At 62.7% G+C, this 225875-nt stretch carries 215 protein-coding genes, 2 tRNA genes and 3 pseudogenes (1 of these 220 running past the window's edge); 105 read left to right on the forward strand and 115 right to left on the reverse strand.

The window, feature by feature from the left end:
* Positions 1 to 599: 599 nt before the first annotated feature.
* The 4 genes and pseudogenes from JQ558_RS37310 to JQ558_RS19660 all read left to right on the forward strand — a co-directional run.
* Positions 600 to 695: pseudogene (locus JQ558_RS37310) on the forward strand (DNA ligase); the annotation flags it as partial.
* Positions 696 to 1616: 921 nt separating this feature from the next.
* Positions 1617 to 2000, forward strand: coding sequence for a PRC-barrel domain-containing protein (locus JQ558_RS19650; RefSeq protein WP_212211841.1), 384 nt, complete (start codon positions 1617 to 1619; stop codon positions 1998 to 2000).
* A gap of 836 nt (positions 2001 to 2836) precedes the next feature.
* Positions 2837 to 3172 carry a hypothetical protein gene (locus JQ558_RS19655; protein ID WP_212211842.1) on the forward strand — a complete coding sequence of 112 codons (336 nt, stop codon included), beginning with the start codon at positions 2837 to 2839 and terminating at the stop codon, positions 3170 to 3172.
* A gap of 541 nt (positions 3173 to 3713) precedes the next feature.
* Complete coding sequence (locus JQ558_RS19660) at positions 3714 to 3998, forward strand: hypothetical protein (RefSeq protein ID WP_212294615.1); 285 nt, start codon at positions 3714 to 3716, stop codon at positions 3996 to 3998.
* 220 nt (positions 3999 to 4218) lie between these two features.
* On the opposite strand, the gene JQ558_RS19665 is transcribed toward JQ558_RS19660, so the two are convergent.
* Together JQ558_RS19665 and JQ558_RS19670 are read right to left on the reverse strand one after the other, a co-directional pair.
* Positions 4219 to 4494, reverse strand: coding sequence for a hypothetical protein (locus JQ558_RS19665; protein WP_212294616.1), 276 nt, complete (start codon positions 4492 to 4494; stop codon positions 4219 to 4221).
* 74 nt (positions 4495 to 4568) lie between these two features.
* Positions 4569 to 5432 carry a hypothetical protein gene (locus tag JQ558_RS19670; protein ID WP_212294617.1) on the reverse strand — a complete coding sequence of 288 codons (864 nt, stop codon included), beginning with the start codon at positions 5430 to 5432 and terminating at the stop codon, positions 4569 to 4571.
* On the opposite strand from JQ558_RS19670, the gene JQ558_RS19675 reads away from it, so the two are divergent.
* Together JQ558_RS19675 and JQ558_RS19680 are read left to right on the forward strand one after the other, a co-directional pair.
* Positions 5398 to 5784, forward strand: a complete 387-nt coding sequence (locus JQ558_RS19675) for a hypothetical protein (protein WP_212294757.1) — start codon at positions 5398 to 5400, stop codon at positions 5782 to 5784. The genes JQ558_RS19670 and JQ558_RS19675 overlap by 35 nt on opposite strands.
* Before the next feature lie 173 nt (positions 5785 to 5957).
* The gene (locus tag JQ558_RS19680) at positions 5958 to 6128 is read left to right on the forward strand and encodes a hypothetical protein (protein ID WP_212211850.1); all 171 of its coding nucleotides are present in this window, start codon (positions 5958 to 5960) and stop codon (positions 6126 to 6128) included.
* Positions 6129 to 6378: 250 nt separating this feature from the next.
* Here the strand turns inward: JQ558_RS19680 and JQ558_RS19685 are convergent, their stop codons facing one another.
* The 4 genes from JQ558_RS19685 to JQ558_RS19700 all read right to left on the reverse strand — a co-directional run bounded on the left by JQ558_RS19685 (position 6379) and on the right by JQ558_RS19700 (position 7956).
* Positions 6379 to 6633: a hypothetical protein gene (locus JQ558_RS19685; RefSeq protein ID WP_212271692.1), complete on the reverse strand. Its 255-nt coding sequence runs from the start codon at positions 6631 to 6633 to the stop codon at positions 6379 to 6381.
* A 55-nt stretch (positions 6634 to 6688) separates the two neighbouring features.
* The gene (locus tag JQ558_RS19690) at positions 6689 to 6898 is read right to left on the reverse strand and encodes a hypothetical protein (RefSeq protein WP_212211853.1); all 210 of its coding nucleotides are present in this window, start codon (positions 6896 to 6898) and stop codon (positions 6689 to 6691) included.
* A 137-nt stretch (positions 6899 to 7035) separates the two neighbouring features.
* Positions 7036 to 7542, reverse strand: a complete 507-nt coding sequence (locus JQ558_RS19695) for a ferritin-like domain-containing protein (protein WP_212211986.1) — start codon at positions 7540 to 7542, stop codon at positions 7036 to 7038.
* 255 nt (positions 7543 to 7797) lie between these two features.
* Positions 7798 to 7956: a hypothetical protein gene (locus JQ558_RS19700; RefSeq protein WP_212211854.1), complete on the reverse strand. Its 159-nt coding sequence runs from the start codon at positions 7954 to 7956 to the stop codon at positions 7798 to 7800.
* An 82-nt stretch (positions 7957 to 8038) separates the two neighbouring features.
* Between JQ558_RS19700 and JQ558_RS19705 the strand changes: the two genes are divergently transcribed.
* A complete protein-coding gene (locus JQ558_RS19705; RefSeq protein WP_212294618.1) occupies positions 8039 to 8293 on the forward strand; it encodes a hypothetical protein in 255 nt (84 codons plus the stop codon).
* 341 nt (positions 8294 to 8634) lie between these two features.
* Here JQ558_RS19705 and JQ558_RS19710 read toward each other — a convergent pair whose 3' ends face one another.
* The 6 genes from JQ558_RS19710 to JQ558_RS19735 form a co-directional block, all read right to left on the reverse strand.
* A complete protein-coding gene (locus JQ558_RS19710; protein WP_212212019.1) occupies positions 8635 to 8892 on the reverse strand; it encodes a hypothetical protein in 258 nt (85 codons plus the stop codon).
* A 75-nt stretch (positions 8893 to 8967) separates the two neighbouring features.
* Positions 8968 to 9180, reverse strand: a complete 213-nt coding sequence (locus tag JQ558_RS19715) for a hypothetical protein (RefSeq protein ID WP_249119417.1) — start codon at positions 9178 to 9180, stop codon at positions 8968 to 8970.
* A gap of 127 nt (positions 9181 to 9307) precedes the next feature.
* On the reverse strand, positions 9308 to 9538 hold the full coding sequence (locus tag JQ558_RS19720) for a hypothetical protein (RefSeq protein ID WP_212001304.1): 231 nt from the start codon (positions 9536 to 9538) through the stop codon (positions 9308 to 9310).
* A gap of 176 nt (positions 9539 to 9714) precedes the next feature.
* Entirely contained in the window at positions 9715 to 9999 is a 285-nt protein-coding gene (locus JQ558_RS19725; RefSeq protein WP_212294619.1) for a hypothetical protein, read from the reverse strand.
* 199 nt (positions 10000 to 10198) lie between these two features.
* Complete coding sequence (locus tag JQ558_RS19730; RefSeq protein ID WP_212211860.1) at positions 10199 to 10339, reverse strand: hypothetical protein; 141 nt, start codon at positions 10337 to 10339, stop codon at positions 10199 to 10201.
* A 198-nt stretch (positions 10340 to 10537) separates the two neighbouring features.
* A complete protein-coding gene (locus JQ558_RS19735) occupies positions 10538 to 10717 on the reverse strand; it encodes a hypothetical protein (protein WP_212294620.1) in 180 nt (59 codons plus the stop codon).
* Between the two features lie 189 nt (positions 10718 to 10906).
* Between JQ558_RS19735 and JQ558_RS19740 the strand changes: the two genes are divergently transcribed.
* A complete protein-coding gene (locus JQ558_RS19740; protein WP_212211866.1) occupies positions 10907 to 11950 on the forward strand; it encodes an HWE histidine kinase domain-containing protein in 1044 nt (347 codons plus the stop codon).
* A 162-nt stretch (positions 11951 to 12112) separates the two neighbouring features.
* Here JQ558_RS19740 and JQ558_RS19745 read toward each other — a convergent pair whose 3' ends face one another.
* The 3 genes from JQ558_RS19745 to JQ558_RS19755 all read right to left on the reverse strand — a co-directional run bounded on the left by JQ558_RS19745 (position 12113) and on the right by JQ558_RS19755 (position 15629).
* Complete coding sequence (locus tag JQ558_RS19745; RefSeq protein ID WP_212211869.1) at positions 12113 to 13417, reverse strand: M20/M25/M40 family metallo-hydrolase; 1305 nt, start codon at positions 13415 to 13417, stop codon at positions 12113 to 12115.
* 28 nt (positions 13418 to 13445) lie between these two features.
* The gene (locus tag JQ558_RS19750) at positions 13446 to 13961 is read right to left on the reverse strand and encodes a hypothetical protein (protein WP_212294621.1); all 516 of its coding nucleotides are present in this window, start codon (positions 13959 to 13961) and stop codon (positions 13446 to 13448) included.
* A gap of 123 nt (positions 13962 to 14084) precedes the next feature.
* Positions 14085 to 15629, reverse strand: coding sequence for an acetolactate synthase large subunit (locus JQ558_RS19755; protein WP_212294622.1), 1545 nt, complete (start codon positions 15627 to 15629; stop codon positions 14085 to 14087).
* Between the two features lie 221 nt (positions 15630 to 15850).
* On the opposite strand from JQ558_RS19755, the gene JQ558_RS19760 reads away from it, so the two are divergent.
* The 7 genes from JQ558_RS19760 (at position 15851) to JQ558_RS19790 (ending at position 21263) form a co-directional block, all read left to right on the forward strand.
* Entirely contained in the window at positions 15851 to 16435 is a 585-nt protein-coding gene (locus tag JQ558_RS19760; RefSeq protein WP_212211872.1) for a L,D-transpeptidase, read from the forward strand.
* A 164-nt stretch (positions 16436 to 16599) separates the two neighbouring features.
* Positions 16600 to 17379 (forward strand): DUF2927 domain-containing protein, encoded by a 780-nt coding sequence (locus JQ558_RS19765; RefSeq protein WP_249119416.1) that lies wholly within the window; start codon positions 16600 to 16602, stop codon positions 17377 to 17379.
* A 220-nt stretch (positions 17380 to 17599) separates the two neighbouring features.
* On the forward strand, positions 17600 to 18589 hold the full coding sequence (locus tag JQ558_RS19770) for an ABC transporter substrate-binding protein (protein ID WP_212294623.1): 990 nt from the start codon (positions 17600 to 17602) through the stop codon (positions 18587 to 18589).
* A 283-nt stretch (positions 18590 to 18872) separates the two neighbouring features.
* Positions 18873 to 20042, forward strand: coding sequence for a trans-acting enoyl reductase family protein (locus JQ558_RS19775; protein WP_212294624.1), 1170 nt, complete (start codon positions 18873 to 18875; stop codon positions 20040 to 20042).
* A gap of 71 nt (positions 20043 to 20113) precedes the next feature.
* Entirely contained in the window at positions 20114 to 20491 is a 378-nt protein-coding gene (locus JQ558_RS19780) for a GYD domain-containing protein (protein WP_212294625.1), read from the forward strand.
* Between the two features lie 227 nt (positions 20492 to 20718).
* Positions 20719 to 20898 (forward strand): hypothetical protein, encoded by a 180-nt coding sequence (locus JQ558_RS19785; protein ID WP_212211882.1) that lies wholly within the window; start codon positions 20719 to 20721, stop codon positions 20896 to 20898.
* A gap of 38 nt (positions 20899 to 20936) precedes the next feature.
* Positions 20937 to 21263 carry a GcrA family cell cycle regulator gene (locus JQ558_RS19790; RefSeq protein ID WP_212294626.1) on the forward strand — a complete coding sequence of 109 codons (327 nt, stop codon included), beginning with the start codon at positions 20937 to 20939 and terminating at the stop codon, positions 21261 to 21263.
* A gap of 74 nt (positions 21264 to 21337) precedes the next feature.
* On the opposite strand, the gene JQ558_RS19795 is transcribed toward JQ558_RS19790, so the two are convergent.
* Positions 21338 to 22180, reverse strand: coding sequence for an alpha/beta fold hydrolase (locus JQ558_RS19795; RefSeq protein ID WP_212211887.1), 843 nt, complete (start codon positions 22178 to 22180; stop codon positions 21338 to 21340).
* A 13-nt stretch (positions 22181 to 22193) separates the two neighbouring features.
* Positions 22194 to 23213: a tripartite tricarboxylate transporter substrate binding protein gene (locus JQ558_RS19800; RefSeq protein ID WP_212294627.1), complete on the reverse strand. Its 1020-nt coding sequence runs from the start codon at positions 23211 to 23213 to the stop codon at positions 22194 to 22196.
* 141 nt (positions 23214 to 23354) lie between these two features.
* Between JQ558_RS19800 and JQ558_RS19805 the strand changes: the two genes are divergently transcribed.
* The gene (locus tag JQ558_RS19805) at positions 23355 to 24353 is read left to right on the forward strand and encodes a LysR family transcriptional regulator (protein WP_212294628.1); all 999 of its coding nucleotides are present in this window, start codon (positions 23355 to 23357) and stop codon (positions 24351 to 24353) included.
* Positions 24354 to 24374: 21 nt separating this feature from the next.
* Here the strand turns inward: JQ558_RS19805 and JQ558_RS19810 are convergent, their stop codons facing one another.
* From JQ558_RS19810 to JQ558_RS19820, 3 genes are all read right to left on the reverse strand, one after another.
* The gene (locus tag JQ558_RS19810) at positions 24375 to 25499 is read right to left on the reverse strand and encodes a M48 family metallopeptidase (RefSeq protein WP_212294629.1); all 1125 of its coding nucleotides are present in this window, start codon (positions 25497 to 25499) and stop codon (positions 24375 to 24377) included.
* 3 nt (positions 25500 to 25502) lie between these two features.
* Positions 25503 to 26654 (reverse strand): DUF898 family protein, encoded by a 1152-nt coding sequence (locus JQ558_RS19815; RefSeq protein WP_312014756.1) that lies wholly within the window; start codon positions 26652 to 26654, stop codon positions 25503 to 25505.
* Positions 26655 to 26738: 84 nt separating this feature from the next.
* The gene (locus JQ558_RS19820; protein WP_192736591.1) at positions 26739 to 27911 is read right to left on the reverse strand and encodes an isovaleryl-CoA dehydrogenase; all 1173 of its coding nucleotides are present in this window, start codon (positions 27909 to 27911) and stop codon (positions 26739 to 26741) included.
* A gap of 233 nt (positions 27912 to 28144) precedes the next feature.
* On the opposite strand from JQ558_RS19820, the gene JQ558_RS19825 reads away from it, so the two are divergent.
* The 4 genes from JQ558_RS19825 (at position 28145) to JQ558_RS19840 (ending at position 32138) form a co-directional block, all read left to right on the forward strand.
* Positions 28145 to 29431, forward strand: coding sequence for a cytochrome P450 (locus JQ558_RS19825; protein ID WP_212211902.1), 1287 nt, complete (start codon positions 28145 to 28147; stop codon positions 29429 to 29431).
* Between the two features lie 105 nt (positions 29432 to 29536).
* Positions 29537 to 30808 carry a cytochrome P450 gene (locus JQ558_RS19830; protein ID WP_212294630.1) on the forward strand — a complete coding sequence of 424 codons (1272 nt, stop codon included), beginning with the start codon at positions 29537 to 29539 and terminating at the stop codon, positions 30806 to 30808.
* A 173-nt stretch (positions 30809 to 30981) separates the two neighbouring features.
* On the forward strand, positions 30982 to 31548 hold the full coding sequence (locus tag JQ558_RS19835; protein ID WP_212294631.1) for a thiamine pyrophosphate-binding protein: 567 nt from the start codon (positions 30982 to 30984) through the stop codon (positions 31546 to 31548).
* Positions 31548 to 32138: a thiamine pyrophosphate-dependent enzyme gene (locus JQ558_RS19840; RefSeq protein ID WP_249142548.1), complete on the forward strand. Its 591-nt coding sequence runs from the start codon at positions 31548 to 31550 to the stop codon at positions 32136 to 32138. The genes JQ558_RS19835 and JQ558_RS19840 overlap by 1 nt, the downstream gene beginning before the upstream one ends.
* 5 nt (positions 32139 to 32143) lie before the next feature.
* On the opposite strand, the gene JQ558_RS19845 is transcribed toward JQ558_RS19840, so the two are convergent.
* Complete coding sequence (locus tag JQ558_RS19845; RefSeq protein ID WP_192736597.1) at positions 32144 to 33067, reverse strand: LysR substrate-binding domain-containing protein; 924 nt, start codon at positions 33065 to 33067, stop codon at positions 32144 to 32146.
* A gap of 110 nt (positions 33068 to 33177) precedes the next feature.
* On the opposite strand from JQ558_RS19845, the gene JQ558_RS19850 reads away from it, so the two are divergent.
* The 4 genes from JQ558_RS19850 (at position 33178) to mdlC (ending at position 38115) form a co-directional block, all read left to right on the forward strand.
* Positions 33178 to 34347 (forward strand): acyl-CoA dehydrogenase family protein, encoded by a 1170-nt coding sequence (locus JQ558_RS19850; RefSeq protein ID WP_212294633.1) that lies wholly within the window; start codon positions 33178 to 33180, stop codon positions 34345 to 34347.
* A 9-nt stretch (positions 34348 to 34356) separates the two neighbouring features.
* Entirely contained in the window at positions 34357 to 35484 is a 1128-nt protein-coding gene (locus tag JQ558_RS19855; RefSeq protein ID WP_212294634.1) for a CaiB/BaiF CoA-transferase family protein, read from the forward strand.
* The gene (locus JQ558_RS19860; RefSeq protein ID WP_212294635.1) at positions 35481 to 36335 is read left to right on the forward strand and encodes a MaoC family dehydratase N-terminal domain-containing protein; all 855 of its coding nucleotides are present in this window, start codon (positions 35481 to 35483) and stop codon (positions 36333 to 36335) included. Before JQ558_RS19855 ends, JQ558_RS19860 begins: the two co-directional genes overlap by 4 nt.
* Before the next feature lie 151 nt (positions 36336 to 36486).
* Positions 36487 to 38115, forward strand: a complete 1629-nt coding sequence (gene mdlC, locus JQ558_RS19865; protein ID WP_212294636.1) for a benzoylformate decarboxylase — start codon at positions 36487 to 36489, stop codon at positions 38113 to 38115.
* Positions 38116 to 38243: 128 nt separating this feature from the next.
* Here mdlC and JQ558_RS19870 read toward each other — a convergent pair whose 3' ends face one another.
* Positions 38244 to 39038, reverse strand: coding sequence for an SDR family oxidoreductase (locus tag JQ558_RS19870; protein WP_212294637.1), 795 nt, complete (start codon positions 39036 to 39038; stop codon positions 38244 to 38246).
* Between the two features lie 203 nt (positions 39039 to 39241).
* Between JQ558_RS19870 and JQ558_RS19875 the strand changes: the two genes are divergently transcribed.
* Entirely contained in the window at positions 39242 to 40705 is a 1464-nt protein-coding gene (locus JQ558_RS19875) for a YcjX family protein (protein ID WP_212294638.1), read from the forward strand.
* A complete protein-coding gene (locus JQ558_RS19880; RefSeq protein ID WP_212294639.1) occupies positions 40702 to 41733 on the forward strand; it encodes a YcjF family protein in 1032 nt (343 codons plus the stop codon). The genes JQ558_RS19875 and JQ558_RS19880 overlap by 4 nt, the downstream gene beginning before the upstream one ends.
* On the opposite strand, the gene JQ558_RS19885 is transcribed toward JQ558_RS19880, so the two are convergent.
* On the reverse strand, positions 41653 to 43230 hold the full coding sequence (locus JQ558_RS19885; protein WP_212294737.1) for a glycosyltransferase family 39 protein: 1578 nt from the start codon (positions 43228 to 43230) through the stop codon (positions 41653 to 41655). The two genes, JQ558_RS19880 and JQ558_RS19885, sit on opposite strands and share 81 nt — an antisense overlap.
* Before the next feature lie 337 nt (positions 43231 to 43567).
* Here JQ558_RS19885 and JQ558_RS19890 point away from each other — a divergent pair, with 337 nt between their 5' ends.
* From JQ558_RS19890 to JQ558_RS19905, 4 genes are all read left to right on the forward strand, one after another.
* Positions 43568 to 45304 (forward strand): adenylate/guanylate cyclase domain-containing protein, encoded by a 1737-nt coding sequence (locus JQ558_RS19890; protein WP_212211934.1) that lies wholly within the window; start codon positions 43568 to 43570, stop codon positions 45302 to 45304.
* 323 nt (positions 45305 to 45627) lie between these two features.
* Entirely contained in the window at positions 45628 to 45867 is a 240-nt protein-coding gene (locus JQ558_RS19895) for a hypothetical protein (RefSeq protein ID WP_212211937.1), read from the forward strand.
* A gap of 437 nt (positions 45868 to 46304) precedes the next feature.
* A complete protein-coding gene (locus JQ558_RS19900; protein WP_212294640.1) occupies positions 46305 to 46562 on the forward strand; it encodes a hypothetical protein in 258 nt (85 codons plus the stop codon).
* A 492-nt stretch (positions 46563 to 47054) separates the two neighbouring features.
* Complete coding sequence (locus JQ558_RS19905) at positions 47055 to 47255, forward strand: cold-shock protein (RefSeq protein WP_027539571.1); 201 nt, start codon at positions 47055 to 47057, stop codon at positions 47253 to 47255.
* A gap of 137 nt (positions 47256 to 47392) precedes the next feature.
* Here the strand turns inward: JQ558_RS19905 and JQ558_RS19910 are convergent, their stop codons facing one another.
* Positions 47393 to 48043 carry a hypothetical protein gene (locus tag JQ558_RS19910; RefSeq protein WP_409410548.1) on the reverse strand — a complete coding sequence of 217 codons (651 nt, stop codon included), beginning with the start codon at positions 48041 to 48043 and terminating at the stop codon, positions 47393 to 47395.
* A gap of 142 nt (positions 48044 to 48185) precedes the next feature.
* Positions 48186 to 48647 (reverse strand): Lrp/AsnC ligand binding domain-containing protein, encoded by a 462-nt coding sequence (locus JQ558_RS19915; protein WP_212001390.1) that lies wholly within the window; start codon positions 48645 to 48647, stop codon positions 48186 to 48188.
* A 114-nt stretch (positions 48648 to 48761) separates the two neighbouring features.
* Here JQ558_RS19915 and putA point away from each other — a divergent pair, with 114 nt between their 5' ends.
* The 3 genes from putA (at position 48762) to JQ558_RS19930 (ending at position 53746) form a co-directional block, all read left to right on the forward strand.
* Complete coding sequence (putA, locus tag JQ558_RS19920) at positions 48762 to 51773, forward strand: bifunctional proline dehydrogenase/L-glutamate gamma-semialdehyde dehydrogenase PutA (RefSeq protein WP_212294641.1); 3012 nt, start codon at positions 48762 to 48764, stop codon at positions 51771 to 51773.
* A gap of 98 nt (positions 51774 to 51871) precedes the next feature.
* Complete coding sequence (locus tag JQ558_RS19925) at positions 51872 to 53077, forward strand: CaiB/BaiF CoA-transferase family protein (protein ID WP_212211948.1); 1206 nt, start codon at positions 51872 to 51874, stop codon at positions 53075 to 53077.
* 21 nt (positions 53078 to 53098) lie between these two features.
* Entirely contained in the window at positions 53099 to 53746 is a 648-nt protein-coding gene (locus JQ558_RS19930) for a glutathione S-transferase family protein (RefSeq protein WP_212211951.1), read from the forward strand.
* A 5-nt stretch (positions 53747 to 53751) separates the two neighbouring features.
* Here the strand turns inward: JQ558_RS19930 and JQ558_RS19935 are convergent, their stop codons facing one another.
* The 3 genes from JQ558_RS19935 to JQ558_RS19945 form a co-directional block, all read right to left on the reverse strand.
* A complete protein-coding gene (locus JQ558_RS19935) occupies positions 53752 to 53919 on the reverse strand; it encodes a hypothetical protein (RefSeq protein ID WP_212294642.1) in 168 nt (55 codons plus the stop codon).
* 83 nt (positions 53920 to 54002) lie between these two features.
* Positions 54003 to 55559 carry a hypothetical protein gene (locus tag JQ558_RS19940; RefSeq protein ID WP_212294643.1) on the reverse strand — a complete coding sequence of 519 codons (1557 nt, stop codon included), beginning with the start codon at positions 55557 to 55559 and terminating at the stop codon, positions 54003 to 54005.
* 91 nt (positions 55560 to 55650) lie between these two features.
* Positions 55651 to 56667 carry a hypothetical protein gene (locus JQ558_RS19945; RefSeq protein ID WP_409410550.1) on the reverse strand — a complete coding sequence of 339 codons (1017 nt, stop codon included), beginning with the start codon at positions 56665 to 56667 and terminating at the stop codon, positions 55651 to 55653.
* 248 nt (positions 56668 to 56915) lie between these two features.
* Here JQ558_RS19945 and JQ558_RS19950 point away from each other — a divergent pair, with 248 nt between their 5' ends.
* The 3 genes from JQ558_RS19950 (at position 56916) to JQ558_RS19960 (ending at position 58893) form a co-directional block, all read left to right on the forward strand.
* The gene (locus JQ558_RS19950; RefSeq protein WP_212294645.1) at positions 56916 to 57290 is read left to right on the forward strand and encodes a Crp/Fnr family transcriptional regulator; all 375 of its coding nucleotides are present in this window, start codon (positions 56916 to 56918) and stop codon (positions 57288 to 57290) included.
* Positions 57287 to 58099 carry an MBL fold metallo-hydrolase gene (locus JQ558_RS19955; RefSeq protein ID WP_212211965.1) on the forward strand — a complete coding sequence of 271 codons (813 nt, stop codon included), beginning with the start codon at positions 57287 to 57289 and terminating at the stop codon, positions 58097 to 58099. Before JQ558_RS19950 ends, JQ558_RS19955 begins: the two co-directional genes overlap by 4 nt.
* Before the next feature lie 182 nt (positions 58100 to 58281).
* Positions 58282 to 58893, forward strand: a complete 612-nt coding sequence (locus JQ558_RS19960) for a glutathione S-transferase family protein (protein ID WP_212211967.1) — start codon at positions 58282 to 58284, stop codon at positions 58891 to 58893.
* A gap of 124 nt (positions 58894 to 59017) precedes the next feature.
* Here the strand turns inward: JQ558_RS19960 and JQ558_RS19965 are convergent, their stop codons facing one another.
* Genes JQ558_RS19965 through JQ558_RS19975 form a run of 3 tightly spaced genes read right to left on the reverse strand, consistent with a single transcriptional unit; the run spans position 59018 to position 61043 of the window.
* On the reverse strand, positions 59018 to 59515 hold the full coding sequence (locus tag JQ558_RS19965) for a TPM domain-containing protein (protein ID WP_212294646.1): 498 nt from the start codon (positions 59513 to 59515) through the stop codon (positions 59018 to 59020).
* 2 nt (positions 59516 to 59517) lie between these two features.
* Entirely contained in the window at positions 59518 to 60411 is an 894-nt protein-coding gene (locus tag JQ558_RS19970; protein ID WP_212294647.1) for a YgcG family protein, read from the reverse strand.
* Between the two features lie 20 nt (positions 60412 to 60431).
* Positions 60432 to 61043 (reverse strand): LemA family protein, encoded by a 612-nt coding sequence (locus JQ558_RS19975; protein WP_212211973.1) that lies wholly within the window; start codon positions 61041 to 61043, stop codon positions 60432 to 60434.
* 198 nt (positions 61044 to 61241) lie between these two features.
* Between JQ558_RS19975 and JQ558_RS19980 the strand changes: the two genes are divergently transcribed.
* The 3 genes from JQ558_RS19980 to JQ558_RS19990 are packed head-to-tail and all read left to right on the forward strand — an operon-like array spanning position 61242 to position 64471.
* A complete protein-coding gene (locus JQ558_RS19980; RefSeq protein WP_212294648.1) occupies positions 61242 to 62093 on the forward strand; it encodes an enoyl-CoA hydratase in 852 nt (283 codons plus the stop codon).
* Positions 62094 to 62098: 5 nt separating this feature from the next.
* Positions 62099 to 63244, forward strand: a complete 1146-nt coding sequence (locus JQ558_RS19985) for an acyl-CoA dehydrogenase family protein (protein ID WP_212294649.1) — start codon at positions 62099 to 62101, stop codon at positions 63242 to 63244.
* Positions 63245 to 63274: 30 nt separating this feature from the next.
* Complete coding sequence (locus tag JQ558_RS19990) at positions 63275 to 64471, forward strand: acyl-CoA dehydrogenase family protein (RefSeq protein ID WP_212294650.1); 1197 nt, start codon at positions 63275 to 63277, stop codon at positions 64469 to 64471.
* Positions 64472 to 64476: 5 nt separating this feature from the next.
* On the opposite strand, the gene JQ558_RS19995 is transcribed toward JQ558_RS19990, so the two are convergent.
* From JQ558_RS19995 to JQ558_RS20030, 8 genes are all read right to left on the reverse strand, one after another.
* Positions 64477 to 65349: a division plane positioning ATPase MipZ gene (locus JQ558_RS19995; RefSeq protein WP_212294651.1), complete on the reverse strand. Its 873-nt coding sequence runs from the start codon at positions 65347 to 65349 to the stop codon at positions 64477 to 64479.
* 238 nt (positions 65350 to 65587) lie between these two features.
* Positions 65588 to 67909, reverse strand: coding sequence for a xanthine dehydrogenase family protein molybdopterin-binding subunit (locus JQ558_RS20000; RefSeq protein ID WP_212294652.1), 2322 nt, complete (start codon positions 67907 to 67909; stop codon positions 65588 to 65590).
* Positions 67910 to 68784: 875 nt separating this feature from the next.
* A complete protein-coding gene (locus JQ558_RS20005; protein WP_212294653.1) occupies positions 68785 to 69660 on the reverse strand; it encodes a dihydrodipicolinate synthase family protein in 876 nt (291 codons plus the stop codon).
* Between the two features lie 225 nt (positions 69661 to 69885).
* Complete coding sequence (gene ggt, locus JQ558_RS20010; protein ID WP_312015008.1) at positions 69886 to 71499, reverse strand: gamma-glutamyltransferase; 1614 nt, start codon at positions 71497 to 71499, stop codon at positions 69886 to 69888.
* 192 nt (positions 71500 to 71691) lie between these two features.
* On the reverse strand, positions 71692 to 73332 hold the full coding sequence (gene pgm / locus JQ558_RS20015; RefSeq protein ID WP_212294654.1) for a phosphoglucomutase (alpha-D-glucose-1,6-bisphosphate-dependent): 1641 nt from the start codon (positions 73330 to 73332) through the stop codon (positions 71692 to 71694).
* A 231-nt stretch (positions 73333 to 73563) separates the two neighbouring features.
* Positions 73564 to 74571: a tripartite tricarboxylate transporter substrate binding protein gene (locus tag JQ558_RS20020; RefSeq protein WP_249142549.1), complete on the reverse strand. Its 1008-nt coding sequence runs from the start codon at positions 74569 to 74571 to the stop codon at positions 73564 to 73566.
* 56 nt (positions 74572 to 74627) lie between these two features.
* On the reverse strand, positions 74628 to 75536 hold the full coding sequence (locus tag JQ558_RS20025) for a VOC family protein (RefSeq protein WP_249142550.1): 909 nt from the start codon (positions 75534 to 75536) through the stop codon (positions 74628 to 74630).
* A gap of 14 nt (positions 75537 to 75550) precedes the next feature.
* Positions 75551 to 76546 (reverse strand): zinc-dependent alcohol dehydrogenase family protein, encoded by a 996-nt coding sequence (locus tag JQ558_RS20030; protein WP_212294656.1) that lies wholly within the window; start codon positions 76544 to 76546, stop codon positions 75551 to 75553.
* A gap of 113 nt (positions 76547 to 76659) precedes the next feature.
* Between JQ558_RS20030 and JQ558_RS20035 the strand changes: the two genes are divergently transcribed.
* From JQ558_RS20035 to JQ558_RS20045, 3 genes are all read left to right on the forward strand, one after another.
* Positions 76660 to 77361: a GntR family transcriptional regulator gene (locus JQ558_RS20035; RefSeq protein WP_212294657.1), complete on the forward strand. Its 702-nt coding sequence runs from the start codon at positions 76660 to 76662 to the stop codon at positions 77359 to 77361.
* A 127-nt stretch (positions 77362 to 77488) separates the two neighbouring features.
* Positions 77489 to 78343, forward strand: a complete 855-nt coding sequence (locus tag JQ558_RS20040; protein WP_212294658.1) for a fumarylacetoacetate hydrolase family protein — start codon at positions 77489 to 77491, stop codon at positions 78341 to 78343.
* Positions 78344 to 78347: 4 nt separating this feature from the next.
* On the forward strand, positions 78348 to 78944 hold the full coding sequence (locus tag JQ558_RS20045; protein ID WP_212294659.1) for an amino acid synthesis family protein: 597 nt from the start codon (positions 78348 to 78350) through the stop codon (positions 78942 to 78944).
* Positions 78945 to 78961: 17 nt separating this feature from the next.
* Here JQ558_RS20045 and JQ558_RS20050 read toward each other — a convergent pair whose 3' ends face one another.
* Genes JQ558_RS20050 through JQ558_RS20065 form a run of 4 tightly spaced genes read right to left on the reverse strand, consistent with a single transcriptional unit; the run spans position 78962 to position 83931 of the window.
* Positions 78962 to 79924, reverse strand: a complete 963-nt coding sequence (locus tag JQ558_RS20050; protein ID WP_212207797.1) for a tripartite tricarboxylate transporter substrate binding protein — start codon at positions 79922 to 79924, stop codon at positions 78962 to 78964.
* Between the two features lie 33 nt (positions 79925 to 79957).
* Positions 79958 to 81172 carry a CaiB/BaiF CoA-transferase family protein gene (locus JQ558_RS20055; RefSeq protein ID WP_212294660.1) on the reverse strand — a complete coding sequence of 405 codons (1215 nt, stop codon included), beginning with the start codon at positions 81170 to 81172 and terminating at the stop codon, positions 79958 to 79960.
* Positions 81173 to 81203: 31 nt separating this feature from the next.
* Positions 81204 to 82343 (reverse strand): MaoC family dehydratase N-terminal domain-containing protein, encoded by a 1140-nt coding sequence (locus JQ558_RS20060; protein ID WP_212294661.1) that lies wholly within the window; start codon positions 82341 to 82343, stop codon positions 81204 to 81206.
* A gap of 28 nt (positions 82344 to 82371) precedes the next feature.
* Positions 82372 to 83931: an acyl-CoA synthetase gene (locus JQ558_RS20065; RefSeq protein WP_212294662.1), complete on the reverse strand. Its 1560-nt coding sequence runs from the start codon at positions 83929 to 83931 to the stop codon at positions 82372 to 82374.
* Between the two features lie 110 nt (positions 83932 to 84041).
* On the opposite strand from JQ558_RS20065, the gene JQ558_RS20070 reads away from it, so the two are divergent.
* Positions 84042 to 84818, forward strand: coding sequence for an IclR family transcriptional regulator (locus JQ558_RS20070; RefSeq protein WP_212294663.1), 777 nt, complete (start codon positions 84042 to 84044; stop codon positions 84816 to 84818).
* Between the two features lie 350 nt (positions 84819 to 85168).
* A complete protein-coding gene (locus JQ558_RS20075; protein ID WP_212294664.1) occupies positions 85169 to 85759 on the forward strand; it encodes a hypothetical protein in 591 nt (196 codons plus the stop codon).
* Between the two features lie 200 nt (positions 85760 to 85959).
* Here the strand turns inward: JQ558_RS20075 and JQ558_RS20080 are convergent, their stop codons facing one another.
* The 9 genes from JQ558_RS20080 to JQ558_RS20120 form a co-directional block, all read right to left on the reverse strand.
* Positions 85960 to 86517: a DinB family protein gene (locus JQ558_RS20080; RefSeq protein WP_212294665.1), complete on the reverse strand. Its 558-nt coding sequence runs from the start codon at positions 86515 to 86517 to the stop codon at positions 85960 to 85962.
* A 23-nt stretch (positions 86518 to 86540) separates the two neighbouring features.
* Positions 86541 to 87506, reverse strand: coding sequence for a VOC family protein (locus JQ558_RS20085; protein ID WP_212271648.1), 966 nt, complete (start codon positions 87504 to 87506; stop codon positions 86541 to 86543).
* Between the two features lie 135 nt (positions 87507 to 87641).
* Complete coding sequence (locus JQ558_RS20090; protein ID WP_212294666.1) at positions 87642 to 88895, reverse strand: serine hydrolase; 1254 nt, start codon at positions 88893 to 88895, stop codon at positions 87642 to 87644.
* A 111-nt stretch (positions 88896 to 89006) separates the two neighbouring features.
* Positions 89007 to 90536 (reverse strand): ABC transporter substrate-binding protein, encoded by a 1530-nt coding sequence (locus JQ558_RS20095; protein WP_212207789.1) that lies wholly within the window; start codon positions 90534 to 90536, stop codon positions 89007 to 89009.
* Between the two features lie 46 nt (positions 90537 to 90582).
* Positions 90583 to 91533: an ABC transporter ATP-binding protein gene (locus JQ558_RS20100; protein ID WP_212207788.1), complete on the reverse strand. Its 951-nt coding sequence runs from the start codon at positions 91531 to 91533 to the stop codon at positions 90583 to 90585.
* Positions 91530 to 92510, reverse strand: coding sequence for an ABC transporter ATP-binding protein (locus tag JQ558_RS20105; RefSeq protein ID WP_212294667.1), 981 nt, complete (start codon positions 92508 to 92510; stop codon positions 91530 to 91532). The genes JQ558_RS20100 and JQ558_RS20105 overlap by 4 nt, the downstream gene beginning before the upstream one ends.
* The gene (locus tag JQ558_RS20110) at positions 92507 to 93373 is read right to left on the reverse strand and encodes an ABC transporter permease (protein WP_212207786.1); all 867 of its coding nucleotides are present in this window, start codon (positions 93371 to 93373) and stop codon (positions 92507 to 92509) included. Before JQ558_RS20110 ends, JQ558_RS20105 begins: the two co-directional genes overlap by 4 nt.
* Positions 93370 to 94287 (reverse strand): ABC transporter permease, encoded by a 918-nt coding sequence (locus tag JQ558_RS20115; RefSeq protein WP_192736646.1) that lies wholly within the window; start codon positions 94285 to 94287, stop codon positions 93370 to 93372. Before JQ558_RS20115 ends, JQ558_RS20110 begins: the two co-directional genes overlap by 4 nt.
* A gap of 243 nt (positions 94288 to 94530) precedes the next feature.
* Positions 94531 to 95415 (reverse strand): dihydrodipicolinate synthase family protein, encoded by an 885-nt coding sequence (locus JQ558_RS20120; RefSeq protein WP_212294668.1) that lies wholly within the window; start codon positions 95413 to 95415, stop codon positions 94531 to 94533.
* Between the two features lie 141 nt (positions 95416 to 95556).
* On the opposite strand from JQ558_RS20120, the gene JQ558_RS20125 reads away from it, so the two are divergent.
* Entirely contained in the window at positions 95557 to 96969 is a 1413-nt protein-coding gene (locus tag JQ558_RS20125; RefSeq protein ID WP_212294742.1) for an FAD-binding oxidoreductase, read from the forward strand.
* Positions 96970 to 96991: 22 nt separating this feature from the next.
* Positions 96992 to 97657 (forward strand): GntR family transcriptional regulator, encoded by a 666-nt coding sequence (locus JQ558_RS20130; protein ID WP_212294669.1) that lies wholly within the window; start codon positions 96992 to 96994, stop codon positions 97655 to 97657.
* Between the two features lie 19 nt (positions 97658 to 97676).
* Here the strand turns inward: JQ558_RS20130 and JQ558_RS20135 are convergent, their stop codons facing one another.
* Positions 97677 to 99089 (reverse strand): amidase, encoded by a 1413-nt coding sequence (locus JQ558_RS20135; RefSeq protein WP_212294670.1) that lies wholly within the window; start codon positions 99087 to 99089, stop codon positions 97677 to 97679.
* Positions 99090 to 99092: 3 nt separating this feature from the next.
* Complete coding sequence (locus JQ558_RS20140; RefSeq protein WP_212294671.1) at positions 99093 to 101435, reverse strand: molybdopterin guanine dinucleotide-containing S/N-oxide reductase; 2343 nt, start codon at positions 101433 to 101435, stop codon at positions 99093 to 99095.
* A gap of 307 nt (positions 101436 to 101742) precedes the next feature.
* Here JQ558_RS20140 and JQ558_RS37320 point away from each other — a divergent pair.
* Together JQ558_RS37320 and JQ558_RS20145 are read left to right on the forward strand one after the other, a co-directional pair.
* Positions 101743 to 101937: pseudogene (locus tag JQ558_RS37320) on the forward strand (ATP-dependent Clp protease adaptor ClpS); the annotation flags it as partial.
* Between the two features lie 273 nt (positions 101938 to 102210).
* Entirely contained in the window at positions 102211 to 103494 is a 1284-nt protein-coding gene (locus tag JQ558_RS20145; RefSeq protein ID WP_249142557.1) for an AAA family ATPase, read from the forward strand.
* Between the two features lie 91 nt (positions 103495 to 103585).
* Here JQ558_RS20145 and cbbX read toward each other — a convergent pair whose 3' ends face one another.
* The 7 genes from cbbX to JQ558_RS20180 all read right to left on the reverse strand — a co-directional run bounded on the left by cbbX (position 103586) and on the right by JQ558_RS20180 (position 111625).
* Entirely contained in the window at positions 103586 to 104464 is an 879-nt protein-coding gene (gene cbbX / locus JQ558_RS20150) for a CbbX protein (RefSeq protein WP_212294673.1), read from the reverse strand.
* 139 nt (positions 104465 to 104603) lie between these two features.
* A complete protein-coding gene (locus JQ558_RS20155) occupies positions 104604 to 105023 on the reverse strand; it encodes a ribulose bisphosphate carboxylase small subunit (RefSeq protein WP_212294674.1) in 420 nt (139 codons plus the stop codon).
* Positions 105024 to 105035: 12 nt separating this feature from the next.
* On the reverse strand, positions 105036 to 106496 hold the full coding sequence (locus JQ558_RS20160; protein WP_212207824.1) for a form I ribulose bisphosphate carboxylase large subunit: 1461 nt from the start codon (positions 106494 to 106496) through the stop codon (positions 105036 to 105038).
* 55 nt (positions 106497 to 106551) lie between these two features.
* The gene (gene fba / locus JQ558_RS20165; RefSeq protein ID WP_212294675.1) at positions 106552 to 107634 is read right to left on the reverse strand and encodes a class II fructose-bisphosphate aldolase; all 1083 of its coding nucleotides are present in this window, start codon (positions 107632 to 107634) and stop codon (positions 106552 to 106554) included.
* 34 nt (positions 107635 to 107668) lie between these two features.
* Positions 107669 to 109699, reverse strand: coding sequence for a transketolase (tkt, locus tag JQ558_RS20170; RefSeq protein ID WP_212294676.1), 2031 nt, complete (start codon positions 109697 to 109699; stop codon positions 107669 to 107671).
* Positions 109696 to 110571, reverse strand: coding sequence for a phosphoribulokinase (locus JQ558_RS20175; RefSeq protein ID WP_212263409.1), 876 nt, complete (start codon positions 110569 to 110571; stop codon positions 109696 to 109698). The genes tkt and JQ558_RS20175 overlap by 4 nt, the downstream gene beginning before the upstream one ends.
* Before the next feature lie 13 nt (positions 110572 to 110584).
* Positions 110585 to 111625, reverse strand: a complete 1041-nt coding sequence (locus tag JQ558_RS20180; RefSeq protein WP_212207768.1) for a class 1 fructose-bisphosphatase — start codon at positions 111623 to 111625, stop codon at positions 110585 to 110587.
* Positions 111626 to 111773: 148 nt separating this feature from the next.
* Between JQ558_RS20180 and JQ558_RS20185 the strand changes: the two genes are divergently transcribed.
* Both JQ558_RS20185 and JQ558_RS20190 read left to right on the forward strand, forming a co-directional pair.
* Complete coding sequence (locus JQ558_RS20185; RefSeq protein ID WP_212294744.1) at positions 111774 to 112745, forward strand: LysR substrate-binding domain-containing protein; 972 nt, start codon at positions 111774 to 111776, stop codon at positions 112743 to 112745.
* 64 nt (positions 112746 to 112809) lie between these two features.
* Entirely contained in the window at positions 112810 to 113205 is a 396-nt protein-coding gene (locus JQ558_RS20190) for a YkvA family protein (RefSeq protein WP_212294677.1), read from the forward strand.
* Positions 113206 to 113214: 9 nt separating this feature from the next.
* On the opposite strand, the gene JQ558_RS20195 is transcribed toward JQ558_RS20190, so the two are convergent.
* Positions 113215 to 115653 carry a TonB-dependent receptor gene (locus JQ558_RS20195; protein WP_212294678.1) on the reverse strand — a complete coding sequence of 813 codons (2439 nt, stop codon included), beginning with the start codon at positions 115651 to 115653 and terminating at the stop codon, positions 113215 to 113217.
* A 190-nt stretch (positions 115654 to 115843) separates the two neighbouring features.
* Positions 115844 to 117217 (reverse strand): histidine kinase, encoded by a 1374-nt coding sequence (locus JQ558_RS20200; protein WP_212294679.1) that lies wholly within the window; start codon positions 117215 to 117217, stop codon positions 115844 to 115846.
* Between the two features lie 205 nt (positions 117218 to 117422).
* On the opposite strand from JQ558_RS20200, the gene JQ558_RS20205 reads away from it, so the two are divergent.
* Together JQ558_RS20205 and fghA are read left to right on the forward strand one after the other, a co-directional pair.
* Positions 117423 to 118043 carry a response regulator transcription factor gene (locus JQ558_RS20205; protein ID WP_212207763.1) on the forward strand — a complete coding sequence of 207 codons (621 nt, stop codon included), beginning with the start codon at positions 117423 to 117425 and terminating at the stop codon, positions 118041 to 118043.
* 40 nt (positions 118044 to 118083) lie between these two features.
* Complete coding sequence (gene fghA / locus JQ558_RS20210; protein ID WP_212207762.1) at positions 118084 to 118929, forward strand: S-formylglutathione hydrolase; 846 nt, start codon at positions 118084 to 118086, stop codon at positions 118927 to 118929.
* A gap of 16 nt (positions 118930 to 118945) precedes the next feature.
* Here fghA and JQ558_RS20215 read toward each other — a convergent pair whose 3' ends face one another.
* Entirely contained in the window at positions 118946 to 119458 is a 513-nt protein-coding gene (locus tag JQ558_RS20215) for a DUF3280 domain-containing protein (protein ID WP_212294680.1), read from the reverse strand.
* A gap of 150 nt (positions 119459 to 119608) precedes the next feature.
* Between JQ558_RS20215 and JQ558_RS20220 the strand changes: the two genes are divergently transcribed.
* Genes JQ558_RS20220 through JQ558_RS20240 form a run of 5 tightly spaced genes read left to right on the forward strand, consistent with a single transcriptional unit; the run spans position 119609 to position 124053 of the window.
* Positions 119609 to 120790, forward strand: coding sequence for an ABC transporter substrate-binding protein (locus JQ558_RS20220; protein ID WP_212294681.1), 1182 nt, complete (start codon positions 119609 to 119611; stop codon positions 120788 to 120790).
* Between the two features lie 17 nt (positions 120791 to 120807).
* Positions 120808 to 121779 carry a YVTN family beta-propeller repeat protein gene (locus tag JQ558_RS20225; protein ID WP_409363383.1) on the forward strand — a complete coding sequence of 324 codons (972 nt, stop codon included), beginning with the start codon at positions 120808 to 120810 and terminating at the stop codon, positions 121777 to 121779.
* Positions 121776 to 122597 carry an ABC transporter ATP-binding protein gene (locus tag JQ558_RS20230; protein WP_212294682.1) on the forward strand — a complete coding sequence of 274 codons (822 nt, stop codon included), beginning with the start codon at positions 121776 to 121778 and terminating at the stop codon, positions 122595 to 122597. The genes JQ558_RS20225 and JQ558_RS20230 overlap by 4 nt, the downstream gene beginning before the upstream one ends.
* Positions 122594 to 123442, forward strand: coding sequence for an ABC transporter permease (locus JQ558_RS20235; protein ID WP_212294683.1), 849 nt, complete (start codon positions 122594 to 122596; stop codon positions 123440 to 123442). Before JQ558_RS20230 ends, JQ558_RS20235 begins: the two co-directional genes overlap by 4 nt.
* Entirely contained in the window at positions 123439 to 124053 is a 615-nt protein-coding gene (locus JQ558_RS20240; RefSeq protein WP_212294684.1) for a hypothetical protein, read from the forward strand. Before JQ558_RS20235 ends, JQ558_RS20240 begins: the two co-directional genes overlap by 4 nt.
* Before the next feature lie 60 nt (positions 124054 to 124113).
* Here JQ558_RS20240 and JQ558_RS20245 read toward each other — a convergent pair whose 3' ends face one another.
* Together JQ558_RS20245 and JQ558_RS20250 are read right to left on the reverse strand one after the other, a co-directional pair.
* Entirely contained in the window at positions 124114 to 124683 is a 570-nt protein-coding gene (locus JQ558_RS20245; RefSeq protein WP_212294685.1) for a PQQ-dependent catabolism-associated CXXCW motif protein, read from the reverse strand.
* On the reverse strand, positions 124680 to 125564 hold the full coding sequence (locus JQ558_RS20250; RefSeq protein ID WP_212207823.1) for a substrate-binding domain-containing protein: 885 nt from the start codon (positions 125562 to 125564) through the stop codon (positions 124680 to 124682). Before JQ558_RS20250 ends, JQ558_RS20245 begins: the two co-directional genes overlap by 4 nt.
* Before the next feature lie 171 nt (positions 125565 to 125735).
* On the opposite strand from JQ558_RS20250, the gene JQ558_RS20255 reads away from it, so the two are divergent.
* A complete protein-coding gene (locus tag JQ558_RS20255; RefSeq protein WP_212294686.1) occupies positions 125736 to 126662 on the forward strand; it encodes a quinoprotein relay system zinc metallohydrolase 2 in 927 nt (308 codons plus the stop codon).
* A 58-nt stretch (positions 126663 to 126720) separates the two neighbouring features.
* Complete coding sequence (locus tag JQ558_RS20260) at positions 126721 to 127569, forward strand: quinoprotein dehydrogenase-associated SoxYZ-like carrier (protein ID WP_212294687.1); 849 nt, start codon at positions 126721 to 126723, stop codon at positions 127567 to 127569.
* 38 nt (positions 127570 to 127607) lie between these two features.
* Here the strand turns inward: JQ558_RS20260 and JQ558_RS20265 are convergent, their stop codons facing one another.
* Positions 127608 to 127967 carry a hypothetical protein gene (locus JQ558_RS20265; RefSeq protein ID WP_212207752.1) on the reverse strand — a complete coding sequence of 120 codons (360 nt, stop codon included), beginning with the start codon at positions 127965 to 127967 and terminating at the stop codon, positions 127608 to 127610.
* Positions 127968 to 128063: 96 nt separating this feature from the next.
* On the opposite strand from JQ558_RS20265, the gene JQ558_RS20270 reads away from it, so the two are divergent.
* The 4 genes from JQ558_RS20270 to JQ558_RS20285 all read left to right on the forward strand — a co-directional run bounded on the left by JQ558_RS20270 (position 128064) and on the right by JQ558_RS20285 (position 130950).
* Entirely contained in the window at positions 128064 to 129026 is a 963-nt protein-coding gene (locus tag JQ558_RS20270; RefSeq protein ID WP_409410553.1) for an ABC transporter substrate-binding protein, read from the forward strand.
* A gap of 1 nt (position 129027) precedes the next feature.
* Positions 129028 to 129765 (forward strand): ABC transporter permease subunit, encoded by a 738-nt coding sequence (locus tag JQ558_RS20275; RefSeq protein WP_212207822.1) that lies wholly within the window; start codon positions 129028 to 129030, stop codon positions 129763 to 129765.
* Positions 129755 to 130483, forward strand: coding sequence for an ABC transporter ATP-binding protein (locus JQ558_RS20280; protein WP_212271611.1), 729 nt, complete (start codon positions 129755 to 129757; stop codon positions 130481 to 130483). Before JQ558_RS20275 ends, JQ558_RS20280 begins: the two co-directional genes overlap by 11 nt.
* 116 nt (positions 130484 to 130599) lie before the next feature.
* Positions 130600 to 130950: a hypothetical protein gene (locus JQ558_RS20285; protein ID WP_212207749.1), complete on the forward strand. Its 351-nt coding sequence runs from the start codon at positions 130600 to 130602 to the stop codon at positions 130948 to 130950.
* 24 nt (positions 130951 to 130974) lie between these two features.
* Here the strand turns inward: JQ558_RS20285 and JQ558_RS20290 are convergent, their stop codons facing one another.
* From JQ558_RS20290 to pqqA, 3 genes are all read right to left on the reverse strand, one after another.
* Complete coding sequence (locus JQ558_RS20290) at positions 130975 to 131211, reverse strand: hypothetical protein (protein ID WP_192736678.1); 237 nt, start codon at positions 131209 to 131211, stop codon at positions 130975 to 130977.
* A gap of 122 nt (positions 131212 to 131333) precedes the next feature.
* On the reverse strand, positions 131334 to 132200 hold the full coding sequence (locus tag JQ558_RS20295; protein ID WP_212294689.1) for a hypothetical protein: 867 nt from the start codon (positions 132198 to 132200) through the stop codon (positions 131334 to 131336).
* Between the two features lie 381 nt (positions 132201 to 132581).
* Positions 132582 to 132662, reverse strand: a complete 81-nt coding sequence (gene pqqA / locus JQ558_RS20300; protein ID WP_192736930.1) for a pyrroloquinoline quinone precursor peptide PqqA — start codon at positions 132660 to 132662, stop codon at positions 132582 to 132584.
* Between the two features lie 347 nt (positions 132663 to 133009).
* On the opposite strand from pqqA, the gene JQ558_RS20305 reads away from it, so the two are divergent.
* The 3 genes from JQ558_RS20305 to JQ558_RS20315 are packed head-to-tail and all read left to right on the forward strand — an operon-like array spanning position 133010 to position 135023.
* Positions 133010 to 133780 carry a MotA/TolQ/ExbB proton channel family protein gene (locus tag JQ558_RS20305; RefSeq protein ID WP_212271609.1) on the forward strand — a complete coding sequence of 257 codons (771 nt, stop codon included), beginning with the start codon at positions 133010 to 133012 and terminating at the stop codon, positions 133778 to 133780.
* Entirely contained in the window at positions 133777 to 134409 is a 633-nt protein-coding gene (locus JQ558_RS20310; RefSeq protein WP_212294690.1) for a hypothetical protein, read from the forward strand. Before JQ558_RS20305 ends, JQ558_RS20310 begins: the two co-directional genes overlap by 4 nt.
* Positions 134410 to 134411: 2 nt before the next feature.
* The gene (locus tag JQ558_RS20315; protein ID WP_212294691.1) at positions 134412 to 135023 is read left to right on the forward strand and encodes a hypothetical protein; all 612 of its coding nucleotides are present in this window, start codon (positions 134412 to 134414) and stop codon (positions 135021 to 135023) included.
* Positions 135024 to 135063: 40 nt separating this feature from the next.
* Here the strand turns inward: JQ558_RS20315 and JQ558_RS20320 are convergent, their stop codons facing one another.
* Entirely contained in the window at positions 135064 to 135396 is a 333-nt protein-coding gene (locus JQ558_RS20320) for a hypothetical protein (protein ID WP_212207744.1), read from the reverse strand.
* Positions 135397 to 135556: 160 nt separating this feature from the next.
* Here JQ558_RS20320 and JQ558_RS20325 point away from each other — a divergent pair, with 160 nt between their 5' ends.
* Complete coding sequence (locus JQ558_RS20325; RefSeq protein WP_212207828.1) at positions 135557 to 135811, forward strand: hypothetical protein; 255 nt, start codon at positions 135557 to 135559, stop codon at positions 135809 to 135811.
* Positions 135812 to 135882: 71 nt separating this feature from the next.
* Here JQ558_RS20325 and JQ558_RS20330 read toward each other — a convergent pair whose 3' ends face one another.
* Entirely contained in the window at positions 135883 to 136851 is a 969-nt protein-coding gene (locus JQ558_RS20330; RefSeq protein WP_212294692.1) for a helix-turn-helix domain-containing protein, read from the reverse strand.
* 410 nt (positions 136852 to 137261) lie between these two features.
* Between JQ558_RS20330 and xoxF5 the strand changes: the two genes are divergently transcribed.
* The 5 genes from xoxF5 to JQ558_RS20355 all read left to right on the forward strand — a co-directional run bounded on the left by xoxF5 (position 137262) and on the right by JQ558_RS20355 (position 146635).
* Positions 137262 to 139067 (forward strand): lanthanide-dependent methanol dehydrogenase XoxF5, encoded by a 1806-nt coding sequence (xoxF5, locus tag JQ558_RS20335; RefSeq protein WP_212207742.1) that lies wholly within the window; start codon positions 137262 to 137264, stop codon positions 139065 to 139067.
* A 108-nt stretch (positions 139068 to 139175) separates the two neighbouring features.
* On the forward strand, positions 139176 to 139664 hold the full coding sequence (locus JQ558_RS20340; protein WP_212207821.1) for a c-type cytochrome, methanol metabolism-related: 489 nt from the start codon (positions 139176 to 139178) through the stop codon (positions 139662 to 139664).
* Positions 139665 to 139731: 67 nt separating this feature from the next.
* Complete coding sequence (locus JQ558_RS20345; protein ID WP_212207741.1) at positions 139732 to 140841, forward strand: S-(hydroxymethyl)glutathione dehydrogenase/class III alcohol dehydrogenase; 1110 nt, start codon at positions 139732 to 139734, stop codon at positions 140839 to 140841.
* Between the two features lie 35 nt (positions 140842 to 140876).
* Positions 140877 to 141446, forward strand: a complete 570-nt coding sequence (gene gfa / locus JQ558_RS20350; protein ID WP_212207740.1) for an S-(hydroxymethyl)glutathione synthase — start codon at positions 140877 to 140879, stop codon at positions 141444 to 141446.
* Between the two features lie 353 nt (positions 141447 to 141799).
* Positions 141800 to 146635 carry an NAD-glutamate dehydrogenase gene (locus tag JQ558_RS20355; protein ID WP_212294693.1) on the forward strand — a complete coding sequence of 1612 codons (4836 nt, stop codon included), beginning with the start codon at positions 141800 to 141802 and terminating at the stop codon, positions 146633 to 146635.
* Between the two features lie 33 nt (positions 146636 to 146668).
* On the opposite strand, the gene JQ558_RS20360 is transcribed toward JQ558_RS20355, so the two are convergent.
* From JQ558_RS20360 to JQ558_RS20385, 6 genes are all read right to left on the reverse strand, one after another.
* Positions 146669 to 148555, reverse strand: coding sequence for an ABC transporter ATP-binding protein (locus JQ558_RS20360; RefSeq protein WP_212294694.1), 1887 nt, complete (start codon positions 148553 to 148555; stop codon positions 146669 to 146671).
* Positions 148556 to 148578: 23 nt separating this feature from the next.
* Entirely contained in the window at positions 148579 to 149505 is a 927-nt protein-coding gene (locus JQ558_RS20365) for a glyoxylate/hydroxypyruvate reductase A (RefSeq protein ID WP_212294695.1), read from the reverse strand.
* Between the two features lie 25 nt (positions 149506 to 149530).
* On the reverse strand, positions 149531 to 150859 hold the full coding sequence (locus JQ558_RS20370) for an FAD-binding oxidoreductase (RefSeq protein WP_212294696.1): 1329 nt from the start codon (positions 150857 to 150859) through the stop codon (positions 149531 to 149533).
* A 144-nt stretch (positions 150860 to 151003) separates the two neighbouring features.
* The gene (locus tag JQ558_RS20375) at positions 151004 to 151879 is read right to left on the reverse strand and encodes an ABC transporter permease (protein ID WP_212032686.1); all 876 of its coding nucleotides are present in this window, start codon (positions 151877 to 151879) and stop codon (positions 151004 to 151006) included.
* A gap of 3 nt (positions 151880 to 151882) precedes the next feature.
* Positions 151883 to 152833 carry an ABC transporter permease gene (locus JQ558_RS20380; RefSeq protein WP_212294697.1) on the reverse strand — a complete coding sequence of 317 codons (951 nt, stop codon included), beginning with the start codon at positions 152831 to 152833 and terminating at the stop codon, positions 151883 to 151885.
* 26 nt (positions 152834 to 152859) lie between these two features.
* Positions 152860 to 154557 carry a peptide ABC transporter substrate-binding protein gene (locus JQ558_RS20385; RefSeq protein ID WP_212271600.1) on the reverse strand — a complete coding sequence of 566 codons (1698 nt, stop codon included), beginning with the start codon at positions 154555 to 154557 and terminating at the stop codon, positions 152860 to 152862.
* Between the two features lie 239 nt (positions 154558 to 154796).
* Here JQ558_RS20385 and JQ558_RS20390 point away from each other — a divergent pair, with 239 nt between their 5' ends.
* Positions 154797 to 155432: a helix-turn-helix domain-containing protein gene (locus tag JQ558_RS20390; RefSeq protein WP_212271599.1), complete on the forward strand. Its 636-nt coding sequence runs from the start codon at positions 154797 to 154799 to the stop codon at positions 155430 to 155432.
* A gap of 112 nt (positions 155433 to 155544) precedes the next feature.
* Here JQ558_RS20390 and JQ558_RS20395 read toward each other — a convergent pair whose 3' ends face one another.
* The 4 genes from JQ558_RS20395 to JQ558_RS20410 all read right to left on the reverse strand — a co-directional run bounded on the left by JQ558_RS20395 (position 155545) and on the right by JQ558_RS20410 (position 159685).
* Positions 155545 to 156969, reverse strand: a complete 1425-nt coding sequence (locus JQ558_RS20395) for a TRAP transporter large permease subunit (RefSeq protein ID WP_212207731.1) — start codon at positions 156967 to 156969, stop codon at positions 155545 to 155547.
* Entirely contained in the window at positions 156966 to 157529 is a 564-nt protein-coding gene (locus JQ558_RS20400; RefSeq protein WP_212271598.1) for a TRAP transporter small permease subunit, read from the reverse strand. The genes JQ558_RS20395 and JQ558_RS20400 overlap by 4 nt, the downstream gene beginning before the upstream one ends.
* Positions 157530 to 157608: 79 nt before the next feature.
* Entirely contained in the window at positions 157609 to 158715 is a 1107-nt protein-coding gene (locus tag JQ558_RS20405; RefSeq protein ID WP_212207729.1) for a TRAP transporter substrate-binding protein, read from the reverse strand.
* A 415-nt stretch (positions 158716 to 159130) separates the two neighbouring features.
* On the reverse strand, positions 159131 to 159685 hold the full coding sequence (locus JQ558_RS20410; protein WP_212207728.1) for a hypothetical protein: 555 nt from the start codon (positions 159683 to 159685) through the stop codon (positions 159131 to 159133).
* A gap of 204 nt (positions 159686 to 159889) precedes the next feature.
* On the opposite strand from JQ558_RS20410, the gene JQ558_RS20415 reads away from it, so the two are divergent.
* Both JQ558_RS20415 and JQ558_RS20420 read left to right on the forward strand, forming a co-directional pair.
* Positions 159890 to 162751 (forward strand): penicillin-binding protein 1A, encoded by a 2862-nt coding sequence (locus JQ558_RS20415; RefSeq protein WP_212294698.1) that lies wholly within the window; start codon positions 159890 to 159892, stop codon positions 162749 to 162751.
* On the forward strand, positions 162748 to 163773 hold the full coding sequence (locus JQ558_RS20420) for a hypothetical protein (protein ID WP_249127501.1): 1026 nt from the start codon (positions 162748 to 162750) through the stop codon (positions 163771 to 163773). Before JQ558_RS20415 ends, JQ558_RS20420 begins: the two co-directional genes overlap by 4 nt.
* Before the next feature lie 194 nt (positions 163774 to 163967).
* Here JQ558_RS20420 and JQ558_RS20425 read toward each other — a convergent pair.
* Positions 163968 to 164042: transfer RNA gene (locus JQ558_RS20425), tRNA-Glu, on the reverse strand.
* A gap of 460 nt (positions 164043 to 164502) precedes the next feature.
* Here JQ558_RS20425 and JQ558_RS20430 point away from each other — a divergent pair.
* From JQ558_RS20430 to JQ558_RS20440, 3 genes are read left to right on the forward strand one after another with little or no spacing between them, the layout of a single operon-like run.
* On the forward strand, positions 164503 to 164955 hold the full coding sequence (locus JQ558_RS20430; protein ID WP_212207725.1) for a (2Fe-2S)-binding protein: 453 nt from the start codon (positions 164503 to 164505) through the stop codon (positions 164953 to 164955).
* Positions 164956 to 164957: 2 nt separating this feature from the next.
* Positions 164958 to 167276 carry a molybdopterin cofactor-binding domain-containing protein gene (locus tag JQ558_RS20435; RefSeq protein ID WP_212294699.1) on the forward strand — a complete coding sequence of 773 codons (2319 nt, stop codon included), beginning with the start codon at positions 164958 to 164960 and terminating at the stop codon, positions 167274 to 167276.
* 55 nt (positions 167277 to 167331) lie between these two features.
* Positions 167332 to 167616 carry a hypothetical protein gene (locus JQ558_RS20440; protein ID WP_249127498.1) on the forward strand — a complete coding sequence of 95 codons (285 nt, stop codon included), beginning with the start codon at positions 167332 to 167334 and terminating at the stop codon, positions 167614 to 167616.
* Positions 167617 to 167684: 68 nt separating this feature from the next.
* Here the strand turns inward: JQ558_RS20440 and JQ558_RS20445 are convergent, their stop codons facing one another.
* From JQ558_RS20445 to JQ558_RS20455, 3 genes are all read right to left on the reverse strand, one after another.
* Positions 167685 to 169415: a methanol/ethanol family PQQ-dependent dehydrogenase gene (locus JQ558_RS20445; protein ID WP_212294700.1), complete on the reverse strand. Its 1731-nt coding sequence runs from the start codon at positions 169413 to 169415 to the stop codon at positions 167685 to 167687.
* Between the two features lie 78 nt (positions 169416 to 169493).
* Entirely contained in the window at positions 169494 to 170129 is a 636-nt protein-coding gene (locus JQ558_RS20450) for a ubiquinol-cytochrome c reductase iron-sulfur subunit (protein WP_212207722.1), read from the reverse strand.
* 127 nt (positions 170130 to 170256) lie between these two features.
* Positions 170257 to 170592 (reverse strand): hypothetical protein, encoded by a 336-nt coding sequence (locus JQ558_RS20455; RefSeq protein WP_212207721.1) that lies wholly within the window; start codon positions 170590 to 170592, stop codon positions 170257 to 170259.
* 14 nt (positions 170593 to 170606) lie between these two features.
* On the opposite strand from JQ558_RS20455, the gene JQ558_RS20460 reads away from it, so the two are divergent.
* The gene (locus tag JQ558_RS20460; protein ID WP_249142551.1) at positions 170607 to 171623 is read left to right on the forward strand and encodes an RluA family pseudouridine synthase; all 1017 of its coding nucleotides are present in this window, start codon (positions 170607 to 170609) and stop codon (positions 171621 to 171623) included.
* A 214-nt stretch (positions 171624 to 171837) separates the two neighbouring features.
* Complete coding sequence (gene rpoH, locus JQ558_RS20465; protein WP_212207720.1) at positions 171838 to 172737, forward strand: RNA polymerase sigma factor RpoH; 900 nt, start codon at positions 171838 to 171840, stop codon at positions 172735 to 172737.
* Positions 172738 to 173123: 386 nt separating this feature from the next.
* Here the strand turns inward: rpoH and JQ558_RS20470 are convergent, their stop codons facing one another.
* The 6 genes from JQ558_RS20470 to JQ558_RS20495 all read right to left on the reverse strand — a co-directional run bounded on the left by JQ558_RS20470 (position 173124) and on the right by JQ558_RS20495 (position 177521).
* Complete coding sequence (locus tag JQ558_RS20470) at positions 173124 to 173384, reverse strand: type II toxin-antitoxin system RelE/ParE family toxin (RefSeq protein ID WP_212207719.1); 261 nt, start codon at positions 173382 to 173384, stop codon at positions 173124 to 173126.
* On the reverse strand, positions 173381 to 173650 hold the full coding sequence (locus JQ558_RS20475; RefSeq protein WP_212207718.1) for a hypothetical protein: 270 nt from the start codon (positions 173648 to 173650) through the stop codon (positions 173381 to 173383). The genes JQ558_RS20470 and JQ558_RS20475 overlap by 4 nt, the downstream gene beginning before the upstream one ends.
* Positions 173651 to 173710: 60 nt before the next feature.
* Positions 173711 to 174334: a peptidoglycan recognition family protein gene (locus JQ558_RS20480; RefSeq protein ID WP_212294701.1), complete on the reverse strand. Its 624-nt coding sequence runs from the start codon at positions 174332 to 174334 to the stop codon at positions 173711 to 173713.
* Between the two features lie 40 nt (positions 174335 to 174374).
* Positions 174375 to 175592 carry a GGDEF domain-containing protein gene (locus tag JQ558_RS20485; protein ID WP_212271591.1) on the reverse strand — a complete coding sequence of 406 codons (1218 nt, stop codon included), beginning with the start codon at positions 175590 to 175592 and terminating at the stop codon, positions 174375 to 174377.
* 774 nt (positions 175593 to 176366) lie between these two features.
* On the reverse strand, positions 176367 to 176981 hold the full coding sequence (locus JQ558_RS20490) for a LysE family translocator (RefSeq protein WP_192736709.1): 615 nt from the start codon (positions 176979 to 176981) through the stop codon (positions 176367 to 176369).
* Positions 176982 to 177125: 144 nt separating this feature from the next.
* Entirely contained in the window at positions 177126 to 177521 is a 396-nt protein-coding gene (locus JQ558_RS20495) for a response regulator (protein ID WP_212207715.1), read from the reverse strand.
* A gap of 147 nt (positions 177522 to 177668) precedes the next feature.
* On the opposite strand from JQ558_RS20495, the gene JQ558_RS20500 reads away from it, so the two are divergent.
* Positions 177669 to 178547 carry an SDR family oxidoreductase gene (locus tag JQ558_RS20500; protein ID WP_212294702.1) on the forward strand — a complete coding sequence of 293 codons (879 nt, stop codon included), beginning with the start codon at positions 177669 to 177671 and terminating at the stop codon, positions 178545 to 178547.
* An 802-nt stretch (positions 178548 to 179349) separates the two neighbouring features.
* Here JQ558_RS20500 and JQ558_RS20505 read toward each other — a convergent pair.
* Together JQ558_RS20505 and JQ558_RS20510 are read right to left on the reverse strand one after the other, a co-directional pair.
* A complete protein-coding gene (locus JQ558_RS20505; protein WP_212294703.1) occupies positions 179350 to 180156 on the reverse strand; it encodes a lytic transglycosylase domain-containing protein in 807 nt (268 codons plus the stop codon).
* 220 nt (positions 180157 to 180376) lie between these two features.
* Positions 180377 to 181192 (reverse strand): lytic transglycosylase domain-containing protein, encoded by an 816-nt coding sequence (locus JQ558_RS20510; protein WP_212294704.1) that lies wholly within the window; start codon positions 181190 to 181192, stop codon positions 180377 to 180379.
* A gap of 129 nt (positions 181193 to 181321) precedes the next feature.
* Here JQ558_RS20510 and JQ558_RS20515 point away from each other — a divergent pair, with 129 nt between their 5' ends.
* The gene (locus JQ558_RS20515) at positions 181322 to 182263 is read left to right on the forward strand and encodes an OmpA family protein (protein ID WP_212294705.1); all 942 of its coding nucleotides are present in this window, start codon (positions 181322 to 181324) and stop codon (positions 182261 to 182263) included.
* A gap of 66 nt (positions 182264 to 182329) precedes the next feature.
* Here JQ558_RS20515 and JQ558_RS20520 read toward each other — a convergent pair whose 3' ends face one another.
* Positions 182330 to 184801 (reverse strand): P-loop NTPase fold protein, encoded by a 2472-nt coding sequence (locus JQ558_RS20520; protein WP_212294706.1) that lies wholly within the window; start codon positions 184799 to 184801, stop codon positions 182330 to 182332.
* A 268-nt stretch (positions 184802 to 185069) separates the two neighbouring features.
* Between JQ558_RS20520 and JQ558_RS20525 the strand changes: the two genes are divergently transcribed.
* The gene (locus JQ558_RS20525) at positions 185070 to 185306 is read left to right on the forward strand and encodes a hypothetical protein (protein ID WP_192736715.1); all 237 of its coding nucleotides are present in this window, start codon (positions 185070 to 185072) and stop codon (positions 185304 to 185306) included.
* A gap of 343 nt (positions 185307 to 185649) precedes the next feature.
* On the opposite strand, the gene rpoD is transcribed toward JQ558_RS20525, so the two are convergent.
* On the reverse strand, positions 185650 to 187779 hold the full coding sequence (gene rpoD / locus JQ558_RS20530; protein WP_212207706.1) for an RNA polymerase sigma factor RpoD: 2130 nt from the start codon (positions 187777 to 187779) through the stop codon (positions 185650 to 185652).
* Positions 187780 to 188030: 251 nt separating this feature from the next.
* Positions 188031 to 190052 (reverse strand): DNA primase, encoded by a 2022-nt coding sequence (gene dnaG / locus JQ558_RS20535; RefSeq protein ID WP_212294707.1) that lies wholly within the window; start codon positions 190050 to 190052, stop codon positions 188031 to 188033.
* A 185-nt stretch (positions 190053 to 190237) separates the two neighbouring features.
* On the opposite strand from dnaG, the gene JQ558_RS20540 reads away from it, so the two are divergent.
* Positions 190238 to 190804 (forward strand): chlorite dismutase family protein, encoded by a 567-nt coding sequence (locus JQ558_RS20540; protein ID WP_212294708.1) that lies wholly within the window; start codon positions 190238 to 190240, stop codon positions 190802 to 190804.
* A 158-nt stretch (positions 190805 to 190962) separates the two neighbouring features.
* On the opposite strand, the gene JQ558_RS20545 is transcribed toward JQ558_RS20540, so the two are convergent.
* The 3 genes from JQ558_RS20545 to JQ558_RS20555 form a co-directional block, all read right to left on the reverse strand.
* Positions 190963 to 191373, reverse strand: coding sequence for a gamma-glutamylcyclotransferase (locus JQ558_RS20545; protein WP_212294709.1), 411 nt, complete (start codon positions 191371 to 191373; stop codon positions 190963 to 190965).
* Positions 191374 to 191483: 110 nt separating this feature from the next.
* Positions 191484 to 192296 (reverse strand): transglutaminase family protein, encoded by an 813-nt coding sequence (locus JQ558_RS20550; protein WP_192736720.1) that lies wholly within the window; start codon positions 192294 to 192296, stop codon positions 191484 to 191486.
* A gap of 2 nt (positions 192297 to 192298) precedes the next feature.
* Complete coding sequence (locus tag JQ558_RS20555; protein ID WP_212207703.1) at positions 192299 to 193198, reverse strand: transglutaminase family protein; 900 nt, start codon at positions 193196 to 193198, stop codon at positions 192299 to 192301.
* 99 nt (positions 193199 to 193297) lie between these two features.
* On the opposite strand from JQ558_RS20555, the gene JQ558_RS20560 reads away from it, so the two are divergent.
* Entirely contained in the window at positions 193298 to 194101 is an 804-nt protein-coding gene (locus JQ558_RS20560; RefSeq protein ID WP_212294710.1) for an N-formylglutamate amidohydrolase, read from the forward strand.
* Positions 194102 to 194521: 420 nt separating this feature from the next.
* On the opposite strand, the gene JQ558_RS20565 is transcribed toward JQ558_RS20560, so the two are convergent.
* Entirely contained in the window at positions 194522 to 195139 is a 618-nt protein-coding gene (locus tag JQ558_RS20565; protein WP_212207701.1) for a LysE family translocator, read from the reverse strand.
* A 303-nt stretch (positions 195140 to 195442) separates the two neighbouring features.
* On the opposite strand from JQ558_RS20565, the gene JQ558_RS20570 reads away from it, so the two are divergent.
* The 3 genes from JQ558_RS20570 to JQ558_RS20580 all read left to right on the forward strand — a co-directional run bounded on the left by JQ558_RS20570 (position 195443) and on the right by JQ558_RS20580 (position 198905).
* Positions 195443 to 195757, forward strand: a complete 315-nt coding sequence (locus JQ558_RS20570) for a helix-turn-helix transcriptional regulator (RefSeq protein ID WP_192736724.1) — start codon at positions 195443 to 195445, stop codon at positions 195755 to 195757.
* Positions 195758 to 195796: 39 nt separating this feature from the next.
* Positions 195797 to 196309, forward strand: a complete 513-nt coding sequence (locus JQ558_RS20575; RefSeq protein WP_212294712.1) for an SRPBCC family protein — start codon at positions 195797 to 195799, stop codon at positions 196307 to 196309.
* 370 nt (positions 196310 to 196679) lie between these two features.
* Entirely contained in the window at positions 196680 to 198905 is a 2226-nt protein-coding gene (locus JQ558_RS20580) for an ATP-binding protein (RefSeq protein ID WP_212294714.1), read from the forward strand.
* 4 nt (positions 198906 to 198909) lie between these two features.
* On the opposite strand, the gene JQ558_RS20585 is transcribed toward JQ558_RS20580, so the two are convergent.
* From JQ558_RS20585 to JQ558_RS20610, 6 genes are all read right to left on the reverse strand, one after another.
* Positions 198910 to 199347, reverse strand: a complete 438-nt coding sequence (locus tag JQ558_RS20585; protein ID WP_212207697.1) for a hypothetical protein — start codon at positions 199345 to 199347, stop codon at positions 198910 to 198912.
* Between the two features lie 19 nt (positions 199348 to 199366).
* Entirely contained in the window at positions 199367 to 199720 is a 354-nt protein-coding gene (locus JQ558_RS20590; RefSeq protein WP_212207817.1) for a nuclear transport factor 2 family protein, read from the reverse strand.
* Positions 199721 to 199814: 94 nt separating this feature from the next.
* Positions 199815 to 200285: a MarR family winged helix-turn-helix transcriptional regulator gene (locus JQ558_RS20595; protein ID WP_212207696.1), complete on the reverse strand. Its 471-nt coding sequence runs from the start codon at positions 200283 to 200285 to the stop codon at positions 199815 to 199817.
* Between the two features lie 33 nt (positions 200286 to 200318).
* Positions 200319 to 201929 (reverse strand): acyl-CoA synthetase, encoded by a 1611-nt coding sequence (locus tag JQ558_RS20600; protein ID WP_212294748.1) that lies wholly within the window; start codon positions 201927 to 201929, stop codon positions 200319 to 200321.
* A 167-nt stretch (positions 201930 to 202096) separates the two neighbouring features.
* Positions 202097 to 202552: a GatB/YqeY domain-containing protein gene (locus JQ558_RS20605; protein WP_212207694.1), complete on the reverse strand. Its 456-nt coding sequence runs from the start codon at positions 202550 to 202552 to the stop codon at positions 202097 to 202099.
* 58 nt (positions 202553 to 202610) lie between these two features.
* Complete coding sequence (locus JQ558_RS20610) at positions 202611 to 203312, reverse strand: alpha/beta fold hydrolase (protein ID WP_212275027.1); 702 nt, start codon at positions 203310 to 203312, stop codon at positions 202611 to 202613.
* Between the two features lie 222 nt (positions 203313 to 203534).
* Between JQ558_RS20610 and carA the strand changes: the two genes are divergently transcribed.
* From carA to JQ558_RS20630, 4 genes are all read left to right on the forward strand, one after another.
* A complete protein-coding gene (gene carA, locus JQ558_RS20615) occupies positions 203535 to 204725 on the forward strand; it encodes a glutamine-hydrolyzing carbamoyl-phosphate synthase small subunit (protein ID WP_212294716.1) in 1191 nt (396 codons plus the stop codon).
* Positions 204726 to 204896: 171 nt separating this feature from the next.
* Positions 204897 to 205391, forward strand: coding sequence for a PaaI family thioesterase (locus tag JQ558_RS20620; RefSeq protein WP_212294718.1), 495 nt, complete (start codon positions 204897 to 204899; stop codon positions 205389 to 205391).
* 68 nt (positions 205392 to 205459) lie between these two features.
* The gene (locus JQ558_RS20625; protein WP_212294720.1) at positions 205460 to 205987 is read left to right on the forward strand and encodes a hypothetical protein; all 528 of its coding nucleotides are present in this window, start codon (positions 205460 to 205462) and stop codon (positions 205985 to 205987) included.
* A 296-nt stretch (positions 205988 to 206283) separates the two neighbouring features.
* Positions 206284 to 207381 (forward strand): mandelate racemase/muconate lactonizing enzyme family protein, encoded by a 1098-nt coding sequence (locus tag JQ558_RS20630; protein WP_212294721.1) that lies wholly within the window; start codon positions 206284 to 206286, stop codon positions 207379 to 207381.
* 154 nt (positions 207382 to 207535) lie between these two features.
* On the opposite strand, the gene JQ558_RS20635 is transcribed toward JQ558_RS20630, so the two are convergent.
* Positions 207536 to 208066, reverse strand: coding sequence for a Dps family protein (locus JQ558_RS20635; protein ID WP_212275031.1), 531 nt, complete (start codon positions 208064 to 208066; stop codon positions 207536 to 207538).
* 123 nt (positions 208067 to 208189) lie between these two features.
* On the opposite strand from JQ558_RS20635, the gene JQ558_RS20640 reads away from it, so the two are divergent.
* From JQ558_RS20640 to JQ558_RS20665, 6 genes and pseudogenes are all read left to right on the forward strand, one after another.
* Entirely contained in the window at positions 208190 to 208891 is a 702-nt protein-coding gene (locus tag JQ558_RS20640; RefSeq protein WP_212294750.1) for a class I SAM-dependent methyltransferase, read from the forward strand.
* A 58-nt stretch (positions 208892 to 208949) separates the two neighbouring features.
* Positions 208950 to 209024: pseudogene (locus tag JQ558_RS20645) on the forward strand.
* A gap of 287 nt (positions 209025 to 209311) precedes the next feature.
* Positions 209312 to 212776: a carbamoyl-phosphate synthase large subunit gene (gene carB / locus JQ558_RS20650; protein ID WP_212207687.1), complete on the forward strand. Its 3465-nt coding sequence runs from the start codon at positions 209312 to 209314 to the stop codon at positions 212774 to 212776.
* 221 nt (positions 212777 to 212997) lie between these two features.
* Entirely contained in the window at positions 212998 to 213474 is a 477-nt protein-coding gene (greA, locus tag JQ558_RS20655) for a transcription elongation factor GreA (protein WP_212207686.1), read from the forward strand.
* 81 nt (positions 213475 to 213555) lie between these two features.
* The gene (locus JQ558_RS20660) at positions 213556 to 213834 is read left to right on the forward strand and encodes a hypothetical protein (RefSeq protein WP_212207685.1); all 279 of its coding nucleotides are present in this window, start codon (positions 213556 to 213558) and stop codon (positions 213832 to 213834) included.
* Between the two features lie 214 nt (positions 213835 to 214048).
* Positions 214049 to 214462 (forward strand): DoxX family protein, encoded by a 414-nt coding sequence (locus JQ558_RS20665; protein WP_212207815.1) that lies wholly within the window; start codon positions 214049 to 214051, stop codon positions 214460 to 214462.
* Positions 214463 to 214591: 129 nt separating this feature from the next.
* Here the strand turns inward: JQ558_RS20665 and JQ558_RS20670 are convergent, their stop codons facing one another.
* Positions 214592 to 215071 carry an Lrp/AsnC family transcriptional regulator gene (locus JQ558_RS20670; protein WP_192736745.1) on the reverse strand — a complete coding sequence of 160 codons (480 nt, stop codon included), beginning with the start codon at positions 215069 to 215071 and terminating at the stop codon, positions 214592 to 214594.
* Between the two features lie 312 nt (positions 215072 to 215383).
* Between JQ558_RS20670 and trxB the strand changes: the two genes are divergently transcribed.
* The 5 genes from trxB to JQ558_RS37895 all read left to right on the forward strand — a co-directional run bounded on the left by trxB (position 215384) and on the right by JQ558_RS37895 (position 219698).
* On the forward strand, positions 215384 to 216349 hold the full coding sequence (gene trxB, locus JQ558_RS20675) for a thioredoxin-disulfide reductase (protein ID WP_212207684.1): 966 nt from the start codon (positions 215384 to 215386) through the stop codon (positions 216347 to 216349).
* A 32-nt stretch (positions 216350 to 216381) separates the two neighbouring features.
* Positions 216382 to 217275, forward strand: coding sequence for a LysR family transcriptional regulator (locus tag JQ558_RS20680; RefSeq protein ID WP_212032642.1), 894 nt, complete (start codon positions 216382 to 216384; stop codon positions 217273 to 217275).
* A 704-nt stretch (positions 217276 to 217979) separates the two neighbouring features.
* Positions 217980 to 218900 (forward strand): 4-hydroxy-tetrahydrodipicolinate synthase, encoded by a 921-nt coding sequence (gene dapA / locus JQ558_RS20685; RefSeq protein ID WP_212294723.1) that lies wholly within the window; start codon positions 217980 to 217982, stop codon positions 218898 to 218900.
* A gap of 382 nt (positions 218901 to 219282) precedes the next feature.
* Entirely contained in the window at positions 219283 to 219432 is a 150-nt protein-coding gene (locus tag JQ558_RS20690) for a hypothetical protein (RefSeq protein WP_212207682.1), read from the forward strand.
* 131 nt (positions 219433 to 219563) lie between these two features.
* Positions 219564 to 219698, forward strand: coding sequence for a hypothetical protein (locus tag JQ558_RS37895; protein WP_283813432.1), 135 nt, complete (start codon positions 219564 to 219566; stop codon positions 219696 to 219698).
* A 128-nt stretch (positions 219699 to 219826) separates the two neighbouring features.
* On the opposite strand, the gene JQ558_RS20695 is transcribed toward JQ558_RS37895, so the two are convergent.
* From JQ558_RS20695 to JQ558_RS20705, 3 genes are all read right to left on the reverse strand, one after another.
* Positions 219827 to 220507 carry a ParA family protein gene (locus JQ558_RS20695; protein ID WP_192736750.1) on the reverse strand — a complete coding sequence of 227 codons (681 nt, stop codon included), beginning with the start codon at positions 220505 to 220507 and terminating at the stop codon, positions 219827 to 219829.
* Positions 220508 to 220698: 191 nt separating this feature from the next.
* Positions 220699 to 220992 carry a hypothetical protein gene (locus JQ558_RS20700; protein ID WP_409363384.1) on the reverse strand — a complete coding sequence of 98 codons (294 nt, stop codon included), beginning with the start codon at positions 220990 to 220992 and terminating at the stop codon, positions 220699 to 220701.
* A gap of 114 nt (positions 220993 to 221106) precedes the next feature.
* Positions 221107 to 221469 carry a hypothetical protein gene (locus JQ558_RS20705; protein ID WP_249142552.1) on the reverse strand — a complete coding sequence of 121 codons (363 nt, stop codon included), beginning with the start codon at positions 221467 to 221469 and terminating at the stop codon, positions 221107 to 221109.
* Between JQ558_RS20705 and JQ558_RS20710 the strand changes: the two genes are divergently transcribed.
* Positions 221468 to 221929 carry a hypothetical protein gene (locus tag JQ558_RS20710; protein ID WP_212294725.1) on the forward strand — a complete coding sequence of 154 codons (462 nt, stop codon included), beginning with the start codon at positions 221468 to 221470 and terminating at the stop codon, positions 221927 to 221929. The two genes, JQ558_RS20705 and JQ558_RS20710, sit on opposite strands and share 2 nt — an antisense overlap.
* Before the next feature lie 82 nt (positions 221930 to 222011).
* On the opposite strand, the gene JQ558_RS20715 is transcribed toward JQ558_RS20710, so the two are convergent.
* From JQ558_RS20715 to JQ558_RS20725, 3 genes are all read right to left on the reverse strand, one after another.
* Positions 222012 to 222089, reverse strand: a tRNA-His gene (locus tag JQ558_RS20715).
* Between the two features lie 220 nt (positions 222090 to 222309).
* Positions 222310 to 222744 (reverse strand): phasin, encoded by a 435-nt coding sequence (locus tag JQ558_RS20720; protein ID WP_212207679.1) that lies wholly within the window; start codon positions 222742 to 222744, stop codon positions 222310 to 222312.
* A 338-nt stretch (positions 222745 to 223082) separates the two neighbouring features.
* Complete coding sequence (locus JQ558_RS20725; RefSeq protein WP_212275036.1) at positions 223083 to 223460, reverse strand: phasin family protein; 378 nt, start codon at positions 223458 to 223460, stop codon at positions 223083 to 223085.
* 340 nt (positions 223461 to 223800) lie between these two features.
* Between JQ558_RS20725 and JQ558_RS20730 the strand changes: the two genes are divergently transcribed.
* On the forward strand, positions 223801 to 225875 hold the 5' portion of the coding sequence (locus JQ558_RS20730; RefSeq protein ID WP_212294727.1) for a PAS domain-containing sensor histidine kinase. The gene runs 1573 nt beyond the window's last position; only the first 2075 of its 3648 coding nucleotides appear in the window; the start codon lies at positions 223801 to 223803; its stop codon lies off the right edge, out of view.

The following is a 225875-nucleotide window of genomic DNA, read 5'->3' on the forward strand; positions in this document are numbered from 1 at the left end:
AAAATCGAATACCAGTACTACGATTTCGGTACCCGGAACGCTCTCTTTACCAGCGCTGCTGGCGTCGTCACCGCTGTTGGATTCCGCAACGACGAGCATACGATCAAGGCCGGCCTGAACTACCGGTTCGGTTGGGGCAACGCGGCGGCTTCTCGTTACTGACGACTTTTGAGATGCAGATTAAGAGGGTCAGCCGTCAGGCTGGCCCTTTTTTTGTCCAACGCTGACGTGCGCTCGCGAAACATTCGCATCGTCCCGGCTCATTCGACCGAAACCCGCGCAAGGCCACCCATGCCGATCGCGTTTGCCCCTGCCCCGCTGAGGTCGATGCACCGGCTAAAGGCGACAATTCGACATTACGAAGTCATGGATCTGGCCGTGATACTCGCCGGTATCATCATCTTAGAAATTGGCAACCTCCGAAAGGGCATGCTGACAAAATGACGTCCTGCTGAGATTCGCACTCTGCGTCCCCCGCGATGTGTAGGTGATTTGGGGTGCAGGGCAATATCTTTGATTTGCAGAAATTCAGGATTTTGACATGATTTCTTGAAATCGGAAGTGATTTACCCGTCGGGTCAATTTGTCGCGGATGCCCTTGGGTTGAGGCCCAGCTGCTGGCCGAGATCGACTACCGAGCGAAGTCCGCCGAGGGCAAGGTGTGGCACCCGTTCCTCAAGGATCTGAGGGAGGACTTCGCAGGAATGCAGGTCTCGAATATCTTTGTCAGTACACCGCGCAACCATCGACCCACTCCACCAGAACATTGGGGAAAAAACGGAAAAGTCCTAGGCCGAATCTGATCAGTGAAAACGAAGAAGAGGCCAACGAGAGAGCGCTAAGCAATTCGCGGGCTCCGCTATTTGCGAAGCTAGCGCGTCACCACCTCAGTTGGCGGCTCCGACCGTGAATAGGCGGCCCCAGCACGCCTGGCGCTTGCGCTGGGGCCGCCATGCCGCGTGGCAACGGCGGTTGCCAGCGGGTTCTTGCCAAGTTACCGCAACTTGATTGATCTTTTCGAACCAGTTCGGAGTACCTATTTCGGGAACAAGTGGCAATTTGTTGCGTTGCTGTCCCGTCCGGAGGGATACTGGACATATGCCTTCACGGCCTCAGCGCACGCTTCCCCTTAGACGCTGGGGCCGTTTTTTGTGCCCGCTTGGCGTGGGTCGAAGCCGATGGGCGGCAGCACCAGGATCGGGTCAATTACCTTAGACTGTTGAGATCGGCGCGAGGGAAGGAATTCCACTTATGCGTTCGACATCAATTCTGATTGCCATCATTGCAGCATTCGTCTCAGCGACCCCTGCACGCGCCTTGGAATCCAGCATGACGGCGAGATCGTCACTGCGAACTCTGAGCGCAGATCGGTGATTTCCTATAAACCGAATACTTGCCCGTCGGGTCAATTTGTCGCGCAAATGCAAGGCTCGCGCGATGAGCGCTGCCGATCGCGGCCGCATAGGCCTCTCAAACCGACGTTGCAGGCGGTTCCATCGCTTCTCCGTCGGCAACGACAGATCGGTGATTGGCGCTGTGAAATGTTCTCCGAAATTAGGAACGACCCCGTAGCGGCCGAGTTAAGCCGACAAACCACCAGTTAGGGAGACGAAACCATGGCCCGTGCAACAGCCCATCCGGATCATCACTGCATCTCGAGCGAAGACATTCAGGGCACCGAGGTTTACGGTGCACAAGGAAAGAATATCGGCGAGATCGATCACCTCATCATCGACAAGATGTCAGGTCGCGTGGCCTATGCCGTCATGAGCTTTGGCGGATTTGCCGGGTTGGGCCACAGCCACTATCCCATCCCCTGGGGCGCTCTGACATTTGATACGTCGCTTGGTGGTTTTCGAACCAACATCACCGAGCAGCAGCTGAAGGATGCGCCTGAGTTCAGTGATGACTCGTGGGAGGATCGAGATTGGGAAGCGCGCACCCACCAGTACTACGGGACGCCTACGTACTGGGAGTCGCGAGGTGGCCAAATACGCTAGGCAGCGCATGTACCAGCTGCGTCATTGAACAACGGATCAATGACGCGGATGGGTGTGATGCCGGAAATCAAGGCGAACTGCCGGAAGGCAGTTCGCCGGCGCAGGTTCTTGTCACTTCAGATCGCTCTTGGAGCGCGGCCAGCGCGTCAGGACGATACTGCCGCTTGATTCAGTGGATTGAGCCGTCTTCGGTCTTGTCGACGGTTCGCAGTTCGTGGGCGCATTAGCATTTGCGCAACCCCGCCTCTTTTGTCGTCGATCATCGGCGGATTACGCCGGAGCCTGCCATCGGGCGGCGCTACGCGCGGACCCGTTGGGCCCAATCCCCTCCGCATGATGGCGATCATACTTTTCGCCGCATACTGCGCGGACGCTCTTCGATCAGGACACGGCGCCAATGACCGAACGAAGGTCATGGCCGTCGCGTATCGGAGTACTCCGGAAGAGTGACTGCAGCTCGCTGACGAGCCGGGTTATGATGCCCAGAAGTGCAGCAGGATCGCGACTTTGGATGGAATACAAGATTTACTTCGCGCTGGTCGGCGTAGCCGGGCTGATCGGATCGTTTGTCACTGCAGCCTTCATGCCGTTGAGTGGGCGATAGGCAGTATCTGACTGCCTCTTCTCTCACCTTTCTGCCTGACGGGTCCGGCCGAATGCGGTGCAGGTCTCTGCAGGGTCTTGGCTATTGATGCCACGGAAAAGTGCGGCGGTTGGCAAGAGCGGATGTACCTCTTGCCAATGCCAGGGCCCCGGAGCGATCCGGGGCCTTTTCGCCGTCCTGAAGCAATCACTCTGCGCTGTTGTGTACGGGTATCGTTGCGTGGAGTTGCTTTATGAGTAAGTCCATTTGGACCCCATCGATCGTTCCAAACGAGCACAATCGAGAGGTCTACCTGGTGGTCGATGACTTTGGCTCCCTCGGCCGAGCATGGCGGGGGAGTGGTGTCGGCGATACCGGCCTCGAAACGGTCGTGCGCGATCTGCTGGAGGGTCAATACTGCAACCCCGTCCGCGTTGCCGGTTTTAATGTCGCTGAGGGATGGTGCAGAGACGTTTCAGCAGACGTCGCCCACGAGCTGCAGAAACGTTGCTCGGATCAGATGCGAGAGCTGCCGAGCTTCCTGCAGGAATTCGTCCGCCGGCATGCCGGAAAAGCAACGCCCAGGTAGCGCCTGTCTGACCGCACGTTGCCGAGACCGAACGAGTCTTTAATCTTCCCACGTGCGCTGGCCGCACCGGCATTCAAACATGTGGACGATGCAGCCGGTGCGAGGATTCACTATCGTTCGAATCAGGGCCAACCGCTTCCCGCATGTGCTGCAGATCTTGTTGGTGTGGCTTTCCAAAACAGCCACCTCTTCACCGCGGATTAATTCCATAACCGCCTCCATGCCGAGTTCTGTTTTGAGGGGTGAGACCTAAGTCAGGTCCCCGACATAGTACGAGGGGGCGCGAACTATTCCAAATTAATTCGAAGGTGCGCCCTCCGTTCGAAAGGGTCAGCCTGCAATACCTACCGCTCCGCGTTTTTCGTCAAGACACGCAAGGCGCCGAAGAGACGGAAGCCTGGCACCGCTTCGCCTGGATCGGGAACAAGCAGCAACTGACTGCAATGAACTGTCGCCTATCGGGCAGACAACGACACCAGAAGCGATTTCAATCGGTCCCTACCTGAAGGCTGTGCAATCGCTCAATTGAACGGGTGGACGGATGGCGTACCAAATCAACAGATTGGTTGTCGGCACTCGTTTCAAGGTGAACCAACTCGGATCAGTCCGGTGCCCGGCGCTGGCCGGCAAGACCGGGACGGTTACCGGAATTAGCTATCGCAACACGGGCGTTGCCGTGCTGTTCGATGGCACCAAGAGACCAACTTACCTGCACAGGGATTTTATCAGCTCCATCCCCGATCGTTCGTTGACGACAGAAGAGGCGCGTTACGCAAACGCCAACCCGCACCACGCACTCAAGCGCGGCGATCGGCTGCATGCATAGCTAACCATCTCGTCGACGCGAGACTGTGCCGCAGGCTTCTGCGAGCACGGAATCTCGATTGCGATGTGCGGGTCAACTCCGTCCCACCGAGAAGACCACTCAGCGCGCGGACCGCATTTGCCGAGGCAGATTCGCAAGCGTCGCGGCTTTCGTAGTACTCGACCGCGCAACGGCAATCGCTTTGGTCACCTCCGATCCAAACAGGAATATTTGCGCGGAGTTATAAAGTCCACAGCAGGATCACGATCGCGGCGCCCGCTGCGCCATTGCACGAACTCGTCGCCAAGATACCAGCCGCGGCTTTGATCTCGAGCGCCTCGCCGTCGCGCGATACGAGAATGGCCGGCGGCGCAAGGATTAGTCGGAGCCCGGTCTCGCGTATCCGCGCCGTTCTGCCTCGGAGGTAAAATGGCATTTCGGACAGGTAAATTGAATCATCGGCCGAGACGACCAGGACGGCTTCACGATGTTCAACGCCATCGGCCACGCGTTGCATTTTGGACATGCGATCAATACGGCATCGGGGGCGAGGTCGGGGGTTCTCATCCGATCCACCTCACCCCGCCCGGTTCACGCGGGTTCGCGTCGATAAGCAACTCCAGAGCCGCGAGCACCCATCCAATGCGGCATCGGCGCACCGTCACGGTGGCGCCCGCCTATACCTGCCGCTGCCCATGCGATGACAGCACCCAGCAACAGGGCCGCGGCGACGGAGAAAGCGAGGATCACCGAGCTCCGGCGAGATTTGGCTATCGCAGTCCGAGAACTTGCGATTACGCCATCGACCCGTTTTTCGGCTTCGGGCCCGGCAAGACCAGTACTCGCGGCGACGAGTTGAGCCAGATAAGATCGGTCCTCACTGCTCATTCCCGAGTGGCTCGACGACGTCAGGAGGATTCTTCCGGCCTCCGCCCGCTCCTGCGAAAGGTCCACGTTCGCGGCGCGGCGCAAGGGCCTGAACAACCGGTCGATCTCATAGCTTAACAGCGGCTCTGCGGCGCTCGTCCTTGCCGAGGACATGTTGCTGTTGGACCGCGTCAGGGACGCACTTCCGAGCAACACCGCAAGCGCCACCCCGAGCACGACGGCGAGCGCCCAGGCAGCGAGACCATGCAAGCCGTCGCGCTGTTCGATTTCGTCAACATCCGAGACGGCCGGCGCGACACTCGTTCGCCCCGCAATGTAGCCTCCCACGCCGAAACTCAGTGCAGCCTGGATAATGAGATACAGTCCCGATAGAATCCAAAGTGCGGCGGACGCGTCCCGCCACGTCGGCGCCGTCGACGAAATCCCCAATCCGATGGTCGCGCCGAACGCCAACAGGATCGACGAAAGCGCGGTGGCCACCAGCGCACCCAGGATCGCCGGCGTCCAATTCAAATACCTCGGGGGGACTCCAATGGGAGCCGCGCCGGGTTCGATCTGTTTCACCATGTCAGCGCAGCCCGAAGAACGACAGTACGGCCAGGATGACGACGATCAATCCAACCAGATAAATCAAACCGTTCATTTTTCTCTCCTCGTTTTGCTAACGATCGAGCTTGCAGTTCATCATGCGCTTTGCGACGCGCGCTTTCCCGCCGCGTCGCGCCGATCAAGCAGCTTGAAAATGCCAGGCCAGCTGGGGCCCAACCTCTATCTAGCGATGCGCGAGCCAACCCGACACGGAAGTGCGCCGCGTAACCCGATAATGGAAACCTATTGGGAAGGTTCCAATCGCGAACAACATAAGACCTTGTCTCGGTCCGATGCGCTTGAGCAGATATTGGGTGCACTGCAACGATGACCGGGAAGAAATGGCAATCTTCAGTGCCCCCCGTTGCTCCTCGCGGAGGAGACGGAACCAAATCTGAAGACTGCGGTTTCATCGACGCATCATGAAGCTGGAGGATTTTCAGGAAGCTGCGATCGGGATTCTTCAGACACGAAAAACGCGCCGCCCCATGGAGGTGGCAAATCATGGTTGATCCGCATCAGGTTAACTCGATCATTGCAGATGCAATTTGCGAATGCTTCAAGGATCATCCCGAGCGAAGCATGGGCTTTGAGGAAGCCAAACAAATAGCAAAATGCGTCGTCGAGGCCCTCGCCGACGCCCGGCTGGAGATCCGCGTGCGTGAACAGGATTGAATGTTTGCGAGGTGTCTGGGCTTCCATCTTTGCCGTCGATGACGGCGGATGAGGGCTGGGGTGGGGCGTCGCCGCGAGTCATCGTATGGAGAGAGCCCCCACCCGCCGCGCTCTTCGAGCGCAGGTACCTAAGAGCGAGCTTCGCTCGTCTCGACCCCTCGAGCGAGAGAGGTGCACTGAGTTTGCGCCTACCGATTCACTCAAGTGGCATTAGGTTTGGTGCTCGCGTAATCCGCCCGATGGTCTTTCATCACTGGATCGTCTCATGCACGTCGAGAATGGGCACGTCCGGCGTGTTCATTATCTCGGCAATGATATTGTATGAAACGTCAACCGAGCCGGGCTTGTTCGGGTCAATCCTGACCTCCTTGACGTGAAGCGTCGCGCGAACCAGCCGGCCGTCGCTCAGGGTTATTTCGGTGACGCCGTGACGAATGCGGGAAACGACAGTTTCCGGGCGATGGCCGATGTTGAAGGAAAATGGTTGTGCGTATCCGAACTTCATGGCCTCACCCTCGCATTTCACGTGCAGTCTCATAACTTGCGCGCTTGCTGTCCGATCAGATTTTCGGCGCCCGGCCTGCGCGGTCGAATACCGGCACCTTCTCGACATCGTCGGGTGCTGCGGCAGACGGCGTATCTTCGGCAGCGTGTCGCAACGCCTCGGTCTCGGCGTCGAGGCCGTCAACGGTTTCGTTGGCCTGGCTGCCTGAATCGTGCGGTCGTGCCGGAACCTTGCCGTCCGTTTTGACTGGATTCTGTTTTGCCATTGTCTGTCTCCTTGGAGGTCAACAGACCAATGAACCGGGGCGCGGTCGGTTCCGTTGCGTTTATGTGATCGCGAGTAGCAAACGCAGAAGGGCCCCAGCGTAAGGCTGGAGCCCTTCGATGATGTCCGCTTGCCTGATTACGCGGCTTGCGCGGTCTCGGCGTGACGGTTGACCTCGGATTCCGCGAGCTGGCTCAGGGCGCTGTCCGTCGCCTTTTCTTCCTTGAGCGTCGCGTCGAGCAGCTTTACGGCGTCCTTGTAACCCAGTTCACTCGCCCAGGTCTTCAGCGTGCCATAGCGGGAAATCTCGTAGTGCTCGACGGCCTGCGCGGCAGCCAGAAGGCCGGCGTCGAGGGCGGGCATGCCCTTGTACTCATCCATGACTTCCTTGCCTTCATCGATGATTCCCATGATGGCATCGCAGGTCTTGCCCTTCGGGGTCTCGTCGATCGACGCAAACACCTGCTCCAGCCGCTCGACCTGGCCGTCGGTCTCGGCCAGATGCTTTTCAAAAGCCGCCTTGAGTTTTGGGGACTGCGCCGCCTTGGCCATCTTCGGCAACGCCGAGAGGATCTTCTTTTCCGCGAAGTAGATGTCCTTCAACGTATCGAGGAACAGGTCCTGCAGTGCTTTCTCTTTCGCCATACCGGCCTCCAGCTGTTGGATTGTGTTGCGGTAGAACCAGCCGTACCGGGAGTTGTTCCTCAACTGCGTCCCGCTGGGACGATTCATTTTTCTCGGCTCATTTTTGTTTTCGGTGCGCCGCAGCGGGCGGACCTGAATCACAAGGACCGCAAACCCGATCAGGCTCGCGACGACGATCGCGATCGACAGATGACCGCCTTGCCCATCATTTTTCGCACCGGCGGCCATCGTTGCGCCCTTCCTTGGCGCCTATCGTTAGTGTGTGTCGCTCTGCTGCCACTTCTCCAGATCGGGCGTCTTGTCGCTCGGCTTCTGCTCCTTCTCGGGAGGCCCTTTCCAGGGTTTGTCGGTCTGGGAATGCGAACCCCAGTCGGTTCGCTGCCGGGGATCGTCCTTCGGGGTTTCTTTGCTCATCGGGTTCTCTTGCATCGGTTACCCCTGGGAAATCCCCTGTCCCGGCGTCCGTTCCATGAGGGAATGCCGAAGTCTGCGTGGAATGCGTCGATGCGTCGCGCTGATTTATTTCATCACGGTGCTCACGGGATGGAGAACGCGGACGACCGGTTGTCTCCGCGTTACCGTAAACGGGAAACCGAAGCAGCAGCCACAGAAGATCCAGAATCAAAAAACGCCGTCGAGCGGCGTGGTCACCGGCCTGGCGCTCGTTGCACGCGTTGTCGCGCGGATTGCAGGACGCGGCCAAAATCCCATCAACCGTCAGAGCGTAATCGGCAAGACCGCTACCGGCTGATTGGAAAGGAATCGCTCACGGCTTTTGCTCGGGATGGAGCGCGGCCTTTTCGGCTATCATTTGCTTTATCAAACCGGCGATCCCATCCAGCGTGAGCTGGTCAGTCACATGCGTTGATATTCGCCTGTAGTGTTCGATCTTGCCGTCGAGTTCGGCGTGCCGTTTGCACATTGCTCACCTGCTTTCAGGCGGGAGCACGACACTTTCATCGCCGGTGGGACGGCGATGAAACGGCAACTCCGATCTTTATGTCGGGTTCCTCTGACATCGTGACCCGAGCTGGATCGCCCCGGGTGAGGCGGATCGAACGGCCACCGGCAGCGATGCTGCGACAGCACTCCCTACCCATAGCGGGGCGGCCGCGACGGAGTAGCCTTCGGCTGCGAAGGCGCGATGCGTGCTGTTCCCGTTTCGATGGCCGGTTTGGCGCCCTCGGCCGCGCGATTCTGGCGGGATGCAAGGATCTGTTCGGCGAGGTATTCCCACCGCTCGGCCTCACCGAGCAACCTCCAGCTATTGTCCGGATCGCACGCGGCCTGTTGCCGGCAGAGCAAGGCCGTCGCGCGATACGCTTCAGCGCTCTTGAAACCGCTTTCCATAAGATCCTCCCCAGCTTTCGCGAGGTGCGACCAACCCCGCGTGAGGAGCAGAACGTTCCAGCCGCAGCCCCGTTCCTATGACGCCAGCGACAGGCCCTGTTCGGCTCGAAAACGCTGGTAGGCAGCGATGGCGGTGTTGGAGAGAAGCAGCCGGCGGCGCTCGCCGCGGCGAACCATCGCTTCGATCGTGTCGAGCAGGTGATTGGCTGCGGTGTCGGGATGGCCGAGTTCGCCCGTTGCCTCCAGATAGTCCCAGGCGATCTGGAAGGAATCTTCAATCGTTGTCATCAGCGTTTCGGTCATGAAGGCAAACGCCGCCGGGGATGACCTGTTCCGCGACCATCTGCCGCTTGAAGCAACCATCTGCCGCTTGAGGTAAATCGCGCGCGCCAAGGGTTCGGGCGACGTCGCGCATTCAAGGAACGTGATCGTTCCTGCTGCCGCCGATGCGATGCGGCTTGTTGAGGAAGTATCCGCGATTGCCGAGTGCGGCTTCCGCGTATTGGTCGATCGAGACGATGATGGCCTGGACGTGCTGGTAGCACCAGCCTTCGCGGCAGGCCAACGTCCGCACTTCGGCGAGCGCCTTGATCCAGGGCGGATTATCCGCGTTGTGGTCGTACCATTTCAGCGGATCTGACGGCATCGGAATGGCCTCGCTTCATCAAATCTTCCAGCTCCGCCCGCTTGCGCGAAAGCAGGAGCTCAGCCGTCGCGTTGTCGAAGCCGGACTGATCCAGCCGGCGAACTGCCGAGCCCAGTTCGGCAAGCTGCCTGCGCAGCTTTTCGACTCTTGATTTCCAGGCCTCTTGATATCCAGCCTCATCGCACACGGCGGCCGCGCGCGCCTTTCAAGGGCCCGCGGCCGACGGCGCGGCAATCCGCTTTCAGCCGCTCATCGACATCGAGCAGGCGTTCTTCGCCGCCGAGCCTGTTCCGCTCGCTGATCAGCCCGAGCATCACGACGCGCATGGCCATCAGCTGGATCGAGGCCTCAGCGCAGTCTTCGTCGCGGTTGATGTGTTGGCGGATGGTACTCTCGGCATCCAGCATTTGAGAGCGCAAGAACCTGATTTTCCTGCGGATTTCGTTCAATCTGTTGTCCATGGCTCACCTCACCGGGGGTTGGAGCCTATAGAGAACAAACAAAGAACAAATATCAAGTTAACAATGCGGGCGGAGCCAAGAATCTTTGTGGGTCAATCTTTGTGGGGTCGTGTGGGCCGCGCCCGATCGGCTGGTGAACGGGCGCGGGCGTGGCCTGCGCGTAACCGTGCGACCAGCGGTCGTCCGAGCCATCGCGTCGTCAGATCCCGAATACCCAGACCGCGACGATGGTGCCCAGGGTCGCGAGCCCGCTGATGGTCCATCCGGTTGCGTAGAGAAGGTTGTCCTCGCCGGTGCCGCGCATCGCGTCGGCATCCGCGGTTTCTGATCGCCAGTGCATGGCGCATCTCCACAGAGCCTGCCCGCGCTGACAACGCCGGGCCGGGTTCCCGGTTCCATCATTCCCAGATCACACAATCGAGCATTGATCGCCGTTTTGAAGGGTGGCCAAGGCCAAAACCGGCGCGCCCGAGCAGGTCACAAAAAAAGGCCGCCCCCGGGCGGCCCTCTGAGTGCTTCGCGCCGTCGGCGAAGACCATTACACCAGCAACAGACGGTCCTTATTCGCGGGCGCCAGCTCATCCTCGTCTTTGACGATGATGGTGACGTCCCAGCCTTCGCTGGCCCATACGCGCGCCTTGGCGAGTGCCATCAGCGAACTCGTCCTGTCCATCCTGACGGTCTCGTTGTCCCGTTCCGCCACGATCCTGTACGCCATGCAAGTTCCCCTTCCGCATCCTGTTTGGCGGAACATTTGAATCCGGCTTTGACCGCAATTTGCTGACAATTTGTCCAATTGGCGGCCCGCCGGGCGGCGCCGGACCGCAAAACGCCTTATTTCGCCGAGCCACGCGGAACGTTTGCCTTTGTGACGAATTAGCGTCAGTGCGGGCGGGGAGAAATAAGTATGTTGAATTTGTTCCGGCATTCCGAAGCTGCCGATCTCGAAGATATCCTGGCCCGGCACGCCATCAGGAACACCGCCGCAGCTGACGACACGGAATCGCGTGAGAAGCAGTTCCGCGATCTGCTGCAGGCGCTGCCCGCCGCCATCTACACGACAGATGCCGAAGGCCGGATCACGTTCTTCAACCATGCCTGCATCGAGTTCGCCGGCCGCACGCCGAAGATCGGTGAGATGTGGTGCGTGACCTGGAAGCTGTTCTGGCCGGACGGCACGCCGCTGCGCCACGAAGATTGTCCGATGGCGATTGCGCTCAAGGAAAACCGCCCGGTGCGCGACGTCGAGGCGATCGCCGAACGGCCCGACGGCTCGCGCATCTGCTTCATGCCATACCCGACACCGCTGCGCGACGAGGCCGGCCGGCTGCTCGGCGCCGTCAACATGCTGGTCGACATCACCACCCGCAAGCAGGCCGAAGAGCGCATGATGCTGCTGACCGGCGAAGTCGATCATCGCTCGAACAATCTGCTCGCCGTGATCCAGGCCATGCTGCGGCTGACCAAGGCCGACAGCGCCGAAGAGTTTCAGGCCGCATTCCAGGGGCGCTTGAGTGCGCTTGCCAATGTGCAACGGCTGTTCTCGGTGTCGCGCTGGACCGGCGCCAGCATCCAGACCATCATTCAGGAAGAATTGAAGCCCTATGGCTCGACGCGGGTCAGCATGACCGGGACCGACGTCCGGCTTCCCGCTTCACTCGCGCAGGCCATCGCGGTGGCGATCCACGAACTCGCGACCAACGCCGCCAAATACGGCTCGCTGTCGGGCCCCGCGGGCAAGATCGACATCCACTGGCAGATCGATGAGGCCGACAGCCTTCAGCTGCGCTGGACGGAATCCGGCGGTCCCCAAATTGCCGAACCGATGCGGAAAGGATTTGGCGTCGACGCGATCGACGGCATGGTCCGCACCCTCAGCGGCCGGATCACGCGGCAGTGGAAGCCCGAAGGACTGGACTGCGAATTGTCGTTCCCGGTGATCGGGGCATAGTACTAACACCCTGTTCGTCATGCCCGGCCTTGTGCCGGGCATCCACGTCTTAGCCTTACCTAAGCAAGAAGACGTGGATGGCCGGTGGCATAGGCGAGCGAAGCGACGCCGCCCTTCAGACGGCTATGCCCGGCCATGACGGCTGTGATTAAGACCTCGCCCCTACTTCCCCTGCCTCACCACCAGCGCCGGCTTGGTCACGCCGTCGAGGCCGGTCAACATCAGAACCGTCAGCAGCGCGTTTTGCGGGCCGAAATACGCATCCGTCGGCTTGTACCATTCGTTGCGCGAGTGCCAGTTGCCGCCCTCGCCGCCGCCGCCGATGGTGACGGCGGGAATGCCGAGCGACATCGCGATGTTGGAGTCGGTCGAGGAGCCCGCAAAGGTCACCCGCGGCGCGCGGGTGACGGCGGCGACCGCGCGCTGCGTCGCCTGAACGATCGGGGAATCCATCGGCACGATTCCGGCGGGCCGGTCGCCGATCATCCTGGCCTCGACGCCAAGCTTGTCGGACTTCCAGCGCGCGTTTTCATCCGCCACCGCCTCCTTGACCAGATCGAGCAGGCGCGCCTCGAGCTTGAGCAGTTCATCGGTCGAATTCGAGCGCATGTCGACCGCCATCCGTGCTTCGGCCGCGATGGCGTTGACCGAGGTGCCGCCGACGACGGTGCCGACGGTGAAGGTGGTCTTGGGATCGGACGGCGGCTGCAGCTCGGAGATTTTGGCGATCGCGCGGCCCATGGCGTGGATCGCGCTCGGCAGGCCAAACTCCTGGAACGAGTGGCCGCCGGGCCCCTTGAAGATGAACTCGTAGCGATGGCTGCCGGTCGCCTGGTTGACGACGCGGGTGATGCCGAGCCCGTCGATCGAGATGAAGCCGTCGATGTCCTTGTGATCGCGGAACAGCGCCTTGACGCCGCGCAAATTGCCGAGTTCCTCCTCGCCGACGGTGCCGACGAACATGATGTCGCCGACGGTCGCGATCTCGTTGGCGTTCATGGCCTTGATCAGCGACAGCAGCGCCGCCAGCCCGCGGGAATCGTCGCCGATGCCGGGCGCGACAAAGGCGCCGTCCTTTTCCTTCACCGTGACGTCGGTGCCTTCGGGGAAGACCGTGTCGAGATGCGCCGACACCACGAGTTTCGGACGGCCGCCGCCGGACCCCTTGCGCAGCGCGATGACGTTGCCTTCGCTGTCGATCGCGGCGTCCTTGAAGCCGAGCTCCTGCATCCGCTTCTGGTAGTATTCGGCACGGATCTTTTCCTTGAAGGGCGGCGCCGGAATTTCGGTGATGCGCTTTTGCTCGTCGAGCGTTCGCGCATCGTCGGCCTTGATGTCCTCAAGTGTCTTGGCGACCTTGGGATTGGCGAGGATGGGCTCTATCGCCGGCGCGGGCGCGGCCTGCCCCCAGGCCTGCGAAGCTGCCGCGACAAAGGCGATTGTCAGGATCGTGCGTTTGAAATTCATGAATGACTTCCCTCTCTCCTCGCAGGTCTCAGCCTGCCCTTAAGCCCGTATCCTTTAGCCGCTCGGCGAACCAGATCGACATAGCCGGATCGATCACGCCGCCGGTATAGACCTCAGACATCGCGACCTGCTTCCTGCCGAGCGTCACGAACACGCCGATCCAGTAGGCGAACCACAGATGCGGATCGGTCAGCGCCCGCAGCTTGTGCTGGTCGTGTTCCAGCGGCTGGTGATTGGCGGATTTCCGGACCTCGATCGTGAGCAGATTATTGGGGATCTCGCGCTGATGCACGACGATATCTGGGTAGATCGATTTGCCGAGATGGTCGTCGGTCGAGATGATCGAACCGTGCGGCAGCCGCAGCGTCCGCTCGCCGAGCCTGTCGTAGTCGCAATCGACCTGCCAGCCGGCAAACTGATGTTCAAGATGCACCGCCAGCCGGTGCGTCAGCGGGCGCTCGCCGACGTCCTTTTCGAGCAGGAACGTCTCGTGCGCGTAAAACTCTGACAGCGCCGTGACGACCTTGTTCAGCTCGGTCTGCATGTCGCCTCCGACCTTCCGTCATTCCGGGGCGATGCGAAGCATCGAACCCGGAATCTAGAGATCCCCCGGTGCGCAATTGCGCACCTGAGGTTCGCTTCGCGCCCCGGGATGACGGCTACGCCGTCACATCTGCACTTCGATCAACCGCGGCCCCGGCTCGGCGACGGCTTCCGCCAGCGCCTTGACGAAATCGTCGACATTGTCGACCGCCCGGCCGGGCACGCCCATGCCCTTGCCGAGCGCGACGAAGTCGATTGTCGGGCGGTCGATCTTGAGCATGTCGAGCGCACGCTGTCCCGGCTCGCCGGCGCCGACGCCGTCGAATTCGCCACGCAATATCTGGTAGATGCGATTAGCGAACACGATCGTGACGACGTTGAGGCCTTCGCGCGCCTGCGTCCACAGCGATTGCAGCGTGTACATCGCGCTGCCGTCGCCGACCATGCAGATCACCTTGCGGTCCGGGCAGGCGATCGCGGCTCCGGTCGCGACCGGCGTCGAGTATCCGATCGAGCCGCCCAGATTCTGGATCCAGTCGTGCGGGGCGCCGGCCGCCATCACCGGAAAGAATGCTCGCCCTGTGGTGACGGATTCGTCGACGACGATAGCATTGTCCGGAATAGCCATGGCGATCGCCTGGGCAATTGACGCATGGCTCAGGGCGCCGGTCGGCTTGACGAGTTCGACCTGGGTCTGCGGCTTCACGTCCGCCGGCTTGGCGCCCAGCGCAGACGCCAGCGCCTCCAGCGCCGCGACCGAATTCTCCCCGCTCGACGTCATGCGATGGACCTCGCAGCCCTCAGGCTTCAGCAAGCTGGGCTTGTTCGGATAGGCGAAAAACGCCACGGGATCGTTGGCTTCGACCAGCACGATGTGCCGAAAACCCTTCAGCGCCGCTTGCGCCGCTTCGATCACGTAAGGCACCCGATCGATCGAAAAACGCCCGCGGCCGCGCGCCATTCGTGGACTGGCCAGCGGGCCCATCACCCTGCAGCCGGTCTTGCCGGCGATTTGCGCGGCCAGCGCCAGTCCCTTCTCCGTCACCGCGCTGCCGGTCATCAACAGCAAGGTCTGTTCGCCTCCGCGCAGCACCTTTGCCGCCTTCTCGACGGCCTGCGGGGAGTAGCTTTGACGCTGCGATTCCAGCGGGACTTCGGCCACGCCATCGGCTTCGTTCCACGCGGTGTCGGCCGGCAGGATCAGGGTTGCGATCTGCGGCGGCGCACCGCTCGCCGCGGCGATGGCGGCAGCACCGTCACGGGCGACCGATTTCGCGTCCGGCGAAGTCCGAACCCAGGACGACATCGGTCGTGCCAGGCCCTCGATATCGGAGGTCAGCGGCGCATTGTATTCGATGTGGTAGGTGGCATGCTGGCCGACGATGTTGACGATGCCGGAATTGGCCTTCTTGGCGTTGTGCAGATTGGCAAGACCGTTGGCGAGCCCGGGGCCAAGATGCAGCAGCGTCGAGGCCGGGGTGCCCTTCATGCGGAAATAGCCGTCGGCGGCCCCCGTCACCACGCCCTCGAACAGGCCCAGCACGCAACGCATGCCCTCGACCCGGTCCAGTGCGGCGACAAAATGCATCTCCGACGTGCCGGGGTTGGTGAAGCAGACGTCGACGCCGCCTGCGACCAATGTCCGCACCAGACTTTCCGCACCGTTCATGGTCTCGCCCCCGTTCGCGATTGTTCTCAAGACGGCTCAAGATCAATCATTGTTCACCCGTTTCGTCAAAGGTTTAGCCGACAATGCAGCCATCGCCTCCGATGTGTTGCCTTTTTTAACCGCCGTGTCCGAAAATGGCGCGCTCACGGGCTCTTTGCTTGCGAAATCGCGGCAGTTATGGCCTGTCTCGCTGCATATTCTGATTTTTCACGAGGAAGAAAATGACCCGGGTTTTGGCTTTGTTATTTGCGGCATTGACGGTGCTGGCCGGTGTCGGTCACGCGCAAGCCCAGGATTTCGGGGGCTTCTTCGACTCGCGCGGCCTCTTCGGCGGCGGTCCCGATTTCCGAGGTGGCGGATCGAGCCCGATCCCGCGGCAGACGGTCAACTTCTCGGGCGGTTATGCCCCGGGCACGATCTACATCAACACCGCCGAGCGCCGGCTCTATCTCGTGGTCGGCAACGGCCAGGCGCTGCGTTACGGCATCGGCGTCGGCCGCGACGGCTTCCGCTGGAGCGGAACCCACCGCATCACGGCGAAAAAGGAATGGCCGAGCTGGACCCCGCCGTCGCAGATGCTGGCGCGGCGGCCCGATCTGCCGCGGCACATGAAAGGCGGCATCGACAATCCGCTCGGCGCCCGCGCGATGTATCTGGGATCGACGCTCTACCGCATCCACGGATCGAACGAGCCCGAGACCATCGGACAGGCGGTATCGTCCGGCTGCTTCCGCATGACCAACGACGATGTGACCGATCTCTATAGCCGCGTCTCGGTCGGCACCCCGGTGATCGTCAAGAACTAGCCGCATCCCAACGTCAGGGAACCGGCAGCGTCTGCGTTGACGCGCGAACAAGACTTGTTGACCTGAACCAGCCTCGCCTGGCGTGAACAAGTCTTGCGCGCACGCGCCGATTGCGGCAGCGTCGAGCCACAATGAGCGCAATTGGCCGGCCTCGATTCCCGCGAATGCTCGCAGCCGCTCTGGCGGCCGTAGCCCTCGGCGAAGTGTTGCTGCCCGCCGCGGCATTGGCCGGGGATCCCTCCGTCGCCCAGCGTCAGCGCGCCCAGAAGAAGATTTTCACGGACAGCGAGATCATCGAAGGCTTCTTCAAGATCGCCTTCGGCGCCGAGTATCACCTTGCCGGCCGCGTCGACCGCATCCGGAAATACGAGGCACCGGTGCGGGTGTTCGCCGACGGCACCCGCGCCGACCGCAAGGCCCAGCTCGCGAAGATCGTCGCCGACATCGCCACACGGGTCCAGCACCTCGATATCGCGATGGCCGCGAACAACGATGATGCCAATGTGCTGGTCAAACTGGTGCGGGACCGCGACCTCAACCGCACCATCATAACCTTCTACGGCAGCGAACGGGCGCGCGAGATTCGCTCCTCGCTCGACCCGCAATGCCTGAGCGGCTTCCGCAAGAACGAAAAGTTCGAGATCGAGCATTCCGACGTGATCCTCACCGTCGACAATGGCGACTTCGTCTTCTTCGATTGCGCCTATGAGGAATTGCTGCAATCGCTCGGCCCGATCAACGACACCCCGACCGTGCCCTGGACCATGTTCAACGACAATGTGTCGATGGGATATTTCGGCGTCTACGACCAGTACCTGCTCAACCTGCTGTACGATCCCCGGATCAAGGCCGGCATGACCGTGCAGGACGTCAGGGCGATATTGCCCGACGTGCTCGCCGACGTCCGTGCATGGGTGCGCAAGGTGAATAATCTGCCGGAGTGATATCCATCACGATCGCGGCGTTGACCTCCGTTAGCTTCCCTATCCTTCCCGACGCCGCCGTTGCGAGGTCCGCTTCGAGGGGAAGAGCGGTGGTCGTGGCCAACCGACGCGAATGCCCCAATTGAGACAGCCTGATCGGCCGGGCGCCATTTCTCACTCGCAGCGCATCCGCAAAGTGCTAGGCTTTAGGCCCGGGACGAGATGTGTTCTTGGGGGATGCATGCGTCGACGCGAGTTCATCACGCTGCTGGGAGGTGCGGCGGCAGCTTGGCCGCTGGCCGCGCGCGCGCAGCAGCCCGCAGGGCGGGTCTACCGGGTGGGTTACTTCGCAACCACCTCCCGGGAACGTTCGCTCCATCTTATGAAGGCGTTCGAAGAGGGCCTGCGGAGCCTCGGCTACCGCGTTGGCGAGAATGTCGCTATCGAGTATCGCTTTGCCGATGGCGAGATGGGACGGCTATCCGCGCTCGCCACAGACCTGGTCAGACTCGGTGTCGACGTCATCGTTGCAGGGAACAATACGAATACGGTTGCCGTCATGAAGGTGACCACGACGATCCCGATCGTCGTGGCCAGCAGTGCCGATCCAGTTAGTGCCGGGCTTGTCGCCAGTCTGGCGCGCCCCGGCGGGAACGTGACCGGGATCGCTCAGGACACGGGCGGCGAGCAACATGTCAAGCGGCTCGAGTTGGTGAAGGACACACTGCCGAACGTCTCGCGCGTGGGCGTTCTGTGGAATCCGGACTTTTCGCCCAATCCCGCCCGGCTGTCGTCGATGCAGGAGGCTGCCCCGGCGCTGGGCTTGACCCTTGTCCCGGCTGAAGCACGCGGGCTGGACGCACTCGAACAAGCGTTCGCGACGATGGTGAAGGAGCGCACGCAGGCGCTCGTCGTACTGAGCGATGGCGTGCTCTTCAACTTTCGTGGACAGATTGGCGTCATGGCCATCAGAGATCGGCTGCCGGCAGTCGCTGCCGCAAGAGAGTATGCCGAGACGGGTTTTCTTCTGACGTATGGGATTGATTTACGAGATGGATTTCGTCGATCCGCCGCCTTCGTCGACAAGATTTTCAAGGGTGCAAAGCCTGCCGACCTGCCGATCGAACAACCGACCAGGTTCGAGCTAGTGATCAATTTGAGGACCGCGAAGGCGCTTGGCGTTATCATGCCTCCAGCGCTGCTCGCCCGCGCCGACCAGGTGCTTGAATAGCGGGGTTGTTTGCTGTGGTGCAGTGCCTGCTTGTGGTCACAAAGCAGATCTGCCGCGATGGCCTATCGATGTCTGCTCCTGAAGGGCAAGAGGCCATCCCTGTCACGAGGCCCAACTTCCGCATTGCCCCCAACGGACGTTGCGCACCCCCAAAGGCAGGAACTGTGGTATCCTCCGTCAAACGCGATGGGACGGTTTGCTGCTCGTGCTGAGCGTCCTCGTGCCCTGCGATTGCAAACGGATCAGAAGATAGCTCTCCCGGATCTCCAGGAGGACCAACGTCGTGAAGCGGGACTTCGACCTCATCGTCTATGGTGCGACGGGTTACACCGGCCGTCTCATCGCCGAATATCTGGCGGCATCCTATCGCGGCGACGATGCTCCGTCCTGGGCGATTGCGGGACGCTCGACCGACAAGCTCCAGAAGGTGCGTGCCGACATCGGCGCACCGGACAGTTTGCCTCTGGTGAAGGCGGATGCCGCTGAGCCGGCCAGCCTACGTTCGATGTGCGAGCGTGCGACCGTGATTATCACGACGGTCGGGCCTTATCAGCTCCACGGTCCCGAGCTTGTGGCGGCCTGCGCGGCCACGGGCACGGCCTACGTTGATCTGTGCGGCGAACCTGCCTGGATGCGGCGCATGATCGACGCCCATCACGAAGAGGCGAAACGGACCGGGGCGCGCATCGTCTTTTCCTGCGGCTTCGATTCCATCCCGTTCGATCTCGGCGTGCTCACGTTGCAGGAGAAGGCGCGCGAGAAATTCGGGCGGCCGGCGCGCCGGGTTAAAGCCCGCCTGCGCAACGTGAGAGGCGGCATGTCTGGCGGCACCGCAGCGAGCGCTCGGGCGACGTTGGCCGCCGCCGCGCGCGACCCGGCCCTGATCCGGCTGCTGAACGATCCCTTCGCGTTGACGCCGGGGTTCACCGGGCCGTCTCAGCCGTCGGGCCTCGTCCCCGAATTCGACCCGCGCATGAACGTGTTGCTCGTGCCGTTCCCCATGGCGCCGATCAACACCAAGAACGTGCACCGCACGAATTTCCTGCTGGGTCATCCCTATGGCAAGGACTTCGTTTACGACGAGATGATGGTCGCGCCGGGATTTGGGGAACTCGCCCGCGTGACGACGGAGACGTTCGCCACGATGATTTCCCTGGTCGCGACCGGCGGTCTCAAACCCGGCGCAGGCCCGACCCGGGAAGCGCGCGAGAAGGGCCTCTACGACATCCTGTTCCTGGGCGAGCTGCCGGATGGTGGACGGGTCGAAGCGGTAGTCACGGGCGACCGCGATCCGGGCTACGGCTCGACCAGCAAGATGATCGCCGAGAGCGCTCTCTGTCTCGTGCGCGACGTGCAGGGCGAGGGTGGCATCTGGACGCCGGGCGCGCTGATGGGGCCGGCATTGCGCAAGCGCCTGAGCGAGCGCGCCGGCCTCACCTTCAGCGCGCATTGAGGTAGCGCTCAGAACTGCAGCGGCGTGCCGGACGACGTCGATCGTAACCAGCGAAAGCGGAGGAGACCAGCATGACGATTTACGTTTCTCAAGATCGTTACACCGCCGCGGCCATCAAAGGGATGTCTGCGAAACCGGAGGACCGTTCCGAGGCGGTCGCCGAGTTGTTTGCGGCCGCCGGTGGTCGGCTGATCAGTTGGTATCTGACTTTGGGGCCCTACGATTGGCTGATCATAGCTGAAGCACCGGATGAGCCCACGATGATTTCAGCGGTGCTCGCCGCCGCGGCTGGCGGAAGCCTTTCGGACATAACAACTACCGTGGCGCTCACGGCGAGCGATACGACGAAGGCCTTCCAGCGGGCAGGTGAGCTTACTCAGAAATTCAGATCGGCGGGCCGAGCCGATTACTACGGAGTAGGGATCGATTCGGGGCGTGAGATCGGCTAAGCTTGACTACCAAATTCCGGGATGCACGGTGCCGCTTGCACCACGAAGCCAACAAGATGTCGGCGGCTATGAGCGTGGTGCGGCCTTGTCAGGCCGAGCGTGGGCTGATCGCCAATGCAACTCGAAACGAATGTCCGCGCCCGCAGACGGTGTGTTGGCGCAAACCCTCATTCGGAAACTGAGCAGAGGGGGCATAATCCCTGGGGCCCGCACCGAGGAGCAACAATATGAAGCAACAGATCCCAGAGGAGCTTTCCACCAGGTTGATCCACTGCAGTCCCTTCGTGACCATGGACAGCGCGGTGCCGCCCCGAGATCCTGATGAAGACGAAGAGGACGAAGAGGACGAAGAGGAAGAGGACAATGCCGACGAACCGGCGGTCGTGCGCGAGCCGGACGACGACTAGACTGGCCTGTCGCTGGCAGCCGGCGTAGAGTATCTCCCATGAGTTGGGATGCGAAAGACGTAGCACTGCTCAAAAAACTCTGGGCCGCTGGACAGAGCGCCAGCCAGATCGCGCGTCATCTCGAGTGTAGCCGTAACGCGGTCTGCGGCAGGCTAACTCGTTTGGGCCTGAAGCGTGGTCACAAGTCGCCAACGGCAAAACCCAAGATAAGGCCGGTCCCGAAACGAAGGCCGGCGTTATTGGCCGCCTGTGCCCGCCCGGTGGCAAAGAAGGTGTCGCGGAAGACAGTAGGGAGACAACCCAAGGAATTCAGCAAGAGCCAGCTTTACGCGATGCTTGCTGACGCGGTCAGGAATACGGGCTAGCCCGTTCACCGCGACCTCGTTGCGGCACTGCCTCCGGTCCTCGTTCAGTTCGAACGGTTTCCTTGGCGAAACTGCTATTCCCGGCAAACGATCCCGTCATGATCTGCCGCAAAACTCAGGATGTGTTCGGCGCAGGCCCGCGGCTGCAGCATCCCGAGCATCGCGTAGGGTGTGCCCAGATGCGTCACGCGCACCGAGGCGATGTTGTCGCGCAGCGCGGCTTCCTGATCGGATGAGGAGATATTGCTGCCGGTCGGATAGAGTGCGAGCGTCGGAGCCGTGATCTTCTGCAGGTAAGGTCTGGCGTCGACGGAGCCGGCGAACTCGACCATCGCCGCGACGATTTCGACGTCGGCCTTCCCGACTTCCCGGGCGTACCAATCCATGAAGGCGGGATCGAAACCGGCGGGAAACCGCGCCAGCGTGTTCGACTTGCGCACCCAGCCCTCGACGCCGAGCGCCCTGATGGCCTCGACCCAGCTTGGAAAGCCGACCGCATAGGCGTTGCGGATCCAGTCATTGGCCCACACCGCCGGCGCCAGCACCGACAGCGTACGCAGGCGCTGCGGCCGCTCGGCGGCGAAAATCAGCGTGATGGCGCCGCCGATCGCCTCGCCGACCAGATGGAAATTCGAAGCGCCCGCGTGATCGGCCACCGCCTCGATGTCCCGGATGTAGGCAGCGAGCGCGAGCGCGTGCGCCGGATCGTTCAGCGGCGTCGATTGTCCGAGCCCGCGCAAGTCCGGACAGATCACGCGGTAGAACCGCGCCAGATACGGCACCATGTTGAACCAGAACTCGCCCGAGCGGGCGAAGCCGTGGATCAGGATGATGGTCTCTGCCTTGCGCCAGCGGTCGGTGTAGTCGTGAACCGCGTAGTGCAACGGTGTCCCGTCGCCGGCTCTGACGGTCGGCATGGCGGCGCTCCCGTCAGTTCGGTTTCAGGCGCAGCTCTCTGGCGAGCTGCTCCATCTGGACGAATTCGCTTTGCGCGTATTTGGCGGCGTCTTCGGCGCTGATCGTCCAGACCTCCTCGCCGCGCTTGGCCGCCATCGCCTTGAATTCGGGGCTTTGCGCCGCCCGGGTCAGAACGTCGCGCAGCTTTTCAAAGCGGTCCTGCGGGATGTCGCGCGGCGCGATGACCGCGCGCCACAGCAATGTCTGGGATGGCGCCATCTTGACGTCATCAAGGCTCTCGACGTCGGGCAGCGTCGGAAAGCGCCGCGCCGTGGTCAGCAGCAGGCACTTTGCTTTTCCTTCGGCGACAAATTGCGCGATCGAGGCGATGGCGCCGCCATAGATGTCGATGGTGCGCGCAAGGAAGGCCGTTACCGTCTGGTCGGCGCCGGTGAAGGGGATGATCCGCTGGCGGATGCCCTGGGGTTGAAAAATCCGTGCGGTCGAAAACTGCACGAAGGCGCCGACGCCGTCCGAACCATAGGTATATTTGTCGGGGTTGTTCTTTAGCTCGGCGAGGAACTCGCTTGCGTTCTTCGCCGGAAAATCCGGGTGGACGCAGAGCACGCCGGCGGCCTGCGTGATCATCGCAACAATGCGGTAGTCGGCCTGCTGGAAGCTTTGCGCAGCGACATGCGGGGCCATGGTGATGGCGCCACTCGGCACCCCGCCGATGGTGTAGCCGTCCGGCTCGGACTTCGTCACAAAGCCGACGCCGATGGTGCCGCTGGCGCCGGGCTTGTTCAGGATCACGATCGGCTGGCCGAGCATCGGCGCTGCGACCTGGGCCAGCGACCGCATGATGGTGTCGGTGCTGCTGCCTGGCCCGGCGGGCACTACCAGCTGAACCGGCCGTTCGGGATAGCCGTCGGCCGACGCCGGCGAACATACGCCTGCCAGGAGGACAGCAAAGGCGGCGACTGCGCCACTTCGGGCGGAATCGGCACAACGGCGCAACCAGGGCCACCACATCATTTCAGCGAGTTTCTTCATTCTGTCCCCCGCAATTGCCGGCAAGCGCCATGATCCAGGTTCCGGCCGGTGACAACGCAGGGTTTCGCCTTCGAAAACTTGTGACTTGCAGGAGCAAATCTTGTCTAATGAGATAAAGGAAATCGTGTATAAGCTTTTCAAATGAATGACCTCCCCCGTACCCAGGCCCTGCGCTGCTTCATCACCGTGGCGCGCGAGGGCGTTGTGTCGCGCGCGGCCAGCTTGCTGAACCTGACCCAGCCGGCCGTCAGTTTGCAGCTAAAAGGGCTGGAGGAAAGTACCGGCCTGCTGCTTTTCAACCGAACACCGGGCGGCTTTACCCTGACCGAAGCCGGCGCCGCCCTGTTGCCGCTGGCGCACAAGGCGATATCGGCCTCGTCGGACTTCAAGACGATGGCGGATTCCCTGCGCGAGTCGGTACGGGGATCGCTTCGGGTCGGCACGATCCTGGATCCCGAGTTCATCCGGCTCGGACCTTTCGTGCGGAGCCTCGCCACGTCCTTGAAACAGACCGAAGTCTTCCTGCGCTACGGCATGAGCGACGACGTGCTGGCGCAGATCGGCAGAGGCGACCTCGACGTCGGATATTTTGTCGACGCGACGCCTGCCGAATCCCCGCCGTTCCCGAGCTTCTCCGAGCGCCACATCGACGACGGAAAGTACCAGCTCGCGCCGCTGATGAGCTACCCGTACCGGGTGATTGCCCCGGCGGAATGGAGCGACCGGGTGATCGGCAAGGACTGGCCCGACCTGATCGGCCTGCCGTGGCTCGCAACGCCGCCGCACTCGGCGCATCGGCGCCTGCTCGACAATATCTTCCGTCCCATGGGCTCGCTGCCGAAGCGCGTGGCCTATGCCGACCAGGAAGAGGCCATGATCGACTTCGTCGAATCCGGCATCTGCCTCAGCCTCGCGCGCGACTGCACCCTCGATCGCATCACCCGCAAGCGGAACTTCGTGATCGCCGACAAGGTGACGGTGACCTGCGACCTCAGCTTTGCCTGCCTGACATCGCGGCGGCACGAACCGGTGATCTCGCACGCGTTCTCGGCCATGCAGGCGGTGTGGGATTTGAAGCCGACCGTTGCCCTGCCCGCGCCGGAGGCCGCGCCACGGTCGCGCAAAAGCGCGCGACGATAACCAGACCCGCCGAATTGGCCGTCAGATCTTGCCGTCGGAATCGCAGATCGATCTCAGCGCTTGCCATTCCTCCGGCGTCAGCAGCGGCGGTTTGCTGGCCGGCCGGTCTTCCCGGGTCATCCGCGCCAGCCGATCCTCGCTCATCGGATGGCTGGAGATGATGGAGAGGCCCTTGCCTCCCTTGCCGGTGACGCGGACGAGCAGTTCGCCCATCGGCTTGGTCGGCCGGCCCAGCCGGTGCATGACGTCGATCGAGAAGCCGTCGGCATCCTGCTCGGCCTCGCGCGAATGGGACGAGGTGACCAGCGTCTTTGAAGCAAAGATCAGCGCGCTGGAGCCCGTGATGTCGCCGAACAACAACCCGACCAGAAACGCTGTGCCGCCGTCGCGGATCAATCCCCGCATGTTGTCGCGATGCTTGTGGTGGCCGAGTTCGTGCGCCAGCACGCCTGCGATCTCGTCGGCGTTCTCGGCCTTCGCCAGCAAGCCGTTGAACATGTAAACCCTGCCGCCCGGCAGCGCGAAGGCATTGGGCACCGACGACGACAGCACGCTGGACTGAACCGACGTATCCATCCCGGCGGATTCACGTATCGCGGTCATGAGCTTGACGAAGGCTTTTTGTCCGGCCGCATTGTCGCAGACCTTGGCGTCGAAGATCGTCTTGACCTGACTTTCGGCCGCCTCACCGAGCCGCCGTTCGAAGGCCTCCGGCACCAGCGGCGCCAAGCGATCGGCGGCGAGCGGGACGCCGAACAATACCACCGCGATGATCGAAACCGTCGCGGCGAGCGACCAGCCGACGATCGCGGCGACACCGCGGCGGCCCGGCGTGTTCTCGTCCAGAGTTGCGCAGCGCGAGACCAGGTCGGCCGCGACCGCGGCATCGCGAACCTCCAGGCGCGCCAGCGCCGGTGCGGTCAGAGCACTGAGGCGCAGCATGCCGGAGGGACCGTCGGCACGGCGGATGTCGGCATAGGCCCATGTCGCAACGGTCGCTTCACCGTCGCGGATTTCAAGCCGGTCAGCAAAGTGCAGCGTGACCGGGCGACGCTGGTTCGACTTGCCGTCGAAATAGATCGCCGAACCGCTAGGCGGCGATTTCGGGGTACCGGGAGCGTCGCTATCCGTGATGGTACCGGTCATCAGCTAGAAGCCCGCCACGTCAAGGCCATCGGCAAAACCTTCACCAAGCGCATTGGCCAGTTCACCCCTTGCCGAAACATTGGCGGCCGCCTCGATGCCGTGGATGTTGATCGATTCCAACACCCGCACCCAGAGATCGCGCATCAGATAGACGCGGATCACGACGTTGAGCGCCAGTGCGAACACCAGGTAGCCGAAGCCTGCGAGCACCAGCAACAGGATGCTCTGAGAAGCTTCCTGCGACTTGAAGAACTCGCCAATTCCCTCGCCACTCATGCTGGCAACCAGCGCCGTGGCAGCTGCGAGGTAGACCGAGAAAACCAGACCCAGCACGACGATCCAGCCGACCACCTTCCAGTACAGGCCGATCAGCCGGCTGCGCGGCAATTCCGATTCCAGGCGCACGCCGCCGATCCGGATGCCGGACAGCCACCAGCGCCATTCGACCGCCTTGAACGCGCCGTAGATGAAGGGTGCGAACAGCGGCATCAGGAATGCCATCGGCGCGAGCAACCACAGCCACCAGCCGCGCTTGAAGAATTCCCAGCCGCTTCCCTCGAACTTCCCCTGCAGATCGCCGTAGTATGAATGGCGCATCTTGTAGCGCTCGAGCGCCGCCGTGCGCCAGGGCAGCGCCAGGCCAAGGGTCGCCATTGATAGCAGGCCCCACAGCGACGCCTGCAAGGCATAGATCCAGCCCGAACCACTCATCCAGAACCGAACGCCGCGCCACACCGTGCGCGTCAGGCGATAGCGGCGGGCGCGAAAGATCGCGAACTGCCCGAACAGATAGAAGAAGGCGACCAGCGGAATGCTGGCGAACGCCTTGTAATGCTCGGCTTCGAGGCCGGCGAGAAAGTAGGCCAGATAGATCGGCACCAGGATCGCGAGGGCAACCAGGAACCCGATCAGCAATTCCCGGCCCCGCCCGGTATATTCGGCGCCGTCGCCGTCGATCTGGGTATTGCTCCAGAGATGGCGGCGGATGTCGGTGGTGAGCCAGAAGCGGTAGAAGCCGAGCGTGACCAATTCCAGCCCGGCGCCGCGCTTCACCAGTTGAAAGAATTCATCACGCTTGCCGGAAAACCCCACCGGCATCGGCGGCGGTTTCGGCAGCGATGGCGGCCCGAGCGGGGTCCAACTCATCTCGTTCACGGGTCAACTCCAGGGCAGCTCCGAGGCAGCGGGCAACAAATCGGGTTTACACCAATTTGTCGACTGGAGTGTGATCCGGTTCACTTACGCCGACTTGTCGAACAGCTCCCGCCCGATCAGCATACGCCGGATTTCGCTGGTTCCAGCGCCGATCTCGTAGAGCTTGGCGTCGCGCAACAGCCTGCCGGTCGGGTAATCGTTGATGTAGCCATTGCCGCCGAGCAGCTGGATGGCGTCGAGCGCGCATTGCGTCGCCTTCTCGGCGGCATAGAGGATGGCGCCGGCGGCGTCCTCGCGCGTGGTCTCGCCGCGGTCGCAGGCTTTCGCCACCGCATACACATAAGCGCGCGAGGCGTTCATCGTGGTGTACATGTCGGCGATCTTGCCCTGCACAAGCTGGAAGGTGCCGATCGGCTGGCCGAACTGCTTGCGCTCATGCACGTAAGGCAGCACCACGTCCATGCAGGCCTGCATGATGCCGATCGGACCTGCGGCCAGCACCGCGCGTTCATAATCGAGGCCCGACATCAGGACGTTGACGCCGCGGCCGACTTCGCTGAGCACGTTCTCTTCCGGCACTTCGCAATTGTCGAACACCAGTTCGCAGGTATCGGAGCCGCGCATGCCGAGCTTGTCGAGCTTTTGCGCGGTGGAAAATCCCTTCATGCCCTTCTCGATGATGAACGCCGTAATGCCGCGCGGGCCGGCATTGGCGTCGGTTCGGGCATAGACCACCAGCGTATCGGCGACCGGGCCGTTGGTAATCCACATCTTGCTGCCGGTCAGCACGAAGCGATCGCCCTTCTTGTCCGCGCGCGTCTTCATCGACACCACGTCGGAGCCGGAATCCGGCTCCGACATCGCCAATGATCCGACATGTTCGCCCGAGATCAGCTTCGGCAGATATTTGCGCTTCTGCGCGTCGTTGCCGTTGCGGCGGATCTGGTTGACGCAGAGGTTGGAATGCGCGCCGTACGAAAGCCCGACCGCCGCTGATGCCCGCGACATTTCCTCGACCGCAATACAATGCTCGAGATAGCCGAGCCCGGTGCCGCCATATTCCTCCTCGACGGTAATGCCGTGCAGGCCGAGCGCGCCGATCTTGGGCCAGAGATCCCTTGGAAACTGGTTGCTCTTGTCGATTTCGGCCGCGCGCGGCGCGATCTCCTTGCTCGAAAAGGCAAACACGGTTTCGCGAATGGCATCCGCGGTTTCACCGAGATCGAAATTGAACATCCGGTACGCATTGGGAATCATGGTCGGGCGACCTCCGGCGAAATATCGTTGTTGGGATAAGCCTTAACCCCTGCAGGCGCGCTTGTCACGAGGAATGATACGGCTCCGTATCGGCCCCGGCCGGGGGTAAAGTTCAATGCGGCCGAAGCATCAAAACTGTCCCTTGCCCCGGCACGTACGAACGGCTGTAATCACCCCAAAATACCGCCACCGGGCGAATCCCGGCGCGCGGAAAACAATCAGGGAGCCGCTCCATGCAGGGAACCATCGAACTCACCCAGGATTCCATTGAACTGGACTCCCGGCAAAAGGCCGCACGCGAGCGCGCTTATTCGCTGCCGCTGGCCGAGTTCGACCCCGGCGATCCCGAACTGTTCAAGACCGATACGTTCTGGCCGTATTTCGACCGGCTGCGCCGGGAAGCGCCGGTGCATTACTGCAAGGACAGCATGTTCGGGCCGTATTGGTCGATCACCAAATACAACGACATCATGGACATCGAGACCAACCACGCGGTGTTCTCGTCGGCGGCATACCTTGGCGGCATCACCATCCGCGACGTCGCGACCGATCTGCGCCGCGAAAGCTTCATCGCCATGGACCAGCCGCGCCACTCGGCGCAGCGCAAGACCGTGGCGCCGATGTTCACGCCGACCCATCTCGACCAGCTCGCGATCAACATCCGCAAGCGGTCGGCCGAATGCCTCGACAATCTGCCGCGCGGCGAAGTGTTCGACTGGGTCGACCGGGTCTCGATCGAGCTCACCACGCAGATGCTCGCGGTGCTGTTCGACTTCCCCTGGGAGGATCGCCGCAAGCTGACGCGCTGGTCCGACATTGCGACGACGATTCCCGGGCCCGGCGGCCTCGTCCCGACCGAAGAGGCACGGCAGGCCGAGCTTCTGGAATGCGCGACCTATTTCGCCACGCTCTGGAAAGACCGGATCAACCAGCCGCCGAAGAGCGATCTGCTGTCGATGATGGCGCACAGCGAAGCCACCCGCGACATGGACCCGAAGAATTTCCTCGGCAACCTGATCCTCTTGATCGTCGGCGGCAACGACACCACCCGCAACACGCTGTCGGGCAGCATCTATGCGCTGAGCAAAAATCCGGATCAGTACAGCAAGCTGCGCGACAATCCCGCGCTGATCGACAGTTTCGTTCCCGAGGTGATCCGCTGGCAGACGCCGCTGGCGCATATGCGGCGCACCGCGCTCGAGGATATCGAGTTCCGCGGCAAGCAGATCAAAAAGGGCGACAAGGTCGTGATGTGGTACGTCTCGGGCAACCGTGACGAAGAGATCATCGAACGCCCTTACGAGTTCATCATCGACCGCGCCCGGCCGCGCACCCACATCTCCTTCGGCTTCGGCATCCACCGCTGCGTCGGCTTGCGGCTGGCGGAACTGCAATTGAAGATTATCTGGGAAGAGATCCTCAAGCGCTTCGACAAGATCGAGGTGATGGATGAGCCGAAGCGGGTTTATTCAAGCTTTGTCAAGGGTTACGAGACCCTGCCCGCGCGCATCTCGAACTAGGCAGCCAGTTCCGCAACTACCTGCACGGGCTTTGCCCTTAGAAGGCCTATAAGTTATAGTCTAATACATTCCTTCAACGTTTCCTGTACCCGGGGATGAACGACGATGAACGTCCAGGCCGCGATCCGAGCCGACAGACAAGAGCTTCTGCGCGCCGCGCGCGAAGAGGCCTACTCGACGCCGCTGAAGGATTTTCACCCCGGTGCGCCAAAGCTGTTCCAGAACGATACGCTATGGCCGTGGTTCGAACGGCTGCGCAAGGAAGAGCCGGTGCACTACTGCACCAACGCGCCGATCGAACCCTATTGGTCGGTGACCAAATACAACGACATCATGCATGTCGACACCAACCACGGCATCTTCTCCTCCGACTCGACACTCGGCGGCATTTCGATCCGCGACGTACCGCCCGGCTATGACTATCCGAGCTTCATCGCGATGGACCAGCCGCGGCACTCCTCGCAGCGCAAGACGGTGTCGCCGATGTTCACGCCGACGCATCTGGACGAGCTGGCAAAACTGATCCGCGAGCGCGCCTGCAAGGTGCTCGACGATCTGCCGCGCAACGAGACCTTCAACTTCGTCGATCGGGTGTCGATCGAACTGACGACCCAGATGCTGGCGACCCTGTTCGACTTCCCCTGGGAAGAGCGGCGCAAGCTGACGCGCTGGTCCGACGTCTCGACCGCGCTGCCCAAGAGCGGCGTCGTGGAATCGCCCGAGCAGCGACGCCAGGAAATGGACGAGTGCTACGCCTATTTCTCAAAGCTCTGGAATGAGCGCGTCAACAGCGAGCCGCGCAACGACCTGCTGTCCATGATGGCCCATAGCGACGCGACGCGGCACATGGACCCTGATAACCTGATGGGCAACATCATCCTGTTGATCGTCGGCGGCAACGACACCACCCGCAACACCATGAGCGGCTCGGTGCTGGCGCTGAACGAGCATCCCGAGCAGTACCAGAAGCTGCGCGACAATCCGGCGCTGATCGATTCCATGGTGCCGGAAGTGATCCGCTGGCAGACTCCCTTGGCGCATATGCGCCGCACCGCGCTGGTCGATACCGAGATCGGCGGCAAGAAGATCGCAAAGGGCGATCGCGTCGTGATGTGGTACGTCTCCGGCAACCGCGACGAGGAGGGTATCGAGAAGCCCGACGAATTCATCATCGACCGCGCCCGGCCCCGCACCCACCTTTCGTTCGGCTTCGGTATCCACCGCTGCGTCGGCATGCGCCTGGCCGAGTTGCAGCTGAAAATCGTGTGGCAGGAAATGCTGAAGCGGTTCGATCGCATCGAGGTGGTCGGCGAGCCGAAGCGGGTCTATTCCAGTTTCGTGCGCGGCATCGAATCGCTGCCGGTGCGGATTTCCTGAGCGAGCTCAATTCGCCTGATCGCGCCGAAGCTATCAACGCCAAAGGCTTTACCGGCGCCCCTATAACATCGCGGCATGGCAGCTTGAACCAGATGAGAAGGCCGCACTGCGGTCTTCTGGGCTAAACCTTGGCCGTGGTCACGCAGGAGACGTGACCCGGAACCGAGGCTGCCATGAACGATGTTGCTGTCAGGGATGACGCCAAAGACGATACCCAGTCCGGCCTAAGCTGGCCGGCGCAGATCTACAAGACGCTGAAAGCGCATGGCGTCTCGCAAATCTCCTATGTTCCGGATGCCGGCCACTCCCGCCTGATCGAGCTGTCGTACGCCGATCCAGCGATCCAGACCACCGTGCTGACCACCGAAGAGGAAGGCGTCGCGCTGTCCGCCGGCGCCTGGCTCGGGGGCGATCGCTCGGTGCTGTTGATGCAGTCGAGCGGCGTCGGCAATTGCGTGAACATGTTTTCGCTGGCCGCGAGCTGTCGCCTGCCGTTCCTGACATTGGTGACGATGCGCGGCGAATGGGCCGAATTCAATCCGTGGCAAATCCCGATGGGGAAAGCGACGCCGCAGGCGTTCGAGATCATGGGCATCACCGTGTTCAGGCTCGAACGGCCTGAAGACGCAGAAGAGGTTATTTCGGCCGCCTGTTCACTGGCGTTCGAGAGCGACCAGCAGATCGCGGTGCTTATCTCGCAGCGCATGCTGGGCCGCAAGAAATGGACGGAGACGAAGTGATGGTCCAGAATTTCACGCTTGGCCGCCGCGAGGCGGTGAAGGCGCTGCTCGCCGATCGCAAGGACCTGCTTGTGGTGACCGGGCTCGGCTCGGCGTCCTATGACGTTTTCGACGCCGGCGAGCATCCCGGTAATTTCTATTTGTGGGGCGCGATGGGCGGCGCCGGCATGGTCGGCCTCGGCCTTGCGCTGGCGCAACCGAAGCGGCCGGTCGCCGTCATCACCGGCGACGGCGAGCAGTTGATGGGCATCGGCAGCCTGCTGACGATCGCGACCAAGACGCCGGGCAATCTGACCATCGTCATTCTCGACAACGGCCATTTCGGCGAGACCGGCATGCAGGTCAGCCATTCCGGTCTCGGCGCGCAGCTTGATGTGATCGCGACAGGCGCTGGCTTTCGCTCGGTCACCGAGATCACCGACATCAACGGCGTCAACGATTATCGGCCGACGCTGCAGCGCCTCGACGCCGGGCCGCGGCTGGCGCGGATTCGCATCGCCACCGGCCATGTCGACCGCGCGCTGCCGCCGCGCGACGGCGTGTTTTTGAAGAACCGGTTCCGGGAAAATCTGGGGTTTGCGGTTACGTAATCGCCTCAGCCGACCTGGATATCCCAGAGGCCTTCCTTGCGGCAGGCGTCGACCTCCTTGCGGAGCAGATCAGTGACGAGCGTGATGGCGGTCGACCCGGGATGCTCGATGGGGGACGCGATGGTGAGTTCGCGCATCGGCGCCGGTTTTGAAATCGTGGCGACTTCCAGCCGGCCGTCGGCGACTTCCGCGCGCAGCGAGGACGGCGGCAGCAGCGCATATCCGAGCCCCTCCTCGACCAGGCTGGTGAGGACGCGAAAGGAATCCGCCTCGACCTGGACATCGAGCTTCAGCTTCTTCTTTGCCGCTGCATGCTCGATCAGCGTCCGGAGCCCGTGCGAATGACTGGGCAACACCAGCCGCTGCCGCAGCAGCCAGTCGATATCGACCTGCTTCTTCTTCGTCAGCCCGCAACCGCGCGGGCCGACCGCGACGATCTTGTCACGGCCGAGGTGTTGCACGGTGAGGTGCAGATCGGCCGACGGTCCGTAGATCACGGCCAGATCCATCTGGCCGCGATGCAACCACTCGATCAAATGCCCGCTGTAGCTCTCGACGATGCAGAGCGAGATGCCCGGGTAGCTTTCGACGGTGCGCCGCGCCAGCCGCGCCGAGATCACGCAGCTCACCGTTGGAACCAGACCCAGCACCACCCGTCCCGACGGCGGGCCGCCGGAGGACTGGATATCGTCGCGAATTTGGTCGATTTGCCGGACGATGCCGGCGGTCCGCGCCAGCAGCAGGCGGCCGGCCTCGGTCAGCACCATGCCGCGGCCGTTGCGGGTAAACAGCTCGGCGCGCAGCTCGTGTTCGAGCAGCTTGATCTGGCGGCTGAGCGCCGGCTGCGCGACCCGCAACGTGTCGGAGGCCTTGCTGAGGCTTCCGAGTTCGGCCACGCAACTGAACGTCCTCAGCTGTCGGAAATCCATGCTTGCCAATCTTGGAATGCGGGTTAATACGCTATAACAATCGAGCATAGGGACTTACCGGTGGTTTCACAACTCCACGCCCATCCCCAATCACAACGACGGCACTCCAAATGACCGCACTCGAACAGCAAGACGAATACGCCGACATCCGCAACGCGGTCGCGAAACTCTGCGCCCAATACCCCGGCGAATACTGGCGCAAGCTCGACCGCGAGATGAAATATCCGAGCGAATTCGTCGATGCGCTGACGCAGGCGGGCTATCTCTCGGTGCTGATCCCCGAGGAATATAACGGCGCCGGGCTAAAGCTGTCGGCGGCGGCCGCGATTCTCGAAGAGATCCAGCGCGCCGGCTGCAATGGCGGCGGCTGCCACGCCCAGATGTACACGATGGGCACGCTGCTGCGGCACGGCAGCGACGAGCAGAAGGCAAAATGGCTGCCCAAGATCGCCAGCGGCGAATTGCGGCTGCAGGCCTTCGGTGTCACCGAGCCCACCAGCGGCACCGATACCTCCTCGCTGAAGACCTTTGCCAAACGCGACGGCGACAATGGCTACGTCGTCAACGGCCAGAAGATCTGGACCAGCCGCGCCGAATATTCCGACCTGATGATCCTCCTGGCGCGCACCACGCCGAAGGAAGACGCCAAGAAGCGCACCGATGGTCTGTCGGTGTTCATCGTCGACATGCGCGAAGCGAAAGGCAACGGCCTGGAAATCCGCCCGATCCGCACCATGATGAACCACGCCACCACGGAAGTGTTCTTCACGGACATGCGGGTGCCCGCCGAAAATCTGATCGGCGAGGAAGGCAAGGGATTCCGCTACATCCTGTCAGGCATGAACGCCGAGCGTATCCTGATTGCGTCCGAATGCATCGGCGACGCCAAATGGTTCATCGCCAAAGCCACTGCCTATGCCAAGGAGCGCGTGGTGTTCGGCCGTCCGATCGGCCAGAACCAGGGCGTCCAGTTCCCGATCGCCAAGGCCTATGCGCAGATGCGCGCGGCCGAGCTGATGGTGAAGGAAGCCACCCGCAAATATGAAGCCGGGCTCGATTGCGGCGCCGAAGCCAACATGGCCAAGATGCTGGCAGCCGACGCCTCCTGGGAAGCCGCCAATGCCTGCGTGCAGACCCATGGCGGCTTTGCCTTCGCCGAGGAATACGACGTCGAGCGCAAGTTCCGCGAGACGCGGCTCTATCAGGTCGCGCCGATTTCGACCAATCTCATTCTGTCGTTCGTGTCCGAGCATGTGCTCGGCATGCCCCGCTCCTACTGAGAACAAATAATGCTGCCGCTTGAAGGATTGATCGTCGTCGCCGTCGAACAGGCGGTCGCTGCGCCGTTTTGCAGCTCACGGCTGGCGGATGCCGGCGCCCATGTCATCAAGGTGGAGCGCCCCGAGGGTGATTTTGCGCGCGGCTATGACGCCGCGGCGAAGGGACAGAGCAGCTATTTCGTCTGGCTCAACCGCGGCAAGAATTCCGTGGTCGTCGACCTCGCCACCAAAGAGGGCCGCGTGGCGATGGAAGAGCTGATCGCCAGCGCCGACGTGCTGCTGCAAAACCTGAAACCCGGCTCGATGGACAAGCTCGGCTTCTCGCTGCAGCGTTTGCGCAAGGATTATCCGGCGCTGATCTGCTGCACCATTTCAGGCTATGGCGACGACGGCCCCTATGCCGACCGCAAGGCCTATGATCTCCTGATCCAGGCCGAGAGCGGCCTCGCCTCGATTACCGGCGGGCCGGAAGGCCCGTCCCGCGTCGGCATTTCCGTCGTCGATATCGCAACCGGCGCCACCGCGCATGCCTCGATCCTTGAAGCGCTGATCGCACGCGGCCGAACCGGAAAGGGCGCCGATATCCGGATCTCGATGTTCGACGTGATGGCCGACTGGATGGCGGTGCCGCTGATCAATTCGGAAGCCGGCAACCCGCCGAAGCGGATGGCGCTGGCGCATCCGTCCATTGCGCCCTACGGCGTATTCCAGTCCAAAGACGGCAAGGGCATCCTGATCTCGATCCAGAGCGAGCGCGAGTGGAAGAAGCTCTGCGCCGAGGTGCTGGATCAACCCGATCTGCCCAATGATCCCCGCCTGGCTAACATGGTCGAGCGCGTCAGGAATCGCACTGTGACCGACAAGATCGTGGCCGACAGCTTTGCCACGATGGATCGTGTCGATCTGCTGAAGCGGCTCGCGAACGCCGATATCGCGTTTGCCGAGGTCAACACCATGGCCGATCTTGCCACCCATCCGCATCTGCGCCGCATCGAGGTCGATACGCCGAAGGGCAAGGTCAGCTACGCCGCGCCGGCTGCGATCTTCGTCGGCGAGAACAGGCGTTACGGCGCGGTCCCTGCGATCGGCGAGCACGTCGAACTCCCCAAGGCTTCTGCACGGGCAAAATCGTCATGACGGAAAAACTCGACCTCGACCATTTGCGCGGCTGGATCGGAAAGACCACCGAGGCCTCCGACATCGTCACCGCGCAACTCGTGAAGGGTTTGCGCGCGACACTGTTCCAGGAGATCGGCGAGCCCAGGACCGGCGACGCCGCGCCCTGGACCACGCATTGGTGCCTGGCGCAGCCGGTGTTTCCGATGTCGATGCTCGGCCCCGACGGCCATCCGACCCGCGGCGGTTTCCTGCCGCCGGTGCCGCTGCCGCGCCGGATGTGGGCCGGCGGCGAGCTCGAATTCCTTGATGCGTTGCGCGTCGGCGATGAGGCAAAGCGTACGTCGCGTATTGCCGACGTGACGATGAAGACCGGCAGCACCGGCGCGTTATGTTTTGTCGCGGTCGAGCACACCATCACGACGCCGCGCGGGGTGGCGATCCGCGAGCGCCAGGACATCGTCTACCGCGACCTGTCGGGCGCGGCGCCGGCCGCCCCTGCCAAGGCGCCCCCGCCGCCACCGGTCGCAAAGCACCGCGAAAGCCACATGGCCGACCCCGTGCTGCTGTTCCGCTACTCGGCGCTGACCTTCAACGGCCACCGCATCCATTACGACCGCGACTACGTCACCAAGGTCGAGGGCTATCCGGGGCTGGTGTTCCACGGCCCGCTGCAGGCGGCCCTGATCGTGGAGTTCGCGGCCAAACTGCACGGCGGCGCGGCGCCGAAGAAACTAGGCTACCGCGGCGTGCAGCCGCTGTTCGAAGGCAGCGAGTTCTCGGTCAATGCCAACGACACCGGCACCGGCACGGAACTGTGGACCGCCAATTCGGACGGCCAGCCGACGATGAAGGGTACGGCCACGTGGTGAAGTTGATTTGACGTCATTGCGAGCGTAAGCGAAGCAATCCATACCTCCATGCAGGAAGTATGGATTGCTTCGTCGCTTTGCTCCCTTGTGCAAACGCTTCGCGTTTGTCACAGGCAATGACGGAGTCTGCAGTTAGCTCTGGGAGTCACGGATGTCGTCCCGCAAGCCCACCAAGACCGAAACCAAATCCACCACCGTCAAGGACGCCACCTTCAACCTGCTCCGCGCGTTCGGCGTCAAGAAAGTGTTCGGCAATCCCGGCTCGACCGAATTGCCGTTCCTGAGCGACTGGCCTGACGACATCGATTACGTGCTTGGGCTGCACGAAGCCTCCGTGGTCGGCATGGCCGACGGCTATGCGCAGGCGACGCGTAACGCCGGCTTCGTCAACCTGCATTCGGCCGCCGGCGTCGGCAATGCGCTCGGCAACATCTTCAACGCCTACCGCAACCAGACGCCGATCGTCATCACCGCGGGCCAGCAGGCCCGCTCGATCATGCCGCTGCTGCCGTTCCTGTTTGCCGAACGGGCGACGGAATTTCCGCAGCCTTACGTGAAATACAGCATCGAGCCGGCGCGGCCTGAGGACGTACCGGCCGCGATCGCCCGCGCCTATTATGTCGCGATGCAGCCGCCGTGCGGACCGACCTTTGTCTCGGTGCCGGTCGACGACTGGACCCGTCCCACGCAACCGGTCGAGGCGCGCCAGGTCAGCCGCGAGCTCGGGCCCGATCCCGCTGCGATGAAGGCGCTGGTATCAGCGCTCACCGACAGCAAACGCCCCGCTCTCGTCGTCGGCCCCAGCGTCGATCGCGCCGAGGCCGTCGACCTGATGGTGCGCGTGGCGGAGAAAGCCCGCGCCGCGGTGTGGGTCAGCCCGTTCTCGGCACGCTGTTCGTTTCCGGAACGGCATCCGCAATTCGCGGGTTTCCTGCACGCCTCGCCGGGGCAGGTTTCCGACGCACTGCGCGATCATGACCTTGTGGTCGTGATCGGCGCGCCAATTTTCACCTTCCATGTCGAAGGCCATGCCGCGATCTTCGATGGCGCCACCACGATCTTCCAGGTCACCGACGATCCGACCGCGGCGGCGGTGACGCCGTCAGGCACCAGCATCGTCGCCACGATGAAGCCGGCGCTGACGATGCTGCTTGAACTGCTGCCCGAGACCAAACGCGTGATCCCGGCGGGCCGGGCGCTGCATCCCGCGCCTGCGGCCGCCGATCCGATCCCGACGGAATTCCTGCTGGATGCGTTGTTCCACGCCATGCCGAAAGACGCGGCCCTCGTCGAGGAAGCGCCGTCGCACCGCCCGGCGATGCAGAAATTCATGCCGATGCGCGGGCAGGACAGTTTTTACACCATGGCGAGCGGCGGCCTCGGCTTCAGCCTGCCCGCGGCGGTCGGAATATCGCTGGGACGTCCCGATGTGCGCACCGTCTGCCTGATTGGCGATGGGTCAGCGATGTATTCGATCCAGGCGCTGTGGACCGCGGCTCAGCGCAAGCTGCCGCTGACGGTGGTCGTGACCAACAATTCCGGCTACGGCGCGATGCGCTCGTTCAGCCAGGTGATGCAGGTCCGCAACGTGCCCGGCCTCGAACTGCCGGATATCGACTTCGTCAAGATCGCCGAAGGCATGGGGTGTCACGCGGTCCGCGTCAGCAAGGTATCAGAGCTCGGCGCTGCGCTGAAGCGCGGGCTGGCGCATGAAGGCGTCAGCCTGATCGAGGTGATCGTGGATTCGGCGGTGCCGCTGCTTTACACGAAGAAGGATTGAGCCACCGGCCTATCAACGTCATTGCGAGCGAAGCGAAGCAATCCATGGTGCGGCATAACGGATAGATGGATTGCTTCGTCGCTAACGCTCCTCGCAATGACGGGGAAAGAGCACGGCACTCCTCACGCTCACTTCCCGTACGTTTCCCGCATCTTGGCCTGGATCTTCGCCATGCCGGCAATCCAGCGATCGTAATTCTCGGTCTTCTTGCGCATGTAACCGAGCACCTGCGGATGCGGCAGAATCGCAAAGGTTTCCTGCTCCAGCCCCGCAAGCACGTCCTGCGCCACCTGCTCCGCCGACAGATCGCCGTCGCCGGATTGCGGGCCCTTTGGTATCGACCTGAGCATCGCGGTATCGACGCCCTGCGGGCACAGGATCGACACCTTGATGCCGTCGGCCTTGTGCGAGATCGCGAGATTTTCCGCAAAGCCCACGGCCGCATGTTTGGTGGTCGAATAGGCCGGGCTGCCGACCTGCGACAGCAGTCCCGCCGCGGATATCGTGTTGAGGAAATAGCCGCCGCCACGCGCCTTCATGCGCGGGATCAGGTGCCGCGCGGCATAGACATGCGCCATGACGTGAACGGCCCAGCTTCGCGACCAGGGCTCATCCGAAGTTCCGCCTGCATTGGTGGACAACGGATCGAAGCCGCCGCCGATGCCGGCATTGGAACAGAACAACGCGATCGGGCCGAATTGCTTCTCGGTCTCCTCGATGACGTGGAGGACATCCTTTTCCTTGCCGACATCGCATTTGAAGGCCGCGCCATTGATCGGCGTGGCGACGGTTCGCGCGCCGTCCGGATTGATGTCGGCGACCACGACCTTGGCCGCGCCCGCGCGATGGAAGGCTTCGCACAGCGCCCGGCCGATGCCGCTGGCGCCGCCGGTGACAACCACGACTTTTCCGGTCACCTGCATGGCCGTTCTCCCCTCATCATTGTTTTCCTGGTCGCGAAGGTATGCCGCGTCCGGAATGTTGTCACGGGGCGATAAAACATCGCCGTTGGGAGGTCAACGCGCCGCCCGGTTCGTCGGCCGAAACCTCCCTTCAAGCTTGATTTTGGTCCCCCAATCGCCACTTTGGCGGGTGAGCGCCCTCTCATCGAGTCTTCCCGCACCGCATGGCCCCCAGTTTTCAGGATATCGTCGAGGAAGCGCGGCTGTCGGCGCGGGCGCTATTGGATTACGGCGACAGCTTCTTCCATCCGACGGTGCGGCTCGGCGTCACCGGCCTGTCCCGCGCCGGCAAGACCGTGTTCATCACGGCGCTGATCCACGGCCTCACCCGCGGCGGCCGTTTTCCGGTGTTCGAAGCGTTTGCGACCGGGCGCATCGCCCGCGCCCGACTCGAGCCGCAGCCCGATGACGCGGTGCCGCGCTTCGATTACGAGAACCACGTCCACACCCTGATCGAGGAGCGCCTCTGGCCCGCCTCCACCGTCGACATCAGCGAACTCCGCCTGGTGATGGACTATCAGCGCCAGAACGGCGCCGACCGCACGCTGACGCTTGATATCGTCGACTACCCCGGCGAATGGCTGCTCGACCTGCCACTGCTCAACAAAAGTTTTGAGCAATGGTCGGCCGAGAGCCTTGCTTTGTCGCGCGAAGGCCCGCGCGAAAAGCTCGCCACGCCGTGGCACGAACATCTGGCGACGCTGAACGCCGAGGCCCGCGAGGACGAGCCGGCGGCGCGCATGGCGGCCAAATTGTTCACGGACTATTTGCGCGCCTGCCGCGACGAGCGCTTTGCGATGAGCCTGCTGCCGCCCGGCCGTTTCCTGATGCCGGGCAATCTGGCGGGCTCGCCGGCGCTGACCTTTGCGCCGCTCGACGTCGCACCCGACGGCACCGCGCCTGACGGTTCGCTGTGGGCGATGATGCGACGGCGTTACGAGGCCTACAAGGACGTCGTGGTGCGGCCGTTCTTCCGCGATCATTTCGCGCGGCTCGATCGCCAGATCGTGCTGGTCGATGCGCTCGCGGCCTTCAACGCCGGACCGGAGGCGCTGCACGATCTGGAAGCCGCACTCTCCGGCATCCTCGATTGTTTCCGGATCGGCCGCAGCACGATCCTGAGCAATCTGTTCCGGCCGCGGATCGACCGCATCCTGTTTGCGGCGACCAAGGCCGATCATCTGCATCATTCCAGCCATGACCGGCTGGAGGCCATATTGCGGCGCGCGGTCGCCAAGGCCGCCGATCGCGCTGAATACGCCGGAGCGGCCATCGACGTGGTGGCGCTGGCCGCGGTGCGCGCCACCCGTGAGGCGATGGTCGCGCGCGGCCGGGAGAAACTGCCCTCGCTGCTCGGCACGCCGGCATCAGGCGAAGTCGCCAATGGCGATACGTTCGACGGCGAGACCGAAGTGGCGACCTTTCCGGGTGACTTGCCCATCGATCCCGAGGAACTGTTCAAGGGCACGTTCCGCGGCCTCTCCAGCACGCCTTCGGAAAAGGCCGATTATCGCTTCCTGCGCTTCCGGCCGCCGCTGCTGCAGCGCGAAGGCGGCGAAGAGCCTGCGCTGCCTCACATCCGCCTTGACCGCGCCCTCCAGTTCCTGATCGGAGACAAACTGCAATGAGCGAGAAGACGCCCCATCGGCGGCCGGCGACGTTCAAGCTCGATGATCCCGGCGTGATCGTAATGGATCCGGATGATGCCAGCCGTCCCGCGCGCGGCACCGTGCATATCACGCCGGAGCCCGACCCTGCGCAGTTGCCGGTGCCGATCGACAGGCCGCTGGTCCCGGCCCGGCGCGGCCTCCGCTGGGGCACGCTGTTCTGGACCGCCACCGGAGGGCTGGTGCTGCTCGGCCTCGGGCTCGGCGTTGTCAATTTGATCGAGGATCTGTTCGCGCGCAGCCAGACCATGGGTTACGTCGCACTGGCGTTTGCCGTCGCCGCGGCGCTGGCGCTGACGGTTGTGATCGCGCGCGAAGCGTTCGGGCTGGCGCGGCTTGCCGCCATCGAGAAGCTGCACCAGCGCGCCGCCGAAGTGTTGCTCAGCGACGATCGCGCCGCCAGCCGGGCCATCGTCAACGACCTCCTGAAGCTCGCGCATCAGAACCCGCAACTGGCGCGTGCCCGCGCCACGCTGGTGGGTCACGCCGACGACATCATCGACGGCGCCGACATGATCAAGCTGGCGGAGCGCGAATTGATGGCGCCGCTCGACGAGGAGGCGCGGCGGCTGGTCTCGACCGCGGCGCAACGTGTCTCGGTCGTCACGGCGGTCAGCCCGCGCGCACTGATCGACGTGCTGTTCGTGTTCGTCGCCGCGATGCGGCTGATCCGGCAACTGGCGCGGCTTTATGGCGGCCGGCCGGGAACGCTCGGCATGCTCAGCCTGCTGCGCCACGTCATCGGCCACCTCGCCGTTACCGGCGGCCTGGCGATTGGCGACAGCCTGGTGCAGCAGATGCTCGGCCATGGCATCGCGGCAAAGCTCTCGCAGCGGCTCGGCGAAGGCGTGCTCAACGGGCTGCTCACCGCCCGGCTCGGCCTCGCCGCCATCGACGTGACGCGGCCGCTACCCTTCACCGCGCTGCCGCGGCCCGCGCTCGGCGATCTCGCCAAGGACCTTTTGCGCAAGCGCGACGGCGAGGAGTGACATTCCCGGCGGCGCATTATCTGCCAGCACGCGCCAGCGGAACAGCGGCGTGTCCGGCGGCGGCGAGAGTTCCGGCGTCCAGCCGGTCAGCTTCTCCAGCGCATAGGTATCCATCACCACGCCGCGCCAGCTGCGCTCGACGCGTTCGAGCGGCTGCCGCCTGGCTGACGTGACATCCCAGATCGGCAGGCGGTTATCCGGCTCGCGCGCGACGTAGAGGCCGGCGCGATCCCGGATGAGGTTCATGCCGGGATCGCGAAAGCCCTGAAACCTGCCGCGCTCGTTGATCTGGATGACCGGCACGCGGCCGTTGAAATACCAGCGCAGCATTGCGTAGGTGCGATAGTCCGTGGTCGCGATCCAGGTCGCGCCGGTCTTCTGCAGCTGATCCTGGGCACGCGCCACCACCTGCTCATAGCCGGCCTCGCTGCCGACCGGATCGGCGCGGCCGATCAGGTTCCAGGGAACCGCGACATAATAGAAGAACACGCCGACGACGAAGGCGATGCCGGAAATCACCGCCACCCTCGCCCATTTGTTGGTGGATGCGATCATCGATTCCGGCCAGCCCTCGCGCGGCAGCATTGCGAGGTTGATGGCGGTGGCGGCAAATCCGGCCGGCCACAGGAACATCGGCCAGGTATCGCCGACGCGCAATGTCAGCGACTTCCAGAAGAAGTAGCCGAACGGCACGATGACAGCGGTCGAGAGCAGGATCGCAACCGGCTCGCGATGGCGATAGCCGCGCCACGCCGTCAGCGCCACGCCAGACAGCACCACCGGCAACAGCACGAAGCCGACGAGGCCGAACTGCAGGCCGACATAATCGCCGATGGTGCGCAGCGACAATTGATGGGTCGCGACCGCGCGCACGAACTGGAACCGGAACGAGGCCCAGTCGTGCTGATAGTTCCAGATCAGCACCGGCGCGAACACGATCAATGCAATCAGCGCCGCTGCCCACGGATAGGGACTGAGCAGCCAGCGCCGTCGCCAGTCCGGCACCAGCGCAAACGCCAGCACGGAGGGCAGCAGCATGATCACGGTGAATTTCGACAGCATCGCCAGGCCGGCGAACAGTCCCGCTGCGAGCCACCAGCGCGCATTGCCGCTTTCATGGAGCCGGACCAGCGACCACAGCATCGCGACCGCGAGCGGGATCATCGCCGTATCCGGCGCCACCTTCGCCATCAGCAGCCCATAATAAAGCGCGGCCTCCGGCATCAGCAAGGCGAACACGATGGCGCGAAAATCACCGGTGACACGACGGACGATATCGGCAAGCAGCAGCTGCGTGATCAGCATCGCCACGATGCCGCCGAACCGCACACCGAGATTGGTGTCGCCGAAAATCGCAGTGCCGAATCGGATCAGCCAGGCAATCCCGGGTGGATGGTCGAGAAAAGCCAGCGCGCTCTCCTTCGACCAGGTCCAGTAATAGGCCTCGTCGGTGCGCAGCTCGATGACACCGGCATAGATCAGCCGCATCGCCGTCATCGCGGCGATCAACGCCACCACGGCAAGCCACGGCCGGCCGGCGCTATCCGGTTTGTTGCTATTGTCGGGGGCGTTCGTCACGGCGCTTTTTCTTCGACTCCCGCGGGGGTGTCAACGTTTCGCGGCGGAAAAGACTTGGGTCGCCCCGGCCTAGTGCGCAATTGCGCACGGGGGCCGGGGCCCATAGCCACCGATTGTGGTAAGGAAAACGACTCCGGCCTCGGCGCCCATCGATGGGCCGCGGAGTATGGGTCCCGGCCTTCGCCGGCACGACGCCGGAAGGTATCGGTAGAAGAAGTTAAGCACTATCATCGCTATTACTCATCCTATGGACCGCATGGCCTCCCTGTCCCCTAAGCAAATCACAGCCACCCTGCGCGGCGTCAGCCTGCGACAGGTCCGCCTGGCCACCGGCGTGGTGCTGTTCGCCTATCTGATCAGCCATTTCGTCAACCATGCGCTCGGCAATATCTCGATGGAGGCCCTGGCTAGCGGAGTCTATTGGCACACGCTGTTCTGGCATTCGCTGCCGGTCACGCTGGTGTTCTATGCGGCCTGCCTCATTCACACCGGGCTCGGCATCTGGGCGCTGTACGAGCGCCGGCAATTCCGCTGGAAGGCGATCGAGCCGCTGCAACTGGTGCTGGGCCTCAGCATTCCCGCGATGATCATCACGCACGTGATCGGCGTGCGGCTCGGCTATTCGCTGTACGGGCACGAGATACTCTACCCGCAAGTGTTCTTTGCGTACTGGATCTCATGGCCGCCGCTCAAGATGTGGATGCTGTTCGCCGTCCTGGTGATCTCGTGGACGCACGGCTGCATCGGTCTGTATTTGTGGCTGCGCATGAAGGCGTTCTACAAGACCGCCGCGCCCTATCTGCTGGCCGCCGCGGTGCTGATTCCGACGCTTGCCATGCTCGGCCTATATCAGGGCGGACGCATCGTCGTCGACAGCGACAGCGCCGAATGGCGGGCCGAGAATCTCAAACCATCCCAGACGGGGACATCGGCCGAAAAGGCCGTGCTGAACCAGATCACGGATTATCTTCTGCTCGGCTACTGGGGCCTGCTCGGATTTACACTGCTGGCAAAGGGCGCCCGCGCCATTCATGAGCGCCGCGGCGGCATGATCAACCTGTCCTATGGCAACGGCCGAACGATCCGGGTGCCGAAGGGCCTCAGCGTGCTCGAGGCCAGCCTGCGCCACAACGTGCCCCATGCCAGCGTGTGCGGCGGCCGTGCGCGCTGCTCCACCTGCCGTATCCGCATCATCGGCGACCACCACGACCTGCCCGCGCCCTCGCAGCGCGAAGCCTTCGTGCTCGGCCGCGTCGGCACGTCGGATCCGTCGATCCGCCTCGCCTGTCAGTTGCGGCCGGCGAGCGACCTCTCCTTTTTCCAGCTCTTCCTGCCGCACACCATGTCGGCCGACGCACCGTCGTCCAGTCCGACGCGGATCGGCCAGGAGCGTTATCTCGTCAGCATGTTCGTGGACATGCGCGGCTCGACCAAGCTTGCGGAAAAACGCCTACCCTTCGACACCGTCTTCATCGTCAATCGGTTCCTCGGCGCGGTATCGCAGGCGGTGATCGAAAGCGGCGGCCGGCCGAACCAGTTCGTCGGCGACGGCATGCTGGCGCTGTTCGGGCTTGCTGTGAGCCGACAGGAGGCCTGCCGGCAAGCGCTGCGGGCCGCCGCCATGATCGCCGCCAATGTCGACGAGGTGAACAAGTTTCTGGAACATGATCTGCGCGAACCGATCCGATTCGGTATCGGCATCAATGGCGGCGAGGTGATCGTCGGCGACATCGGCTACCGCGACCATATGGTGTTCACCGCGCTCGGCGATCCCGTCAATGTCGCCGCGCGCCTGCAGGACATGACCAAGAGCCTTTCCTGCGAGGTGGTGATCTCGGACGAGGTTCGCGCCGCCGCAGGCCTATCCGCCGACGCGCTGCCGCAACATGAAGTCGAGATCCGCGGCCGCAACGAGCCGATGATCGTACGCAGCGTGTCGGATGCGAAGGAATTATCGGCGCTGATCGACGACGTGACGCCTGCCGCGGCGTGATGGCGATGTAAGCCGAAGTCGTAGGGTGGGCAAAGGCGCGTTGCGCCGTGCCCACCATTCTCTCGTACGAATGCCGTGAGGATGGTGGGCACGCTTCGCTTTGCCCACCCTACGATCTACGATTCCATTCGCGATCCTCACTTTCCCTGAACAAGCATTCAGAAAATTCTGCCCGATCGAGACGCCGTTTTCTCGAACCCGCTTTTTGGCGCGTACGACTGATGGGCGATGGGTCAGACTGAAACTGAAACCCAGACTGAAACTGAAACGATCAACCCGCGCCAGGACAAGATGTCGACGCGCATCATTGAAGGAGAAAGACCATGCGTAAAGTTGCTCTCGCTCTCGCCGCCGCCACTTCCCTCGGCGTTATGGCGCTGGCTCCCACCACCGCTTCGGCGTGGCATCACCACCACCATCACCACGGCCATCACCACCACGGTCACTGGGGCCACGGCTTCCGCATCGGCTTCATCGGTGGCGGTTATGACGGCTGCTACGTGACCCGCCGGGTGTTCACCCCCTACGGCGTTGTCCTCCGCACCGTCAACGTCTGCTACTGATCGAAGCACTCATTCGGTTCAGAAACCCCGGTCGCCCAGCGCGGCCGGGGTTTTCTGTTGTGGGCGCGGTTCAGACGAAGCGAAGCAATCCATCTCGCGACGTGCGAGACGATGGATGGATTGCTTCCGCCTTCGCTCGTTGAGCTACGGCGGACAAGTCGTCGCTTCGCTCCTCGCAATGACGATGGCGCCCAACGTTGCATTAACGATGTGGAATCCCGGCGCAGCCGGCGCCGCCTAGCCCATCGCGGCTTTCCGTTGTGTGATTTGTTTCACATCTGAACAGCCATTCAGGTAGTTGTCCGCAATGTAATGCGGCTTTCTCGAACCGGCTTTCTCGCACGCACGACTGATGGGCGATGGGTAAGACTGAAACCTGAACGATCAACCCGCGCCAAGACAAGATGTCGATCGCGCTTCACTTCCGGAGAAAGACCATGCTTCGTAAAGTTACTCTCGCTATCTCTGCCGCCGCCACCCTCGGCACCATCGCAATGGCTCCGACCGCCGCGTCGGCGAAGCCGGTGCACTGGCCCGCCTTCCCGCATCACCACCACCATGGCCATCATCATCATCACCACGGCTTCGGCTTCAACGTCGGCTACATCGGTGGCGGTTACGACGGCTGCTACGTGAGCCGCCGCGTGTACACCCCGTATGGCGTTGTGTTCCGCACCGTCAACGTCTGCTACTGATCGAACCACAAATTCGGTTCAGAAACCCCGATCGCCCAGCGCGACCGGGGTTTTCTGTCGTTGCAATGTAAATGTGAGAATGAGTTTGGGCGCGCCCGAGGTGACAAAGATGATGATCATCAAGGTCTGTGTATGGTGGATTATCTCACCGCGAACGACTGAAACGAACGGCGGATGAAGGCGCGGATGCTCCCGCTCGGCGCGTCTATTTTGTGGAGAGCCCCCTCCCCCGCACGCCAGGCGAGGGAGGATTTCTGGTCAATCCCCCCATCGACGAGGCTGGCCCCGGCCACGATTTCGCCGCGTCAAATGAGCGCGAAACGGGCAAAACGGCGGAAATACGGTGCGATATGGCGGATTTTTGCGGAATCCGTGGTGCCGTTTGCGCTACCCAGTCCGCCACAACCCGCGTATCCTGAAGTCTCGGGCATGCCCGGTATGTGCGGGGACCGGCGGCTCGGATATTTTTTTGATTCCGCGGAGACGACGTGAATGGCTAAAGGTACGGTGAAGTGGTTCAACCCGACCAAGGGTTATGGATTTATCCAGCCCAGCAACGGCGGCAAGGACGTATTCGTTCACATTTCGGCAGTTGAGAAAGCTGGGCTTTCGACGCTTAACGAAGGGCAGACCGTTGAATACGAAGAGATTGCCAATCGCGGCAAGACTTCGGCCGAGAACCTCAAGGTTTAGCGCTACCGCGCGATCGGCAACGGCGCGCTCTCGGAACTAATCCGGGAGCCGGGCTTGAAAAAACTCTCAAAAAACTGTGAGCGTTCGGCGGAGCGAGCACCGTAGTTGCTCGTACTCATTTTGGGCCGACCGGCCGCTCAATCTTCCTTCACCCATTTCTCGACCGGCATGACGTCCGGGGGCTGCAGATAGCCCCGCGGCCAGAGGTCGACGACCCATTCGGCCTTGGTGGCGCGGTCGACCAGCACGGCGGTGTTGTGCGGCGTCTGCAGCACCAGCGTATTGCCGCGATAGCGGGGATCACCGATCGCATGATGCTTCAGCAGCCCCCAATCCCGCAGCACCAGTAACAGGCTGGTGGTATTGCGGGTGGTGTCCCAGCAATCGTAATTGTGCTTGTCGTCGAAGTAGCGGAAATCCGCTTTCGCCACGCGCTTGTTGGTGCCGAGGATCGGTCCCATACGGCGATCGAACCACACCACGGCCTTCTGCACCGCCGCGCGTTCGGCCACGGCCGACGCACGGCCCGCGGCCATGATCTGCGTCAGCGCGGTGCGGTCTTGCGGCGTGAATTCCAGGATCTGGCGGCGCCGGCAGACGAAGCCGTAACAGACCGTCATCGAATTCGCCGACGGCGGATAGATCGACACCGACGTATAGAGGTCGGCGACCGCCGAACTCATTTCGGCCGCTTCGGAAGCCGCGCCTGATAACGCCACCCCGACAACGCCAAGCACGCCCGCAAGCCGGGAAAACGTCTGGCGCAACGCTCGATCGGCGTCTCTCATGATCCCGGCTATCCAAACCATGGCGGTGCCCGAGAATTAGCGCGTGCCTTTCACGCTGCCAAGTTGCAAAGACCGCCACCCGTGGAACAGGCCACGGCTATTTTTGGCGTGGTGCGTTTTGGTCACGGTTGTTTTGTTTGCGCTACCCGACCGGCAACGGCGCGTCGCGCTTGACCTCTTCCATGACGGCGTAGGTCCGCGTTTCGCGCACCCCCGGCAGCGCCAGTAGGGTCTCGCCGAGAAAGCGTCGATAGGCCGTCATGTCGGCGAGGCGGGCCTTCACCAGGTAATCGAAGCCGCCCGCCACCATGTGGCATTCCAGCACTTCCGGGGCCGATTGCACTGCTTCAGCGAAGCGCTCGAAGACATCGGGCGTGGTCTTGTCGAGCATCACCTCGACGAACACCAGCAAGCCCAACCCCAGCCGATGCGGATTGAGCCGGGCACCATAACCCTCGACAAAGCCGTCGCGCTGCAGCCGCTTCAGGCGCTCGCCGATCGAGGTCGGCGACAGCCCGATCCGCTCGGCCAATTCGACATTCGCAATACGGCCATCCCCCTGAAGAATAGAGAGGATTTTCCGGTCTATCTTGTCAATTTCCATCGTTTATCCGGTCACCTCTGCCATTTTCCGAACTTCCTAAGGCAAAATCGCGAATTTGTCTATCGAACTACGGTTGCAGCAGCGGTAAATTGGGTTAGACTCGAGGGAATCACCATGCCGGACCGCCCACCGCCTCTCCCGCCCTTCGACGCGGCCTACGCGCCCGATGATTCGAAAATCGCCGCCCGGCTGCTCGCCACCGCCAAACTGAGCGGCGAGCAGGAGGCGCGGATCGACCGCTCGGCAACGCGCCTGATCGAAGCCGTCAGAGCCAATGACGATCCGCTCGGCGGTGTCGAGGACATGCTGCGCGAGTTCGCATTGTCGACCAAGGAAGGCCTCGCGCTGATGGTGCTTGCGGAAGCGCTGTTGCGGGTGCCGGATGCGCGCACCGCCGACCAGTTCATCGAGGACAAGCTCGGCCAGGGCGACTTCGTGCATCACGAGACCAAGTCCAGCGCCTTCCTGGTCAACGCCTCGGCGTGGGCGCTCGGCATGTCGGCGCGGGTGATCCAGCCCGGCGAGACGCCGCAGGGCACCATCGGCCGGTTGACCAAGCGGCTCGGCGCACCCGCCGTGCGCGCCGCAACACGCCAGGCGATGCGGCTGATGGGCAGCCATTTCGTGCTCGGCGAGACCATCGAGGCCGCACTGGCGCGGGCCGAAGCGCATGCATCGCGCCACCAGCGCTATTCCTTCGACATGCTCGGCGAAGGCGCGCGCACCGCCGCCGACGCCACGCGCTATTTTGATTCCTATGCACGCGCGATCGATGCGATCGGCCGCACCGCCAACAATCGTCCCCTGCCCGATCGGCCGGGTATTTCCGTCAAGCTCTCGGCGTTGCATCCGCGCTTCGAAGCGGTCAGCCATTCACGCGTGATGAGCGAACTGGTGCCGCGCCTGATCGATCTGGCGCGACAGGCCAAGACCTTCGACCTGAATTTCACCGTCGACGCCGAGGAAGCCGATCGGCTGGAATTGTCGCTCGACGTGATCGCGGCGGCATTCGCCGATCCATCCCTGGCTGGCTGGAACGGCTTTGGGCTCGCGATCCAGGCCTATCAGAAGCGCGCGCGCGAGGTGATCGACCATGTCGACGGTCTCGCAAAAAACCTGAACCGACGCATGATGGTCCGGCTGGTGAAAGGCGCCTATTGGGACACCGAGATCAAGCGCGCGCAGGAGCGCGGCCTCGAGGGTTATCCCGTATTCACCCGCAAGGCGATGACGGACCTGAACTACGTCGCCTGCGCGCAGCAATTGCTGGGCTTGCGGCCGCGGATCTTTCCGCAATTTGCGACCCACAACGCGCTGACAGTGGCGACCCTCCTCGAACTGGCAAAGGACGAACGCGGCTTCGAGTTCCAGCGCCTGCACGGCATGGGCGAAGCGCTCTATGCCCAGCTCAGCGAGGATCATCCTGACATCGCCTGCCGGACCTATGCGCCGGTCGGCAGCCACCGCGATCTCCTCGCCTATCTGGTGCGGCGCCTGCTCGAGAACGGCGCCAACTCGTCCTTTGTTGCGCTCGCCGCTGACGAGGCTATTCCCGTGTCGACGCTGCTGCGGCGTCCAGCGGATGTGATCGGCAGTGCCGACAAGGCCATGCATCCGAACATCCCGTTGCCGCGCGATCTTTTTTCGCCGCAGCGGCCGAATTCGCGCGGGCTGGAATTCGGCGAGCGCGCGGCGTTGGGCCGGCTTGTTGCTGATGTTGCCGCGGAGACCACGCCCACGGCCGGCAGTATCGCCGATGCGACGCCGGCCGCGGTGAATACGGCGATATCGGCCGCGCGTGCCGGATTCAGGAGTTGGAGCCGAACGCCGGCCGGGACGCGAGCGCGCGCTTTGGAAAAAGCCGCCGACCTTTTGGAACAGCGCGCGGCACACTTCATCGCACTGCTGCAACGCGAGGGTGGCAAGACGTTGGACGACGCGCTGTCGGAGTTGCGCGAAGCCGTCGATTTCTGCTGCTACTATGCCGCGCAAGGCCGCGAACAGTTTTGCGACGGCAAGGCCATGCCGGGTCCGACCGGCGAGAGCAATGTGCTCGCCTTGCGCGGCCGCGGTGTCTTCGTCGCGATCTCGCCATGGAATTTTCCGCTCGCGATCTTCATGGGCCAGGTCACGGCGGCGCTGATGGCCGGCAACGCCGTGATCGCAAAACCTGCCGAGCAGACTCCCTTGATCGCGGCGGAGGCCGTGCGGCTTCTCCATGAAGCAGGCGTCTCACCCTCCGCACTGCATCTGGTGCAAGGCGACGGCAAGATCGGCGCGGCGCTGGTGGGACACCCCGACATATCCGGCGTTGTCTTCACCGGCTCGACCGAGGTGGCACGATCAATCAACCGCACGCTCGCTGCCAAGGACGGCCCGATCGTGCCGCTGATCGCGGAGACCGGCGGCATCAATGCGATGATCGTCGATGCCACCGCGTTGCCCGAACAGGTCGCCGACGACGTCGTCACCTCGGCGTTCCGCTCGGCCGGCCAGCGCTGCTCGGCGCTACGGCTGCTGTTGCTCCAGGACGACGTCGCCGATCGCATGATCGAAATGATCGCCGGCGCCGCCCGCGAACTCCGGATTGGTGACCCCTCTGATCCTGCAACCCATATCGGGCCGGTGATCGATGCCGAGGCCAAACAACGCCTGGATGCACATATCGCGCGCATGAAGCAGGACGCGCAGGTGCACTTTGCGGGCACCGCACCGGAGGGTAATTTCGTCGCGCCGCATATCTTCGAACTGTCCGATGCCGGGCAACTTAGGGAAGAAGTGTTCGGTCCGGTGCTCCACGTGGTGCGCTACCGTGCCGACCGGCTCGCCGCCGTGCTGCAATCGATCGAGCGTTCCGGCTACGGACTTACGCTCGGCATTCATTCCCGGATCGACGATACCGTGGACGACATCATCGACGCTGTTCAGATCGGCAATATCTACGTCAACCGCAACATGATCGGCGCCGTCGTCGGCGTGCAGCCGTTCGGCGGCCATGGCCTCTCCGGCACCGGCCCCAAGGCCGGCGGCCCGCATTATCTGGCGCGGTTTGCCACCGAACAGACGGTGACCGTCAATACCGCGGCGGCGGGCGGTAATGCAGCCCTGCTCTCGGGCGGGGAGTAGTTGCATCCCGCGCCCAAATGGCGTTGAAGTTTCAGCACGCACGGCATGCAATATTCCAGCGGAAGAAAAATCAACAGGGTTACGGGAGCGGCATCGAGATGGAAAAAGGCATTTTTGACGGCCTCAAGGTTCTGGACTGCGCGAGTTTCATCGCAGCCCCAGCGGCCGCCACCGTGCTGTCCGATTTCGGCGCCGACGTGATCAAGATCGAACCGCCGGTTACCGGCGATCCCTATCGCAATTTGCCGAATCTGCCGGGCTACCCGCACAGCGAACACAATTTCGCGTGGATGCTGGAAGCCCGTAACAAGAAGAGCCTGGCGCTCGACCTGACGAAACCGGAAGCGCAGGCGGTGCTCTACAAGTTGGTCGCCGAGGCCGATGTCTTCATCACCAACATGCCGCCGCAGGTCCGCACCAAGCTCGGCATCACCTGGGACCATCTGGCGCATCTCAACGACCGGCTGATCTACGCCTCCTTCACCGGCTATGGCGAAAAGGGCGAGGAAGCCAACAAGCCCGGCTTCGACTCTAACGCCTATTGGGCGCGCTCGGGGCTGATGGACCTGGTGCGCGCGGATGAACACACCACGCCAGCGCGATCGATCGCCGGCATGGGCGACCACCCCTGCGCGATGGCGTTTTACGGCGCGATCGTGACCGCGCTGTTCAAGCGCGAAAAGACCGGCAAGGGCTCGCACGTCAGTTCCAACCTGATGGCCAACGGCGTCTGGGCAGCCTCGGTGCTGGCACAGGCCAAACTGGTCGGTGCCAAGTTCGGCGAGCGGCGGCCGCGCGAGCGCGCGCTGAACGCGGTGACCAATCACTACCAGTGCAAGGACGGCCGCTGGCTGATCCTGTCGCTGCTGAACGAGGACCGGCAATGGCCGACACTGGCGCGCTGCCTTGAGCGTGAGGATCTGGTGAGCGACCCGCGCTTTGCAACCAAGAAGGATCGCCACGCGCGCTCGCTGGACCTGATCAAGATCTTCGACGAAATCTTTGCCGGCAAGGACCTCGCAGAATGGCGCAAGATCCTCGACGGCAACGGGCTGGTGTTCGGCGTCGTCGGCATCCTCGACGACATTCCGGGTGACCGGCAGATGATCGAGAACGAAGTGCTGGTGCCGTTCGAGAACGACACCATGATGACCATCAGCAGCCCGATCTGGGTCGACGGCAGCAAGAAAGTCCAGCCGCGCAAGCCGCCCGGCCTCGGCGAACACAGCGACGAGATTTTGCGCAACGCCGGCTATGACGAGGCCGCGATCAAGAAGCTCCGCGCGTCCGGCGCGGTGGCGTAAGCCTGCGGAAAAGATAGCGGCATGACTACCTACCGCCTGCATTACTTTCCAGAGTCCGGAAACAGCTACAAGCTTGCGCTGATGCTGACCCTGTGCGGCCAGACGTTCGAGCCGGTCTGGACCGATTTCGGCGGCGGCATCACGCGGTCAGCGGAATGGCGGCGCACGGTCAACGAGATGGGCGAAATCCCGGTGCTGGAGGAGGACGGCGTCCGTCTCACCCAGACCGCGCCGATCCTGCTGAAGCTGGCGCGGCAGTTCGGCCAGTTCGGCGGCGAGACCGAACAAGAACAGTTCGAACTCCTGCGCTGGCTGTTCTGGGACAACCACAAGCTCACCGGCTACATGGCCTCATACCGGTTCATGCGGACGTTCATTCCGTCTGGCGATCCCGTGGTGCTGAAATATTACCGCAAACGGCTCGACGACTTCCTGGGGATTCTGGAAACGCACTTGCAACGCGATGCGTTCGCGATCGGCGCACGGCCGAGCATCGCCGATATTTCCATGATGGCCTATCTGCATTATCCGAGCGACGAGACTGGATATGATTTTGCGGTGAGCCACCCGGCCATCAGCGCCTGGCTTGGCCGCATGGCTGATCTGCCCGCCTGGAAGTCAGCCTACGATTTGCTGCCCGGCAAGCGGCTGACGCATTACGCGAAATAAGGGGCTCAGCGATTCAACCAGGCCCACGCGATGCCAAAGACGATCACACCGGCAATCACCGTGACCGCAATCGCCCAGGTGCTGACGCGGACGTTGCTGACGACCTCGCGTTTGGCTTCGTTCTCCGCGATCTCGCGATTCCGCTCCCTGTTCTCCTGGTCGGAAGAGCTCATCGCCGGTCCCCGCTCGGTTGGTGCTGATGCTTTGCACACCTTAGCATCAAACGATGACGCGCATCGGTGCTCATGCCGGCCGGCTACCGGCTCTTCACAAAACACATGCCCATGCGTGCGGTCGTGCCGCTGATTTGACAGGCCAGCCCCTCGGCGCAGGTCCAGCTGCGAAAACTCGCGTCGTTGCTGGCGGCCGTCTTGCCCGGAGCGTAGCAATGCGCACCCCAGCCATCGCTATATTCGGTGCCCACCAGTTCCGTGCTGCCGCGCAATTGCGGACGGCTGGCAAAGCCCCGGGAAAAATCCGGCGTCTTGCCATCCCGCACGGTGGTGAGGATGTCACGGCGGCGAACCTGATCGCCGAAGAAGTGCGGCGACGCCGGAACGACCGTTGAATTGGAAGGATTGACCGCCATCCAGTCGACGCCGGGAAAATGAAATCCGCCGATGCCGCGCGTCTGGTGGCACCCGGAACAGGTGACATCGTTCAGCCGCCGCTCAAAGCCGCCGGCCGAGCGGATGTTTTGCAACTTTATACCGCCGGCAGCGGCCTTCTTCAGTGCCGTGACGACGTCAGCTTCGCTGAACACCGCCTTAGCCCCTTCGCCCTGCATCAGGCCGAATTCAGGCTGCAGGTCGGACGCGTCAAATCCAACCGGCGTTGCGGCGATGGCGCTGTTGGCAAGGAATTTTTCCGGGATCAGCACCGCGCCGGAATCGAATGCTGCCAGATGTTTCGGCTCCAGCAGCCATGACTTGAATTCGCGCCCGAGCTTGTCGTCAGCCAGAATGCGGTCGCGGTCGATCTGGTTCTCCATCGGAGCTTCGCGAAATTCCCGCGCCGCGGCGTTGTAGCGAAACACCTTCAACAGATAATCGGTGCGGAAATCCCGCATTGCAGATTTCGGCGCATGCACGATCTGAAGGTTGGTCTCGATGCGATCGATGTTTTCGTAACCGAGCAGATCGAGTGGACCGTTTTCATCCAGCAGATTTTCCGCGAACGGCGCACCGGTCAGCGACAATTCGGCTGCGGCGAGCCAGCGCTTTGCGATTTCGGAACAGGTGACGGGTTTGCCGTTACGGTCTATCCCATCGCGGGCCTTGGCTTTCAGCACGAGATTCAGCGTCATCGGCAGACGGGGCAAAATTGCCCTGTCGTCGGTCCCCGGCGTTTTCATTCGCGTCAGCCGGTAGATCAGCCGGATGTCGCCGCAGCTGGCCTCGTCGACATAGGCGCGGTCCATGCGGTTGACGATGCCCGCCAGCACGAAACGGGTGTCGCTGGCATCAAGCTGGGTGTGGTCGAACAGTTGAAAGGCAAAGCCAGCGCCAACGCCGATGGTTTCGTTCGGCAGGCCATTTTTGTGTCGCGCAATGTAACGATCGAACTCGGCGTCGATCGCCTGCCGAACCGGGACCATCGACGGCAGGGTGAATAGCTGGCCGCTCGTGAGCGGAACATCGGCCGACCGCTCCGGCCACAGCAGACGGCCGATGCCGAACCTGCCACCGTCGAGTTCGCGCAGCGCCAGGGGATCCGTTATCGCGGTCCCGCGCTCCAGCGGCGCGGCGGACGCCGGCAATGCGCCGCACACCAGGGCGAATAGGATGACAAGAAATCGCAGCGCGCGGCTCATGCCCTCACTAACACCGTGCGAAGTGGCCTATTCAAGCAAAAAGGCGCTTCACATCCCGGTGAAGCGCCTTCGTCATTCAGATTGCGCGCAATCAGCGGGCGACGATCAGGCCCTTGCTGGTCACGACCACCCATCTGCCGTCCTGCTTGCGGATGGCATCGATGCGGCCGAGACCGGGGACGGGATCGCCGGCGTAGACTTCAAAGATGCCCTGGCGGCCCTCGATCAGCGCGCTGCCATTGGCGGCGTCACGCAACACCCAGCCGTCCACGGTCGGCAGCCGTGCAATCTCGGGCTTCGGCGCGGGAAGCGGCACCGCCGCAGCCGTTGCGGGCGGCGACACCGTTCCCGTGACGTCCCTCGCGGCGGCCGGCATTGCGGCGGCGACGGGCGCGGGCGCAGCAGCTTGCGCGCGGAGTTTTTCGACGGCCTCGCTGAGCTTGGCGAGCTTGGCGGCCGGCTCGGCCTGCGCCTTCTCGACCTTGTCGAGGCGGTCGCTGGTCTTGTTGAACTGGCTCACCCCGGTTTTGGAGGTGTGCTCGACGCTGGCCTTCAGCGCCAGGATATCGGCATCGATCCGCGCCACCGAGGCTTCGAGCGCGCTGTTGTTGTTCATGGCGGCGGAATTTCCGGCCATCACGTATCCAAGGCCCCCGGTTGCGAGCGCGCCACCGAGCGCACCGGCGACCGTCGCCAGCGCCACCACAGCCGCCATCGCCGACATCCGGCGCTTGCCTGACACCCCGTCAGCTGCAACGGCCTCCGGCTTCGCATCGGCTTCGTCACCGTTCCACGCGCGCTCGCCGGGCGACATGATCAACAGCTTGCCGGGAATTCGCGGCGATTCAACTTTCGGAGCTTCAGATGTAGCCGCCTCGACCTTCGCCGGTTCAGCTTTGGCAGCTTCAAGCTTGGAAGCCACGACCCTGGGCGCTTCCACTTTGGGTGCATCCGGCTTGGGAGAGGTTTCTTGCTGGTCGGGCGCCAGCATCGGGGACTCGATCGCCGCCATCACCGGCTCTTTGGCTGCGGACATATCGGGAGCGGCCGGCCCGGCGCCGACGGAACCGGTTTCACCGCTGGTGGCCTCGGACTGCTGTTCGCTCACGTTCAATTCTCCAGAATGGGTTGACCTTTTGGTAACTTTTATTGCTTGCGAAATCGTTACCGGGTTCCGCCTTACCGAAATTTAAGAGGGCAACCGGGCCGGTTTGCGGCCGCAAGTTGACGGCGACGCGGCCGGCAATTCCGCCTCGCGCCCATGTTGCCCTGCGGCAATTCCGACAGCTCCGTTTGCGCCCGTTCATTTACCGATTAACATGGCCTGACCATCCAGCCAGAAGGCAGGAGGCCGCCATGACCATCGAAAAATGCATCAACGAGTTTGATGTAGATGACGTCATTTTTGAGGAAGGCTCGACCGGGCGTGAGCTGTTCGTCGTGCTCGACGGCAAGGTCGAGATCGCCAAGGTTAGCGGCGCCAGCAAGACCATCATCGTTACGCTCGGCAAGGGCGAGTTCTTCGGCGAGATGGCCGTGATCGACGGCTCGTCCCGCTCGGCGACCGCGATTGCCGCGGCGGCGCACACCCGCGTGATGCGGATCAACCACGCGCGCTTCGTCTACCTGGTCAGCCAGCAGCCGGCGTTTGCACTGATGATCATGGATGCGCTCAGCAAGCGGCTGCGTGCCTCGAACGCGATCACGTTCAAAGCCGCGGCCAGTCCATGAGCGAGCGCAGGCCGAGCCCATTCAAGACCCTGCTTGAAAGCGACGTCTGCACGCTGATCGAGGCAGCCGAGGACGTCTACCAGATCCGCTTCAAGAACCGCGCGGCGAACGCCTATCTGGTGCGCGGCAGCTCGCGGACCATCATGATCGATGTCGGCCTGTCATCGAACTATCCGCATCTGCTGAAATGTCTGCAACACGTCGATTGTCCGCCCGAGAAAATCGACTTGGTGGTGCTCAGCCATGAGCACCTCGACCATATCGGCGCCGCCTATCATTTCAATGGCCGCGCCTTCATCGCCGCGCATCGGCTGGCCGCCAACAAGATCATGCTGCGCGACGATTTCTCGATGCTGCGCAAGATGTTCAACGAACCGAATATCCCGATCAATGTCGACATCTGGCTCGAGGAAGGCAATCTGCTCGACCTCGGCAATTTCCGCCTCAACGTGATGTACACGCCGGGCCATACCTCGGCCTGCATCACGCTGTTCGACCAGGACAAGGGCCTGTTGTTCGCTTCCGACACGCTGATGCCCGGCGGCGTGATGGGCGGCGTGTTCGGCTCCGGCAGCATCGCCGACTATATCCAGTCGCTGGAGCGGCTGAAGGGGTTGAACTCGAAGATCCTGTTGTCCGGCCACGGCCGCCTGTCCGACACGCCGCAGGACGATGTACGGGTCGCCATTCAACGTTCGCACAACCTGCTATCCGACACCGCGCAATTGTTCGATGCGCTGGATGCGCGCTCGAATTTCGAACCGATCATGCAATCGGTGCGCGACCTCAACAAGCTGGATGACGGCTAGGCAGCCAACGCCGCCGAACCAATTGCGGCATCCGGAATTATTCCCCCTGCGTGGACCCTGGCATCATTTAAGATCACACTTGCCGACCCTTCTGTGTGACTCAGCGATTTGACAAAATTTGTGGCGGCCTGTTCAACAGCAGCAATAATGACGCCTCAAGAGGCACAGGGAGAGAGAGCACCATGAAACTTTACGACTCGGTCGGACCGAACCCGCGCATTGTCCGTATGTTCATGGCGGAAAAGGGCATCGAAATGCCGAAGCAGACGGTCGACCTGCGCAAGGGCGAAAACCGCGAAGCCGAGCATCTGAAGCGCAATCCGCACGGCCAGATGCCGGCGCTTGAACTCGACAATGGCAGCTATCTCTCGGAAGTCATCCCGATCTGCGAATACCTCGAAGAGAAGACCCCGGCGCCTGCGATGATCGGGACGACGCCGGAAGAGCGCGCCGAATGCCGGATGTGGACGCGCCGCGTCGATCTCAACATCTGCGAACATCTCGCCAATGGCTTTCGCTTCGGCGAGGGTCTGAAGTTTTTCGAAAAGCGCATCCTCTGCGCGCCCGAAGCCTCGCCCGGCCTGAAGATGATCGCGGCCAACCGCCTGCAATGGCTCGACGGCCAAATGGCGGGGAAGGATTACATCTGCGGCAAACGCTTCACGATGGCCGACATCCTGCTGTATTGCTGGCTCGATTTCGGCGGCACGGTCGGCCAGCCGCTGGATCAAAGCAACGGCAATATCGTGGCGTGGATGGCGCGGGTTGCGGAGCGGCCGTCGGTGAAGGCCTGACCGTCATTGCCTGCGACAAGCGCGAAGCGCTTGCGCAAGGGAGCGCAAGCGACGAAGCAATCCCTACTTGCTGTTTGGCTGTGGATTGCTTCGCTTCGCTCGCAATGACGTGGAAGGTTCTGAGTTAAATCACCACCGGCGTATCCGGCAGTTCATTCGTCCCGCCGCCCTGCGGCGGGAAATGCGCCGCCAGTTCGCGCGACACCGCCTCGATCCCCTTGATCACGCCGCGTTCGAAATTTCCCGCCCGAAACTCCGCTTCCATCTCGACGCAGATATTCTCCCAGCCGGCAGTGCCGACATGCGCGTGGATGCCGCGGTCGGCGACGATTTCGACGTCGCGGTCGGCGAGCAGGAGATAGATCAGTACGCCATTGTTGTGCGCGGTGTCCCAGATCCGCAGTTGCGAGAAAACATCCAGCGCGCGTTCCCGCGCCGGCTGGTTGCGGAACAGCGGCGCGCCGTCGAGCGCGCCTTCGACGACGAAGCGGACCTGGCCGGAATGCGTGGCCTCGCCCGCCCTGATCGCCGCCTCGATCGCGGCCAGCACTTTTGGCGGAAAGTCGCGGCGCTCCCGCCAGCGGTGTAGGAGCAGGTGCCTGCCAATGCGTTTGATGTCCATATCTACCAGCTCCCCGACGCGCCGCCACCGCCGAAACTGCCACCCCCGCCGCCGCTATCGCTCGAGCTGCTGCTGCTCGAACTGCCTCCGGACCATGAGCCCCCGCTGCTGCCGCCGGACCAGCCGCCGCTCCCACTGCTTCCTGGCCCCGACGACACGATGGCGTCGCTGAACAGCACGAAAAGCGCTGCGATTAACCCCGCGAATATACCCGCAACCAGCGAGCCGAACAGGAACCAGGCGATCAGCATCACCACGCCGCCGCCAACGCCCGCGCCGACCAGCCGCCCGAGCATGGTCCGCATCAATCCGCCGAACAGGAACACCGGAATCAGGAGAAACGGATTGAACAGCGCATCGACGTCGAACACCCCTGCCTGATGTTGCCAATGCGGCGGCTCCGGCTCCGGCAGTTTCTCGCCATCGATGATCCGGATCATCTTGTTAAGGCCGGCCGAAACGCCGCCGGCGAAATCACCGGACTTGAATTTTGGCGTGATCTCCTCGTCGATGATGCGCTTGGTGGTGACGTCGGTCAGCGCGCCTTCGAGGCCATAGCCGACCTCGATGCGAAGATGACGATCGTTCTTGGCGATGACCAGCACGGCGCCGTCGTCGATCTTCTTGCGGCCGATCTTCCAGGCCTCTGCCACGCGGAGCGAGAACTGCTCGATCGCCTCGCCATCCGTCGTCGGCACGATCAGCACCGCGACCTGGCTGCCCTTCCGGGTCTCGAAACTTCGGATGGTCTGGTTCAGCGAAGCGATATCGCCGCTGGTGAGTGTCCCGGTCTGATCGACCACGCGCCCGACGAGCGGTGGCACCACGACGATGGCCAGAGCTGAAGCAGCCCAGAACAGGAGCAGCGCAAGAATGGAAACTCTTGCAGCATTCATTGCGATTGATCTTTGATCCGCTACTTCGCGGGCGCGGCCGGTGTCGGATTGAAATCCACCTTCGGCGCCGTGGATATTTCCTTCTCGTTCTCGACCGCGAAGTTCGGCTTTTCCTTGTAGCCGAACATCATCGCCGTCATGTTGTTCGGGAAGGTGCGGATACCGACATTGTAGTCCTGCACCGCCTTGATGTAGCGGTTGCGCGCCACCGTGATGCGGTTCTCGGTGCCTTCGAGCTGTGCCATCAGATCCTTGAACAGTGCGTCGGATTTCAGCTGCGGATAGTTTTCGGTCACGACCAGTAGTCGGGACAGCGCGCTGGAGAGTTCACCCTGGGCGGCCGTAAATTTCTGGAACGCGGCGGGATCGTTCAACACCTCGGGCGTGGCCTGGATGCTGCCGACCTTGGCGCGGGCGTTGGTGACCCCGAGCAGCACGTCCTTTTCCTGCTGCGCAAAACCCTTCACCGAATTGACGAGGTTGGGCACGAGATCAGCGCGCCGCTGGTACTGATTCACCACCTCCGACCAACCCGCCTTGACCTGCTCGTCGGTGGTCTGGATGGCGTTGTAGCCGCAATTGGTCAGGCTCAGCGTCGCCAGCGCCGCCAGCACGGTCCATAATCTGCGCATAAAACACTCCCGGTATTATTTCGTGTCACGGTATCAGAATGGCGTGGTTTCATACAATTATTCCGGGGCTGGGCCTAATGGCCCATCCCGGAATAACGGCGGTGATTGAATGAACTTCGGGCCGCTTTCGTTCCGATGGCTCTTGCCTATCGTCAGCCGAAATAGTCACATGGCCGCACAATAATAACGGGAGGGCCCATGACCACATTCGAAACCATCGTCGTGGAGCGGCCGGAGCCGCGCATCGCGCGGATCGTGATGAACCGGCCCGAGGCGCGCAACGCGCAGAACCTGCAAATGACCTACGACCTCAACGCCGCCTTCGATGCGGCTGTGCAGGATGACGCGGTCAAGGTCATCATTCTCGCAGGAAGCGGCCCACATTTTTCCGCCGGGCACGACCTGCGCCTGGGCAGCAAAAATGAAGCGGGGGTGGATTTTCCGCCGGTCGGAAATTGGGGCGGCTTTGCCGAACCCAACGCCCATGGCCGCTTCGCCCGCGAGCAGGAGATCTATCTGCAGATCACGCGGCGCTGGCGCAATCTGGCGAAGCCGACCATTGCGGAAGTGCACGGCAAATGCATCGCCGGCGGCCTGATGCTGGCCTGGGCCTGCGACATGATCGTCGCCAGCGCCGATGCCGAGTTCTGCGATCCCGTGGTCACGATGGGCGTGTGCGGCGTCGAATGGTTCGTGCACCCCTGGGAGCTGGGCCCGCGCAAGGCCAAGGAATTGCTGTTCACGGCGGATACCTGGAGCGCGGACGAGGCGCACCGGCTCGGCATGGTCAACCACGTCGTGCCGCGCGCGGAGCTTTCCTCGTTCGTGATGGCGCTGGCGCAGAAGATCGCAGCCAAGCCGTCGTTTGCGCTGAAGCTGACCAAGGAGGCCGTCAACCGCTCGGTGGACGTGATGGGACAGCCCGCGGCGATCGAACAGGCGTTCGCGCTGCATCAGCTCTGCCATGCGCATAATCTTCAGGAATTCGGCATGGTGGTGGACCCCGCGGGTCTCCATCCGTCCGTCCGGAAATCAGCTGTAACGAAGTAGATCATATGGACCTTACCCTGAGCGACGAGCAGCGGATGCTGCGTGAGAGTGCCGAACGGTTTGTTGTCGAGACGTGCAACGCCGACCATCGCCGCCGGGTGGCGAACGATCCGCTCGGCTTCAGCGCCGAAATCTGGAAACAGTTCGCCGAACTCGGTTGGCTGGCACTGCCGATCGCCGAGGATCATGGCGGGCTCGGCGGCGGCGCGGTCGAGATCGGCATCCTGATGGAAGCCTTTGGTCGGGGACTGGTGTCTGAACCCTATCTCTCGACGGTGGTGATTGGCGCCGGGCTGATCGGTGCATGCGGCAGTGAGGCGCAGAAGCAGGCGCTGCTGCCCAAGGTCGCCGACGGTTCGCTGTATCTGGCGTTCGCGCATTCGGAACGCGCGGCGCGGTTTAACCTTGCCAAAGTCGCGACGACGGCCTGGAAGACGCCCAACGGCTGGCGGATCGATGGCCGGAAGACCGCGGTGCTCGACGGCAATGCCGCCGGGCAGATTATTGTTTCGGCGCAGGTCGCCGACGACAATGGCGTGGGCGACCTCTGCCTGTTCCTGGTGCCGGCAGATGCGGCCGGCCTCGGCAAGCGCGATTTTCCGCGACTCGGCGGCGGGCGCGCGAGCAACCTCGAATTTCGCGGCGTTCATGTGGGCGCCGATGCCCAGCTCGGCGACGGCGGCGACGCGCTGCCTGTTATCGAGGCGGTGGTCGACCGCGCGATGGCGGCGCTCGGCGCGGAAGCCGTCGGCATCATGCAGACGCTGCTGGATCAGACGCTCGAATATACCAAAATTCGAAAACAGTTCGGCCGGCCGCTGTCCGCCAACCAGGTGATCCGCCATCGGCTCGCCGACATGGCGATGAACTGCGACGAGGCCCGCTCGATGGCGCTGCGCGCCGCGCTGATGATCGATGCCGAACCTGTCGCGCGCGGGCGTGCCGCGTCGGGCGCCAAGGCCAAGATCGGCAAATGCGCCCGCTTCGTCGCCGAACAATCCGTGCAGCTGCATGGCGCGATGGGCGTCACCGAAGAGCTCGACATCGGCTCCTACTTCAAGCGGCTGCTCGCTTTCGACACGTTGTTCGGCGGCAGCGCCCATCATTATCGCCGCCACGCCGCCCTCGGCGGCAAGACTCTTCACACTTAGAAGTCCATTCAAGCCTAGCGGGAGCGCACCATGGATCTCACCTTCAGCGCCGAGGAGCGCGCCTTCGAACGGGAAGTCCGCGACTTCATCGCGCAGAATCTGCCGGCGGAAATGAAGCACGCGCAGTCGCTGACTCCATCGGTGTTTTCCGATCCGGATATCGGCATCGCCTGGCAAAAGGCGCTGCACGCCAAGGGCTGGGGCGCGCCGGGATGGCCGGTCGAGCATGGCGGGCCGGACTGGACGCCGGCGCAGCGCTGGATTTTTGAAGCCGAATGCGCCCGTGCCGGTGCGCCCAATGTCAACGTGATGGGCGTCAAGATGGTCGGGCCTGTCATCATCGGCTTCGGCTCGCCTGAGCAGCAGAATTTCTATTTGCCGCGGATTCGCTCCGGCGAGGATTACTGGTGCCAGGGCTATTCCGAGCCCGGCTCCGGCTCCGATCTCGCCTCGCTGAAAACCCGCGCGGTGCGCGACGGCGATGACTACATCATCAACGGCACCAAGATCTGGACCACGCATGCCCATCACGCCAACCGCATGTTCGCATTGGTGCGCACCAACGAGACCGAGCGGCAGCAGGACGGCATCTCCTTCATCCTGATCGACATGAAGAGCCCGGGCATCACCACCCGCCCGATCCTCACGATCGGCGGCGACCACGAGGTCAACCAGGTGTTCTTCGACGACGTCCGCGTGCCCGTCGCCAACCGGGTCGGCGAGGAAGGCAAGGGCTGGACTTACGGAAAATACCTGCTCGAGTTCGAGCGCGGCTCCGGCATCGCCTCGGCGAAATTGCGCGAGGCGCTGAAGACGGTATCCGACCTCGCCGAATCCGAGGCTACCGGCCGCGCCATCGACGATCCCGATATTTCGATGCGCATGTCCGAGATCGAGGTCGATATCGACACGCTCGAGATGACCGAGCTGCGCGTGCTGTCGGCGCTGCAGACCGGTCAGAATCCCGGCGCGGTGTCCTCGCTGCTGAAGTTGCGCAACAGCGAAATCCGCCAGGCCGTTACGCGCCTCGGTGTCGATGTGATCGGCCATGACGGCCTCTATGTCGAACCGATGCGGCCGTTCTACAAGCTCAACGAGGCGCCGGGGATTCCCGAGGAGATGCTGCCGGTAGTGCCGGAATATCTCAACAGCCGGGCGTATACGATCTTCGGCGGCTCGTCGGAAATCCAGCGCGATATTATCGCCAAGATGGTGCTGGGATTGTAGGACGATCAGGCCACTTCCCGCCTACGGCCCACAATCTCATGGGCTGTGACAGCGTTACCCAATCCGATCGCCGTGAGCAGTTTCAGCATCTCCAGCCGCGCGGTGACGTGCGACATGGTGGGGCGGCTACCGAGCGTGATCTCGTCGAGATCATCGACGGCGGTCAGGCCCCGCGGATAGAACTCGCGAAAAATCACCCGTTCGGCGAGGCCGTCGATGCAGCGGAAGTTCAGCCGCTGCGACAGCTGCTGGATGCTCTCGCCCACGAGGCGCTTGTTGCGCGAGCCGAGCGTGGAGAGCCGGTTGCGCAGCACGATCCAGTCGGTGACGCCGAGATAGCGCACGCGGCGCCTGCCGCGCGCTTCCTCCACCATCTCGGCATAATGACTGGTGCCGGTGACGCGGAAGGATTCGGGATCGACGGTGCCGAGCACGTCGAGATCGACGAAGCTGTCATTGAGCGGCGTGATCAGCGTGTCCGCCATCGCATGCGCGACATGCGTCAGATAATCGTCGTGACCGGGGGTATCGATGATGACGACGCCGTAGCGGCCGGCGAGCGTCTCGACGGTCTTCTCCAGCGCCCGGCAGCCGGCGGCCTGTTCATCGGCCGAGGGATAATCGAGTTGCTGGAAGCAAAAATGCTGGGGCATGCCGAGGTCGCGGCCGACATGACGCGCCCAGGCGCGGCGGTTCTCGATGTGATGGGTGAGGCTCTTCTGCCTGGTATCGAGATCGATGGTGGCGACGGCCTGTCCCGACTTGATCAGGGCGATCGCGATGTGCATGGCGACGGTGGATTTTCCTGATCCGCCTTTTTCATTGCCGACGACGATCACACGCGCAGACAGTGCCCGCATCGCACCTTCAACCGACATCGGATCGCCCCCGAGAGTCTGATTACGTTCCTGCTTCTTGCTGGGCTCATTGGGCTTGATTCGGCGGATTCTCGCAACGGTGCGGGGTGCCGATTTTTGAGGCGTGCTGCTTTGAGTCGCAGCTTGAAAGTTTATCGTCATGGCCGGGCTTGACCCGGCCATCCACGTCTTTGCTTGCTCATACACCGTGAAGACGTGGATGCCCGGGACAAGCCCGGGCATGACGACCTTTCTGCCGTTACACCCCCACCCGCGCATCCCTGATCGCTTGCCAGACCTTGGCCGGCGTCAGCGGTGTGTTGAGCTGCTTGATGCCGAGTTCGCTGAGCGCATCCATTACGCCGTTGGTGATGCAGGGCGGGCCGCCGATGGCGCCAGATTCGCCGCAGCCTTTGGCGCCGAGCGGATTGGTGCGGCACGGCGCGGAATCATCCAGCGTCACCTCGATCGGCGGGATGTCGTCGGCGCGCGGCACGCAGTAATCCTGATAGCTCGCGGTCAGCAATTGTCCTTCCTCGTTGTAGGACACGCCCTCATACAGCGCCTGTCCGATGCCCTGCGCGACGCCGCCATGCACCTGGCCGGTCACCAACATCGGATTGACGGCGATGCCGACGTCGTCGACCGTGGTGTAGCGCACCACTTTGCTGACGCCGGTTTCCGGATCGATCTCGACCTCGCAGATATGCGTGCCGTTCGGCCAGCTCGGGCCGTCGACTTCGCCCTCGCTGTCGACGCTAAGCCGCGCGCCGTCTTCCTTCTTCGCGATCTCGAAAAGGCTGATGCGCCTGTCGGTGCCGACCACCGTGAGAAAGCCACCGTGATATTCGATGTCCTCGACCGAAGTCTCCAGCACATTCGACGCCTTCTCGCGCGCCTTGTTGATCATGTCGTTGGTGGAAACCGCCACCGCGGTGCCGCCGACGAACAGCGATCGCGACCCGACGCTGCCGAAACCGGTGGCGAGGTCGGTGTCGCCCTGCACGACGTCGATCTTGTCCATGGGAATGCCGAGCGTATCCGACACCATCTGGGTGTAGGTGGTCTGCAGGCCCTGCCCCATCGCCATGGTGCCGGAATGCAGGATGATGCGGCCCTCGGCCGTCGCGTGCAGTGAGACCTTTTCGGTGTGCGCGCGCCCGCCGGTCCATTCGATGTAGCTGGTGAGGCCGCGGCCGTAGAGCAGGCCCTTCTTCTTTGCGGCCTTCTTGCGCGCGTTAAAACCGTCCCAATCGGCGAGATCGGAGGCGCGCTGCATCATGTGCGCGAACGCGCCGGAATCGTACACCTGGCCGGCGGCGTTGGTGTAGGGCAATTGCGCCGGCTTGATGTAATTGACCTTGCGGATGGCGCGCGGGTCCATCCCGATCTGGCGCGCGGCGGCGTCCATCAGCCGCTCGACGATGAACACGGCTTCCGGCCGGCCCGCGCCGCGGTAGGCGCCAACGGGCGCGGTGTTGGTCATCACGGATTGGACTTCGAAATGCACCAGCGGCAGATCATAGACGCCGGTCTGCACGAACGGCCCGAGCACCAGCGGAATGATGTTGCCGGCCCCGCTGCTGTAGGCGCCGGTGCCGCCGATCGAGCGCACGCGATAGGCCAGCACGCGGCCCTTGGCGTCGAGCGCGAATTCGCCGGTCGAGGTGAGATCGCGGCCATGGGTGCCGCCGACGAATTCATCGGTGCGGTCGCCGCGCCAGCGGATTTTCTTGCCGAGCTTTGTGGCGGCATAGGCCACCACGCCGTCTTCTGGATAAAGGCTGGTCTTCTGCCCAAAGCCGCCGCCGATATCGCCGACCAGCACGCGGACGCTTTCCTTCGGCCGCTTCAGGATCGATTCGGCGAGCAGGTCGCGGGTCGAGCCAGGGGTCTGCGATTGGACGTGCAGGATCAGCCGGCCGGCCTTGTCGATCTCGGCAATGGTCGAGCGCGGCTCCATCGCGGAGGGGATCAGCCGCTGGCTGACCAGATCGAGCGACACGGTATACGCGGCGCTGGCGAAGGCCGCTTCGACCTTGGCGGCATCGCCATAGCTCATGGCTCCGACGATGTTGTCGGGCGCCTCAGGCCAGACCACAGGCGCGCCCGGCTTGACCGCCTCGACGGGATCGACCACCGACGGCAGCACCTCGTAATCGACCGCGATCGCTTCCGCCGCGTTCTGCGCCAGCACGCGCGAGGTCGCGACCACGGCTGCGACCGGCTCGCCGGCAAAGCGCACGATCTCATGCGCCAGCAGCCGCCGCGGCGGCACCGTCATCGGCGAGCCGTCTGGCCGCTTGAAGATCGCCAGCGTCGGGATGGTGCCGATATCGTCCCTGACCAGGTCGGCGCCGGTATAGATGGCTTCGACGCCGGGCAGCTCGGCCGCGGCCCTGGTATCGATCGCGACGATTTTGGCGTGGGCATGCGGCGAGCGCAGCACGTGCAGCCACAGCGCACCCTCCTCCGGCCTGTCGTCGATGAACTGCCCCTTCCCGGTGAGCAGTCTCTGATCTTCCAAACGCTTGACCGGCTGGCCCGCACCAAAACGCATATTGCCGGGAAGAATGTTCATCAGTTGGTCCTTCGATTTTCTTCGCAAAAGTTGGGTGGGTTCTAGCCGATAGATAGGGTGCGAGCCAACCCTATGGAAGCGCCTGGGAAATAGGCAATGCTGTCATGCACTGCGGCTCCAAAAATGGTGTCGTCCTCCGCGAAAGCGGGGGACCCAGTACGCCGCGGCTTCTCGGTTCAATCATCGGCGTCTCTGGAATACTGGGTCGCCCGGTCAAGCCGGGCGATGACACTGAATATGTAGCTGCGATCTCGCGACGCGATGCGCCCGAGCTATGCTTGAAATCGTTCGCCCTCGAAATCAGAGGGCGCAGGGAAGGCCGGGTGCGCGCTGCACCCGCGGTCTCGTGTGCGAATTGTGCTAAGAAAGCTGCACACGAGCATACAGGGCAGCGGAGAACACCCAGCCTTCCCTGCGCAATGGCTTTACGGCTTATGACGCGCTCTCCCCGGTGAGACGGCCTCTATTGCCACCGTCGCCCCTCGGAAGCGTTAGCTCCCTTAAGGCTTGACGCCGTTACGGGCGCCAGGACCACACGCTTTCGCCGTACGCCTCAGCCGCGACCGTCAATCGCAACCTCAGCGTCCACCGCAACCCGCCCCTCGTCGTGACGACGGCCGACGCCCCTCTTGATAGGACGGGATGGCGATAGATGCGCACTGATTTGGGGTGGATGACAACAAGAATATTTTCGATTTTCGGAATTTTATGACTTGACACGATTTCTGTAATTCGGAACTGATTTGCCCGTCGGGTTATTTTGTCGCACCACTGTCATTGCGAGGAGCGAAGCGACGAAGCAGTCCATTCCTCGGCTGGGCGCGCCATGGATTGCTTCGCTGCGCTCGCAATGACGGGGAGAGAGCGCAATCCAACTATCCAACATCCCGCAGCGCCGCTTCCACCACCTTGCGCTGCTCCGCCGTCAGCGCGGCCTGCGGTGGAACGGGATCGCCCACCGCGTAGCCCTGGATTTCCAGGCCGGCCTTGATGCAGGCGGCGAGGTTGAATCGCGCAAAAGCTTCGTTGATGCGCCACAGCTTGCGCTGCAGCGTCAGCGCCTCGTCCCAGCGCTTGGCGTGGCAGAGGTTGTAGAGCTCGACGCTCTGGCGCGGGATGATGCAGGCCGGGCCGGCCATCCAGCCGAGGCCGCCGATCAGCATCACCGCCGCCGGAATGTGGGCCGAGGCCGAGAACACTTTGATGCTCTCGCCGCAGCGGTTCATGATCGACAGCAGCCGCCCGGTGTTGGTCGAGGCGTCCTTGATGTAGCCGATGCGCGGATGGGCAGAGAGGCGCTCGATCACGTCGAGGGTCAGATCGGAGCGCTGGAATTGCGGGTTGGTGTAGATCACGACGGGAATCTCGACCGCATCGGCAATGGCGCGGAAGTAGGATTCCACCTGCGCGTCCGAGATCGGAAAATACGCTTCCAGGATCGCGAGGATCCCGTCTGCGCCGAGCTTCTGGTACGCTCTTGCCTGCGCCACCGCATCCGCCGTCGAGGTCGAGGCGACGCCGGCAATGACGGGCACGCGGCCCGCGGCGGCCTCGATCGTGGTCTGCACCACGGCGGTGCGCTGCGCCTGGTTGAGATAGGCGAACTCGCCGGTCGAGCCGAGCGGCGTCAGGCCGTGCACGCCTGATTTGATCAGATCGTCGCAGAGGCGGCTGAGCACGTCGGTGCGGATGTCGCCTTCGGGATCGATCGGGGAAACGAGGTAAGGAAAGACGCCGTGGAGATCAGCCATTGGAGAAACGCCTTTAAAACAGAAAGTCTCCTCTCCCCTTGTGGGAGCCGAGGCGAGCGAAGCTCGCTCTTAGGGTGGCACGGACGCGAAGCGTTCGTGACGGGTGAGGGGTCTGTTTCCGCGGATAGAGACCCCTCATCCGGCGCGCTACGCGCGCCACCTTCTCCCACAAGGGGAGAAGGGAAGGAAGTACCGGCTTATACGTAACCGGGACGAAGCCACCGTTCAGCCAGCCGTAAGCGCCATACCGTCGGTTGCCGGATCGGCGCCACCTTCCATCCCCTGAGGAGAAATCTTGATACCGTGTACCCAGCCGAATGTGTGGCTAAGTGCGGATCGTACCGTCTGATATCCGAGCCCATTCAGCGCCCGCTCGGTAGAGCGCGGAATCCGGTTCGAGAGATCGATGATATCGCTGGTCGCCGAAAAGCGCGGCGTTGAGACCGCCTCCAGAATCGACATTTCGAAGTCGAGGACGTTCAGCGATACCTGGAGCACACCCATGGCGATCTGGGTCGCACCAGGTGCACCGATCACCAGGACGGGCTTGTCATCCCTGAAGACGATCGACGGGCAAATGGAAGAGAACCTCGCCTTTCCCGGCGCCAGCGAGCCGGCGCGCCCGGGCCTGGAATCAAAGACGCCCATGCATCCATTGTACATGAAGCCCAGCCCCTCAGTGATCACGCCAGACGGCAAGCCAAGCGAATGGGTCATCGAGATGCAGTTGCCGTCGGCATCGCATATCGAAACCTGCGTCGTATCCTTGCTCGGGAGGCCGGCATTGAGCCTGACCACGCTGACCTTGTCGCCACGCTTGATGCCGTCGGCGATTTCGGCGCAGTGCTCCTTCGAGATCAGGCGATCGGTCGGAACATCGACGAAGGAAGGATCGCCGATAAACAGATCCTTGTCGCGTGTTGCGGCTTTCATGGCTTCGGCAACGATGCGAATGTATTCGACGCTGTTATGACCGATGGACTTCAGGTCGAAATTCTCGAGCGTGCGAAGCATCTCCAGCAGCATGATGCCGCCGCCCGGCGCCTGATTTGTCGTCACCCGTGCGTTTCGATAGGTGGCGGAGAGCGGTTTGTTCCTTACGGTTTGCAGCTTCTCGAGATCAGAGCGGCGCAACAGACCGCCGTTAGCCCGCATGTCCGCGTCGATGGCATCGGCGATCTCGCCGCGAAAGAATGCGTCAGGCCCATCCTTCGCGATCGTCCGCAGCACGTTTGCATAGTCCCGATTGACGACGCGGTCTCCCACCCGCTTCGGCGATCCGTCCGGCCTGCAATAAAGCGCCTTGGCCGACGGGACGAATGAAATTCGATTGGCGTTGCCCACCCGCCCCATCGTTCCTTCTTCCGACCACCAGGTGTGGACATGCGGCCGAACGTTCCAGCCGCTTTCGGCGTAATCAATGGCCGGGCCAAACAGTTCGGCCCAAGGCAGTTTGCCGAGATCACGGTGCGCGTCGGCAAAGGCCCTGAGCGAGGAAGGAACGCAGATCGATTGATAACCGATATCGTTCACATTGCCTTTGAGAATGAATCCGTATCCGTCACGCGCTTCGCTCTCGATCAGGTCCTGCCACATGTCAGGCCGTACGGCTGATGGCGCAGGGGCATGGAAATCGTAGTAGCTATGCACCTTCTTCGACGGGAAATAGGCGGCCAGGCTTCCGAAGCCGGCAATGCCGCACATCATGGGGTCAACGACGGTCTGAACCAGCGCGGCCGCGATGGCCGCGTCGATGGCATTGCCGCCGGCGACGAGGATGTCCCTGCCCGCCTCGGTGGCCTCGGGTTGCGGAGTTACGACCATGCCCTTGTGCGTCACGTGATCCTCCCTGGCGCGGTAAGTTGACAACCGTCGTTGCAAGGAGCGAAGCAGCTAGGAATTCGTTTGGCAACAGCGCGATCGGCATGGGCCTCTGCGAGAAAAACCAAGCCTCGGGCAGCGCACACGCGCAGGAGCAACCTGCCTCAGCCGTGGACTTAACAGCGAGGAGGCTGCTTTGACGCTGCTTCGTCAGAACGCCTTCGCGATCGCGGCCCTGGCGTCGCTCTGGATCTTGCCGAGATGATCCTTGTCGCGAAAACTCTCGGCATAGATCTTGTAGACGTCTTCGGTGCCCGACGGCCGTGCCGCGAACCAGCCCTGATCGGTCTCGACCTTGATGCCGCCGAACGGCTGATCGTTGCCGGGCGCCTTGGTTCGGATCGCCGTCACCGGATCACCGGCCATTTCCTTCAGCCCGAGTTGTTCCGGCCCGAGTGCCTTGAGCGCGTTCTTCTGCTTCGGCGTCGCCGGCACGTCGATCCGCGCATAGACGGGCGTGCCGAGTTCGGCGGTCAGTCCCGCAAACAGCTCACTGGGATTGCGGCCGGTCTTGGCGAGGATTTCGGCCGCCAGCAGCCCCATCACGACGCCGTCCTTGTCGGTGGTCCACACCGATCCGTCGCGTTTGAGGAACGAGGCGCCGGCGCTTTCCTCGCCGGCAAAACCGAATGCGCCGCTGCCGAGCCCCTCGACGAACCATTTGAAGCCGACCGGAGTTTCGACCAGCTTGCGGTTCAGCTTTTTCGCAACGCGGTCGATGATCGAACTGGAGACGATGGTCTTGCCGATCGCGGCATCGCTGCCCCATTGCGGCCGGTGCTCGAACAGATAGGCGATCGCAGCCGCAAGAAAATGGTTCGGGTTCATCAACCCGCCGGTGCGCGTGACGATGCCGTGGCGGTCGGCGTCGGTATCGTTGGCGAAGGCGACGTCGAACCTGTCGCGCATCTGGATCAGGCTCGCCATTGCGTAAGGCGAGGAGCAGTCCATCCGGATCTTGCCGTCCCAGTCCGCGGTCATGAAGCGGAAGGTGGGATCGACGATTTCGTTCACGATCGTGGCGTTGATGCCGTAATGCTCGATGAGCGGATGCCAGTAATGCACGGCGGCGCCGCCGAGCGGATCGATTCCAATTTTCACGCCGGATGATTTGATCAGCGCCATATCAACGGCATTGCCGAGATCGGCGACATAGGGGCGGATATAATCATACAGATGCGTCGTCGGCGCCTTGCGGGCGCGTTCATACGGCATCCGCGCCACGCCCTTCATGTCCGCCGCCATAAAGGCGTTCGCGGCTTTTTCCACCCTGGCCGTGACATCGGTATCGGCCGGACCGCCATGCGGCGGATTGTATTTGTAGCCGCCGTCCTCGGGTGGATTATGCGACGGCGTGATGACGACGCCGTCGGCAAGGCCGCTCGTCCGGCCCTTGTTGTAGCTCAGGATCGCGTGCGAAATGACCGGCGTTGGCGTGTAGCCGCCGCGATCGTCGATCATGATATCGACGCCGTTGGCGGCAAACACTTCCACCGCGCTCACCAGAGCTGATTCAGCCAGCGCGTGGGTGTCGATGCCGATGAACAGCGGGCCGGTCAGCCCGGTCTCGCGGCGATAATCGCAGATCGCCTGCGTCGTCGCCAGAATGTGGTTTTCGTTGAAGGAGTTTTTCAGCGACGTGCCGCGATGACCCGAGGTGCCGAACGCGACGCGCTGGGCGGGATCGGCCGGATCGGGCTTGCCGGCGAAATAGGCCGTCATCAGGCGCGGAATATTGACGAGATCAGCGGAACCGACCGGTTTACCCGCGGCAGGATTGGTTGCAGTCACATGGCCTCTCAGGACGGAGTGGTTTCTTGGAACATAATCGGTTCTGATGAAATCAGAACCGATTATGTTCCAGATTCTTGTTTTGACGCGTTTTTTTTCACGCGAACCGGTATCCACTTCGCTCAAAAACGCTTTGGAAACATACGCGAAAGGACGGCAGCGACAAAGGCGCTTTCGGCCGCTCACCATGCCGGAAATGCAAGCAGGACCGCCATGACGATGCCTTGATCGTCACAGCCGGGGAATATTCGCTGTCTTGATCACGTCGGCCCATTTTACGATTTGCGATTGAATCAGCGCGCGCATCTCCTCCGGCGTACTGCCCTGCACTTCGCCGCCGATCGCGGTTTCCAGCGCCGCCCTGGTTTCGGGATCGGCGAGGGTTTCCAGAACAGCCTTGTTGAGGCGCTTGATGATCGCCGGCGGTGTGCCCTTCGGCGCCAGCAGGCCGGCCCAGGTGCGCACATCGAATCCCTTGACGCCCGATTCATCGGCCGTGGGAACGTTTGGCAGGAGCTTGCTGCGCGCAGGCGATGTGACGGCAAGCCCGCGAATGGCCCCGCTCTCGATCTGCGGCGCCAGCAGCACCGGCGTTCCCACGATCATCGGAATCTCGCCGCCGAGCAGCGCGGTGACGGTGAGCGAATCGCCGCGATAGGGAACGTGCACCATCCTGATGCCGGCCGTGGTTTCCAGCAGCGCGCCGGCCAGATGGTGGGTGCTGCCAAATCCAACGGAAGCGTAATTGAGCTCGCCGGGCTTGGCCCGGGCAAGCGCGATCAATTCCCCAAGCGATTTGGCCTCGTAATCGGCGCGAACCGCGATCACGAGCGCGTAGTAGACGGCGGTCGAAATCATCTCGAAGCTCTCGACGGAATCGTAGGGCAGCGACTTGTAGAGTGCCGGCGATATGGCGTGGGCGCCGGTGACGAGCCCGATCGTGTAGCCATCGGGCTCGGCCTTGGCGATCTGGGCCGCGGCGAGATTGCCGCCCGAGCCCGGCTTGGCCTCGATCACGATCGGCTGGCCCAGCCGTTTCGAAAGCCCGTTCGCCAGAATGCGCGACAGGGTGTCGGCGGCGCCGCCGGCGGCAAAACCGTGGAGAAGGCGGATCGGCCGGGTCGGATAGTCCTGGGCGCTGGCGGCGCACATCGATCCCGCGATCGTGGCGATGAACACCATCGCGAACAGTCGCCCGAACGAATGACGACGAACTGAACTGCGTGTTGATCCCGCCATTTTCGTCTCTCCCCATATCGATCATTTGTGATGTTAGCCGTCGAAGGTCCGCGCGCTTACTTCCCGCCGCGCATCTTCGGCGAGAACTCCGCCGCGTCAGGCGAAGGGCCGACGCCCCAGATGTCGCGCGGCAATCCGATCCAGGTCTTCGGACGCTGCGGCCGGTCGCGATGCCAGGGACGCGGTTCGAAGTAACCGAGTTCTTCATCGGTCATGCGGTCCATGTCGTAGAACAGCTCGATCAGATAGCCGTCGGGATTGCGATGATAGGTCGCGATGTTGTGGCCGGGGCCGTGGCGCACCGGTCCCCACAACAGCGGGATTTTTCGGCGCCCGAGCAGGTCGCAGGCCTGCTGCATGTGGGAAGCATCGCGCAGTTCGAACGCCATGTGGTGCAGCCGCGCGTCAGTGCCGCGCGCAAAATTGATGGCGTGATGCTCGAAACCGCAGCGCATGAAGACGAAGTTTTCCTCGATCCGGTCCGAATCGCGGAAACCCAAAACGTCGGCATAGAACTTTGCGGTGCGGTCCGGATCGGGCGCGTACAGCGCCATGTGGCCGAGTTTGCTGACGACGATGCCCCGCACCTGTTCGCTCGGCGGGGTGAATTGCCACTGCGTGAACAGCTCGATCTGGCGGCCGTCGACATCCGAGAAAACCAGCGCGCGCGGTATTCCCGGCACCGAATCGGAGCGGAGTTCGGATTTGATGCCGAGATCCCCAAGCTGCTTGCCGACGTCCCCGAGTTCGACATTGGGGGCTATCTCGAACGCCATGGCCTTGCAGGATGAAGCCGTATCCTGCTCCAGAACCAGCGTGAGTTCGCCGGACTCCGAGGCGAACAGCGCGCGACCGGCCTGCCTTTCGACAAGACCGAGCCCGATGATCGCCTGATAATATTCGATCTGCTGTGCGATATCGGCCGTCGCAAACGTCGCGTGCCTGATGCGTTTGACCTTTATCATCGTAACCATCCCCGTCAGTCGCGCGTCATGATGATCTTGCCGAGCGCCTTGCCCGAATCCAGCAGCTCGTGCGCCTGCCGCACTTCGGACAGCTTGAAGCGGGCGAAGATCGCCGGCTTGATGCTGCCGTCCGCGAGATGGCCGATCATGCGCTTCATGATCGCGCGGCGGCCTTCGCGGTCGTGGTCGTAGATGTGAAACGAGAAACAGCGGATGGCCGGACAGACGTCGAGATGCTTGCGCATCTCCTCCATCATGTTCTGCGTCGGCAGGCCGTCGAACGCGTTGTAGGAGACCACCGTTCCCCACTTGGCCAGTGCGCGCAGATGGCTGAAGAAATCAGGACCGCCGACGTGATCCAGCACGAGATCGACGCCGCGCCCGTCGGTCAGTTCGCGCACGCGCGCGACGACGTCTTCGCCGCGGTAGTAGATGATGCCGTCGGCGCCCATCGCACTGGCGAAGACCGCCTTCTCCTCCGAGCTGACGGTGCCGATCACGGTCATGCCTGCAAGTTTTGCCAGTTGCACCAGCGACGAGCCGACGCCACCGGCCGCGCCGATGACGAGCACCGATTTCGGCCGACGCGCCGATCCGCATTCATTCAGCAGCGCCCAGGCCACCTGGTAATTGGCAAGGCAAACCGCGGCCTCGAGATCAACCTGCTCGGGCAGCAGATGAATGGCATCCGCCGGGGCTGCGACCAACTCGGCGTAGCAGCCGCCGCGCTGCGCCAGATCGCGGGCGCTCAGCAGCACCTTCTGCCCAACTTTGATATTGCGCACGCCGCTGCCGACGGCCTCGATCCGGCCCGCCACGTCGTTGCCGGGGTTGGCCGGCAGCGGCGGCATCCATTTGTAGACGCCGCTGCGGATCAGCTTGTCGGGCTGCCCGACCCCGAAGGTCTCGGCCCGGATCAGCACGTCGGTCTCGGCGAGCTTTGGCTCCGGGACGTCCTGATATTGCAGGGCGTCCGGTCCTCCCGGGCGGTGTACCAAGACAGCCTTCATGCGCGCTCCCCACCCGTCCTCAAGCATATTTTCGAAAATACTACCGCTTACGAAAATTATTGCAACAGCATTCTCGCCTCGATAGACTCGAAGGGCGATCGGAGAGCGATTCCATGAACGTGACGGCCTTCAAGCGCCGAAAGGAATTCGGCAAGACGCTCGCGTCCGACATCGCGCACCGGATGCGAAACGAGATCGTGACCTGCCGGCTCAGGCCCGGCGAGGTGCTCAAATTCGATACGCTGCGGCTGACCTATGGCGCGAGCTTCACGACGCTGCGCGAGGCGCTGACGTGTCTGGCGGCCGAGGGGCTGGTGGTGGCCGAGGAGCAGCGCGGCTTCAAGGTGGCGCCGATCAGCCTCGCGGATCTGATCGATCTCACCCGTGCCCGCATCCTGATCGAGGTCGATTTGATCCGCCGCTCGATCGAAAATGGCGATGATGACTGGGAAATCGCGGTTATTTCGTCGATCCACCGGCTTGGAATCATCGAGGGGCGCGAGGTCGAGGACTACGCCGACAATCCGGAATGGAAGCTGGCGCACCGGGAGTTTCACGAATCCCTGGTGGCGGCATGCGGCTCGCCAACCCTGCTTGGCATCCGGCAATCGCTGTTCGAACGCGCCGAGCGCTATCGCAATATCTCGGCAAGGTTCCGGCCACGTCCGCGCGACAAGGCCGGCGAGCACCGTGCGCTGATGAAGGCCGCCGTCGGCCGCGATGCCGACCGCGCCTGCGAGCTGATCGCAAGGCACATCCAGACCACCACCGACAACGTCATCAAATACGCTTCGGAACTGTTCAGCCAGAATTGAACCCGATCGGGCCTCGGCGACCGCGCCGAAATGCGCGCTCCCGAGCCGGGATTGAATTCCGCTTGTTTAATTTTCGAAAATAGTGTCTTTTACGGAAATCTTAGATCAGGGTCCAGGGATCACGTTCATGAAGCTCATATCTTTCCTGCGGCAGCAGACCGAAACATGGGGCGCCGTGCGCGGCGACGAGGTCATCGACCTCGGCAAGGTGCTCGGCGGGACGCTGGCGGATTTCATTGGCAGCGCGAAATTCGCCGAGCGGGAGCAGATCGCCGCCGCCCACAAGCCGGACCTGAAACTGAGCGAGATCAGTTTTCTGCCTGTGATCCCGCGGCCGGAAAAGATCGTCTGCGCCGTGCGCAACTACCTCGACCATCACAACGAGGCTGTCGCGTTCGGCATGAAGCGCGAGATCACCGAATTTCCGCCGATCTTCCTGCGGGTCTGGCGCTCGCAGGTCGCGCACAACGCACCGGTGATCCGGCCAAAAGTTTCCGACAATCTGGACTGGGAAGGCGAGCTCGCCGTCGTGATCGGCAAGGGCGCCCGCCACATCAGCCAGGCCGACGCCTGGAATCACGTCGCGGGCTATTCGATCTACAACGACGTCAGCGTCCGCGACTGGCAACGGCATGCGCAGCAGATCGCGTCCGGCAAGAATTTCGTCGGCACCGGCCCGTTCGGTCCATGGCTGGTGACGCCTGACGAGATCGCCGATCCCACCAATCTGAAGCTCGAAACCCGCGTCAATGGCGAAACGGTGCAATCGAGCAATACCTCGATGCTGATCTTCTCGATCCCGCGGCTGATCGAATATTCCTCGACCATCTTTGACCTCGTGCCGGGCGACGTCATCGCGACAGGCACGCCGGCCGGCGTCGGCTTCACGCGCAAGCCGCCGATCTTCCTCAAGCCCGGCGACGTCGTCGAGGTCGAGATCGAACAGGTCGGTGTGCTCCGCAATCCCGTCGTCGACGAGTGAACCGATGACGACGCAATCGTCCGCCGCCTATGAAATCCGCAAGACGTCGCTGAGCGTCGAAACGATCTGGCACGAGCGTGGGCCACGGCTGGCAACGCCGCTGCTCGTCGGCACGGCGATCGCAGTGATCCGCAATCCCTTTGCCGGACGCTATGAGCCGGATCTGATGCCGTTTCAGGCGTCGCTCCGCGAACTCGGCCGCGAGCTCGCGGCCGGGTTGATGGAGCGGCTCGGCGGCAGCGCGATGATTGAGGCCTATGGAAAGGGCATCGTCGTCGGCGAGGACGGCGAGTTGGAGCATGGCGCAGTGTGGCACGAGGCCGGCGGCCAGGGCATGCGCGAGGTGCTTGGCCAGCCCAAGGCCATCGTTCCCGCGGCGAAGACGATCGGCGGCCCCGGCACCCGCCTGATGGTGCCGCTCGGCCATATCAACGCCGCCTATGTGCGCAGCCACTTCGGCACCGCCGAGATGACGATGTGGGACGCGCCACGCCGCGACGAAATCGCGTTCGGCCTCGTGATGGCAACCGGCGGCCGGCCGCACGCCCGCATCGGCGGATTGTCGGCCGATGCGATTTCAGTCCATGACGGTCAGCGCTGACTTCACCCGCCGATCGCTCAGCCGCCCTGCAGGCCGGTTTCCTTGATCAGCGGCCCCCACTTCAGCCGCTCCCGCTTCTCGAACTGGGTCAGCTCGGCGGGCGTACCGCCGCCGGGATCGAATCCGAGTTCCAGCAGGCGCTTCTTCGTTTCCGGTTCGGCAAGCGCCTTGGCCAGTTCCTTGTTCAAGAGATCGACGATCGGCTGCGGCGTGTCGCGCGGCGCATAGAACGCGTTCCAGGCGGTCACCTCGAAGTCGGCTACACCCTGCTCGGCGATGGACTTTACACCCGGCATCAGCTCGGTCGATTTCAGCGAGGTGATCCCGAGCGCCTTCAGCTTGCCGCCGGCGACATGGCCGCGCAGCGCCGTCACCGTGTCGATGATCAGCGGCACCTGGCCGCCGAGAACATCCGTCGTCGCCGTCGCCGATCCCTTGTAGGGCACCGAAAACAACGACGCGCCGCTCCGCCCCTTGAGGAACTCGAAGACGATACGGGCCGTCGTGCTCGGCAGCGCGATGTCGACCTTGTCGGGCGTCGCCTTGGCCGCGGCAACCAGGTCGGCCAGCGAACTTCCTGAAAACGACGGATTGGCCGCGAGCACCATGGGCAACTTGCCCACCAGGATGATCGGCGCAAAATCCTTGGCCGGATCGAATCCCGGCGATGCGTACATGAACTCGTTCATGCTCTGGGTGGCATTGGTGCCCATCATCAGCGTGTATCCGTCAGCGTCCGAACGCGCCGCCTGCTCGGCGCCGATATTGCCGCCGGCGCCCGGCTTGTTCTCGACATAGAACCGCTGGCCCATCGTCCGCGACAAATGGTCGGCGAAGTATCTTGCCACCACGTCGGTGCCCTGGCCCGCCTGATACGGCACGATGATCCGCACCGGCCTCGACGGATAGGACTGCGCAACTGCCGCGCAACTCCATAGCAAAGCCAGCAATCCTGCGGCCCATTTTGCGGATTTCAGCATGATGGTTTCCTCTCCAGATGATTTTGTTTTTTGTTATGAGCTCTTCTTGTCGTTGGGTGAGACGATGCCGGTCTCGATCAAACCGTCGATGGCCATTTGATCGAATCCGGCTTCCGCCAGTATGTCGTGGACATGTTCGCCGAAGCGGGGCGGTCGCCGTCCCGCGCCACCGGGCGTCTGCGCAAGTTTTATGGGAATGCCGGGTGCGCGGTGGCCCTCGCTTTCGACCAGCATGTCGCGGTGTGCCACATGCGGCTGCGCGAACGCCTGCGCCACATTGTTCACCGGTCCCGCCGGCACCCCCGCGCGCATCAAATCGCGGCAGAGATCGTCGGACTTGAAGCCGGCCAGCGTGCGCTCGAGTTCGGCGCGAAGGGATCCTACGTGCTTGAGCCGGTCGGCATTGGTGCGAAAACGCGGATCGTCGAGAAGATCGCTGCGCTCTACCTTCTGGCAGACACGGCGGAACTGGCCGTCGTTGAGAATACCCAGGAATATCTCGCCATCGCTGGCGGCGAATTTGTCGTAAGGCGCGATGTTGGGATGCGCGCTGCCGAGCCGGCCAGGCACGACGTCCGAGCAGAGCCAGTTGGCCGCGTGCGGCACCAGGAGATTGAGCGCGGTGTCGAACAGCGTCACCTCGACGCGCTGCCCCATCCCGGTGCGCTCGCGCGCCGCCAGCGCCAGAAGCACACCGGTGAGCGCATTGTATCCGGTGACGTAATCGACAATGGGAACACCGACGCGGGTGGCGCCGGATTGCTGCGTGCCGTTGATGCTCATCAGCCCGCACATCGCCTGCAGCACCGCGTCATAGCCGGGCAGCCCACCGAGCGGCCCGTCGGAGCCGAAGCCGGAGATGGCGCAGTAGATCAGCCGCGGAAAGCGCGTGGACAAAACATCAAAGCCGATGCCCCAGCGCTCCATGGTGCCGGGCAGGAAATTCTCCACCAGCACGTCCGCATCCTTTAATAGGGCTTCGAGCACGGCGCGCCCCTCGCTGCGCGAGAGATCGAGCGCCATGCCGCGCTTGCCGCGGTTGACGGCGCTGAAATACGCCGCCTGCCCGGCCGCATCGAACGGCGGCCCGAGACCACGGGTCTCATCCCCCGCCGGCGGCTCGATCTTGACGACATCGGCGCCATGATCGGCCAGCATCTGCGTGCACAGTGGCCCGGCGAGCACGCGCGACAGATCGACGACCTTGAGGCCGGTCATCGCTCCGCGCGTGAGCTCGTTTGCGGGCATGGTGAACCGTTCGGTTATCAGAGACGCGCTATCAGGAACGGCTTGGCAATTCCACGATGCCGGTGCCCAGCACCGATACTTCATTGTCCTGGTTGTAGGCTTCCTGCTCGATCTCGACGAGGTGACGTCCACCCTCGACGAATTTGCGCTTCACCTTGCCCTTGATGAACAGCATGTCGCCTTCGGGATTGTGCCGGCGGATCTTGCAGGTCGCGCGGCGCAGGAAGCCATCGTCGCCCATCCAGTTGGTGAGATGATGGGTCAGCCAGGAGCAGCGTTCCGGACCGTAATCATAGGCGCCGGGCGCGCCGACTTCGAGCGCGAACTCCTCTTCCCAATGCACGCGCTCGGGACAGTCAGGAATATTGAAGCGGTTCGGAATGCCGAGACCGCGATGGGCGTGCTGCAGCTTCCAGGCGAGCTTGTTGGCGCGGATATAGAGGCCTCCCCAACCTTGCGCATAGGCGATGAAGCCGGTGACCGTCATCGGCCCCTTGAACATCACAGGCAGCGCATCGCCCTCGGTGACGTCCTGCCAGTAGCGCTTGTGCGAACCCTGAATCCGCTCCTCGGCATAGAGCTTGTAGGCCTCGGCCAGTTCCTGCTCGCTGTAACGGCGCGGTGCGCGAGCCCTGACCTCCTTATACTTGGTGCCCTGCTCGCGCGCATGGTCGCGCTCGGTCCGGAAGCACCAGCTATCCGCCTCGGCGACGAGGTCGCCCTGCTGGTTGAAGAAATCGACATGATAGGTCTGCTGAATCGCGCGGCCGGCGAAGCGCGTCTGGTGCTCGACGAGGTCCTTCAGCTTGGCCTCGGTCGAAATCACGTCGTTGCGACGGACCGCCTTGTGCCAGGTCCAGTCGGCGCCCGACCACATTGCATGAACGCCGGGCAACCCGCCGACGTAACCCGACACGATGCGGCTGGTCGAGAACAGGAAGCTCGGCAGCGCGATGATGCCGCCATGGTTGGTCTTGGCGGCGTAGTCAGGGTCGCACCACAAAGGATTGTCGTCGCCGATGCCGTGCGCGTAATGGCGGATGTTGTCGCGCGTCGCCTCATAGCACCAGGGCTCGGCGGTGACGCCGATGGAGACGCCGATGCGCTTGCGCAGATCGTCGAGGCCATCCTCGGTGATTTTCGGAAATCTGGTTTCGACGGTATCAAGCATTGACGTTCCTTTCTTCAGGCTTTTGCCTTTATCTCGCTTCTGATTTCGTGATGGCCTGCTCGCGGTCGCGCAGCACCTTGCGGTTGACCTTGCCGGCCGGTGTCTTGGGCAGCTCGCTGACGAAACTGACCACGCGCGGATATTCGTGATGGCTGAGGCGCTGGCGCACGACGTCCTGGATCTCGTGCTGGAACGCCTCATCGCCGATGCGGTCGGTGACGACGAAGGCCTTTACGACCTGCCCGCGCAGCGGATCGGCGACGCCGATGGCGGCGGCCTCGCGGACCTGCGGGTGCTTGAGGATCGCGTCCTCGATTTCGACGGCGCTCATGGTCCAGCCAGCGGAGATGATCACATCGTCGGCACGGCCGCCGTGATAGAAATAACCATCGTCGTCGATGCGGCCGAGATCCTTGGTCGCGATCCACTGCCCGTGGCGCCAGACCTTCAGTTCGCCGGCGACGCCGGGCGCGCACTGCCGGCCCTCGGCATCGTGGACTTCGACGCGTCCGCCGGGAATCGGTTTACCCAATGAACCGGGCTTGACGACGAAATCGCCGGCGCCGGGATAGCTCACCAGAATCACACCGATCTCGGTGGTGCCGTACATGCTGCAGGCCGGGCGGCCAAAAACATGCTCGACGAACGAAGCGGTCTCGCTGTCGATCGGCTCGCCGGTGAAGGACAGTTTCTCGATCGCGTAGCGATAATTCGGCGCCGCGCCGGAATTTCGCATCATGCGGTAATGGGTGGCGGCCGCCGAGATGTTGGTGAACTGGTGCTGTTGCAGCGCCGCCAGCAGCCGCTCCGGATTGAACTTGCCGGCATAGGCGCCGATGGTGATGCCGAGCGCCAGCGGCGCCAGCGTGCCGTGCCAGAGACCATGGCCCCACGCCGGTGACGACGGGCAGATGAAACGATCGCCGGGGCGCAAACCGGTGCCGTAGAGCGCCGCCACCATCAGCGTCACGATCGCACGATGGGTGTGCTTGACCGCCTCGGGGAGCTCGCGCGTCGTCCCCGACGTATACTGGAACAGCGCCAGCGCGTCGGCCGCCGTGTTGGGCGTAAAGTGCGGCGAGAAGCGCTCAAGTCCCTTCAGGAACGTTTCGTCGGCGACCACGATCTTCGCTTCGATGCCGTCCAGGCTCGGCGCCTTCTCGGCGTTCGTCACGATCAGCCGCGGCGTGCAATCGTTGACGCGCAGCTTGACGCCATCGGGTCCGAACAGCGTGAACAAGGGCACGGCGATCGCGCCCGCCTTCATCGTGCCGAACACCGCCACGTAGAACGCCCGCGACGGCTCCAGCATGATCGCCACGCGATCGCCGGGCTTGACGCCCTCGCTTGCCAGGTAATGGGCGAAGCGCGACGAGGCTTCCGAGATCTCGCGAAAGCTCAACAGTTCATCCGGCCCGTCGGCGTGAACGACAATGACAGCCGGATTGGAGCGCCCGGCGTGCCGGTCGATGCATTCATGGGCGATGTTCAGGCGTTCGCGATTGCCCGCGAACAGTTCCCAGAGTCTGGCGGAGGAAAATTCCGCCTGCGCATCCGCGTAGCTCGTGAAGTGGGTCAGCTTGGTCATGGCGGCAAAATACCGAAGACAAGCCGATTGTCAAATAGCGTTTATAATTGTATATGTACAATTGATTCATCTCGTTGTTACGCTGCAAGCGTTGTTGTACAGAGACAATCATGCCGAATCCCAAATCGCCGCGGGTCCGCGCGGTCCCTGCCGTCACCCGCGCCATCGCCATTCTCCGGCTGCTCAGCCGCAGCCGTTCGCCGCAAAGCCTCAAGGCGATTGCGGAGAGTCTCGATCTCGTGCCCAGCACCGCGCTGCACATCGTGCGCGCGCTGGTTGCCGAAGACCTGCTGCAAGTCGATCCGCTAACAAAACGATACAGGCTCGGCGTCGGCATGCTGCCGCTGGCGCGCGCCGTGCTTGAGAACAGCGACTTTCCGAACCTGGTGCGGCCGAAGCTGGATGATCTCTCACACCGCTACGGCGTCATGGCGATCGGCGTCGAAGTGCCCGACCTCGACAACATGATCGTCATCGCGCTTGCCCGCAGCCAGGCGCCGGTTCGCCTGCATGTCGATGTCGGAAGCCGGTTTCCGGCGCTGATCAGCGCCACGGGGCGATGCGTCGCCGCCTTTTGCGGGCAACCGCAGAAGGAGATCGAGAAGCGATTTCGCCTGCTGCGCTGGCACAACGCGCCGAGCTACGATTCCTGGCGCAAGGAAGTCGAACTGGTACGCCGTCAGGGTTTCAGCATCGATCGCGGCAATTACATCGATGGCGTCACCATCGTGGCGGTGCCGGTTCTGAACAGCCAGGGCACGATCTCGCACACGATCGCGGCCGTCGGCCTCGGCAGCCAGCTCGATCGTGCACGCTCGCTCGCCCTGGCGAACGACATGGGCATCGCCGCGCGCGAGGTCGCCGCGCAGCTGCCGCCGCAGTTTTAGAAATGCAACGCGGCGCCACTCCTAGCTCCATGCAAACGCCTTGGCGGGGCACTCATTATTAAGCGCCACCGGGCGAGGGCGCGGGAAATGCCAAAGAAACCACTTCAGGCCCTTGCGCCGCAGACACAACCTGCGAATTAATACCCGCGAGAGAATCAACCTGCGAGAGGGCGGCGAACGAATGCCTTCGTCGCCAGGGAATACGCAATCAAGGTGAAGCGCGCGATCGAGGACAACAGATTTGCGAGACTTATCTACTAGCTAGCGTTTGGACGTTATGCGCTTACCGACAGAACCTGAAGAGACGACGGCGAAGAGAATTTCGAGTAGGTACGAACCTGAGGCGTTCAATGGACGAGGAAACCATGCAGTGGTTTTTCAGTGGATTGATCTTATTTGGTGCGCTCGCTAGCGCCGTCGGCGGCTTCGGGTCCACCTATGTGACGAAAAAAGCTGGCGAGCGAAGTCAGGCTGCAGCAAAGGAGGCCGCGGCTCGTGACAAGCTCGAATTACAGCAACGACTTGAGGGTGACAAAGCTGATCTTCAGGCTGAACTGACAAAACTACGCCAATCTCTCGATCAGAACACGTCGATAGTGTTCAAGGCGATGAATATTAAACTAGATACCTGGACTAAGATTGAGCTCAAGAGCGTGCCAACCGGGGGCGTCGTGGACTATGTAATGTTACTATTCAAATCGGATCGCGGCCGGATTAGTGGCAAAGCGCGCGTCGAGGGATCTGAAACGATATCAACATTTTCAACAACAGCGAATGATAGCATCCCGGTCGTGGTGCCTAACGCATGGATCCCAGCCGAGAAACGCTACCGAAACACAACCACGCTGGAATTTACTATAACTGAGAAGACCGATCCGGCTGCGACCCTGAGCATTTTAACAAAGGGCTATATCGACACACGCGGCCGGGAACCTCATTAAGACTCATCGGCGAAGAAGGTGCCTGGTCGGTCACTTTTTCAGACCGATTCCGCTTCCCGGCCGGAAGCTGCTGGTCACCAAACGCACTGCAGCGGTACCTTCTTGTCGACCGACTCAGACCGTGACAATGCCTACGCGCGTCACGGCCGCGGTCCAATTGTTTCTGGATGGATGCCGCGACGGGACGCCGCAGCCGTAACTCAGCGGCGCCAGACCTTATCCTCGCTCCAGCCAAGCTCCGCGAACTCGCCTGCGCGCTGCGGTGCTTCTTCCGCGGCAAAGAACTCGTCGAGCTGCGGCGGCTTGACAGCAGTCGCGCTCAACATCGCATGCGCCTGGCCGCGATGATGAATCTGGTGCTGGAACAGATGCAGCAGCAGCCGGTCCATCCGCTCATGTTGAATGCGACTGCCGCGGTGGACGTCGACGATGCGATCGAGATCTTCAGCGCCGAGGCGCTCGACGAAGGCGATCAACCGGCGATCCATCTCGCCTTGCGCATCCCGAAGCAGGACAATCGTTTCGCACGGCTCCTGGTTGGCCCAGGCCGCCGGCCCCAACGTGCCGCCTTCCAAGGCATCGATGTAGAAGTTGTCGATGATCAGGATGTGATTGAGGGTGGCGCGCAGGCTTGGAAAGAAGCCGGTGCGCGGCGCGGTGAAATCCGCCTGCGACAGCGCTGCACAGGCGGTCAGCAGGCGATGATTGGCCCAGCCATTGTTGTAGGCCATGGTACGGAAAGGAAGCACGGCATCCATCGCATCTGCTCCCGCCTGATGGCTCAGACCTTGACGAGGCGCACGCGCGTGCCCCAGGGGTCGGCGGCCTCGAGGCCGCCAGCAACAGACGCGACCTGGACGCCGGCCTGACGCAGGCGCTCTTCCTTTGCCGCGAACAAATCCGCCTTCTCGATCTCCAGCGAAAACCAGGCGAGGCCGGTGGCCGCGTCGTCACGGCGGCCGGCGCCGGCACTTTGCCAGACGTTGAGACCGAGATGGTGATGGTAGCGCCCCGAGGACAGGAACGCGGCGCCGCTGCGCGCCCGCGTCGGATCGAAGCCGAGCGTGCCGCGGTAGAAGCCGTCGGCCTTGGCGAGATCGCCGACGCGCAGATGCATGTGGCCGATGCGCAAGCCGTCGGGCGCCTTTGCATAATCGCTGACGTTGGTATTGGTGAGCGAGACGAGATTGTCGATATCGAGCTGGTCGGTCCCCATCGTCACGGTGCCCTCGCTCCATTGCCAGAGCGAGGGATCGCGATCGGCATAGACCTCGATGCCATTGCCCTCGGGGTCGTCGAGGTAGACGGATTCGCTGACGCGGTGATCGGCAAAGCCCGACAATGGCACGCGGTGGATCGCGGCATTGACCAGCCAGCGCGCGAGATCCTTGCGCGTCGGCATCAGGAAGGCGGTGTGATAGAGCCCGGCTGCGTTGCGGGCTTCGTTCGCAGCATCCGGGCGCGCCTCGAGCACCAGCAGCTTGACCCCGCCGGCGCCGAGCACGGCGCCGGTGGCCGAGCGCTCCATCACGGCAAGGCCGAGCACGTCGCGATAAAAGTCCGCCACGGTATCGAGCTTGCGGACGCGGATCGTCACCATGCCGATCCGCATCGGCGTGCGGTTGGCGAAAGTCGGCCCGCCGCCGCTACCGCCCTGCTCGGCGTGCGCCGCGGCCGCGGCGGCCGCCGCAAGTGAGGAGGCGCCGGCGAGATGCAGCAAGGTACGACGGGTCATATCGAGGTTCATGGTGAGCGCGTTGCCTAGGTTCGAATGGGATGAAGGCGGGTCTATCACATTTTCGATCGGCGAACTGCCCGCCATCGCGCGCGTTTCAATCACATCTGCGTCGGCGGAATGGCAGTCACCCGGAGGTTACCAGGCCTACCCGAGCGCGCGATAAATACCGCGCTCGAATTGCCGGTAGGCCACCAGCGCCTGCTTGTCGACGAAGGGCAGGATCTGCATCATGATCACCCCCGCAACGCGTTTTTTCGGGTCGATCCAGTAATAGGTATTGAACAGACCGGCCCAGGTGAGACTGCCGGCCGCGCGGCCCTCGCGGACCGGATCGACATTGATCATATGGCCGAGCCCCCAGCGCAGATGGACGCCCGGAAAAAAATCCACGTCGTTTGAAAGTGCCGGATTGGCCGTCTTGAGAATTCCTGCTTCGATATTGCCGATCTGGTTGGTCGACATCATTGCGACGGTATCCGGCCGCAACAGGCTTGTGCCGCGAAAACGTCCGCCGTTCAGCAACGCCTGCAGCAGGACCAGATAGTCCGGCGCGGTCGAATAGATGCCGCCGCCGCCGGAAAAGGCCGATGTCGGGGCCAGCTTCTCGAACGGTTTTGGGACGAGCTTTCCGCTGGCCTCGCGCACATGCAGGCTGGCCTGACGGGCACGCTGCTGCTCGGTGATGACAAAGCCGGTGTCGTTCATGCCGAGCGGGCCGGTGATGTGTTCACTGAAGTAGCGATCGATGGTTTGCCCGCTGGCGATCTCGACCAGCTGGCTGACATTGTCGATACTGCCGCCATAGGCCCATCGTGCCCCTGGCTCGAACATCAGCGGCCGGCGCGGCAGCGCCGGATCGGCCCGCGCCGCTTTCTGATAGCGAACCACATTCGGATCCCACAGCGGGTAGCTGAAGCCGGACGTGTGCGTCAGCAGGTTTCGCAGCGTGATCGGCTTGTGCGCCGGCCGCAGCTGCGGAACGCCTTTGGCATCGAAGCCCGCGAGGACCTGGGGCGCGGCGAGGGTCGGATCGATATTGGCGGCCGGCTCATCCAGTTTCAGTTTGCCGCGCTCGACCAGCTGCAATGCGGCCACCGACGTCAGCAATTTGACCATCGAGGCAATACGAAAAACCGTATCTGGTGACATTGGCATTGCGGCCGCGACGTTGCGCGCGCCGAATGCCCCTTGGTAGACGACCGAGGTTTCGTTCGCGGCCATCGCGACCACGCCGGGTATTTCCTTGGCGCCGATCTTCGCCAGCAATGCAGCGTCGATCGCCTCGCCGGAAACCGGCTTGCGGACAGGTGCGGCAAAACCCGCGTTGGAAACCAGGCCGGCCGCCGCAAGCCCCGCGCTCCGCACCAACGCATCACGCCGACTGAGCAATCCTGTCATCGTGTTCCCGAATGCCGCGCCGAGATTCGGGCATTCTAGACGCTTCGAAACCGATGACGCCAGTGGGCTAAACCGGCGCGGCGATGCCGCGCCGGGCTCGTTTGCTTCAGCCTACTTCCACTTCGCCAGATAGAAGCGCGGCAGCTCGTCCGAATAGGGGGTGAATTCGAGCTGCTTGGAATAGCCGTAGGTCGTCACATAGGTGTGCAGCGGCGTGAAATAGGCCTGCTGGGTGATGCGCTGGATCGCGGCCGAATAGGCCTTGTTGCGCACTTCAGCGTCATTGGTCGATCCGCCCTCGATCAGCCATTTCTGCACGTCCGGATCGCGCGCATAATCGTCGGCGCCGCCGTCAAAGAAGTTCGGCAGGAAGGCCGAGACGTCATTGATCGAATAGCTGCCCCAGGTGCCGAGATAGGCGCGCAGTTCCCCTGCCTTCGCGCGCTGTATCAGCGCGCCGACCTGGAGCTGGTTGAGCTTGGCGCGGATGCCGACCGCCATCAGATAGTTCTGAATCGCCGAGCCCCATTGCGGCAATATATAGCTGGCCAGATCGACTTCGAAGCCATCCGGATAGCCGGCTTCCGCGAGCAGCTGCTTCGCCTTGGCGGGATTGTAGTCGTAAAGCGTCGCGGCCTCGCCGTTGCAGCCGAATTGAGTCGGGAAGCAGGGAGCCCCCGGAACGCGGCTTCCGCCGGTGACGAGCTTGTCGGCAATCGTCTGCCGGTCGATCGCGTGCCAGATCGCCTGGCGCACCTTGAGCTTGGTCAAAGGATTGTCGGCGCCGGTGCGGCCGGCGGCGTCAAGCGCGAGATAGCCTACCCGCATTGACTCCTTGCGCACGGCCGCCAGATTCGGGAACTTGTTGACGCTATCGAACTGGTCGGGGTTCAGATTCCAGATCCAGTCCGCACGACCGGAGAGCAGTTCGGTCATTTCGGTGGCGGCATCCGGCACGAAGCGCACACTCATCTTCTTGATCGCGGCTTTACCCTTGGGGCTGCCGGCCCAATAATCCTCGAAGCGTTCGAAGTCGATGGAGACGCCCGATTCGACCTTGGTCATCTTGTAGGGGCCGGCGCCGACCGGCGCCTTGGCATAGGCTTCCGCACCGACCTTCTCGCGATAGGCCTTGGGGTAGATCGGGACAACCATCGCGAAATAATCCAGCGCCGCCGGCGTCGGCCGCTTGAGTTTGACGCGAACCGACATGTCGCCGGTCTTCTCCGCCTTGTCGATCCAGTTGTAGTTCGCCGGGGTCGACACCTTGCTCGCGGGATCGGATATGAGATTGAGCGTGTAGACGACGTCATCGGCGGTGAACGCGCTGCCGTCGTGGAATTTGACGCCGGGCCTGAGCGTAAACTCGATCGTGGTCGTATCCGGCAGCTTCCACTCGGTGGCGAGCAGCGGCTCGACCTTGAAGGTTTCGGGGTTGCGGTAGACCAACCCGTCCCAGCCCTGGTGGTGCATCACCACGCCGGTGCGCTCGTTGTTATAGTAGGGGTCGATGTTCGACAACGCGGCGCGCATCGTGATCCGCAACGTGTCGGCGGACTTCTGCGCCAGCGCCGGGGAAGCGCCGGCACCGACCAGTGCCGCCGCGAGGATCGCCGCACCAAATCTCAATTGCACGCCCATGCCGTCCTCCTTTGGTTCCGATCGCAAGACCGATTTCAAGCACACTCTATGCCAGATGGCACTCTACCATTCCCTGGGGCGCGCGGGCCATGGGCGTTGGTGCCACACGGCGGCAGCGCTCAACGGCGATGCCGCAGCGCGGGTTGAACCGGCAGCCCGGGGGAATATTGGCCGGATCCGGCATGGCGTCGCCAAGGCCGATATCGGGCACGCCCCGGCCCGGCTCCGGTGTCAGCACGCTTTGCAGCAACGCCTGCGTGTAGGGATGACCGGGCGCACGAAACAGGGCGTCGGTTTCGTTGCGCTCGACGAAACGACCGAGATACATCACCGCGACCTCGCTCGCGACATGCTCCACGACCGCCAGATTGTGGCTGATGAAAAGATAGGTCAGTCCGAGATCGCGGCGCAGATCGGCGAGCAAATTGAGGATTTGCGCCTGCACCGAAACGTCGAGCGCACTGGTCGGCTCGTCGCAGATCACGATCCGCGGCTCGAGCACCAGCGCACGGGCAATCGCCGCCCGCTGGCGCTGCCCGCCGGAGAGTTGCGAGGGCATGCGCTCGCCCATCGCCGCCGAAAGCCCGACGCGTTCCAGAATTTGAGCGACCCGGCGCTCGATTTCCGCGCGTGAGAAGGTGCCCTGGGCGGCGAGCGGCAGCGCGACGATGTCCTTGATGCGGTGCCGCGGATTGAGCGAGGCGAACGGATCCTGGAACACCGGCTGGATCAATCGCGCCCGCGCCTTGCGATCGAGATCGAACAGGCGCTTGCCGTCGACCAGCACGGTCCCCGCCGTCGGCTTCAGCAGCCCGAGGATCAGCCGCGCCAGAGTGGATTTTCCACACCCGGACTCGCCGACAATGCCGAGCACGCTGCCCGCCGGCACGCTGAAGGTAACGTCGTCGACCGCGATCACGCGCTTTTCCGCCGCAAACCACCCGGCGTTGACCCGGAACTCGCACCGCAAATTCTGGACTTCGATCGCGACGCTCATGCGGGCTGCGGCTCCGAGAACTGCGGCGCGAGCCGGCACAGATAGTCGTGCGCGCCAGCTGCCTCGCGGCGCGGAATTTCGCGTTCGCAGCTGGCGTCGGCATGGGAACAGCGTGAGCGGAACGCGCAGCCTGCAAAGCCGGGTCCGATCGCCGGCACCACGCCCGGGATCGAGCCGAGCGGCCGGTCGCGCTGCACCCGGCCCGGCACCGGCACGCAGGACAAGAGGCCGCGCGTATAGGGGTGTTGGGGGCTGCGGAACAATTCCGCGGTCGGCGCGCGCTCGACCACCTCGCCCGCATACATCACCGACACGCGGTCGGCGACGCGGGCGACGATGCCGAGGTCATGGGTGATCAAGAGGATCGCAAGGCCGAGTTCACGCTTCAGGCTCGCCAGCAGCCGCAGGATCTGCGCCTGCACGGTAACGTCGAGCGCGGTGGTCGGCTCGTCGGCGACCAGCAGTTCGGGATCGCACATCAACGCCATCGCGATCATGACGCGCTGACGCAAGCCGCCGGAAAGCTGGTGCGGAAACTGGCCGAGCCGCATCTCCGGCGCGGTGATACCGACGCGGCCCATCAGTTCGACCGCCCGCTCGAGCGCGGCGGTGCGCGAGCCGCCCTTGTGGCGGGTCAGCACCTCAGCCATTTGCGAGCCGATCGTAAAGGCCGGGTTGAGGCTGGTCATCGGCTCCTGGAAGATCATCGAGATCCGGTTGCCGCGCAGGCGCGCCATCTCGCGGTCGGACAGCGAAAGGAGGTCGGTGCCGGCAAAGCTCATGCGTTTGGCGGAGCGCCGGCCGCCGCGCGCGAGCAGGTTCATGATCGACAGCGCGGTCACCGATTTGCCGCAGCCGGATTCGCCGACCAGGCAATGCGTCTCGCCCTTCTCGACCTGAAACGAGGCGCCGCGTACCGCCGCGCTACGGCCGCCGAACATCACTTCGAGATCCTCGATGTCAAGCAATGCGCTCATCGCGACCGCTCCGAGCCGAGCAGATTGCGCAATCCGTCGCCGACCAGGTTGATGCCGAGCACCAGGATGAACAGCGCGACGCCGGGCACCATGATCACCCAGGCCGAAAAGAACATGTAATCCTTGCCCTCGGCGATCATCAGACCCCAGGACGGCAGCGGCGGCGGCACGCCGAGGCCGAGGAACGACAGCGCGGCCTCGAGCAGGATCGCGAGCGCCATTTCCAATGTTGCCACCACGGCAAGATGGCTCGCGATGTTCGGTAGGATCTCCCTGATCAGCAGATGCGAGGTCGAGGCGCCGGCGCAGCGGGCGGCATTGACGTAATCGAGGCTGCGAATCTGCATCGTGGTCGCGCGCGCCACCACCGCAAAACGGTCCCACAACAAAAGCCCGAGGGTTGCGACCACGAGGCCAAGGCCCGAGCCCATCAGCCCCACAACTGCGAGCGCGACCAGCACCACCGGGATCGACAGCCGCGTGGTGATGGCGAACAGCACGGCGTCGTCGATGCGACCGCCGAAGAAGCCGCCGAGCACGCCGAGCGTGATGCCGATCAGTCCCGACGTGATGACCGTCATGATACCGATCAGCAGCGAAATGCGCGCGCCGTACACCAGCCGCGCCAGATAGTCGCGGCCGAGCTGATCGGTGCCGAGCAGATGCCCGGCCTGGGTGCCCTCCATCCAGAATGGCGGCTTGAGGCGGTTGCCGAGGTCCTGGGTGAAGGGATCATGCGGCACCAGCTGATTGCCGATAATCGCGGCCACCGCGATGATGCCGACGATGACGATCCCGACCGTGAAGCCGGCCACGCCGACCCGCGACGTCAGGGGCGCATGGATTGCAATCGGTTCGCTCATCCGGTCCGGAGCCTCGGATCAAGCAGCGCGTTGAGGATGTCGGAAAGCAGCGTGAGGCCGATATAGATCGCCGCCAGCACCAGCACCACCGCTTGCACGACAGGAAAATCGTTCTTGGCGATGCTCTCCCAGCCGAGATAGCCGACGCCATGCAGCGCAAACACCGTCTCGATGACAATGGAGCCGCCGAGCATGAAGCCGAGCTGGACGGCCGCGATCGACACGACGGGGATCGCGGCGTTGCGCAGCGCGTGCTTGAAGATGATGCGTGCGCGCGACAGGCCCTTGGCCCGCGCGGTGCGGATGTAGTCGGACGCCATCGCCTCGATCATGCCGGAGCGCGTCAGCCGTGTAAGGGCGGGGATTGCCGTAAAAGCGAGCACGATGCCCGGCATCACGAAATGCTGCCAGGTTCCGGTGCCTGAGATCGGCAGGATGCCGAGATTGAGACCGAGCACGATCATCAGGATCAGTGCGAGCCAGAAGCTCGGGATCGCCTGCCCCACCATCGTGAACATGGTGACGCCGCGATCGAGCCAGGTATTCTCGCGGACCGCCGCCAGGATGCCGAGCGGGATCGAGATGATCAGAGCCAGGCTGAGGCCCACCAGGCCGAGCGTGAGCGTGATGGGCAGGCGCTTCGCGATCAGGTTGGAGACGCTGTCCTTGAAGAAGTAGCTCTGGCCGAAATCGCCGACCATGGCGCGGCCGACCCAGGAGAAGAACTGGACGTAGAGCGGACGATCGAGACCATAGGCCTTGCGAATGATTTCGACGTCGGCCTGCGTCGCGGACGGGCCGGCGATTGAAATGGCAAGGTCACCGGACAGCCGCGTCAGCATGAATGCAAGCGTCATCACCGTGAGCGCGACCAGGAGGCCGAGACCGAGACGCCGGGCAATCAGAAGCAGCATCGAGACGTCCAATACCGAAACGCAACGAGAGTGTTCAGGTCGGTGTCCCCTACCCGAAGCGACCGCACGGTGTCATCAAACAGACCCTCCATGCAAGAGCACGACTTGCCACATGCAAGAGCCGCGCCGCGGCCACGAGCAAGAGCCGCGCCGCGCCGCGCCGCGCGCAGGTTTCAGGGTGCGGCCTTGCCCGAGGCAGCTTAGAGCGTTGCGTACGTCACGTGAAACTTCGGCTTGAGACCTTCAGGCGACCTCCGGGCTCATCAGTGTCTCCAGCTTGGCCTTGAAAGCCGCGCCGTCAGCGCACTGGCGCAGCGGTGGACGCACCCGCAGCCAGCCGGCATCGCCGCTTTGCGCGGCGAGAATTGCCTTCAACGTCGAGGGGAACGACGGCCCGCTCGCCACGACGTCAATGGCGGCCTGCATGCGCGCTTCCGCCCCCGCGCCGTTGATCATGGCCTGAACCAGCCCAGGCACGACATTGCCCATCCCACAAATCGTTCCGGCACCGCCTTCTGCGATGGCGCGGGCGATATCGGCCTCGTTGCCGACCGTAATCGCAAGCTCGGGCGCGGCGGCACGAAACGCCTGGAATTGCCTGAAGTCGCCGCTTGAGTCCTTGAGACCCGCGACGATAACGCCGTAGCGCTTGCGCAGACTGGCCGCCACCGCGGCCGGCACGGCGACGCCGGACACTTGCGGGATGTGATAGAGCGTGGCGCGAAGGCGGTCGTCAGCCACGGCATCGAAAATCGCGGCGAACGCATCCTCGATTCCCCCAGGCGTGACGCCACGGTCGAAATAGGGCGGCAGGATCAGCACATGGTTCAATCCCAGGCCCAGCGCCGAACGCGCCAGTGCAATGCTGTCGGTGATGGCGGGAAAGCCGCCGCCGAGCCCGATGCGCGACGACGCCACGCCGGCCTTGAGCAACGCCTCGACGGTCGCGATCCGTTCAGCCACACCGAATGAGGTGCCCTCACCGGTGGTGCCGAACAGCACGACGCCGTCGACGCCCTTTTTGAAGAGGTTGAGGGCGTGCGCCGCGAGCTTCGCGTGATCCACGGTCCCACCGGCCGTCAGCGGTGTGGGCGCAGCCGCCCAAAACCCGCGAATTGGTGCTGTCATGACCTCTCCCATCATCTGGACGCCCAAATGGGCTTCTTGACTTCTGTTGTACCTTACATACAAGAAGACCTCAACTCGGTATTGAGCAGGCCGCGCCGCCAAAAACGCATGGACGCGCGACGGACCAACAAAGGCTCCGCCATGGATGCGATGACGCGACCCGAACGACCGCTGGAGCTGCTCGGCGCCTTGCAGCTCAAACTCGGCCCGCAGGCGGTGCTGACCGGCGCCGAAATTCCCGCCCGAAATTGCAACGACTGGAGCGCGAGCCTGCCGCAAACACCGATCGCGGTGGTTCGGCCGCTGGACGCGGCCGGCGTATCTGAAACCATCGCGACATGCCGCAAGGCGCAGCTGCCGTTCGTGCCGCAAGGCGGATTGACCGGCCTGTGCGGCGGTGCCGCACCGGAGCCAGGCTGGGTCGTCATTTCGCTGGAGCGAATGGTCGGCATCGAAGAGATCGATCGCGCCAGCGCGACCATGACGGTGAAGGCCGGCACGCCGCTGGAGACGATTCAGAAAGCCGCAGATGAAGCCGGCTTGTTCTTTCCGCTGGATTTGGGATCACGCGGCTCCTGCGCGATCGGCGGCAATCTTTCCACCAATGCCGGCGGCAATCGCGTCATCCGTTACGGCATGACGCGCGAACTGGTGCTTGGCCTCGAAGTCGTGCTGCCGGACGGCACCATCGTCACCAACCTCAACAAGCTGCTGAAGAACAATGCCGGCTACGATCTGAAGCACCTCTTCATCGGCTCGGAAGGCACGCTCGGCATCATCACCCGCGTCGTATTGCGGCTGTTTCCGAAACCGCGCTCGACCATGGCGGCACTCTGCGCAGTTGCTGACTATGCTGCGGTGCTTGATCTGCTCGACGCGGCGCGTGGCGGGCTCGGCCCGCTTTTGTCTGCGTTCGAAGTGATGTGGCCGGACTATTGGGAGGTGATTACGGCACGGGCCGGCGTACGCTCGCCGGTCGGCACCGGTCATGGCCTCTATGTGCTGGTGGAGGCGCAAGGCACCGATGAGAGCATCGACGCGCCGCAGTTCGAAGCCTGGCTCGAAGGCCTGATGGCGCGCGAACTGCTGCTGGACGCCGCCGTCTCGCAATCGGTGGCGCAGACCAAGGCGTTCTGGGCGGTGCGCGACATCTGTTCGGAATTCGCCCAGGTGCTCGGCCCGCACATTTCCTACGATATCGGGCTTGCGGTGGCGCGGATGGATGAGTTCGTCGGCCGCTGCAAGGCCGCGCTGACCATCGGCATTGCCGGATGCGAAAGCGTCCATTACGGCCATATCGGCGACGGCAATTTGCATCTGGTGTCCTGGGTCGCTGGGCTGCCGGTCGAGCGCCAGCCAAAGGAGGCAATGGACGCGATCATCTACGGCCTGGTGCGCGACATGGGTGGCAGCGTCTCCGCCGAACACGGCATCGGCACGATGAAGAAAAAATGGCTCGGCCATGCGCGCAGCGAAGCGGAGATCGCGCTGATGCGCACGCTGAAGGCGGCGCTCGATCCCGATCATTTGCTTAATCCCGGAAAGGTGATCTGATCGGGCCGGAGGCACGAGGACCATGAAATCGCTCAAGCTCGATGCACCGAAGTCGCTGTCGCAGCGGGTCATGCTGCGGCTGCGTCAGGCCATCATCGATGGTGAATTCGGACTGGGCGCGGTCATTTCCGAAGAGATGATCGCGCAATCGTTCGGCGTCAGTCGAACGCCGGTCCGCGAAGCGATGGGTCTGTTGCAATCGCAAGGGCTCGTGGTGATAAGGCCGCAGGTCGGCAGCTTTGTCTTTACCCCGAGCGCTGCCGACATCTCGGCGCTTTGCGCGTTCAGGATCATCATCGAGCCCAAGGCCGCCGAACTCGCCTATCGTCATGATCGTGCCGGCGCGGTCGCGGCGATGCGGACCGCGATCTCGGAGATGGAGCAGGCGCTGGCCGCCAAGGACAACGTCGCCTATGGGCGAGCCGATACCGCAATGCATGAGGCCTTCTTCGCGCATTGCGGCAATCGCTATCTTGTCGAGTCCTATCAATTGGTATCGGGACGCGTGGCCGCGCTGCGCACCAATTTGAGCGCACCGGTCGACGTCCAGACACCGGCCTCGTTCGACGAGCACCGCAAGCTGCTCCACCTGTTCGAGCGCGGCGAGCTCGTGGCGTTCGAGACGCTGATGACGTCGCACATCGCCAATTCAGGGTTGACCTACGCGCGGGCGCTGGAAGTCGCGTAGGCGCGCCCGCCAGAGATTTTCAAGCGATCGGCGGACGCGCTGAAGCCCATGGACGCGCGGCCTCGAACGCCGCGGACATTTGCAGCACTCCGAGATCGTCGCAGCGCCGGCCGACGATCTGCAAGCCCACCGGCAGGCTTGATGCGGTGAACCCGCAGGGAAGCGACGCGGCCGGATTCTGCGCCAGGTTGAACGGATAGGAAAACTCCGCCCACGACATCCAGTCCCACTTATGTTGAGGCCAGTGGTCGGGCTGCAGCTGCGTGGCGGGGAATGCCGCAACGGATACCGCCGGTGTCAGGAGGAAATCCCAATCCTCGAAGAAATGGTGGATCTCCGCACAATAGGCGAGCTTTGCGACTTTCATTTTCAGATAGTCCGGCAGCGTGATGTGCTGTCCGGCCTCAAAGCATGCGACAAAGCCCGGATCCAGCTGGTCGCGGGATTCGGCGATGCGATCGGCGTAACGGCTGTAATGCGCCGGCCAGAAGAAGCGCGCGAGCTCCGGGCCTTTCGGTCCCCACGGCGTCTTGACCTGTTCGACGCGCCAGCCGAGCTCGGTTTCGAACACCTCCGCGGCCTTGCGCACCAGGTCAGCCACGTCAGGATCAACGCGGGCATGGCCGAGATCCGGACTGAATGCGATACGCGGCGCGCGCGGCCGGCTCGCGAGCTGTGCGGGATAGTCGGCCGGCGGCCCTTCAAGGCTCGACTGGTCGTCGGGATGGCGGCCGGCCATCACTTTCAGCATCAGCGCGGCGTCCGCGACCGTGCGCGTCAAAGGACCGAGATGCACGGTGTTGTCGCTCGGCGTCATCGGCGATTGCGGCACCCGACCGTAGGTCGGCTTGATTCCGTAGACGCCACAAAAATGCGCGGGCATGCGGATCGAGCCCGCGCCGTCGCTGCCTTGATGCAGCGGGCCGTAACCTGCGGCGGCACCGACACCCGCGCCGGAAGAAGACGCGCCGGCGTTCAAACCGAGCTTCCAGGGATTATGCGTCACGCCGGTCAGCGGACTGTGGCTGACACCCTTCCAGCCGAATTCGGGCGTGGTGGTCTTGCCGAGGATGATGGCGCCCGCGCTGCGGAGGCGCGCGACCGCGACGTTATCGGCAGGCGCGACCTCGCCGCGAAACAAATAGGTCCCACGTTCGAACGGCATGCCGCGCACCGGTTCGAGGTCCTTGATGGTGACGGGAATGCCGTGCAGCGGCCCGAGCGAATCTCCCTTGGCGAGCGCGCTGTCGGCGGCCGCCGCGGCGTCCATCGCCTCCGCCGCAGCCAGATGCGCGAACGCGTTCAGTTTGGGTTCAAGGGCTGCGATGCGCTCCAGCACCGTCGAGGTGATTTCGACGGAGGATAGTTTTTTGGCGCGGATCGCACCCGCCAGATCCGTTGCCGGCGTGAAACAGAGATCAACTTTATCCATGACCTAGCTTCCGCGCTTCGCTGTCACGGGCGGATCGTAGGCCTGGATCGGCGGCAGATTGCCGATGAAACGTTCGACCTCGGCGGTCGTCAGTTGCCCGGTGCAGCCCTGCGCCAGAGAGGACGTGCCGACGTCCCGCGTCAGGACGTTCGGATTGCCGTGCACGCAAAGCGGCGCATCTTCGTTGGGATCGGCGGGATCGTACCAGGCGCCGGTAGCCAGCTGGATCACGCCCTGCCTTATACCGTCGGTCACGCGGACGCCCGCCAGACACGCGCCGCGCTCGTTGAACAGGCGAATGATGTCACCGTCGGAAATCCCGCGCGCGGCGGCGTCGATCGGATTCATGCATGCGACCTCGCGTCCGCGTTGCTTCGACGCTGCGCTGTGGCCACCGAAATCAAGCTGGCTGTGTAGCCGCGTCGCCGGCTGGTTGGCGACCAGGATCAGCGGTGCCGACGGCGCCGGCACCTGCACCCGCTCGAGCCAGGCCGGATGACCCGGACAGTCCGTCTCGCCAAAGCCCGCGATGGTCTCCGAGAAGATTTCCAGCTTGCCGCTCGGCGTCGGCAGTTTTGCGCCATCCGGATCTTCGCGGAAACGGCGCAGCTGCCCGCCATCATCAGGGTGTTGCGGCATGATCAGGCCGTCGCCCTTCCAGAACTCGTCGAAACTCGGCGCCGCTAATCCGCGCTCTGCCAGCCCTTTCCGCGTCGGCTCGTACAGGTGCTCCAGCCATTGGCGGACGTTGCGGCCTTCGGTGAAGGCTTCGCGCTTGCCGAGGCGTTCGGCGAGATCGGAAAAGATGGCGTAATCGTCCCGCGCTTCACCATAAGGCGGCGCAATCTGCTGCATCGGCACCAGCAGGGGATCGTTGGCATTAGCGCCGATATCCTCGCGCTCCAGCGTCATGGTCGCGGGCAGCACGAAATCGGCATGCCGCGCCGTCGCGGTCCAGCCCAATTCATGCACCACCAACGTGTCGACCTGCGCGAAGGCCTTCCTCAGGCGATTGATGTCCTGATGGTGATGGAAGGGATTACCGCCGGCCCAGTAGACGAGCTTGATGTCGGGATAGGTCTTGGTCTTGCCGTTGTAGCGATAGGTGCCGCCGGGATTGAGCAGCATGTCGGCGATGCGGGCGACCGGAATGAATTCGGTGACGCCGTTACGCGCTTGCGAAAGTGTCGGCGTCGGCACGGCGTTGTAGCGTCGGCCGTAATAGGCGATGGCCCCGAGCGCGTAGGCATAGCCGCCGCCCGGCAGACCGATCTGCCCCAGCGCTGCGGCAAGAACGGCGCCCATCCAGACCGGCTGCTCGCCATGTTCGGCCCGTTGCAGCGAGTGCGAGACCACGATCAGCGCACGGCGGCCGTGAAGCTTGCGGGCGAGCGCAACGATGGTGTCGGCGGCGACGCCTGATATCGCCGCGGCCCATGCCGCATCCTTGGGCTGGCCGTCGGTCTCGCCCAGAACGTAACGCTCGAACACCGGCCAGCCGACCGTGAAGCGATCGAGGAAGGCCCGATCGTGCAGTCCCTCGGCAACCAGCGTATGCACCAGCGCCAGCATCAGGGCGACATCGGTGCCCGGGATGTTGCTGATCCATTGCGAGCGGGCTTCATCAGGCAAATCGCCGCGCAGCGGGCTGACATGGACGAACTGGCAGCCGCGCGCCGCGGCGCGCGCCATCGCGCCACGCTCGACATGCTTGCTGGTGCCGCCGCCGGCCACCATGCTGTTCTTCAGCGCCATGCCGCCAAAGGCGAGCACGACATCGCTGTGCTCGGCGATCTGTTCCCAGGAGACGTTGCGCTTGGTCAGATCCTCGTAGTCGCCAATGATGTGGGGCACCACGACGGTGGCGGCGCCGGAACTATATGAATTGACCGACTTGACGTAGCCGCCCATCGCGATGTTCAGGAAGCGATGGACCTGGCTCTGCGCATGGTGAAAGCGGCCCGCGCTCGACCAGCCGTAGGAGCCGCCGAACACCGCACCCGGACCATAATTGTCCCGCACGCGGGCGAGTTCGGCGCCAAGCAGATCCAGCGCGTCCTTCCAGGACATCGGGATAAATTCATCACGCCCGCGGCGCGCGTCCGGCCCGCGCTTCCCTTCGAGCCAGCCACGGCGCACCACCGGCTGCGCGACGCGCGCGCGGTGGCGCAAGGCGCCGGGAAAATTATCGATGATCTGGTTCGGATCGGGATCATCAGGGTGCGGCCGAACCTCGAGCTCGTCGCCCTGCCAGCGCGCCGAAAACACACCCCAATGGGACGAATGCGGGCGGAAAGATGCGTCGGTTGGGGAATCGGGAGGGGTTTTCTCGGTCACATCGGTCATCGGATCTCTCAATCGGCGCGAGGTTGGAAGCGGGAAACGGCCTTGCGATCTTCGCAGCCGATCCGCTCTCTTCGCGTCCCTTGTTCGCGACATTGCTTTGGACGACGACAGTATGGCGCGTGATTCCGAGCAACACTATGAACTTTTACTTCATTGAAGTTGCTCCATAATTCGAACGCTCGGTGAATCGAATCGCGCTCGTGCACGTTGAGGTAGTGGACATTGTTCTTTGTTTGTTCTAGGGTCTCAAGGCCCCCTTGAAGTGAGACGCAGGGCGGGTGCCAGTTCAATCGGGGGCAATTTTCCAATGAGTACAGTCAAGGCGAAGGCCAGCCATCGCGAAATCATCTTTCACCACGACGAAGAAACGCCGCTGCAGTTCCTGATCGACCTCCTGCTCGAGGTATTCCGGAAGCCACTGGCGGACGCATGCAGATTTAGGGATGCACTTCGGAAAGAAGACAAAGCAAGTTGCGGAAGCTACCCGGCTGACATCGCCAGCGAGATGCTGGAGGCTGCTCGGCAACGCATCGATGACGCCGGTCATCCGCTCCGTATCACGAGCAGAGCGACTATCGCGGATAGTCTGGTGTTCAACGACCGCTGCAATCTCTGCGGGGATCCTTTCGCCAACCGGATTTCCTTGAAAGGCAATGTGGCACTTATCTGCGATGAGTGCGTGAAGGGGATCACGAGCCAGCTGCCCGAATTCACCAGCGGCAAGCAATTCGAGCATGCCTACCAGGCCTTGACCTCGCATTTTGCCGGAATTCCAATGGATCGACTGGTTTCGACCTCGCGACTATTCCCAGGTCACATGCGCGCGGATGTTCAAGCCGGCGTCGACAGGCTGTTCTCCGGATCTCCGCTGCGATTTTTCGGCATCTATGAAGAGCATCGCTACGAGACGTTGAACTTCGCGGCGCTGACCCGCGACGGCCGGAATGCGCACGCCATAGCACCCGCGCAGTATCACGACGTTGATGTCGGCGAGAGCGAGCCCGTCAAATGTCTCGAAAATGGCCTGTGGCTCTGCAGAACCGACGACGATTTGCGCTATGCCGTGGTGCTTTCCTCGCACCGCGAGTATAGCCGTGAAGCGGGTACGCGTATCGAGATTGCCGTGCCTGCTGGCGCCGAAGGCGCGGAGTTCGCGCAACGCTGCTTCGCCGAGCTCGAGCGCGCGGTCAATGACGCGCGCAGCTATCGCGGCAAGGTTTTGTCGCTCGATGTCGACAGGGGTTATAGCGGGCGCACGAGAGGCATCATGGTCCACAAGGTGCCGCTGGTCCGACGCGACGACGTCATCCTGCCCGAGGCCACACTGAAACTGCTCGATCGCAACGTGCTGGAATTTGTCGGAAACCGCCAAAAGCTGCGCGAGCTCGGGCAATCGACCCGCAAGGGCATCCTGCTCTATGGGCCACCCGGAACAGGAAAGACGCATACAATCCGCTATCTCGCGAGCAACCTGCCAGGTCATACGACCCTGATCATCACGGCCGCACAGGTCGGCGCCCTTGCGCAGTACATGAGCCTTGCCCGACTGCTGCAGCCCGCGATGGTCGTGATCGAGGACGCCGATCTCGCCGCGCGCGACCGCGAGCAGATGAGCAGCGCTTGCGATGAAGTCATGCTCAATGAGCTTCTCAACGAAATGGACGGTCTGAAGCAGGATGCGGACATCCTGTTCGTGCTGACCACCAACCGGCCGGAACAGCTGGAGAGCGCGTTGGCAAGCCGCCCCGGCCGCATCGACCAGGCGATCGAGGTGCCGGTGCCGAACGAGATCGGCCGCAAGAAACTCGTCCAGCTCTACGGCAGGGGGTTGCCGCTCAGCGATGCCATCGTTGGCGAGGCCGCGCAGCGGACCGAGGGCGTCAGCGCCGCCTTCATCAAGGAACTGATGCGGCGCGTGGCGCAGGCAAGTATCGCCCGCGATGGCGGCAAAACCGTCGAATCCCCTGACATCAGCCAGGCACTGGACGACATGCTGTTCACGGGTGGCAAGCTCAACGTCAAGCTGCTGGGCGGGGCACGGGAGATGGCGAGAGCGTGATGCGCGGCCGCCGAATAACCGAGGTGCCGCCGACATGCGCGAGGTGGCGAACCCGGCGCAGGCTTGCTTCGGGTTTACGCCGGACTCCAGTCTACGACTTGTCTTTCAAAAACACCCGGCTGGCGAGCACGTCCGATGCCTGCAGCGACATCACGTCGTCGGCGTCCAGCATGCGGTCGAGATCGGCAACGAGACGATTGGCCTGCCGCAGCCGCATGCGGTCGAGCGCGTTTCGGATCGAGCGGGCGTTGGAGAACAGCGGCTGGGTGACGCGCGCCGCGATGTAGCGGATGAAGGCCTCCCGCGCCTCGTCGCTGAACTTGTAGTTCATGTCGTGCAGCATCAGGTCGGCGATGGCGAGCAGCTCATCATTGGAATAATCCGGAAAATCGATGTGATGGGCGATCCGGGAGCGGAAGCCCGGATTGCTGGCGTAGAATTTCTCCATGCGGTCGCCATAGCCGGCGAGGATGACCACCAGATCCTCGCGCTGCGATTCCATCACCTGCAGCAGGATCTCGATCGCCTCCTGGCCGTAGTCCCGTTCATTGTCCGGCCGATTGAGATAATAGGCCTCATCGATGAACAGCACGCCGCCCATCGCCTTCTTCAGCACCTCCTTGGTCTTGGGTGCGGTGTGGCCGATATATTGCCCCACCAGTTCGTCGCGGGTGACCGAGACGACATGGCCGCGGCGAACGAAACCAAGCCGGTGGAGAATGCTCGCGATCCGCAGCGCCACCGTGGTCTTGCCGGTGCCGGGATTGCCGGTGAACGACATATGCAGTGTCGGCACGTCCGTTGTCAGATTCATCCGCTTGCGGATACGCTCGATCAACAGCAGCGACGCGATTTCGCGGATGCGTGTCTTGACGGGTTTGAGCCCGATCAGCTCGCGGTCGAGCTGGGTGAGGATCTCCTCAATGCCGACGGCCTCGAGTTCTTCGCGGAGACTGACCCTGTCTGTCATCGGCGAGGCATCCAAATCCATGTGCGAACCTCAACGCTGGAGAAAAAAAGCTCCGTCGCCGCTTTCGCAAACGACGGAGCAGAGGATCCGGCCGGGGTCGATGAGGGAGATCCGCCGGCCGGCAGAGGTAACAGAGGAGCTAACCGTAGCGACCGCCTTCCGGGCGATCGACCGCGTAAGACTTCGTGGTGTAGCGAATGTTGCGGCCGGCCATCTCGTGCCGTTCGAGGCGGAAGCCGGGTTCGTCCTTTGGCCGGTTGACGATGAAGGACAGCCGCACCGATTCCCAGCCGTGGCTGTTATCGAACGCCGACATTCGGATGTAGCTGTTGCCGTACACCTTGCGGCATTGACCGAGCTCCATCATCACGCCGGCGGCGTCGCGAAGGTCGAACATCGGCAATCCCCACATCTCCCAAAAACTGTTGCGGGGATGCGGGTCGTCGGTGAATTCGATGTTCACCGCCCAGCCTTTCTCCAGACAATACTGGACCTGGCGGGAAATCTGCTCGTCGGTTAGATCGGGCAGGAACGAGAAGCCCCCCTGGGTAATGCGCATGATAACAGCTCCTTACATCGCGACGCTGGGTGTGGGGACGTAGTCGGGCATGTCGGTCGATTCATAGTTGAAGGTGACGTTCTTCCAGACCTCGAGCGCCGACTTCAGCGGCGTGCAAGTCTCCGCCGCCTTGGCCAGAATTTCCGGACCTTCGGCGAGATAGTCGCGGCCCTCGTTGCGGGCGAGGATCATCGCTTCCAGCGCGACGCGATTGGCGGTTGCGCCGGCCTGGATGCCCATGGGATGGCCGATGGTGCCGCCGCCGAACTGCAGGATCACGTCTTCGCCGAGATGATCGAGCAGCTGGTGCATCTGCCCGGCGTGAATGCCGCCGGACGCGACCGGCATCATCCGGTTGAGGCTGGCCCAGTTCTGTTCAAAGAACACGCCGTGCTCGAGCCGCACCGGATTGTAGTCTTCGCGGCAGATGTCGTAATAGCCGCGCGTGGTCGCCGGATCGCCCTCGAGCTTGCCGACCACGGTGCCGGCGTGGATGTGATCGACGCCGGCGAGCCGCATCCATTTCGCGATGACGCGGAATGAGACGCCATGGCTGCGCTGCCGCGTATAGGTCGAATGCCCTGCCCGATGCAGATGCAGGATCATGTCGTTGCGGCGCGCCCATTTCGCCATCGACTGGATCGCTGTGTAGCCGATCACCAGGTCGATCATGATGATGACCGAGCCAAGCTCCTTGGCGAATTCGGCCCGTTCGTACATGTCCTCCATGGTTCCGGCGGTGACGTTGAGATAGGTGCCCTTGACCTCACCGGACGCCGCCTGCGCCTTGTTGACGGCTTCCATGCAATAGAGGAAGCGTTCGCGCCAATGCATGAACGGCTGCGAGTTGATGTTCTCGTCGTCCTTGGTGAAGTCGAGCCCGCCCTTGAGCGCTTCATAGACCACGCGTCCGTAGTTGCGGCCGGACAGCCCAAGCTTCGGCTTCACGGTGGCCCCGAGCAGCGGGCGGCCGAACTTGTCCATGCGCTCGCGCTCGACCACGATGCCGGTCGCCGGCCCCTGGAACGTCTTCACATAGGCCACCGGCAGCCGCATGTCCTCCAGCCGCAACGCCTTCAGCGGCTTGAATCCGAACACGTTGCCGATGATTGACGCCGACAGATTGGCGATCGATCCGTTCTCGAACAGGTCGAGATCGTAGGCGATATAGGCGAAATATTGCCCCGGCGAGTTCGGCACCGGATCGACGCGGTAGCACTTGGCGCGGTATTTCTCCGCCGCCGTGAGCCGGTCGGTCCACACCACGGTCCAGGTTGCGGTCGAGGATTCGCCGGCCACCGCCGCCGCAGCCTCGATCGGATCGACGCCATCCTGCGGGGTGACTCGGAACAGGGCGATGATGTCGGTTTCCTTCGGCTCGTAGTCGGGCTCCCAATAGCCCATCTTCTTGTATTCCATGACGCCGGACCTGTAGCGATCCTTGCCGCGGATGGTCATCGAGTGCTGGTTCATCTTGGTTTCCTCTTGTTGCGTGCGGCGGCTGGTCGGAAGCGTGGGGATCAAAAGATCAGGCGGCATGGGTCATCTCCCCGATGCGTGGGTCGAGCGCGCCGGAGCGATAGCGCCTCGCCATCTCGGCCAATGGAACGACCTTGATCTTCGAGGCGTGGCCGGCGGTGCCGAATTGCTCGAAGCGGTCACGGCAAAGATCGCGTAGCGCGTCCATCGCCGGTTTGAGGAATTTGCGCGGATCGAATTCGCTGCGGTTTTGGGTGGCGACCTTGCGGAACGCAGCGGCCATCGCCAGCCGGCAGTCGGTATCGATGTTGACCTTGCGGACGCCGTGCCTGATGCCGCGGACGATCTCCTCGACCGGCACGCCCCAGGTCTGCGGCATTTCGCCGCCGAACTGATTGAAAATGTCCTGCAGCGGCTGCGGCACCGAGGAGGAACCATGCATCACCAGATGCGTGTTCGGCAGCCGGCGATGGATCTCCTCGACCACACGCATCGCAAGGATGTCGCCGTCGGGCTTGCGCGAAAACTTGTAGGCGCCGTGCGAGGTGCCCATCGCGATCGCCAGCGCGTCGACCTTGGTGGCGCGGACGAAATCGACCGCCTGGTCCGGATCGGTCAACAGCTGGTCGTGGCTGACTTCACCCTCGACGCCGTGACCGTCCTCCTGTTCGCCGCCGCCATGCTCCAGCGAACCGAGCACGCCCAGTTCGCCCTCGACGGAGGCACCGATCCAGTGCGCCATGTCGACCACGCGGCGGGTGATGTCGACATTGTAGTCGTAATCCGCCGCGGTCTTGGCGTCGGCCTTGAGCGAACCGTCCATCATGACGGAGGTGAAGCCATGCTTGATCGCGGTGGCGCAGGTTGCTTCCTCGTTGCCGTGGTCCTGATGCAGGCAAAGCGGGATCTGCGGATGCATCTCCTCCAGCGCGTCGATCATCTTCGAGAGCATGATGTCGTTGGCGTAAGAGCGCGCGCCGCGCGAGGCCTGGATGATAACGGGTGCATCGACGGCGGCCGCGGCCTCCATGATCGCAAGGCCCTGCTCCATGTTGTTGATGTTGAATGCCGGCACGCCGTAGCCGCGCTCGGCGGCGTGATCGAGCAATTGCCTCAGTGTGATTCTGGCCATTGGAACCTCCGTGTCGTTGTTGGTGTGCAGGCGGTCATGTGTCGCTCGCCGCCATTCTCGCCCGCGCGATGCAGCGCAGGGCCGCCTTCGCCACCCCGTCCGCGGTGATACCGAATTCGCGGTAGAGCGTTTCGGCCGGTGCGGAAGCGCCAAAGCCGGTCATGCCGACGAATTCGCCGTCATCGCCGAGCCAGCGCGCCCAGTCGCCTTCGACCGCGGCTTCGACGCCGATCCGCGGCACGCGGCCGAGCACCGCGGTTCGATATTCGCGGGATTGCTGGCGAAACAATTCGAAGCACGGCGCCGAAACCACGGCCGCGCGGACGTTGACGCTCGCCAGCAATTCGGCCGCGTGCATGGCGATCGATACTTCCGAGCCGGTGGCGATCAGGGTGACGTCGCGGCCTTCCTCCGGATCGACCACGACGTAAGCGCCGAACCCGACCAGATTCTGCTCACCGGCTTCGCGGAACGTCGGCATCGCCTGCCGCGACAGGCACAGCAGCGACGGGCTATTTTGGGCGCGCAACGCGCAATCCCAGGCTTCTGCGGTCTCAATGGCATCGCCGGGGCGAAACACCAGCAGGTTGGGGATCGCCCGCAGCGATGCCAGATGCTCGACCGGCTGGTGAGTGGGGCCATCTTCGCCCAGTCCGATCGAGTCGTGCGTCATCACATGGATGACGCGGATACCCATCAATGCCGCCAGCCTGATCGCGGGCCGGCTGTAGTCGGCGAAGCTGAGAAAGGTGCCGCCATAGGGAATGAAGCCGCCATGCAACGCGATGCCGTTCATCGCCGCCGCCATCGCGTGCTCGCGGACGCCGTAGTGAATGTAGCTGCCGTTGAGGCAATCGGCCTGCACGGACCCGTGCGTTTTGGCGCGCGTCAGGTTGGAATGGGTCAGATCGGCGGAGCCGCCGAGCAGATTCGGCAACGCCTCGGCGATTGCGTCGATCACCAGCTGCGAGGCCTGCCGGCTCGCGATGTTGGGCCGCTCGGCGGCGAAGCGATCGCGCAGCAGCGCCATCGCGTCGACATAGCCGCACGGCAAATGGCGATTGAGGGCATCGTGAAACGGCGAGCGCGTCGCGGCACAGCGTTTTGTGCGTTCGATCCAGCTGCGGCGCGCCGCATGCCCGCGTGCGCCGGCGTTTCGCCATTGCGCAAGGATGGAATCGGGAACGTGGAACGGCGGATATGGCCAGTTCAACGCATCGCGGGTCTTTGCTACCTCTTCAGTGCCGAGCGGCGCACCATGGGCTTTCTCGCTGCCCTGGCGGCTCGGCGACCCGAAACCGATCAGCGTGCGGCAGGCGATCAGCGACGGCCGGTCGCTGGTGCGGGCCCGTTCGATCGCAGCGGCGATGGCCTCGGGGTCGTGGCCGTCGATCCGGCAGGCCGACCATCCGGAGGCCTTGAACCGCGCGAGCTGGTCATCAGAGCACGACAGCGAGGTCGCGCCATCGATCGAAATCTCGTTGTCGTCGAACAGCACGATCAGGCGATTGAGCCTGAGATGGCCGGCCAGCGAGATCGCCTCGTGGCTGAGGCCTTCCATCAGGCAGCCGTCGCCGGCAATCACATACGTGAAGTGATCGACGTAGTCGTCGCCGAAGCGCGCATTCATCAGTCGTTCGGCGAGCGCCATGCCAACGGCGGTGGCGATGCCCTGCCCAAGCGGCCCGGTAGTGGTCTCGACACCAGGGGTATGGCCATATTCGGGATGTCCCGGCGTTTTCGATCCCCATTGCCGGAAGGCCCTGAGTTCATCCGATGTCACGCCCTCGTAGCCTGTCAGGTGCAACAGCGCGTACAGCAGCATCGAGCCGTGACCGGCGGACAGCACAAAGCGATCGCGGTCGGGCCACGCCGGGTCGGCCGGATCGAATTTAAGGAATCGCGAAAACAGAACGGTGGCGACGTCGGCCATGCCCATCGGCATGCCGGGATGACCGGACTTTGCTTGTTCAACCGCATCGATCGCCAGAAAGCGGATCGCGTTGGCCATTTCCGCGTGCGAAGCATCCGGACGGGTGGCGATACGGGACAGGGGAGCGTTCATGTCGTGCGCCTCTTGCGTTCCATCAGTTGCAGGATCAGCGGGGTGAGAATGAGCTGCATCGCCAGATCGAGTTTCGCGCCATGGATCACGATCGAATTGGCGCGCGACATGAAGCTGTGCGGGATCATCGACAGCAGATACGGAAAATCGATGCCGCGCGGATTCCTCAGGCGGATCACCACCATCGATTCGTCCGGCGTCGGAATCCAACGCGCGATGAACGGGTTCGACGTATCGACGGTCGGCACGCGCTGGAAATTGATGTCGGTCTCGGCGAACTGCGGGCAGATATAGTTCACGTAGTCGGGCATGCGCCGCAGGATGGTGTCGGTCACCGCCTCCGCGGTATAGCCGCGGGCGCTGCGGTCGCGGTGCAGCTTCTGGATCCATTCCAGGTTGATGACAGGCACGACGCCGATCTTGAGATCGGCATGCTGTGCGACGTTGACCTTGTCGGTCACGACGGCGCCATGCAGTCCTTCGTAAAACAGCAGGTCGGAATTCTCAGGCAATCGGCGCCAGTCGGTGAACGTGCCCGGTTCGGCGCCATACAGCTTCGCTTCTTCGTCGTCGTGGATGTAGTGACGGGTGGTTCCGGTGCCGGATTCGCCGTAGTCCCGGAACACCCTTTCCAGTTCGACAAACAGGTTGGTTTCCGGGCTGAAATGGCTGAAATGCTTGTTGCCGCGCTCGGCTTCCTCCAGCATTTTCGTGCGCATCTCGAAGCGATTGTAGCGGTGGAAGGCGTCACCCTCGATGTAGGCCGCAACGACCTTTTCGCGGCGGAAGATCTGCTCGAACGTCTTCTTCACCGACGTCGTGCCGGCGCCCGACGAACCCGTGATCGATATGATGGGATGAGCCCGCGACATCACGATTGTCCCGTCAGAGGAAGAGGCCGCGCCGCGCAAACAGCGGTGCGTCGCTATTGTCGAACATCGGTTCGATCCTGTCGTGAATGGCCGTCACGTCGCGCACGTGGTGCACGGATCCCATGATCAGCGGCACCCGCTGATGCGGGGTTTTCGCAGCCAGTTCCAGAATTCGCCGGCGCCCGGTCGACGCCGCGCCTCCCGCCCATTCCATGATCAGCGCCATTGGATGGGCTTCGTACAGCAGGCGAAGCCGCCCTTCCCGATAGCTCGGGCGGGCATCGGCCGGATAAAGGAACACGCCGCCGCGCACCAGGATGCGAAGCGCCTCCGCAACCAGCGAACCAATCCAGCGCATGTTGAAATCCACCTCGCCGCCGCCGCTGGTGCCGGAGAGGCACTCATCGATATAGGTGCGGACCGGTCCGTGCCAGTGGCGGTGATTGGACGCGTTGATGGCGAACTCCGGCATATTGCGTGCGATCTGCACACCCTGCCGGGTCTGCACGAATTCCTGCGCGTGGCGGTCGAGCATGAAGACATCGACGCGCGCGTTGAGCGCGAGGACGAGCGTGGTCTGCGGACCGTAGACGATGAAACCGGCGGCGCACTGCGCCGTGCCGGGCTCGAAGAAGGTCGAAAGCAGGTCGTTGCCCCTGGGGCGGATCGAAAAGATGGTGCCGACCGAGATATTGTTGTCGAGGTTGGCCGATCCATCGAGCGGGTCGATCGCAACACAGAACGGCGCCGAGGGACGCAGGGTTTCCGGCAGCGCCGCTTCCTCGGAAAGAACCGCCGCCACCGGGGTGCCGCGTAGGGCACGCCGTATCAATTCATCGGCGGCGACATCGATATCCCTTTGCTGATCGCCGTCAGAATTGATGCCGCCGTGCCGTCCGGTAATGCCTGCGAACGGTCCATCCGCGATCAGCCCGGCAAGCTCGATGGAAGCTGACGCAATCGCCTTGATCACGTCGGCAAGTGCAGCGCCATGCAGCGGCGTCTGCAATGCGGACCGATCGAGATGTGAACGCAGCGTCACGCGCTCGTCCATGGCCGTCTCCCCTGTGCCCTCTTTCGGGGGCTCTCGAAGCGTCTCGCCGGCTTGGCAATCCGCGATGTCAAAGGAAACGCAGTTTGCCGAATTAGTAAAATTTTGTTATCTTTGGTCTAGGCAAAGTTTTTATTATAAAGGTGCGGCGATGGCAGGCCGGTTATTGCGGGAAGTGACGATCCGCCAGTTGCGTGCACTGGCCGCTGTTCAAAAAAGTCGATCGGTCACATCAGCGGCCAAACAGCTCCATCTCACCCAGCCCGCGGTCACGCTGCAGCTTCGCAATTTGCAGGCACTCGCCGGACTGCCGCTAATCCAGCGCACCGGCGACGGCATGCTGCTGACGGATGCCGGACGCGAAGTGCTGGCGCTGACTGAGCGGATCGAGGCGGCGATATCAGATTGCGAAACCACGATGGCGATGATGGCGGGGAAGACCGCCGGCCGCATCTCGATCGGCGCCGTCAGCACCGCGAAATATTTCGTGCCGTTCATGATTTCAGGATTTTCGAAACGGCATCCGGACGTCGAAGTCACGCTCTCGATCGGAAACCGGCAGGAGATCGGCACGGCATTGCGCGGCTACGATCTCGACTTTGCGATCATGGGCCGCCCGCCTGCAGACATCGACATGAACGTTCACCTGATCGGCGACCACCCCCACGTCATCATCGCGCCGACCGGACATCGGCTGGCGCGAAAATCCCGCATCGCGCCGGGCGAACTCGCCAGCGAAACTTTCCTGACGCGCGAACCTGGATCCGGAACGCGCGGGTTGATGGAACAGCTGTTCGAATCGGCCGGCATTCGCCCCAGGATCGGCCTCGTCATGAGCAGCAACGAGACCATCAAGCAGGCCGTGATCGCAGGTTTGGGCATTGCATTCATTTCCGCGCACACGGTGGCGACCGAGCTCGACGAGCGGCGATTGACCACGCTCGACGTTGTCGGCCTTCCCGTGATCCGGCAATGGTACGCGCTCTCCCGCAAGGACAAGGTCCTGCTGCCGCCGGCGCAGGCAATGCTCGATTTCCTCAGCACCAGGGGCAAGCAGTTTCTGCCGCGCACCAATGGCCGCCTGCGTCTCACCCGATCGTCCATGCGCAAGAAGCGCGGCTGAAATGCCACGCAAGTTCTGATCACGCTGCTACCTTGACCGGCAATCCGGTACTCTGGAAGGCTCCATGCTCTCTCGTATCAAAACTGGTATCAAAACCTGGGCGAAGGCTCTGAAGCGCGACGCTCACGCGATCTATCTCGCGTCCCGCGATCCGCGCGTGCCGTGGTACGCGAAGGCACTCGCCATTGCCGTTGCCGGATATGCGCTGTCGCCGATTGACCTCATTCCGGACTTCATCCCGGTCGTCGGCTATCTCGACGAGTTGATCCTGCTCCCTTTGGGCATCTGGCTCGTGGTGACGCTGATTCCCGATGAGATCATGGTCGAATGCCGCGCCAAGGCGAACGCGGCCGCGCAGCGTCCGATCAGCCGGGCCGGAATGGCTGTTATCATCCTGTTGTGGATTGCAGGCGCAGTGATGCTGGGATGGATCGGCTTTTCCTGGTGGAATCGACCGTGACGGTTCGCTTCAGAAGGTCGCCTTCAGGCCTGCGTAGAAGGCGCGCGGCCGCGCCGGGCTGAGCGAACGCGCGTCGGTGAAGGGTGCGCCGCCATTGGCGAAGTTGGGGATGTCGCCCATGTCGAAGAAGGTCCCGTAAGTCGCATAGCGGTTATCGAAGATGTTATCCACGCGCCCATAGATCTGGAGCGTCTTGTTGATCTGATACGAGGTGTGCAGGTTGAAAACCGCATAGGACGGCAGTCTCGGCGCCTGATTGGATTCGTCGCCGGCAAAAAACTGGTTGTCGACGAACAGCGCATCGCCCCCGACCTTGAAGGCATCCGTGATCGCGTAGTCGATGCCGAACTTGATCCGGTTGCGGGGGATCGCCGGAATTCGATTGCCCGGCAGAATCTGGACATTGCCGTTGTCATCGGCGAACGGGCTGTTGGAGCCGACCTGCAGCGCGTCGAGGAAGCGCGCATCCACTAGGGCATAGCTGGCATAGAGTTGCAGTGTCTTGGACGTCAGATTGACCTGGGCCTCGATGCCCTGGCGCCGCGTCCGACCTACGTTCTGGAAATAGCCAAATCCCTGCAGCTCGGGGCTCGGAATTGCGAGGATGTCATCGGCGTTGGTGGCGCGGAACGCACCAACTTTCCAACTCAAGGTTCCGATATTCAGCTCCGACGTTCCGCGGAAGCCTGCCTCGAGGGTGCGGGACACGACTTGCTTCAGCGGCGGGTCGGCGATGAGGAATGCGGCAATGAGACAGGGGCGCAAGGGGTCGGCGCACGCAAGCTCCAGCGGGGTCGGTGCACGATTGGCCTCGGAATACCCCGCATAGGCAGTCAAGGCGGGTGTGATCTTGTAGGTGCCGCCGATCATCGGATTGAAGCGGGTAAACGTATGCTCGCCATTGAGCGCCGTACCGATCTGATCCTCCAGCTTAATATGCGCATGGTTGAACCGGCCGCCGCCCGTGATCGAAAATCTATCGGTCACGTCGAACGTGTCTGACGCGTAGAGCCCGGTGTAGCGGTTGGTGGCACGAAGCGAAACCGGGCCGATCGAGATCGGCTCGCCGGACGGTCCGAGATAGATACCGCTGCCGTTGACGACGTAGTTTGAACCGATGGTGCCGAGTTCCGCGCTGGCCCCGAAGCGGGTGACACCGGAGTCGATACTGGCGCCGACCATGAACTGGTTGTTGTGCCCGAACAACTGATCGGTGTTGGTTGCCTGCAGGGTTGCCCCGGTCGTGACCGAACGGGTTGTGGTCCGGTCGATCTGTCCCAGCACGGCGTTGTCGGGGAAGGGATTGGCGAGCTGGACGCCGTTGAGGCCATTTGCCGGGACGTCGTCGTCGTTAAAGCAAAGCAGGCCCGGATCGGCCGCGCAGCGCTCCGTCTCGGTCGGATTGCCGTCCACCGTCTTTTGCCTGAAAGCGCGGACGCGCGCCGAGCCTTCGATCGTCCAGGTCGGCGTGGCCTCGACCTTTCCGGTCAAATTGGCATAGGCAACCTGATTGGATGTCGTCTGCGGCGTGGTGTAGGTGGCGCCCCAGTAATTCTGCAGCAATTCAGCCGGCACCGTCGCCGCCGCGCCGAAATTGTTTTTGGCCAGGCCCACGTTGAGGTGAAATTCACTGCTATCGGTGCGGTAGCCGACATCGCCATAGAACCGGCGAATGGCCGACTCCGAAAAATTGCGAAAGCCGTTATCACGCACGCCTTCGAGCGCGCCATAGACGGAAAAATTGTCGATCTGCTTGCCATACTGCGCCGAACTCTGGATGCGTCCGAACGAACCGCCCATCGTGTTGATTTCGGCGCCACGATAGTTGAAGCCATCCTTCATCTGGACGTTGACGGCGCCGCCCAGCGCGTTGAGACCGAACGCGGGATTGTTGGTGACGACGGTGACCGACCTGATCGCGGCCGTCGGGATCAGGTCCCAGTTGACGGTGTCGCCGAACGCTTCGTTGATGCGCACGCCGTTCTGGTAAACCGCCAGTCCCTGAGGCGTACCGGCGACCGGAGATGCGACGAAACCTCGAAATTGGATGTCGGGCATAAACGGATTTCCGGTCGTATCACTGATGATGATACCGGGCACCTGCTGCTGTAATGCGTCCGCGATGTTCAGCGAGCCGGTGCGCGCGATCTGTCCGGCCCCCACCGCGTTGACGCTTGCCGCCACCTTGTCGACATCCATTCCGGAACCGGCCGTCGGCGTGGGCGCGGTCGGATAGACGAAAACCCTGCGGACGTTCCTGCTCGCCCGGGGCGCATTTCTGCTGCGGGCGGGCCTGGCAGCTGTCCCCGGAGAAACCACCTCGATGGCGGGCAAGACCTCGGTCGCACCGGCCGCGTCCTGGGCTTGAGCGCAGTCACTCCCGGGAACCAGACACAGTGATATTGTCCCGATAAACAGGAATCGCGCGCCCATTTTACTTCGTCCCATCCCATTCCGGCTGCATTGGTGTCTGCCGGTACGCCGCTGATGATCTTACGGGCGTCAAAAAAGTTGCGCACCATTCAAAACGTCCCGAACGCATTCGGGAAAAATTCCCGAATTAGAGCGCTTTCCAGCGAAGTGGACACCGGTTCGCGTCAAGAAAACGCGTCAAAAAAGAATCTAGAGCCCAACGGCTCTATCGCCCCACGTCCCGGGGAACCAAGGCTTCTACCGTTACGCCGCTGTCCCCGGAGGCAATCGTAAGCGAGCCGCCCAGCGCCAAAATGCGCTCGCGCATGCCGGTTAGCCCGAAGCCCAGCTTGTGATCGGGCCCCAATCCGTTGCCATTGTCACGAACCCGCACCAGCGCGCCGCCGCGGCCGCTACGCGCAAGCCCCACAGGCAGTTCGGCCGGTTGAACGCTTACCTCGATGCAGGTGGCGCCGGCGTGGCGAAACACATTGGTCAGGGCTTCCTGGATGGTGCGGTAGATCGTCAGATCAGCCGTCTCGCCGGTGGCGCCCAACGAGGGCGAGATCGCCGTTTCGATAGCGACTTCGGGGTGAGACTCGCCCCACAGGCGCAGCAGCGCGCCGAGCGCCTCGCGAAGGCCGAGTTCCGTCAGACCTACGGGGCGCAATTTTTCAAGAACCCGGCGATTGGACGCCTGCAAGGCATTCAGCTGTTCCAATATGGCACTGCCGTGCCTTCGCGTGGCCTCCGCGCTCGGATCCCCCGCATCCGCAATCCGCGTCAGGGCGCTGGCATGCACCCGCAAGGCAAAGAGATAGGGTCCAAATTCATCGTGCAGTTCGCGGGCAATTTCCTTGCGCTCGACATCCTGCAGCGAGACGACGCGCTCGGCCAGGCGCCGCTTGTCTTCAACTGCATCGCCCAGAGTGGCCGCAAGGTGATTCAACTTGTCGCAAATGGCAACGAGTTCCGGCGGCCCGTCCGGTTTCACGCGCGTGTCGTAGCCGCCGGCCTCGATCTTCGCCATCGCACTCGAAAGCGTCTGGATCGGCGCCAGCGCCCGGCCAACGACCCTGCTGGTAATGAGGAATAGAACGATCGCAATCGCGGCGCCGATCAGGAGCTGAGTGAATATCCCGTCCCAGATTTCGGCCATCTCGTCGTTGGGATGCGACGTGATCAGCAGCGTGTCCGGTTTTGCCTTGATCGAGATCGGCACGTTCACCGTGGTCTGTTCGGGGTGAACAAGCCGGACAAACCATGCCGGCGGCGAGCGTGCATCGGGATTGTCGTCCGGCTTGTCCGCGATCCCGGATCTTGCGACGGCTTCGCTCTGTCGGGTGATGCTGACGTGACGCAGCTTGTTGAGGTCGTGAACAATCTGGTTCAGTCGCGCCTCGGGATCCGGCGCCTCGTTCAATCCCGCAACGATCGTGTCGATGAACTCGCGCGCCAACCGTATGACGCTTTGATCTTCGGCCTGCACCCGGGGGCCGGCCTCGAGCACAAGCCGCGCAACGTTGATGGCCAGACCAAGCGTGAGGACGAGCGCGAGCAACAGGTTGATCCGGGCACGTAACGAAAGCTTTTGCCACATATCATTTGTCCAGGAGTGAAATCGCCTTTGCCTGAGAGCGAACTCGTCTTCAATTCATCATCGAGCAGAGCGTTGACAGATAAAACCGGCGTCTATCTAATCGAAGCGTATAGCAACATCGCCCGGGTTGCATGACCATCGACGGCAGGTGTTCACCTGATGCGGTGCACAACGGGATTGACGCGGCTATTCGGGACCAATGCCAATGCGCGTTCTGATCGTTGATGACCATCGCATCGTAGCTTCAGGCTGTCGTGCCTTGTTCGCGGACGAGCCGGAGATCGATGTCGTGGAAGCCTCCGACGCGGAGAGCGGCGAGCGCGTGTTCGGCGAACGGCATCCCGATATCTGCGTGCTCGACATCAACCTTCCGACGGTGTCCGGTTTCGAGTTGGCGCGACGCCTGCTAGGGCGCGATGCGTCGGCGCGCATCATCATGTTCAGCATGAACGATGACCCGGTATTCGCCGCGCGCGCCATCGACGTCGGCGCCAAGGGTTTTGTCTCCAAGACCGGGGATCCCCAGGACCTTGTTGATGCCATCCGCGAGGTAGCAAAGGGCGGGGTCTATTTGCCGCCGGCGATTGCGCAAAGCATTGCATTCGCCGGACCATCGTACGCAAGGAGCCCGCTTTCAAAACTCACGGCGCGCGAGATGGAGATACTGCGCCTGCTCAGTGCAGGAAAATGCCTGTCCGAAATCGCGTGGCTGGTCCATTCCTCCTACAAGACCGTCGCCAATACATCCTCGATCATGCGCCACAAACTCGGCGTGCGCACATCCGCCGAACTGGTGCGGTTGGCCATCGACAACGGCGTGGCCTAAAAGGCCGCGCGACGCGGCACGGCACGGCAATGGTGAGCTCATGACAATTCAAACGGTTTCGCTGAACAAATCGCATGGCGGTACGCAAGGCGTTTACAAGCACGCCAGCGCCGAGACCGGCACCGACATGACATTTTCGGTCTATGTCCCTCCCCATCAGGATGGCGCAAAGCTGCCGGTGGTCTGGTATCTGTCGGGACTGACCTGCACCCACGCCAACGTCACGGAAAAAGGCGAGTTCCGCAGTGCCTGCGCTGAACTCGGACTGGTGTTCGTCGCGCCGGACACCAGCCCGCGCGGCGACAAGGTGCCCGGCGATCCTGCCGGCGCCTATGATTTCGGGCTCGGCGCCGGCTTTTATGTCGACGCAACACAGGCGCCGTTCGCGCGTAACTACCGGATGTGGAGTTATGTCACGGAAGAATTGCCGAAACTGGTCGCCGCGAATTTCCCCGTCGATGCCGGGCGGCAATCCATCTTCGGTCATTCCATGGGCGGCCACGGCGCCCTGACTGTCGCACTGCGCCATCCCGACCGGTACCGCGCCGCCAGCGCCTTTGCGCCGATCGTCGCCCCCTCACAGGTACCGTGGGGCATCAAGGCGCTCGGAGGCTATCTCGGCAGCGACAGGCAGGCCTGGCGCAGACATGATGCGGTTGCGTTGATCGAGGACGGCGACAGATTCTCCGATCTACTGGTGGATTATGGCGACGCAGATTCGTTTCTGGCCGAGCAGCTTCGCCCCGAATTGCTGAAAAGCGCCTGCGAGAAGGCGAACATTCCGCTCACGCTGCGCCGCCAGGGTGGTTACGACCACAGTTATTTCTTCATCTCCAGCTTCATGGGCGATCATCTGCGCTGGCACGCCGCGCGCCTGAAAGCCTGAGATTTTGCGCAGTCCATTAGGGCTGGGGCTTGCCATAATTGGGCGCCAGCAGCCGGTTGCGCACGAGATAGCTGGTCGCCCGCGTCCAGGATTCATCGGTGTTGCCGCGAAAATCGGCATTCATCGCGGTGATGAGCTGTCCGGTGCGGGCGTCGCGCACGAAGATGGTGAGGTTGAGAATAAGTGTCGAGATCTTCTTCATGACACCCGTGATGACGAGATCCGCGCCGATGCGCTGCGCATACTGGACGTCGCAACCGCCGCATGCCTGCAGATTGCTGCCCTCAGCCGCAGCTTTCACCGGCGAGATGTCCAGAAGCTCGAACTTGCTGGATTCCGTCAACTGCCGGCGCACCAGGTCGCTGATGCGGATCAGTCGATCATGCTCGTCGGCCTGAGGCCCCCTCATCTCGCCTTCGAGGCTGGTATCCAGCAGCTCGAAATCGAAAATCGCGAGCTTCGGCGGAGCGGCGCGCGCCGGCACCGACACCAGCAGCATCAGCGCGGCAAAGACAAATTGCGCTCTCATGATCGTGATCCCTCACATCGACGGTCGAACAACGACGAAATGCGGACTTGCAAGCTAGAACAATTCAGTCAAGTTTCAAGTCGAGTGTGCTTACGGGACAAGTATCCCTCCATCGTCGTCAAGTCGAGGAGGAGAATTCAGGGAGCGTCCATGATCCGATGGTTGATCGGCGCAATCGGACTAAGCTTCGTGGCCAGTTCCGCGCTCGCGGCCGACCCGATCGACATCCGCGTCGGCTATCTCGGTCAGGCCGGCATCAAATCGAAACTGTCCCTTGTCGAGCAACCGTCAGAAAATGACGGCATCGCCGGTGCGCGGCTGGCGATCGAGGACAACAACACCACCGGCAAATTCCTCAATCAGCGTTTCTTCCTGGAAGAAATGCGATTGAAGGAAGGCGAGGATGTCGCCAAGGCGGCGGCGGCTCTCGCCGACCGCAACGGCATCATCATCACCGATCTGCCCGCCGACTCGCTGTTAAAGGCGGCCGATGCACTGCGCGATCGCAAAACTGTGCTGTTGAACAGTGGTGCGATCGACGACCGGCTGCGCGAGCAGGATTGCCGCGCCAATGTGATCCATGTGGCCCCGACCCGCTCGATGCTCGCTGACGCGCTGGCGCAGTATCTGGTGTGGAAGCAGTGGAAGCGCTGGCTGCTGGTGGTCGGCTCACATGAAGCCGACAAACTTTACGCCGACGCGCTGCGGCGCGCGGCGACCCGCTTTGGCGCCAAGATCGTTCAGGAAAAGGTCTTCGAGGATACCGGCGGCGCGCGGCGCACCGACAGCGGTGTAACCCTGATCCAGCGTCAAATGCCGGTGTTTACGCAAGGTGCGCCGGCTTATGACGTCCTCGTCGCGGCGGACGAAAGCGAAGTGTTCGCCTCCTATCTGCCCTACCGGACCTGGGACCCGCGGCCGATCGCCGGCTCGGCAGGCCTGGTGCCGACGAGCTGGGACGCGGCGCACGACCAGTGGGGCGCGATCCAGATCCAGAACCGTTTCGTCAAATTGAACTCGCGGCGCATGACGGCGCGGGACATGCAGGCCTGGACCGCAGGGCGCATGATCGGCGAAGCCACATCGCGCACCAACTCCGGCGACCCGAAAGTGGTGTTCGACTTTCTCAAGCGGCCGGACTTTTCGGTCGCGGCCTTCAAGGGACAGCGGCTGACGCTGCGGGACTGGAACCTGCAGCTACGCCAGCCGATCCTGCTGGTCGACGGCCGCATGGTCGTCTCGGTCTCGCCGCAGGAGGGTTTCTTGCATCAGTACTCCGAACTCGACACACTCGGCCTCGACCGGCCCGAAACCAAATGCAAACTGAACTGAAAACGGAGGAATGGCGGATGTGGCGTCGGTGTCTGCTTTCCGGAATGGCGGTGTGGCTCGCGGCCACCAGCCCCGCTTTCGCCTTCATCGCCTATGTATCGAATGAGAAGAGCAACACCGTATCGGTGATCGATACCGACAAATGGGCGGTCACCCATACCATCAAGGTCGGTCAGCGCCCGCGCGGTATCGAATTCACGAAGAACGGCAAATTCGTGCTGGTCGCGGTCGGCGATGACGACAAGATTGACGTGATCGATACCGCGACCCATCAGGTGGTGGACAGCCTGCCCTCCGGTCCCGATCCGGAGCTGTTCACCCAGGATGCCGCCGGCAAACTCCTCTATGTCGCCAACGAGAACGACAACACGGTGACCATCATCGACCTCGAGAAGCGCGTCCGCCTCGGTGACATCCAGGTCGGCGTCGAGCCCGAAGGCATGGCCCTCAGCCCCGACGGCAAGATCCTGATCAATACTTCAGAGACCACCAACATGGCGCATTTCATCGACACCGCGACGCGCGAGATCGTCGCCAATGTGCTGGTCGATGCCCGGCCGCGCTATGCCGAGTTCAAGCGCGACAGCTCCGAATTGTGGGTATCGTCGGAGATCGGCGGCACCGTTTCCATCCTCGACCCCGCCAAGCGCACCATCACCGGCAAGATCGAGTTCAACATTCCCGGCCTGCGGCGCGAGGCGATCCAGCCGGTCGGCATCGCGATCACCAAGGACGGCAAGACCGGTTTCATTGCGCTCGGCCCCGCCAACCGCGTTGCCGTCGTCGACGCTACGACGCACAAGGTCACGAAATATCTTCTGGTCGGCCAACGGGTCTGGCATATGGCCTTCACCCCGGACGAAAAACATCTGCTGGTGACCAACGGCGTCTCCAACGACGTCTCTGTCATCGACGTGGCGGCGCAAAAAGTGATCAAGACAATCCAGGTCGGCGAGCTGCCCTGGGGGATTACGTTTGCTCAGCCATGACAGCAATCGACGCACACAGCACAGGACCCGCACCGCCGGACCCGCGTCCCCGGAGCGATCCTGCGGCTACGCCCGCATTGTCGATCGACGGCATCAGCCATTCCTACGGCACAAGGCGCGCTTTGATCGACGTCAGCTTCGCGGTTGCACCGGCAAGCTTCACGGCGCTGCTTGGCCTCAATGGCGCCGGCAAGAGCACGTTGTTCGCGCTGATCACGCGGCTGTTCGGAACCCAGGCTGGACGCATCGGCATTTTCGGCCACGACATCAGCCTTGCGCCAGGCGAAGCGCTGCGGCTGCTCGGCGTGGTGTTCCAGTCACGCACGCTCGATCTCGATCTCTCGGTGACGCAAAACCTGCTCTATCACGCCGCCCTGCATGGGATCGGCAAGCGCGAGGCACGCCTGCGCAGCGACGAAGTGCTGACGCGTATCGGACTTGCCGACCGCACCGGCAGCAAGGTACGCGACCTCTCGGGCGGCCAGATGCGGCGGCTGGAAATCGCGCGCGCCTTGCTGCATCGCCCGCGCCTGCTGCTGCTTGACGAAGCGACCGTCGGGCTCGACGTCAAGGCCCGTGCCGATATCCTCGGCCACGTCCGGCAGCTCGTGACCGAGCAGGATATCGGCGTGCTGTGGGCCACCCATCTGTTCGACGAGATCGTGCCCGGCGACGATCTCGTGGTCCTGCATCAGGGCCGGGTTCTTGCGCATGGCCCGGTCGAGAATATCATCGCCGACGCCGGAGCCCGTGACATCAATTCCGCATTCATGCGCCTGACCGGCGCTGCGGTGGATCCCGGGAGCCCCGCGCCATGAGCTCCACGACCGTCAGCCGACACCACAGCGGCTTCTCGCTCGCGCAATATGTCACCTGCCTGAACGGCATCGTGTGGCGCGAGGCGCTGCGCTTCGTGCACCAGCGCGAACGTTTTGTATCGGCGCTGGTCAGGCCGCTGGTGTGGCTGTTCATCTTCGCCGCCGGCTTTCGCCAGGTGCTCGGCATCTCCATCATCCCGCCATATGAAACCTACATTCTCTATGAGGTCTATATCGCGCCGGGATTGATGGCGATGATCCAGCTCTTCAACGGCATGCAGTCGTCGCTCTCGATGGTCTACGATCGCGAGATGGGGAATATGCGCACCCTGCTGGTGAGCCCTCTGCCGCGCTGGTATTTGCTGTTCTGCAAGCTCGTTGCGGGAACCGCGGTCTCGCTGCTCCAGGTCTACGCCTTCCTGTTGATCGCGTGGTTCTGGGATATCGCGCCGCCGCCGATCGGCTATCTCACGGTGCTGCCGGCGCTGATCGTTTCGGGCTTGATGCTCGGCGCACTCGGCATGCTGATCTCCTCCGGCATCAAGCAGCTCGAGAATTTTGCCGGCGTGATGAACTTTGTGATTTTCCCGATGTTCTTTGCTTCATCGGCGCTCTATCCGCTGTGGCGGGTGCAGGAGGGAAGCCCCTTGCTCTACTATGTCTGCCTGTTCAATCCGTTTACGCACGCCGTCGAACTGATACGCTTTGCGCTGTACGGACAGATGAACTGGACTTCACTGGCCGTCGTCGTTTGCTGCACAACGGCTTTCATGATCGGTGCGATATACGCCTATGATCCATCGCGCGGCCTGGTTCGCCGCGGGCCCGCCGGAGGCGAAGCATGAGATGGCAGATCGCAATCGGGACGCTCCTCCTTGTCGCAGCATCGACCGAGGCCGGCTTTGCCGCCGATCCGCGCTATCCGGACTGGCCGTGCACCCAGGCCAAGGTCCCGGAAATCTCGCTCACCGCGGTGTGGGCCGGTCCGCCGCTCGACGACATCAAGGACAAATGGAGGGACGATGCCAAGGTAAGCCCGCTGGTGTCGAGGCTGGCCGCAAGGCGGACTTCGCTCGATGAAGCCCAGAAGCTGATCACGGAATTTCTTGGCAGCCCGGCGACCGACAAGGCCACGGCTGGCAAGCTCTTGTTCGCCGGCCTGTTCGACAGCCTCAACGCGCAGCGCGCATCGGTCATGAACGGGTTGGAGCGGATCACCCGCAAGCAGCGCGAGGCCGCGGACAAGATCCGGTCCGATGTGTCCGCATTGCATGCCCTGCAGGGTGCGTCCGCGCCCGATCAAGCCAAGATCGACGACCTCAGCAATCAAATGGTCTGGCAAACCCGGATCTTTGAAGACCGGCAGCGGGTGGTCAAATTCGTCTGCGAGGTGCCCACCGCGATCGACCAGCGACTGTTCGCGCTCGGCCGCATGATCCAGCAGGAAATCGAGTAGCGAATGGGTGGCCCATTCTACTTTGCATGGGGTTGTTTTTGCAATTTTGTCGCAAGCCCCTCATCTGCTCCCATTCTCATCCGTTCTGGGCTCAGGCTGTGATTCAACGACTGGCAGGTTGGCGTTCTCCCATCCTTCGGTTCCGTCCGGGTACCAGGCCACATTGGGATAGCCGTAGGACAGGACCCGTTTCGCAGCGTTCCACGACATCCAGCAATTTTCCTGACAGTAGATCACCAGCAGCGCGGCCTTGTTGCCATGAGACACCCGCTCGAGCCCGCGCCGCAGATAGGCCTCGGTTGGCTCTGCCAGTTTGCCGTACCCCGTATCGGGCAACCAGATGCTGCCGGGGATGTTGAGCCGCGGCTTGTCACGCCAGACCGTGCCGGCGGGAAGATTTGGCGGCTTCGGCGCACGCGGCAGCACATCGATAAAAACACCGCTGCCGGCGCGCCAAATCGCTTCGGCCTCTGCCGTCGTAAGGACGCGTACGCCGGCGAGGGACGCAGGAACAGCCGCGCGATAATTATCCGTGCGGTAGCCGTCCGGCTCCGGCACATTCTGCTGCGCGAGAACGTTGGCTGCGAGGGCAAGGGTCGCAACGACCACGCACGCCAGCCTTCGTATCACGGCGACTTTTTCGCCGTCTCCGCGCCGATCGGCCGGTCATTCTCGTCGAGCAAGGGAACGCCGAAGTCGAGCAGTATCCTGTTGATGGCCGGCTGGTTCTCCTGGATCAGACGATTGAGCATCCGCTTCCAGTTCTGGTCGGCCGGCCGGACGCCCATGCCGATGCGATAGACGAGCCGAGGTCCCGTGGTTTCCTTGACGAGCGGCGTGACATGAAGCGGCGGGTTCGCCTTCCCGGCGTAATAACCGGCGAGCGGTCCCCACAGAATGGCGGCGTCGATCTTCCCCGACGTCAGATCCCTGATCATGACTTCCGCCGATGAATCGATCCGCGTATCGACCATCAGCGGATAGGACTTGGCTTCCGCCATCAAACCATTGGCGGTCATGTTGGTGGCGGGCGGCGTGCCGGCAACGATGCCGATATGCTTGCCTTTCAGACGCGCGTCCGCCAGCGTTGCGACCTCGTCAAGGCCGCTGCCCTGCCTCACCACCAGCGCGTAAGCGGTCCGGTAATAGGGATTGGTGCCCTGCACCAGGTCGTCGCCTTGCGGATAACCCATGATGACGTCGCAACGATGAGCGGCAAGCGTCATCCGGACAAAGCCGGCCGCTTGCGGATAGTAAGCATAGTCCAGCTTTTTCTGCAGCTTTTCGGCGAACAGCTCGCCGAGCTTGTTTTCGATTCCCTCACCCTTGTCGTTCGAGAACGGCAAATTGCGCGGGTCAGCGCAAACCCTCAGCACCTTGGGATCGATAAGCTCGATGGACAGGTCGGTGCTGTCGTTGGTCTGGGCTCCGGCGATGTCGCGACCAGCGAATATTGCTGTGATCGCCAGGAGCGAGACCAGCAAGCGGCGGCGTTGTCCCCAATCTGTCATCATGCATTCCCTTCTTGATCGAACGCCCGCTATCCATCAATTGCTCAGCGTGCCAGAGCGTGCAACAGGAATATCCCCGTGCTGGATTTGCGTTGCATGCTGCGACGCAAAACCAACTCGACGGAACCCCCGGCGATCGAAATCGCTTCCGGACGAGACTGAGGCAGAAACATGACTCATGGCGTTTCGATTCTTGCCTTACTCGTGGTTTTCGCGACGTCCACCCTAGCGCAGGCCCAGCAGCAAGAATTGCCTGTGAGCGAAGTCGCTCCCGGAATATTTGTGCACCAGGGCCAGACCGCGCTGATGACGGGCGAGAACGACGGCGCGACCGCGAACATAGGATTCATCATCGGGGAGAGCGCGGTGGCGGTGATCGACACCGGGGGAAGCGTTCGCGAGGGTCAGCGGCTGCTCACGGCGATCCGTGCACGAACCGGTAAACCGATCCGCTATGTCATCTACACACACGGCCATCCTGATCATGTTTTTGGCGGCGCCGCGTTCGCAGGCGATGGAACCGAGTTCGTCGGTCATCGGAACCTGCCGCGCGCGCTGGCGGCGCGGGGAGCATTCTATCTCGATGCATTTCGCCGGATCATGGGTGCGCAGTCCCTGGATGGGGTGCGCATGATACCGCCCACGCTCCTTGTCGATGGCACCGTCAAGCTCGATCTCGGGGCGCGGATTTTGAGCTTGAAGTCGTGGCCGGCCGCGCACAGCGACAACGACGTCACCGTGCTCGACGAGCGGACCAAAACCCTGTTCGCCGGCGACCTGCTGTTCATTGGCCACATTCCGGTGCTGGACGGCAGTATTCGCGGATGGCTCGCCGTGATCGACGAACTCGGCGCGCTTTCCGCGCAACGCGTGATTCCCGGTCACGGACCTGTGAGCGAATGGCCGGGCGCCCTCGCCGACCAACGCCGCTACCTGGAAACGCTGGCGGCGGATGTTCGCAAGCTGGTCGCCCGTGGCGCTCCGATCACGGTCGCCGCCGACACCGCCGCGGCCAGCGAACGACCGCGATGGCAACTGTTCGACGACTACAATGCACGCAATGCAACAACTGCATTTTCGGAAATTGAATGGGAATAGCCTGCCCTATGACGTATACTGGCGGCGCTACGTTCCATCCCAGCGAAGGGGTGCCGCCATGCCCGGACGTCGTTTTCACCTGCTCTGCATCGCCAGCCTCCTGAGCGTCATGCTCGTCGACGCGCGCGTTGCGCCTGCGGCCAACGATCCGTGGCCCGGACTGGTCCAGGACATCTTCAACAATCGCCCGATGAACGACGGCGCAGACGTGATCGCCATCGAGATGCCGTACCGCGCCGAGGATGCGGCGATCGTTCCCGTCACCCTGCGCACCAAGCTCCCGCCTGGCGACAGCCGCCGCGTCGTGAGGATCACGCTGGTGATCGACCAGAATCCGGCGCCGATGGCGGCAAAGTTCGAACTGGGACCGGACGCCAATGTGACGGAAATCTCGACGCGTGTGCGCGTCAACAACTACACCGATGTTCATGCCGTGGCCGAACTGAGCGACGGCAAGCTCTATATGACGAAGACCTACGTGAAGGCCTCCGGCGGCTGCTCCGCACCGGCCACCAAGGTCGCCGACGATGCCAAAAGCCGCCTGGGGCTGATGCGATACCGGCAATTCGCGCGTGCCGGTGAAGGACCTGCTAGTCAAGGGCTTGGCCAGGGTCCCGCCAGCGCCACCCGCGAGGCGCAGATCATGATCGGTCATCCCAGCCATTCCGGCCTGCAGATGGATCAGGTGACCCAGCTCTACATCCCGGCCTTCTTCGTCGACCAGTTGCGGCTGTGGCAGGACGATAGTCTGGTGCTGGCGATGGAAGGCGGCATCTCGATTTCGGAAGACCCCAATATCCGCTTTACCTATGTTTCGAATGGCGCCAAGCGGTTCCGGGCCGAAGCCAGGGATACCGAAGGCCACGTCTTCCAGAAGGAATGGAAGGTCGACGATTCAGGCACTTGACGCGACGCGGCGATCCCGCCAGCACATCGCGACCACGTCTAGAAACATCGCACCTCCGCTTCGGCCTGTGCGCGCCTGAGATCATTGAGCGCGCTCGCCGCCTGCTCTGAAGTGCGGAACTGCCCGCCCAGATTGCCCCGGTGCTGCGCCATGCTGAGGACGGTTTCGGCCGAGACATAGCGCTCGTAAGGGATGATCGATGCGATGATATCGATCGAGCAGGAGCATTGTTCGATCGCCTGCCGCGTCTCGCCATTCGCCTTGAGACAACCAAAGACGTATTCGGCGCGCGCCGAGGTCGGATAGTCGTTGATGTCTGCGGCCCGCGCCATCGTTACCATCGCCGTCAACGCTGACAACGCGGCGACAATACGTCGTACCGATCCGACAGCTGCCATGATCTTCCTCCCGCTACGAAGCGTGGAAGCTATGCTATGACAGTCCTCAAGAAAAGATGCGCGCGGAAACGGCTCACCATGACAATTTGCATTCGAATGCTGCTGGCTGCGGTTATTTTGGCCTTTGCGCAGGTCGGTGCATGCTACAGCGCTGAGACCGTGCGGGTTGCGGTGCAAAAAACCGGAACATTCGCCTGGGAACTTGCCGTGATCCGCGCCCATGGTCTCGACAAGCAGGCCAACCTCTCCGTCGGGGTTGTCGAACTCGCGAGCCCGGAGGCAGGCAAGATCGCGCTACGCGCCGGCAACGCCGATATCATCGTCTCCGACTGGTTGTGGGTATCGCGCGAACGTACACTTGGCGCCAAGCTGACATTCTATCCCTATTCAAGCGCGCTCGGCGCCGTCATGGTGCCGGCCGCGTCGCCGATCCAGACCTTGGCCGATCTCAAGGGCCGCAAGCTCGCCGTTGCCGGCGGCCCGATCGACAAGAACTGGCTGCTGTTGCAGGCGTGGCTGAAACGGGGCGGCATCGACCTGAAGTCGGAGGCGACCATCGCTTACGGCGCGCCGCCGCTGCTGACGGCAAAGACGCTCAGCGGGGAAATGGACGCCACCATGAACTACTGGAATTTCTGCGCCGTGCTGGAAGCGAAAGGCTTCCGCCGCGTCGCCGGCGTCGAGGATCTGCTGCCGAAACTTGGCGCCACAGGCCGCACCGCGATGATCGGCTACGTCTTCGACGAAGCATGGGCGAACGCCAACCAGGACAAAGTGGCCCGCTTTATCGCCATGACCCGCATGGCGAAGGAGATCCTGTCGACCTCGGATGCCGAGTGGGAGAAAATTGCGCCGCTGACCGGCGCAGGCGATGCCGCAACGCTCCGCGTCTATCGCGATCGCTATCGGGAGGGAATTCCACGTCGCCCGATTGCCGACGAGGAGGCCGACGCGCGCACCCTCTATCGCGTATTGGCAGACATCGGTGGCCGCGAACTCGTCGGGGCGGCGCCAGAGCTTGCTTCCGGCACATTCTATCACGCCATCCCGGGAGACTGAGGTGCCGCGTCTGCTGTCATTCGCCGTGTTCTTCGCGACCTGGTGGATCGCCTCGTTGCTCGCCGGCGACGCGAAGCTGCCGCCTCCGCCCACCGTCCTCGCGGCCATGCTTGCGGAGGCGAAGTCGGGTGACTTGTTCCTCAATCTCGGCGTGACATTGGCGCGCGTGGCGCTCGCCTTCACCCTGGCGATGTCGCTGGGTTCCGCCATCGGCTACCTGATGGGCCGAGTGCGGCTTGCCGACCGGCTGGGCGACCCCTGGCTGATCCTGCTGCTCAATCTACCCGCGCTCGTGGTCATCGTGCTCGCCTATATCTGGGCCGGATTGACGGAAATCGCCGCCATTGCGGCAATTGCCATCAACAAGCTGCCGACCGCCGTCGTGACGTTACGCGAGGGCGCGCGGGCACTCGACGCGGCGCTCGACGAAATGGCGACAGTATTTGCATTGCCGCGCTCAAGGACGTTCCGGCACGTCATATTGCCGCAACTGGCGCCCTATATCGCGGCCGCTGCGCGATCGGGCCTTTCTCTGGTCTGGAAGATCGTCCTAGTTGCGGAACTGCTTGGACGCCCGAACGGCGTTGGCTTCGAGATTGGCGTGGCGTTCCAATTGTTCGACATCCCGCTTTTGCTCGCCTACTCACTGAGCTTCGCGGCGGTCGTGCTCGTCATCGAAACCGTGTTGGTGCAGCCATTTGAGGCCCGGCTATCCCGGTGGCGCCCCCGTGCGGCTTGACGTCGATATAGCCAGCAAGAAGTTCAGGAACGCGGCGGGCGAACAGCACGACGTGATCGCCGGCGTGGCCTTTGCGCTCGATGCCGGAGAGGTCGGCGTTTTGGTCGGTCCATCCGGCTGCGGCAAGAGTACCATGCTGAGGATTCTCGCCGGCCTCGACCACGACTTTCAGGGACGCGTGGTGCGTCCGGCCGGCGCGCGCATCGGCATCGTATTCCAGGAACCGCGGCTGCTGCCGTGGCGATCGGTCGAGGAAAACGTGCGGCTTGTCGCACCCCTGGCCGACGAAACGAAGCTTTCGGCGCTGTTCGAAATTCTGGAGCTGAACGAGCATCGCAAGCATTTTCCCGGCGAATTATCGCTCGGCCTTGCCCGGCGCGTCGCGCTCGCGCGCGCGTTCGCCATCGAGCCGGATTTCCTCATTCTCGACGAGCCGCTGGCCTCGCTCGATGGCGCCCTCGCCGCGCGCCTGCGCGATCAGATTGCCATGCTGGTCGACGGCCGTTCCGTGATGACGCTGCTGGTGACCCATGACGTGGACGATGCGGCCCGCCTCGGCGACCGCTTGTTTCTGCTGTCGCCGCGCCCGGCCCGGGTTGTCGCCGATCTGCCCATCCGCACGCCGCGTCGCGCGCGGGGCGACGCCGAGATCGCGGCGATCAAGTCGGACATCATGCAGCGGATCAACGGCGGTCTCACCGGGCGGGATGCCTCATAGTTGCTCGATGTGATTCAGCGAGATTGAAAAGCACCAAAAACTTTCGAGACGGCGAAAAACCGGAAACGTCTGATAAGGTAGGAAGCGCTTGAGGCTTGCCGCGGGAGGATCTCATAATGCGATGGATACTGGCCTTGGTCGTGCTGTTGTTGGCGGGCGCCGGCGAACTCGCCGCGCAGAGCAAGGGCAAGGGCATCCGGCTCTGGAACCTGACCACCTCGACAATATCGGGTTTCCAGCTGTCGCCGGTCGGGAAAGACACCTGGGGACCTAACCTGACCCTGAACGACAAGGACAAGGAGGTCGACCACGACGAACGCCTTCGCATCACGGGCGTGGAGCCGGGACAATACGATGCCAAGGTAAGTTATCCCGACGCGCGGCAGTGCCTTGTGAGGGACATCGAGATCAAGGCGGATGCCGTATTTTCGATTGCCGACAAGGATCTAAAGGACTGCAACAAGTAGCCCTTGCGGCCTGACAGGATGGCTTCAGCCTGCGGGCGTCACTTCGCCCTTGTCCGCCCGGTCGTTGTGGTGCGGATATTCGCAGCGCCACTTGACCGCGGTCCATTTCGGATGCTCGCCGACCCATTGCGCGATATAGGGTTGCGCAGCCATGACGCATTGCCGCGGAGAAACATCCGATGAAAACACCAGATGCCGCTCTTCGCAGGTGGCCGGCGACAGCACGGCACACACGGTCAGTACCAGGTCGATCGCATTCATGCCTGAGATCCCAGAGCTAGTGCGTTGAATAGATAACACAAACAGCTACGTATCAGGCAGAGCAAAGTTTCACCACACCGTGAAAATCCGGTTCCCGGCGACCTCGAGCCAGCCGCACAGGCTCAAAAGTTAACGCCGAAAATCAGCCGCGCGTGATGGCGTTCGAAGTTGACGAGATCGAGCGCCGCATTCGATCCGGCCGGACGCCCCCATGCCTGAACGCTCCAGGCCGCGGTCAATCGTGAGCGCGGCGACAATTGAAAATAGGCGGTGGGCCCGACAAACAGCGCCTGGCTTTCGAATTCCTTCAATCCGATCCCTTCATACTGCCTGAGGTAGCGGGCTTCGCCGCCGAGAAAGAAGCCCGGACGTGTTTGCACCATCAAGGCGAGCGCAGCGCCGATGGTTGATTCCTGGTCCGCGGCTCCGGTGCCGACAACGCGCGTCCATTCCGGCTGGTAGATCAGATTGAGTGCAGCGACGGCGACGTTCGGAATTATTTCGCGGTCGAACGCCAGCGCCAGTCCCGCCCCATAACTTCGCACCGCCGCCGCCGTGGTCTCGTCAATGCGGCTGCCGTGGCCTTCTACCGCGACGGTAAAGCCAAAGGGCGCCGCGTCCCGATCGAGAAACCGGTAGCGCAGGTCCAAGGAAACGCCTTCCCATGATAATTGGCGCCGATCCTCCAGGCCTGGAACGCCGCGGATGTAATGGGACGCAAAGCTGGTTCCCAACTCCACCCGAACATTTTTGGCAGGCACGAACTCCAATTCGAATTCCTGCCCGATCGCGCGATACTTTCCGCCATTCTTGGAAAATCGTCCGGTGGTCTCGCTCTGCAGCTCGCGCTCGCCGACAGTGCCGATATCCGTGCCGATCATGAAGCCGAACAGATGCTCGGTATCAATGCCCTCCGCGCAAACACCACCCGGAAGCAGCACGGCGAGACAGACGAATACCGCCCGGCAGGTGTTCGAACGAATTGGCATCCACGAGCCACAGGAATGAAAACGACGGGAATGAACGAGGCGTCACTGCCGGCACCCTAGCATGGCGCAGATGGCTGCGGCCAAGGAATCGAAAGGCGTATTCCCGGAATTCCGGATCATGGCACCCGGTGCCGGCGCGAGGGCGCCCCCGTCAGGGAAGATCAAATGGCAAGCTTCTTCTGCAGGAAGCCTGACGCAAGCCGATCAATGCAAAGGGAGCTGGGTGCTGCGTAATTTCGCGAGGCGATGTTCTGAGATACTGAACCGGACTAATTCTCGCGCCGGACTAAATCTCGAGCCGGACCAGATCTTGAACCGGACGCCTGCCACGGCTCGAGCAACAGAATGCAGCCAGAGCCGGGCAGATCGTTTCGATGCAGTCTATTTGCGCGATGCGCAGGCGTACATGTTGATTTCCATGCCCACCGACACTTCGACAATTTTCGGAGTCTTCCAAGTCATTCGGGGTCCTCCCAACTAGTCTGGCGCGACGTTCACGCCGGAGCAGAACCTAGGGCGGCCCCGGACGCAGCGCAAGTACGGAACATCGACGCACAACGCTGGAGTGCCGCACCTGGCCGCCAATATTTCTCTCTCGGACAAAGTCACTTCGCTCCTAGACAAATCGGAACACCGGCTCGCTACGCGACATGAGCGCAATAGCGCACGGGCCGTGAAAGACCTCGTGCCCAACGGAAGCTTGAACACCACTTGACGAATTCGGTTTGCCTGCCCATGCGACATGTGGAAGGCTGGTGTTCTCTTGGGTCGAGGTTCTTGGGTCCAGGTTCTTGGGTCGAGGTGTCCGGATGCCAACGGCGAGTGGCGATCTTGATTCTTTTGGTGACCGCGGGCCTCTGTTGCGATGGCTGGTCTTCACCGGGCTGTGGATTTTTGCGTTCTTTCTGTTGTGGCGCTTCGGCCTCATTCGGCAGATGATCGCTGGCGATCGCACCTATCTCTCGCCGATCATCGCGCTGCTCTATGTTGCGACGTCGCTGCATTGCCTGTGGCGCACGATCGTGATTGCGCGCGAGGGCGATGCGGCGCGCCGCACCGGCGCGTTGATCGCATCTGGATCGGGTCGCCTTGATCTTGACGGCGACGCCGTCGTCGTCGAAGGCGCCGGCCTGCTTCCAACCGGCCTGGTCGCGGCCCACATTCGTGACCTTGCCGTCAAGGCACGCCTGCAGGGATCCCGCAAGCTCGATCAGACGCTGCTGCTGCGCGGACTGGCCAGCCGGCTACGCGGCTCCAACCAGTTTGGCGCCTTCGCCAGTGACACGCTGATGAAGCTGGGCCTGCTCGGCACGATCATCGGATTCATCATGATGCTGGCGCCAATTGCGGGGTTAGATCCCAGCGACCGCAGCACGGTCAGGTCTTCGATGAATCTGATGAGCGACGGCATGGCGGTCGCCATGTACACGACGCTCGCCGGTCTCGTCGGTTCCATCCTCGTCAGGATCCAGTACTACATGCTCGACGACGCGACCGCGAAGCTGTTTGCATTCGCCGTCGGGCTGACGGAAGTCCGCGTGGTTTCGATCCTGGAGAACAGGCCTGAGGCCGCGGAATGATCGACGAATATGACCTCATGCCGCAGGAGGAACCATTCGATCCGTTCGCGGTCATGCTGTTCAAGGCGCTGCAGGTCCTTGCCTTCCTGTTCTTCGTCGCATTGCTGGCCATCGCGCCCGAGGCAAAGGATGGCAAGATCGACAGCAAGGCGGAATTCCTCGTCACGATGGCCTGGCCCGACCAGCATCCTGATGACTTCGACATGTTCGTTCAGGACCCGCTTGGCAATATGGTTTGGTATCGGCGGCGCGAGGCTGGATTCATGCTGCTCGACCGTGATGATCGTGGCGGCGTCAACGATTTCATTCTGGTCAACGGCCGCAAGGTCCTGTCGCCGATCCGCCAGGAGACGGTCAGCATCCGCGGCATCGTCGCCGGCGAATACACCGTGAATATCTATCATTTTATCGCGATGGGCCGCGAACCCGTGCCGGTCTCGGTGAAGGTCGAGAAGCTCAATCCAACGGTTCAGGTCGTCCACTACGACAAGATGATGATGCAAAGCGCGGGCACCGAACGCACCGCCGTCCGCTTTTCGATCGACGCCAGCGGCGGCATCGTCGATGTCAACCATCACGAGAAATCGCTGCTGCAGACGCTGCGCAACCGGCTCAGCAAGAGTGGCTGACCATGGAACTGCAGAGGGAAATCGTGGGTCTGTCGATTGCCTACGCGCTGCTGGCGGCGTTGTTGCTGATCTTTGTGGTGCGCGCCCACGTCTCCTGGCAGCTCAAGGCAGCGGCCGTGCTTGTCACCAGCGTCTACTACTGCGTGGCGTTCTTCCGCATCGAAGGCCTGGCCGGCTGGTCGGCGCCCGCACCGCTGCCGTCGCAGTTCCAGTTGTTGTGGGCGCGGGTTGTCGAGCCGAATCCGCTCGATCGCGATCCCGGTGCGGTGCATATCTGGATCGAGGAACTCGATGCCGCCAATCTTCCGAACGGTCAGCCGCGGGCCCATCGCCTGCCCTATTCCGCGGCACTCGCGCACAAGGTAACCGCGGCGCGCGACGAGATCATGAAAGGCCATCCGCAGGGCGGACGCGCGGCCGATTATGGATCCGGCAATGGGCAACCCGCGCCGGAAGGTCCCGCCGATGTCTCGACGCTTCGCCCGACGGCCGCACCGGGCGGCGATCCGATGAGCGGCGGTCCGCTCGATCTATCGTTCCTGACCGGTGAAGCCGGCAATATCGAATTCGCACCGCTGCCCGCTCCGATTCTTCCACCGAAGGACGGGCCCTGAAGGCTGTTCAATGCGGCGCATGTTTCAGCCGTCGGCGCGTTTAGCAGTCCTCATCGGCTTTCGCGGTCTGGCCGTCAGGCTTGGCGCCTTGGGCCTCCTGCGCGGCCGTCGGCTGACCTTGCATCTGCTTTTGTGTGTCCTGCGAAGACGCTGCAACATCGTCGGTTGCACGATTCATCGTGCTGGTTGCCGCGTGTTCCCTGGTGTCGGAAGCCTTGCCGGTGGTCTGGCCACTGCCAACCGATGCGGGTCCGGAACCCGCGTCCTTCAGATTTGCGGCGCGACCGGTGGTGTCGCACGGGCCTGCCATTGCGGTGCTGATGCTCAAAACAGCGATCGAGCAAGCCGCGAGAATGAGTCGTTTCGTGTTCATCTGATCCTCCTTGGACCTGCCGCGCGCCCCGGCACGTCAGGACGGAGGAGCAACCGGTTCGAAGGCCACGGGTTCCGGGTGGCGGGTCGAATCTCGCTATTGTTTAATCGGGCGCACCTCATGTTCCGATCAGTGCCAACAAATTGCGAGGCGATTTCACATGCGACCATTGATCTGCGGAACGCTCGCGATCTTTCTCGCCGTCTGCCCAGGGCCAGCGGCCGACGCCCAGGACAATTCGCGACTCGGGCAGCCGACACCGGATTCAGCAAACCCGCCTGCGACACTGACCGGCAAGGAGCGTCTCGGCAGGAAATGGATGGATGAGCAGCGGATCGACAATTGCAATGTGCCGATCGACAAGCGTGGGTCGCAGCCACGGCCAAGCGTCTGCCCGCATGTTCCGATGGGTTGATCAAGCGCTCACACGCCGCCGTCTGGACGTGGCAGAACACGTGACCGTTGCGGGGTTAAGGGAGGGCGCGCCTAGGAAGCGTCTGGAGCCGGGCTGCTGTGCTGCGCCTTCTGGATCGAAGACGGAACAATGCCGAAATACCTGCGGAAGACCCGGCTGAAGTGGGACGAACTCGAAAAGCCCCATGAAAATGCGACATCCGTGACGGTCTTGCCGCCGTGCGTCTCCAGTTCGTGGCGGCAGTTCTGCAACCGTGCCTGCCAGATATAGTCGCTGACGGTCATGCCCCGGTCGCTGAACAGCATGTGCAGATAACGCTTGGTGCAGCCCAGCGCCGCGGAAATCTGATCGATGCACAGATCAGGATCGCGCAGATGTTCGCGGATGAAGGCCTGGGCGCGAATATACATCGCCTCGGGGCCGCCGCGATCGAAACTCGTGTCCGCCTCGCGCAGCGGCAACAGCAACAGATCGATCAGCGAATCGGCGACGACGACCGCGTTGTTCGGTGACAGTCTCGCAGCCTGGTCAAATGCGGCATGAACGAAGTCATAGGCAATGCGGCCGGTGCCGGTGCGCGCCGAGAGCTTGCACGCCGACATCCGCGCCGTATGGAAGCCGCGCTCCTGCAGCAGCGCCTTCGGCACAATGACGACTTCATGCCGCGTCAGCGCCGGACTGACGATCGTATGCGGACAGGATACATCGTAGGCAAGACAATCGCCGGGCATCAGCTCGATGCGCCGGCCCTCCTGCTCGAAATAGGAAACGCCGTGCGTCTGAAACAATATCTTGACGTAGGGATGCTCGCTGGCTTTTGAACGGGACACGGTGTGCGCGATGCGATGCTGGCTGACCTCGATCTGACAGAGCTTCAGCTTTGAGACCGTCGTGTAATTGACACGCGCTTCGAGCGACGAAGCCTTCAACGGATCTATGTCAAATTGGCCACAAAGATCCGTCAGTGCATCCGACCAGCACTGGATCTGCTTCTTCGGCGACAATCCCGAAGTGGTAAGCGAGTGGACCGTATCAACCATTTCCAGCCACCGATTCGAGAAACGTAACTGTTGCCGCGGAAGACTCGGTCACGGTGAAGTTTGATTTACCTCAATTTAGAACGGTCGTTGTTGCCTAAGCAACGTATGTCCCGGCATCCACTTGACAATCCTCCGACTTAGTTTCTGCGCCGTCAAGGGGAAGGTTCGCCTCGATCGTGCGACATCCGTCGTAGTGCGCCGCACAGTGGCAGCCCAAACCGCTGCCTTATGTGTGGCAACCCCCACAGCGATTCGGCAGGAAAACAGAAATCTCGCCAAGGTTCGCTTTGGAGCAAATGCCCTTCCCTCTTGGGCAAGTTTCCCATTCCCGAACGGGATAAAGATACGGGACAAAATCGAAAAAGTGGGCCGCCTCGGCGGTACCTGGGCTTCATCAGTGGGAGGACGCAATGCGCAGACTGCTAGTTGCAACTTGTCTTGGTTCCATGGCGGCGTTCGCCGTGGGCAGCGCCGTAGCCAACGAGGAATTGATCAAAATGTCGCAGAACCCGAAGGATTGGGTGATGCCGGCAGGCGACTACGCCAATACGCGCTACTCGAAACTCAACCAGATCACGGCGGCCAATGTCGGCAAGCTCCAGGTCGCCTGGACCTTCTCGACCGGCGTGCTGCGTGGCCACGAAGGCGGACCGCTCATCATCGGCAACATGATGTATGTCCACACGCCGTTCCCAAACAAGGTCTATGCCCTTGACCTATCCAAGGACCAACAGATCGTCTGGAAGTACGAGCCGAAGCAGGATCCGAACGTCATTCCGGTGATGTGCTGCGACACCGTCAACCGTGGCGTGGCCTATGGCGACGGCAAGATCTTCCTGCACCAGGCCGACACCACGCTGGTCGCTCTCGATGCCAAGACCGGCAAGGTTGAGTGGTCGGTAAAGAACGGCGATCCCGGCAAGGGCGCTACCGGCACTTCCGCACCCCTCGTCATCAAGGACAAGGTCCTGATTGGCATTTCCGGCGGCGAGTTCGGCGTGCAGTGTCACGTCACCGCCTACGACATCAAGTCAGGCAAGCAGGTGTGGCGGGCGTACTCCGAAGGGCCGGACGATCAGCTCCTGGTCGACCCCGAGAAGACGACCGATCTCGGCAAGCCGATCGGCAAGGATTCCAGCATCAAGACCTGGCAGGGCGACCAGTGGAAGATCGGTGGCGGCTGCACATGGGGCTGGCTGTCCTATGACCCCGCGCTCAACATGGTCTACTACGGCTCGGGAAATCCCTCGACCTGGAACCCGAAGCAGCGCCCGGGCGACAACAAATGGTCGATGACCATTTTTGCCCGCAATGCCGACACCGGGATGGCCCGCTGGGTCTATCAGATGACGCCCCATGACGAATGGGACTATGACGGCGTCAACGAAATGATCCTGAGCGATCAGCAGATCAATGGCACGGAGCGCAAGCTTCTCACCCATTTCGACCGCAACGGGCTCGCCTATACGATGGACCGCGTCAACGGTGAATTGCTGGTGGCCGAGAAGTACGACCCGAAGGTCAACTGGACCACCGGCGTCGACATGAACAAGAGCTCGCCGACCTACGGCCGCCCCAAGGTCGTCGCCCAATATTCGACGGAACAGACCGGCGAGGACAAGAATACCAAGGGCATCTGCCCGGCCGCGCTCGGCACCAAGGACGAGCAGCCGGCAGCCTACTCGCCGGACACCCAGCTGTTCTATGTGCCGACCAACCACGTCTGCATGGACTATGAGCCGTTCAAGGTGAGCTACACCGCAGGCCAGCCCTATGTCGGGGCGACGCTCTCGATGTATCCACCTCCCGGCGAATCCCACATGGGCAACTTCATTGCCTGGGACAACAAGACCGGCAAGATCGTGTGGTCGAACAAGGAGCAGTTCTCGGTGTGGTCCGGTGCGCTCGCCACCGCCGGCGGCGTGGTGTTCTACGGAACGCTCGAAGGCTACCTCAAGGCAGTCGATGCCAAGACGGGCAAGGAACTCTACAAGTTCAGGACCCCGTCCGGCATCATCGGCAACGTCACGACCTATGAGCAGGGCGGCCGGCAGTATATCGCAGTTCTGTCCGGCGTCGGTGGTTGGGCGGGCATCGGCCTTGCGGCCGGTCTGACCGATCCGACCGCTGGTCTCGGCGCGGTCGGCGGCTACGCCGCCCTGAGCAACTACACGGCACTCGGCGGATCACTGACCGTATTCGCCCTGCCGCAGTAAGCCGAACCATCTACGTTCCGGCGCATGGACTGGCTCCATGCGCCGGAGCACTTCCCAACGAATCCCGAGGACAATCTCTTGCGTAAAATCTGGTTTGTGGGCGCCGCAATGATCTTCGCGGTATCTGGCGGAATTACCCTCGCTGCAGACGCGGTCGATCCGACTGCCGTCAAGTCCGAGGACGGAAAGTACTTCGACAAGGAAGGCACTCCGACCTTCAAGGTCGCCCCTGACGGCACGGTGGATTGGTACACCTACTCCGGATACCGCCGCTATCACTCGGAATGCCATGTCTGCCATGGCCCCGACGGGATGGGATCGACCTACGCCCCAGCCCTCACCGATTCGGTCAAGACCATGAGCTACGGAGACTTCGTCGGCGTTGTCGCGAGCGGCCGCAAGAACGTGAGTTCGTCGCAGGAGAACGTGATGCCGGCGCTCGGCGATAATCCGAACGTCGCCTGCTACATGGACGACCTCTACATCTATCTGCGCGCCCGCGCCAATGACGCGGTCGGGCGCGTGCGTCCTGCCAAGAAAGAAGACAAGCCTGACGCCTACACCGAGGCGGAGAATTCTTGCATGGGCAGGAAATGATCATCCGGAGTGAGCGCGGGGGACAGGTGTCCTTGCAGCGCCCTCAAGACGAAAAGTGGAGTTGAGAATGAAGACGCGCGCAGCTGTGGCTTTCGAAGCAAAAAAGCCGCTCGAAATCGTCGAGGTCGACCTCGACGGGCCGAAGGCTGGTGAGGTCCTTGTCGAGATCAAGGCGACCGGGATTTGCCACACCGACGCCTATACGCTTGACGGTTTCGACAGCGAGGGAATCTTTCCGTCGATCCTCGGCCATGAGGGCGCCGGCATCGTTCGCGAGGTCGGCGCGGGGGTCACGTCACTGAAGCCGGGCGACCATGTGATCCCGCTTTACACGCCCGAATGCCGCCAGTGCAAGAGCTGTCTGAGCGGCAAGACCAACCTCTGCACCTCGATACGCGCCACGCAGGGCAAGGGCGTGATGCCCGACGGCACGTCGCGGTTCAGCTACAAGGGCAAGCCCGTCTTCCACTACATGGGCTGCTCGACGTTTTCGAACTTTACCGTGCTGCCGGAAATTGCGCTGGCAAAGATCCGCGAAGACGCTCCGTTCGACAAGAGTTGCTACATCGGCTGCGGTGTGACGACCGGGGTCGGCGCGGTGGTCAACACCGCCAAGGTCACGCCGGGCGCCAATGTGGTGGTGTTCGGACTTGGCGGAATCGGGCTCAACGTGATTCAGGGGGCCAAAATGGTCGGCGCCGACAAGATCATCGGAGTCGACATCAACGACAGCAAGGAAGCATGGGGTCGCCGCTTTGGCATGACCCATTTCGTCAATCCGACCAAGGTCGGCGGCGATATCGTTGCGCATCTCGTTACGCTCACCGACGGCGGCGCCGACTACACCTTCGACTGCACCGGCAACACGACAGTGATGCGCCAGGCGCTCGAGGCGTGCCATCGCGGCTGGGGCGTCTCTGTCGTGATCGGGGTGGCGGAATCCGGCAAGGAAATCGCGACCCGGCCGTTCCAGCTGGTGACCGGCCGGGTGTGGAAAGGCACTGCGTTCGGCGGCGCGCGCGGCCGTACCGATGTCCCGAAGATCGTTGACTGGTACATGAACGGAAAGATCGAGATCGACCCGATGATCACCCACGTCCTCACGCTGGAAGAGATCAACAAGGGCTTCGATCTGATGCACGAGGGCAAGTCGATCCGCTCGGTCGTCGTTTTCTAAAGCCAAAGAACGTCAAACATAAGGAGGATAGGCCCATGACTGTTCACATCCACCCATCGGTCGACAGCGGCGTCAAGAAGGGATCGGGCAGCTTTGCCGGCGGCACCCTTGTCTGCAAGTGCTCGGACAAGGCGGTCAAGGTCGGCATCAAGGGCGATGTCGCCCACAACCACGCCTGCGGCTGCACCAAATGCTGGAAGCCGGCAGGGGCAACCTTCTCGGTGGTGGCGGTCGTGCCGCGCGAGAATGTGTCGGTGCTGGAAAACGGCGACAAGCTGCAAATCGTCGATGCGTCGGCGGCGATCCAACGCCACGCCTGCAAGGCCTGCGGCACGCATATGTACGGCCGGATCGAGAACAAGGGACATCCGTTCTACGGCCTCGACTTCATCCACCCCGAACTATTCCAGGAAGCCGGTTCGGCGGCACCAGGGTTTGCCGCGTTTGTATCGTCCGTGATCGAAGCCGGCGTCGCTCCGTCGGACATGGCGGGGATCAGAGCCCGCCTCACGGAGCTCGGGCTCGAGCCCTATGATTGCCTGTCGCCGCCGCTGATGGATGCGATCGCTACCCACGTGGCGAAATCGAAAACCAAAGCGGCCTGACCCTTGCCATCGTCTACGACCGCCGGTGAGCTTACTGCCACCGGCGGAGCCTCGATCAACCGCGCAAGATTCGGCCTCGCCGATCAGCAAGGCTGCGCGAATTCGCCGCGGCGGGTGACTTTTCCCGACCTCCGATAACCTACCTGCCAGTAAGTCAAGCCCTCTCGAAGCCGGCTGAAACGCATACTGAAGATGCGTTTCTCGAGATTTGATGGCATAATCATCAAGGGCTGCTGAGGCTCCGAGACCGAGGATTGCGCGTACGCGATCAATCCCGGCCAAAGCGATGCGCCCAAAGAGATGCACTCCAGAATCCAGCGAACGATCGCGGCTGCGGTCAGACGGCGAGAGAAATGGAGGACCTTATGGCGTCGTGGCGTGACGACAAGGCCCGGGCGACCCTGATCCGCGAAGCTGCGGGTAACGTGCAGCCAGGCAAGGCGCCCCGATCCTTTGCCGAGCATCTGTTCGGCCATACCAATCTCGAGGACCTCGCCAACTACGATGCGGCCTCCCTGGCCTTCCTGGCGGAACAGGCCTGGGAGCATGTGCAGCAACGCACGACGGGCCGTGCCGACATCCGTGTCGTCAATCCGATGATGCCCGACGGGCGCGAGATTTCCGTGCTCGAAGTTCTCAACGACAACATGCCCTTCCTGTTCGATTCCACCATGGCGGAGCTCGCGGAGCGGGGCATCGAGGTCACGCTGGTCGCCCACCCGATCATCGCCGTGGAGCGCAACGACCAAGGCAAGCTGGAGCATTTCCACGGCGAAGCGCTGCCCGAGGGAGCAAAGGGCGAACGCGAAAGCCTGATTCATTTCCACATCGCGCGCCTGGACGCCGATGCCGACCGCCAGAAACTGATCGAGGGCATGACCAGGACGCTCAACGACGTGCGCGCCTGCGTCGGCGACTGGCGGGCCATGCGCGCCCGGGTCGAGCAGGCGATCATGACCTTCCGCTCCAATCCGCCGCCGCTGCCGATCGACGAGGTCGCCGAAGCCAACCAGTTCCTGCAATGGCTTTGCGCCGACAATTTCACCTTCCTGGGCTTGCGCGAATATCGATTCTCGCCCGACGCCGATGCGCCGGACGACATCAGCACCGGCGAAGGCCTCGGCATCCTGCGTGATCCCGATGTGAAGGTTCTTCGCCGCGGCGCCGAAATGGTGGTCATGACGCCGGAAATCCGCGAATTCATGCGCGAGCCGACCGTTCTGATGGTGGTCAAGGCGAATGTGAACAGCCGTGTTCATCGGCGTGTCCGCATGGATTATGTCGGCATCAAGCTCTATGCGTCCGACGGGCGGCTCGAGGGCGAGTTGCGCCTCGTCGGCCTGTTCACCTCGGGTGCCTATACCCGCTCGGCGCGGCAGATCCCCTATGTCCGCCACAAGGTCGAACAGGTGCTGCAGCGCGCCGGCTTCGACCCAGCCAGTCACTCAGGCAAGGCGGTCCTGCATATCCTCGAAGATTATCCACGCGACGAGCTCTTCCAGCTCGATGCCAAAACGCTCTACAATTTCGTCATGGAAGTCCTGACGCTCTATGAGCGTCCCCGCGTGCGGGCGCTGGCACGGGCCGACAAGTTCGACCGTTTCGTCTCCATCCTCGTCTTCATCCCGCGCGAGAAATATGACACCGATGTGCGCACGCGCGTCGGGGACTTCCTGGCGCAGGTCTACAAGGGGCGCTTGGCGGCCTCGTACGCTTCCTTCCCCGAGGGATCGCTTGCGCGCGTCCACTACATCATCGGGCGCTATGACGGCAAAACGCCTGTCGTCGAGCGCGCTGCGCTGGAAGCCGAGATCAGCACCATCGCCGCGACCTGGGGCGACAAGCTGAAGGCGGCGCTCGCCGCCTCCACCGACGGCATGCGAGCGCGCATGCTCGCCAACCGTTACGCCCAGGCCTTCACTGGCGGCTACACCGAGGCCTTCGGCACCTCGCAGGCGATTGCCGATATCGCCACCATCGAAAAGCTCACCCCGGCGCGACCGGTGGCGATTTCGGCCCACCACATCGAGGGCGAAGACGATCCAACGCGCTTCGGTCTCAAGGTCTTCTCGCTTGGCGCGCCCCTGTCGCTGTCGTACCGGGTGCCGGTGATCGAACATCACGGCCTGCGCGTCGTCAACGAGCGCACCTATCAAATCGTGCCTCGCGCCATGCCGGCGCCGGCGCCGGTATGGCTGCACGACATGACGATCGAGGCCAACGACGGCAAGCCGATCGTGATCAGCTCGGAATTCGGCCATCGTCTGGAAGCCTCGATCATGGCGGTGGTCGGCGATCGGGCCGAATCCGACGGATACAACGCCCTCATCCTGCGTACGGCCCTGAGCTGGCGCGAGGTTTCGACCATCCGCGCGCTCTCCCGCTACCTGCACCAGATCCGCGCGCCGTTCAGCCAGGACTACATGTGGGAGACCTTGCGCAGGAACACCGCGATCACCGCCAGCATGGTCGCGCTGTTCCAGGCCCGCCTCGATCCGCGCCTCGCCGCCACCGACGCCGAGCGCTCGGCACGTGAGGCGACCCTCCTCACCGAGATCGAGGAGCAGCTCAAATCCGTCGCTTCGCTCGACGAAGACCGCATCCTGCGCCGCTTCACCAATCTGGTGCAGGCAGCCATCCGCACCAATCTGTGGCAGATCGGCCAGGACGGACATCCGCGTCCGGTAATCTCGTTCAAGTTCGACGCGCGCAAGATCGAGGACCTGCCGGCCCCGCGGCCGCTCTACGAGATCTTCGTCTATTCGCCGCGTGTCGAAGGTATTCATCTGCGCTTCGGCAAGGTCGCGCGCGGCGGGTTGCGCTGGTCTGACCGGCCGCAAGACTTCCGCACCGAGATCCTCGGCCTGGTCAAGGCCCAGCAGGTCAAGAACGCCGTGATCGTGCCGGTCGGCGCCAAGGGCGGCTTCGTGCCCAAGCGCCTGCCGCCGCCCTCCAATCGCGACGCCTTCATGGCCGAAGGCACCGAAGCCTATCGCATCTTCATTCGCTCCATGCTCGAACTCACCGACAATCTCGACGGCGACGACATCGTGTCGCCCGACTCCACCGTGCGGCATGACGGCGACGACCCCTACCTCGTCGTCGCCGCCGACAAGGGCACCGCCACCTTTTCCGACATCGCCAACGCGATCTCGACCGAGAAGAACCATTGGCTCGGCGATGCCTTCGCCTCCGGCGGCAGCCAGGGCTATGATCACAAGAAGATGGGGATCACGGCGCGCGGCGCCTGGGAAGCGGTGAAGCGCCACTTCCGCGAGCTCGGCACCGACATTCAGACCATGCCGTTCACCGCCGCCGGCGTGGGCGACATGTCCGGCGATGTGTTCGGCAATGGTATGCTGCTGTCGCCGGCGACCAGGCTGGTCGCGGCTTTCGATCACCGCGACATCTTCATCGATCCCTCGCCCGACCCGGCCGTCAGCCACGCCGAACGCCTGCGCATGTTCAACCTGCCGCGGTCGAGCTGGCAGGATTACAACAAGGGGCTGATCTCGCAAGGCGGCGGCGTGTTCTCGCGCTCTCTCAAGGCCATTGCGCTCGCCCCGGAAGTACGCAGCCTGCTTGATCTCGACAAGCCGCAAGCCACGCCGTTCGAGGTGATGACGGCGATCCTGAAAGCGCGCGTCGACCTGCTCTGGTTTGGCGGCATCGGCAGCTATATCCGCGCGTCGGGGGAAAGTGACGATCAGGTCGGCGATCGCGCCAACGATCCGATCCGCGTCACCGGCGCCGATATCCGTGCCCGGGTGATCGGCGAGGGCGCCAACCTTGGCGTGACCCAGCGCGGCCGCATCGAAGCTGCGCAGAAAGGCGTCAGGCTCAACACCGACGCGATCGACAATTCGGCCGGCGTGAACACCTCCGACGTCGAGGTCAATATCAAGATCGCGCTGGCGCGCCCCGAGCGCGAGGGACACCTCAGTGCGGCTGACCGCAACAGCCTGCTGGCCGCGATGACCGACGAGGTCGGCGCCCTGGTGCTACGTAACAATTATCTGCAGACGCTGGCGCTTTCGCTGGCCGAACGCAAGGGCCTGGCAGAGACCGGATTCCTCACGCGCCTGATGCAGTCGCTCGAGCAGCGCGGCCTTCTCAGCCGCGCTGTGGAATTCCTGCCCGACGACGCGGCGATCGCCGAACGCGCCCGGCGCGGCCAATCCCTGACTCGGCCGGAACTTGCCGTGCTGCTTGCCTACGCCAAGCTGACGCTTTACGACGATCTGCTCGCCGCCAGCGTGCCTGACGATCCGTATCTTGCCCGCGAATTGTCTCAGTACTTCCCGCGCGAGGTTAAGGACAAATTCCCCGCTGCAGTGGAACAGCATCGCCTTCGGCGGGAGATTGTCGCCACCAGTCTCGCCAATGCCGTCATCAATCGCGGCGGCCCGGCATGTGTCGTGCGCCTGATCGACGAGACGGACGCCGAGGCGTCGACCATCGTCATGGCCTTCGTGGCGGTGAATGAATCCTACGGTCTGAAGCGGCTGAACGACGCGATCGATGCGCTCGACACCCGCATCGACGGGCAATTGCAACTTACCCTCTACGCCGCGATTCAGGATCTCCTGCTCTCACGGATGGTCTGGTATGTGCGCAACGTCGATTTCAAGGCCGGTCTGGACCCGGTCATCGCGCGCTTCGGCCCGAGCATCCGCGAGATCGTCGCTGGGCTCGACAAGACCCTTCCGGAGGACTTGCTGGCCGGGCGCGGCAAGCGACGGCAGGACCTGATCGATGCCGGCGTCCCAGCCGACGTCGCAGGCGAGTTCGCCGATCTCGACGCCTTGGTCTCGGCACCGGATATCGTGACTGTAGCGGAGCGCACCAGCCGGACCATCGGCGACGCCGCCGCTACCTTCTTCGCCGCCGAGGCTAATTTCCGTCTCGATCGCCTTATCGCCGCGGCACGCAGCGTCCCGGCCAACGATAACTACGAACGTCTCGCCATTGATCGCGCCATTGACCAGATCGCAGCCGCCGAAAGAAGGCTGGCTGCGGACATGCTGGCAACCGGCCAATGCGGCCAGGAGGCCGCCGGGAGCTGGCTGGCGGCTCATCCTGAAGCGACGCGCATTCGCCGCTCGGTCGAGGAGATTGTGGCCAGCGGCCTGACGCTCGCGAAGCTGACGGTGGCGGCGAACTTGCTCGGAGATATGGTGAAGGGCTGAGCAGGCGCGCTCACAAGCGATTCGGGATACCAGTTAGCCCGACCATTCTTCGTCCCAAACTTGGACGACGTGGCCCGGTGTGACCTCGCGGTACTGGCGGACCGGAGGCTGGTAGTCGAGCGCGCGCACGGGACTTTTGATTTCGTCGTTGGATACACCGCGCTTCTCGGCGCGGCGCGCAGGATCGGGGATCGGTACGGCCGCCATCAGCTTCCTGGTATAGGGATGCTGCGGATTCCCGAACACCGCAGCGCGGGGTCCGATCTCGACAATTTCGCCGAGATACATGACAGCGACACGGTGGCTCATCCGCTCGACCACCGCGATGTCATGGGAGATGAAGAGATAGGCCAGGCCCATGCTCGCCTGAAGGTCGAGCATCAGATTGACCACCTGCGCCTTGACCGAGACGTCGAGCGCCGAGACCGCCTCGTCGGCAATGATCAGCCTGGGCCCGAGCGCCAACGCGCGGGCGATGCAGATGCGCTGGCGTTGCCCGCCGGAGAACTCGTGCGGAAAGCGCGACGCCATATCCGCCGTCAGTCCGACGCGAACCAATAGATCGGCAACCTTGTCGCGCGCCTGCGACGAAGAAGCCAGTCCATGGGCATAGAGCGGCGCGGCGACCGCCGAGCCGACCGACATGCGCGGATTGAGGCTCGCGAACGGATCCTGGAAGACGATCTGCATGCGCTTGCGCAACGCACGCAGAGCCCAGGCGCCCATGCCGAGGACATCCTCGCCATCGACCCGCACGGAGCCGCTGTCCGGCTCGACGAGCTTGAGGATGGACCGACCCGTCGTCGACTTGCCGCAGCCGGACTCACCGACAAGCGCCAGTGTTTCGCCGGCGTGCACGCTGAAGGATATGTTCTCCACCGCATGGACGCGGCCCGAGACTTTGCCGAACAGGCCGGAGCGGATCGGAAACCGCGTGGTCAGGTTGGCGACGTCGAGCACCGGCCGTTCTGATGCGGCGACCGTATCGGGCGTCTCCGTCGGTTCATCCGACGTTCCCGTTACCTTGTCGACGATCGGAAATCGCATCGGCCGCGCCCGCCCTTCCATGGAGCCGAGACGCGGCACAGCGGAGAGAAGCGCGCGGGTATAAGGATGCGAAGGCGCGGCGAAGATCCGTGCGGTGCTGTCGGCTTCCACCGCCTGGCCGTCATACATCACCACGGTGCGGTCCGCGATCTCGGCCACCACTCCCATGTCATGCGTGATGAAGAGGATCGACATATCCTCTTCTTCCTGCAGAACCTTGAGGAGTTCGAGGATCTGCGCCTGGATCGTGACGTCGAGCGCGGTGGTCGGCTCGTCGGCGATGAGCAGCTTCGGCCTGCAGGCCAGCGCCATGGCGATCATCACGCGCTGGCGCATGCCGCCGGAGAAGCGATGGGGATGTTCATGGAAACGCGACTTCGCCGCCGGGATGCGGACCCTCTCGAGCAGGCGAACGGTTTCGGCCTCGGCCGCCGCGCGCGACATGCCCCGATGGTAGATCAGCGCTTCGGCGATCTGGAAGCCGATGGTCAGCACCGGATTGAGGCTGGTCATCGGTTCCTGGAAGATCATGGCAACTTCGTTGCCGCGCACATCCTGCATGGTCTGTTCGGGCAGCGTCAGGAGATCGCGACCCGCGAGCTTGATGCTGCCCACGATGCGGCCGCTCTCCTGCGGAATGAGCCGCATGATGGAGAGCGCGGTGACGCTCTTGCCCGAGCCAGATTCCCCGACGATCGCCACAGTCTCCTTCGCGGCAACGTCGAACGACACGTTCCGGACGACGGGAATCCATTGCCCGTCGCGGATGAACGAGGTGGTCAGACCCGCGATCGACAGCACCGGCGAACCCGCTGCCTGGGCCGGCTTCACGCCGGTGGCGAGATGGTCAAGTCCGCTTGGGCCAATACTCATCCTGAAGCTTTCAATGCACGGTTTCAGTAGCCGCGGTCACGATCGACACGCCCCGGCAAGATTTCACCGCGGCGGTGGCGACCGATGGTATCGAGCACGAATTCGACCGCCGTTTCCGGCGTCGTCATGCTTGCGATATGTGGTGTGAGGAGAATGCGCGGATGGTTCCAGAACGGATGGCCCGCCGGCAGCGGTTCCTGTTCGGCGACGTCAAGAACGGCCGACGACAACAGGCCGCGCTCCAGCGCCGCAATCAGGTCTGCCTCGACCAGATGCCCGCCCCGCCCGACATTGACGAGTTGAGCACCGTGCGGCAGTGCCTCGAACAGACTCATATTCAGGATGCCGCGGGTTTCATCGGTCAGCGGCAGCAGGCAGAGAAGGATGTCGGTCTGCGCCAAAAAATCCAGCAATGTCTCCCGGCCCGCATAACAAGTGACACCCTCTATGGTGCGTGGGGAGCGGTTCCACCCCGCAAGCGGAAAGCCGAATAGTTTGAGCCGTTCAAGCACCGCCTGACCGAGCAGGCCGAGGCCCATCACGCCAACACGCCGTTTCGCCGCCGGCGTGATCCGGATCTCGCGCCAGATCTGCTGGCGCTGCTGGGCGATGAGGTGCACGAGATCGCGATGCAGTGCGAGCACGGCCATGGTGGCATATTCAACCATGCCTTCCGCAATGCCGGGCTCCAGCATGCGGATGAGCGGAACATGAGGCGGGAGCTGCGAGAAATCGAATTGATCGACCCCTGCCCCGACCGAGAAGACGAGTTCGAGATTGCGGAAGGTTGTGGCGATGTTTTCCGGCGGGCTCCATACCGCGAGATAGCGTACCTCTGCGGGATCGCCGATATCAGGCCAGAGCCGGAACGGCAGCTCCGGGGCGCGCGCCGCAAAATGGCGGGCCCATTCGAGGCCGCGGGTTGCATTCGCCTTGTAGAGGAATGTCATGGCGAGCTGCCCCGATCCGGCACCGCTAGAACAGGCTGACCGGCGCCAGCGGCCGGCCGTCGATCAGGCGCATATGGCTGTAGGCCGCCGGATCGACCAGCGGCGTTTCGCCCGTGACGAGGTCGGCAGCGAGCTTGCCGGCTGCCGGGCCAATGCCGAAGCCATGGCCGCTGAAGCCGGTCGCGAGGAAAAACCCTGGCATCGCAGCGACAGGAGAAATCACCGGAATGGTGTCGGGCGTCGTGTCGATGGTGCCTCCCCAGGCCTCCGCGACTTCGATGCCTTTCAACTCGGGATTTGACTTGATCAGCGCCGCGAGCGCCGAAGTGACCAGCGACATGTCGGGCGCGGGATCGCGCACCCGCTCGGTCTCGAACGGCGAAGGCTTGTCGAGGCTCCAGCTGGTGCCGCGCATGATCTGGTCGAAAAACGACTTTCCAAACGACAGCTTCAGTCCCTTGCGGCGCTGCTTGTAGGTCGGCCAGAAGGTTTTGGCATAGCGAAACAGATCCGGCGACACTTCCACCGTGCCGCGGCCGCGCAGCGCCAGCGTGAAGCCGCCATCGAGGCGGCGGCGAATGCAATAAAAGTCGGTGCCGAGCGCGCCCATCGTGATTTCCGGCGCCGGCGTGGTACGGCACGCGGTGGCGTTGACGAGGCCGATCGGCAGCTCGATGCCGTGGCGCCGGCAGAACAGCGACGACCACGCCCCTCCCGCCAGCAGCACGGACTGCGTGCGAATGGCTCCCTTCTCGGTGACGACCGCGCTCACCTGTCCGCCCTGGGTTTCGAGCCCGCGCGCCGCGCAGCCCTGATGAATCGTTACAGCGTGCTTGCGCGCGGCGGCCGCGAGCGCCGGCACGGCCATCGAAGGCTCGGCGCGCCCGTCACTCGGCGTGTGCAAACCACCGACCCAGCTATCGGCATTGCCGGGCACGCGCTCGGCGACCTCGGCCGCCGACAAGACGGTTGAATGAACCTGCTGTTCGCGGGCGATCTCGGCCCATTTCTCCCACGCGGCCAGTTCCTGCGGGTTCTTGGTCAGGAACAAGACACCGGTACGCCGAAAGCCGGCATCGACGCCGGCGTCGTTCTGCATGTCCTCCCACAGCCGCAGCGCCTCGCGGGCCAGCGGGATCTCGGCGCGGGCACGGCCCTGCTGGCGGCACCAGCCCCAGTTGCGGCTCGACTGCTCGGCGCCGACATGCCCCTTCTCGATCAGCGCGACGGAGTGTCCTTTCTTCGCCAGGTGATAGGCCGCCGAAACACCGATGACGCCACCGCCGATGACGACGACATCGGCATGCGTCGGCAAGCGCTCGTCGCTTGTGATGCGGCTGAGTTGCGGGGACATGAGACTCTCCTGACAGTAAAGTTGATCGAAGGCAGAGCCTTTTCCGTTCCGATTGTATCGGAACGGGCTCTAGGTTTTTGTTCTGACGCGTTTTCTTCACGTGAACCGGTATCCACTTCGCTGGAAAACGCACTAGTTGGCGCTTCATGGGATGTTCATGCGCGGATCGAGGGCGTCGCGCAGTCCGTCGCCGAGGAAGTTGAAGCTGGTCACGGCGAGCGTGATGGCAATGCCCGGCGCAATCGCAAGCCAGGGCGCACTCGTCATGTAGATCTGCGCATTGTTGAGCATGTTGCCCCAGCTCGCGGCCGGCGGCTGAATGCCGAAACCCAAATAGCTGACATAGGATTCGAGCAGGATCGCCTTGGCGACATTGAGCGTCGCCGCAACCACGATCGGCGCCATGGCGTTTGGTACGAGTTCGCGGAACATGATCCGCAGGTTCGACGAGCCGAAGGCGACGGCGGCGATCGCGAACTCGCGCTCGCGCAGCGAACGGACCTGCGCTTCCACAACGCGCGCGACGCTCATCCACGCGGTGGCCGCGATCAGCAAGGTGGTGGTCATCAGACCCGGCTCGGTGAGCGCCGCGAGCGCCAGCAGCAGAAAGATCGCCGGGAAGCACAGCACGGCATCGACGAACCGCATCAGCACGGCGCCGATGACGCCGCCATAGAAGCCCGCGAAAGCGCCGACCAGGATGCCGACCGCCATGGCGATGGTCATGGCGACGATGCCGATGGAGAGCGACACGCGCCCTCCCATCATCAGCCGCGCCAGCACGTCCCGGCCGAGTTCGTCGGTGCCAAGGATGTGCGCTCCCGACAATGGCGGCGCGAACCGCTTCATGATGTCGATATAGGTGTCGTCGAACGGCAAAAGATAAGGGCCGAACGCCGAACCCAGCACGAGGATGACGATAGTCACGGCACCCGCCAAGGCCAGCCGGTGACGGCGGAAGCGTTGCCAGGCGGCCTGGCCGGGAGCAAGTTGGACGGTCTGCAGGGCTGCGGTGCTCATCGCCTATCCCACCCGGATCCGAGGATCGACGACGGCATAAAGGATGTCGGCGAGAAGCGAGCCGATCAGCACCATCATGGCCGAGAACATCAGGATGCCCATCACGACCGGATAATCGCGATAGCCGATCGAATCGAGGAACAGCCGGCCCATGCCAGGCCAAGTGAAGACGGTCTCGGTGACCAGCGCGCCGCCGAGCAATGTTGGAAACTGAAGGCCCGCAACTGTGATCATCGGCAGCAGGGCGTTGCGCAAGGCATGCACCGTCAGGATGCGCCACTCCGGCATCCCCTTGGCGCGCGCCGTGCGGATGTAATCCTGGTTGATGACCTCGAGCATGGAGGAGCGCATGAAGCGTCCCCAGATGGCGGTCTCGACGAGCGCCAGCGCGACGGCCGGTGCGATCAGATGATGCAGGAGATCGAGAAATGAGCCGTCACCGATCGTATGCCGGTTGCCGGACGGCAACCAGCCGAGCTTCACCGAAAACAGATAGATCGTGACGAGCCCGAACCAGAACGTCGGAATGGAAAGCGCGATCATGGCGCCGACAGTTGCCAGGGAATCAAACAAGGAATAGCGGCGCACGGCGCCGAGCACGCCGATCCAGCAGCCGAGCAGAACCGCGATGAGGGTCGCGGTCGCCATCAGTTCGAGCGTGGCACCGAGATGCGAGCCGATGACGGACAGCACCGCCTCGCCGTCCCGATAGGAGCGACCCCAGTCGCCCCTGACCATGCGACCGAACCAGTCGAGATACTGGATCGGCAGCGGACGATCGAGACCCAGTTGCCTGGTGACGCGATCGAGGTCCTCCTGCGTCATTTGCGCCGAGGCGGCGAATTGCGAGAGCGGGCCGCCAGGCGCCAGATGGAGGATCGCAAAGCCGAGCGCCGAGACGATCACCAGCAACATGATCGCCTGCATCAGGCGATTGGCGACGTAACGGGCCATTCAGGCAATCCCCCGGATCAAACGCGTCAGGTCCAGTACCATTCGCGGATGTTCCAGCAGTTGGACGAGGCGTTGATGTTGTGCCGGAAGCCCTGCAATCCTTCCTTGACGCCCTCGGTGATGGTGCCCTGGAACAGCGGCAGCACCGCGAGGTCGTTGCGGATCAGCTTCTGAAGGTCGCCATAGATCGCCTTGCGCCTTGCAAGATCGAACTGCTTGGCGCCCTCGGCGAGCAGCCGGTCGGCTTCCGGGCTTTGGTATTGATAGGTGTTGAAGCCGCGTCCGCCTTTGGCCGGGATGGCGCCCGAGCCGAAGCGCGGCGTCACGTCCGGATCGCTGCCCAGCATGAAGTTCACCGACACCAGGACCGAGTTGAACTTCGACTGCTGCCAGAACTCGCCCCAGATGACCGCAGCCGGCATGTTGTTCACGCGCATCGCAGCGCCGATCGCGCGCCAGTCCTGAATCAGCAGCTGCTGGGTTTGCTCGCGCACGGCGTTGCCGGACGTGGTCGAATTGGTGAATTCGAGCTTGGCGCCGCCCTTCTCGCGGATGCCGCCTGCGCCGCGGACCCATCCCGCCGCATCGAGCAGCGCGTTGGCCTTCGCCGGATCGTAGCTGTGCTGCGGCAGGCCCTGCTGGAACGACCAGGCCTGTTGCGGCACAAAACTCTCGGTCTGCGTCGGCAGGCCGTAATTGAGCGCGTCGATGATCGCCTTCTTGTTGATCGCGAGATATAGCGCCTCGCGCACCGTGCGATCGGTGAATGGACCGAAATCCAGGTTCGGCGCGACATGCTCCACCGAGGCCGTCGACGACACGAAAATCTTGCGGCCACGCAGCGTTTTCGCCTCTTGCACGAAGTTCGGCAGGATTCCCTGCAAGCCGGTGTAGTCGACCTGGCCGGTGCGGAACTGGGTGTACAGGACGGTCAGGTCCGGGATGTATTTGAAAACGACGCGCTCCAGATAAGGCCCCTTGCCGTGGTAGCCGGTATGGGCGTGCAACAGGATATGGTCGCCAGGCACGCGCTCGCCCCAACGGAACGGTCCGGTCCCGACCGGTGCATTGTGGAACGGCGAGCTGTTCGGATCCGAGACCTTCTCCAGGATGTGTTTGGGCACCATGCAGGTCAGCGACAGGATCGACATATAGGGCGAATACGGCGCCTCCATGCGCCAATGAACCTCGTCGGGCGCGACGACCTTGATGTCCTTGACCAGGTTATGGCCGACGCGGTTGCGCGCGCGGAAATCCGTGTTGTTGATCAGCTCAAGGGAGAACTTGACGTCATCGGCCGTAAACGCCGTGCCATCATGCCACTTGGCGTTACTGCGCAGCTTGATCTTCCAGATCAGACCGTCGGCCGACAGCCCGCCGTTCTCGATGGTGGGGACTTCGCGGGCCAGGTCAGGAACGAAGTTTCCATCAGGATCGATGAACCACAACGGCGAGAAGACTTGCCACCAAACGCCCTGATCGACCTCGATACCGGGCATCAGGGGATGAAAGACGGTCGGCTCCTGCGACAGGGCCGCGATCACCTGCCCGCGTGGCTTGGCGGGCGGATTGCCCGGACGTTCGGTCTGGGCAAAGGCGGAGGCGGTGGCACTCAGCCCCGCCGCAGCGCCCGCGCCAAGCAGCATGAACTGCCGGCGGTTCGGTATGCCGAAGGCCGAGTTGCCCAATGCGGGAATGTCGAATTTGCCCGTTTCGTCCGCCATGACCGTCTCCGTTTTCGCGCGCGGTACCGATCCCCCGTGCCCGATCTCGAAAACCCGGCAACGCAGAGGTTAGCTGAGCTTTAGTACGTCTAATTATTTGCATCCAAATTTCATCATAGCTAAATAAACGAGTCAATCACATTGATGGTATGGTCCGATTGTTCGATGAAACTGATCGCCGCTTGTTCCGGGTGGGTCAGAAACGGTTGGGGCTTTGAGACGATGTACGGGAGAGCGACATGGCTGGCCGCGGCGGCGTGAGCGTTCCGAAGAACGCCCAGGCGATCGAAAGCGACGACGCGGTCGATCAGCGGCGGCTTGGCGAGACGGTGCGGCTGCTGCGCCAGCGCGCAGGCTTCTCGATTCAGGACGTCGCCAAACGTACCGGCCTGTCCACCGGCATGATCAGCCAGCTCGAACGCGCGCTCGCCATGCCGTCCGTGCGCACCTTGCGTCTTCTCAGCATCGCTCTCGACGTGCCGATCTCCTATTTCTTCGGAGCAACCGACGCCGGCGAACCGCAGCGCTACATCGTGCGGAAGAATGACCGTCGGCTGCTTCGGCTCACCGCCAGCGGCGTCGTCAAGGAAGCGCTCACCCCTGCCGAGAAGGGTGAACTCGAACTTTATGAACTCACGCTCAACCCTGGCGGCTCGTCGGGCACCGACTTCTTCCAGCACACCGGTGAAAAGGCGGGCTACATATTGTCGGGCAGCCTGCGTCTGTGGCTCGACCACGAAGCCCATGTCCTGGAGGCCGGCGACAGCTTCCGCTTCCCGAGCATCGTGCCGCACATGTTCGACAATCCGACGCAGCAGGTAGCGCGCGTCATCTGGGTAACGACACTGCGCCGAACCGATCCGCCTGCCGGTTGAAGTGCGGTGCGGCCGCGTACGCCGCGTGGTCCTCAACACTCACGCGATTCTGCGCAAATTACGCAAACCCAGCGTCGTGCGCGTAGCAAGCTGCTGATGCGGCCTGTGCCGGCTATTTCTTTTTTGGCGTCAGCCAGTCGTCGTCTTCCAGGGACGGTGCCAGCTTCTGCTGTTCCAGGATTTTCCTGTGCTCCTCGGGGATGACCTGACTGCGCGATGCCTCGTGCAGCCTCTGCGGGAACCAGGTCGCAATGCCGGGGAAGGCGATCATCAGTCCAACGCAGATCACCTGCAGGATCATGAACTGGAACATGCCGGCGTAAATCGTCGCGAGACTCCAGCCCTTGACCACCTGCTTGAGATAGTACGCCGACATGGCGACCGGCGGCGACAGGAAGGCGGTCTGCAGCACCACCGCAACCAATGCTCCGAACCATATGAGGTCGATGCCCATGCCCTTCACGACGGGGTAGAAGATCGGCAGGAACACCAGGATGATGGCTGGCCACTCGAACGGCCAACCCAGCAGGAAAATGAGAAACAGCACGACAATCAGCATGAGGCCGGTCGGCAACTGGAGGCCGAGCATCGTCTCGGTGATCCAGTTCGCCGAGCCGAGGCGGGCGAACACCGCACCGAAAATGTTCGACGTGACCGCCAGTAGCAGCACCATGCTCGACGTCGCCATCGTCGAGATCAGCGCTCGCTGCAGTCCGCCGAGCGAGAACCTGCGATATGCGATCGCCAGGGTCAGCGCGCCGACGCTGCCGATGCCGGCGGCCTCCGTCGGCGTCGCAAGTCCCCCGATGATCGAGCCGAGCGTCGCCGTGATGAGCCCGAGCAGGGGCAGCGTGCCGACGATCACCTCGCGCGCAATGTACCCCGCCGAGTAGATCCGCTCATCCATTGGCACCGGCGGCCCGAGTTTGGGGTTCAGGAAGGCGCGGCCCATCAGATAGACGATGTAGAGGCCGGCCAGCAGGAAGCCCGGCCCGAAGGCTGCAGCATAGAGATCGGCGACCGACACCCCGAGCACCGGCCCCATCACGATCAGCATTACCGACGGGGGAATGAGAATGCCGAGCGTGCCACCCGCAGTGATGGTGCCCGCCGAAAGCTTGGCGTCATAACCCGCCTTCATCATGATCGGCGAGGCCATGATGCCAAGAACGGTGACGGCGGCTCCGACGATGCCCGTCGCCATCGCGAACACGGTCGAGGTCAGGATGACGACGAGGAAGAGTGCGCCGCGCACCGGCGCAAGCAGCATGCGGAACGCCGTGAAAAGGCGCTCCATGAGCCCTGCTTGCTCGGTGATGAAGCCCATGAAGATGAACAGCGGCACGGCGGCCAGCAGCTCCTCCTTCATCAGGCCGATGGTCTGGAAGTAGGCAAGGTCGAAGACCGTCGCACCCATGCCCACGTAGCCGAACGCAAAGGCGAGAAAAAGCAGCGTGAACGAGATCGGCACGCCGATGAAGATCGCTCCGAGCAGCACCAGAAGCATGATGAGGCCGATGAGCGCTTCTGCGGTCATATCTCGACCTTCTCCTTGTGCTCGAGCTCGACGCCGGTGCGCAACATGTAGATGCTCTTGATCAACTCGGACACGCCCTGGATCAGCAGCAAGATGCAGGCGAGCGGCACGACGAACTTGAACGGCCACAGCACCGGCCGCCACGGTGTCTGGTCCGACGTCTCGTTGATCTGCCAGGAGTAATGAAACTCGTTCCAGCTGATCAGCAACAGCATGATCAGGCTCGGGAAGAAGAAGACGATATAGGAGATCGTGTCGATCAGGCCCTTCCTGCGGGTGGAGAACTTCTCCCAGAAAAAGTCGGTGCGGATATGAGCGCCCTTGTGCAGCGCGTAAGCGGCGCCGAGCATGAACAGCGATCCATAGAGCATGTAGGTTGCGTCGTAGGCCCATACGGTCGGCGCGTTGAACAGGTAACGCGCTCCAACCTCGTAGGCGACGGCCAGAACCAGCGGTACCGCCAGCCACGAGAAGATCGTACCGGTCCGATCCGTGAAGCCGTCAATGATCCGGATCATGGTCAGCAGCGCCGGCGACTGCCTGTCTGTTGCCTCAGCCATCCCTCCCCCTACGGTTCGCGCCTTGCGGCGCGATGCAGGCAATGGAGGGCGGCCAAACCGGCCGCCCTCGGACGAGGTCCTATTTCTCGACCGGGAAGTAGTAGTTCGCCATGAAGGAGTATGGCGGGAAATAGGACCGCTTGTACGGCACCACAGCGCTGGCATAGGTCTTCTGCGAGTCGTGCACCTTCTTGAAGAACGGGTTCCTGGCGCCCTCGGCCGCCGCGATCTCGTCCCACTTCTTGATGAAGGCCAGCAGGATCTCGGTCGGCGTGCGCAGGATCTGTACGCCGTGCTTCTGCTGCATCTCAATCAGCGCATCTGCGTTCTGGCGCTGCCACTTGGTCCACCAGACGAGAAATGCCTCGTTGGCAGCCGACTTGATGATTTCCTGGTGCTGCGGGCTGAGCTCCTTCCACACATCGCCGTTGATCACGATTTCGCCGACCGTGACGTTCTCGTGCAGGCCGGGCGAATAGTGATACTTCCAGACGTTGTGGAAGCCGAGCTGCATGTCCTCGATGCCGCCGACCCATTCCGCGCAATCGATCACGCCGCGCTGTGCGGAGGGAATGATCTCGCCGCCCGGCATGTTGACCACACTGAAGCCGAGCGCCTGCCAGACTTCGCCGGCCATGCCGGTCTGGCGGCATTTCATTCCCTTCATGTCCTCGATCGTCTGGATCGGCTTCTTGAACCAGCCGAAAGCCTGCGGCCCTGCAGGCAGGATGGGGAACACGACGACGTTGAGCTTGAGCTCCTTCTGATAGAACTCGTTGTAAAGATCGAGGCCACCGCCGTGATAGAACCAGCCCATCACGTCCATGTAGTCCATGCCGAAGGTGCCGCCGGGACCGCCGGTGAACAGAATCGCGGTCTTGTTCTTGCCGGTCCAGTAGCCGGCCCACGCATGCGATCCGTCGAGCACCTTCTTGTGGGTCGCGTCGAGCACCTCGAACGCCGGCACAACCTGGCCGGCGGGCATCGTCTCGATCTTCAGCGCGCCCGCGGACAGCTTGTTCACCCGCTCGGCGAAGTAGGTGAAGTTATCATAGAGCGTGAGCGATGCCGGCCATGAGGCCTGCATCTTCAGCGTCTTTGTCTGCGCCATGACTGCAGTAGTGGATCCGACAAACGCCGATGCCATCAGGGCAGCGACGAGCGATCCCAGAAACAAGCGTTTCATGAGCCCTCTCCTCCCTTTGACGACGTGACCTTGGCGATCGTTTTCTTGGTTTTTCTTGCCGCGCTTGGTCTCGAAACCAAGTCTGCCACCATCTCGTCAATTTGTCATCTTGCTTTCTGGCCGCAGCAAGCGCCGGCAGTCTGCTGCAGCGTGGGCGCGCTTTTGCGCAGGGGCGCGCCCGACGGATCCACCGCTGCCTGTTGCACCGCGGTCGATCTTTCTTACCGATATCAGCACGCGGAGCGTGTGGTAAAAGCCCGGCCTGCTCCGGGTTTGGGCAGCAACTTCCAAAGCGTTTCAGAACGGCTGCCCAAACCTGCCCTCAAGGCTATGAAAACCGAGCCTCGCCGCCAAGACTGCAAACTGGCGTCCAGTAGCCGTCGCTACGACCGCAAATCACTTCGAGCGAAAAAATTCACTCATCCAATTTCTTGCTCAGTTCAGGATCGAGCTTGTTCCGGTCGACAGACTGATAGAACGTGATGGGTCTGCATTTTCCCTCGAAATCTGCCAGCACGATGGCCGTCCATGGATTCGTGGTCTCGCCCGAATTGTCGCGGAGGTCCGGCATGACCTTGCGGGCAGCGATCACATACCAAGCTCGACCAGTCGTTGCGGCCTTCGCAGCCGCAGCGAACTCGTCCAATATTCCGCGCAGATTCTTGCGCATTTCTTCTTCAGTGTCCCCGCGGAGGTATTTTCGAGACGACTTTCCCGCCTCTCCGTACTCATGATGAATGTTCAACTGCAGTCGGGCATCGTCCACTTCGATCTTGGTCACCCGTATCGCCGCGCCGCCTTCGCGAAGATAGTCTCGCACCCGGACATCGCAGGCCAAAAATCTGTCGGCGGGCGGCTGAGCGACGCTCGCTGCAGGGTTCTTTTTTCGAGGAGCGGCATCCGCAGGCGTCGTGGCGATGGCGGTGCTGAAGAGCGCCGCGGCAAGCACGACTGGAAGAGGGGTACTCATGACTGCGCTGCCAATATGGTATTTTTAGAACGCACCGGCCGCAGCGTTGGTTCCGCGGGCCCGGCCAAGTCGGAGCGGTGCTGAAGGTTCGGAAAAGCGGGCGGCGGCACCTCGGGAACTTTTTCCTCAACACAGCCTTGTTTATAGTATCGTTCTACAAGAACGGGACCTTACGGAGGCGGCTTTTTCGACCGTCGGCAGGTCATGGACTCGATTCTCATCAAGATCTTCGCCACGGCGCTGGCCTTCAGCCAGGTCACTACCCGGCCGGATGGGGTCAAGACGGAATTCGATGCGGTGCGCGACCGCTTCGAGGTGGCGCAGCTTTTGAATGCCGGCTGCGACCACATGCGCAAGGCTTTCGACATCGAGGACATCAACCTCGACGATCTGATTGCCACTGCCATGGATGACAAGGAGGCACTGAGCAGCGAGATCAAGGCGCTTAAAGGACTGAACCTGGCCGACCTCCACGTGACCTACAGGGAGTTCTGCAAAGTCGAAAAAGTGGAAGGATCGCCGGTCGATCTTGGCCAGGTCATCGCTTTCTACAACGGCGCGGTCAAGGATCTGCCCGACGCCGTGCAGCTCAAGCACCTCAGGCTTCCTGGCACCAGCGTAGTCCTCGACAACAAGCGCGAGCGCCTTGCCGAGATTTACGAGCCGAACAACCGCCGCGTCTGGGTCAAGCTTGCGGATATCCCAGAGGAGGTGCGCAACGCATTCATCGCCGCCGAGGACAAGCGTTTTTTCCAACACGCGGGCATTGACGAGCGCGGGCTGGTCCGCGCCTTCATCGGCAACTTCACGCATCCGGGCCGGCCGCAGGGCGGCTCGACCATCACGCAGCAGGTCGCCAAGAATCTGCTGGTGGGCAACGACATCACTTACGAAAGAAAACTACGCGAAATGATCGTTGCCTCGCGGATGGAGCGCGCCCTGACCAAGGCGGAAATCCTCGAGCTCTATCTCAACTCGATTTATCTCGGTCGCGGAGCCTGGGGCATCGAGATGGCGGCGCGCAGCTATTTCGGCAAACCAGCCAAGGCGCTCTCCGCCGTCGAGGGCGCGCTACTCGCCGGGCTCGCCAAGGGACCGAACTACTTCAATCCTGACCGCCACCCTGAGCGCGCGCGCGAGCGGCTTGCCTACGTGCTGGGCCGCATGCAGAACGACGCCATGATCGACGCCGCCGCGGCGCAAGCAGTATTGCCGCAGCTTGTCGAGTACCGGCCGGCGCGACGGGACTTCGGCTTTCACTTCGTCGATCACGTCGCCCGCGAGGCAAAGGTGGTCGCGGGCCTCGATACTCTCACCAGTTCCTCCTACACGGTGCGCTCGACCGTCAACTCGGCCTTGCAGCGCACAGTCGAAGCAACATTGCAGGAGGGCCTCGCGCGGTACGAGCTGAACACCAATCGGTACAAATTTGAGGGACCCGAGGCGAACATTTCCAATGCTGTTCGTCTGAGTGCGGCTGACCTGAGGGCCACGGAACCGGCCTGGCTCGTGGCGTTGAAGACGACGCGGCTACCTCTCTATGACGTTCACTGGGAATCGGCGGTCGTCCTGGAGAATACGCGTGGCAAAAGCAGCCATGCGATCAACGTCGGCCTGACCGATGGAAGCATCCTGCCGCTGAACACCTGGAGCGCCGCGATCCGGCGCAGTCTCAAGCCGTACGACGTGATCTACGTGCAGGTGCGCAAAGCCAATGGTAAGCAAGCGGCGCGTGCCGATCTGCGCATTCGACCGAACGTGCAGGGAGCGGCGCTCGTACTCGAGAACGAAACCGGCCGCATTCTCGCGATGGCGGGCGGCTTTTCCTATCCGGCAAGCCAGCTCAACCGCGTCGTCCAGAGCCTGCGGCAACCCGGCTCCACCTTCAAGCCGCTGACCTACCTCGCCGCCCTTCGGAAGGGGTTGCAGCCCAACACGCTGGTGATGGACGAACCTCTGACGCTGGCACCGATCGGGGCGACGGCCTCCGGCCAGCGCGGTTTCTGGTCGCCGAAGAACTATGACGGCGGCGCTTCGGGCGCCATTACACTGCGGCGTGCGCTGGAAAACTCCCGGAATCTCGCTACCGCGCAACTGCTCGCGACCGGTCTCGACGACAGCGCCGAGCGAGGCCTCGACCAGGTCTGCTTGCTCGCGATGGAAGCGCAGCTCTACAAGGAATGCATGCGCTACTACCCGTTCGTGCTCGGTGCCCAGACTGTGCGGCTCATCGACCTTGCGGCGTTCTATGCGGCGATCGCCAACGAAGGCGCACGACCCCAGCCCCATGCGATCGAAACGATCGAACAGGACGGCCGCCCAATCTACCGGCACGATCCGCATGCGGTATCTTGGATCGGCTTCGCCGACCGCGCATCGTTTTACCAGTTGAAATCAATGCTGCAGGGCGTGCTCGCGCGCGGAACTGCGCGCGTAGTGAAGCATCTCTCGCCCTATGTCGGCGGCAAGACCGGTACCACTGATAATTCGGCCGATGCCTGGTTCGTCGGTTTCACAAATGACGTCACCATCGCCATCTGGGTCGGCTACGACAATGGCGACGGCGGGCGTCGCACCCTTGGGCGCGGCCAGACCGGAGGGAAAGTGGCGCTGCCGATGTTCGAGCCGATCGCGCAGGCAGCCTGGGAGTTGCACGCTCCCAGGACGGCGTTGAACGGCCCTTCGCGCGAAGCCATGCGTCAGCTCGTTGCTCTGTCGATCGATTCCCATACCGGCGATCCCGCACCGGCCGGCTCCGGGCGCGCTTTCACCGAGTACCTCAAGAGGGATCCGTCGGGCAGAATCGATGATACGCAATTTCGGATCGTCTCGCGTGCAGAAAGCTACGCCCATCGTGGCGGTCATGACGGAGACGAGGGGCCATTCCAGCCGTGGTCCTACGATAACCGCCTTTACGGCGATAACCGGCTGCCCTTTCAATTCCCGAACTGGCGTCTTGGTCCGCGCGAATATCCCTCTTGGCGCGGAAATCCCGATGACGAGGACCGCCTCCCGCGACCGCCGCTCCGAGTCGATCCCGATTATTTCTGGCGGCGGCTGAATTGAGCATTGACGCCATGAGACTGCACCGTGCCGCTGCCCTCATCGCCGCCTGCGTCGCCACATGCACGGGCGCGGCCGCGCAGGAATTCCGGCTGGAGGACGTGCCCGCAGCCGCCAGCGTTCCGATTGCACAGATCAAACCTCGCACAGTCATCTTCGCTGACCAGCGCAACGACAAGCTCGCCGATTCCTCGACGGGACTCATTCCTTTCGACGATTGGGCCCGCTCACGTCCGGTGCAGCGGCGCTTCCTCTCGCTCTTCCCGAGCTTCGTTGAGCCCACGCTCAATCAGCAAACGAAGCTGACGCTCTCAGTCTACCAGGCAGAGGCGCGGTTTCGCCTTCCAAGACCGGCAGCGGCATTGGATCTGTCGCGGTATGCGAATGTCGCGTTCCTCGAGCAGATCGATCCGGCGGTCAAGCACCGGCCGATCACGGCGGGCGATGCTGTTCCCAACAAGGACACGGGCGTCGCCGCGCACAACCGTCCGCCGAATCGCCGCTGGTGCGAGGACACGAAAGCGATCTGCGTGCAGTCCCGCTACATGTTCGAAGGGAAAATTCCGGCGGGCATTCAGCTTGCCAACAAGCTGCGCGAGGAGAGCAAAAAGCCCATTCCGGATTTCATCGAGTTCCAGAGTGAGATCGGGTTGGTCACGCAGCCGCACCTTGCCGAGTTGCCGAGCCTGACAGGGCTCGACTCCACAGTCACCGGCGGGCTCGAGCAGAACATCTTTTGGGTCAACCAGGTCATCCAGTTCGGCAAGCTGCTTGCGATTCTGCAACAACATCCGACTGAGCGGGACGCCGCCATCGCGACGGTCTACATCCTGATTGTGGTCAGAAACGACGTGCTGAACAAGCAAAGGGAATACAGCAAGACCCCCGTTCTGCGAAACCTCGTGCCCGCGCAACTGCTCATGGGCAACAGCTCCTTCAACAGCGGCGATTCGCTGAGCGCCGGCCTGCCGAAATACGCCAGAAGCCGCATCAAGGCGATCGCCGACATGATGGAGCGGGAATGAGCAGATCGTGTGCGGCGCCGAATGGACGCCGGTAGATTGACAAGTGTTTGCAGTCGAAGGCCTCTAAGATGGCAAACAGCCACCGCGCCAGGGGCAAGACTCCTGCGCACCATCGCTTGCAAGATCACTCGATCGAGGGGCTGGCACGCTCGATCGGGACTCCCATCGCGAATTTCGCGAAATATGGTGCAATTTGGCGCTCCCTAGGGGAATCGAACCCCTGTTTCAGCCTTGAGAGGGCCGCGTCCTAACCGCTAGACGAAGGGAGCGTACGGCAGAGGGAATAGCCGTGAAATCGGCCCGCCGCAAGATGGCTGTGGGGCGGATGGGCTCATAACGACACCGCAAAAGCCAGCATCGAGGCCCGAAAACGGCGGAATCCCTGACCATCTGCCGGGCGAACTAGACCTTGTCTGTTGCCCGGCTTCCACTGTGGCGTGAAAACCCGGCAACTTCCCCGCAGCCCTGCTTCTGACAAACGGCACATCCCAAACACCTGTCTGTGAAGTCACCGCGGCGTTAACGTCTGATAGCATCACCGTATTCTTGATGCCGAGGCCGGCCAGGCCAAATCGCGAAAGGACATCCGCAAACCGCAAACTGCCTTGGGAAAACTGCCTTGGAATATTGCCTGGGCAGGGAAACCCGCGCGGCGATCCGAGCGAATGGAAATGTGTTCCGGCTCGCGCCGCAAACAGATCAACAGCTTAAAAAGAGCGAGGGACAGCCATGATCAAGGTAAAGATAAACGGCCAGGAACAAAATTGGGATGGCGATCCGGATCTTCCGTTACTCTGGTTTCTCCGTGACGAGGTGGGACTGACAGGGACCAAATATGGCTGCGGCCAGGCCCTGTGCGGCTCGTGCACCGTCATCATCGACAAGCAGGCCGTGCGCGCCTGCATCACCTCGGTTTCCGACGTGGTCGGCCGCGACGTCACCACCATCGAGGGCCTGCACCCCACCGGCGATCACCCGGTGCAGAAGGCCTGGCGCCAGCTCAATGTCCCGCAATGCGGCTATTGCCAGACCGGCCAGATCATGCAGGGCGCCGCGCTGTTGATGGACAATCCAAAGCCTTCCCATGACCAGATCCGCGAAGCGATGGCGGGCAACATCTGCCGCTGCGGCGCTTACCAGCGCATCGAGAACGCCGTGCGTCTGGCGTCGACGGGGGTGTGATCATGAATATTCTCACCAATCCCAAAAAACTCCGTGGCTTTGAGCGGCATCTCAAGGTCGAGAACGTCTCCCGCCGCAGCATCCTGAAAGGCCTTGGCATCGCCGGCGGCTTCGCGCTCGCGGCGCCCGTGATGTCGCGCCCGGCTTTCGCCGCCTACGAGACCGGCGCAGGGGCGATGCCGCACGGCACCGTGGTCGATCCACGCGTGTTCGTCTCGATCGCGCCCGATGGCATCGTCACCATCATCGGCCACCGCGCCGAGATGGGAACCGGCGTGCGGACCAGCCTGCCGCTGATCGTCGCCGAAGAGATGGAAGCCGACTGGTCGCGCGTCCGGGTCCAGCAGGCGCCCGGCAACGAGGCCAAATACGGCAACCAGGATACCGACGGCTCGCGCAGCACGCGGCATTATCTGATGCCGATGCGCCAGATCGGCGCCTCGGCGCGCTCGATGCTGGAGGCCGCCGCCGCCAAGCGCTGGGGCGTGCCGGCGACCGAGGTGAAGGCCCGCAATCACGAGGTGGTCCACGCTGCGAGCGGACGCAAGCTTGGCTTCGGCGAGCTTGCCGCCGATGCCGCGAAGGAATCGGTGCCTGGCATCGAAGGCTTGAAACTGAAGGACCCGAAGGATTTCCGCTATCTCGGCAAGGGCCAGATCGGCATCGTCGACCTCAAGGACATCACCACCGGTAAGGCGCAGTACGGCGCCGATATTCGGCTGCCGGGCATGAAATACGCCGTCATCGCCCGCCCGCCGGTGACCGGCGGCAAGCTGAAGTCGTTCGACGCGGCGGACGCGATGAAGGTCTCCGGGGTCGAGAAGGTATTGGAGGTCAAGGGCTGGCCGTGGCCATCCAAATTCCAGCCGCTCGGCGGCGTTGCCGTGATCGCCCGCAACACCGGGGCGGCGATCAAGGGGCGCGACGCGCTGAAGATCGTCTGGGATGACGGCGCCAACGGCAAATACGACTCCGTCGCCTACCGGGCTTCGCTCGAGGAGGCCGCGCGAAAACCGGGGCTGGTGGTGCGCAAGGAAGGCGACGCCGATGCGGCGTTGAAAGGCGCCGACAAGGTGATAACCGGCGAGTATTATTTGCCGCATCTGGCGCATGTCAGCATGGAGCCGCCGGTCGCGGTCGCCGACGTCAAAGGCGACAGGTGCGAGATCTGGGCGCCGGTGCAGAGTGCCGGCGGCACGCGCGAAGACGTCGCCAAGACGCTCGGCATCCCCGAAGCCAACGTGACCGTGAACGTTACGCTGCTCGGCGGCGGGTTCGGGCGCAAATCGAAATGCGATTTCGCGATCGAGGCGGCGCTGCTGTCGAAGGAACTCGGTGCACCCGTGAAGGTGCAATGGACGCGGGAGGACGATGTTCGTCACGGCTTCCTGCACACCGTTTCGCTGGAACGCATCGAGGCCGGGCTGGACAAGAGCGGCAAGGTGATCGCGTGGCGGCACCGCAGTGTTGCCCCGACCATTGCCTCGACCTTCGCAGCTGGTGCGAAGCATGCGGCGCCGTTCGAACTCGGCATGGGACTGATCGACAATCCGTTCGAGATCGCCAACCTGCAATGCGAGAATCCGGAGGCCGCGGCACATACAAGGATCGGCTGGTTCCGCGCGGTGTCGAACATCCCGCGCGCCTTCGCAGTCCAGTCCATGGTCGCCGAAATCGCTGCTGCGACCAAGCGCGACCCGAAGGATATGCTGCTGGAGCTGATCGGATCGCCGCGGCTCGTCAACCTGTCGTCGGTGAAGGACCCCTGGAACTATGGCGAGCCCTACGGCAGCTATCCGATCGACACCGCGCGCTTGCGCAAGGTGGTGGAGCTGGTCGCGGACAAGGGCGGCTGGGGACGGTCCGTGCCGAAAGGCCACGGGCTCGGCATCGCCGTGCACCGCAGTTTCGTCAGCTACATCGCGACCATCGTCGAGGTCGCCATTGACGACAAGGGCAAGCTCACAGTGCCGAGGGTCGATACCGCGATCGATTGCGGAACCTATGTCAATCCGGAGCGCATCGAATCCCAGATCGAGGGCGCGGCGATCATGGGGCTGAGCCTTGCCAAACATGGCGAGATCACCTTCAAGGACGGCAAGGTGCAGCAGGGCAATTTCGACGATTTCCCTGTGATCCGCCTGGACGAGTCCCCGCTGGTGACCCACGTCTATATCGTGCCGCCGGGCCCCGACACGCCGCCCAGCGGCGTCGGCGAACCCGGCGTGCCGCCGTTCGCGCCGGCCCTGATCAACGCGATCTTCGCCGCCACCGGCAAGCGCATCCGCAGCCTGCCGATCGGCAAGCAACTGGAGGGGTGACAAGGAACGTTAAGGGGCCGAGGCCGTTTTCATCGATCTGACAGGAGCCAGGTCGATGAAAAGGTCGATGAAAGTCACGATGGTGAAGTTGGGGACGCTCGCGGCAGCCTTGCTGGCGAGCGTCCTTGTTTTTGACGTGCAGGCTGCGAGCGCCCAGACCAACACGGCGCCGGACGCAACGGCAACGCGGCCGGCGAAGACGCCGTCAGGCCAGACTTCGATTCCAAGCAGTGGGCCGGCCGCCACGACGACGCAAACCACCGGCGAAGCCAGCCGGGATCCGACCATCAAGCAGATGAACGAAACCGAAAAGTCGAAGGTCGATTCCAAAGGCAAATGACTTGAAATAAAAAGCGGCGGGGTTGAACCCGCCGCTTTCTACGCCACCCCCGTCGAACTGTTCGGCCCTTACTTCTTGACGGCGAACACCCAGACGACGCCGCCTTGCGGCACGTTGTTCTCGACACCCACATTGTTCTGGGTCGCGAGCGCGTCCTGGATGCGTTGCGCGTCCACGCCCCAGCCGGATTGCACGGCGATATATTGCGTGCCGTCGACCTCATAGGCGATCGGCATGCCCACGATGCCGGAGTTGGTCTTCTGCTCCCACAGCAACTCGCCCGTCTTGGCGTGGTAGGCACGGAACATCCGGTCGTTGGTGCCGCCAACGAAAACGAGATCTCCCGCCGTCGCGGTCACCGAGCCGAACAGTTGCGATTTGGGAAAGTTCTGCTGCCAGACCTTTTTCCCGGTGGCCGGATCCCACGCCTGCAGTTCGCCAAAATGATCGGCGCCGGGGCGAACCTTGAGGCCGATGTCCTCGGGCTTGGTGCCGAGCCAAAGCTGGCCCGCAACCAGCGGCACTTTCTCGCCGGTAAAGCCGCCGCAGAAATTCTCGTTGGCGGGCACGTAGACCAGGCCGGTCTTCTGGCTATAGGCCGCCGACGGCCAATCCTTGCCGCCCCACAGTGACGGGCAGAACTCGACCCGCTTGCCAATCACCGGCTTGTGCGCGGGATCGACGATCGGCCTGCCGGTCTCCGGCTCGATTCCCTTCCAGACGTCGGTGTGAACAAAGGGCCAGCCGCTGACGTAGTTGATCTTGTCCGCCTTGCGCTCGAGCACCCAGAAGATCGCGTTGCGGCCCGGATGAATCAGGCTCTTGATGGTGCGGCCGTCCTTTTGCAGGTCGACCAGCATCGGCGCCTCGACCTCGTCCCAGTCCCATGAATCGTTCTGATGGTACTGGAAGTATGCCATTATCCTTCCGTTCTCGGGGGCGAGCGCGAGCACCGAGGTTGAGTAGAGATTGTCGCCGGGATGCGTATTGCCCGGCCAGGGTGCGGCATTGCCGGTGCCCCAATAGATGGTTTTGGTCTCGATGTCGTAGTTGCCGGTCATCCAGGCCGGCGCCCCGCCCGATTTCCAGTCGTCACCGCTCCAGGTTTCATGACCGGGTTCGCCGGGACCCGGAATCGTAAAGGTGCGCCACAGTTCCTTGCCGTTCTCGGCATCATAAGCGACAACATATCCGCGCACGCCGAACTCACCGCCGGAACCGCCGACGATCACCTTGCCGTCGACGATCAGCGGCATCAGCGTCAGGTACTGACCCTTCTTGTAGTCCTGAACCTTGGTGTCCCAGAGCACCTTGCCGGTCTTGGCGTCGAGCGCGACGACGTGATCGTCGGTTGTCGCAAGGTACAATTTGTCCTGCCACAACCCGACGCCGCGGTTGGTCGGATGCAATTGAAAGAGATCGTCAGGAAGCTGGCGCTTGTATCGCCAGTACTCGTCACCGGTCTTGGCGTTGAGCGCGATCACCTGCCCCGCCGGGGTCGCGACGAACATCACGCCATTGTTGACGATCGGCGGCGCCTCATGGCCTTCGACCACACCGGTCGAGAAGGTCCATACCGGCGTGAGGTCCTTGACGTTCGAAGTGTTGATCTGGTCGAGCGGGCTGTAGCCCTGCCCGTCATAGGTCCGGCGATACAGCATCCAGTTGCCGGGTTCGGGCTTTTCGAGACGGGCCGACGTCACCGGGCTGTAGTTCTCGATCGGCCCCGCGCCGGCGGCGGCTGAGACAAGGCACGTGAATGCGACAGAGCTCGACAATAACCAATGCTTCGTGGTCATGAGACGCAACCTCCCTGTTTTGTTTTTTTTCATTCATTCCATGGTCGTGCGAATGCCCGATGCGGCTTCATCTTCGAGTCAGGTACCTACCTTTCCAATGAATGTTGCGGTGACGGTGAGCGCACCGTCAGAGATCGCCAGCGGAAGCGCCGCCAGGCGCCGCGGCGCCGGCCCGAACAGGACTTTTGCGCTTTCCCGCGGATCATATTCGGAGTTGTGGCAGGCACATTTGAACACGAGCTTGTCGCCCGACGCCTGTTTCACCCAGCCGGTGACCGGGCACCCCGTGTGCGAACAGATCAGCGAATAGGCGACGATGCCGTCGGCGCTGCGTGATCGCGTGTCATCATCCAGTTCGGCTGGATCGAGCCTGACCACCAAAAGCTCGTTCAACCGCGAGCCCTTGCGGATCACGGCGGTCTTGGGATCCTTTGGCCACGCGCGCACGGGAGGCCCGCCAAGCTTCAAATCCTCGGGCTTGATGGCCTCACCGGCGTGGTCGCCTTCCGAGAACACCAGCGTGTCGGCTTTTTGCGGCCGCAGATTGCTGCCGGGCTGATCATCCTCCGCAACGGAGGGCTCTGGAGCAGCAAGACAGGCGCAAGTCGCAAGCGCCGTCAGCAACATCGCACGCCGCGTCGGATCGGAAACCGCAGCATCGTGTTCAACGATGGTGTTGAGGGGAACCGCGGCGCTGGGGTTGGATTCCGACATGGCGCAAGCTGAGCGTGTAACTCAGCCAAAAAAATGGCGAGCGTCCAACTTGCCGGCGTTGCTGCTACGCGAAAAATCACCTTGCATTCTGAAGTTGAATTCGACGAGCGGCCGTTGATCGCTCCGCTCAGGGCTCGCTCACGAATTTCAGCTGCCCTACGGGTTTCAGCGTCTTTGCATCAAATGTGCGGATTTCGGTTACGCCGCCGATATCGAGGGTCACGACAAGCCGGTCGCCGGCGACGCCGGTGGACACGATACGGGCGCCTTTCGGCAAGCTCGCCGTGGTATCTGATATCGCTGCGGGGCTTCCCTCGCTGCGATAAAGACGATAGCCGATGGCGGTCAGGACGATGGCGACGGCGAGCGCCGAGGTCAGGCCTGCGATCAGCATCATCCGCCGCACCCGTGCAAACAGCGCGGCCTGCTCGGGGGTCGGTTCGGGCACAACGGTATCGGTCATACAAAGGCTCTTCTTTGGAACACGTCACGTCTTCGAATAACGGCGAGAGGCTGGAGGTCACGGTCGGCGGCGACGAGGGATCGCCCCGGCTCGACCGCGTGCTCGCGGTGCTTCGCCCGGAACTGTCGCGGTCACGCCTGAAGGCGTTGATCCTCGCCGGTTCCGTCACCGCCAAGGGCACCCCCATTCGCGACCCCGCTTATCATGTTGCCAAGGGCGATACGATCACAATCGACGTCCCGGAGGCCACCCCGCCCGAGCCAAAGGGCGAGGATATCGCGCTCGATATCGTCTTCGAGGATGAGGACATTATCGTCATCGACAAGCCAAAGGGCCTGGTCGTGCATCCCGCTGCCGGCCACGAAACCGGCACGCTGGTGAATGCGCTGATTGCCCATTGCGGCGCAAGCCTTTCCGGCATCGGCGGTGTCCGCCGCCCGGGCATCGTGCACCGGCTCGACAAGGACACGACAGGGTTAATGGTCGTCGCCAAAAACGACCGGGCTCACCAATCACTGACCGCCCAGTTCGCCGACCATGGCCGCACCGGACCGATGCAGCGCGGCTATCTGGCTTTTATCTGGGGTGTGCCGAACCGCCAGCGCGGCACGGTCAACGCGCCGATCGACCGGCATCCCTTTGCCCGCGAGAAAATGGCGGTGCGCGACAGCGGCCGTGAAGCAGTTACTCATTGGGAGCTGCAGGCGGCCTTCAATGGTCGGGACGGCAAAGCGGTCGCCTCGCTCCTGGCCTGCCAGCTCGAGACCGGGCGGACCCATCAGATCCGGGTGCATCTTTCCCATATCGGCCATCCCCTGCTGGGCGATGCGGTCTATGGCCCGCACTTCAAGACCAAGGCCGGCCAGCTCGGGCCCGGAGGTCGGGCGGCCCTGGCCGCCCTCGACCGGCAGGCCCTACATGCCTACCTGCTTGCCTTGGAACACCCAAGGACAGCGGAATTTTTGCACTGGGAAGCGGCTTTGCCGGAGGATTTGCTTCTCCTGCGACAGGCACTGGAAGCGGCCGTATGACGCAGGCTCTTCAGAAAAATGTTGTTATGACAATAGGTTATGGCTGCCACACGGGGACGTGACGTCAGCATTCCTTCCCTATTTGTTCGTTTTCGGCTATGTTGCACCTGCGCTGAATATCCAGCGCGGAACATCGCAGCCTGGTCGGCTTTAACACAGCGATCACCTGCCGGGCCCGCCGCTATCGGGGGCCTGAACCACTGGAGGGCGCTCAATGGCCCGTACAGCTACGTTGCCGGTTCTCAATGGAGAATCCGGCCTTTCTAGATACCTCGCCGAGATCCGCAAATTTCCGATGCTGGAACCCCAGCAGGAATACATGTTCGCCAAGCGTTGGCGCGAACATGACGATCGCGACGCGGCACATCACCTTGTCACCAGCCATCTCCGGCTCGTCGCCAAGATCGCCATGGGCTATCGCGGCTACGGCCTGCCTATTTCCGAGGTCGTCTCGGAAGGCAATGTCGGCCTGATGCAGGCGGTCAAGCGGTTCGAACCCGAAAAGGGCTTCCGACTCGCTACCTACGCCATGTGGTGGATCAAGGCGTCAATACAAGAGTACATTCTGCGTTCCTGGTCGCTCGTGAAAATGGGCACCACCGCGAACCAGAAGAAGCTGTTCTTCAACCTGCGCAAGGCGAAGAGCAAAATCTCCGCGCTGGACGAGGGCGATCTCCGCCCCGATCAGGTGGCGATCATTGCCAAGCGCCTCGGCGTGACGAATCAGGACGTGATCGACATGAACCGCCGCCTCGGTGGCGACGCGTCGCTCAACGCTCCGATCCGCGACGACGGTGAAGCCGGCGAATGGCAGGACTGGCTGGTCGATAACTCGCCCAACCAGGAAGCCATCATGGCTGAACACGAGGAGTTCGATCATCGCCGCCAGGCGCTGAACGGCGCCATCGGTGTGCTCAACCCGCGCGAACGCCGCATCTTCGAGGCGCGGCGTCTGGCGGAAGAGCCGATGACGCTGGAAGACCTCGCCGCCGAATTCGGCGTGTCGCGCGAGCGCGTGCGGCAGATCGAGGTCCGCGCTTTCGAGAAGGTGCAGTCGGCCGTCAAGGGCACGATCGCCAAGCAGGAAGCCGCCGTGCTCGAAGCCGCGCACTAATTTCGCGGCCAAGGCAATGAACGACGAAAGCCGGCGGCAACGCCGGCTTTTTGTTGTTTGGTAGTTCAACGTTCGCAGTGTCGTCCTCCGCGAAAGCGGGGGACCCAGTACGCCGCGGCGGTCATGATATGTCGCGCGATAATCGCGGCCTCTGGAATACTGGATCGGCCGGTCATAGGCGGAGCGGAAGCGACGCCGTTCTTCGAACGGCTATGCCGGACGATGACAGCAGAGTTCAATAACACGTCCGCAAATAATCCTGGGTGCTGGTCGACTCGTTCAGCCTGCTCCAGTCATTGGGATCACCACCAATCAGCGCGGCCGCCCGGCCTGATCAGCCGCATCTTCCAATGGATGGCGAAGCCGGTTTGAGGAGCGCAAGCATTTCAATCTCGTGCTTCCCGAGCGTGAAATACCCGCAGCATGACCAAGCGTTTTACATAGGCTGCACCGAGACCCTGCAACACGATCTGGCGATATTCTTCCCTGCCCGCAATCGGTCGCCCAAGCCTTGGATGTTCCGATAGAACTTGCACCTTGTCGACGATCTCGCGAGCCACGATTGCGGCGAGCGCAGGATGCTCGATCAAGAATTCAGCAAAGCGGTCGAGATCGGCGAGGGCGGCGTCCGACCATTCCAACCTCATCGATTGCGCCAGCTCCGGAACGCTGGCGTACCCCAAGTCTGAAGCCACTGTACGACGTCATCGTTCGATACAACTGAATCTTGTGTCTCAAACGCTTGCCAGCGACGATCCAGCTCCGCCACCTCGTCGACATCGGCCTCGACGGGGCTGACGGCAAGCGTCGCCAGTTCGGCAACCAGCTCGGGCACGGTTACACCCCGCTCCGCTGCCCGCCTCTTCAGCGCCGTCGCAGTGCTATCATCGATTTCGATCGTCTCGGTTTTCATGCCTAATATGATAGCCCAAATCGCGCTCTTGATCCATACTTCGCTGGCTGCCAAAAATCCCTACTCGCCCCACTCCCGCGCCAGCTTTGCAAGCTCGCAGCCTTCGCAATACCGGGCGTCCTTGAAGTCGATCCAGTTATGCGCATAGACCTGCGTCAGCGGGATGCGGTAACGCGCGCGCAGCACCTTGACCAGGATGCGCCACGCCGCCACCTGCGCCTCGGTGGGGCCGCGCGTCACGTCGGGAAAATTGCCGGCGAATTCCACGCCGACCGAATTGTTGCCGACCACCTGACGAAAGGTCGGGCGGTTGTCGATGTATTTGTTGTCGTTGCGATTGCCGCCGTCGCCATGGGTCGGCACCAGATTTTCCGGCACCGCCCAGTACACGGTGCCGTCGGTTTCGACCCAGACCATGACGCCGCGCCGCGTCGGATTTTTGGACTGCGCCTGCGCGCCGCCACGGGCCGAGCCGGCCGGGCCTTCGGTCTGATGCACGATGATGTTGCGCCAGGGATGCGCCTTTGCAAGGTCGCCCCATGGCGCCAGCCAGACCATCTTCAATCCCGGAATCTCGGGCGTGCCGGATGATCGCGCGATGGTGGCGAGGTCGGGCGTTTGGGCGGATGCGGGAAGAGCGAGCGCGATGGCGCAGAGCGCAATCGCAAGGCGGCGGAGATTCATACGCTAGGGATCCAAATGACGACCCCTTGAGTAACATGCTTCAGGCGCGCTTGCGCAAGCTCGCATCCGCCAGCACGGATATTTCGATCCCGGGCGCCAGCGGCGGCGCGGGCTCGTAGGTCGCAAAGCAGTTTCGGCCACCCTTCTTGGCGTCGTAAAGCGCGTGGTCGGCCGCCGCGATCAGACGGTCGGGGAACGCCCCCATCTCCCGGGTCCATTGTGCGACGCCGATCGAGACCGAGATCGGAATATCCTTGCCCATGCATTGTTCGGCATCGGCGCGGCACACTTCCAGCACCCGACGCGCGATCATCGCGCCCTCGCGCAAGGTCGAGGACGGCAGCACGATGCAGAACTCGTCGCCGCCCGACCGCGCCAGCATGTCGCCGGGGCGCAGGCGGGTTTGCGCCATCAGGGTGAAATGCTGCAGGCAGGCGTCGCCGGCGGCATGACCGTAGGTGTCGTTGATGCCCTTGAATCCGTCGAGGTCGATCACCAGCAACGCGAACGGCTGGTTGCTGCGCTCCGAGCGCGCGCATTCCTCAGTCAGGCGCTGCACCAAATGGCGGCGGTTGCCGACGCCGGTGAGGTCGTCGAGCAACGCCAGATCGGCGACTTCATTGCGCAGATGGTCCATCGCCATCAGCAGGAAGCCGAAATTCAGCGCCATCGACAGAAATACCATAACCAAAATCACGCCCGACTGCACCGGGCTGAAATGCATGTAGTTGACGTTGCCGACGATGCCGCCGACCAGCCGGATGCCGTAAATGGCGATGATGAGGCTGGCGACGATGGCCGCCAGCCGCGCGCCCGGATTGACGCGGCCCTGCTGCGGGGTCAGCAGCAGTTTGACGCTCAGCGCCAGCGGAAGAACCTGGGCGATGGTGAAGATGGTGATGCGCGCCGGCGCGCTGTCATAGGCGAACACGAAAAAGGAAAGGCCGGCGAAGCTCAGCCCCAGGACCAGCCAGGTGGCGCGCCACGACACTGGTTTCTCGAAGAATTTCTGAACGCCCATCGCGGCAAGGCAGAGGGCTGCGATCATCGCGGTGCCGGCGATCAGCAGCGGCCAGAGTGCGTCGGTCACGACGCGCAGCATGGCGACGGCCGCGCCTGTGGCAGCCATGAAGGAAGAGGCGGTCCAGTACCGCGCCGCATAGAAGGACGGATAGCTGCGGATCACGTAGGCCCAGATCAGGCCCAGCGCGAGAAAATTGATGACGAACACCGTCCACAGCGTCGGAACGCTCAGCATCGCGTGCCCGGGACGTCTGCGGCCCCGTCTCCCCTGTTAGATCGCCCCAGTAAATCGCTCAAGGCTTTCACCTCCGCGGGCGTTTCCCCGATCGACAATCCCCGTTGTCTTACGGACAAGGTGCGCCCTGCTCGCTTAACGGACTCTCACCGTCGCCGGTTAATCAATACCGTGGTTTTAAATTGATGAAGAGCGCGCGCGTTGGGGCATCGTTAAGCATGATGCGCGCGGCGCGATCGGCGCTACCGAATGGCATTTCGGCGGAAAAGCACGTCAAAATGCATAACAGCTGTGGATAACGTGATGACGGCGACGTGACAGCACGCGGCATCGCACCGCGAATCTGTTGCAATTGATCTCGAGGATGTTGCGAGGTTGGCCCTCCGCCAAGCATGCCTCGGAGTCGCGTTTCAATCCATTAAAACCTTGAGAGGATTTACTATGGCTAAGAAAGCGAAGAAGGCGAAAAAGGCGAAGAAGGCGAAGAAGGCCAAGTCGAAGAAGTGAATTTTGGCCCGGGTGGGGCGCTCAGTTCCGCCCGGGCTTCCACCTTCGAGACTTCACTTTCAAGGCTTCACTTTCGAGGCTCTAGGTACGTTCAAGGCTTCCACTTTCAAGCCTCCCAATTGCAAAACCATCGATTTCGAAAGCAGCGGGCTTCGGGCCCGCTTTTTATTTCCGGGGTCATCGTCCGGCTTGACCGGGCGATCCAGTACACACCGACAGACCCTGAGTACTGGATGCCCCGGTCAAGCCGGGGCATGACGAAAACATCTATCTCTCCGCGAACGCCAGCTTCGCGCCCAGCGCGGCAAATCCCGCCGCAAAGCTGCGGCGCAGCCAGGCCATCACCCTGGGTCGGGTGATGACGCGGTCGCGGACGCCGGCCGCGAACAGGCCGTAGATCGCGAACACCGCAAACGTCATCGCCATGAAGACCCCGCTCAATTCCAGCATCCGCGCCAAAGGATAGGCCTCGTCCACCGCGATGAACTGCGGCAGGAAGGCGAGGAAAAAGATCGAGAGCTTTGGGTTGAGGATGTTGATCAGCACCGCCGTGACGATCACCCGCCGGCTCGATCGGCCCGGCGCCGGCCGGGCGTCGATCGCAAGCGCGCCGGTTTCGCGCAGCGCCTGCCAGGCCATAAAGAGCAGATAGACCACGCCGCACCATTTCAACACCGCGAACGCCAAAGCGCTGGTATGCAGCACGGCGGCAAGCCCGAGCATCGCCGCCAGCATCTGCGGCAAGATGCCGAGCGTGCAGCCGAAGGCAGCGGCGATCGAGGCGCGGCCGCCTTGCGTCAGCGCCACCGCCAGCGTGTAGAGCACGCCGGTGCCGGGCGATGCGACCACGATCAGCGTGGTGAGCAGGAAGGACCATGTCATCAATCAGACCCCATTGGCTGCGAATGCGGCGCCGGTCGGCCATATCATGGCGCGGCCGGTTGCGAAAGCAGCGCATCCGCCAAGACGTGGATGGCCGGGTCAAGCCAGGTCAAGCCCGGCCATGACAGATGATGGGGTCGGCCACTACGCCTCGCCCATCCGGCTCCAGGCGATCGACATCCTTTCCGCCTCGCGGATCACGTCGAGCGGCGCCCAGGGCTTCGCCCAGAATCGGGCGCCATCCGGCAGCTTCTGCCGCAGCGGTTTGCCCGAGGTGACGATCACATCGATGTCCGGATTGAATCGTTTGGCGACATGCGCGAGCTCCACGCCGTTCTTGTGGCCGGCGAGCTGGACGTCGGTCATCATCAGGACGAGGCTCGCCCCCGCCTCCTCCAGCACCAGTTCGGCGGCCTCCGCGCTTTCGCACTCGATCACGTCCATGTCGCTTTCTTCCAGCAACAGGCAGATCATTTCCCGCTGCATCGGATCGTCTTCGACAACGAGTGCGGTCGCCCGGAAGGGTTTTGATTGTCCCATAATTCGCCTCCCTGAATGGGTATTCATCAACCTGACGGGGGTTAAAGCGGAATATCGCTTTATGTTCGGTTCCAATTTGCGAAAGATGCGGGAACCCGCACTGCTGCGCGGCCTGTCTGTTTTCTCATCTGTTGGAGCCACCCTCGCATGACTGCCATCAATGGATCGGCCGCCGCCGTAACCGGCGCGGCCAGCGGCATCGGCCGCGCTTTGGCGCTTGAACTGGCCGCGCGCGGCTGCGACCTGGCGCTCGCCGATCGCGACGAAGCCGGGCTGCAGCAGGTCGCCGCCGAGATCGCCAAGACCGAGATCGCCAAGGCCGGGATCACCAAGGCGAACCAATGCAAGGTCTCGACGCACCGCGTCGATGTCGGCGAGCCCGGCCAGATCGCGGAATTCGCTGAAGCCGCCAGCGCCGCGCATCCCAGGCTGAACATCGTGATCAACAATGCCGGCGTCGCATTGCTCGGCCAGTTCAGCGAGATCGAACAGGCGCAGATGGACTGGCTGTTCAACATCAATTTCTGGGGCACGGTGCACGGCACGCGCGCATTCCTGCCGATTTTGGCAAAACAGCGCGAGGCGCATATCGTCAATCTCTCCTCGATCTTCGGCATCATCGCGCCGCCCGGCCAGACCGCCTATTGCGCGGCGAAGTTCGCCGTGCGCGGCTTTTCGGAAAGCCTGCGGCATGAGCTCGCGATGGCCAACAGCCCGGTGCGATTGTCTGTGGTGCATCCCGGCGGCGTCGCCACCAACATCGCGCGCAACTCCCGCACCGGCACCGGCGTCACCGATAATGCCCGCCGCGCGCAATCGATCGACCGCTTCGATGCGGTGGCAAAGACGACGCCTCCGGCGGCGGCGCAGCGCATCATCCTCGGCATCGAGAAAAACCAGCCGCGGATTCTGATCGGCAACGATGCGTGGTACATGGATCTCCTGCAGCGCTTCCGCCCGGCGACGTATTGGCCGGTGCTGGCCAAGCGGCTGGAAAAGGCTGTCAATGCGGGGAAGGTTTCGTAGCTCGCCACACATTCGGTGTCGTCCCGGCCTTGAGCCGGGACCCATACGCCGCGGCAGTCGTTGTTGAAGAAGGTCTCTAACGCCGGCGATCTCACCGATGGGCCGCGGCGTATGGGTCCCGGCCTTCGCCGGGACGACGTGGATATAGTTTCGCGTTCTCGCGTCGCACAGCGACCGAGGTTTTCAAATTCGTTCCGCCCTCTCAAAATCCAGAGGGCGCAGGGAATGCCGGATGCGCGCTGCACCCGCGGTCTCGCGTGCGATTGTGCATAAGAATGCTGCACACGAGCATACAGGGCAGCGGAGAACATCCGACATTCCCTACGCAGTGGCTTTACGGCTTATAACGCGCTCTCCCCGGTGAGACGGCCTCTATTGCCACCGTCGCCCCTCGGAAGCGTTGGCTCCCGAAAGACTTGACGCCGTTACGGGCGTCAGGACCACACGCTTTCGCCGTACGCTTCAGCCGCGACCGTCAATCGCAACCTCAGCGTCCACCGCATCCCCGCCCCTCGTCATGACGACGGCCGACGCCCCTCTGAATGGGACGGGATGGCTATTGATGTGCAGGTGATTTGGGGTCGGAGGGAAGAAAAATATTTTCGATTTTCGGAAATTTTGGACTTGACACGATTTCCGAAAAGCGGAAGTGAGTTGCCCGTCGTGTTGTTTTGTCGCACTCCGCCGCCATTGCGAGCGGATCGTAGGGTGGGTTAGCGCAGCGTAACCCACCGCGTGGGGGGCGAAGATGGTGGGTTACGGCTTCGCCTAACCCACCCTACGCAGTAGCGATTGCCGCGACCTACCGCCCCGCCAACTGATCCGCAAAAAACCCGATCGTCTTGCGATAGATCGTGGCTCTGTTCCATTCGCGCATCGCCTCGAAGTTCGGCGTGCCTTCGCTGTAGGGCGCGCCGGGCTTGAAGCCGGAGACGTGCAGCAGATTGGCGGTCGAGGCGAGCACGTCGGGGACGCTGTGGCGCAGATCGACGTGGCCGTTGCCGTCGAAATCGACGCCGTATTTGATGTAGGACGACGGCAAAAATTGCGTCTGGCCGATTTCACCGGCGAAGGCGCCGACCATGTCGCGCAGCGGCAGGTCGCCGCGCTGCGCGATCTTCAGCGCCGCGATCAGTTCGCCCTGGAACAGTTCGGTGCGGCGGCAATCATGCGCCATGGTGGCGAGCGTGCGGACGACCGGCATCTTGCCGACGTCACCCTTGCCGAAATCGGATTCCAGCCCCCAGATCGCGACGAGGATCTCCGGCGGCACGCCGTACTGCTTCTCGATCCGCGACAGCAGCGAGGCGTGCTTCATCAGCATCTGCCGCCCCATCTTGATGCGCCCGGGCCCGACGCGGGTCGAGACGTATTGCTCAAACGTCTTGTTGAAGGTGCCGCGCTGGCGGCGGTCAAAGGCCAGCACCGCCGGATCCTGCGTGACGCCCGACAGCGCCTGCGAAATCACCCCCTGCGATACGCCGGCGGCGGCCGCTTCCTGCGATATCGCCGCCACGAACGCATTGAAATCGCCGCCGCAGCGGGCGGCGTGAGCGGGGCTGGCGGCGACGGCGGCGCCGAACAAGACGGCCAGACAAAACTTGCGCATGCGAATCCCTTGTAGCGTCGAGGTTGTGCGGATCATGCCATGAGATGAGGGTGCGGGGCTAATTTTCGTCGTCCCTGCGAACGCAGGGACCCATACGCCGCGGCTCCCGTTGTAGGAAAAGGAAGGTAACGACTAGCGTGTAACCCAATGACCGCCGGTGGTTATGGGTCCCGGGTCAAGCCCGGGACGACAGCGATCTTGTGGCTGATACCACCACCCCTCACTCACTCCCGCCATCGATCTGCCGGCCCATCAGCGCAATCGCCTTCTGGTACACCCCCGCCGCGTTCCAGGCCTGGATGGCGGCGAAGTTGGGTTCGCCGGGCTGGTAGCCGGCGCCGGCGCGCCAGCCATGGGCCTTGAGGAAATTCGCGGCCGAGCTCAGCGCGTTGGCGGAGTTTTCCAGATTGCCGGTGCCGTAGGCCAGGATGGCTTTTGGCATGAACTGGGTCTGGCCGACTTCGCCGTGCATGGAGCCGCGCTGGTTCGGCGACAGCACGCCGCGATCGATCAATTGCAGCGCCGCGTAAAGGTGCTCGGTGAAGTAGGCGGTGCGCCGGCAGTCATAGGCCAGTGTCGTGATCGAAGAGAGCATGTTCTGGTTGCCGCGCACGGCGCCGAACCCGGTCTCCATACCCCAGATCGCAAGCAGCGGCCCCGGCGGCACGCCGTAACGCTGCTGGATGGAGGAAAACAGCGCGGCCTGCGAATTCTTCAACTGACGCCCCTTGGCGACGATCGCACTGGCGCCGCGCTTGGCGAGGAATTGATCGAGCGTCAGCTGAAAGCTGCGCTGGCCGCGGTCGGCGTTGATGGTCGCCTGCGCATAATTCGTCGCCATCATGGCCTGGATGGTGGAGGCGCTGATGCCCTTGGCGCGTGCCTCGCCGGCGAACGACTGCTTCCAGGCCTCGAAGCCGGCGGCGGAGTTGCCGCATTGCGCGGCATTGGCTTGCGAGAAGGATGCCAGGAAAACGGCAAGAAAAACGGCCAGAACAAGGGAGCAGAAGGCAAAGGCATGGCGAAAGAAGTACATGGGGAAACCATCTTTGGTGTGGGCGCCGGAATATCAGCCCTGCTTCTAGCACGTCTGCCGCCGCGCTTCGAGCGTTGCGGCAAGGCCCCTCGGCCGGTATCTTTCCATAAAAATGCAGAGATTTTCCGAATGGCCCTTCCCCGCGCGCTGATCACGCCGCTGCTCATCCTGCTCGTCTTTTCGCTGGCGCCGGCCGCGGCCCTGGCGCAGACCCGCGACGTCGCGGGCTCCAAGGATTTTCCCGGCATCGGCCGTTTCGCCGGCAGCGTCATCTCAGGACATCAGGTGAGGAATTTCGATGTCGCGCGCATGCAGGCCGCCGCCTTCAAGGACGGCAAGCCATCGGATACGCCGCGCCTCGAAGGCCGCATCACCCGCATCGCCTATCGCACCAGTCCCGGCCCCTCGATCGTGGAGGTGTCGCGCAATTTCGAGACGCAACTGACAAAAGCCGGATTCGAGCCGCTGCTCAGTTGTGACACCGACGCCTGCGGCGGAATTCCCTTCACCGAGGCGATCGAGGCGCTGCCGATCCCGCAGATGTGGGTGGACGGCTTCAACTACCGTTACCATTCGGCGCACAAGCGCGAGAACGGACGCGAGACCTATGCCAGCGTGATCGTCAGCGAGAATAACCGCGATATCTACGCGCAACTCACGATCGCCGAACTCGGCGCGATCGAGAACAAGATGGTGGATGCCACTGTCATGGAGAAGGGCCTGCGCGAAACCGGCCGCGTCGCGCTCTACGGCATCTACTTCGACACCGACAAGGCGATCATCCGGCCCGAGAGCCGCCCCACCCTCGAACAGATCGCAAAGCTCCTGGCCTCGCAGGTCGCGCTCAGCGTCTTCATCGTCGGCCACACCGACAGCCAGGGCCCCTACACCTACAACCTCGATCTATCACGCCGCCGCGCCGAAGCGATCGCCGAAGAGCTGGTGAAGACGTATCACATCGGCGCGCCGCGGCTGCGCACCGCGGGCGTGGCGCATCTGTCGCCGGTGGGGTCGAATGCGAGTGAGGCCGGGCGGGCGTTGAACAGACGGGTGGAGTTGGTGGCGCCGTGAGGGGGTGGTGTAACTTACCGCCTGCAGCAAAAGTCAACACTACATTTACCATCTAGAAAACCGCAGTTAAGTAGCTCCGCCCCGGGTAATTAATCGCACCCTGTCTGGCGTGAGACTTGTCTCTTCCGACTGGCCTATAATTTCCCGGACGATCGTCAATTCCATAAATGGCAATAGAGCGGAGGGTAGATTTGGCTTCTCTCCTTCAGTGATTTTTTCGGACAGATGGCGAACCCACTCCGGATGCTCAATCAGCAAATCGGCGAGGGCGGGAAGACGTTGCTCCAATACCGTCCACCTAGCAAGTATGTCAGAAGGAACTACGCTGCGCTCCAAAATTCCAATCGCCTGCCTCATTGAGAACGCGTTCACTATTCGCTTCATGACCCGAGGATTGTCTGGCAAAATATCAACGAACTGCGCGAGAAGATGCTCAGCCTCAATTTCGCTCGCTGCAGAACTGCTCAACTCAAGGACAACCGCCGCCCTATCTTCAGCGGTGTCGCTTTCCCTCAAGATTTCTTCAGCTTTCTTATGCGTTAAGTTTTCTCCGTGCCTAGAGCGCAATACCGCGCGTCGACGCTCGACGTTTCTATCGAACTGCATGGTTGCTGCGCTCGACCCAAATGATCTGGCATCTTCTAGCATCCCCTTCCAATATTCGTTCCTCAGCTCACTCCCCATACCTGGTACCGGCGTAGAGACCTGAAAAATCTTTTCTAGGAAAAGATAACCCAAAGGCTGCCCAGCATTTCCAACTGCAGTTGAAAACGAAGTGTACCTATTTTCGAAACTCGCTTTGATCCAATTACGATCGGCGGCAACCACGTAGGCTACATGCCTCTGCCGGAACGAAGTCTGTATTCCTTCAAGAAGGTCGACAACATAATCACTTCTGCACCGATCTAGATCGTCAACGAATATACAGACGGGCGCATTGGTTTTCTCAATGATTCTTCTAAAGAGACGAGTGATTCCATCTAGAGGATCCTTTGAAATATCGTCATAGAACTTTGCATTTGTCGAAGACCCGAACACAGCAACTCGAGTGGCTCCGAAAACGGCAGTGCAAACTGCCAACGCAGCAGTAAGAATCTTGAGTATCCACTCCGATGAAGAATCAGTCCTATCGCTTGAAAACCAAAGAAACCAAAAACATGCCAATGTAACAGACGCAAATACTACATATGGCAGCGCGTCAGTCTTCATTCTCCACCAAGACCAACGAGCTTGTAGCCACAATGGTTGCAGATCGACCTGATATCCTTTGAGCCACCAATCCATCATGAACGCGCGAAGAAAAGCAACGCCACCTTTAGCTCCAGATAAACGCTCAAGACAGCTGCCCTTTACAGCTTCAATAAGAGGCCACCACGGGGGGTTTCGACGCTGTTGCTCCCACGCATTAAAATCGACGATCACCCACAAAGGCCCTATTCCTTCACCTCCAGCCTTACGATTCTCTGCAGTCATAAGGTCACGCATCATCAATAATACTGACGTCTTTCCGGCACCCCAAGGTGCATGGATATGCGCCGCAAATCCGTCCCGCCCGCCTTTTGAATGGATCTTATCCATTCGCTCCACCAAGGCCTGCGCAAACGCTCTGCGCCCCAATTGATCTATTAGTGTTGGCTCATCGGACTGAGGCTCAACGTGCTCGACCTTTGGCGCTGGCTCGCGCTGCTCCGACAACGTCTCGGCTGCTTTTTCCTGCTGGGCATCCCAGTTCGGAAGGTCATCAACCTCCTCGAATTCGACCCAATTCCGGTATTCCTCACGCGGCTTTCGTGTGACTTGAGTCAGTCTGATAATTTCGGCGCCTACCGATTCCGGAACTCTTGTCCAAAATGCAGGCCCCTTTCTTGCAATCGAAATATCGTTCTCTTCACCAAAAAGACTTTGTGGCGCCGCCGAACGAGCGTTCGGCAGTATCGACCGATACCAATTGATCCAAATTTTCCAACCTGGTGACTGACCCAGTTCACTTGCGGCGAACTCGTCGAACGGCTTTCGTATCCAAAGAGGGAAATTCGATTGATATCGCCTGTCTTCTCTAACATCGACAAGCCAGAGAGGCTGCGCCGAAAGCGCAGGAAGCCCTCTTGCCTCTAGAAAGCGGACGTCTGCGCCTACACCGCTCCAGATCATATCACCTTGGCGACCGGTGACCCTCAATTCGACCTGAGCGGCAAACTCTACTGCTCGCGCAGCATTGGAGCGGGCGACTGCTCCTGATCGAGCAATTACGATCGCAGCATTTTGTATAACTGAGCCTACATCGCGCTCCCGGCTCGCCTCAAACTGAATAGACGACATTGCAGGCTTAACCAGATCATTAACGTGATCTGGGTAGTTCATCGCTACCCATGAAACAAAGGTCGGCCAGATATAGTCGAGCTTGGTAGTGTCCGAGAACGTTAAGGGCAGCAAACGCAGCGCAACTCTTGTCGCGACCGCGTGAGACCAGCTGTCAGGCTTCTCAGCGAGACGCTCTCTCAGAGTCGACCCGCTATCAATAATATTTTCAACGCTCAAATCGGCAACCCTCAACCTATGCTAGTAAAGGCCAGCACAGTTTAAGGATCAACAGAAAATGCGACTATCAGGCAGGTTTTTCCAATCGTGCTCGAGAGCACGACAGCTTCCGCGACCCGTCCAGATGCCAGCTTCCGCAACGCCTTCGCTTCGATCAACCCGACGTTTTCCTACGGTACCGAGTACCACTGGCGAACTTTTGCGTTGGGCGCTTGTTTCCCCGCGCAATTCTCTTTGACACCGCCCCCCATATCGACCAAAAGCCCGCATGGCCAAGAAACCCGGGACCAATCCCAAAGGCGAGTTTGCCTTCTTCAATGTCGTCTATGAGGACGACTCGCAGCGCTCCAACCGGCGCGTGCCTGCCGAACTGCTCGGCGGGCTCGACGGCGACGAGCCGGCGCGTGCGTTCATCCTCGAGCAGGACCGCGAGATTGCCGAGAAATCCGGCCGCACGCCGCTGGAGATCAAGAGCATCAGCCGAGTCGGGGCGAAGAAGAAGTAGGGCGATCACCTGCGTATCCGCAGACTCGGTGCACCTCTCCCGCTTGCGGGGGAGGTCGGACGCATCGAAGATGCGATCCGGGTGGGGGCTCTCTCCTCACGAAGATTCTGACTCGTGGCGACACCCCCACCCCGCCCTCCCCCGCAAGCGGGAGAGGGAGCGCACCGCCGGCGCGGAGGCAGCTTGATCCGGTCTCATTGCGCTCATCGCAGCGGCAGCTTGATGCGAGGCGCGTGCGGGCGCGATCGCGCATCAAACAAAACGGCGGGCTTTCGCCCGCCGCTTTGTTTCGATGGATTGCCGGGTCAAGCCCGGCAATGACAGTCAATACTGACTTGCGAAATCAGTTGTCGAGGAACGACCTGAGCTTGCGGCTGCGCGACGGATGCTTCAGCTTGCGCAGCGCCTTGGCTTCGATCTGACGGATACGTTCGCGGGTGACCGAGAACTGCTGGCCGACTTCTTCCAGCGTATGGTCGGTGTTCATGCCGATGCCGAAGCGCATGCGGAGCACGCGTTCTTCGCGCGGGGTCAGCGAGGCCAGCACGCGGGTGGTGGTTTCGCGCAGGTTGGACTGGATCGCGGCGTCGATGGGGAGGATCGCGTTCTTGTCCTCGATGAAATCGCCGAGATGCGAATCTTCCTCGTCACCGACGGGGGTTTCGAGCGAGAGCGGCTCTTTGGCGATCTTGAGAACTTTTCGAACTTTCTCCAGCGGCATGCCGAGCTTTTCGGCGAGCTCTTCCGGGGTCGGTTCGCGGCCGATCTCGTTCAGCATCTGCCTGGAGGTGCGCACGATCTTGTTGATGGTCTCGATCATGTGCACGGGAATGCGGATGGTGCGCGCCTGGTCGGCGATCGAGCGCGTGATCGCCTGCCGGATCCACCATGTCGCATAGGTCGAGAACTTGTAGCCGCGGCGGTATTCGAACTTATCGACCGCCTTCATCAGGCCGATATTGCCTTCCTGGATCAGGTCGAGGAACTGCAGGCCGCGGTTGGTGTATTTCTTGGCGATCGAAATCACGAGACGCAGATTCGCCTCGACCATTTCCTTCTTGGCCTGGCGGGCTTCGCGCTCGCCCTTCTGCACGCCGTGCACGATCTTGCGGAATTCGCCGATCTCGAGCCCGGTCAATGCCGCCAGCGACTGGATCTCGTGGCGCAGGTCCTTGATGCGGTCCTTTTCGTGATGGACGAAATTCTTCCAGCCTTTGGCCGAGAGTTTCGAGACACGGTTGAGCCAGCGCGGATCGAGTTCCGAGCCCTGGTAGTTGCGCAAGAAGTCTTCGCGCGCGACGCCGTGGCTGTCGCCGAGGCGCAGCAGGCGGCCTTCGAACGAGACCAGGCGCTTGTTGATGTCGTAGAGCTGCTCGACCAGTGAATCGATACGGGCCTGGTTCAGCCGCAGCGACTTCACCTCGACGATGATTTCGTCCTTCAGCTTCTTGTATTTGCGCTCCTGCGAGGGCGACAGCGTCTCGCTCTGCAGCTGGTTGGCGATGTCCTGTTCCTGCAGGCGCCGCAGCTTCTTGTACTCGGAGGCGATCTTGTCGAAGGTTTCGACCACCTTCGGCTTCAGCTCGGCCTCGATGGCGGCGAGCGACATCTGGTTTTCGAACTCGTCGTCGTCCATGTCGCCTTCGGCGGCGGCTTCAGCCGGATCCTTTTCCTCGGTGTCGCCACCGGGTGCGGATGCAGGGGCGGCGCGGAACGGCGTCGCCGACGGCGGGGCGGCCGGCGGCGCGACATGGGCAGGCGCGCCATTGCCGTTGGCAGCAGCGACCGGCTGGCCGTCGGGGCCAACGGGCGCCGCCAGCATCGCCGGGTTCATGTTGTTCTTGGCGTCGGGGCCGGCATAGGTCGCTTCGAGATCGATGATGTCGCGAAGGAAGATCTTTCCTTCGTTGAGTTCGTCGCGCCAGATGATGATGGCCTGGAACGTCAGCGGGCTTTCGCAGAGGCCTGCGATCATCGCCTCGCGGCCGGCCTCGATGCGTTTTGCGATCGCGATTTCGCCCTCGCGCGACAGCAGCTCGACCGTGCCCATCTCGCGCAGATACATGCGGACGGGATCGTCGGTGCGCTCGCCGGGCTCGGATTTCTTGACCTCGGTGACGGCCTTCTGCGTGACCTCGACAAGCTCGTTGTCGGTCTCGTCGTCGGCCTCTTCCTTCTCGTCCTCGCTATCGGCCTCTTCGGCCTCGGACACGTTGATGCCCATGTCCGACAGCATCGACATGATGTCTTCGATCTGTTCGGGCGAGGTGGTGTCGGAAGGCAGGACTTCGTTGAGCTGATCGAAGGTCACGAAGCCGCGCTTCTTGGCCTGCTTGATCATCTTCTTGACGGCGGCATCCGACAGATCGAGCAACGGCGACGGGGCGTCCGGCGAGTCCTTCTCGGGGGCGTCCGCTGCCTTGTCGTCTTTTTCCTTGTCTTTAACCTGCAGCGTCTTTGCCTTGGTGGCCATTCATCAAGCTCCCGAAACACGCTCATGCAGGATGCGGCCGCCGCACCTGCAATACGAAAAGTAAGTCACGACGCGGAAAGGGCGGCGCAGACTGTCGCCACCCCGAATCCCCGTTTCGCCGGTTATGTCTACTAGCCGTAAGGCTCTTAAGCTTCGCTTAACCCTGTTTTTGCAGCCAAACCATGGGTTTGGCGAGTCTTTTAACGGCTCCGGCACGAGCCGTCCGCATCATTTTTTCATCTGACGCTTAATCAGACGCTTTGCCGGAACCGGCCTGAAAGCTCGCCAAAACCCTCAATCAGGGCCTCGGTGCCGTCGAGCGACTCCAAACGGGCGCTGACGTCCTTTAACCACGCCAGATTGGCCTCGCTGGACTCCTCGCCCAGGGCCAGCTCGGCATCCTTCTTTTCCCTAAGTAGGGCGTGCGTTTTCTGATGCAAGGCAACGAGTTGCTGCCAGGTGGAAAGAACGTCCTCGCGGGCGGCGCCGATCTGCACGCCCCACACCGCCCCGGTCGTGATCGCGCTGCCAACCCGTTGAAGAACTTGCGAAAATCCGCGCGCTTCGAGATCGGCGCGCATTTTCTCGGCCTGTTCTTCGACATCGGGGGAATGGTGATGGTCGCCGGCAAAGGCCGCAATAATACCGGCGCGGAGCTTGTTGGCCTCCGGATGGGCCAGTTCCAGGGCCGCCACCTCCTCCAGATGGTCGTGCAGCAGCCATGGGTGGTTGATCAGGGACTGCAAAATCAGCGCTTCCCGGCGGGACATCGCGCTGCGCTGGCCGCGCATGATCGGGCTGTTGGCGAGCTGGGGGCTCGCCGCCTGGTAGGGGCCGCGGTTGATGGTCTGGCTGGCGGAGCCCGCCTGCCCGCGGCCGCCATAGGGCGCCGCCCGGCCCGCCGGGCCCGGGGTGAAGCTGCGGGAGGCAAAACGGCGGCCTGATTCGCCGGGCCTTCCTCCGCCGCCGAAATTGCCGCGGCCGTAGCCGCCGCGGCCGCCTTCGGGCGCAAAGGTGTTGCGAAGCCGCTCGGAGAGATCCTGGCGATAATAGCGCCGCACCACTTCGTCGCGGATGCCGTTCGAGAGTTCGCCGATCCGCGCTTCCAGCGCCGCGCGCCGCTCCGGCGTTGCAAAGGTGCCGCCTTCGATCTCGCGCGACCACACGATATCGGCGAGACCACGCGCCGCCGAAATCACTTCCTCGATCGCGGCGCGGCCGCCGGAGCGCGCGAGATCGTCAGGGTCCTGTCCCTCGGGCAGCAGCGCAAAGCGCAGACTCTTTCCGGGTTTTAAATGCGGCAGCGCGAGATCAGCCGCGCGCCACGCCGCTTTCTTGCCGGCCTTGTCGCCGTCAAAGCAAAGGATCGGCTCGTCCACCATCTTCCACAGCAGCATCAGCTGGTTTTCGGTCAGCGCGGTGCCGAGCGGCGCGACGCTGGCTTTGAAGCCTGACGTGACCATCGCGATGACGTCGACATAGCCTTCGACCACGATCAAGGGCGCGCCGTCATGCGTTGCCTGCCGCGCGGTGGCGAGGTTGTAGAGATTGTCACCCTTGTGAAACAGCGGGGTTTCCGGCGAATTCATGTATTTGGCGGGGACGTCCTTTTCCAGCGCCCGGCCGCCGAAGGCGATCACGCGGTTGCGCACATCGGTGATGGGAAACATCACGCGGTCGCGGAATTTGTCGTACGGCACCGGAATTTCTTCGCCGCCGTTGAGCAGCCCCGCCTCGACCATGTCCTCGGTCGGGATGCCCTGCGCGCCGAGATATTCTTTCAGCGCAAAGCGATCGCCGGGCGCGTAACCAATGCGAAACTGCAGCTGCGTCGCCGGCGAGATCGCGCGGTCGGCAAGATAGCCGCGCGCCTTGGCGCCGCCCCGCGAAGCCAGCGTGTCGGCGAAAAATTTGGCGGCGAGCTCCATCACGTCATACAGCGTCTTGCGGCGCTGCTCGTGCCTTGCCGCATCCGGCGTCACCGCAGGGAGCGCCATGCCGGCCATCGAGGCGAGGCGTTCGACAGCCTCAGTAAACCCGACGCCCTCGGTCTCCATCAAAAACGAGATGATGTCGCCGTGCTTGCCGGAGGAGAAGTCGTGGTAAAAACCCTTCTGGTCGTTGACCGTAAAGGACGGCGACTTCTCCTGTTGAAACGGCGACAGCCCCTTCCACTCCCGCCCCGCCTTCTTCAGCTTGACGCGCCGCCCCACGACTTCGGAGACCGGAAGCCGGGCGCGCAGTTCTTCGAGGAATTGGGGCGTAAAGCGCATGGGTGAATTGGGGCCTTGATTCGCTGGGCCGGATTCTAGCAGTCGGCCAACCGGCCATGGATACAGGGCGGGCGGCGGGAAATACGAAACGTATTGGGTTTCTCGCCGCTATTCACAGGCCCCGCCATCCCGGATGCCCCGGATGACATCTTGAACCCGGCCCGGTTCCACGCTTCCATAGGCCCATGTTCACGACCTTCAGAGGCGGGCAAAGCGGGGCCTGGCAGGTGGTGTCGCAGGCCGCGGTCAAGGGCGCCGAGCTGTTGCTGACGCCGGCGGTGTCGGTCGTCCATTCTGCCTCGATCGCGCTGCCGATCCTGCCCTCGCAGACCTCCTGGCGGCTCGCCGGGGTCGCGAGCCATGTGCGCTATACCGAGCGCGCCGAGAAGGACAAGCTGGTGGCGGTGCAGGCCGGGCTCGGCCGTCCCGAAGCGACCCGCGCGGCGCTGATCCCGATCAAGAAGAATGCCGCGTGGTGGGACCTGACCCAGGAAGAGCGGCGCCGGATTTTCGAGGACAAGTCGCAGCATATCGCCGCCAGCCTGAAATACCTCCCCGCGATCGCCCGCCAGCTCTATCACTGCCGCGACCTCGGCGAGCCCTTCGATTTCCTGACCTGGTTCGAATACGACCCGGCGAATTCAGCGCTGTTCGAGGAACTGGTCGCGATGCTGCGCGCGACCGAGGAATGGAGTTACGTCGAGCGCGAGATTGACGTGCGGCTTGAGCAGGAGCCGCTGGGGGCGGGTTAGAGGCTGAACCTTCGCACGTTCCCGCGTCATCCCCGGGATGAACGCAATTGCGTTCACCCGTAGGTGCGCGCTCTTGCGCGCCTCGAAGGATGAGAAGCGCCCGTGGCCCATCCTTCGAGGCTCGCCCAGCGGTGCAAGTGCACCGCAAGGCTCGCACCTCAGGATGACGAGCGCGTTTCCAGAAACTTCCCCGACGCGATGCGCGGCAGGCCGGTGACCGGCCAGTTGTAGACGTAGGTCCACGCCTCGCTCGCGCTGCCGTCATGAAGCGTGACGTTCAGCATCTGCCGCACATATTCGGTCGGCGCCTGAAAACCCGGACCGCAGGCCTCATACATGTCGAACTCGCCGAGCAGCGCATCGCGGTCGCGCAGGCGATACAATTCACCGGACACGGTGTCGGCAGGATCGTCCGACAGCACCAGCCCCGGATAATGCTTGATGAGATAGAGCCGGCCGCGACACGTGGCCTCGCCGATGAAATCGGCGCTGCGCGACAAGAGCTTCGCCATCGGATGGTCGAAGCCGCGCATCAGGGTGCCGTAGACGAACAGACGATCTGAAATCATGGCCCTTCATGTCATTGCGAGCGCAGCGAAGCAATCCATCTTGCCGCGCAAAGAAAGAATGGATTGCGTCGTCGCTCCGCTCCTCGCAATGACGGCGGAGAGTGCGCGTCTTAAGCCACCACCACCTCGTCGCTCACGACGACGAATTTCACAAGATCCATCCGGCCAAAACTCGTGGTCAGCGCGACGTCGGCGGCGTCGCGGCCGGTGCCCATCAGGATGCGGCCGATCCGCGGATGATTATGCCGGGCGTCGAAGGTGTACCACTGGCCGGACAGATAGACCTGAAACCAGCCGGAGAAATCCATCGGCGCGGGATCCCTGGGGATGCCGATATCGCCCATGTAACCCGTGCAGTAGCGCGCCGGGATGTTCATGCAGCGGCAGAACGTCAGCGCCAGATGGGCAAAATCGCGACAGACGCCGGCGCCCTGCTCGTAGACGTCATGCGCCGACTTCATGTGATGCGCGTGCTGGTAGCCGAACGTCACGTGGTTATGGACGAACTCGACGATCGCCTGCACCCGCGCCCAGCCCTCCGGCGTATTGCCGAACAGCGACCAGGCGACGTCGGTAAGCTTGTCGGTTTCGCAATAGCGGCTCGGCATCAGATATTGCAGCACCTCGTCCGGCAACTGGTCGATCGGGATCTGCTGCGCGGTCGGCATGACAATATCGGGCAGGCCGGAATCGCGCACCAGCGCGCTGCCGCGCAGGGTCACGCCGCCGGCGGGCGCCACCAGCCGTCCGCAGACATTGCCGAAGATGTCTCGATAAAAACCGATCGGCACGTCAGGCTCGGCGACAATGCTTTCCGTGCCGACGATGTCGGAAAACCGCGACGGATGGATCGAGAGCATGATCACCATCGGCGTCGGCTGCACGGCAGCATAGGCAATCTCGAAGCCGACCTTGATCTCCATGATCAGACCTTTTCCGCCTGCGCTTCGTCAATGACGGAGACGACGTTGATATTGACCTCCATGCCGACGAAGGCATCCGCCGAGCCGAGATAGGCGCCGTGCAGCGGAATGGCCTGGCGCGGATCGCGCGCCACCGCGACGCGAATGAGGTCGCGGGTGCCGATGATGCCATTGGTCGGATCGAACTCGATCCAACCCGCGCTCGGCAGATAGACCTGCACCCAGGCATGGGTCGAACCGCCGCCGACATAGCCGTGTGCACGGTCGCCGGGAATGAAGAGATAGCCGGAGACGAAACGCGCAGCGATGCCGAGCCGCCGCAGCGCCTCGATCATGAACAGCGCATAGTCGCGGCAGGTGCCCGATCCGGTCTGCAGCGTATCGAGCGGGTGCTGCGTGCCCTGCTCGTAGCGCTTGCGATAGGTGAAGGCGTCACGGATGCCATGGGTCATGCCGCTGAGGATATTGAACGTCGGCGTCGGCCCTTCGGCGTCGAGAAATCTGCGCGCCCATGCCGACAGTTCGCCATTCGGGTCGCCATATTGCGGCGTGATGAACTGCACAAGATCGGGAAACTCCTCCTCGTCGTACAGGAACGGATAGAAATAGGCGGGATCATCAGCGGTCAGCGCGAACTCTTCGGCCGGGTTGTGCTCGACGGTGGCCGTGGAGGTGAACGACAGCGTCTCGGCCCGCTCATCAAAGGTTGCGATCGCAACGCTGTTGCCGAACACGTCATGGATCCAGCGCAACTGCATCGGCTGCGGCTCGATCGCGAGGTTGCCGGACAGCACGCGCAGATCATGGCCGTCGCGCGGACGCAGCATGATGCGGTGTTCGCCGAACGCCACCGGGTGCGTGTAGCGATATACGGTCTTGTGATGAATCGTGAGTAACGGCATCGTCAAACAATCATCGTGATTCTGGGCCGGCTAATCTATACAAAAACCTGCTCATTTGTAGGCCGACATGCCGCTTCGATAGGCAATGCGTAAGGAAAAATGGTTTTGAACGACGTCGGCGACACATCATTACTCTTGGGATCTCAGGATGTTCCCCCGGTCCGCGAATATAATGCCGGGGGACGCTCGCCGTTTCTGCTCACTTGTGACCATTACGGCCGCTTGATTCCCCTCGTGCTCGGCGATCTCGGATTGCCGGAGAGCGAACTGGTGCGGCACATCGCATGGGACATCGGCATCGCAGGGGTCGCCGAGATGCTGTCAAAACATCTCGGCGCGCATCTGATCGCGCAGCGCTATTCGCGGCTGGTGATCGACTGCAACCGCCCGCCTGATGTCGCAAGCTCGATCCCGCTGATCAGCGAAACCACGACGATCCCCGGCAATGAAGGTATCGCGCGAGAAGCCGCGGAACTGCGCCGAACGCAGATCTTCGATCCCTATCACCGCCGTATCGGCGCGATCATCGACGCGCGCCGAGAGCGGAAGATGCCGACGATATTGATCTCACTGCACAGCTTCACGCCGGTCTATGCCGGCATCGCGCGTCCCTGGCACATCGGCACGCTCTATCAGCGCGACAAGCTATTGCCGCCGCTGCTGCTGCAATTGCTGCGCGCGGAGCCTGATCTGGTGGTCGGCGACAACGAACCCTACGCGGTCAGCGACCAGACCGACTACACCATTCCCGTTCACGCCGAGGCGCGCGGCCTGATGAACACCGGCATCGAAATTCGCCAGGACCTGATTTCGGATCAGGCCGGCGAGAAAGCGTGGGCCGACCGGCTGGCGCGCATTCTTGGTGAGGTCGAGACGATTTTTCGGTCGCGGCAGGTGATTTAGTTTTCAGTCGCCGCACCTAAGCTGCGTTCCCTCTCCCCCTGCGGGGTCGAGACGCCGCGGTTCAAACGGATTACCGCCGCGCACCAATGGCCTCATGGTTCGAGACGCGCGCAAGAGCGCGCTCCTCACCATGAGGGTCTAATATCCTTCAGACCTCATCCTGAGAGGCTGAGCGAAAAAGCAGCCAGCAATTTCGGGCGCTTCCTAGCTGCCTGCAAATGATTCGCTTTCTCGTCATGGCCGGGCTTGTCCCGGCCATCCACGTCTTTCTTGCTTAAGTGAAACTAAGACGTGGATGCCCGGCACAAGGCCGGGCATGAAGAGTTTCACTACAAAGTCCTATTTCGTTGGCGACATTTGAGTCAGACTCTGAGGAGGCCGCACCGCGGCCGTCTCGAAGGATGAAGCCACCGAGGCGTGCTATTTTGCCCTTGTCAGCGCCAGCCAGATGCCGCCGCCGATCATGAAGCCGCCCGAGATCCGCGACACCAGCCGTGTGCGCTCCGCCGAGAAGAACAGCCGGGCCCGGCCGGCAAGCAGCGCATAGACCGCGTCGGTCATGGCGGCGGTCACCATGAACGTCGCGCCGAGCAGCGCCACTTGCGGGAAGTGGTCCTGCTTCATGTCCATGAACTGCGGGATGAAGGCGCCGAAGAACACCAGCACCTTGGGATTCGAGAGCAGCACCAGAAAGCCCTGCAGGAAGAAGCCGCCGCGCGGCGGCGGTGGCGGTTCGTCTGATTTGATGCCCACCACCGGCTCACGAACCAGCTTGATGCCGAGCCAGATCAGATAGGCCGCACCGGCGAAACGCACCCAGTCGAACCAGTAGCCCATCGTCGCCATCAGCGAGGTCAGGCCGACCGCGACGATGCCGATCACGATGGCAAGGCCGACCTGGGCGCCGGCGACATTGATCAGGGCGGCGCGGGTGCCGTGGCGCAGGCCGTTGGCGATGATGAGCGTGACCACCGGACCTGGCAGCAACGCCAGCGCGATGCAGGCAGCGACGAAAGCGAGATAGACCTGGAGGGACATGATGGAACTCGGGATGGGAGGGAGCTTACGCCATTTATGCACGTGAGCGGGGGAGATGGAAGCGGTGCATTCTTCCTTCTCCCCTTGTGGGAGAAGGTGGCGCGCGAAGCGCGCCGGATGAGGGGTTCTCTCCTCACGGTAAAATCTTGCGGCGAGGATAGAACCCCTCATCCGGCGCTTCGCGCCACCTTCCTCCCACAAGGGGAGAAGGGAAGAAAAGCAGCCTCACCGTCCTTCCATCGCATTACCAACGCGCCTAGCAGACCTTGACATGCAACCATTTGGTTGCCTATTATCCCCGCCATGGATGAAGTCTTCCGAGCGCTGGCCGATGCCTCGCGACGCGCGCTGCTGGACAGGCTTCATGCCAGGAACGGACAAACATTGGGCGAACTATGCGACGGCCTCGCCATGACGCGGCAGGCCGTGACCAAGCACCTTGGAATCCTCGAAGCGGCCAACCTCGTCACCACGTTAAGGCATGGCCGCGAGAAGCTGCACTATCTGAACCCGGTTCCGATCCATCAGATCGGCGAACGCTGGATCAAAAAATTCGAGCGCGGCAAGCTCACCGCGCTCAGCGAATTGAAACGGCAATTGGAGAAGCGTGATGAGTAAGGTGGAATTCGTCGCCCGCCTCGGCATCGAGGGCGCGTCATGAACATCGACAAATTCAAACCCGCGATCGTCTACACGATCTACATCGCCTCGACCCCCGAGAAGGTTTGGCAGACGCTGACGACGGCGGAGTTCAGCAGAAAATATTTCTTCGGCCATGCCGTCGAAGTCGATCTGAAGCTCGGCGGCGCCTACACCGTGCGTACGCCTGATGGCGCGCTGCATATCAGCGGCGAGGTGATCGAATGCGATCCACCGAGGCGGCTGACCGTCACCTTCAACGTCAACTGGCCGGCGCTGATCGAAAAGCTTGGGCCGACGCTGGTGACGTACGAGATCGAACAAGCGGGCGAGGCGGTGAAGTTGACAATGCTGCAATCGCACGACCGCGTCATCAGCGAAGATATCCTCTCCGGCGGCCGCCAGGGCTGGCCGGCGATCCTCTCCAGCCTCAAGAGCGTGCTGGAGACGGGTCAGCCGCTCGCGATCAAGATGGCGCCGCCGCAGCGCATGCTGGACGCGCTGAAGGCGATGGGGATCGGGACGCCTTGATGTCGTCCCGGCCTTGAGCCGGGACCCCATACTCCGCGGCGTTCGTTGTCGAGGAAGGTATCAACACCTGGGCTCTCACCGATGGGCCGCGGCGTTTGGGTCCCGGCTCAAGGCCGGGACGACGGTGGAGTTGACGCCAGCCCTGTTAACCGCAGCACGTTCCTTCCCTTGTCACCCGCCCTGATTGCGATAGCCGACCAGAGTCTGTAGGGTCGCTCCGAGGGACTCCAATAGAAGCCATTTGAAAACTGCCGGCCCGGTTTTTCGCAAGGGGCATTTGCCATCCCCGGCGGACGGAGCGGCACACGATTGCCGCACATTATTAGTTAAAAATGAAACTGTCTGATTCGAGCTCGAAAATTACAGACCGATGAGCCTGCGCACCCGGCTACTGATACTCGTTATCGCGGCCATGCTGGTGCCGGCCATCCTCGTGGGACTGCGCTTCGCCCAAAATCGCGCCAGCGAAATCAACGCGGCGCTCGCCAATTTGTCGGCAACGGCCGATGATATTTCCAGGGATCTGGACGAGAAAATTCAGGGCACGGCGCAGCTTCACTACGGTCTGGCCCGCGCCCGCGACCTCGACACGTCAGACAAGGCGGCCTGTTCGGCCTTCCTCTCCGCGGTGCGCGAGGAATACCCGCAGTTCACCGGCATCCTGACCATCACACCTGACGGCGCCCTGTTCTGCGACTCGCTGCGGACCAACCGCACCCTCGACTTGCGGGATCGTGCCTATTTCAAACAGGCCCTGACCGCGCACGGTATCGTCACGCTGGAGCCGGTGTTCGGCCGGCTGACCGGGACCTCCGTGCTGCAGATCGCGTACCCCACCCGCTCGGAATCCGGCGATCTGAAATTCATCCTGCTGGCGTCGTTCAACTTGCGCAAATTCGCCGAGTACGACAAGCGCCTGCTGAACGGCAAGGATGTGCTGCTGGTTGACAGGAAAGGCACCGTCCTGGTCGCCCCGCAGGGAAAGGGGTGGACCATGCCCGCCGGCGCATCGATCGCAAACTCGGACCTGTTCCGGTTTGCGGCCGCAGCAAATCACGAACCCTTCCACGAGATGCAAGACGCTGAGGGCCGGACGCATGTATGGGCCGTCGCCCGCTCGCCTTCGATCCGGGACGCCGGCCTCTATATCATGGTGGGGCTGCGCAAGGACGGCCTGGTTGCCGCCGCCAACCGCCGCGTCTACGAGGATCTGGCGATGCTAGCGGTGGCCTCGCTGCTGCTGCTCGCAGGCGTCTGGCTGCTGGCGACATTGGGCGTCGGCCGTCAGGTCGGACGGCTCGCCGGGATGGCGCGGCGGCTCGGCCTTGGCGATTTGAGCGCGCGGATTCCCGAGCCACACCCAGGCGGCGAACTGGGCGGACTGATGACGCTGCTCAACGGCACCGCCGAGTCGCTCGAGCGGCAGCGCGCCGCCATCGACGAGCTCAATCAAAAGCTCAGTCAATCCCAGAAGATGGAGGCGATGGGTCAACTCACCGGCGGTGTTGCGCACGATTTCAACAATCTCTTGACCGTCATCCTGGGCAACGCGGAATACCTCGCCGAGAAGCTGGCCGCGAACCGGGAACTGCACACCATCGCCGACAGCATCGCCACCGCCGCCGAGCGCGGCTCGGACCTCACAAGGAGCCTGCTCGCCTTCGCACGCAAGCAGCCATTGACGCCGCAGGACATCGACATCGGCCAGAAAATTCTCGGCATGGAACAATTGTTGCGGCGGACCCTGGGCGAACATATCGAATGCGAGTTCCTGCTCGATCGGGACTTGTGGCGCGCCAGCGTCGATCCCGGTCAGTTGGCGTCCGCGCTGCTCAATCTGGTGCTCAACGCGCGCGATGCGATGCCGCAGGGCGGCAAGCTGACGGTCGAGGTGCGCAACATCGCGCTCGATGAATCCGACCTCGACGTCAATGGCGAGGCGCGGCCCGGCGATTACGTCGAGGTGGCCGTGACCGATACCGGCAGCGGTATGATTGCCGAAGTGGCCAGCCGCGCCTTCGAACCGTTCTTTACCACCAAGGAGGTGGGCAAAGGCACCGGTCTCGGCCTCAGCATGGTCTATGGGTTTGCAAAACAATCCGGCGGCGCGATGCAAATACGCTCCGAGCCGGGACGCGGCACCGCCGTCAGGCTTTTCTTCCCCCGCATCAATGCCCCGCACAGAGGCGCCGCGCCGCCCGCTGACCAGCTCGCCGCACATGCCGGCACCGAGACCATTCTCGTTGTCGAGGACAATGATCTGGTGCGCGCGTATGTTGAAAAGGAGCTGAAGGAGCTTGGTTATCGCGTCATCGTGACACGCAACGGCCGCGAGGCGCTGGAGGTATTGCGCCAACGCAGCGAGATCGATCTGCTGTTTACGGATGTGGTGATGCCCGGCGGCATCTTCGGACCAGAGCTTGCCAGGGAAGCATCCCGGCTGCGGCCAGAACTCAAGGTGCTTTTCACTTCCGGCCACACCGAACATCCGGTCCAGCCGCTCGACAGCCTCGACAGCGAAGCGAAAATTTTGAACAAGCCGTACCGGCGAAACGACCTGGCGCTGATGCTGCGGCGTGCGTTGAAGGGGAGTTGAGCGGCTAGGAGGACAGCAGCAGGAAGACCACGACTAGATTTGCCACGAACAGGATCGCGTCGATGACAAATATCCGGAGCATCGGGCCCTTCAACACCGGCCAGTACGCCACCCCGACGCGTCCCCCGCGCATCAGGACCGGAAGGTTATAGGCGAACTGACTGAAGTGGCACGCGGCAAAGAACAGGAATAACGCAAGCTGCGCGTCAGCGGCCCCAAAGAAGGGCGGCCGGGCCAGCAGATACAGCGACAGCAGGCCGATTGGCAGATTGATCCCGCCCAGGAACGCCACGCTGGCCGATAGGGTCGGCGCGATCGGATTTCCGCGCTCTTCCCGCGGCACCAGTATTTTCAGCGTATTGCTCTGGGCAATGCTGAACTGGATGAAGGCGCCGCCGAACCAGAGTGTGTTGAGCAGCAGGACGAAATCCGAAAATCGCATCGTTACTTTCCGTACATGGCTATTTTCCGTAGAAGGCCTCGCTGCGCACCACACGGCCGGCAGCGTCGAAGTCCATGAACTCGCTGGCGCGCGTGTCGCCCAGTTGCCACCAGACCGTCAGGCGCGCGATCGTATCGTCCCAGCTCCAGCTCAGGATTTTCAGATCGGCGCTCTCGATGTGTCCGTAAGCCTTGCGCCAGTAGGCGCGAATGTTCTCAAGGCCCGCGACCACAGGAGAATCCGTCAGTTTGAGGGCCAAGGGGGAACGCATCTCCGCGTCGTCGGCAAAGTGCGAGACGACAGCGTCGATATCAACCTTGCACCAGCTTGCGCACCACGCCTCGACAAAGCGTCCGGCGGCGGCCCGGTCCATCGTCTGTTTGCTCAAGCTCCCGCACCTCCTCGGCATCACTGCAGAGAAAGTTGTCACGGCACGATCTTCAAGTCAACTATATTGACCTTAGAAATCAATTGCTGTCGGCGATAGCCCCCATGACGGCCATCCACGCGGCAGCGCCACGCGGGCCGACACGATCGAACGCCTCGCTCACGACCTTGCGCTCGTAGTCCGATGCCCGTTGTTCCGTGCGTTTTCCTGCTTCCGTCAGCCGCAGCAATTTGGAGCGATGCTGCTCGGGCGACCGCCTCGAGGTCAGCATCTTGCGCTCCAGCAGCAGGCTGAGCGGCCGGTTCAGGGCTTGTTTGGATATGCCGAGAATTTCAATCAGCGAGCCGATCGACACGTCGGGCTGCCTGGCAACCACGTAGAGAATGCGGTGGTGCGGGCGCGACAGGCCAAGGGTCGCAAGATACTGATCGGCGGAAAGCGTCATCCCGCGCCAGCCGTAATACATCAGCTCCAGCGCCGCGTCCAAATCATGGAGTTTCTTGAGCGAGGCGCGGTGCAAGCCCGCGGCGTGAGGCACAGTTTTTTGCATTTTCCTACCGCATAGAATTTGCTTGAGGAGAGGTTACCCGAGCGCCCGCAATTCGCGTCGAAGCACCTTGCCGGTCGCGGTCATCGGGAGGCTTTCCGCGAACTGCACGAAGCGCGGATATTCGTGGGCGGCGAGTTGCACTTTCACGAATTCCTGGATCTCGCGCGCCAGCGCGTCACTGGGCGTAAAGCCCGGACGCAGCACGATCCAGGCCTTGATCGATTCGGTACGGATCGGATCGGGAATACCAACGACCGCCGACATCGCCACCGCCGGGTGCTTCATCAGCGTGTGCTCGATCTCCGACGGACCGACGCGATAGCCGGCCGTGGTGATGACGTCGTCCTCGCGGCTGACATACCAGAAGTAACCGTCCTCATCCTGCACGCCGAGATCGCCGGTCAGCAAAAACTCGCCGGCATACTTCTTCGCCGTCGCTTCCGGATTGCGCCAATATTCGATCATGGTGCACGGACAAGGCTGGCGAACGCCGATGACGCCGCGGGTACCACGCGGCAGCTCCTCGCCCTGGTCGTTGACGATGCGCACGTCAAAACCGGGCGTCGCCCGGCCCATCGAACCCGGCTTGATTGGAAACAGTTTGGAATTGCTGCCGATGACGAGATTGCATTCGGTCTGGCCGAACACTTCATGGGCATCGACGCCGAAAGTAGCGCGCACCCAGTCGAGCAGTTCGCCGCCCAGCGACTCGCCGCCGGTGAAGATGCTGCGAAGCTTTACGCCCGCGTTCTTCACGCCGGCCTGCCGCATCAGTTTCAGCGCCGTCGGCGGCAGGAACACGTTGCGGATACCGTGCTCGGCCATGACCGCCATCGCCGCCTGCGGCTCGAATTTGCGCGCGCGGTGCCCGACCAGCGGCACGCCGTGATACCAGAAGGCAAACAGTCCGTTGATCAGCCCGCCGATCCAGGCCCAGTCCGCCGGCGTCCACATCAGGTCGCCGGGTTTTGGAATGAAGTCGTGGCACATCTCGACATTGGGCAGATGGCCAAGCACGACGCGGTGCGCATGCAGCGCGCCCTTGGGATTTCCCGTGGTGCCCGAGGTGTAGATGATCAGGCCGGGATCGTCGGCCGACGTATCGACGGTCGTAAAATCCGGTGATGCGGCTTTCAACGAAGACCAGAACGGCTTGGTACCCGCGGGCGCGCGATCGCCGATCACATAGATGGTCTTCAGCTCGGGCAGGCGGTCGCGGATCTTTGCGAGCTTGTCCCAGCCGGCCTCGTCGGTGATGACAGCTTTGGCCTCGGAATTACCGAGACGAAACTCCAGCGCGTCCTCGCCGAACAGCGCGAACAGGGGAATCGAGATCAGGCCGGAGCGAAACGCCGCCAAATGCGCGATCGGCAATTCCAGCGATTGCGACAGAAACACCGCGACGCGGTCGCCGCGCACGAGGCCATCGGCCTCAAGTACATTGGCGAAGCGCCGCGACAGGTCCGCAACCTCGTCGAACGAGGTCTTGGTGGCGGTGCCGTCCTCGTCGATATAGATCAGCGCGAGGCGGCCAGAGCCGTCGGCATGACGGTCGCAGCACGCGGTCGCGATGTTGAACCGCGCCGGGATATCCCAGCGGAAGTTGCGGTACAGGGTTTCGTAGTCGGAGGCTTCGGTGAGCATGGCGGAGAGGCCCTCGAATTTTTGCGTCGTCCCGGCGAAGGCCGCGACCCATACTCCGCGGCAGGGGTTGTTGGAGAAGAAAGACAACCACCAGCGCGTAAAAACAATTACCGCCGGTGGCTATGGGTCCCGGCCTTCGCCGGGACGACATCCAATGAGATATCCACTCATCCCGCGAGCGCGGCCTTCACCAATCCGCTGGCTTTGCCAAAATCCATCTGGCCGGCGTATTTCGCCTTCAGCACCGCGATCACCTTGCCCATGTCCTTGATCCCGGCGGCGCCGGTTTCAGTGACCGCGGCCGATATCGCCGCCTTCACATCATCTTCCGACATCTGCTTCGGCAAATAAGCGGAGATCACCGCGATCTCCTCGCGCTCCTGCGCGGCGAGTTCGGCGCGGCCGCCCTTGTCGTAGAGTTCGACGGATTCCTGGCGCTGCTTGATCATCTTCTGGAACACGCCGAGCAGGTCGGCATCGCTGAGCGGCGGCTTGCCCTCCCCGCGTGCGGCGATGTCGGCGTTCTTGATCGTCGAATTGACCATGCGCAGCGTGGACAGCTTGCGCTCGTCCTTGGCCCGCATCGCGTCCTTGACCGCATTGTTGATGTCGTCGCGCAGCATGTTCGTATCCTTCGGCTATCAGAGCCCTGATCTAGGCTGTTCGCGCTCTCGAAACAACCTAGCCCCGAAGCCATTCCGTCAGCGCGTCGGCGGTCTCCTGCGGCGCTTCCACCTGTGGCAGGTGACCGCAATTGGCCAGCACCACCAGTTTGGCCCCGGGAATGCCGCTCGCCATCTCCATCGAGAGCGAGTTCGGGATGGTGTTGTCCTGGTCGCCGGTCAGCACCAGCGTCGGGCACCTGATCCACGCCAGCGTGGGGCGCGAATCCGGCCGCCCGATCACGGCGGTCTGCTGGCGGACGAACCCTTCCGGCCCGATATCGTCGCCCATGTCTTGGACCAGCTGGCGTAGCGCGGCATCGCCCTGCCGCGACGGGTGCACGAAGCCGGGAAACAGCTCGTCGAGCACGGCGCGGTATTCGCCGCCTTTGGCGCGGGCAATCATGCCCTGGCGGCGCGTCGTCGCTTCGCCGGTGTCGGGCCGCGCCTGGGTGCTGATCAGCGCCAGCTTCGCCACCCGCTCGGGGGCCTGTCGCATGATCTCGAAGGCGATGTAGCCGCCCATGGAATGCCCGGCGAGCGCAAAGCGCGGCGGCGCTTCGGCCAGGATCCGCCGGGCGATGGCGCCCATATTGTCGTCGCGCTTGTGATTGGCGACTGTCACCGGCCCCAACTGCCAGAGGGCCGGCACCACGGGGCCAAAGAGCCGCGGCGAGCACGCAAGACCCGGAACGAGCAGGATCGGCATCGTATTGTCCATGCGGACTCCTGATTGGGCGCCTTGGGGTGAAAAGCGGCCCTAGCTTCTTGTTTTGACGCGTTTTCTTGACGCGAACCGGCGTCCACTTCGCTCGAAAACGCTCTGAAATGGGAACTCCAGATTAGGCTGGTGGCACAGCCTGTCAAATATGCAGTGAAACGCGTGTGAATCCGCGTTTTTGGGGGTTCACGCGGCGGGGTACGCCGACTATGTAATGCGCTCATGACAATCCCTGAAAACTCGTCAGCCTGGCCGGACCTCAAACCGACCGCGCTCCTCGTGCTCGCCGATGGCACCGTGCTGGAAGGCTTTGGCCTCGGCGCGGAAGGCCAGGCGGTCGGCGAAGTCTGCTTCAACACCGCGATGACCGGTTATGAGGAGATCCTCACCGATCCCTCCTATGCCGGGCAGCTCATCACCTTCACCTTCCCGCATATCGGCAACGTCGGCACCAACGACGAGGATATCGAGACGGTGAACATGGCGGCGACGCCGGGCGCGCGCGGCGTGATCCTGCGCTCCGCCATATCAGATCCTTCGAACTACCGCTCGGCGAAACATCTCGACGGATGGCTGAGGGCGCGCGGCATCATCGGCCTTTCCGGCATCGACACCCGCGCGCTGACCGCGCTGATCCGCTCCAAGGGCATGCCGAATGCCGTGATCGCGCACGCCAAGGACGGCAAGTTCGACCTGCACGGCCTCAAGGAAGAAGCGCGCGAATGGCCCGGCCTCGAAGGCATGGACCTGGTGCCGATGGTAACTTCCGCCCAGCGCTTCACCTGGGACGAGACGCCGTGGGGCTGGGAAAAGGGCTTTGGCCGCCAGACCGCGCCCGAATTCAACGTGGTCGCGATCGACTACGGCATCAAGCGCAACATCCTGCGGCTGCTCGCCGGCGAGGGATGCAAGATCACGGTGGTGCCGGCGACGACATCAGCCGAAGACATTCTGGCGATGAAGCCGGACGGCGTGTTTCTCTCCAACGGCCCCGGCGATCCCGCCGAGACCGGCAAATACGCGGTGCCCGTGATCAAGCAGGTGATCGATTCGGGAACGCCGACCTTCGGCATCTGTCTCGGCCACCAGATGCTGGGCCTCGCCGTCGGCGCCAGGACCAAGAAGATGCATCAGGGCCATCACGGCGCCAATCATCCGGTCAAGGACGAGACCACCGGCAAGGTGGAAATCACGTCCATGAACCACGGCTTTGCGGTGGACCAGGACACGCTGCCCAAGGGCGCCACGCAGACCCACATCTCGCTGTTCGACGGCTCCAATTGCGGCATCCAGCTCGACGGCAAGCCGGTATTTTCCGTGCAGTACCACCCGGAAGCCTCGCCCGGGCCGCGGGATTCGCATTACCTGTTCAAGCGGTTCGCGGATCTGATGCGGGCGAAGAAGCGGGCGTAAGCGCCACCGTCATTGCCGGGCTTGACCCGGCAATCCATCCACTTTGAAGATTGATGGATGCCCGGATCAAGTCCGGGCATGACAATCTGTCGTCCGCATATGACAATCTGTCACTGGATTGCCGTCTAAAGTCTTAGTATGATGTCGGTAATATTAAACAGGAACCGCCCAATGGACACCGCCCCCGCCCCCAAGGTCGAATACGGCGTGACGCCGACCAGCATGATGGCGTCGATGACGGGTCTCGAATTCGTCCGCGCGATCTTCGAGGGCAAATTGCCGGCGCCGCCGATCATGGAGAATGTCGAGCCGTTCGATTCCACCGCCGAGAACGGCGTCGTGACCTTTCACAGCGTGCCGGGCTTCCGGCACTACAACCCGATCGGCTCGGTGCATGGCGGCTACGCCGCGATCCTGCTGGATTCCGCGATGGGGCTCGCCGTCCACACCACGCTGCCGGCCGGCACCGGCTACACCACGCTGGAATTCAAGATTTCCTTCATCAAGGGCATGACCAAGGACACCGGCCCTGTGAAGTCGGAAGGCCGCACACTCAGCGTCGGCCGCCGCGCCGCCACCGCAGAAGCGCGCATCACCGATTCCAAGGGCCGCCTGCTCGCCCACGCCACCACGACCTGTCTGGTGTTTGAAATCCCGAAAGCATGAGCCAAGGGAACGCGAGGCCCTGACAGCGGTTGAATCCCGACGTATGGTTTGTACGTGGGAGAACGATCATGTCCGTCGTCCGCGAAGACCTTCAGCCGCTCACCTTCGACTTCGTCGATGACGGCCTGGTGCCGAACAGCAAGATGCCGTTCCTGGTCTACAAGCGCGCGATCGACGTCGACAACGATCATCCCGAAAAGACCATCGAGGGCCTGTTCGGCGCCAATGGCTGGGGCGCGATGTGGCGCAACGGCGTCTATGATTATCTGCACTACCACGCCACCGTGCACGAAGTGCTCGGCGTCGCCCGTGGCAACGCCGTCGTTCGGTTCGGCGGCGACAATGGCACGGACCTTGCGATCGCGGCCGGTGACGTCGCGATCCTGCCCGCCGGCACCGGCCATCAATGCCTGTCGTCGAGCGCTGATTTCTCCGTCGTCGGCGCCTATCCACCGGGACCGCCGGCCGAAATCACGCGCGCGACGCCGGAGAATCACGCCAAGGCGTTGAAGACGATTCCGAATGTGAAGCTGCCGAAGTCCGATCCGGTGATGGGGACGAATGGACCGCTTGTAAAACTGTGGAAGCGCGGCTGACACTTCCTTCCTTCTCCCCTTGTGGAGAAGGTGGCGCGAAGCGCCGGATGAGGGGTTTCTATCCGCATCTGGAAATCTTGCCGCGAGGAGAGAACCCCTCACCCGTCTTCGCTTCGCGAAGCCACCCCAAGAGCGAGCTTCGCTCGTCTCGATCCCACAAGGGGAGAGGGCGACAAAATAAGGTCCCCGCATTGGAGGCATGACGCGCAGCGCTGGATCAGCGCCGCCGTTATGTGATTGACTTTCCCTGTCCGAGATCAGGCCAACGTGATCCGGCCCGCACAGGGAAACGTCCAATGACAGCCAACCCAGACATGACCATCCGCGACATCACCGTGACGATGCTGCGCCTGCCCTGGGCCGACGATCCCTCGCTCAAGGGACACGCGCTGGGCCCGACGCGCGACATCCTGATCTGCGAAGTCGAGACCGCAGGCGGCGTCACCGGCATGGGCTATCTGTTCGTGTTCCGCCCGGGCATGAAGTCGATCGCGGCGTGCCTCGACGAGTGCATCATCCCGCGCGTGAAGGGCAAGGACGCCACCGCGATCGAGGCGATCTGGCGCGATCTGTGGACGGCGACGATGACCTATGGCCGCGGCGGCATCGCCGCGATGGCGATGTCGGCGATCGACATCGCGCTGTGGGATGCGGTGGGCAAGCGCGCCGGCCTGCCGCTGCACCGGTTGTGGGGCCATTATCGCTCGGAAATCCCGATCTACGGCTCGGGCTGCTTCCGCAGCGCCGGCGGCGACGGCATGATCGAGAAGGCGCTACACTTCGTGAAGCAGGGCTACAAGGCGATCAAGATGCAGGTCGCGCATGTGCACACGCCCGCGCAGGACCTCGATAATGTACGCCGCATGCGCGAGGCGCTCGGGCCCGACATCGACATCATGATCGACGTCAACATGGGCTGGAGCGCCGACGTCGCGATCGAGATGGGACGCAAATTCGAAAAGTACGATATCTACTGGCTCGAGGAGCCGGTGCCGGCCGACGATTTCGCCGGCTACCAGCGCATTGCCGCAGCGCTCGACATGCGCGTCGTCGGCGGGGAGACCCATTTCACGCGCTACGATCTAAGGCCGTTCTTTATCAATCCCTGCCTGCCGATCCTGCAGCCCGACCCGATGCGCGGCGGCATGACGGACCTGCGCAAGATCGCAGCCCTTGCAGACACCTGGGGCATCACCATCGCGCCGCATCTGTTTCCCGAACTCAACGTGCACCTCCTGGCCTCGATCCCGAACGGCATCTGGTGCGAGAACATGGGGCTGATCGACGACCTCTGGGTCGATCCGCCCGAGATCGCTAACGGCATGATCACCGCGCCGGAGCGGCCCGGACACGGGCTGCAGTTCAAGAAAGAGGTGCTGAAGCACAGGATTTAGCGGCATACTCTTTTCCCTTCTCCCCTTGTGGGAGAAGGTGGCGCGCGAAGCGCGACGGATGAGGGGTTCTATCCACACAGTAAGATTTATCGTGAGGAGAGAACCCCTCATCCGGCGCTTCGCGCCACCTTCTCCCACAAGGGGAGAAGCAATCTCACGCCGCGTTGGCGCTTTCCTGACGGCTGGCTTCGAACAGGAACCAGGTGCGGCGCTCGGTCTCGTCGACGAACAATTCGAGCAACTGCGCGGTGCCGGTATCTTCGTGGTCGTCGCAAAGCTTGTGGGCTTTGCGCATGGCGGCGGCCATGTGCTTGTTGTCCTCCATCAATTCGCGCAGCATTTCGCGCGGCGGGACGTAAGCCTCGTTGTTGTCCTGAATGGTCTGCAGCTTTGCGATCTGCCCGATCGAACGCAGCGTGACGCCGCCAAGCTTGCGCACCCGCTCGGCGAGCTGGTCGGTGGTACCGAAGATCGCCTCCGCCTGCTCGTCCAGCATCAGATGGTAGTCGCGAAAATGCCGGCCGGAGACGTGCCAGTGGAAATTCTTGGTCTTCATGTAGAGTGCGAAGGCGTCGGCCAGCAGCACGTTGAGCGACGCCGAAATCTTGTCCACCGCGGCCTGCGGCAGATCGGTCGGCGTATCGAGATCGGGGGACACTTTTTCGGATTTGTTGGCTTTGCTCACGTTGAACCTTCCTGTTAGGAAACCGGACAGCGGTGGCATTGGACATTGGCCGCCGAACACCCTAACGCATCACTTTCCCGGCGGTTCCTTGCCGGAAACCCCTGTTTGCCGGACGCAGCCCCGATGGACGAATGGATCGACTATTACGATTCCACGCATACGATCTATGCGAGCAAGCTGCATCGGGACCTGCATTTCCAGATCATCGCGCGCGACATCATCGGCTACATCTCATCCCCTGACGCCGTGGTGCTGGACTATGCCTGCGGCGAGGCGCTGTCGGCGGCCAAGGTGGCGGACGCCTGCGCAAAACTCTATCTCGCCGAACCCGCCCCCGGCGTGCGCGGCCGGCTGATCGCGCGCTTTGCGCCGAACACCAAGATCCGCGTCCGTTCGCTGGATGAGCTCCGGAGTATGGACGCGCAGTCGATCGATCTCGTCGTCATGAACTCGGTGGCGCAATACATGACGCAGCAAGAGCTGGATTCCGCATTCGCGGTCGTTCGCCGGCTGTTGAAGCCGAGCGGGCGGCTGGTGCTGGGCGATATCCTGCGGCCCGAGGTCGGCATGGGGCGAGACGTGCTGGCGCTGTTGAAATTCGCAAGGGCCCACGGCTTCCTGACGGACGCGCTCTACGGCCTCGCCTCAACCGCGCTGTCGGACTACCGGCAATTGCGCACCCGTGTCGGCCTGCAACGCTACAGCGAAAGCGAGATGATCGCCAAGCTGACGCGGGCCGGCTTCGCCGCTTCGCGCGCGCAGACAAATATCGGCCACAACCCCTGGAGGATGACCTTCATCGCCCACCACCCATCGGTGCGCTAGTTAGGGTTAATAAAAGGTAAACGTAGCTCACCCGCCCGTGATCGGTAATGATCGCCTTGGCCCGGTGGCGGAAGCGACAACGCGAGAACGATGCAACGTTCTTATCCTGGTTCAAGTCCAGGCCGGGCCTCCAGCCTTCGCTTGCTGCGCAAGCTACGGCTCGGCAAGCCCCGTCGTAGCGAAGGCTGCCGCGACGTAGCCCGAAGGGCGAAGTCGGGCCTCGGCCAGCCTTTCCCAACTCACCAAGCCGCAGCCCAAAATAGCCAATTTGCCGGTTGATGGCCCGCTTTTGGGGGTTTCGCGGGTGCGGAATCTGGTCTAAAGACCACCCGCGCGCGAGGGTAACCCGCGCTCTTGGCTTAGGGGACGCGCAGCATGCGCGCCCTTTTTTTGTGCCCAAATTCCAGTCCGCGAGACCTGATGCCCAAAAGAACCGACATCTCCACCATCCTGATCATCGGCGCCGGCCCCATCGTGATCGGCCAGGCCTGCGAATTCGACTATTCAGGCACCCAGGCGGTGAAGGCGCTAAAGGAAGAGGGCTACCGGGTGGTCCTGGTCAATTCCAATCCGGCGACGATCATGACCGACCCGGAACTGGCCGATGCCACCTATATCGAGCCAATCACGCCGGAAATCGTCGGCAAGATCATCGAAAAAGAACGCCACGTCATTCCCGGCGGCTTTGCACTGCTGCCGACCATGGGCGGCCAGACCGCGCTGAATTGCGCGCTGTCGCTCCGCCGTCAGGGCACACTCGACAAGTTCGACGTCGAAATGATCGGCGCCACCGCTGACGCCATCGACAAGGCCGAGGACCGCCAGCTGTTTCGCGAGGCCATGACCAAGATCGGTCTGGAGACGCCAAAATCGCGGCTGGCCAACGCCTCGGCGCTGAAGAAGTCCTACCGCGACAAATACCTCGCCGAGCGAGAGAAACTGTCGGGCGATGCGCTGGAAGAACTCGAGCGGCAATGGACGCTCGGCGAAAACGAACGACGCAAGCGCTATCAGGAGCACGCGTTCGGCGAGGCGCTGATGGCGCTGTCCGAGATCGGCTTGCCTGCGATTATCCGCCCCTCCTTCACGATGGGCGGCACCGGCGGCGGCATTGCCTACAACAAGGAAGAGTTCCTCGACATCATCGAGCGCGGGCTCGACGCCTCTCCGACCAACGAGGTGCTGATCGAGGAGAGCGTGCTCGGCTGGAAAGAGTACGAGATGGAGGTGGTGCGCGATAAAAAGGACAATTGCATCATCATCTGCTCGATCGAGAACCTCGATCCGATGGGCGTGCATACCGGCGATTCCATCACCATCGCGCCGGCCCTGACGCTGACCGACAAGGAATACCAGATCATGCGCGACGCCTCGCTGGCGGTGCTGCGCGAGATCGGGGTTGAGACCGGCGGCTCCAACGTGCAGTTCGGCATCAACCCGGCCGACGGCCGCATGGTCGTGATCGAAATGAACCCGCGCGTGTCGCGCTCTTCTGCCCTTGCGTCGAAGGCCACCGGCTTTCCGATTGCAAAGGTCGCGGCCAAGCTCGCGGTCGGCTATACGCTCGATGAGATCGCCAACGACATCACCGGCGGCGCCACGCCGGCCTCGTTCGAGCCGACCATCGACTACGTCGTCGTCAAGATACCGCGCTTTGCGTTCGAGAAATTCCCCGGCGCCTCCCACACCTTGACCACGTCGATGAAGTCGGTCGGCGAAGTGATGGCGATCGGCCGCACCTTCCAGGAGAGCCTGCAGAAGGCGCTGCGCGGGCTCGAGACCGGGCTCACCGGTCTCGATGAAATCGAGATCGAGGACCTCGGCCGCGGCGACGACAAGAACGCGGTCCGCGCCGCGTTGGGCACGCCGACGCCCAACCGCATCCTGCAGGTAGCCCAGGCGATGCGGCTCGGCTGGTCCAATGAAGAGATCTTCAATTCCTGCAAGATCGATCCCTGGTTCCTCGCCGAGATGCGCGGCATCGTCGACATGGAAGCCAAGATCAAGGCGAACGGCCTGCCCGGCAACGCGTTCGGCATGCGGACGCTGAAAGCGATGGGCTTTTCCGACGCGCGGCTCGCCGTGCTTGCAGAAGCCACCGAGGCCGACGTGACCGCCAAACGCCACGCGCTCGGGGTTCGCCCGGTGTTCAAGCGCATCGACACCTGCGCGGCGGAGTTCGCCTCGCCGACTGCTTATATGTATTCAACCTATGAATCGCCTTTTGCCGGAAATCTTGCCGACGAGAGCGCGCCGTCCGACAAGAAGAAGGTCATCATCCTCGGCGGCGGGCCGAACCGGATCGGCCAGGGCATCGAGTTCGACTATTGCTGCTGCCACGCCTGCTTTGCGCTGCATGACGCCGGCTACGAGACCATCATGGTCAACTGCAATCCGGAAACCGTGTCGACCGACTACGACACCGCGGACCGGCTCTATTTCGAACCGCTCACCGCCGAGGACGTGCTGGAAATCATCGCCACCGAACGGACCAACGGCACGCTGCACGGCGTGATCGTGCAGTTCGGCGGCCAGACCCCGCTGAAACTGGCGCGCGCGCTGGAAGCCGCCGACGTGCCAATCCTCGGCACCTCGCCCGACGCCATCGACCTTGCCGAAGACCGCGACCGCTTCAAGCGCGTGCTCGACAAGCTAAGGTTAAAGCAGCCCAAGAACGGCATCGCCTATTCGGTCGAGCAGGCGCGGCTGGTGGCGGCCGATCTCGGCCTGCCGCTGGTGGTGCGTCCGTCCTATGTGCTGGGCGGCCGCGCGATGCAGATCATCCGCGAGGAAGAGCAGCTCAACAATTATCTGCTCGGCACGCTGCCCGAGCTGGTGCCGGCCGACGTCAAGGCGCGCTATCCCAACGACAAGACCGGGCAGATCAACACCGTGCTCGGCAAGAACCCGCTGCTGTTCGACCGTTATCTTTCCGACGCCACCGAGATCGACGTCGACTGCCTGTGCGATGGCAAGGACACGTTCGTCGTCGGAATCATGGAGCATATCGAGGAAGCCGGCATTCACTCCGGCGATTCCGCCTGTTCGCTGCCGCCGCATTCGCTGGATGGTGCGATGATCACTGAGCTCGAACGGCAGACCCGCGAACTCGCGCTCGGCCTCGACGTGGTCGGCCTGATGAACGTGCAATACGCCATCAAGGACGGCGACATCTACGTGCTCGAGGTCAACCCGCGGGCGTCGCGCACCGTGCCGTTCGTCGCCAAGGTGGTCGGCACGCCGGTGGCGAAGATCGCGGCAAGGATCATGGCCGGCGAGAAGCTCGCGGACTTCAATCTGAAGAAGCGCAAGCTCGGCCATGTCGGCGTCAAGGAATCGGTATTCCCGTTCGCGCGCTTCCCCGGTGTCGATACCGTGCTCGGTCCGGAGATGCGCTCGACCGGCGAAGTGATGGGCATCGACCGTTCGTTCGAGGTCGCCTTCGCCAAGAGCCAGCTCGGCGGCGGCACCCGCGTGCCACGCAAGGGCACCGTGTTCGTTTCGGTGCGCGAGAGCGACAAGACCCGCATCGCGGACGCCGTGCGGCTGCTGCACTCACTCGGCTTCAGGGTGATGGCCACATCGGGCACCCAGCGCTTCCTCACCGATTCGGGCGTGCCGACCGAAAAAGTGAACAAGGTGCTGGAGGGCCGGCCGCATATCGTCGACGCCATCACCAATGGCGACATCCAGCTCGTCTTCAACACCACCGAGGGGCCGCAGGCGCTGGCCGACAGCCGTTCGTTGCGACGGGCTGCCCTCTTGCATAAAGTGCCATATTACACCACTCTTTCGGGTGCTGTGGCGGCCGCACAGGGCATCCGCGCCTATCTGGGCGGAGACCTTGAGGTCCGCACGCTGCAGAGTTACTTTTCCGAAAACTGATCGTTCGCCGGGCCAAATTGCCCGCTAAACGATTGGCAACAAAGCCATATGGCTGGAACCCACCGCTCGTTTGGAAGTTGTATCGGCCCCTGACGGGGCCGAAAATTAATAGGCTGGCGGGCTCGCGTTTCGAGCCCGAATGGCTCCGAATCGAAATCGAAAGACTGCTTCGTGCGCGCAACTTCTCAAGGAGCGGCTCGCACGGGCGAAGGACGGAAGAGATGATGGAAAAGGTTCCGATGACCGCCGGCGGCTATGCCGCGCTTGAGGTCGAGTTGAAGCAGCGCCAGTCGGTGGACCGGCCGCGCATCATCGAGCACATCGCCGAGGCGCGCTCGCATGGCGACCTTTCGGAGAACGCGGAATATCACGCCGCCAAGGAAGAGCAGTCGCATAATGAAGGCCGCATCGCCGAGATCGAAGACAAGCTCGCGCGCGCCGACATCATCGATATTTCGAAGCTCTCCGGCGACACCATCATGTTCGGCGCCACCGTCACGCTGGTCGACGAGGATACCGAAAAGAAAGCGGTGTGGCAGATCGTCGGCGAGCCGGAGGCCGATGCCAAGAAGGGCCGCATCTCCATCACCTCGCCGCTGGCCCGCGCGTTGATCGGCAAGAAGAAGGGCACGACCGTCGAGGTCATGGCGCCCGGCGGCGCCAAGGCCTACGAGATCACCAAGGTCGAGTGGCGCTAGGCTGGAGCCAGGTTTGCCCCGGCGGGCACTGCCCGCCGGTCCGGGGCCGGGAGATGCGTTCATCGCCTTGAGGAAGACGGCATGCGGCCAGATCACGATCTCGTTGCGTGCCTTGCTTTCGCACTGACGATCGTGATCACCGGATGCAACATCTCGGCTGCGACTGAGCTCGCGATTCCGCCGCGCAAAGCGCCCAAAGACGCCGGCAATTTTTCGATGCAATCCGGTCCGCCGAACTGCAGCCGCTGGACCGACGACTGCGTCAACTGCACGCGTGGCGCCAAGAATGAGCCCGCGACCTGCTCCAACATCGGCATTGCCTGTCAGCCCAAAGCCATCCGCTGCCTCGGCACGCAGTGATTCCAGTGCTCGGCGTTTCTGCGCTGGTGGCACAGTGCCGCAAAGTCACCTCGAGGTAACCGGCACAGCGGTGTGGCAAACAGTCAGCACTCCCGTAGAATCCCGTGCTGCTCGCCAAAACGTCATCGGAATCCGGCCGCCGCGCGCTTTTCCTTAAGGCCGCGACGCGATACCAAGTGGAACTCGATCCAACTTGGGGGACAACATGGACGCAATCGATAAGCTGCTTTCGAAATTCCAGCCGCCAGCACTGAGCCTGTTTCGCTTCATCACCGGCCTGCTGCTGTTTCAATTCGGCGTCGCGAAGATTCTGAAGTTTCCGACAATTCCGCAGGGTAATCCTTACGCCTTTCTCAACAAGGTGGAGTTGATGTCGCTATCCGGAGCCGCCGGTGCGATTGAGTTGATTCTGGGCGCTCTCTTGCTGCTCGGACTGTTCACACGGCCCGTCGCCTTCATTCTTGCCGGCGAGATGGCCTTTGCTTATTTCATGGGTCACGCGCCGAAGGGCTTTTATCCGCTTATCAACGGCGGCACGCTCGCGATCCTGTTCTGTTTCGCCTGCCTCTATCTGTCGACCGCCGGCGGTGGACCGATCAGCGTCGACGCCATGCGGAAGAAGAGCTGAGGAGCAAACGGCACTTTTGCTAATACCGTCATTCCGGGATGGTCCGCAGGACCAGACCGCAGGTGCGCAATTGCGCATCTGAGGTTCGATGCTCCGCCTCGCTCCGGAATGACGGGATAGCGCGCAGCGTTATCCCGTCACCTTCAAATCGAGCGGCACCGCCGCCTCGTATTTGGAATTGTGCAGCACCAGCGACGTCCTGACATTGCGCACATGGGGCGCCGACGTCAGATGGGTGACGAAATCCTGGAACGTCGCCATGTCGGGCGCCACGCATTTCAGGATGAAATCCACCTCCCCCGACAGCATCCAGCATTCGCGCACCAGCGGCTCGGCGCGGACAAATTCCTCGAAGGCGCGCAAGTCGGCTTCGGCCTGGCTCGACAGGTGCACGGAGGCAAACACGGTGACGTCGAAGCCGAGCCGGCGCGGATCCAGCATGCCGCGGTAGCCCTGGATGTAGCCTTCTTCCTCCAGCGTCCTGACCCGGCGCAGGCAAGGCGGCGGCGAGATGCCGACCCGTTTGGCCAGTTCGACGTTGGTGATTCGGCCATCGGCCTGGATTTCGGAAAGAATTCTAAGGTCGATCTCGTCGAGATTCTTCGACACGCGGTCCGGTTCCTTTGGGTTCCCTAGGTTCTTTGGGGCTGGTTTGGCTTGGGAAGGTGTTTGCAGGCAACACTCTTAGCGCAGCTGGCATCGATTGCGCAATTTTATTGCGCGTGCACTGCGCCATTTTGCGTGAATCCGGAGAAAATACCGCAGTTCCGGGGAAAATTCGCTTATTTGAATTGCAAATCTTGCATGGCTACCCAGATATCATAGACTTGGATTTGACACTTTTAGCGCCGCGCGACGCATTTCCCGGCGCTTCCTCGCACAAGTCCTCATCAAAATCCTCCAAAGAGAGGGAATCTGCCGATGCCCGCGCCTATCCATGCCAAGGTCGTCATTATCGGTTCCGGCCCTGCCGGGTACACCGCAGCGATCTACGCCGCGCGGGCGATGCTTGAGCCGGTGCTGATCCAGGGCATCCAGCCCGGCGGCCAGCTCACCATCACCACCGACGTGGAAAACTATCCGGGCTTTGCGGATGTCATCCAGGGTCCGTGGCTGATGGAGCAGATGGAAAAACAGGCGGCCCATGTCGGCACCAAGCTCGTCACCGATCTCGTCACCAAACTCGACACCACGCAGCGGCCGTTCCGTCTGACCTGCGACAGCGGCGAGGTCTATCTCGCCGAAACCGTGATCCTTGCCACCGGCGCCCAGGCGCGCTGGCTCGGCATGCCGTCGGAAGAGAAGTTCAAGGGCTTTGGCGTCTCGGCCTGCGCGACCTGCGACGGCTTCTTCTATCGGGGCAAGGAAGTCATGGTGGTCGGCGGCGGCAACACCGCGGTCGAGGAAGCGCTGTTCCTCACCAACTTCGCCTCGCAAGTCACCATCGTGCATCGCCGCGATCATTTCCGCGCCGAGCGCATCCTGCAGGATCGCCTGTTCAAGAACCCGAAGATCAAGGTGATCTGGGACAGTGCGATCGACGAAATCTGCGGCACCGAAAATCCGGGCAAAGTCACCCATGTGCGCCTGAAGAACGTCAAGAGCGGCGCGCTGACGGAGGTGCCCGCGGACGGCGTCTTCATCGCCATCGGCCACGCGCCGGCAACCGAACTCGTCGCCGGCCAGGTCAAACTGAAACCCTCCGGCTATGTCGAGGTGGCGCCGAACTCGACGGCGACGTCGGTGCCCGGCCTGTTCGCCGCCGGCGACGTCGCGGACGAAACCTGGCGGCAGGCGGTCACGGCCGCGGGCCTTGGCTGTATGGCGGCCCTCGAGGCCGAGCGCTTTCTCGCCTTGCGTGCGAGTGATCGGGCGGCAGCAGAATGATTACGCGTCGAACACGGGACGGATTCACGGACATGGATTGGGACAAGCTGAAGGTGTTTCACGCGGCGGCGGAAGCGGGCAGCTTCACCCATGCCGGCGAGCAACTCGGGCTTTCACAATCGGCGGTATCGCGGCAAGTCTCGGCGCTGGAGCAGGAGCTTGCGGTATCGCTGTTCCATCGCCATGCGCGCGGGCTGATCCTCACCGAACAGGGCGACCTCTTGTTCCGCACCGCGCATGACGTGTTCATGCAGTTGCAGGCGGCGCGCGCCAAGCTCACCGACAGCCGCGAGCGGCCGTCTGGCGACCTCAAGATCACCACGCCGCCGGCGCTCGGCATCAACTGGCTGATTCCGCGGCTCGACGAGTTCACCAGCCTCTATCCGGATATCCGCATCTCGCTGATCGTGACCGACGAGGATCTCGATCTGTCGATGCGCGAGGCCGACGTCGCGATCCGGACCCGCAAGCCGACCCAGCCGGACCTGATCCAGCGCAAGCTGTTCTCGATCGGCTTCCATGCCTATTGCTCGCCGGAATACATCAAGCGCTTCGGCACACCGCGCACCCTCGATGACCTCGACTCGCATCGCATCATCATGCTCGGCGATTCCCAGGTGCCGCCGCACCTGCAGAACCGCAGCTGGCTGATCGACGCCGGCCGCAACGGCTCGGGTCCGCGCGAGGCTTATTTCAAGGTCAACAACATCCTTGGTCTTGTCAGGGCCTGTCAGCAGGGGCTCGGCATCGCCGCCCTGCCCGACTACCTCGTCGAGGAGAACAACCGTCTGGTGCAGCTGTTCGGCGAGACCGACTCGATCCAGATCGACACCTACTTCGTCTATCCCGAAGAGTTGAAGACGGTGGCGCGGGTGCAGGTGTTCCGCGATTTCGTTGTGAGCAAGGCGCAGCGCTGGCCCTCCTAGCATTTCGGTCTGACTGGAATTTCGGTTCTGATTGAATCAGAACCGAAGCTCTAGATTCTTGTTTTGACGCGTTTTCTTGACGCGAGCCGGTATCGATCCCGCATCACGTGCGGCACGGGCTTCGCACGAAAACGCTTTCGCAGCGGCTGACGTTTCCCGCCTTCCCGATTAGCGGCTCTTATAAAGCCCCCGGTCTCCGCATGTCAGACATGCGGCTTAACCGGTTTACGCAAGCCGCAGATGGGGATCATAGTGCTTACACGCTGAGCGATCGTGTCGCGCATATGTCCCCCTCCTCCAGTGGCGCGGGCGCTCAGTAATCCCTCTTGGAAGGTGATTGTGTCGGCCTCACGTGGCCAATACCTTAAGCCGGGCTCTTTTGGGCCCGGCTTTTTTTCTTCTCCGGATCGTTTCGTCTGCAGATGATTTCAGCTGATCCTTCGTCGTCTCCAGATCTTTTCTTCTTCCGTAAAACAAACGTCATCGAGCGTGCGCGGATTGACAGCGCGCCGTTGCGCCATCATCATCGTCACATGATCACGAATTCGTGCGCCGCTCTGTCGTCGAAAAAAGGTCCCCACCCGGGGACCCGAGATCGACGCGCGCGATAGATCAACCGCCAAGCCGATCCCGAAACCCCGCCGTCTGGACGGGGTTTTTTCATGTGTCCCGTCTCCGGCAAAAGCCTTCAAGGAGATGGAACCATGTCTACCGATCCACAAGACCGATTACAGGGCCTGTGGCTGCCCCTCGTTACGCCGTTTCGCAACGGCGAAGTCGATGAGCCGTCGCTGCGCCGCATGATCAGGCACTACGCCAATAGCCCGGTCGACGGCTTGATCCTCGCCGCCACCTCGGGCGAGGGCATGACGCTGGACCTCCACGAGCTCGAGCAGCTGGTGTCGGTGACCCGGGCCGAGATCTCGGCTAGCCGCCGCTATATCCCGATCTGTCTCGGCCTGTCCGGCGCCAGCACGCACAAGATGCTGGATACGCTCGACGAGACCGCCGCCTGGCCGATCGACTTCTATTTGATCGCCAGCCCCTATTACACGCGGCCGTCGCAGCGCGGTCTGCTGCGGCATTTCACGGTGCTCGCCGATCACGCTTCATGGCCGATCGTGCTCTACAACATCCCCTACCGGACCGCGGTCAATCTCTTCAACGAGACCCTGCTGCAGCTCGCCGCACATCGCAACATCGTCGGCATCAAGGATTGCTCTGCCGACCGCGCCCAGTCGATCGAGTTCCTGGCCCTGCGGCCGAAAGGTTTTCGCGTGCTGACCGGCGAGGACGCGCAGTATCACGAGGCACTGGTCGACGGCGCCGACGGCGCTATCCTGTTGTCGGCGCATCTGGAGACCGAAGCGTTCGCCTCGGTGCGGACGCTGATGCAGCAGGGCGACCACCAGGGCGCACAGGCGTGCTGGAACAATATTTCCGAACTGACGCGGCTGTTGTTCGCCGAACCCAGCCCGGCGCCTGCAAAATACTGGCTGGCGCAGAGCGGGCTGATCGACAGTGCCGAGGTCCGGCTGCCGATGGTGGAAGTCAGCGCGGAGCTCGCGGCGCGGCTCGATGCGGAGCGGGAACGGCGCGCGCCGGCCCTGTTGCGGCGGGCGTAGCAAGGCGTCGCAGCCGGGTCCCTCCCGCTTATAGGGAGCGTTGCGCACAAAAAAGCCGCCGCACGCGGAAGACCGCGGCGACGGCTTTTCTGTCGCTCCACACCGGCTCGGATGATGCGGAGGCGGATAAGGTGACCGGAATATCTTCCAATGGCGTGGACGCCGGCCAGCAAAATTGCCTGACCGCGTTGGCGCAATGTTAACCGCATTCGCCCGCGGTCGCCTCAGCCGATCGCCGCGTGACCTTTGCAAACGCCGCGGCCTTCCGGAACGCTGGTTAACGGCTGGTGAGGGTGGCGCTTCAAAATCGTCCAAAGCCTTGCCGTCAACTTTAAAATCTCGGGCGTATTGATGTCCTCATTGAGAAAACGGGGGACATCAAATGATCGACCACACCACTGACAATTGGAAATTTCCGACCAGCGAACGCGTCCAGCGAGTGCAGGACGTTCTGCTGGTTTCGTCCTTTGCCTTGTGGGCGACGCTGATCGGCTTCGCGCCGGTCGCGACCTGGCGTCTGCTGATGGCTTGAACGAAAACGCAGGAGCTGCCGTGGTTAATCGGCGGTAGCACCTGCGGTCAAATGCGAGCGAAATTGCGACCGGGATTTTAAAAGCGGTCGCGTATCAAGCTCGTCACAACGGAAAAACGCGGGGGCGCGTCGTGGAAATCGAAAACAATACTCTCCCTGATCAACAGGGTTTTACGACCGAGGACGTTCTTTGGGCGGTCGGCATCTGGTCGGTGATCCTGACCATGTCGCCGGTCGTCGTATTTTATATGCTGATGGTGGCGTGAGCGGACTGCTTCCGCCGTCATTGCGAGCCAACGGGTCGCGCGAATGCGCGCCCGTTGGCTCGCAATGACGCAGACAAAGAAAAACGCGCGGAGTCCCGCGCGTCTTTTTGAGTCCGTAAGCGGCGTTGTTACGCTGCTTGCTTGTGCATGGCGCCGGAAGCCGACGCGTTGCCGCGGATGGCCTTGATCGAACGTTCGATCGCAGCCCACAGCCGGCTGATTTCCGCAGCGGCCCGGCCTTCCGCATAATATTCGCGGGCGCCTTCGCCGTTGCCGAGCGCCAGCAACAGATCGGCACGGTTGGTGATCTGACCGCTCCACACCGGCGCACGGAACTTGATCAATGCTTCACGCGCAATGGTGACGATCCGGCTTTCAACGCCGTCCCGGCTCGCGGGGGCACCGTTGATGACGACCGCGTAGGGCTTGCGCGCTGCACGGCAGGTCTGAATGGTTTCCTGCACGGCATTGACGTCAAACACGCCGGGCCGCGCCGGAATGATCACCATCGTGGCGTTCTTGATGGCGTCGTCGACGACGGCCGACAAATTCGGCGGCGTGTCGATAAACACCCATTCGATACCGTCGCGCTTGGCGGCGGCAATAATTCCGCTGACCGAATTTACCGCGGCCTTGATCGGCGGCTCGTTCGTTCCACGCAATTTGTGCCAGAGAGTAAGCGATCCCTGCGGATCAGCATCAACCATCAAACAGGGTTTCGTCGACTTATGGACGTGCGCAGCAATGTGAGCAGCCAGGGTACTTTTTCCCGAGCCCCCCTTACGCGAAGCAAAAACTATGACGTTCATACCTTGGCCTCCAGATTGACCCCAGAAGCCGAAAATGAATCAGCGCACTGATTCGTGAAAGAAAAATTTGCTGCTTATTGCGAAGAAGCCACTGATTAGCCAATAAAGTTGCTTTTTGAGTCACACTGCGTGCGACGGCGCAATCGGTGACGAAATCGCAAAAACGGAATCGCCAGAGTGGCTTGATCGATTCAGCGCATGCTTTTTGTGCGCTGTCGTTCGATCCATTTGCGCTCGATCCATCCGAGCAGCTTCGCCATCGGCGTCTGCAGAAACGGGACGTCCTGCGCGAACAAAAGGAGTCCGAGCGGCAGCATCCAGAGTCCGAGCACCGGCAAGATGCTGAAAATGCCGCCGAAGATCAGCAGAATGGCGATCGGAATCCTGACGTAGCGCGACGATGGCTTGCGCAGCCAGCCGACGAATCTGGCCGGGCCGGCAGGCAGCTTGGCTTCGAACCAGGCAAAATGCCGGTCGAGCTCCATTTGCGATTCTTTGCTCAATTGATCTCTCCTCGTGCTGAAGAGATGTTGACTCGCAGCTGGAGGCACAAGGTGTCAGTCTGTCGCGCGAAGGGGGCTTGAAATGGCATGCCGCGCTCAGGTCCGGGCTGGTTTTGCCGGTTTCTTGGGCTTACGCGCCTTGGCCGCGGATTTGCGCGGGGCCGCCGGCTTGATCGCCATTGGCCTGCCGGCGGGCGCTGAAGCGGCCCGGCTCGGTTCGGGACCGGATCTGAATTGCGCCCGACAGGGCGGCGAAAGCTGAGACTTCTTGGCGACCATGCAGGCCGTGACGCGCTCGACATTGGGGATATCGGAACTGCAAAGCCGGAAAGCGTCGCTGGTGCAGGCCTGTTCCTGTTCAGGGGTGTAGCTCTGCCCCAAAGCCGGCGGCGATGAAAATGCGAGCGCCGTCGCCAGCACCAAACCAAACCCGCAATTGCTGATCCCAAAAGTCGCCATGAATCCCCCCGAGGCAATGATTCCACGAATTGTGGGTGAACCGCCCGGGATTGGCAAGCAGGGGTGGACAACACGCCACAGCACAAGTGCGGCGACCAGCGCTGATTTCACCGGCCGGATTGCAACCGCGATCGTCGTCGTCGTCCTGGTGCGGCTGGCTATTCTTTTTCCGGCGATCGCGGTTGACGCGCCCGGTGCCTCGCTGCGCCATGTGATGGCGGATACCAAGGGTCGAAGCTGGCTGATCCTGAAAAGCTTTTTTATTGTGCTGCTGCCGGTATTGGCCGGGCTCCTGGCGGTCGGCCTGATCGGCGACCTCGACGATCTGCCCAGTTGGTGGAGCGCAGCCAGAATAGCGTTCGACAGCCCGCTCGAGCTGCTGGCGACGGTGTTGGCCGCCGCGACCGCATCGCGGCTGTACGGCTGGATCGGCCATCAGATGAAGGGCGTGCCGGTCTGATCCGGTCAGGCATCATTGGCCGGACACGCGCTGCGGCCAGCGCAACGAAGCGGGCGGTCTTTGGGAATATCCGCGATGGGGTTGGTACAGTTGGGTGGGCTCGAACCACCGACCTCCTGTTCCACAGACAGGCGCTCTAACCAGACTGAGCTACAACTGCATCCTGCGCGAGCCCCCACAAAAAGGGGGTGGCGAATGGGCGGGAAACTAGGTGCAACGCCACGCTTTGGCAAGGCCACCAGCCACCCGATTATCAGTCGTTTCGGGGGCGGACAAAGTTCATTTGCTACTACGGGGCCTCGATGGCGAAGGACCGGCCCAGGGGCAACAAAAAAAGCCCGGGCTGACCTGCCCGGGCCTTTTCGAACCTTAATGCGGGCTCAGGCGGCCGGCTGCTGGTACTTCGCGGCCGACGCCTTGATCGGTTCGACGGTTTCGGTCGCAACCTTCTGGCCGAGTTCGGCGAGTTCCTTGGCCTGGGCCGAATACGTCTCGAACTGCTTCTTGGCGTGCGAGGTCCACAGCTCCATGGCGGCTGCCGGCGTCTTCACGCTAAGCAGGTCCTGAGCGAAGTCGAGTGAGGACGTGGTGTTGGCCTTGAAGAACTCGAACAGCTTGGCCGAGTAGGCGCTGGCGCCCTTGTTGGCCGAGGTGAACACGGCTTCCATCGTGCCGTTATGGCTCTCGGCCACATCCTTAAACTTGGCGTAGTTGTCGCGCGCCTGCGAAACGCCCTTTTCGGCGAACGCACGCACCTGCTCGGGGACTTCGAACGGAATGATGGAGGCGGAGAACGGATCGGTCGAACTGGTCATTCGCATGCTTCCTTCGCAACGGGGTGAATCGTGGTGACCCCTTGCGACCGCCACCGGTGAACGCCGGTAGCGCCGTACTGGATCACACGGTCTTTGCTTGTCTGAGCACGATCTTCTCGGAATACCGGTACATATTTCCGGATCGAACTCCGGTCTTGGGGAGTGCCCATCGTCGGGCTTGCCCAATAAACACCCTTATCATGTCAATTTTGTGCAACGCAAAGCAAAACAATGTGCACTGCGACATACATTGCCCGTACTGGGTGTATTTAAGTCCTCTATAGACCCTAAAGTAGAAGAGGTGAGGCTCTTGAAGCAAATGCCCCTCAGGCCTCTCCTCAGCTCTTGGGCTTCGCCGCGTCCATCGCGGCGCGGCTGACGATCTGACCCATCTCGCTGGCTTGCTCCGCCAGCGCACGCATCTGGCCCTGCACATACTCGCTGTGCAGCCGCATCACCTCGGTCAGATCCTTGGCCTTCAGCAGCGCTTGCGCGTAGTCGAGCGAGGTCTGCACGTTCTTTTCAGCGAAGGCGACCGCCTTGCTGCCGATTTCCTTGGCGTTGGTGCGCGCGGCGTCGCCGCGATCCTCGAACGAGCCCGCGGCCTGGTGCGCGGAGGACAGGAATTTCTCGAAGGTCTGGCGGGCCTGCTCGAAGCTCGCTTCTGCCATCGATCGCATTTCCTTTGGAATCTCGAAACGGCCATCGTCGCTCATGGTCCCACTCCTGTGGCGTTAGGGGCTGCTTGGCAGGCGTCCAGGATGCCGGGTCCGCGGTTCCGCATCGTGCACCTTGGGCTGTGGCCTCGGGTTCACATCGTGAACCTCCGGTAGTCTTTTGTAACAAGCTCAACGCCGCAGAGGCCGATTCGGTTCAGCCGGATTAAGGTTATCGCGGCTTAGAATACCGCTTGGGTCCGCCGGCCGTGGACCTGCCGCGCCGCGCTTGCGATACTGGCGATCCACTTGCGATCCTGCAGGGCAGTCAGCGTTCGGCCGCCGATTCGCAAAAACCATCTTCGAGCAGAAGGCTCATATCCACGGTCATGTCGCGCTGATGAATAATGCCGAACTCCAGATGCTAGCACTCGGCGATCCGCGGCTGGCGGCGCACGCGACGAGCGCCCTGGCCGCGTGGCTGTGGTCGAGCGACGGCACGCGGGTTCTGTGGGCCAATCCGGTCGGCGCGCGCTTGTTCGGCACGGCCAACAGCACGGCGCTGGCGGGGAAAATATTCGGACCGGCCGATCCGCATCGGCGGCAGATCGCGCGGCTCGCCGGCCGCCTGCTTGCGGGCGGCGCGGTCCGGCTGGAGCGGCTGCAAGGTTTTGGCGCGACGCCCGGCATGCTCGCGACCTGCGGCTGTTCGCGTCTCGATCTGCCCGATGGCAGCCACGGTATTTTGGTTGCCGCCGGCAACATCTCTGGCCGCGCCATGCCGCTGACGGAACGGCTGCAGCGGCTGGTCGAGGGTCTCGCGATGCCAGTCGCGGCGTTTACCCGTGACGGCATCCTGATCGGCACCAGCGATGCGGCGCGTCCCCTGCTCGGCGTTCACAATCTGGTCGAGGCCGGCCTCGACGATGCGCGCCAGGACGCGCTGAAGCAGGGCGCCGTCGCAACCGCGATCGACATCGGCCGCATGGTGCTGCAACGGGTTGGCGCTGGCGCCGACATCGGCCTTGTCGCGCTGATCGTGCCGGACGCCGTGCACGCCGCAGCACCAGAGCCCGTCGCGGCCGCGCAGCCACAAGAAGAGCAGCCGCAAGAAGAAGTGCCTCAACCACTCGAACCGCCGGTGGCGGGAATTGTCGCGAACGATCCCGCACCCGAACCGCAGCAGCCCGCTCCGGGCGAAGCGCCGGCCGCCTTGGCGCTGTTCGACGCCCTCGCAGAGGCGCCGGAAGAACCCGAAACCGAGCCGGTCGCCGCGGCGGCGCCGTCCAGCAGCGAACCATCCGCCGCGTTGCCGCCTGAACCATCGCCTGACGTCGCAGCGGTCGCCGACGAAGCCACGCCCGCATTCGCCGACGCCGCGCCTGAATCATCAGCCGAAAACCTGATAGCGCCGATCGCCGCCGAACCCGTCAAGGCGCCGTCGTGGTTCGAAGAGCGGTCGCCGCATGCGCGGCGGCTTCCGTTGCGCTTCATGTGGCAGATGGATCAGGAAGGCCGCTTCACGCTCGGCGCCGATGAATTCACCCGGCTGATCGGCCCGCACACCACCGCCGGCTTCGGCCGGTTGTGGAGCGAGATCGCGGAAGCCTTCGGGCTCGATCCCGAAGGCCGTGTGACGAAGGCGTTTGCCACGCGCCAGACCTGGAGCGGCATCACGCTGAACTGGCCGGTTGACGGCGGCGCGCGGCTGCCGGTCGAATTGTCGGGCCTGCCGATCTTCGATCGCGCACGGCATTTTGCCGGCTTTCGCGGCTTCGGCGTTTGCCGCGATCTCGACGGCCTGGCACGGCTGGCCGCCTTGCGCCGCTACGAATTCTTCGGTGGAGCACCCGCGCCGATCGCGCCGGAACCGCGCTCGGCTGATATCGTCCAGGCGGGCCCAGCGTCGGATTCGGTCGGCCAAGACTTGACTGCGCAGGAGTTGCCCGCGCAGGGCCCGTCCGTGGAGGACGCGCCTCAAGAAGCGTTGCCGCAAGAAAATTTCAGCGAAAGCTTCAGCGAGCACGTGACCGCGCAGCCGACCGCGGCAGATGACCGACCCGCGGAATTTGTCATCGAGACCAGCGTCGCGTCGCCTCCCGTTACGGAATTGCCCGAGCCAATTGCTTCCGAGACTTCACACCCAACCGATCTGGATGCCGCCGTGGATACCCCAAAGGATACTCTGGCAGAAACGCAGGCGGAAACGCCGAAGAACGTTCTGCCGTTCCGCCCCCCCGGCGACGCCAAGCCGCCATCGCTGACGCCGGTCGAAAACAGCGCCTTCAACGAACTCGCGCGGCAATTGTCGGCGCGGCTCGAGAACGAGAACGGCAATGAGGCCGTCACCGGCCTCGATGAAACCGTGGTCGAGAACGCCGCACCGACGGACGCGTATGCGGCAGTTTCACAGGAAGCCGCGAGCGATGCTCCGGTGCAGCCGGAATGGCTGGCCCCTTCCGAGCCGCCGGCGCG

Origin of the sequence: Bradyrhizobium sp. AUGA SZCCT0160, assembly GCF_018130105.1 — a bacterium.
GTDB lineage: Bacteria > Pseudomonadota > Alphaproteobacteria > Rhizobiales > Xanthobacteraceae > Bradyrhizobium.

What these genes read in the sequence shown, in the direction of transcription:
- JQ558_RS19890 (WP_212211934.1), top strand. Translation starts at nt 43,568, where the DNA reads ATGGCCTCCCTGTCCCCTAAGCAAATCACAGCCACCCTGCGCGGCGTC.
- JQ558_RS20590 (WP_212207817.1), bottom strand. Translation starts at nt 199,720, where the DNA reads ATGGACCGGGCCGCCGCCGGACGCTTTGTCGAGGCGTGGTGCGCAAGC.
- JQ558_RS20155 (WP_212294674.1), bottom strand. Translation starts at nt 105,023, where the DNA reads ATGCGCATTACCCAGGGGGGCTTCTCGTTCCTGCCCGATCTAACCGAC.
- JQ558_RS19840 (WP_249142548.1), top strand. Translation starts at nt 31,548, where the DNA reads ATGGTCCAGAATTTCACGCTTGGCCGCCGCGAGGCGGTGAAGGCGCTG.
- JQ558_RS20525 (WP_192736715.1), top strand. Translation starts at nt 185,070, where the DNA reads ATGGCCAAGAAACCCGGGACCAATCCCAAAGGCGAGTTTGCCTTCTTC.
- JQ558_RS19990 (WP_212294650.1), top strand. Translation starts at nt 63,275, where the DNA reads ATGGATCTCACCTTCAGCGCCGAGGAGCGCGCCTTCGAACGGGAAGTC.
- JQ558_RS20560 (WP_212294710.1), top strand. Translation starts at nt 193,298, where the DNA reads ATGGTTTTGAACGACGTCGGCGACACATCATTACTCTTGGGATCTCAG.
- JQ558_RS20005 (WP_212294653.1), bottom strand. Translation starts at nt 69,660, where the DNA reads ATGGCTGATCTCCACGGCGTCTTTCCTTACCTCGTTTCCCCGATCGAT.
- JQ558_RS20185 (WP_212294744.1), top strand. Translation starts at nt 111,774, where the DNA reads ATGGCAGGCCGGTTATTGCGGGAAGTGACGATCCGCCAGTTGCGTGCA.
- rpoH (WP_212207720.1), top strand. Translation starts at nt 171,838, where the DNA reads ATGGCCCGTACAGCTACGTTGCCGGTTCTCAATGGAGAATCCGGCCTT.
- JQ558_RS19875 (WP_212294638.1), top strand. Translation starts at nt 39,242, where the DNA reads ATGGCCCCCAGTTTTCAGGATATCGTCGAGGAAGCGCGGCTGTCGGCG.
- pqqA (WP_192736930.1), bottom strand. Translation starts at nt 132,662, where the DNA reads ATGACTTGGAAGACTCCGAAAATTGTCGAAGTGTCGGTGGGCATGGAA.
- JQ558_RS20330 (WP_212294692.1), bottom strand. Translation starts at nt 136,851, where the DNA reads ATGGTTGATACGGTCCACTCGCTTACCACTTCGGGATTGTCGCCGAAG.
- JQ558_RS19870 (WP_212294637.1), bottom strand. Translation starts at nt 39,038, where the DNA reads ATGCAGGTGACCGGAAAAGTCGTGGTTGTCACCGGCGGCGCCAGCGGC.
- JQ558_RS20320 (WP_212207744.1), bottom strand. Translation starts at nt 135,396, where the DNA reads ATGAACACGAAACGACTCATTCTCGCGGCTTGCTCGATCGCTGTTTTG.
- JQ558_RS19810 (WP_212294629.1), bottom strand. Translation starts at nt 25,499, where the DNA reads ATGACCGGTACCATCACGGATAGCGACGCTCCCGGTACCCCGAAATCG.
- dapA (WP_212294723.1), top strand. Translation starts at nt 217,980, where the DNA reads ATGTCTACCGATCCACAAGACCGATTACAGGGCCTGTGGCTGCCCCTC.
- JQ558_RS20140 (WP_212294671.1), bottom strand. Translation starts at nt 101,435, where the DNA reads ATGACCGATGTGACCGAGAAAACCCCTCCCGATTCCCCAACCGACGCA.
- JQ558_RS20470 (WP_212207719.1), bottom strand. Translation starts at nt 173,384, where the DNA reads ATGAGGTTGGAATGGTCGGACGCCGCCCTCGCCGATCTCGACCGCTTT.
- JQ558_RS20415 (WP_212294698.1), top strand. Translation starts at nt 159,890, where the DNA reads ATGGACTCGATTCTCATCAAGATCTTCGCCACGGCGCTGGCCTTCAGC.
- JQ558_RS19965 (WP_212294646.1), bottom strand. Translation starts at nt 59,515, where the DNA reads ATGGACATCAAACGCATTGGCAGGCACCTGCTCCTACACCGCTGGCGG.
- JQ558_RS20205 (WP_212207763.1), top strand. Translation starts at nt 117,423, where the DNA reads ATGCGCGTTCTGATCGTTGATGACCATCGCATCGTAGCTTCAGGCTGT.
- JQ558_RS19745 (WP_212211869.1), bottom strand. Translation starts at nt 13,417, where the DNA reads ATGAATTTCAAACGCACGATCCTGACAATCGCCTTTGTCGCGGCAGCT.
- JQ558_RS19900 (WP_212294640.1), top strand. Translation starts at nt 46,305, where the DNA reads ATGCTTCGTAAAGTTACTCTCGCTATCTCTGCCGCCGCCACCCTCGGC.
- JQ558_RS20440 (WP_249127498.1), top strand. Translation starts at nt 167,332, where the DNA reads ATGAAAAGGTCGATGAAAGTCACGATGGTGAAGTTGGGGACGCTCGCG.
- JQ558_RS19660 (WP_212294615.1), top strand. Translation starts at nt 3,714, where the DNA reads ATGGCGTACCAAATCAACAGATTGGTTGTCGGCACTCGTTTCAAGGTG.
- JQ558_RS20120 (WP_212294668.1), bottom strand. Translation starts at nt 95,415, where the DNA reads ATGACAGCACCAATTCGCGGGTTTTGGGCGGCTGCGCCCACACCGCTG.
- JQ558_RS20710 (WP_212294725.1), top strand. Translation starts at nt 221,468, where the DNA reads ATGAATCCCCCCGAGGCAATGATTCCACGAATTGTGGGTGAACCGCCC.
- JQ558_RS20575 (WP_212294712.1), top strand. Translation starts at nt 195,797, where the DNA reads ATGAACATCGACAAATTCAAACCCGCGATCGTCTACACGATCTACATC.
- JQ558_RS19825 (WP_212211902.1), top strand. Translation starts at nt 28,145, where the DNA reads ATGCAGGGAACCATCGAACTCACCCAGGATTCCATTGAACTGGACTCC.
- JQ558_RS20660 (WP_212207685.1), top strand. Translation starts at nt 213,556, where the DNA reads ATGCGGCCAGATCACGATCTCGTTGCGTGCCTTGCTTTCGCACTGACG.
- JQ558_RS19975 (WP_212211973.1), bottom strand. Translation starts at nt 61,043, where the DNA reads ATGCGCAGATTATGGACCGTGCTGGCGGCGCTGGCGACGCTGAGCCTG.
- JQ558_RS19675 (WP_212294757.1), top strand. Translation starts at nt 5,398, where the DNA reads ATGGGAGCCGCGCCGGGTTCGATCTGTTTCACCATGTCAGCGCAGCCC.
- JQ558_RS20355 (WP_212294693.1), top strand. Translation starts at nt 141,800, where the DNA reads ATGGAGGACCTTATGGCGTCGTGGCGTGACGACAAGGCCCGGGCGACC.
- JQ558_RS20195 (WP_212294678.1), bottom strand. Translation starts at nt 115,653, where the DNA reads ATGGGACGAAGTAAAATGGGCGCGCGATTCCTGTTTATCGGGACAATA.
- JQ558_RS20225 (WP_409363383.1), top strand. Translation starts at nt 120,808, where the DNA reads ATGTGGCGTCGGTGTCTGCTTTCCGGAATGGCGGTGTGGCTCGCGGCC.
- JQ558_RS20500 (WP_212294702.1), top strand. Translation starts at nt 177,669, where the DNA reads ATGACTGCCATCAATGGATCGGCCGCCGCCGTAACCGGCGCGGCCAGC.
- gfa (WP_212207740.1), top strand. Translation starts at nt 140,877, where the DNA reads ATGACTGTTCACATCCACCCATCGGTCGACAGCGGCGTCAAGAAGGGA.
- JQ558_RS20360 (WP_212294694.1), bottom strand. Translation starts at nt 148,555, where the DNA reads ATGAGTATTGGCCCAAGCGGACTTGACCATCTCGCCACCGGCGTGAAG.
- JQ558_RS20290 (WP_192736678.1), bottom strand. Translation starts at nt 131,211, where the DNA reads ATGAATGCGATCGACCTGGTACTGACCGTGTGTGCCGTGCTGTCGCCG.
- JQ558_RS20430 (WP_212207725.1), top strand. Translation starts at nt 164,503, where the DNA reads ATGATCAAGGTAAAGATAAACGGCCAGGAACAAAATTGGGATGGCGAT.
- JQ558_RS20365 (WP_212294695.1), bottom strand. Translation starts at nt 149,505, where the DNA reads ATGACATTCCTCTACAAGGCGAATGCAACCCGCGGCCTCGAATGGGCC.
- JQ558_RS20400 (WP_212271598.1), bottom strand. Translation starts at nt 157,529, where the DNA reads ATGGCTGAGGCAACAGACAGGCAGTCGCCGGCGCTGCTGACCATGATC.
- JQ558_RS20100 (WP_212207788.1), bottom strand. Translation starts at nt 91,533, where the DNA reads ATGAGCGTCGCGATCGAAGTCCAGAATTTGCGGTGCGAGTTCCGGGTC.
- JQ558_RS19980 (WP_212294648.1), top strand. Translation starts at nt 61,242, where the DNA reads ATGACCACATTCGAAACCATCGTCGTGGAGCGGCCGGAGCCGCGCATC.
- JQ558_RS19960 (WP_212211967.1), top strand. Translation starts at nt 58,282, where the DNA reads ATGAAACTTTACGACTCGGTCGGACCGAACCCGCGCATTGTCCGTATG.
- JQ558_RS20405 (WP_212207729.1), bottom strand. Translation starts at nt 158,715, where the DNA reads ATGAAACGCTTGTTTCTGGGATCGCTCGTCGCTGCCCTGATGGCATCG.
- JQ558_RS20540 (WP_212294708.1), top strand. Translation starts at nt 190,238, where the DNA reads ATGTTCACGACCTTCAGAGGCGGGCAAAGCGGGGCCTGGCAGGTGGTG.
- JQ558_RS20215 (WP_212294680.1), bottom strand. Translation starts at nt 119,458, where the DNA reads ATGAGAGCGCAATTTGTCTTTGCCGCGCTGATGCTGCTGGTGTCGGTG.
- JQ558_RS19830 (WP_212294630.1), top strand. Translation starts at nt 29,537, where the DNA reads ATGAACGTCCAGGCCGCGATCCGAGCCGACAGACAAGAGCTTCTGCGC.
- JQ558_RS19925 (WP_212211948.1), top strand. Translation starts at nt 51,872, where the DNA reads ATGGAAAAAGGCATTTTTGACGGCCTCAAGGTTCTGGACTGCGCGAGT.
- dnaG (WP_212294707.1), bottom strand. Translation starts at nt 190,052, where the DNA reads ATGCGCTTTACGCCCCAATTCCTCGAAGAACTGCGCGCCCGGCTTCCG.
- JQ558_RS19685 (WP_212271692.1), bottom strand. Translation starts at nt 6,633, where the DNA reads ATGAAGTTCGGATACGCACAACCATTTTCCTTCAACATCGGCCATCGC.
- JQ558_RS19970 (WP_212294647.1), bottom strand. Translation starts at nt 60,411, where the DNA reads ATGAATGCTGCAAGAGTTTCCATTCTTGCGCTGCTCCTGTTCTGGGCT.
- JQ558_RS20000 (WP_212294652.1), bottom strand. Translation starts at nt 67,909, where the DNA reads ATGAACATTCTTCCCGGCAATATGCGTTTTGGTGCGGGCCAGCCGGTC.
- JQ558_RS20315 (WP_212294691.1), top strand. Translation starts at nt 134,412, where the DNA reads ATGGAACTGCAGAGGGAAATCGTGGGTCTGTCGATTGCCTACGCGCTG.
- JQ558_RS20475 (WP_212207718.1), bottom strand. Translation starts at nt 173,650, where the DNA reads ATGAAAACCGAGACGATCGAAATCGATGATAGCACTGCGACGGCGCTG.
- JQ558_RS20435 (WP_212294699.1), top strand. Translation starts at nt 164,958, where the DNA reads ATGAATATTCTCACCAATCCCAAAAAACTCCGTGGCTTTGAGCGGCAT.
- JQ558_RS20585 (WP_212207697.1), bottom strand. Translation starts at nt 199,347, where the DNA reads ATGCGATTTTCGGATTTCGTCCTGCTGCTCAACACACTCTGGTTCGGC.
- JQ558_RS20125 (WP_212294742.1), top strand. Translation starts at nt 95,557, where the DNA reads ATGGATGCGATGACGCGACCCGAACGACCGCTGGAGCTGCTCGGCGCC.
- greA (WP_212207686.1), top strand. Translation starts at nt 212,998, where the DNA reads ATGATGGAAAAGGTTCCGATGACCGCCGGCGGCTATGCCGCGCTTGAG.
- JQ558_RS19955 (WP_212211965.1), top strand. Translation starts at nt 57,287, where the DNA reads ATGAGCGAGCGCAGGCCGAGCCCATTCAAGACCCTGCTTGAAAGCGAC.
- JQ558_RS20565 (WP_212207701.1), bottom strand. Translation starts at nt 195,139, where the DNA reads ATGTCCCTCCAGGTCTATCTCGCTTTCGTCGCTGCCTGCATCGCGCTG.
- carB (WP_212207687.1), top strand. Translation starts at nt 209,312, where the DNA reads ATGCCCAAAAGAACCGACATCTCCACCATCCTGATCATCGGCGCCGGC.
- tkt (WP_212294676.1), bottom strand. Translation starts at nt 109,699, where the DNA reads ATGAACGCTCCCCTGTCCCGTATCGCCACCCGTCCGGATGCTTCGCAC.
- JQ558_RS20115 (WP_192736646.1), bottom strand. Translation starts at nt 94,287, where the DNA reads ATGCTGCTTCTGATTGCCCGGCGTCTCGGTCTCGGCCTCCTGGTCGCG.
- JQ558_RS19910 (WP_409410548.1), bottom strand. Translation starts at nt 48,043, where the DNA reads ATGAGAGACGCCGATCGAGCGTTGCGCCAGACGTTTTCCCGGCTTGCG.
- JQ558_RS20250 (WP_212207823.1), bottom strand. Translation starts at nt 125,564, where the DNA reads ATGACAGATTGGGGACAACGCCGCCGCTTGCTGGTCTCGCTCCTGGCG.
- xoxF5 (WP_212207742.1), top strand. Translation starts at nt 137,262, where the DNA reads ATGCGCAGACTGCTAGTTGCAACTTGTCTTGGTTCCATGGCGGCGTTC.
- JQ558_RS20110 (WP_212207786.1), bottom strand. Translation starts at nt 93,373, where the DNA reads ATGAGCGAACCGATTGCAATCCATGCGCCCCTGACGTCGCGGGTCGGC.
- JQ558_RS20450 (WP_212207722.1), bottom strand. Translation starts at nt 170,129, where the DNA reads ATGTCGGAATCCAACCCCAGCGCCGCGGTTCCCCTCAACACCATCGTT.
- JQ558_RS19915 (WP_212001390.1), bottom strand. Translation starts at nt 48,647, where the DNA reads ATGGAAATTGACAAGATAGACCGGAAAATCCTCTCTATTCTTCAGGGG.
- JQ558_RS20030 (WP_212294656.1), bottom strand. Translation starts at nt 76,546, where the DNA reads ATGAAGGCTGTCTTGGTACACCGCCCGGGAGGACCGGACGCCCTGCAA.
- JQ558_RS19795 (WP_212211887.1), bottom strand. Translation starts at nt 22,180, where the DNA reads ATGCCGACCGTCAGAGCCGGCGACGGGACACCGTTGCACTACGCGGTT.
- JQ558_RS20485 (WP_212271591.1), bottom strand. Translation starts at nt 175,592, where the DNA reads ATGCTGAGCGTTCCGACGCTGTGGACGGTGTTCGTCATCAATTTTCTC.
- JQ558_RS19670 (WP_212294617.1), bottom strand. Translation starts at nt 5,432, where the DNA reads ATGGTGAAACAGATCGAACCCGGCGCGGCTCCCATTGGAGTCCCCCCG.
- JQ558_RS20340 (WP_212207821.1), top strand. Translation starts at nt 139,176, where the DNA reads ATGATCTTCGCGGTATCTGGCGGAATTACCCTCGCTGCAGACGCGGTC.
- JQ558_RS19650 (WP_212211841.1), top strand. Translation starts at nt 1,617, where the DNA reads ATGGCCCGTGCAACAGCCCATCCGGATCATCACTGCATCTCGAGCGAA.
- JQ558_RS19850 (WP_212294633.1), top strand. Translation starts at nt 33,178, where the DNA reads ATGACCGCACTCGAACAGCAAGACGAATACGCCGACATCCGCAACGCG.
- JQ558_RS19765 (WP_249119416.1), top strand. Translation starts at nt 16,600, where the DNA reads ATGCTCGCAGCCGCTCTGGCGGCCGTAGCCCTCGGCGAAGTGTTGCTG.
- JQ558_RS20105 (WP_212294667.1), bottom strand. Translation starts at nt 92,510, where the DNA reads ATGAGCGCATTGCTTGACATCGAGGATCTCGAAGTGATGTTCGGCGGC.
- JQ558_RS19725 (WP_212294619.1), bottom strand. Translation starts at nt 9,999, where the DNA reads ATGGACAACAGATTGAACGAAATCCGCAGGAAAATCAGGTTCTTGCGC.
- JQ558_RS19680 (WP_212211850.1), top strand. Translation starts at nt 5,958, where the DNA reads ATGGTTGATCCGCATCAGGTTAACTCGATCATTGCAGATGCAATTTGC.
- JQ558_RS20160 (WP_212207824.1), bottom strand. Translation starts at nt 106,496, where the DNA reads ATGAACCAGCACTCGATGACCATCCGCGGCAAGGATCGCTACAGGTCC.
- JQ558_RS20235 (WP_212294683.1), top strand. Translation starts at nt 122,594, where the DNA reads ATGAGCTCCACGACCGTCAGCCGACACCACAGCGGCTTCTCGCTCGCG.
- JQ558_RS20220 (WP_212294681.1), top strand. Translation starts at nt 119,609, where the DNA reads ATGATCCGATGGTTGATCGGCGCAATCGGACTAAGCTTCGTGGCCAGT.
- JQ558_RS20035 (WP_212294657.1), top strand. Translation starts at nt 76,660, where the DNA reads ATGAACGTGACGGCCTTCAAGCGCCGAAAGGAATTCGGCAAGACGCTC.
- JQ558_RS19805 (WP_212294628.1), top strand. Translation starts at nt 23,355, where the DNA reads ATGAATGACCTCCCCCGTACCCAGGCCCTGCGCTGCTTCATCACCGTG.
- JQ558_RS19755 (WP_212294622.1), bottom strand. Translation starts at nt 15,629, where the DNA reads ATGAACGGTGCGGAAAGTCTGGTGCGGACATTGGTCGCAGGCGGCGTC.
- JQ558_RS20690 (WP_212207682.1), top strand. Translation starts at nt 219,283, where the DNA reads ATGATCGACCACACCACTGACAATTGGAAATTTCCGACCAGCGAACGC.
- JQ558_RS20505 (WP_212294703.1), bottom strand. Translation starts at nt 180,156, where the DNA reads ATGCGCAAGTTTTGTCTGGCCGTCTTGTTCGGCGCCGCCGTCGCCGCC.
- JQ558_RS20050 (WP_212207797.1), bottom strand. Translation starts at nt 79,924, where the DNA reads ATGCTGAAATCCGCAAAATGGGCCGCAGGATTGCTGGCTTTGCTATGG.
- JQ558_RS20625 (WP_212294720.1), top strand. Translation starts at nt 205,460, where the DNA reads ATGTCCGTCGTCCGCGAAGACCTTCAGCCGCTCACCTTCGACTTCGTC.
- JQ558_RS20640 (WP_212294750.1), top strand. Translation starts at nt 208,190, where the DNA reads ATGGACGAATGGATCGACTATTACGATTCCACGCATACGATCTATGCG.
- JQ558_RS20720 (WP_212207679.1), bottom strand. Translation starts at nt 222,744, where the DNA reads ATGACCAGTTCGACCGATCCGTTCTCCGCCTCCATCATTCCGTTCGAA.
- JQ558_RS19855 (WP_212294634.1), top strand. Translation starts at nt 34,357, where the DNA reads ATGCTGCCGCTTGAAGGATTGATCGTCGTCGCCGTCGAACAGGCGGTC.
- JQ558_RS20190 (WP_212294677.1), top strand. Translation starts at nt 112,810, where the DNA reads ATGCTCTCTCGTATCAAAACTGGTATCAAAACCTGGGCGAAGGCTCTG.
- JQ558_RS19940 (WP_212294643.1), bottom strand. Translation starts at nt 55,559, where the DNA reads ATGAGCCGCGCGCTGCGATTTCTTGTCATCCTATTCGCCCTGGTGTGC.
- JQ558_RS19720 (WP_212001304.1), bottom strand. Translation starts at nt 9,538, where the DNA reads ATGCCGTCAGATCCGCTGAAATGGTACGACCACAACGCGGATAATCCG.
- mdlC (WP_212294636.1), top strand. Translation starts at nt 36,487, where the DNA reads ATGTCGTCCCGCAAGCCCACCAAGACCGAAACCAAATCCACCACCGTC.
- JQ558_RS20345 (WP_212207741.1), top strand. Translation starts at nt 139,732, where the DNA reads ATGAAGACGCGCGCAGCTGTGGCTTTCGAAGCAAAAAAGCCGCTCGAA.
- JQ558_RS19800 (WP_212294627.1), bottom strand. Translation starts at nt 23,213, where the DNA reads ATGAAGAAACTCGCTGAAATGATGTGGTGGCCCTGGTTGCGCCGTTGT.
- JQ558_RS20705 (WP_249142552.1), bottom strand. Translation starts at nt 221,469, where the DNA reads ATGGCGACTTTTGGGATCAGCAATTGCGGGTTTGGTTTGGTGCTGGCG.
- JQ558_RS20605 (WP_212207694.1), bottom strand. Translation starts at nt 202,552, where the DNA reads ATGCTGCGCGACGACATCAACAATGCGGTCAAGGACGCGATGCGGGCC.
- JQ558_RS20310 (WP_212294690.1), top strand. Translation starts at nt 133,777, where the DNA reads ATGATCGACGAATATGACCTCATGCCGCAGGAGGAACCATTCGATCCG.
- putA (WP_212294641.1), top strand. Translation starts at nt 48,762, where the DNA reads ATGCCGGACCGCCCACCGCCTCTCCCGCCCTTCGACGCGGCCTACGCG.
- JQ558_RS20060 (WP_212294661.1), bottom strand. Translation starts at nt 82,343, where the DNA reads ATGCTTGATACCGTCGAAACCAGATTTCCGAAAATCACCGAGGATGGC.
- JQ558_RS20370 (WP_212294696.1), bottom strand. Translation starts at nt 150,859, where the DNA reads ATGTCCCCGCAACTCAGCCGCATCACAAGCGACGAGCGCTTGCCGACG.
- fghA (WP_212207762.1), top strand. Translation starts at nt 118,084, where the DNA reads ATGACAATTCAAACGGTTTCGCTGAACAAATCGCATGGCGGTACGCAA.
- JQ558_RS20380 (WP_212294697.1), bottom strand. Translation starts at nt 152,833, where the DNA reads ATGGCCCGTTACGTCGCCAATCGCCTGATGCAGGCGATCATGTTGCTG.
- JQ558_RS19735 (WP_212294620.1), bottom strand. Translation starts at nt 10,717, where the DNA reads ATGGCGTACAGGATCGTGGCGGAACGGGACAACGAGACCGTCAGGATG.
- JQ558_RS20700 (WP_409363384.1), bottom strand. Translation starts at nt 220,992, where the DNA reads ATGGAGCTCGACCGGCATTTTGCCTGGTTCGAAGCCAAGCTGCCTGCC.
- fba (WP_212294675.1), bottom strand. Translation starts at nt 107,634, where the DNA reads ATGGCCAGAATCACACTGAGGCAATTGCTCGATCACGCCGCCGAGCGC.
- JQ558_RS19710 (WP_212212019.1), bottom strand. Translation starts at nt 8,892, where the DNA reads ATGGAAAGCGGTTTCAAGAGCGCTGAAGCGTATCGCGCGACGGCCTTG.
- JQ558_RS19895 (WP_212211937.1), top strand. Translation starts at nt 45,628, where the DNA reads ATGCGTAAAGTTGCTCTCGCTCTCGCCGCCGCCACTTCCCTCGGCGTT.
- JQ558_RS19950 (WP_212294645.1), top strand. Translation starts at nt 56,916, where the DNA reads ATGACCATCGAAAAATGCATCAACGAGTTTGATGTAGATGACGTCATT.
- JQ558_RS19690 (WP_212211853.1), bottom strand. Translation starts at nt 6,898, where the DNA reads ATGGCAAAACAGAATCCAGTCAAAACGGACGGCAAGGTTCCGGCACGA.
- JQ558_RS20630 (WP_212294721.1), top strand. Translation starts at nt 206,284, where the DNA reads ATGACAGCCAACCCAGACATGACCATCCGCGACATCACCGTGACGATG.
- JQ558_RS20055 (WP_212294660.1), bottom strand. Translation starts at nt 81,172, where the DNA reads ATGCCCGCAAACGAGCTCACGCGCGGAGCGATGACCGGCCTCAAGGTC.
- JQ558_RS20135 (WP_212294670.1), bottom strand. Translation starts at nt 99,089, where the DNA reads ATGGATAAAGTTGATCTCTGTTTCACGCCGGCAACGGATCTGGCGGGT.
- JQ558_RS19730 (WP_212211860.1), bottom strand. Translation starts at nt 10,339, where the DNA reads ATGCACTGGCGATCAGAAACCGCGGATGCCGACGCGATGCGCGGCACC.
- JQ558_RS20495 (WP_212207715.1), bottom strand. Translation starts at nt 177,521, where the DNA reads ATGGGACAATCAAAACCCTTCCGGGCGACCGCACTCGTTGTCGAAGAC.
- JQ558_RS20410 (WP_212207728.1), bottom strand. Translation starts at nt 159,685, where the DNA reads ATGAGTACCCCTCTTCCAGTCGTGCTTGCCGCGGCGCTCTTCAGCACC.
- JQ558_RS20375 (WP_212032686.1), bottom strand. Translation starts at nt 151,879, where the DNA reads ATGAGCACCGCAGCCCTGCAGACCGTCCAACTTGCTCCCGGCCAGGCC.
- JQ558_RS20555 (WP_212207703.1), bottom strand. Translation starts at nt 193,198, where the DNA reads ATGCCGTTACTCACGATTCATCACAAGACCGTATATCGCTACACGCAC.
- JQ558_RS19780 (WP_212294625.1), top strand. Translation starts at nt 20,114, where the DNA reads ATGACGATTTACGTTTCTCAAGATCGTTACACCGCCGCGGCCATCAAA.
- JQ558_RS20580 (WP_212294714.1), top strand. Translation starts at nt 196,680, where the DNA reads ATGAGCCTGCGCACCCGGCTACTGATACTCGTTATCGCGGCCATGCTG.
- JQ558_RS19835 (WP_212294631.1), top strand. Translation starts at nt 30,982, where the DNA reads ATGAACGATGTTGCTGTCAGGGATGACGCCAAAGACGATACCCAGTCC.
- carA (WP_212294716.1), top strand. Translation starts at nt 203,535, where the DNA reads ATGACAATCCCTGAAAACTCGTCAGCCTGGCCGGACCTCAAACCGACC.
- JQ558_RS19770 (WP_212294623.1), top strand. Translation starts at nt 17,600, where the DNA reads ATGCGTCGACGCGAGTTCATCACGCTGCTGGGAGGTGCGGCGGCAGCT.
- JQ558_RS19860 (WP_212294635.1), top strand. Translation starts at nt 35,481, where the DNA reads ATGACGGAAAAACTCGACCTCGACCATTTGCGCGGCTGGATCGGAAAG.
- JQ558_RS20270 (WP_409410553.1), top strand. Translation starts at nt 128,064, where the DNA reads ATGCTGCTGGCTGCGGTTATTTTGGCCTTTGCGCAGGTCGGTGCATGC.
- JQ558_RS20090 (WP_212294666.1), bottom strand. Translation starts at nt 88,895, where the DNA reads ATGACAGGATTGCTCAGTCGGCGTGATGCGTTGGTGCGGAGCGCGGGG.
- JQ558_RS19935 (WP_212294642.1), bottom strand. Translation starts at nt 53,919, where the DNA reads ATGAGCTCTTCCGACCAGGAGAACAGGGAGCGGAATCGCGAGATCGCG.
- JQ558_RS20550 (WP_192736720.1), bottom strand. Translation starts at nt 192,296, where the DNA reads ATGGAGATCAAGGTCGGCTTCGAGATTGCCTATGCTGCCGTGCAGCCG.
- JQ558_RS20445 (WP_212294700.1), bottom strand. Translation starts at nt 169,415, where the DNA reads ATGACCACGAAGCATTGGTTATTGTCGAGCTCTGTCGCATTCACGTGC.
- JQ558_RS19715 (WP_249119417.1), bottom strand. Translation starts at nt 9,180, where the DNA reads ATGACAACGATTGAAGATTCCTTCCAGATCGCCTGGGACTATCTGGAG.
- JQ558_RS19785 (WP_212211882.1), top strand. Translation starts at nt 20,719, where the DNA reads ATGAAGCAACAGATCCCAGAGGAGCTTTCCACCAGGTTGATCCACTGC.
- JQ558_RS19930 (WP_212211951.1), top strand. Translation starts at nt 53,099, where the DNA reads ATGACTACCTACCGCCTGCATTACTTTCCAGAGTCCGGAAACAGCTAC.
- JQ558_RS19820 (WP_192736591.1), bottom strand. Translation starts at nt 27,911, where the DNA reads ATGATTCCCAATGCGTACCGGATGTTCAATTTCGATCTCGGTGAAACC.
- JQ558_RS20515 (WP_212294705.1), top strand. Translation starts at nt 181,322, where the DNA reads ATGGCCCTTCCCCGCGCGCTGATCACGCCGCTGCTCATCCTGCTCGTC.
- JQ558_RS20265 (WP_212207752.1), bottom strand. Translation starts at nt 127,967, where the DNA reads ATGGCAGCTGTCGGATCGGTACGACGTATTGTCGCCGCGTTGTCAGCG.
- JQ558_RS20020 (WP_249142549.1), bottom strand. Translation starts at nt 74,571, where the DNA reads ATGGCGGGATCAACACGCAGTTCAGTTCGTCGTCATTCGTTCGGGCGA.
- JQ558_RS20095 (WP_212207789.1), bottom strand. Translation starts at nt 90,536, where the DNA reads ATGGGCGTGCAATTGAGATTTGGTGCGGCGATCCTCGCGGCGGCACTG.
- JQ558_RS20240 (WP_212294684.1), top strand. Translation starts at nt 123,439, where the DNA reads ATGAGATGGCAGATCGCAATCGGGACGCTCCTCCTTGTCGCAGCATCG.
- JQ558_RS19665 (WP_212294616.1), bottom strand. Translation starts at nt 4,494, where the DNA reads ATGCAACGCGTGGCCGATGGCGTTGAACATCGTGAAGCCGTCCTGGTC.
- JQ558_RS20130 (WP_212294669.1), top strand. Translation starts at nt 96,992, where the DNA reads ATGAAATCGCTCAAGCTCGATGCACCGAAGTCGCTGTCGCAGCGGGTC.
- JQ558_RS20595 (WP_212207696.1), bottom strand. Translation starts at nt 200,285, where the DNA reads ATGCAAAAAACTGTGCCTCACGCCGCGGGCTTGCACCGCGCCTCGCTC.
- JQ558_RS20175 (WP_212263409.1), bottom strand. Translation starts at nt 110,571, where the DNA reads ATGTCGCGGGCTCATCCCATCATATCGATCACGGGTTCGTCGGGCGCC.
- JQ558_RS19845 (WP_192736597.1), bottom strand. Translation starts at nt 33,067, where the DNA reads ATGGATTTCCGACAGCTGAGGACGTTCAGTTGCGTGGCCGAACTCGGA.
- JQ558_RS20725 (WP_212275036.1), bottom strand. Translation starts at nt 223,460, where the DNA reads ATGAGCGACGATGGCCGTTTCGAGATTCCAAAGGAAATGCGATCGATG.
- JQ558_RS20490 (WP_192736709.1), bottom strand. Translation starts at nt 176,981, where the DNA reads ATGACATGGTCCTTCCTGCTCACCACGCTGATCGTGGTCGCATCGCCC.
- JQ558_RS20695 (WP_192736750.1), bottom strand. Translation starts at nt 220,507, where the DNA reads ATGAACGTCATAGTTTTTGCTTCGCGTAAGGGGGGCTCGGGAAAAAGT.
- JQ558_RS20075 (WP_212294664.1), top strand. Translation starts at nt 85,169, where the DNA reads ATGGACGAGGAAACCATGCAGTGGTTTTTCAGTGGATTGATCTTATTT.
- JQ558_RS20620 (WP_212294718.1), top strand. Translation starts at nt 204,897, where the DNA reads ATGGACACCGCCCCCGCCCCCAAGGTCGAATACGGCGTGACGCCGACC.
- JQ558_RS20070 (WP_212294663.1), top strand. Translation starts at nt 84,042, where the DNA reads ATGCCGAATCCCAAATCGCCGCGGGTCCGCGCGGTCCCTGCCGTCACC.
- JQ558_RS19655 (WP_212211842.1), top strand. Translation starts at nt 2,837, where the DNA reads ATGAGTAAGTCCATTTGGACCCCATCGATCGTTCCAAACGAGCACAAT.
- JQ558_RS20230 (WP_212294682.1), top strand. Translation starts at nt 121,776, where the DNA reads ATGACAGCAATCGACGCACACAGCACAGGACCCGCACCGCCGGACCCG.
- JQ558_RS20510 (WP_212294704.1), bottom strand. Translation starts at nt 181,192, where the DNA reads ATGTACTTCTTTCGCCATGCCTTTGCCTTCTGCTCCCTTGTTCTGGCC.
- JQ558_RS20285 (WP_212207749.1), top strand. Translation starts at nt 130,600, where the DNA reads ATGCGATGGATACTGGCCTTGGTCGTGCTGTTGTTGGCGGGCGCCGGC.
- JQ558_RS20040 (WP_212294658.1), top strand. Translation starts at nt 77,489, where the DNA reads ATGAAGCTCATATCTTTCCTGCGGCAGCAGACCGAAACATGGGGCGCC.
- JQ558_RS20480 (WP_212294701.1), bottom strand. Translation starts at nt 174,334, where the DNA reads ATGAATCTCCGCCGCCTTGCGATTGCGCTCTGCGCCATCGCGCTCGCT.
- JQ558_RS20200 (WP_212294679.1), bottom strand. Translation starts at nt 117,217, where the DNA reads ATGTGGCAAAAGCTTTCGTTACGTGCCCGGATCAACCTGTTGCTCGCG.
- JQ558_RS20145 (WP_249142557.1), top strand. Translation starts at nt 102,211, where the DNA reads ATGGATCGACTGGTTTCGACCTCGCGACTATTCCCAGGTCACATGCGC.
- JQ558_RS19905 (WP_027539571.1), top strand. Translation starts at nt 47,055, where the DNA reads ATGGCTAAAGGTACGGTGAAGTGGTTCAACCCGACCAAGGGTTATGGA.
- JQ558_RS19995 (WP_212294651.1), bottom strand. Translation starts at nt 65,349, where the DNA reads ATGTCGGTTGAAGGTGCGATGCGGGCACTGTCTGCGCGTGTGATCGTC.
- JQ558_RS20025 (WP_249142550.1), bottom strand. Translation starts at nt 75,536, where the DNA reads ATGATAAAGGTCAAACGCATCAGGCACGCGACGTTTGCGACGGCCGAT.
- JQ558_RS19695 (WP_212211986.1), bottom strand. Translation starts at nt 7,542, where the DNA reads ATGGCGAAAGAGAAAGCACTGCAGGACCTGTTCCTCGATACGTTGAAG.
- JQ558_RS20180 (WP_212207768.1), bottom strand. Translation starts at nt 111,625, where the DNA reads ATGGACGAGCGCGTGACGCTGCGTTCACATCTCGATCGGTCCGCATTG.
- JQ558_RS19750 (WP_212294621.1), bottom strand. Translation starts at nt 13,961, where the DNA reads ATGCAGACCGAGCTGAACAAGGTCGTCACGGCGCTGTCAGAGTTTTAC.
- JQ558_RS20545 (WP_212294709.1), bottom strand. Translation starts at nt 191,373, where the DNA reads ATGATTTCAGATCGTCTGTTCGTCTACGGCACCCTGATGCGCGGCTTC.
- rpoD (WP_212207706.1), bottom strand. Translation starts at nt 187,779, where the DNA reads ATGGCCACCAAGGCAAAGACGCTGCAGGTTAAAGACAAGGAAAAAGAC.
- JQ558_RS20680 (WP_212032642.1), top strand. Translation starts at nt 216,382, where the DNA reads ATGGATTGGGACAAGCTGAAGGTGTTTCACGCGGCGGCGGAAGCGGGC.
- JQ558_RS19705 (WP_212294618.1), top strand. Translation starts at nt 8,039, where the DNA reads ATGCGTCGATGCGTCGCGCTGATTTATTTCATCACGGTGCTCACGGGA.
- JQ558_RS19985 (WP_212294649.1), top strand. Translation starts at nt 62,099, where the DNA reads ATGGACCTTACCCTGAGCGACGAGCAGCGGATGCTGCGTGAGAGTGCC.
- JQ558_RS20305 (WP_212271609.1), top strand. Translation starts at nt 133,010, where the DNA reads ATGCCAACGGCGAGTGGCGATCTTGATTCTTTTGGTGACCGCGGGCCT.
- JQ558_RS20610 (WP_212275027.1), bottom strand. Translation starts at nt 203,312, where the DNA reads ATGGACAATACGATGCCGATCCTGCTCGTTCCGGGTCTTGCGTGCTCG.
- JQ558_RS20045 (WP_212294659.1), top strand. Translation starts at nt 78,348, where the DNA reads ATGACGACGCAATCGTCCGCCGCCTATGAAATCCGCAAGACGTCGCTG.
- trxB (WP_212207684.1), top strand. Translation starts at nt 215,384, where the DNA reads ATGCCCGCGCCTATCCATGCCAAGGTCGTCATTATCGGTTCCGGCCCT.
- JQ558_RS20570 (WP_192736724.1), top strand. Translation starts at nt 195,443, where the DNA reads ATGGATGAAGTCTTCCGAGCGCTGGCCGATGCCTCGCGACGCGCGCTG.
- JQ558_RS19740 (WP_212211866.1), top strand. Translation starts at nt 10,907, where the DNA reads ATGTTGAATTTGTTCCGGCATTCCGAAGCTGCCGATCTCGAAGATATC.
- JQ558_RS19700 (WP_212211854.1), bottom strand. Translation starts at nt 7,956, where the DNA reads ATGAGCAAAGAAACCCCGAAGGACGATCCCCGGCAGCGAACCGACTGG.
- JQ558_RS20325 (WP_212207828.1), top strand. Translation starts at nt 135,557, where the DNA reads ATGCGACCATTGATCTGCGGAACGCTCGCGATCTTTCTCGCCGTCTGC.
- JQ558_RS20395 (WP_212207731.1), bottom strand. Translation starts at nt 156,969, where the DNA reads ATGACCGCAGAAGCGCTCATCGGCCTCATCATGCTTCTGGTGCTGCTC.
- JQ558_RS20600 (WP_212294748.1), bottom strand. Translation starts at nt 201,929, where the DNA reads ATGCTCACCGAAGCCTCCGACTACGAAACCCTGTACCGCAACTTCCGC.
- JQ558_RS20385 (WP_212271600.1), bottom strand. Translation starts at nt 154,557, where the DNA reads ATGGCGGACGAAACGGGCAAATTCGACATTCCCGCATTGGGCAACTCG.
- cbbX (WP_212294673.1), bottom strand. Translation starts at nt 104,464, where the DNA reads ATGACAGACAGGGTCAGTCTCCGCGAAGAACTCGAGGCCGTCGGCATT.
- JQ558_RS20255 (WP_212294686.1), top strand. Translation starts at nt 125,736, where the DNA reads ATGACTCATGGCGTTTCGATTCTTGCCTTACTCGTGGTTTTCGCGACG.
- JQ558_RS20065 (WP_212294662.1), bottom strand. Translation starts at nt 83,931, where the DNA reads ATGACCAAGCTGACCCACTTCACGAGCTACGCGGATGCGCAGGCGGAA.
- JQ558_RS20455 (WP_212207721.1), bottom strand. Translation starts at nt 170,592, where the DNA reads ATGACCGATACCGTTGTGCCCGAACCGACCCCCGAGCAGGCCGCGCTG.
- JQ558_RS20295 (WP_212294689.1), bottom strand. Translation starts at nt 132,200, where the DNA reads ATGCCAATTCGTTCGAACACCTGCCGGGCGGTATTCGTCTGTCTCGCC.
- JQ558_RS20390 (WP_212271599.1), top strand. Translation starts at nt 154,797, where the DNA reads ATGGCTGGCCGCGGCGGCGTGAGCGTTCCGAAGAACGCCCAGGCGATC.
- JQ558_RS19885 (WP_212294737.1), bottom strand. Translation starts at nt 43,230, where the DNA reads ATGACGGCGATGCGGCTGATCTATGCCGGTGTCATCGAGCTGCGCACC.
- JQ558_RS19880 (WP_212294639.1), top strand. Translation starts at nt 40,702, where the DNA reads ATGAGCGAGAAGACGCCCCATCGGCGGCCGGCGACGTTCAAGCTCGAT.
- JQ558_RS20260 (WP_212294687.1), top strand. Translation starts at nt 126,721, where the DNA reads ATGCCCGGACGTCGTTTTCACCTGCTCTGCATCGCCAGCCTCCTGAGC.
- JQ558_RS20085 (WP_212271648.1), bottom strand. Translation starts at nt 87,506, where the DNA reads ATGAACCTCGATATGACCCGTCGTACCTTGCTGCATCTCGCCGGCGCC.
- JQ558_RS20080 (WP_212294665.1), bottom strand. Translation starts at nt 86,517, where the DNA reads ATGGATGCCGTGCTTCCTTTCCGTACCATGGCCTACAACAATGGCTGG.
- JQ558_RS19760 (WP_212211872.1), top strand. Translation starts at nt 15,851, where the DNA reads ATGACCCGGGTTTTGGCTTTGTTATTTGCGGCATTGACGGTGCTGGCC.
- JQ558_RS19790 (WP_212294626.1), top strand. Translation starts at nt 20,937, where the DNA reads ATGAGTTGGGATGCGAAAGACGTAGCACTGCTCAAAAAACTCTGGGCC.